The organism is Caballeronia sordidicola, from assembly GCF_002220365.1.
In the GTDB taxonomy this organism is placed as follows: domain Bacteria; phylum Pseudomonadota; class Gammaproteobacteria; order Burkholderiales; family Burkholderiaceae; genus Caballeronia; species Caballeronia sordidicola_C.
Genome location: NZ_MTHB01000278.1, coordinates 57,323 through 250,458 on the forward strand (window position 1 = coordinate 57,323; position 193,136 = coordinate 250,458).

167 protein-coding genes and 7 pseudogenes (1 of these 174 cut by a window edge) are annotated in these 193,136 nt (G+C 60.4%); 75 read left to right on the forward strand and 99 right to left on the reverse strand.

Annotated elements, in window-relative coordinates; translation table 11 throughout:
• From BSU04_RS40360 to BSU04_RS40380, 5 genes and pseudogenes are all read right to left on the reverse strand, one after another.
• Positions 1-45 (reverse strand): annotated as a pseudogene (locus tag BSU04_RS40360) (type II toxin-antitoxin system RelE family toxin); its annotated part reaches 207 nt to the left of the window's first position; the annotation flags it as partial.
• A gap of 56 nt (positions 46-101) precedes the next feature.
• Positions 102-371 carry a type II toxin-antitoxin system Phd/YefM family antitoxin gene (locus BSU04_RS40365; RefSeq protein ID WP_441300084.1) on the reverse strand — a complete coding sequence of 90 codons (270 nt, stop codon included), beginning with the start codon at positions 369-371 and terminating at the stop codon, positions 102-104.
• A 72-nt stretch (positions 372-443) separates the two neighbouring features.
• The gene (locus BSU04_RS40370; protein WP_089165793.1) at positions 444-1,139 is read right to left on the reverse strand and encodes a glycosyltransferase; all 696 of its coding nucleotides are present in this window, start codon (positions 1,137-1,139) and stop codon (positions 444-446) included.
• 411 nt (positions 1,140-1,550) lie between these two features.
• Entirely contained in the window at positions 1,551-2,003 is a 453-nt protein-coding gene (locus BSU04_RS40375) for a DUF2442 domain-containing protein (protein ID WP_089165794.1), read from the reverse strand.
• Positions 2,000-2,419, reverse strand: a complete 420-nt coding sequence (locus tag BSU04_RS40380; protein ID WP_089165795.1) for a hypothetical protein — start codon at positions 2,417-2,419, stop codon at positions 2,000-2,002. The genes BSU04_RS40375 and BSU04_RS40380 overlap by 4 nt, the downstream gene beginning before the upstream one ends.
• Positions 2,420-2,670: 251 nt before the next feature.
• On the opposite strand from BSU04_RS40380, the gene BSU04_RS40385 reads away from it, so the two are divergent.
• From BSU04_RS40385 to BSU04_RS40395, 3 genes are all read left to right on the forward strand, one after another.
• A complete protein-coding gene (locus BSU04_RS40385; RefSeq protein WP_089165796.1) occupies positions 2,671-3,168 on the forward strand; it encodes a hypothetical protein in 498 nt (165 codons plus the stop codon).
• Positions 3,169-3,445: 277 nt separating this feature from the next.
• On the forward strand, positions 3,446-5,737 hold the full coding sequence (locus BSU04_RS40390) for an FdhF/YdeP family oxidoreductase (RefSeq protein ID WP_089165797.1): 2,292 nt from the start codon (positions 3,446-3,448) through the stop codon (positions 5,735-5,737).
• Positions 5,738-5,964: 227 nt separating this feature from the next.
• Positions 5,965-6,144: a hypothetical protein gene (locus BSU04_RS40395; protein WP_089165798.1), complete on the forward strand. Its 180-nt coding sequence runs from the start codon at positions 5,965-5,967 to the stop codon at positions 6,142-6,144.
• 22 nt (positions 6,145-6,166) lie between these two features.
• Here BSU04_RS40395 and BSU04_RS40400 read toward each other — a convergent pair whose 3' ends face one another.
• Positions 6,167-7,462, reverse strand: a complete 1,296-nt coding sequence (locus BSU04_RS40400; RefSeq protein WP_089165799.1) for a sugar efflux transporter — start codon at positions 7,460-7,462, stop codon at positions 6,167-6,169.
• Positions 7,463-7,862: 400 nt separating this feature from the next.
• Between BSU04_RS40400 and BSU04_RS40405 the strand changes: the two genes are divergently transcribed.
• The 4 genes from BSU04_RS40405 (at position 7,863) to BSU04_RS40420 (ending at position 10,958) form a co-directional block, all read left to right on the forward strand.
• On the forward strand, positions 7,863-8,240 hold the full coding sequence (locus BSU04_RS40405) for a helix-turn-helix domain-containing protein (protein WP_306427258.1): 378 nt from the start codon (positions 7,863-7,865) through the stop codon (positions 8,238-8,240).
• Between the two features lie 12 nt (positions 8,241-8,252).
• Positions 8,253-9,596 carry a type II toxin-antitoxin system HipA family toxin gene (locus BSU04_RS40410; RefSeq protein WP_089165800.1) on the forward strand — a complete coding sequence of 448 codons (1,344 nt, stop codon included), beginning with the start codon at positions 8,253-8,255 and terminating at the stop codon, positions 9,594-9,596.
• Between the two features lie 247 nt (positions 9,597-9,843).
• Positions 9,844-10,053, forward strand: a complete 210-nt coding sequence (locus tag BSU04_RS40415; protein WP_089165801.1) for a hypothetical protein — start codon at positions 9,844-9,846, stop codon at positions 10,051-10,053.
• A gap of 218 nt (positions 10,054-10,271) precedes the next feature.
• On the forward strand, positions 10,272-10,958 hold the full coding sequence (locus BSU04_RS40420; protein ID WP_089165802.1) for a glycine zipper 2TM domain-containing protein: 687 nt from the start codon (positions 10,272-10,274) through the stop codon (positions 10,956-10,958).
• A 618-nt stretch (positions 10,959-11,576) separates the two neighbouring features.
• Here BSU04_RS40420 and BSU04_RS48325 read toward each other — a convergent pair.
• Positions 11,577-11,831 (reverse strand): hypothetical protein, encoded by a 255-nt coding sequence (locus tag BSU04_RS48325; RefSeq protein WP_089165803.1) that lies wholly within the window; start codon positions 11,829-11,831, stop codon positions 11,577-11,579.
• Between the two features lie 749 nt (positions 11,832-12,580).
• Here BSU04_RS48325 and BSU04_RS48330 point away from each other — a divergent pair.
• The 4 genes and pseudogenes from BSU04_RS48330 to BSU04_RS40445 all read left to right on the forward strand — a co-directional run bounded on the left by BSU04_RS48330 (position 12,581) and on the right by BSU04_RS40445 (position 15,987).
• Complete coding sequence (locus BSU04_RS48330; RefSeq protein ID WP_256983839.1) at positions 12,581-12,898, forward strand: hypothetical protein; 318 nt, start codon at positions 12,581-12,583, stop codon at positions 12,896-12,898.
• A 23-nt stretch (positions 12,899-12,921) separates the two neighbouring features.
• Positions 12,922-13,791: an MBL fold metallo-hydrolase gene (locus BSU04_RS40435; RefSeq protein ID WP_089165805.1), complete on the forward strand. Its 870-nt coding sequence runs from the start codon at positions 12,922-12,924 to the stop codon at positions 13,789-13,791.
• 53 nt (positions 13,792-13,844) lie between these two features.
• Positions 13,845-14,051, forward strand: a pseudogene (locus BSU04_RS40440) (lycopene cyclase family protein); the annotation flags it as partial.
• Positions 14,052-14,442: 391 nt separating this feature from the next.
• A complete protein-coding gene (locus tag BSU04_RS40445) occupies positions 14,443-15,987 on the forward strand; it encodes a methyl-accepting chemotaxis protein (RefSeq protein WP_089165950.1) in 1,545 nt (514 codons plus the stop codon).
• An 86-nt stretch (positions 15,988-16,073) separates the two neighbouring features.
• Here BSU04_RS40445 and BSU04_RS40450 read toward each other — a convergent pair whose 3' ends face one another.
• Genes BSU04_RS40450 through BSU04_RS40460 form a run of 3 tightly spaced genes read right to left on the reverse strand, consistent with a single transcriptional unit; the run spans position 16,074 to position 18,068 of the window.
• Positions 16,074-16,568, reverse strand: a complete 495-nt coding sequence (locus BSU04_RS40450; protein ID WP_089165806.1) for a nucleoside deaminase — start codon at positions 16,566-16,568, stop codon at positions 16,074-16,076.
• A 34-nt stretch (positions 16,569-16,602) separates the two neighbouring features.
• Positions 16,603-17,604: an extracellular catalytic domain type 1 short-chain-length polyhydroxyalkanoate depolymerase gene (locus BSU04_RS40455; protein ID WP_089165807.1), complete on the reverse strand. Its 1,002-nt coding sequence runs from the start codon at positions 17,602-17,604 to the stop codon at positions 16,603-16,605.
• Between the two features lie 44 nt (positions 17,605-17,648).
• A complete protein-coding gene (locus BSU04_RS40460; RefSeq protein ID WP_089165951.1) occupies positions 17,649-18,068 on the reverse strand; it encodes a CopG family transcriptional regulator in 420 nt (139 codons plus the stop codon).
• Positions 18,069-18,446: 378 nt separating this feature from the next.
• Here BSU04_RS40460 and BSU04_RS40465 point away from each other — a divergent pair, with 378 nt between their 5' ends.
• Complete coding sequence (locus BSU04_RS40465; RefSeq protein WP_089165808.1) at positions 18,447-19,328, forward strand: manganese catalase family protein; 882 nt, start codon at positions 18,447-18,449, stop codon at positions 19,326-19,328.
• Positions 19,329-19,475: 147 nt separating this feature from the next.
• Here BSU04_RS40465 and BSU04_RS40470 read toward each other — a convergent pair whose 3' ends face one another.
• Positions 19,476-20,795, reverse strand: coding sequence for an MFS transporter (locus BSU04_RS40470; RefSeq protein ID WP_256983842.1), 1,320 nt, complete (start codon positions 20,793-20,795; stop codon positions 19,476-19,478).
• A gap of 155 nt (positions 20,796-20,950) precedes the next feature.
• Positions 20,951-21,679: a FadR/GntR family transcriptional regulator gene (locus tag BSU04_RS40475; RefSeq protein WP_089165809.1), complete on the reverse strand. Its 729-nt coding sequence runs from the start codon at positions 21,677-21,679 to the stop codon at positions 20,951-20,953.
• 163 nt (positions 21,680-21,842) lie between these two features.
• Here BSU04_RS40475 and BSU04_RS40480 point away from each other — a divergent pair, with 163 nt between their 5' ends.
• The 3 genes from BSU04_RS40480 (at position 21,843) to BSU04_RS40490 (ending at position 26,243) form a co-directional block, all read left to right on the forward strand.
• Complete coding sequence (locus tag BSU04_RS40480; RefSeq protein WP_089165810.1) at positions 21,843-23,144, forward strand: MFS transporter; 1,302 nt, start codon at positions 21,843-21,845, stop codon at positions 23,142-23,144.
• Positions 23,145-23,333: 189 nt separating this feature from the next.
• Positions 23,334-24,452, forward strand: coding sequence for a 3-deoxy-7-phosphoheptulonate synthase (locus tag BSU04_RS40485; RefSeq protein WP_089165811.1), 1,119 nt, complete (start codon positions 23,334-23,336; stop codon positions 24,450-24,452).
• 327 nt (positions 24,453-24,779) lie between these two features.
• Positions 24,780-26,243: an amino acid permease gene (locus BSU04_RS40490; protein WP_089165812.1), complete on the forward strand. Its 1,464-nt coding sequence runs from the start codon at positions 24,780-24,782 to the stop codon at positions 26,241-26,243.
• Positions 26,244-26,361: 118 nt separating this feature from the next.
• On the opposite strand, the gene BSU04_RS40495 is transcribed toward BSU04_RS40490, so the two are convergent.
• On the reverse strand, positions 26,362-26,565 hold the full coding sequence (locus tag BSU04_RS40495; RefSeq protein ID WP_031363642.1) for a cold-shock protein: 204 nt from the start codon (positions 26,563-26,565) through the stop codon (positions 26,362-26,364).
• 264 nt (positions 26,566-26,829) lie between these two features.
• On the opposite strand from BSU04_RS40495, the gene BSU04_RS40500 reads away from it, so the two are divergent.
• The 5 genes from BSU04_RS40500 (at position 26,830) to BSU04_RS40520 (ending at position 34,386) form a co-directional block, all read left to right on the forward strand.
• A complete protein-coding gene (locus tag BSU04_RS40500; RefSeq protein WP_089165813.1) occupies positions 26,830-27,600 on the forward strand; it encodes an SDR family oxidoreductase in 771 nt (256 codons plus the stop codon).
• 65 nt (positions 27,601-27,665) lie between these two features.
• Positions 27,666-28,985: an MFS transporter gene (locus tag BSU04_RS40505; RefSeq protein ID WP_089165814.1), complete on the forward strand. Its 1,320-nt coding sequence runs from the start codon at positions 27,666-27,668 to the stop codon at positions 28,983-28,985.
• 52 nt (positions 28,986-29,037) lie between these two features.
• Positions 29,038-29,868 (forward strand): IclR family transcriptional regulator, encoded by an 831-nt coding sequence (locus tag BSU04_RS40510; protein WP_089165815.1) that lies wholly within the window; start codon positions 29,038-29,040, stop codon positions 29,866-29,868.
• A gap of 311 nt (positions 29,869-30,179) precedes the next feature.
• Entirely contained in the window at positions 30,180-31,145 is a 966-nt protein-coding gene (locus BSU04_RS40515) for a glycosyltransferase family 2 protein (RefSeq protein ID WP_089165816.1), read from the forward strand.
• Between the two features lie 319 nt (positions 31,146-31,464).
• Positions 31,465-34,386: a patatin-like phospholipase family protein gene (locus BSU04_RS40520; RefSeq protein WP_089165817.1), complete on the forward strand. Its 2,922-nt coding sequence runs from the start codon at positions 31,465-31,467 to the stop codon at positions 34,384-34,386.
• A gap of 62 nt (positions 34,387-34,448) precedes the next feature.
• On the opposite strand, the gene BSU04_RS40525 is transcribed toward BSU04_RS40520, so the two are convergent.
• The gene (locus BSU04_RS40525; protein WP_089165953.1) at positions 34,449-35,669 is read right to left on the reverse strand and encodes an acyl-CoA dehydrogenase family protein; all 1,221 of its coding nucleotides are present in this window, start codon (positions 35,667-35,669) and stop codon (positions 34,449-34,451) included.
• Positions 35,670-36,003: 334 nt separating this feature from the next.
• Here BSU04_RS40525 and BSU04_RS40530 point away from each other — a divergent pair, with 334 nt between their 5' ends.
• The 3 genes from BSU04_RS40530 (at position 36,004) to BSU04_RS40540 (ending at position 40,057) form a co-directional block, all read left to right on the forward strand.
• Positions 36,004-37,188, forward strand: a complete 1,185-nt coding sequence (locus tag BSU04_RS40530; RefSeq protein WP_089165818.1) for an acyltransferase family protein — start codon at positions 36,004-36,006, stop codon at positions 37,186-37,188.
• 192 nt (positions 37,189-37,380) lie between these two features.
• The gene (locus tag BSU04_RS40535) at positions 37,381-38,631 is read left to right on the forward strand and encodes a metal-dependent hydrolase family protein (protein WP_089165819.1); all 1,251 of its coding nucleotides are present in this window, start codon (positions 37,381-37,383) and stop codon (positions 38,629-38,631) included.
• Between the two features lie 46 nt (positions 38,632-38,677).
• Positions 38,678-40,057: an MFS transporter gene (locus BSU04_RS40540; protein ID WP_089165820.1), complete on the forward strand. Its 1,380-nt coding sequence runs from the start codon at positions 38,678-38,680 to the stop codon at positions 40,055-40,057.
• A gap of 47 nt (positions 40,058-40,104) precedes the next feature.
• Here BSU04_RS40540 and BSU04_RS40545 read toward each other — a convergent pair whose 3' ends face one another.
• Genes BSU04_RS40545 through BSU04_RS40560 form a run of 4 tightly spaced genes read right to left on the reverse strand, consistent with a single transcriptional unit; the run spans position 40,105 to position 48,624 of the window.
• Positions 40,105-44,322 (reverse strand): bifunctional nitrate reductase/sulfite reductase flavoprotein subunit alpha, encoded by a 4,218-nt coding sequence (locus BSU04_RS40545; protein WP_089165821.1) that lies wholly within the window; start codon positions 44,320-44,322, stop codon positions 40,105-40,107.
• Positions 44,323-44,350: 28 nt separating this feature from the next.
• Positions 44,351-44,698, reverse strand: a complete 348-nt coding sequence (gene nirD, locus BSU04_RS40550) for a nitrite reductase small subunit NirD (RefSeq protein ID WP_089165822.1) — start codon at positions 44,696-44,698, stop codon at positions 44,351-44,353.
• Positions 44,699-44,741: 43 nt separating this feature from the next.
• Positions 44,742-47,282: a nitrite reductase large subunit NirB gene (gene nirB, locus BSU04_RS40555; protein WP_089165823.1), complete on the reverse strand. Its 2,541-nt coding sequence runs from the start codon at positions 47,280-47,282 to the stop codon at positions 44,742-44,744.
• Between the two features lie 13 nt (positions 47,283-47,295).
• Positions 47,296-48,624, reverse strand: a complete 1,329-nt coding sequence (locus tag BSU04_RS40560) for an MFS transporter (RefSeq protein ID WP_089165824.1) — start codon at positions 48,622-48,624, stop codon at positions 47,296-47,298.
• A 707-nt stretch (positions 48,625-49,331) separates the two neighbouring features.
• On the opposite strand from BSU04_RS40560, the gene cobA reads away from it, so the two are divergent.
• The 5 genes from cobA (at position 49,332) to BSU04_RS40590 (ending at position 55,545) form a co-directional block, all read left to right on the forward strand.
• Positions 49,332-50,144 carry a uroporphyrinogen-III C-methyltransferase gene (gene cobA, locus BSU04_RS40570; protein ID WP_089165826.1) on the forward strand — a complete coding sequence of 271 codons (813 nt, stop codon included), beginning with the start codon at positions 49,332-49,334 and terminating at the stop codon, positions 50,142-50,144.
• Between the two features lie 112 nt (positions 50,145-50,256).
• The gene (locus BSU04_RS40575) at positions 50,257-50,832 is read left to right on the forward strand and encodes an ANTAR domain-containing response regulator (RefSeq protein WP_089165827.1); all 576 of its coding nucleotides are present in this window, start codon (positions 50,257-50,259) and stop codon (positions 50,830-50,832) included.
• A 9-nt stretch (positions 50,833-50,841) separates the two neighbouring features.
• Positions 50,842-51,993 (forward strand): CmpA/NrtA family ABC transporter substrate-binding protein, encoded by a 1,152-nt coding sequence (locus BSU04_RS40580; RefSeq protein ID WP_089165828.1) that lies wholly within the window; start codon positions 50,842-50,844, stop codon positions 51,991-51,993.
• 398 nt (positions 51,994-52,391) lie between these two features.
• Positions 52,392-53,744 carry a YihY/virulence factor BrkB family protein gene (locus tag BSU04_RS40585; protein WP_089165829.1) on the forward strand — a complete coding sequence of 451 codons (1,353 nt, stop codon included), beginning with the start codon at positions 52,392-52,394 and terminating at the stop codon, positions 53,742-53,744.
• 619 nt (positions 53,745-54,363) lie between these two features.
• Positions 54,364-55,545, forward strand: a complete 1,182-nt coding sequence (locus tag BSU04_RS40590) for a porin (RefSeq protein WP_089165830.1) — start codon at positions 54,364-54,366, stop codon at positions 55,543-55,545.
• A gap of 282 nt (positions 55,546-55,827) precedes the next feature.
• Here BSU04_RS40590 and BSU04_RS40595 read toward each other — a convergent pair whose 3' ends face one another.
• From BSU04_RS40595 to BSU04_RS49065, 12 genes and pseudogenes are all read right to left on the reverse strand, one after another.
• A complete protein-coding gene (locus BSU04_RS40595) occupies positions 55,828-56,697 on the reverse strand; it encodes a proteasome-type protease (RefSeq protein ID WP_089165831.1) in 870 nt (289 codons plus the stop codon).
• Between the two features lie 236 nt (positions 56,698-56,933).
• Complete coding sequence (locus BSU04_RS40600; RefSeq protein ID WP_089165832.1) at positions 56,934-57,731, reverse strand: transglutaminase family protein; 798 nt, start codon at positions 57,729-57,731, stop codon at positions 56,934-56,936.
• Positions 57,732-57,765: 34 nt separating this feature from the next.
• Entirely contained in the window at positions 57,766-58,719 is a 954-nt protein-coding gene (locus tag BSU04_RS40605; protein ID WP_089165954.1) for an alpha-E domain-containing protein, read from the reverse strand.
• Between the two features lie 81 nt (positions 58,720-58,800).
• On the reverse strand, positions 58,801-60,207 hold the full coding sequence (locus BSU04_RS40610; protein WP_089165833.1) for a circularly permuted type 2 ATP-grasp protein: 1,407 nt from the start codon (positions 60,205-60,207) through the stop codon (positions 58,801-58,803).
• Positions 60,208-60,573: 366 nt separating this feature from the next.
• Complete coding sequence (locus BSU04_RS40615) at positions 60,574-62,109, reverse strand: efflux transporter outer membrane subunit (RefSeq protein WP_089165834.1); 1,536 nt, start codon at positions 62,107-62,109, stop codon at positions 60,574-60,576.
• Position 62,110: 1 nt separating this feature from the next.
• Positions 62,111-63,679 carry a DHA2 family efflux MFS transporter permease subunit gene (locus BSU04_RS40620; RefSeq protein ID WP_089165835.1) on the reverse strand — a complete coding sequence of 523 codons (1,569 nt, stop codon included), beginning with the start codon at positions 63,677-63,679 and terminating at the stop codon, positions 62,111-62,113.
• Positions 63,676-64,860: an HlyD family secretion protein gene (locus BSU04_RS40625; protein ID WP_089165836.1), complete on the reverse strand. Its 1,185-nt coding sequence runs from the start codon at positions 64,858-64,860 to the stop codon at positions 63,676-63,678. Before BSU04_RS40625 ends, BSU04_RS40620 begins: the two co-directional genes overlap by 4 nt.
• A gap of 515 nt (positions 64,861-65,375) precedes the next feature.
• Positions 65,376-65,504, reverse strand: a complete 129-nt coding sequence (locus BSU04_RS48335; RefSeq protein WP_256983846.1) for a hypothetical protein — start codon at positions 65,502-65,504, stop codon at positions 65,376-65,378.
• A 66-nt stretch (positions 65,505-65,570) separates the two neighbouring features.
• Positions 65,571-66,041, reverse strand: coding sequence for an HU family DNA-binding protein (locus BSU04_RS40630; RefSeq protein ID WP_089165837.1), 471 nt, complete (start codon positions 66,039-66,041; stop codon positions 65,571-65,573).
• Positions 66,042-66,195: 154 nt separating this feature from the next.
• On the reverse strand, positions 66,196-66,639 hold the full coding sequence (locus tag BSU04_RS48340; RefSeq protein WP_256983864.1) for an endonuclease/exonuclease/phosphatase family protein: 444 nt from the start codon (positions 66,637-66,639) through the stop codon (positions 66,196-66,198).
• A gap of 26 nt (positions 66,640-66,665) precedes the next feature.
• Positions 66,666-66,728 (reverse strand): annotated as a pseudogene (locus BSU04_RS49060) (hypothetical protein); the annotation flags it as partial.
• Between the two features lie 6 nt (positions 66,729-66,734).
• A complete protein-coding gene (locus BSU04_RS49065) occupies positions 66,735-66,950 on the reverse strand; it encodes a hypothetical protein (RefSeq protein ID WP_144021505.1) in 216 nt (71 codons plus the stop codon).
• Between the two features lie 297 nt (positions 66,951-67,247).
• Between BSU04_RS49065 and BSU04_RS40645 the strand changes: the two genes are divergently transcribed.
• The 3 genes from BSU04_RS40645 to BSU04_RS40650 all read left to right on the forward strand — a co-directional run bounded on the left by BSU04_RS40645 (position 67,248) and on the right by BSU04_RS40650 (position 68,737).
• A complete protein-coding gene (locus BSU04_RS40645) occupies positions 67,248-67,874 on the forward strand; it encodes a LysE family translocator (protein ID WP_089165839.1) in 627 nt (208 codons plus the stop codon).
• A 292-nt stretch (positions 67,875-68,166) separates the two neighbouring features.
• Entirely contained in the window at positions 68,167-68,331 is a 165-nt protein-coding gene (locus tag BSU04_RS46910) for a hypothetical protein (RefSeq protein ID WP_158939511.1), read from the forward strand.
• Positions 68,332-68,575: 244 nt separating this feature from the next.
• Positions 68,576-68,737 carry a DUF1328 family protein gene (locus BSU04_RS40650; protein WP_031363615.1) on the forward strand — a complete coding sequence of 54 codons (162 nt, stop codon included), beginning with the start codon at positions 68,576-68,578 and terminating at the stop codon, positions 68,735-68,737.
• 127 nt (positions 68,738-68,864) lie between these two features.
• Here the strand turns inward: BSU04_RS40650 and BSU04_RS40655 are convergent, their stop codons facing one another.
• Entirely contained in the window at positions 68,865-70,274 is a 1,410-nt protein-coding gene (locus tag BSU04_RS40655) for an aminotransferase-like domain-containing protein (protein WP_089165840.1), read from the reverse strand.
• 160 nt (positions 70,275-70,434) lie between these two features.
• On the opposite strand from BSU04_RS40655, the gene BSU04_RS40660 reads away from it, so the two are divergent.
• Positions 70,435-71,763 (forward strand): aspartate aminotransferase family protein, encoded by a 1,329-nt coding sequence (locus BSU04_RS40660; RefSeq protein ID WP_089165841.1) that lies wholly within the window; start codon positions 70,435-70,437, stop codon positions 71,761-71,763.
• Positions 71,764-71,895: 132 nt separating this feature from the next.
• Here the strand turns inward: BSU04_RS40660 and BSU04_RS40665 are convergent, their stop codons facing one another.
• Complete coding sequence (locus BSU04_RS40665; RefSeq protein WP_089165842.1) at positions 71,896-72,390, reverse strand: DNA-binding protein; 495 nt, start codon at positions 72,388-72,390, stop codon at positions 71,896-71,898.
• A gap of 183 nt (positions 72,391-72,573) precedes the next feature.
• On the opposite strand from BSU04_RS40665, the gene BSU04_RS40670 reads away from it, so the two are divergent.
• On the forward strand, positions 72,574-72,837 hold the full coding sequence (locus BSU04_RS40670; RefSeq protein WP_089165843.1) for a PepSY domain-containing protein: 264 nt from the start codon (positions 72,574-72,576) through the stop codon (positions 72,835-72,837).
• 78 nt (positions 72,838-72,915) lie between these two features.
• Here BSU04_RS40670 and BSU04_RS40675 read toward each other — a convergent pair whose 3' ends face one another.
• On the reverse strand, positions 72,916-73,635 hold the full coding sequence (locus tag BSU04_RS40675) for an ArsR/SmtB family transcription factor (RefSeq protein WP_089165844.1): 720 nt from the start codon (positions 73,633-73,635) through the stop codon (positions 72,916-72,918).
• 128 nt (positions 73,636-73,763) lie between these two features.
• On the opposite strand from BSU04_RS40675, the gene BSU04_RS40680 reads away from it, so the two are divergent.
• Together BSU04_RS40680 and BSU04_RS40685 are read left to right on the forward strand one after the other, a co-directional pair.
• Complete coding sequence (locus BSU04_RS40680; RefSeq protein ID WP_218827417.1) at positions 73,764-75,161, forward strand: MFS transporter; 1,398 nt, start codon at positions 73,764-73,766, stop codon at positions 75,159-75,161.
• A gap of 206 nt (positions 75,162-75,367) precedes the next feature.
• A complete protein-coding gene (locus BSU04_RS40685; protein ID WP_089165845.1) occupies positions 75,368-75,952 on the forward strand; it encodes a DNA-3-methyladenine glycosylase in 585 nt (194 codons plus the stop codon).
• 78 nt (positions 75,953-76,030) lie between these two features.
• Here the strand turns inward: BSU04_RS40685 and BSU04_RS40690 are convergent, their stop codons facing one another.
• The 3 genes from BSU04_RS40690 to BSU04_RS40700 form a co-directional block, all read right to left on the reverse strand.
• Entirely contained in the window at positions 76,031-76,828 is a 798-nt protein-coding gene (locus BSU04_RS40690) for an alpha/beta hydrolase (protein ID WP_089165846.1), read from the reverse strand.
• Positions 76,829-76,934: 106 nt separating this feature from the next.
• Complete coding sequence (locus BSU04_RS40695) at positions 76,935-77,237, reverse strand: hypothetical protein (protein ID WP_089165847.1); 303 nt, start codon at positions 77,235-77,237, stop codon at positions 76,935-76,937.
• A gap of 30 nt (positions 77,238-77,267) precedes the next feature.
• Positions 77,268-77,594, reverse strand: coding sequence for a hypothetical protein (locus BSU04_RS40700; protein ID WP_089165848.1), 327 nt, complete (start codon positions 77,592-77,594; stop codon positions 77,268-77,270).
• 164 nt (positions 77,595-77,758) lie between these two features.
• Between BSU04_RS40700 and BSU04_RS40705 the strand changes: the two genes are divergently transcribed.
• Both BSU04_RS40705 and folE read left to right on the forward strand, forming a co-directional pair.
• The gene (locus BSU04_RS40705; RefSeq protein WP_089165849.1) at positions 77,759-77,980 is read left to right on the forward strand and encodes a hypothetical protein; all 222 of its coding nucleotides are present in this window, start codon (positions 77,759-77,761) and stop codon (positions 77,978-77,980) included.
• Positions 77,981-78,093: 113 nt separating this feature from the next.
• Positions 78,094-78,750: a GTP cyclohydrolase I FolE gene (gene folE / locus BSU04_RS40710; RefSeq protein ID WP_089165850.1), complete on the forward strand. Its 657-nt coding sequence runs from the start codon at positions 78,094-78,096 to the stop codon at positions 78,748-78,750.
• Between the two features lie 25 nt (positions 78,751-78,775).
• Here folE and epsC read toward each other — a convergent pair whose 3' ends face one another.
• Both epsC and BSU04_RS40720 read right to left on the reverse strand, forming a co-directional pair.
• Positions 78,776-79,735 (reverse strand): serine O-acetyltransferase EpsC, encoded by a 960-nt coding sequence (epsC, locus tag BSU04_RS40715; RefSeq protein ID WP_089165851.1) that lies wholly within the window; start codon positions 79,733-79,735, stop codon positions 78,776-78,778.
• A gap of 117 nt (positions 79,736-79,852) precedes the next feature.
• Complete coding sequence (locus BSU04_RS40720) at positions 79,853-80,098, reverse strand: hypothetical protein (protein WP_089165852.1); 246 nt, start codon at positions 80,096-80,098, stop codon at positions 79,853-79,855.
• 308 nt (positions 80,099-80,406) lie between these two features.
• Between BSU04_RS40720 and BSU04_RS40725 the strand changes: the two genes are divergently transcribed.
• Positions 80,407-81,021 (forward strand): DUF3005 domain-containing protein, encoded by a 615-nt coding sequence (locus BSU04_RS40725; RefSeq protein ID WP_089165853.1) that lies wholly within the window; start codon positions 80,407-80,409, stop codon positions 81,019-81,021.
• An 80-nt stretch (positions 81,022-81,101) separates the two neighbouring features.
• On the opposite strand, the gene BSU04_RS46915 is transcribed toward BSU04_RS40725, so the two are convergent.
• The gene (locus BSU04_RS46915) at positions 81,102-81,266 is read right to left on the reverse strand and encodes a hypothetical protein (RefSeq protein ID WP_179258607.1); all 165 of its coding nucleotides are present in this window, start codon (positions 81,264-81,266) and stop codon (positions 81,102-81,104) included.
• 305 nt (positions 81,267-81,571) lie between these two features.
• Here BSU04_RS46915 and BSU04_RS40730 point away from each other — a divergent pair, with 305 nt between their 5' ends.
• The 3 genes from BSU04_RS40730 (at position 81,572) to BSU04_RS40740 (ending at position 83,128) form a co-directional block, all read left to right on the forward strand.
• Positions 81,572-81,988: a hypothetical protein gene (locus BSU04_RS40730; protein WP_144021506.1), complete on the forward strand. Its 417-nt coding sequence runs from the start codon at positions 81,572-81,574 to the stop codon at positions 81,986-81,988.
• Positions 81,989-82,096: 108 nt separating this feature from the next.
• A complete protein-coding gene (locus tag BSU04_RS40735) occupies positions 82,097-82,696 on the forward strand; it encodes a short chain dehydrogenase (RefSeq protein ID WP_089165855.1) in 600 nt (199 codons plus the stop codon).
• Positions 82,697-83,128, forward strand: a complete 432-nt coding sequence (locus BSU04_RS40740; protein ID WP_089165856.1) for a GNAT family N-acetyltransferase — start codon at positions 82,697-82,699, stop codon at positions 83,126-83,128.
• 15 nt (positions 83,129-83,143) lie between these two features.
• Here BSU04_RS40740 and BSU04_RS40745 read toward each other — a convergent pair whose 3' ends face one another.
• The 8 genes from BSU04_RS40745 to BSU04_RS40785 all read right to left on the reverse strand — a co-directional run bounded on the left by BSU04_RS40745 (position 83,144) and on the right by BSU04_RS40785 (position 90,294).
• Positions 83,144-84,073: an SMP-30/gluconolactonase/LRE family protein gene (locus BSU04_RS40745; protein WP_089165857.1), complete on the reverse strand. Its 930-nt coding sequence runs from the start codon at positions 84,071-84,073 to the stop codon at positions 83,144-83,146.
• Positions 84,074-84,151: 78 nt separating this feature from the next.
• Positions 84,152-85,729 (reverse strand): aldehyde dehydrogenase (NADP(+)), encoded by a 1,578-nt coding sequence (locus BSU04_RS40750; RefSeq protein ID WP_089165858.1) that lies wholly within the window; start codon positions 85,727-85,729, stop codon positions 84,152-84,154.
• Positions 85,730-85,962: 233 nt separating this feature from the next.
• Entirely contained in the window at positions 85,963-86,781 is an 819-nt protein-coding gene (otnI, locus tag BSU04_RS40760) for a 2-oxo-tetronate isomerase (RefSeq protein WP_089165860.1), read from the reverse strand.
• Positions 86,782-86,973: 192 nt separating this feature from the next.
• Positions 86,974-87,312 (reverse strand): thioredoxin family protein, encoded by a 339-nt coding sequence (locus BSU04_RS40765; protein WP_089165861.1) that lies wholly within the window; start codon positions 87,310-87,312, stop codon positions 86,974-86,976.
• Positions 87,313-87,585: 273 nt separating this feature from the next.
• Complete coding sequence (locus BSU04_RS40770; RefSeq protein ID WP_089165862.1) at positions 87,586-88,116, reverse strand: chromate transporter; 531 nt, start codon at positions 88,114-88,116, stop codon at positions 87,586-87,588.
• The gene (locus BSU04_RS40775) at positions 88,113-88,745 is read right to left on the reverse strand and encodes a chromate transporter (RefSeq protein WP_089165863.1); all 633 of its coding nucleotides are present in this window, start codon (positions 88,743-88,745) and stop codon (positions 88,113-88,115) included. The genes BSU04_RS40770 and BSU04_RS40775 overlap by 4 nt, the downstream gene beginning before the upstream one ends.
• Before the next feature lie 165 nt (positions 88,746-88,910).
• Positions 88,911-89,858 (reverse strand): 2-dehydropantoate 2-reductase, encoded by a 948-nt coding sequence (panE, locus tag BSU04_RS40780; RefSeq protein ID WP_089165864.1) that lies wholly within the window; start codon positions 89,856-89,858, stop codon positions 88,911-88,913.
• 64 nt (positions 89,859-89,922) lie between these two features.
• Positions 89,923-90,294 carry a hypothetical protein gene (locus BSU04_RS40785; RefSeq protein WP_089165865.1) on the reverse strand — a complete coding sequence of 124 codons (372 nt, stop codon included), beginning with the start codon at positions 90,292-90,294 and terminating at the stop codon, positions 89,923-89,925.
• A 386-nt stretch (positions 90,295-90,680) separates the two neighbouring features.
• Between BSU04_RS40785 and gndA the strand changes: the two genes are divergently transcribed.
• From gndA to BSU04_RS40800, 3 genes are all read left to right on the forward strand, one after another.
• The gene (gene gndA, locus BSU04_RS40790; RefSeq protein WP_089165866.1) at positions 90,681-92,087 is read left to right on the forward strand and encodes an NADP-dependent phosphogluconate dehydrogenase; all 1,407 of its coding nucleotides are present in this window, start codon (positions 90,681-90,683) and stop codon (positions 92,085-92,087) included.
• Between the two features lie 185 nt (positions 92,088-92,272).
• On the forward strand, positions 92,273-92,842 hold the full coding sequence (locus tag BSU04_RS40795) for a DUF4365 domain-containing protein (protein ID WP_089165867.1): 570 nt from the start codon (positions 92,273-92,275) through the stop codon (positions 92,840-92,842).
• Entirely contained in the window at positions 92,832-93,974 is a 1,143-nt protein-coding gene (locus BSU04_RS40800; protein ID WP_089165868.1) for a hypothetical protein, read from the forward strand. Before BSU04_RS40795 ends, BSU04_RS40800 begins: the two co-directional genes overlap by 11 nt.
• A gap of 113 nt (positions 93,975-94,087) precedes the next feature.
• Here BSU04_RS40800 and BSU04_RS40805 read toward each other — a convergent pair whose 3' ends face one another.
• The 5 genes from BSU04_RS40805 to BSU04_RS40825 all read right to left on the reverse strand — a co-directional run bounded on the left by BSU04_RS40805 (position 94,088) and on the right by BSU04_RS40825 (position 99,719).
• Positions 94,088-95,143: a sugar phosphate isomerase/epimerase family protein gene (locus tag BSU04_RS40805; RefSeq protein WP_089165956.1), complete on the reverse strand. Its 1,056-nt coding sequence runs from the start codon at positions 95,141-95,143 to the stop codon at positions 94,088-94,090.
• 44 nt (positions 95,144-95,187) lie between these two features.
• Complete coding sequence (locus BSU04_RS40810; protein ID WP_089165869.1) at positions 95,188-96,150, reverse strand: substrate-binding domain-containing protein; 963 nt, start codon at positions 96,148-96,150, stop codon at positions 95,188-95,190.
• 62 nt (positions 96,151-96,212) lie between these two features.
• Complete coding sequence (locus BSU04_RS40815) at positions 96,213-97,229, reverse strand: ABC transporter permease (RefSeq protein WP_089165870.1); 1,017 nt, start codon at positions 97,227-97,229, stop codon at positions 96,213-96,215.
• A complete protein-coding gene (locus BSU04_RS40820) occupies positions 97,210-98,697 on the reverse strand; it encodes a sugar ABC transporter ATP-binding protein (RefSeq protein WP_089165871.1) in 1,488 nt (495 codons plus the stop codon). Before BSU04_RS40820 ends, BSU04_RS40815 begins: the two co-directional genes overlap by 20 nt.
• A gap of 2 nt (positions 98,698-98,699) precedes the next feature.
• Positions 98,700-99,719 (reverse strand): LacI family DNA-binding transcriptional regulator, encoded by a 1,020-nt coding sequence (locus BSU04_RS40825; RefSeq protein ID WP_089165872.1) that lies wholly within the window; start codon positions 99,717-99,719, stop codon positions 98,700-98,702.
• 203 nt (positions 99,720-99,922) lie between these two features.
• Between BSU04_RS40825 and BSU04_RS40830 the strand changes: the two genes are divergently transcribed.
• Positions 99,923-100,627, forward strand: a complete 705-nt coding sequence (locus BSU04_RS40830; RefSeq protein WP_089165873.1) for a class I SAM-dependent methyltransferase — start codon at positions 99,923-99,925, stop codon at positions 100,625-100,627.
• A 29-nt stretch (positions 100,628-100,656) separates the two neighbouring features.
• Here BSU04_RS40830 and BSU04_RS40835 read toward each other — a convergent pair whose 3' ends face one another.
• From BSU04_RS40835 to BSU04_RS40890, 12 genes are all read right to left on the reverse strand, one after another.
• Positions 100,657-102,474: a cytochrome c biogenesis protein DipZ gene (locus tag BSU04_RS40835; protein ID WP_089165874.1), complete on the reverse strand. Its 1,818-nt coding sequence runs from the start codon at positions 102,472-102,474 to the stop codon at positions 100,657-100,659.
• Positions 102,475-102,547: 73 nt separating this feature from the next.
• A complete protein-coding gene (gene msrB, locus BSU04_RS40840) occupies positions 102,548-103,063 on the reverse strand; it encodes a peptide-methionine (R)-S-oxide reductase MsrB (protein ID WP_089165875.1) in 516 nt (171 codons plus the stop codon).
• Positions 103,064-103,713: 650 nt separating this feature from the next.
• Positions 103,714-104,184: a hypothetical protein gene (locus BSU04_RS40845; protein ID WP_089165876.1), complete on the reverse strand. Its 471-nt coding sequence runs from the start codon at positions 104,182-104,184 to the stop codon at positions 103,714-103,716.
• Between the two features lie 319 nt (positions 104,185-104,503).
• Positions 104,504-105,691 carry a thiolase family protein gene (locus BSU04_RS40850; RefSeq protein ID WP_089165877.1) on the reverse strand — a complete coding sequence of 396 codons (1,188 nt, stop codon included), beginning with the start codon at positions 105,689-105,691 and terminating at the stop codon, positions 104,504-104,506.
• 29 nt (positions 105,692-105,720) lie between these two features.
• Positions 105,721-106,425 (reverse strand): SDR family oxidoreductase, encoded by a 705-nt coding sequence (locus tag BSU04_RS40855; RefSeq protein WP_089165878.1) that lies wholly within the window; start codon positions 106,423-106,425, stop codon positions 105,721-105,723.
• Positions 106,426-106,494: 69 nt separating this feature from the next.
• Positions 106,495-106,926: a MarR family winged helix-turn-helix transcriptional regulator gene (locus tag BSU04_RS40860; protein ID WP_089165957.1), complete on the reverse strand. Its 432-nt coding sequence runs from the start codon at positions 106,924-106,926 to the stop codon at positions 106,495-106,497.
• 71 nt (positions 106,927-106,997) lie between these two features.
• Entirely contained in the window at positions 106,998-108,053 is a 1,056-nt protein-coding gene (locus tag BSU04_RS40865; protein ID WP_089165879.1) for an ABC transporter ATP-binding protein, read from the reverse strand.
• A gap of 6 nt (positions 108,054-108,059) precedes the next feature.
• Positions 108,060-109,703 (reverse strand): ABC transporter permease, encoded by a 1,644-nt coding sequence (locus BSU04_RS40870; RefSeq protein WP_089165880.1) that lies wholly within the window; start codon positions 109,701-109,703, stop codon positions 108,060-108,062.
• A gap of 12 nt (positions 109,704-109,715) precedes the next feature.
• Positions 109,716-110,741, reverse strand: coding sequence for an iron ABC transporter substrate-binding protein (locus BSU04_RS40875; RefSeq protein ID WP_089165881.1), 1,026 nt, complete (start codon positions 110,739-110,741; stop codon positions 109,716-109,718).
• Between the two features lie 67 nt (positions 110,742-110,808).
• Positions 110,809-112,080, reverse strand: coding sequence for an iron uptake transporter deferrochelatase/peroxidase subunit (gene efeB / locus BSU04_RS40880; RefSeq protein ID WP_089165882.1), 1,272 nt, complete (start codon positions 112,078-112,080; stop codon positions 110,809-110,811).
• A gap of 45 nt (positions 112,081-112,125) precedes the next feature.
• Positions 112,126-113,277: a hypothetical protein gene (locus tag BSU04_RS40885; RefSeq protein ID WP_089165883.1), complete on the reverse strand. Its 1,152-nt coding sequence runs from the start codon at positions 113,275-113,277 to the stop codon at positions 112,126-112,128.
• A gap of 37 nt (positions 113,278-113,314) precedes the next feature.
• Positions 113,315-114,865 carry a carbohydrate porin gene (locus BSU04_RS40890; RefSeq protein WP_089165884.1) on the reverse strand — a complete coding sequence of 517 codons (1,551 nt, stop codon included), beginning with the start codon at positions 114,863-114,865 and terminating at the stop codon, positions 113,315-113,317.
• A 762-nt stretch (positions 114,866-115,627) separates the two neighbouring features.
• Here BSU04_RS40890 and BSU04_RS40900 point away from each other — a divergent pair.
• A complete protein-coding gene (locus BSU04_RS40900; protein ID WP_089165886.1) occupies positions 115,628-116,788 on the forward strand; it encodes a branched-chain amino acid ABC transporter substrate-binding protein in 1,161 nt (386 codons plus the stop codon).
• A 62-nt stretch (positions 116,789-116,850) separates the two neighbouring features.
• Here BSU04_RS40900 and BSU04_RS40905 read toward each other — a convergent pair whose 3' ends face one another.
• Entirely contained in the window at positions 116,851-117,780 is a 930-nt protein-coding gene (locus BSU04_RS40905; RefSeq protein ID WP_089165887.1) for a LysR substrate-binding domain-containing protein, read from the reverse strand.
• A gap of 125 nt (positions 117,781-117,905) precedes the next feature.
• Between BSU04_RS40905 and BSU04_RS40910 the strand changes: the two genes are divergently transcribed.
• From BSU04_RS40910 to BSU04_RS40920, 3 genes are all read left to right on the forward strand, one after another.
• Positions 117,906-119,060: a methionine aminotransferase gene (locus tag BSU04_RS40910; RefSeq protein ID WP_089165888.1), complete on the forward strand. Its 1,155-nt coding sequence runs from the start codon at positions 117,906-117,908 to the stop codon at positions 119,058-119,060.
• 61 nt (positions 119,061-119,121) lie between these two features.
• Positions 119,122-119,904 (forward strand): ABC transporter substrate-binding protein, encoded by a 783-nt coding sequence (locus tag BSU04_RS40915; RefSeq protein WP_089165889.1) that lies wholly within the window; start codon positions 119,122-119,124, stop codon positions 119,902-119,904.
• Between the two features lie 175 nt (positions 119,905-120,079).
• Positions 120,080-121,651 carry a DHA2 family efflux MFS transporter permease subunit gene (locus tag BSU04_RS40920; RefSeq protein WP_089165890.1) on the forward strand — a complete coding sequence of 524 codons (1,572 nt, stop codon included), beginning with the start codon at positions 120,080-120,082 and terminating at the stop codon, positions 121,649-121,651.
• A gap of 157 nt (positions 121,652-121,808) precedes the next feature.
• Here the strand turns inward: BSU04_RS40920 and BSU04_RS40925 are convergent, their stop codons facing one another.
• From BSU04_RS40925 to BSU04_RS40935, 3 genes are all read right to left on the reverse strand, one after another.
• Positions 121,809-122,171, reverse strand: coding sequence for a type II toxin-antitoxin system PemK/MazF family toxin (locus BSU04_RS40925; protein WP_089165891.1), 363 nt, complete (start codon positions 122,169-122,171; stop codon positions 121,809-121,811).
• Positions 122,171-122,425 carry an AbrB/MazE/SpoVT family DNA-binding domain-containing protein gene (locus tag BSU04_RS40930; protein ID WP_089165892.1) on the reverse strand — a complete coding sequence of 85 codons (255 nt, stop codon included), beginning with the start codon at positions 122,423-122,425 and terminating at the stop codon, positions 122,171-122,173. Before BSU04_RS40930 ends, BSU04_RS40925 begins: the two co-directional genes overlap by 1 nt.
• A gap of 119 nt (positions 122,426-122,544) precedes the next feature.
• Positions 122,545-124,053: an MFS transporter gene (locus BSU04_RS40935; RefSeq protein WP_089165893.1), complete on the reverse strand. Its 1,509-nt coding sequence runs from the start codon at positions 124,051-124,053 to the stop codon at positions 122,545-122,547.
• A 325-nt stretch (positions 124,054-124,378) separates the two neighbouring features.
• Between BSU04_RS40935 and BSU04_RS40940 the strand changes: the two genes are divergently transcribed.
• The 3 genes from BSU04_RS40940 (at position 124,379) to BSU04_RS40950 (ending at position 127,190) form a co-directional block, all read left to right on the forward strand.
• Complete coding sequence (locus tag BSU04_RS40940; RefSeq protein WP_089165894.1) at positions 124,379-124,855, forward strand: universal stress protein; 477 nt, start codon at positions 124,379-124,381, stop codon at positions 124,853-124,855.
• A 135-nt stretch (positions 124,856-124,990) separates the two neighbouring features.
• Positions 124,991-125,731 (forward strand): helix-turn-helix domain-containing protein, encoded by a 741-nt coding sequence (locus tag BSU04_RS40945; RefSeq protein WP_089165895.1) that lies wholly within the window; start codon positions 124,991-124,993, stop codon positions 125,729-125,731.
• Positions 125,732-125,846: 115 nt separating this feature from the next.
• Positions 125,847-127,190, forward strand: coding sequence for an SUMF1/EgtB/PvdO family nonheme iron enzyme (locus BSU04_RS40950; RefSeq protein WP_089165896.1), 1,344 nt, complete (start codon positions 125,847-125,849; stop codon positions 127,188-127,190).
• A gap of 127 nt (positions 127,191-127,317) precedes the next feature.
• Here the strand turns inward: BSU04_RS40950 and BSU04_RS40955 are convergent, their stop codons facing one another.
• From BSU04_RS40955 to BSU04_RS40995, 10 genes are all read right to left on the reverse strand, one after another.
• On the reverse strand, positions 127,318-128,166 hold the full coding sequence (locus tag BSU04_RS40955; RefSeq protein ID WP_256983851.1) for a sigma-54 interaction domain-containing protein: 849 nt from the start codon (positions 128,164-128,166) through the stop codon (positions 127,318-127,320).
• Positions 128,079-128,681 carry a PAS domain-containing protein gene (locus BSU04_RS48350; RefSeq protein WP_256983852.1) on the reverse strand — a complete coding sequence of 201 codons (603 nt, stop codon included), beginning with the start codon at positions 128,679-128,681 and terminating at the stop codon, positions 128,079-128,081. The genes BSU04_RS40955 and BSU04_RS48350 overlap by 88 nt, the downstream gene beginning before the upstream one ends.
• Before the next feature lie 308 nt (positions 128,682-128,989).
• Positions 128,990-130,711 carry a tannase/feruloyl esterase family alpha/beta hydrolase gene (locus tag BSU04_RS40960; protein ID WP_089165897.1) on the reverse strand — a complete coding sequence of 574 codons (1,722 nt, stop codon included), beginning with the start codon at positions 130,709-130,711 and terminating at the stop codon, positions 128,990-128,992.
• Between the two features lie 26 nt (positions 130,712-130,737).
• Positions 130,738-131,495 (reverse strand): IS5 family transposase gene (locus tag BSU04_RS40965; RefSeq protein WP_089165898.1). Its coding sequence is split into 2 segments (ribosomal slippage): positions 130,738-131,180 and positions 131,180-131,495, totalling 759 coding nucleotides; the frame shifts between segments, so codons are not numbered across the junction.
• A gap of 41 nt (positions 131,496-131,536) precedes the next feature.
• Positions 131,537-132,679, reverse strand: a complete 1,143-nt coding sequence (locus BSU04_RS40970) for a porin (RefSeq protein WP_089165899.1) — start codon at positions 132,677-132,679, stop codon at positions 131,537-131,539.
• Between the two features lie 65 nt (positions 132,680-132,744).
• Positions 132,745-133,989 (reverse strand): 3-(3-hydroxy-phenyl)propionate transporter MhpT, encoded by a 1,245-nt coding sequence (gene mhpT / locus BSU04_RS40975; protein WP_256983853.1) that lies wholly within the window; start codon positions 133,987-133,989, stop codon positions 132,745-132,747.
• A gap of 95 nt (positions 133,990-134,084) precedes the next feature.
• Positions 134,085-135,947: a feruloyl-CoA synthase gene (locus BSU04_RS40980; RefSeq protein WP_256983855.1), complete on the reverse strand. Its 1,863-nt coding sequence runs from the start codon at positions 135,945-135,947 to the stop codon at positions 134,085-134,087.
• Between the two features lie 87 nt (positions 135,948-136,034).
• Positions 136,035-137,486: an aldehyde dehydrogenase gene (locus tag BSU04_RS40985; protein WP_089165901.1), complete on the reverse strand. Its 1,452-nt coding sequence runs from the start codon at positions 137,484-137,486 to the stop codon at positions 136,035-136,037.
• 24 nt (positions 137,487-137,510) lie between these two features.
• The gene (locus BSU04_RS40990; RefSeq protein ID WP_089165959.1) at positions 137,511-138,341 is read right to left on the reverse strand and encodes a p-hydroxycinnamoyl CoA hydratase/lyase; all 831 of its coding nucleotides are present in this window, start codon (positions 138,339-138,341) and stop codon (positions 137,511-137,513) included.
• 227 nt (positions 138,342-138,568) lie between these two features.
• A complete protein-coding gene (locus BSU04_RS40995) occupies positions 138,569-139,726 on the reverse strand; it encodes a serine hydrolase domain-containing protein (RefSeq protein WP_089165902.1) in 1,158 nt (385 codons plus the stop codon).
• A 650-nt stretch (positions 139,727-140,376) separates the two neighbouring features.
• Between BSU04_RS40995 and BSU04_RS41000 the strand changes: the two genes are divergently transcribed.
• The gene (locus BSU04_RS41000; RefSeq protein WP_089165903.1) at positions 140,377-140,802 is read left to right on the forward strand and encodes a hypothetical protein; all 426 of its coding nucleotides are present in this window, start codon (positions 140,377-140,379) and stop codon (positions 140,800-140,802) included.
• A gap of 3 nt (positions 140,803-140,805) precedes the next feature.
• Entirely contained in the window at positions 140,806-141,171 is a 366-nt protein-coding gene (locus BSU04_RS41005; RefSeq protein WP_256983858.1) for a hypothetical protein, read from the forward strand.
• A 166-nt stretch (positions 141,172-141,337) separates the two neighbouring features.
• Here BSU04_RS41005 and BSU04_RS41010 read toward each other — a convergent pair whose 3' ends face one another.
• The 3 genes from BSU04_RS41010 to BSU04_RS41020 form a co-directional block, all read right to left on the reverse strand.
• Positions 141,338-142,207 (reverse strand): substrate-binding periplasmic protein, encoded by an 870-nt coding sequence (locus tag BSU04_RS41010; protein WP_089165905.1) that lies wholly within the window; start codon positions 142,205-142,207, stop codon positions 141,338-141,340.
• 259 nt (positions 142,208-142,466) lie between these two features.
• Complete coding sequence (locus BSU04_RS41015) at positions 142,467-143,456, reverse strand: PDR/VanB family oxidoreductase (RefSeq protein ID WP_089165906.1); 990 nt, start codon at positions 143,454-143,456, stop codon at positions 142,467-142,469.
• A gap of 83 nt (positions 143,457-143,539) precedes the next feature.
• The gene (locus tag BSU04_RS41020) at positions 143,540-145,081 is read right to left on the reverse strand and encodes a Rieske 2Fe-2S domain-containing protein (protein WP_089165907.1); all 1,542 of its coding nucleotides are present in this window, start codon (positions 145,079-145,081) and stop codon (positions 143,540-143,542) included.
• 253 nt (positions 145,082-145,334) lie between these two features.
• Here BSU04_RS41020 and BSU04_RS41025 point away from each other — a divergent pair, with 253 nt between their 5' ends.
• The gene (locus BSU04_RS41025; RefSeq protein WP_089165908.1) at positions 145,335-146,027 is read left to right on the forward strand and encodes a GntR family transcriptional regulator; all 693 of its coding nucleotides are present in this window, start codon (positions 145,335-145,337) and stop codon (positions 146,025-146,027) included.
• Between the two features lie 9 nt (positions 146,028-146,036).
• Here BSU04_RS41025 and BSU04_RS41030 read toward each other — a convergent pair whose 3' ends face one another.
• Both BSU04_RS41030 and BSU04_RS41035 read right to left on the reverse strand, forming a co-directional pair.
• Positions 146,037-147,398: an MFS transporter gene (locus BSU04_RS41030; protein WP_089165909.1), complete on the reverse strand. Its 1,362-nt coding sequence runs from the start codon at positions 147,396-147,398 to the stop codon at positions 146,037-146,039.
• 115 nt (positions 147,399-147,513) lie between these two features.
• Positions 147,514-148,365, reverse strand: a complete 852-nt coding sequence (locus BSU04_RS41035) for a class II aldolase/adducin family protein (RefSeq protein ID WP_089165910.1) — start codon at positions 148,363-148,365, stop codon at positions 147,514-147,516.
• A gap of 147 nt (positions 148,366-148,512) precedes the next feature.
• On the opposite strand from BSU04_RS41035, the gene BSU04_RS41040 reads away from it, so the two are divergent.
• The 12 genes from BSU04_RS41040 (at position 148,513) to BSU04_RS41095 (ending at position 163,851) form a co-directional block, all read left to right on the forward strand.
• Complete coding sequence (locus tag BSU04_RS41040) at positions 148,513-149,430, forward strand: LysR substrate-binding domain-containing protein (protein ID WP_089165911.1); 918 nt, start codon at positions 148,513-148,515, stop codon at positions 149,428-149,430.
• A 72-nt stretch (positions 149,431-149,502) separates the two neighbouring features.
• Entirely contained in the window at positions 149,503-152,148 is a 2,646-nt protein-coding gene (gene acnA / locus BSU04_RS41045) for an aconitate hydratase AcnA (protein WP_089165912.1), read from the forward strand.
• Positions 152,138-153,031 (forward strand): GntR family transcriptional regulator, encoded by an 894-nt coding sequence (locus BSU04_RS41050; protein WP_089165913.1) that lies wholly within the window; start codon positions 152,138-152,140, stop codon positions 153,029-153,031. Before acnA ends, BSU04_RS41050 begins: the two co-directional genes overlap by 11 nt.
• A 37-nt stretch (positions 153,032-153,068) precedes the next feature.
• On the forward strand, positions 153,069-153,803 hold the full coding sequence (locus tag BSU04_RS41055) for an ABC transporter substrate-binding protein (protein ID WP_089165914.1): 735 nt from the start codon (positions 153,069-153,071) through the stop codon (positions 153,801-153,803).
• A gap of 500 nt (positions 153,804-154,303) precedes the next feature.
• Complete coding sequence (locus BSU04_RS41060; protein WP_089165915.1) at positions 154,304-155,860, forward strand: ABC transporter substrate-binding protein; 1,557 nt, start codon at positions 154,304-154,306, stop codon at positions 155,858-155,860.
• Between the two features lie 8 nt (positions 155,861-155,868).
• Positions 155,869-156,810, forward strand: a complete 942-nt coding sequence (locus BSU04_RS41065) for an ABC transporter permease (protein WP_089165916.1) — start codon at positions 155,869-155,871, stop codon at positions 156,808-156,810.
• Positions 156,811-156,817: 7 nt separating this feature from the next.
• Complete coding sequence (locus BSU04_RS41070) at positions 156,818-157,651, forward strand: ABC transporter permease (RefSeq protein WP_089165917.1); 834 nt, start codon at positions 156,818-156,820, stop codon at positions 157,649-157,651.
• Positions 157,651-159,462 (forward strand): dipeptide ABC transporter ATP-binding protein, encoded by a 1,812-nt coding sequence (locus tag BSU04_RS41075; RefSeq protein WP_089165918.1) that lies wholly within the window; start codon positions 157,651-157,653, stop codon positions 159,460-159,462. Before BSU04_RS41070 ends, BSU04_RS41075 begins: the two co-directional genes overlap by 1 nt.
• Positions 159,459-160,376 carry a LysR substrate-binding domain-containing protein gene (locus BSU04_RS41080; RefSeq protein ID WP_089165919.1) on the forward strand — a complete coding sequence of 306 codons (918 nt, stop codon included), beginning with the start codon at positions 159,459-159,461 and terminating at the stop codon, positions 160,374-160,376. Before BSU04_RS41075 ends, BSU04_RS41080 begins: the two co-directional genes overlap by 4 nt.
• Positions 160,377-160,518: 142 nt before the next feature.
• Positions 160,519-161,640 carry a succinylglutamate desuccinylase/aspartoacylase family protein gene (locus BSU04_RS41085; RefSeq protein ID WP_089165920.1) on the forward strand — a complete coding sequence of 374 codons (1,122 nt, stop codon included), beginning with the start codon at positions 160,519-160,521 and terminating at the stop codon, positions 161,638-161,640.
• Between the two features lie 79 nt (positions 161,641-161,719).
• Positions 161,720-162,787 (forward strand): ornithine cyclodeaminase, encoded by a 1,068-nt coding sequence (locus BSU04_RS41090; RefSeq protein ID WP_089165921.1) that lies wholly within the window; start codon positions 161,720-161,722, stop codon positions 162,785-162,787.
• A 146-nt stretch (positions 162,788-162,933) separates the two neighbouring features.
• Positions 162,934-163,851, forward strand: coding sequence for a LysR substrate-binding domain-containing protein (locus BSU04_RS41095; protein WP_089165922.1), 918 nt, complete (start codon positions 162,934-162,936; stop codon positions 163,849-163,851).
• 31 nt (positions 163,852-163,882) lie between these two features.
• On the opposite strand, the gene BSU04_RS41100 is transcribed toward BSU04_RS41095, so the two are convergent.
• Entirely contained in the window at positions 163,883-165,412 is a 1,530-nt protein-coding gene (locus tag BSU04_RS41100) for a serine hydrolase domain-containing protein (protein ID WP_256983859.1), read from the reverse strand.
• Between the two features lie 486 nt (positions 165,413-165,898).
• On the opposite strand from BSU04_RS41100, the gene BSU04_RS41105 reads away from it, so the two are divergent.
• On the forward strand, positions 165,899-167,083 hold the full coding sequence (locus BSU04_RS41105; protein WP_179258609.1) for a Gfo/Idh/MocA family protein: 1,185 nt from the start codon (positions 165,899-165,901) through the stop codon (positions 167,081-167,083).
• Positions 167,084-167,093: 10 nt separating this feature from the next.
• Positions 167,094-167,540: a DMT family transporter gene (locus tag BSU04_RS41110; protein WP_179258610.1), complete on the forward strand. Its 447-nt coding sequence runs from the start codon at positions 167,094-167,096 to the stop codon at positions 167,538-167,540.
• 337 nt (positions 167,541-167,877) lie between these two features.
• On the opposite strand, the gene fliD is transcribed toward BSU04_RS41110, so the two are convergent.
• On the reverse strand, positions 167,878-169,467 hold the full coding sequence (fliD, locus tag BSU04_RS41115; RefSeq protein ID WP_089165925.1) for a flagellar filament capping protein FliD: 1,590 nt from the start codon (positions 169,465-169,467) through the stop codon (positions 167,878-167,880).
• A gap of 871 nt (positions 169,468-170,338) precedes the next feature.
• Between fliD and BSU04_RS41125 the strand changes: the two genes are divergently transcribed.
• Entirely contained in the window at positions 170,339-171,235 is an 897-nt protein-coding gene (locus tag BSU04_RS41125; protein WP_089165926.1) for a fructose bisphosphate aldolase, read from the forward strand.
• Between the two features lie 86 nt (positions 171,236-171,321).
• On the opposite strand, the gene BSU04_RS41130 is transcribed toward BSU04_RS41125, so the two are convergent.
• The 10 genes and pseudogenes from BSU04_RS41130 to BSU04_RS41175 form a co-directional block, all read right to left on the reverse strand.
• The gene (locus BSU04_RS41130) at positions 171,322-171,972 is read right to left on the reverse strand and encodes a GNAT family N-acetyltransferase (RefSeq protein WP_089165927.1); all 651 of its coding nucleotides are present in this window, start codon (positions 171,970-171,972) and stop codon (positions 171,322-171,324) included.
• Positions 171,973-172,158: 186 nt separating this feature from the next.
• A complete protein-coding gene (locus BSU04_RS41135; RefSeq protein ID WP_256983860.1) occupies positions 172,159-172,533 on the reverse strand; it encodes a cupin domain-containing protein in 375 nt (124 codons plus the stop codon).
• A gap of 124 nt (positions 172,534-172,657) precedes the next feature.
• Positions 172,658-173,836, reverse strand: a complete 1,179-nt coding sequence (gene prpF / locus BSU04_RS41140) for a 2-methylaconitate cis-trans isomerase PrpF (protein ID WP_089165928.1) — start codon at positions 173,834-173,836, stop codon at positions 172,658-172,660.
• Between the two features lie 132 nt (positions 173,837-173,968).
• Positions 173,969-175,245 (reverse strand): annotated as a pseudogene (locus BSU04_RS41145) (NAD(P)/FAD-dependent oxidoreductase).
• Positions 175,246-175,334: 89 nt separating this feature from the next.
• Positions 175,335-176,867: an ABC transporter substrate-binding protein gene (locus BSU04_RS41150; RefSeq protein ID WP_089165962.1), complete on the reverse strand. Its 1,533-nt coding sequence runs from the start codon at positions 176,865-176,867 to the stop codon at positions 175,335-175,337.
• 264 nt (positions 176,868-177,131) lie between these two features.
• Positions 177,132-179,171, reverse strand: coding sequence for a hydantoinase B/oxoprolinase family protein (locus BSU04_RS41155; RefSeq protein ID WP_089165929.1), 2,040 nt, complete (start codon positions 179,169-179,171; stop codon positions 177,132-177,134).
• Between the two features lie 23 nt (positions 179,172-179,194).
• Complete coding sequence (locus tag BSU04_RS41160) at positions 179,195-181,234, reverse strand: hydantoinase/oxoprolinase family protein (protein WP_089165930.1); 2,040 nt, start codon at positions 181,232-181,234, stop codon at positions 179,195-179,197.
• A gap of 74 nt (positions 181,235-181,308) precedes the next feature.
• A complete protein-coding gene (locus BSU04_RS41165; RefSeq protein WP_089165931.1) occupies positions 181,309-182,643 on the reverse strand; it encodes an NAD(P)/FAD-dependent oxidoreductase in 1,335 nt (444 codons plus the stop codon).
• 285 nt (positions 182,644-182,928) lie between these two features.
• Entirely contained in the window at positions 182,929-184,335 is a 1,407-nt protein-coding gene (locus tag BSU04_RS41170) for an aminotransferase (protein ID WP_089165932.1), read from the reverse strand.
• On the reverse strand, positions 184,332-185,225 hold the full coding sequence (locus tag BSU04_RS41175; protein WP_089165933.1) for an aldo/keto reductase: 894 nt from the start codon (positions 185,223-185,225) through the stop codon (positions 184,332-184,334). The genes BSU04_RS41170 and BSU04_RS41175 overlap by 4 nt, the downstream gene beginning before the upstream one ends.
• 172 nt (positions 185,226-185,397) lie before the next feature.
• Here BSU04_RS41175 and BSU04_RS41180 point away from each other — a divergent pair, with 172 nt between their 5' ends.
• The 5 genes and pseudogenes from BSU04_RS41180 (at position 185,398) to BSU04_RS41195 (ending at position 189,098) form a co-directional block, all read left to right on the forward strand.
• The gene (locus tag BSU04_RS41180; RefSeq protein ID WP_089165934.1) at positions 185,398-186,129 is read left to right on the forward strand and encodes an IclR family transcriptional regulator; all 732 of its coding nucleotides are present in this window, start codon (positions 185,398-185,400) and stop codon (positions 186,127-186,129) included.
• Between the two features lie 110 nt (positions 186,130-186,239).
• On the forward strand, positions 186,240-186,914 hold the full coding sequence (locus BSU04_RS41185) for an HAD family hydrolase (protein WP_089165935.1): 675 nt from the start codon (positions 186,240-186,242) through the stop codon (positions 186,912-186,914).
• A 100-nt stretch (positions 186,915-187,014) separates the two neighbouring features.
• A pseudogene (locus BSU04_RS49220) lies at positions 187,015-187,416 on the forward strand (TonB family protein); the annotation flags it as partial.
• A gap of 882 nt (positions 187,417-188,298) precedes the next feature.
• Positions 188,299-188,592 (forward strand): annotated as a pseudogene (locus BSU04_RS49225) (energy transducer TonB); the annotation flags it as partial.
• Between the two features lie 260 nt (positions 188,593-188,852).
• Complete coding sequence (locus BSU04_RS41195; RefSeq protein WP_089165937.1) at positions 188,853-189,098, forward strand: DUF4148 domain-containing protein; 246 nt, start codon at positions 188,853-188,855, stop codon at positions 189,096-189,098.
• Between the two features lie 185 nt (positions 189,099-189,283).
• Here the strand turns inward: BSU04_RS41195 and BSU04_RS41200 are convergent, their stop codons facing one another.
• The 4 genes and pseudogenes from BSU04_RS41200 to BSU04_RS41215 form a co-directional block, all read right to left on the reverse strand.
• Positions 189,284-190,687, reverse strand: a complete 1,404-nt coding sequence (locus BSU04_RS41200) for a methyl-accepting chemotaxis protein (protein ID WP_089165938.1) — start codon at positions 190,685-190,687, stop codon at positions 189,284-189,286.
• Between the two features lie 207 nt (positions 190,688-190,894).
• On the reverse strand, positions 190,895-191,557 hold the full coding sequence (locus BSU04_RS41205) for a glutathione S-transferase family protein (RefSeq protein WP_089165939.1): 663 nt from the start codon (positions 191,555-191,557) through the stop codon (positions 190,895-190,897).
• A 176-nt stretch (positions 191,558-191,733) separates the two neighbouring features.
• Positions 191,734-192,783: pseudogene (locus BSU04_RS41210) on the reverse strand (glycosyltransferase family 9 protein); the annotation flags it as partial.
• Between the two features lie 104 nt (positions 192,784-192,887).
• Positions 192,888-193,136: transposase (locus BSU04_RS41215; RefSeq protein ID WP_144021508.1), on the reverse strand; the 249-nt coding region annotated here is incomplete at its 5' end.

Consider the following 193,136-nt stretch of genomic DNA (forward strand, 5'->3'; position numbering starts at 1 on the left):
CGCAAACCTCTCGTCCGGCTTCCGCGCGAACTGCCGTCGCGTCTCGGCGTCAAGCTTTCGTCACTCCTTTTCCGTGTTGATTCTGAACCTCAGCTTGTAAGTCATTTGTGGATGTCGGCCTCGACCAGCGGTTTGTTCTGCGTTGCGCGGACAAGGTCGGCTAATTCATAGTCCTTCAGCCGGTCAAGCAGCGCTTCATACTGGTCGGCTGGCAGCAGGTACGCCACCGGCTTGTTGCGATTGAGAATGGCTACCGCCCCGCCGCCCGCGTTTTCGATGACGGCGGTCGGGTTGAGCTTTAGCTCCGAAATCCCCACTGATTGGGTGGCGTGAATAGCTTCCATGGTCTTGTCCAGCGAAATGATCTTCAAGAAGACCTGATATTAGCTCTTTTTAGAGACCACAATATAGCCGCACTCACGCATCCAATCGCCCATCATCTCTCAAGCGGCCATCGCTCCGTCCTCGTCTGTCTTCGACAAAAAACATCGCCGGCTCACATCCACCAGGGTCGCACCGAACCCCTTCAGCGCGCGAAAGTCCGTACGCGCACTCGTGACCACCCTCGGCGCCGCGCTCCACGCAATCGACGCCCCATTCGCAATCAACGCCTCCACCAGCGCTACATCCTCGTTATGCTCGACCGGTGCAAACCCGCCCACTCGCACATACGCCTCGGCTGACACCCCCATGTTCGCGCCATGAATATGCCGATGGCCGTCGGCATCGGTATAAGTGCGCGCGAAATGCTCCCGCACAGCGGCCAGATGCGGCGACCAATCGTGGACGGCGATCACGCCGCACACTGCATCGGCGCGACAATCGAGCTGCCTGACCAGCCAGTCATCGGCGACGATGCTGTCTGCGTCAGTGAACGCCAGCCAGCGCGCGCCCAGCGACAACGCGTAACGCGCCCCCTCCGCCCTCGCCACGCCCACATTGCGCGCGGACACGCTGAGCACGTCGGCGCCGAGCGAGCCAGCGATGGCGAAAGTGTCGTCAATGCAATGATCGACGACGACGATCACGCGCACGTCCTCCCCCAGCAATTCGTAATGGTTAGCCGCGCGTTTTGCCGCGCTCACGCACGCCCCGATGTGCCCCGCTTCGTTGTGAGCCGGAATGATGATGCCAAGCATGTTGGTCTCTCCCTTCGCATTTTGGGCGTCCGGATTGCCCGGACACAGTTGCCAAAGGACACAGCAATGGCTATTCCCAGCGAATTGAAAGGTCTGCCGGCGCCCAGGCGAAGTGTGGGCAAACGAACATTGGACGGAGTCGACAGTTGAAGCGCGGGGCAATACTTGGACTGCGTAGCGCGCCTGAAGCACACCCGCATTCACAAAACGAAGCAACAAGTTAGTCGGCTTAGCATGTTCAGCGAGAAGGCCGTTTCACAGAAAAACGGCCTCGGACGACTCAATAGTCCATCCGATCGTGAAATTTGTTGGCAACCCCTAGCTGGAACTTGACCAGCGTACAGGCGGTGAGGAATTCGAATTTGGACTTTTGCTAACCGATACCGCCACCGAGGCTTGCAGACTTCGGGCTCAACCGAAGTGCTTCGCGGCGTTTCCGTTGAACCGGTCTTCCGGCAACCCTGAGCCATCCTTACCTTGACGGGACTTTAGTAGTCCCTGAACGGAAATGTCGATATTGTGGTCTATCAAGGTGAGCGCCGTACCAGCAAAAGACAGCGCAATTGACGAAAGCGCGTCAGCGGGAACGTCGTCCAATTCCGATATCTGGTCCACCGGGATCACGACACTCTTTCCACGCGGGAAATGAATCATGATCACCGCCTCGTCTGGAAGATACTTCACACCCTCCGCAACACTGGGAACTGAGCTGGAAAGAGAACCATGCCAGGCGCTCTGGATAGTCTCGAAAGCAGCTTTGAGCTTGAACATTGCGCCAGCCGGACGACGCTCCAAAACGAAAAGCGTGTCGGGTCCCTTGTCGAGATCGACAGGTTTCTCGTCAGGCGCATTGATGATTTTCATAACTTGATCCCTACTTGCGTTCGGTCTGCCAAGTGCAACACGGTCAGACGCTGCGCAGGATCATACGTTCCCGCCTGGATGTTAACCAGCGTCCTTCCCGCCAGATTTGGCTTCACAACATACTGTTTTGCGTCGTCCCACGCCTGATTTTCCAGGCACGTGTTTTTTATAGCTTCCATCCAACTTTCCCTTGCCACGGGCAAGCGTCCTTTAATGATGGCGATGACGTCACTCTTCACCTGAGAAGGCACCCGCGCTGTATCCGGAATCACATCCAACAGACTTACCCCGTTGTGCCAGAACGAAAATTCAAACCGGGCGGACCAGTCGCCCCCATCCAGATGCACATGCGGCGGACAATGCTCGTCTCGTGTGAGCACAGCGATTCGCCTCCCCTTATATTGACCTACTTTCATCGATTTTATTCTCCCTTGTTTATGCGAAGGTTGCTTACAACTATTGGCGAGTAAGCGTCCGGGTGTGGTAAATATTACACACGAGGACCCGACCTTTGATAGCTGTCCAAACGGCTAACGAGTAAAACCGCCCGACACATTTTGGAGATGCAACTGAAACAACACGTAACCTGAGTCAACTTTCCTGAAAGCTTGGCGTTAACCCGTGGACAGCGCCAATCCTGGCGACGATTTCCAAGGCAACCGACTCCATGGCCGCCCTTCCGCTTTCAGCACTTCAGCAACGTCGACAAAAACAAGGCCATGCGGCGCTCGTTCCGAGATCCGCCGGGCAGCTCAAAGCGGAACACGATCGCATCGTCGGCCGCGCGCAGTTCTTTCTCCATGCCACCATCGCGCTGGCTATCGCGGGCGTGATCGCTGTCGCCATGCTGCCGTTCTCGTCCATTCCCAACGACTTCAGTTTTGGTGCCCAGGAAGTGGTCGGCGTGGCGGTGTTCGCGGCGTGCCTGTTCCTGCTGCACGAGCGCACAGAACTCACGCTGCGGCTCTACAACTACGAACCCGTCGAACAGACCACTCAGGGCGAACTGCGTGCGCTGCTGCATCGTGTGCCGGAAGGCATTTCGTATCAAAACGCCCTCGCCGCCGACAACCGGACGTTCGTGACCGTGGAAGCGGAAGAAATTCGTCTTCGCGCCGATGCATTCAAGCCGCAAGTTGAAGGTCTGGAACCGGCAGAAAGCTGATGGTCGTGCCTTCCACCGCACAATAGCGCCGCCGCACGACACAGCATTAACTGCGACGAAAGACGGCACGAAGGACATTGCATAAGGCATTGCAAAAATCGACGTTCACCGGTGAAAATCCAGGTGTTCACCACTCTGAAAGCCGCCGCCCCGCATTCGCGGGCCGGCGGCTTTCATTTTTGTACGCGCGCGTCGAGCCTGTTTCTTGCTGAATGAATTCCGCCCGCGAACGCATTCTCGTCGTTCGCCCCCTGTTCACCCGCGGAGCAACACAGCCATGAGCAAACAACCTCGCATCGAGCAATACGACCACCCGGCAGGCGGCTGGGGCTCGGTCAAAGCCGTTTCATCGATACTTGTGCAAGAGCACGTCGCCGTGAACGGCACGCGGGTGTTGTTTAAGCAGAACAAACCGGATGGTTTTGCGTGCGTGAGTTGCTCGTGGGCTAAACCAGCCGATCCGCATCTTTTCGAGTTCTGCGAAAACGGCGCAAAAGCCACCGCCTGGGAAATCACGACCAAACGCGCGACGCCCGAGTTCTTCGACAATCACACCGTCGCCGCGCTGGAAGCCTGGACTGATATCGAGCTCGAGTCGCAAGGCCGGCTGACCCACCCTATGCGCTACGACGCCGCGACCGATCGCTATCTGCCCATCCCGTGGCAACAAGCCTTCGATGAAATCGGCGAAAAGCTCCATGGCTTCGATCCGAAACGCGTGGTGTTCTACGCGTCGGGCCGCGCGTCGCTGGAAACCTCCTACATGTACGCGCTGCTTGCCCGTTTATACGGCTGCAATAACCTGCCGGACAGTTCGAACATGTGCCATGAGAGCACGTCGGTGGCGTTGCCCGACACCATCGGCGTGCCGGTCGGAACGGTAACGCTCGAGGACTTCGAACACACCGACTGCCTGTTTTTCTTCGGCCACAACACCGGCACAAACGCGCCTCGCATGCTGCATCCGCTTCAAGAAGCGAGAAAACGCAATGCGCAGATCATCACGTTCAACCCATTGCGCGAGCGCGGGCTGGTGAGCTTTGCGAATCCGCAGTCGCCCAAGGAAATGCTCTCGGCCGAGCAAACCTGCATCAGCACGCAATACCATCAGGTGAAGATCGGCGGAGACATAGCGGCGATCACGGGCATTTGCAAGTCGTTGATAGAAGCCGACGACCAAGCCCGGGCGGCGAACGAACCGCGTGTGCTCGATGCGAGTTTCATTGCGGAACATACGCACGGTTTCGATGCCTTCGCTGACGCCATGCGGGCTGCGGACTGGAAAGAAATCGAGTCGATGTCGGCGCTGACACGCTCCGCGCTCGAAGCGGCCGCGACCGAATATGCACGCGCGAAGGCCGTGATCATCTTGTATGGCATGGGCATCACGCAGCATCGGGAGGGCGTGCTTGCCGTGCAGATGCTGACGAACCTGATGCTGCTTGGCGGCAATATCGGCAAGAAGGGAGCCGGGATCTGCCCGATTCGCGGTCACTCGAACGTGCAGGGGCAGCGTACCGTGGGCATCACCGAAAAACCTGCGCTCGTCCCCATGGACAAGCTCAAGGAGCTGTATCAATTCGAGCCGCCCCAGGAAACAGGCTTGACCACCGTTGATACCTGCGAAGCGCTCAGAGACGGCAATCTCGATGCGTTCATCGGACTCGGCGGCAATTTCGCGCGCGCAATTCCCGATCACGGCGTGATGGACCCGGCGTGGAAGAAACTGCCGCTCACCGTGCAGATCGCGACCAAACTTAACCGTAGCCATATCGTGCACGGACGCGCGGCTTACTTGCTGCCGTGTATTGGCCGGATCGAGGTGGACCGGCAGGCGAGCGGCGAGCAGACGGTGACCGTGGAGGACAGCACGGCGTGCATACACGCATCGAAAGGAATGACTGAGCCGGCGAGTGAACACTTGTTGTCGGAGCCGGCTATTGTCGCCGGGCTGGCGAAGGCAATCCTGCCGGCGAACCCGAATGTCGATTGGGATGCGTGGGTAGGCGATTACGGGCTGGTTCGTGAGGCCATCGAGCGCACCTACCCGGAGCAGTTCAAGGATTTCAACCGGCGCATGACGCAGCCTGGCGGTTTTCATCGGCCGTTGCCGGCCGCGAAACGCGAGTGGAAAACAAAAACCGGTAAGGCGAACTTCATCGTGCCGGATGGTTTCGGTGAAGACCCCGATATGGACTTCGAGGGCGAACGCACGCTACGCCTGATGACCACGCGCGGCGACAGTCAGTTCAATACGACCGTGTACGCACTCGATGACCGTTTTCGCGGCGTGTATGACACGCGTGACGTGCTGCTGATGAACAAGGACGACATGACCCGGCTGGGCTTCGCTGAAAACGATGCGGTCACGGCAATCACGGTCTCGAAGGACGAGGTACTGCGCGAACTGGGCGGCTTGCGCGTGCATGCGTTCGACATCCCCGCCGGCTGCGTGATGGGCTATTACCCGGAGTGCAATCGTCTGATTCCCGTGTCGCATCACGCGAAGCGCAGCAAGGTGCCGGCGGCCAAGGCGGTTCCCGTGCGGCTACGAAAAATGGCGGCTTGAAGGTCGTCTGGAGCTAACGTAAGGGACGTGCCGGGCATGAAAGCGGCACTCCTTTAATTGTCATCGGACCGCGAGACACCAGTCATCAGGCGCGAACCGTTGCCCGCACGGTGCCCGCCGGATTTAAATTGCACTTCGAGGTTTGCGGGCCTGCCTTTCAGTCCGCATGCGCCTATGCTGGAGAACACGACATTAATTGTCGGCGACAGAACAAACCGAGGCCACTCATGAACCACGTGAACCACTTGCAGTACGCGCGATACGACATGCAGACGAACCCGATCCCTGACCCGCTCGCCGATCCAAACCGCGATCCCGAGGCAGACCCGCTCTCGCCGCCATCGCCCGGGCATCGGCCGGAGGAGCCGCAGCATCCCGACGCGCCGCCGGACGGGCATCCGGTCTGAATAGACTCGCTAGCAACCATCGTTATGGCGCGGTCTGCGTTCGCTCGCCAACGGCGACGACTGTGATAACCGCGCTGCCCTCGGCAACGGGTTCCAGGGCGGGATCGGAGAAAATCTTCGTTCCTCGTTGATAGTTGAAAATGAACAGCACGACCGACGCAGTAGATGCCAGCAACACGCAAAACACGAACACTGCGCGATAACCCCACGTCGCCGCCACGAATCCGGACGCCACGCCCGCCAGCACGGAGCCGGTGCGCATGGTGTTGAAAAACAGCGTGGTCGCCCGAGCCAGCGCGCCGGGCATCAGTTCCTGAAAGTACGACATGCCGAGACATGACGTCACAGCGACCACGACGGCGTTAAGGATCTGTAGCGGCACGAGCACCCACAGGTTTGGCGCGAGCGCGATGCCCGCGAAATACACGATATGCGACAGCGACGCGAACGCGATCATGTTCGCCTTGTTGATGCGCCGGGATGCGCCGCCAAGAAAAAGCATCATCGGAATCTCGGCGAACGCGCCAAGGCCGACCATCTGCGCGACGTGCGCGGTGGTGCCGTGCAACTGATCGACAATCAGCACGGGCAGCATGATGGTCGCGATCGCCGAGCCCATGCCGATCAGCGTGAAACTCACCAGCGCGGCATATACATGCGCGTTTTTGCCTTGCGGCGGAATTTCGCTGCTGGTTTTATCGGCGGCTTCGAAGGTGTCGTAGGTCTTGGGTTCGCGCATGCACAGCACGATGAAACCCGCCACTGCAAACGCCCCCGCCGCCGACAAAAACAGTCCGTTAAACCCCGATACACCCAGCACGATTGCGCCCACCGCCGGGCCGAACACCCAGGCGCAGGAAAGCGTGGTGCGCAACGTCGCCATCGGCAATTCGGTATGTTCGATGCCTTCCGCGTGCAGCCTCGCTTTGCCGAACGTGAAAAGTTGCGGGAACACCGCCGCGCCGATGCTCAGGAAGACACAGCCGAAGATCGTCAGCAACACATAGTTGCGCGTGACGCACAGCAATGCATAACCCAGCGCCGACCCCGCGATGGACAGCAGCACGATGCGTTTTTTGTCGGTCCGGCGATCGGCGATACGTCCGAGATACGTACTCACGATCACACTGCTCACCGCGGTCAGCGTCATGAAGATGCCTAGCCGAACCGGCGTCATGTGCGCCTCGGTCGCGCCGAACAGCGACGTGTACGGCACCGCGAATGAGGATGCGATGCCTGACAGGAACATCGCGAGGGAAATGCCGGGATAACCGGGAAGACGAATTAGCGCGAGAAAAGTCTTGAATACGGCGTTCATTGAAATTCACGTTGGCGGCCAAGGTCCGTCGCGTGACGCTCGTGGCGAGCGAGAAAAACGACGTTCAGCAGGCACTTAAACACGCGCTCACGTTTTTTTCAATGACGTTTTCTTTTGGTTGCAGACTAAAACCTGTTCCGAGCTAAACGAAACCGATCTGGAGGTTCGCAACGAAAGCGGGTCATTGCCGGTGCATGCAATCGCGCATGGCAGTGGCCCTTCTGTGCTACCGGGGCGGGGACGGAGGCGAACGGGACGACGATTTCAGCCAGGTTGCTCATAAAGCTGCTGCCGAACTAGATCAAAATAAAGGCCCTCATAAGGACCATTAAACCGTTTTAAAGTCCATATAGGGTACTTTAAACGTTAAAATTTATGTCACTGTTCTCGAACTGCTATAATGGCCCACATGGAGTCTACTAAACCCATTAAAAGCCCTGCTGGAGTCCGTAAAGCAGGTAAACCGCTTCCCATTCCTGTGCAGCGGTCACTCGCGAAGCTCGGCGAAGACCTCAATCGCGCGCGCCGCCGTAGAGGGCTGACGCAGCAAGCGCTCGCCACCCGTATCGGCGCCGGACTCAATACCGTCAAGCGCATGGAGAACGGTGATCCGCACGTGCAGCTGCATTTCCTCGTGCGAGCGCTCCACTTTTTTGGTGAGCTACAGCGGCTCAATGACCTCCTCGACAGTGGCCAAGACGATATCGGCCTCGCATTGATGGATGAAAAGTTGCCGCAGCGGGTGCGAACCGCTAAAAAAACCACCAAAGCGTTCTAACGGCATAAGTGAATGAAAAGCAAAGCTCCCAGGTCCGGCAAGCCCGGTATCAGCACGGCCCTGGAGGTTCACCTCGGCGCCGCGGGTACGCTTGTCGGCCATCTGAACTACGTCAGCCAGGGGCGGCGCGAAGTGTCGCAGTTCGCTTATGACGAAACCTGGCTGGCCAACCCCGACCGGTTTGAAGTCTCCCCTGACCTGCCTCTCGAACAGGGTTATCAACCGCGACGTGCACCCAACCCCGTGGACTCGGTGTTTCACTTCGCACTGGCCGACACGGCCCCTGACGCATGGGGGCGTCGCGTCATCAACCGGATCCACGCCAAGGCGCGCAAGGACAATCCTCGCCTCCTCCCTCTGAACGAGCTCGACTATCTGTGTGCCGTGGACGACTTCAGCCGCATCGGCGCGCTTCGCCTTTGCAACGCAGGGATCTATCTGAGGACGGTTGATGAAGGCCGGCGCACGACGCCGCCAATGATCGAGCTCGAACGCATGTACAAGGCCACGCGCGCGGTCGAGACGACCAGGGAAACCGACGAGGACCTGCGCTACTTGCAAGGCAAAGGCACCTCGCTCGGCGGGATGCGGCCCAAATGCACCGTACTGGATGAAAACGGCAAGCTCGCCATCGGCAAGTTTCCAAGTGTCAATGACACCATCAACATCACCCGGGCCGAAGTGCTGGCGCTCAAGCTCGCGCGCCGAGCCGGCATTACGACGGCCAATGCCCGGTGCGTCACCTTGAATGACACGCCAGTCGCCATCATCGAACGGTTTGACCGGGAGGACGGCGACCTGCGCATCCCTTACCTCTCGGCTGCATCCATGCTTCAGGCCTCGCGGCAGAATGTCCACGCCTACACCGAGATCGTCGATGTCATGCAGCAGAAATGCTCGCATCCGGACGACGACGCGCGAGAACTCTGGCGCCGCCTGGTTTTTAACCTGCTTATCACCAACACCGACGACCATCTGCAGAACCTCGGTTTTCTATACGACGGCAACGACCTGTGGCGCATCTCGCCGGCGTTCGACGTGAACCCGATGCCCGGCAAGGTACGAGAGTCCAAGACCTGGCTCACGGAAGATGCGGGCCCCATCGAGTCAGTCCAGATGCTTCTGGATACGTGCGCCTATTTTTCGCTGACCGACGCGCAGGCCAAGGTGATCCTTGGGGAAGTCCTTGACGCGGTAATGGACTGGCGGCAGGTAGCCGTTACGCCCGAGGTTGGACTTGGCGCTCAGGAGCTCGATGACTTCGAGGATGCCTTTGAGCATGTCCAGACGGACCAGGCCCGCAAGCTACTGGGTCGTGTCATGTTGCGGCCCGAGCTCGCCGAGGATGCCGGATAACAAGCCCGGCAGCTTGCCATTCCCGAGCGGTGCGTTCGACCGACTCGCCGGATATTTGCCAAGGCTTCATTACGTATTTCCGTCTAGGCTTGTCATAAAGGCTTTACACAGAGACGCCATCATGAACAATGAGATTGTTCAATGTTCTGCGTGGCTATTTCTCCTGTAGGCGGCCTGAAGTGCAAGGGTCGACGCGACTTATCTTCCTCGACTCGCGCAACGTTTTGCATGAAATGCGTGGTCCCTTATGTCCGTGGTCATCGCCGCTTCGATCCTGATCCTGCCCACCGTATCGATTGCCGTCCAAGCCGATGGTCAAAGAGCGCTAGACCGCGTGGTGCAACAGAACGCGACATATGATCGGGACCGTCCGCGGCAATCGCGGGCCACCAATGGCGAGCGCAAGGCTGCGAATCAATCGATCGTCGAGCCGACCTCCAATGGTGACGCTCGCTGATCCTGCATCGCGCCCGGACATGCTGGATCTCCCACGTCACTGACCCTGCCTGTTCGACAGCGAAGCGCTTGAAGAATCGACCGTGCCTGACACGATCTCCCTGGCATCGTCCAAGCCCTTGTCCATCCCGACAATTGCTTACATTTCTAACAAGCTACCAGTAAGCGTGCAATCCAGCAGATGCGTTGTATAGGGACGCATCCACCCAGGAGATTGCCGTGAGCGCCAATCCGAATCTGTCAGAGTCACCACGTAGCCGTATTCACCCGTTGATTGCAGCAGCAGCCGTTGCGGTCATTGTGGTCAGCAGTGTTGGTGTCGCTGCTTTGACCGGGATTCTCCCCTCGTCGAAGGCCGTTCCGGCTGCAGTGAGCGCACCTTCACTTATCGATACGCAGCCCAGCGATTCCTTGAACGGGCTAAAGCCCAATGTGCAGCCACAAGCATCAAGCGCGGCGCCGGCTCGCCCCGTGACTCACCATCACACCGTCGCCCCGGCGCCGCAAAACTATGCATCGAATGAGATCAATCGCGTGCCCGCTGGACCGGCGTTCCCGGCCGCTCCCGCCGTGGACCCGTACGCCGGCCAGGTCGTTTCCATTAACGCGGTCAGGACTGCGGAGCCCACCACGGGCCTGGGCGCGTTGGGCGGCGCTGTGCTGGGCGGTCTTGCCGGTACTCAGATTGGCAACGGCCATGGGCGCACGGCCGCGACCATAGTCGGTGCGCTTGGCGGGGGCCTGGCGGGCAACACGGTGGAGCAGGCGGTGCACAAAGCAACCACCTACGATGTGCAGGTCAGGATGGAAGACGGTAGTTATCGCAACTTCAGTTACCAGACAGATCCGGGGCTCCAGACCGGACAACGCGTGCATGTTGCTGGTGACTCGCTGACTGCATCGTGAGTCACTGCGTTGGCGGGGGCGTGAGATGAAAACCTCGAACGTCGAACTTGACCCGGTGAGCTGAACGCCCCAGGCGAACGCCGCAGCGAATGCGTTTCTTCCCGGTGGTTGAAACGGCTTTTGCAAGCATCGCTGCGACGTTTTAATACTCAGTAGACGACTCTCCCGCAGACACCCTTCACCCGAACAGGCGTCTGATTCTTTGCCAGAATGCGAGCCGGTGCGGGGGCCGAACATCGATCGTCAATTCTTCGTCAGGATGGTAGTGAACTTCCTGAACCTGCCGAACCTGCGAAACCAGCAGCCCGATGTACATGGTGTCTCTCCCAACGTTGGACTTTTGAGTTCACGGAAAGCAGCAGCTCGGGGTTCGAACGCGCATTCGCGCGGCGACATGGGCTCATCCGCTTCCGCTAATTAAGGGGTTGGCGTATAACGATGCTGTCGTTTCTGGCATAACCCTCCTTCTTTCCGCTTATCAGTCTTCCGCCGTCTTAGCCGCTGTCGTCTCGTTGTCGTCTCGCTGTCGTCTGGTCACCAATGATTTTCATGCCCGCAGCTTAACGAAATAAGCATACCGAACTATTGACGCGTCCCTCAATACGTTTAAAACGCCGGTCAATGCTCGGAGAAACGTCCCATAGTCATATTAGGCCGATCTAACGCGGGCGGGAATACACACCAGCAGCCGTCATCATGTCGAAAAAAAAGCAACGCGCGAGATCCAAGCGGCAATGCTGTTTCTACACACACATACCGCCTTCCCCCCAAGCGCGTGCGGCTGAATTCGGTGACACGCACCGGTGTGGAGAGGCCGGGAGCCAGCCATTTGTCAACCTGTGTACGTAGCGAATATTCATGCGTGGATTTCATGTGCTGCTCCGGCAAACAACTCCTGCTCGACTCCGTCTCGCACGGGCTTGATGCTGTCCGCGGTCCGCCTCATTTCTTCATCCGGGCTTTGACCTATAGTCCTGCTCGCCGCCGATGCCCTCAGTGCGCTGCACCGCGCCAAATAACTTAAATCGGCAAGTTGAGCAACAAGTTGCCTAGCTGTCCTGCGCTTCATGACACACCTCCCGCACCGCAACCTGAACTTGATAAAACACTTTAACTCTATGCCTGGATCGCCCGTTTGGGAGGGTTGTAGGCAAAATCGCAACACTTTGTCGCGAAGGGGACAGCACCGGGCGACACGCCACGGCTTTGAAGCGATGGTTTAAATCAGCGCTCGCTCGCCATGTTTGTTTATCGGCACGGGGGATTCGGACTTGAGAGGGCAGAAGCATTTGTAGCCATGACGACAACCCCGGCGTTGCGGTAGGCGTCACGCCGCACTCGGCACGTGCGGAGGATTCGCGCGGTTATGTGAAGATCAACGGCGTGACCGGCGCCGTGCTGCCAAGCGCGAATTCGGAGCCATTGTCGCGGGTATTGTCGTTCGAAGAGACGAGTCTTGTCCTTGCTCATAACTCGTTAGCTTCAGCGCAACGTATCATCAAGCGGAACGATCCGCATATGCCCGGCTTGTCGCGCTTTCTCTGCACTGATCAAACCGTGCATGCGTTCGGCGCAATAGAAAAACGCCGGCCGTGCTGGCCATGGAAAACAGGGAACTGGCCATGCCGGTATCCATGGACTACCTGCCGGTGGCGGGTGACATCGATGACATCGGGGACATTGCGACCAATGCACCGCGCGTGGTGGAACGGGTGAAACAGCAGATCGACAACCGCTTTACGCTGCTGCGTACCGAGCTGATTCACGCGGGTCGTGCGATCGATTTGCGCAAGCAACAGCAACCGGACTTCACACTGTCCCCGGCCGCCGTAGGTCTTTACGCTGCGCTGCTCGGCAAGGTTGCGTTCCACGATCGCGACCGGCCGCTGACGCCGGATTTGCGCGCCGTGGCCACCTTGCTGCACAGTTGCCCGAGCTGATTTTGTTATTTTTGGAGCACGCGATGACACCCTGCGTTCAAGCATTCCCGGACCCGGCAACCTCAACCGTCACCTATGTGGTCTATGAGGCAGCGGGTTCACCATGCGCGATAATCGACGCGGTGCTCGACTATGAACCGCAATCCGGCCGCACCTCGACGCATTCGGCGGATCGCGTGATCCGTTTCGTGAACGAGCAGGACTTGCAGGTGCAATGGTTGCTCGAAACGCACGCCCACGCCGATCACATCTCGGCTGCGGCGTATCTCCGGAAACAAGTGGGCGGCGCCATTGCTATCGGCGAACATATCCGGTCGGTGCAGGCGGTGTTCGAGCGGCTCTTCAATCTTGAACCAGCGATGTCGCCGATGTCGTCAGACCCCGCGCTTTTCGATCACTTGTTCGCCGATGGCGACACATTCCAGGTCGGTACACTGACCGGCCGAGTGATGCACGTTCCCGGTCACACGCCGGCCGATGTCGCCTACCTGTTTGATGGCATGGCATTCATGGGCGACACCTTGTTCATGCCGGACGTTGGCACGGCGCGCTGCGATTTCCCCGGTGGCGACGCCCGTACGTTATACGAATCGATTGGAAAACTGCTGGATTTGCCGCCGCAAACACGTCTGTTTGCATGCCATGACTATCCGCCCGATGGCCGCGAAACCCGTTGGGAAACCACGGTCGGCGAGCAGCGTGCAGCGAACATCCACGTCCGCGATGGCATCACGGTCGGCGAATTCGTCGCCATGCGCACGGCACGTGACGCGACGCTTGGACCACCGGCGCTGATCATCCCCTCAATTCAACTGAACATCCGGGCGGGCGTTTTTCCACCGTCCGAATCCAACGGCGTGAGTTATCTGAAGCTTCCACTGAATGCGTTTTGATGTCTTGGCAGGTAGAGAACAATGAGCTTCGAAGCAAAGGTATCGCAGTGAGCATGAATGCGGCATCTTCAGGCAACACGGAAACCTTCGACGTGGTGGTTATTGGCGGTGGCGCCGCGGGTATCGGCGTGACGGCGAGCTTGCTGCGCCGGCGGCCTGATCTTCGCATCGCGATCATCGAGCCGGGCGACCGGCATTTCTATCAGCCTGCGTGGACGCTGGTCGGCGGCGGTGCTTTCAACATAGATGACACCGTGCGGCCGATGTCGTCCGTGTGGCGGAATTTGGTTACGGCGGCAAGTTGCTGCCGTCCTTCCCGCTTGATCCGACCGTGCCGCGCGCCCTCGCCTGGCATCTGAAGACTACCGTCCTCCCGTGGCTCTACTGGAACGGCATGTTGAAGGGCCGGGAATAGCTCGCCGGGCCGATGAAACCTCAAGCATGAGTGCATCGAACAACTCTATTGTCTGATGAATATTCGGACACGTACGTGCTTAAATAACGTACTTGATTTCTTAGTACGGGTTATCCCACCCCTACATTCCGCCACCGCTTTGCCGTAAAGGAGTCAGGCATAGCGTTAGGCAACGCCTGACGCCGCACATTCAATCATACGGTTCAACATTAGGCGACGGCGCAAACATGAAGAAAATGACATTGAATCAGAAGCTCGGATCGATGATCGCCGTGCTATGGCTCGGACTGATCGCGATCGGATTTATAGGGGCGTGGCAAAGCCGTTCATCGACCATGGACGATCGCCGTGAACAATTGAAAGCGCTGGTTGCCGAAGGCATGACCGCCACGGCTCATTTCCAGAGTCTCGCCGCGAACAAGACGATCTCCGAAGACGAAGCGAAAAAACGTGCGCTCGAAGTGCTTTCTTCGATGCGTTACGGCACCGACGGCTACATCTCGGTCAACGACTCGCAGTCAAAGATGATCATGCATCCGATCAAGCCTGCGATGAACGGGCAAAGCCTCGCCAACTTCACCGACCCAGCAGGTAACAAGCTGTTCGTCAACATTGTCAACGCCGGCAGTTCATCGCCCGAGGGTGGTTTTGTCAATTATTTGTGGTCGAAGCCCGGCAGCGAAGTCCCCGTGCCGAAGATGAGTTTCGCGAAGCACTTCGTGCCGTGGGACTGGTTCATCGTGACCGGCATGTACACCGACGACATCAACGCCGCGTTCTATGCGAGCGCATGGCGCTGGTTCGCGATCACCGCTGTGCTCGGCGTGCTCGCGTCGCTGGTCATGCTGCTGGTGTTACGCAGCATCAAGCGTGAACTCGGCGGCGATCCGTCGATTGCTGTGAGCGCAGCACAACGCATTGCGCGCGGCGACCTGACCACGCATGTGCCGCTTGCCGACGGCGATTCGCATAGCCTCATGTTCGCGCTGAGCGAGATGCAGAGCGGCCTCGTGGAAACGGTCACGCGTGTGCGCACCGGGACCGAGAACATCAACGTTGGAGCATCGGAGATCGCAGCGGGGAATACCGACCTGTCGCAACGCACCGAGCAGCAGGCCGCCGCGTTGGTCGAGACCGCGTCGAGCATGGACGAGATGACGGCTAACGTGAAGCAGAACGCCGACAGCGCGACGCAAGCCGCCAAGCTGGCCGGCGAAGCCGCCGACGTAGCCCAGCGCGGCAGCGGCGTGGTCGAAAAGGTCATTCACACCATGACGCGCATTACGGAAAGCTCGAAGCAGATTGGCGACATCATCGGCGTGATTGATGGCATCGCGTTCCAGACCAACATCCTGGCGCTGAACGCGGCAGTGGAAGCGGCGCGCGCCGGCGAACAAGGGCGCGGGTTCGCGGTGGTGGCGGCGGAAGTGCGCAGTCTTGCGCAACGCTCGGCGACTGCAGCGAAGGAGATCAAGGCGCTGATCGGGACATCGACGGAGACGGTGAAAGAAGGTGCGTCGCTGGTGTCGAACGCCGGCGCGACGATGGGTGAAATCGTGAGTTCGGTGCGCCGAGTGAACGAGATCCTCGATGAAATCAGCCACGCTTCGAATGAGCAAAGCGCGGGTATCGAACAGGTAAACCGAGCAGTGGGCGAAATGGATCAAGTGACGCAGCAGAACGCGGCGCTGGTGGAAGAAGCTGCAGCGGCGGCGCATTCGCTGAAGGATCAGGTCGATGTGCTGCGTGAAGCGATAGGGAGCTTTTCGCTGCCGGCTTGAGCGAGTGTCATTGGTTTCATGACGAACGAAAGGGCCATTCGCATGGCCCTTTCGTCTTTGATCGCCAAGCACCATTTAACTGCGCATTATTCGCGCTTCCAGAATCCATCATGCACGACCGCCGCTTCATCTTCAATAAGCGGTCCAACCACGCTCACCTTCCTTTGCCCTCGCGCAAAAACTTCGCGGCACGGCAGCGAGAACGTCGGGTTCTCGGGGTGATCGCCGGTAATCTCCAGCAAGCGCCGCTCCGACATGGCGTACACCACGCGCCCGATGTTGCACCAATAGATCGCACCGGAGCACATGCAACACGGTTCGGCATTCGTATAAAGCGTGCACTTCAGCAATTGCTCCGGCGTGAGATCTTTCGCTGCCTGAGCCGCGGCGCGCAGTTCAGCATGCTGGGTCGGATCGCCCAGGGGTGGCATCGAATTGTTTCCTGCGCTTGCAACCACGTGACCGTCTTCATCGGCTATCAGCGCCGCGAACGGATGCCGCCCATCGCGTTTCGACTTCTCCGACAACGCGATAACCTCGCGCAACTGCGCCATATCGCGTTCGCTTGCGTGTTCGAGCATGGTCCTGGGCCTTTTTTTTAAAAGGTGTTACCGGTCAATCTTGCAGCGGATGATCGAGGAAAAATCGCATCATGATCGTGCTCGCATCCGGACCCGTTGCATCGGTGTACGAACCGTTTCCACTACCTCCCGCCCAGGCGTGCGGAGCGCCATGAATGAGCCACAACTCGGCATCAACGCCGTCCGCTGATTTCAGTCGTTCCACCGTGCTCTTGCGCTTGCCCGCCTCTCCTTGGGAAGTCTCGTCGAAGACGACGGCCTGAGCCCCGAAACCGCGCAACAACTCAGCCGTGTTTGACGGATGCACGGTGGCGTCGGCATCGCCGTGAAACACGATCAGCGGTCGCTTTGGTGTGTCCGTGCGACGAGCGCCAGATGATTTCCCCCCTCGCATGGCCGCCAGCGCCGATTGCAAATCATGAGCCGATCCCACTGCCAGCCCTGAATGCACGCATGCAGCAGCATAAAGATCCGGATACGCCTGGACCATGATGGCGGCCATCGCCCCGCCCGCCGATAATCCAGCCACGAACACGCGCGCCGGGTCAACTGCGTGCTTCGACATCACTTCTCGCGTGATGCCTGCAATCAGAGCCGGCTCGCCGCTGTCACGCCGCTGATCGGCGGGTTTGAACCAGTTCCAGCACTTCGACGCGTTCGCTCCCTGCGGCTGCACCGGATACACCACGATGCATCCGTCCCGCTCCGCCAGCGCGTTCATTTGCGTGCCTGCGGCGAAGTCGTCGGCGTCCTGCGTGCAGCCATGCAGCATCACCACCAGCGCAAGCGCGTGGCCGCTGTGGTGCTTCGGCACATAGAGCTTGTAGTTCCGATGACCTGCGGCGTTCGCGAACGTATGCGCCGTGAACGTTCCCGGATACGTGACAGCCGGGGCGTCTGTATTTGGTTGCGGCGTTGGCTGAGCGTGCGCCCCAAGCGCACGCTGCAGCGCCGCCGTCGCTTCCTTCGGCCCGCGTGCGCGCAGCAGCTTCATTGCATCCTGCATCGAATGCAGGAATCCTTCGTTGATTTTCATAACCTTTCCCGTTGTTCCCTGCTATTGCTTGTCTACCAGCACCATTAGGCAATCCGCCCAGCCAGCGCCGCTTTCACCGCAGGCGAGGCATGAAAAGCGCCGAGCACTACGATCGATGCGATCGTTTCGAGCGCGAGTTCGGCGGGCACGTCGGCAGCAATGCTCGCGAGTCCGAGTACCTGAATGTCGAACCGTTCACCTGCCTCTCGCGCCGCCTCAAGATCGCGCTTCGAAAAGTGCTGCATGCCTAACACCAGCGCGCGCCGCGTCACCGTTTCATTCACGACCTGAGAGTGCGTCGCCAGTTGATTCCGGATAGCCGTGCGAATCAGGTCCGTGCGGTTGGAATAAAAACCCTCTTCCACCAGCAGGTCGATCTGCCCCAAGTCCACTGGACCCAGGTTGATCGTGATCTTCTCCGTCTCACCGCCCTTCGGCCTGAGTACTTCAATTTTTTGAATCATCAAAAACATCCCTATACCATCCAATGAGATGGTTATAGGCTGGTTTTTGCGATGCGTCAAGGTTTTTTGCCAATTCGCGGCGGTCTGGAGAAGCTGGAAAGCAGGACGAGGCACATCAGGAACGGCCCATGCTGAAATGGTCATCGCAGCCCTTTTTTTCATCGCGGCGAAATTGCCGCTTGCACGCCAGAGCATTTCGCCGCTCTGAGAGCCGGGCGCCCATTGTTGGGTGCGACGCGACTTTTTGCATCGCGTTGCTGTCCGGAGCAATTCGCCACCTTCATTCTGTTTTTTCATCGCGACCATTTCGCGTGCTTCTGCACGTCTGTCGCGCGCTTTAAAAAAACTGAACGATCAACTATTAAAGGAGTACTACCTATGTTTGTTCATAACAAACGCCTGCAATACACCGTCCGCGTTGCTGCGCCGAATCCGGGTCTGGCCAACCTGCTGCTCGAGCAGTTTGGCGGCCCGCAAGGCGAGCTTGCCGCGGCCTGTCGCTACTTCACTCAAGCCGTGGGGGAGGACGATCCGGGCCGCAAGGACTTGCTGTTCGATATCGCCACGGAGGAACTGAGTCATCTGGAAATCATCGGTTCAATCGTCGCGATGCTAAACAAAGGTGCGAAGGGCCAACTGGCCGAAGCGGTCGAGCAGGAAGCGGAGTTGTATCGGTCGATGACGTCCGGCGGCAACGACTCGCACACCACAGCGCTTCTCTACGGCGGCGGTCCCGCGCTCACGAATTCGGCGGGCGTGCCGTGGTCGGCGGCGTATATCGACACCATTGGCGAGCCGACTGCCGATCTGCGCTCGAATATCGCGGCTGAAGCGCGCGCCAAGATCGTGTATGAACGCCTGATCAATGTCACCGATGACCCCGGCATCCAGGAAGCGCTCGGTTTCCTCATGACGCGTGAGATTGCGCATCAGAAGTCCTTCGAGAAGGCGCTGCATTCCATCCAGCCGAATTTCCCGCAAGGCAAATTGCCGGGCGTGCCGGAATTTACAAGCGTCTACTACAACATGTCGCAAGGCAGCGAGCCGGCGTTGCGCGGACCGTGGAACGAAGGCGGCGACTGGAAGTTCGTGGAGGATCCGCAGCCGGCCGTGGATGGCGGCGATGGACTTGCGACCGTGGGCGTATCGGCGGAAGACATTGATGTGTTGCAAGCTATGGCCGCACGCACGGCATCGGACAAGAGTTCGGATCCAACTACTGGCGCTGATCTTGGATCGGGGCAAGCGACGGCGGTTTGAGGTCGCGTTTAACGCATAGGGGACCGCGCGCCGGGACAAATCAGGCCGCGCGGTTCGCTTGGCGTGGCCGTTCACCCAGGCTGACGTCACTCGATCCAAGCGTGTCCTGCCCGAAAGCTGCACATCGGGCAGAACCACGACCAAATTTCACGCCGCCTGATCCGCTCCTCCCTCCGGCACGACCCGCCGCACCATGAACCAGTAAAACAGCGCGGAACATCCCGCAATCAGGCCGCCTGAAATCAACGCGATCGAATACGAGCCGGTTTTATCGACGATAAACCCCGCCACCACTGGCGAGAACGCGCCGCCGAAATAGCCGCCGAAATTCTGGATCGCGCTGACGGACGCGACCATCGACTTGGGTGCAACGTCCGATGCCAGCGCCCATGCAGCGCCAATGATTGCCGCGAGAAATGCAAGGCCCAGCGTCATCAGCGTGATGGTGACACCCAGTGAATCAACGAAAGGAATTGCCACCGCCGACACCGCCGCGCCGATCGCGCAGATCACGATCCACATGCGCTTGGCGTCAATCGGCGTCGCCATTGCGCGATCGACCATCTTCTTCGTCAGATACCCAACGACAATCTCGCCCACAGCACCGCCGATCCACGGGATGCTCGCATAGATACCCAGTTGTACGAACGATATGTGAAAGCGATCAAGCAAATACAGCGGCAGGAAGACGAGGAACAGGTTCCACAGCCAGATTGCGCAGAAGTAGCCGAGGATCATGCCCCACACGCTGCGATGCGTGAACAGTCCGCGCCACTCGTGGGTTGAATTGCTGATCGACCGCTCGCGCCCGCCGCCGCCCGCTTCTATATAAGCAAACTCTTCCTTCGAAAGCCGCTTGCTCTGCTCGGGATTTCGATAAAGAAAGAGAAAGACGATCGCGAACGCGATGCCGACAAACCCCGCCACATGAAACAGCGAGCGCCATCCAAACGCGACCATCAACGCAACGAGCACAGCGGGCGCAAGCGCGGGTCCCCATTTCGATGACGAATCCCAGATACCCGTGGCGAATCCGCGCTCCTTGGTCGGGAACCACGCGGCTGTAATCTTCGCCGAGGTTGGCCAGCACGGCGCTTCGCCAACAGCGAGCAGCGCGCGCATGACGAGCAGTGCGCTGACCGACCCGACCACGCCGGTCATATAGGTCGCGACGCTCCACCAGATCATGGCAACGGCGTAGGCCTTCTTCGCGCCGAAACGGTCGATCACCCATCCCGCCGGCAATTGCATCACGGCGTAGGTCCACGCGAACACGGTACCGAGCAAACCAATCTGCGTTCGCGACAACCCGAGCTCCCGAATCATTTCCGGCGCCGCGATGGAAAGACTGGCGCGGTCGATGTAATTGATGATGCCGCCCGCCACCAGCCATATCAGCACGGTCCAGCGAAAATTCATACCGGCGCCGGTCGCAACCGCGGCGGGAGATACGAGCTTGTCAGCCACATCCGGCTCCTCATGTACGCCAATGGACGCCCTTTTCAAGGCTTTAAATAGTCACACTATATTTCGCAACCATTCAAAGAGGCAGCGGAGTAAACCCGGCTCAGCCATCAAATAGTCTGACTATATTTCCTACTAATTGGAGACAAACATAACGACTAAGCGTGGCGTGTACCGCCATCTTCAAGCACGCTGTCCGCATCAACCCGCGCGCTCTCGAGTTGCACCAGGCTCGCCTGACGCGCGCCCAGGGGATCGCGGCTTTGTATGGCCGTGAGGATCGCCTTATGCCGCGGCAGGGACAGCGCGTGAGTGTCGGGATGACGGCTGGTCAGGCGAATGGATTCGGACAATGCAAGCGACAACATATTGCCGATGTACGCCAGCATGTCGTTATGCGTGGCAGCCATGATCGCGCGATGAAACTCCAGGTCGGGTTGGAGCAATTCAGGCGCGGTAGCGGCCGCTTCCATACGCCGGTAAGCCGCCTCGATCCGGGCGAGATCATCGCCGCTGCCACTCGTCGCCGCAAGCGCCGCAGCAGCCGGTTCGATGATGCGCCGCACTGTGAGCAGCGAGCGGAAGAACTCGCCTTCGGGCACGCTGCTGAGGGTCCAGTAGAGCACGTCGGGATCGAGCATGTGCCAGTCGGCGCGCGGCCTGACGACACTGCCTACCCGCGGCTTCGACACCACCAGTCCCTTTGCCACAAGCACACGCGTTGCTTCCCTCAAGACCGGGCGGCTCACGCCATAGGTTTCGCAGAGCAGCACCTCGGCGGGCAGGCGTTCGCCGGGCGCAACCTTGCCGCCGACGATATCCATGCCGAGGTTCTGCACGATGCGCCCGTGCATGCTTTTGCCTTGCTGGAGATGTCGATAGTCCATGTTCAGGTAAAGAAAGCCTCAGTCTTGACCGGCGTACGCACAGCATAAGCACGACGACAAAAATGTCCAAATAGTATGACTACATCGCGGGTAAACGCGCTCGGGTTGCTTCGGAGACAGGGTTTAGTATTACTTTGATTAAAAAGAATACGGAGACAAAACAGTGAATCGCGAAACACGTGTCATCAGGCTGATGACGACCAAGCTCATCCCGTTTCTCATTTTGCTCTATCTCGTCGCCTACGTTGACCGCTCTACGCTCGGCTTTGCAAAGCTACAAATGAACGCGGATGCCGGGATTGGTGATGCGGCGTACGGTCTCGGCGCGGGCCTGTTTTTCATCGGCTACTTCCTGTGTGAAGTGCCGAGCAACGTCTTCCTCGTGCGCTTCGGCGCGCGTCGATGGTTCGCGCGCATCCTGATCACATGGGGCGCCATTACTGTTTCAATGTCGCTCATCAACGGGCCGACCAGCTTCTACGTGCTGCGCTTCCTGCTCGGCGCGGCCGAAGCGGGGTTTTACCCTGGCGTGGTCTTTTATCTGAGCCAGTGGTTTCCGGCTCGGCATCGCGGGCGCATATTCGGCTTGTTCCTGCTGTCCCAGCCGTTCGCGCTGATCGTGACGGGACCGCTCGCCGGTGGCTTGCTGGGCATGGAAGGCGTGGCGGGATTGCACGGCTGGCAGTGGCTGTTCATCCTGACCGGCATGCCGGCCATCTTGCTGGCATGGCCAACGCTGCGTTTTTTCACCGATACTCCCGGCGACGCTAAATGGCTCTGCGCTGAAGACCGCACCTGGCTCAAAGCCGAACTCGACGAGGAGAAACGCACCGGGGAAGTGGTCGAACATGCGAACCCATTGCGCGCGCTGAAAGACGTGCGTGTGTTGCTGCTCGCCCTCTACTTCCTGCCCTATCCGCTCGCCATCTACGGCCTGTCGATGTGGCTGCCCACCATCATCAAGGGCTTCGGCGTGAGCAACTTGACGACCGGCTTTCTCTCGGCAGTTCCATACGTGTTTGCGGTCGCCGGATTGCTGATCGTGCCGCGTCACTCCGATAAAACCGACGAGCGCCTGGTCCACATCGCGTGCAGCGCCGCGCTTGGTGCGGCGGGCTTGTTTGTATCCGCGGCCGCGCAATCACCCGTCGTGCAACTCGGCGCGCTGTGCTTTACCGCGTTCGGGCTGTACGCAGCGCAACCTATCTTCTGGACGCTGCCCAGCCGCTTCCTGGCGGGGCCGGCAGCGGCGGCAGGCATTGCGTTGATCAATTCGATCGGCAATCTCGGTGGTTATATTGGACCGTTCGCGGTCGGCGCGATCAAGCAGCACACCGGCAATCTCGCAGATGGCCTCTATTTCCTGGCCGCCGGCGTATTCGTACTGGCTGTGCTGCTGACGATCGTGGTCAAGGTGATGGTCGAGCCGCGTTCGGGTCCCGACAAGAACGCGCTGGCGGAATAAGGATTGAGTCGAACAAGGATTGAGTTCAAGGATCGAGGCGGCCGATTATTTCACTCGCGCTTGTGGACGCGCCGGATTTCAGCCAATCCGACCCGGGCGCGAGCAAGCGCCTGCGTCTCAGGCGCGTCCCAAAGCGCGGTCCAAATGCGATAATCCCGGGCTGTCACCCTGTTTCCGGAGAACCATCCCATGAGCCGCCTCGACAACCCGTTTCACGATCAGGAGGCCGGCCGTGCCGACTCGACGCAAGACACGACCCGCATCGACGACGTCCGCATCGGCGCCGTCCGTCCGCTGATTTCGCCTGCGCTGCTGCAAGACGACCTGCCTGTGCCGCTCGCGGTGCAGACGCTGGTTGAAAAAAGCCGCGTTGAAATAGCCGACATTATTCAAGGCCGCGGAGACCGGCTGGTCGTTGTCGTTGGGCCCTGCTCGATTCACGACCATGACCAGGCGCTTGAATACGCGCACCTGCTGAAGGCCACCGCCGACGAACTGCGCGACGACCTGCTGATCGTGATGCGCGTGTACTTCGAAAAACCGCGTACCACCGTGGGCTGGAAGGGTTACATCAACGACCCCCTGCTGGACGGCACGTTTCGGATCAACGAAGGCCTGCGCCGCGCGCGCCAGCTGCTGCTCGATATCAGCGGTATCGGCTTGCCGACGGGCACCGAGTTTCTTGACTTGCTAAGCCCGCAATACATTGCGGACCTGATTGCGTGGGGCGCTATTGGCGCGCGGACGACAGAGAGCCAAAGCCATCGGCAACTGGCGTCGGGACTGAGCTGCCCGATCGGTTTCAAGAACGGCACCGACGGCGGCGTACAGATCGCAGCGGACGCCATTGTCGCGGCCCATGCAAGCCATGCGTTCATGGGCATGACCAAGATGGGCATGGCTGCCATCTTCGAAACCCGCGGCAACGCGGACGCACACGTGATCCTGCGTGGCGGCAAGAAGGGGCCGAACTACGATAGCGAAGGAGTATCCGCCGCCTGTGCCGCCCTCAAGGAAGTGGGACTTCGCGAGCAGGTGATGATCGATTGCTCGCATGCGAATTCGGGCAAGTCGCATCTTCGCCAGATCGAGGTAGGTCAGGATATCGCGCGCCAACTCAGCGGCGGCGACTCGCGCATTATTGGCGTGATGATCGAAAGCCATTTGGAAGAAGGCCGGCAAAACCTGAAACCGGGTGTAGAACTGCGCCGCGGCGTCTCCATTACCGATGCTTGCCTCGCCTGGACGCAAACCGAACCGGTATTGCAAACGCTCGCTGCTGCAGTACGTGAGCGCCGCAAGCACTGATCAGACTCGCCACGACACTCCCCGAGCTTCGTGGAACATTGCGTTCCCGCAGACACATCGCGTGCTCACGCGATGATCAACTCTCGCGCGCAGCACCTCCCATGCCACACCTATCTTGCACCCTCGCCGGTGCAAGATAGGGTCATTGCACAGCTTCACAATAAATTTCATTCGGCATAGACTTAATCCGTCAACGTCATTCACTCTTTGCAGTGGGTCGTCGTGAGTCGTCTTGCATAAAGCGTTTTCGTAGTGATCCGCAAGTTGAACCGGGCAATGCGTCCGGTTCGATTCGTGCCCACCAGCGTACGACCGAGGCGACACATCATGGCTGACACGAGTTACATGGCGCGCAAATCCGTTGCAGATATCGTCAAGAGTGCTGACGGCGGCGAGCGCCCGCTAGCGAAGACACTAGGTGCGCTCAGCATCACGGCAATGGGCATTGGCGCCATCATCGGCGCCGGCATCTTCGTGCTGACAGGCACGGCCGCGGCGCAGTTCGCGGGACCCGCCATCATCCTGTCGTTCATACTGGGCGGGATTGCTTGCGCTTTTGTCGGCCTGTGTTATTCCGAACTCGCTGCCATGTTGCCGGTCTGCGGCAGCAGCTACACCTACACCTATGCCACGCTGGGTGAAGTGTTTGCGTGGATCATCGGCTGGGACCTGATCCTCGAATACGCGATGGGCGCAGCCACCGTTGCGGTCGGATGGTCGGGTTATATCGTCAGCCTGCTGCACAATCTGGGCATAACCCTTCCACCCAGGCTGGCCGCCGCGCCCGGCACCATGGTGAAGCTTGCCGACGGCACGTCGGTGGGAGGTTTGGTCAACCTGCCGGCCGTCTTCATCATCGCGATCCTGACGCTCCTGCTGGTGATGGGGACCAAGGAGTCGGCCCGGCTCAACAACGTCATGGTTGCGATCAAGCTGTTTGTCGTGGTGGCGTTTCTCGCGCTGGGCGTGTTCTTCGTGCACCCCGCGAACTGGCATCCGTTCATTCCGGCAAACACCGGCGAGTTCGGCAACTTTGGCATGAGCGGAATCCTGCGCGGCTCCGCGGTCGTATTCTTTGCGTTCATCGGTTTCGATGCGGTATCAACCTGTGCCCAGGAAGCCAAAAAACCGCAGCGCGACATGCCCATCGGCATTCTCGGGTCACTCGTGATCTGCACGATCCTGTACATAGCGGTGGCGGGAGTGCTCACCGGACTTGTGCCTTATGGCGAATTGAACGTGCCCGATCCGATTGCGAAGGGCGTGGACGTGATTGGCCTCACCTGGTTCTCCATCCTCATCAAGATCGGCGCGCTGACCGGTCTCACGACCGTGATCCTCGTGCTGTTGTATGGGCAGAGCCGCATCTTCTTCACGATGTCGCAGGATGGCCTGCTGCCGGGATTATTCGCGCGGGTTCATCCGCGTTTGAAGACGCCTCACCTCAGCCAGACCATGATTGGCGCTGTTGTCGCAATCGTCGCGGCGTTCACGCCGATCAACGTGCTGGGCGAGATGGTGAGTATCGGGACGCTGTTCGCCTTCGTCCTGGTGTGCGGCGCCGTGATCTATTTGCGGCGCAGTGACTCGGGTGCGAACCGGCCGTTTCGTGTACCCGGAGTGCCGGTCGTACCGATTCTCGGCATCCTGTTTTGCGTGCTCCTGATGACCGGCCTGCCACTCGTGACCTGGATGCGCCTGGTGGTCTGGCTAGTAATCGGGCTCGTGATCTACTTCTTTTTTGGACGCAATAACTCGCGGCTGCGGCATCCGGAGCGGCACGTGGGATAACAGTGCAGCGTGCGTCGTGCAGCGGCGGCTGAATCTGGCGCTCAGCACGACGCTGACCAGCCGCGCCGGCGGATTCAGCGAGGTCTAAAAGGATTTAACGGGCTCTCACGCAAGGGCGTCAGGCAGGCTGGATGTTCGACGCCTGCTTGCCCTTGGGGCCTTGTCCAATATCGAAACTCACCTTCTGGTTCTCGAGCAATGACTTGAAACCTTCAGTCTTGATCTCCGAGAAATGGGCGAACAGCTCTTCGCTGCCGTCGTCAGGCGTGATGAAACCAAAACCCTTTGCATCGCTGAACCACTTTACTCGTCCGGTCGGCATGGCCGTCTCCTGGCTGGAAAAAGGGGAACGGTATCACGCGCGGTGGTTTTCGTCGGCGCCGCTTCTTTCCCGCATCGACTGACCGCCCATGCCGTGCGCCTGCACCGGCGAAAAATCCTCCCTGAAGCCGCGTCCGCGGCCCCTCCCTGCGCATCCTCGCGTTTACCTTCACTTATAAAAATTCTTTTCATATGTGAAAATTACACCCGAAACCCATGCGGGGAACCGCATCGACGGGACCAACCACCGAAAACAGGAGCATCCATGGTCAAGCGTGTCGAAGGCAAAAACATCGTGGTGACAGCGGCCGGCAAAGGCATCGGACGGGCTTCCGCGCTCATGCTCGCCGCTGAAGGCGCCCACGTCTGGGCAACCGACATCGACGAAAGCGCCCTCGCCGAACTCGCCCGCGACGCGGGTGAAGGCTCTACCTTGCGCACCGCACGCCTGAATGTGCTGGATTCTGCCGATGTCGACGCGTTCGCCGCAACGACCGGCCCGCTCGACGCACTGTTCAATTGCGCCGGCTACGTCCACGACGGCAACATCCTCAAGTGCACGGACAAGGATTGGGATTTCAGCTTCGACCTGAACGTCAAAGCCATGTACCGGACCATTCGCGCGTTCCTTCCGGCCATGATCGACGCAGGAAAAGGGGCATCGATCATCAACATGGCCTCGGCGGCCTCGAGCGTGAAGGGCGTGCCGAACCGCTTCGTTTATGGTGCGTCGAAGGCGGCCGTGATCGGTTTGACCAAGTCCGTGGCCGCCGATTTCGTCGGGCAGGCCATTCGTTGCAACGCGATTTGCCCCGGCACAATCGAGTCACCGTCGCTGCGTGGGCGGATCGCGAGTCAGGCGGCGGCATCGCATCTGGACGAAGAACAGGTTCGTGCCGCGTTCGTCGCGCGTCAGCCTATTGGACGGGTCGGGCGTGCGGAAGAAGTCGCGGCACTGGTGACCTACCTCGCCTCCGATGAATCCGGGTTCACCACCGGCGCAATTCACATGATCGACGGCGGCTGGTCGAATTAATGCTGATTGCTTCGTATAGCTTAAGAATATGAAGAATGACATAACAACGACAAGAGGAGACCCCCATGTCAGGATCGATTCCGCTGGCGGCGAGCCCGGAAGTCGCCGCGCTTGAAGAAAATGCGTATCGCAAGGCAGTGTGGCGGATCGTGCCGTTGCTGATCGTCTGCTTCATCTTCGCCTACTTCGATCGCGTCAACATCAGCTTCGCCAAACTGCAGATGCAGGGCGACCTGGGCCTCTCGAATGCTGCGTATGGTTTAGGCGCCAGCATCTTTTTCGTGGGCTATTTCATCTTCGAGATTCCCAGCAACCTGATCCTGAGCCGTGTAGGCGCGCGCGTCTGGATCGCGCGCATCATGATCTCGTGGGGCATCGCTTCGGCCGCGATGATGTTCGTTACATCGGAAAAGTGGTTCTACGTGCTGCGCTTCGTGATTGGCGCGACCGAAGCGGGGTTTTTGCCGGGCATCATCCTGTACTTCACGTACTGGTTCCCGGCCAAGCGTCGCGCGCGTATCAATGCGCTTTTCATGACGTCGATCTCAATCTCGGGTGTGATCGGCGGCCCTTTGTCGGGCTTCATCATGACTCGCTTCGCCGGTCTGGGCGGATTGGCGGGCTGGCAGTGGCTGTTCCTGCTCGAAGGCTTGCCAACCGCCCTGCTCGGCTTGCTGGTGCTGGCCATTCTCGATGACCGCATTGGCAGCGCGAAGTGGCTCAGTGCTGAAGAGAAGGCTGTTTTGCAAGCCAACCTCGACCGCGAGGATCACGGCACGTCGCACAAATTCATTGACGCCATGCGCCAACCCGGCACGCTGCTGCTCTCGCTTATCTATCTTTTCATGCTGATGGGACTTTACGGACTGACGTTCTGGATGCCGCAATTGATCAAGAACACCGGCATCACGAGCCCAATGACCATCGGTCTGCTGACCGCGATTCCGTATGCGGCAGCGGGCATCGGCATGGTAGCGCTCGGCAGGAGTTCGGACCGGCACGGCGAGCGCCGCTGGCACCTCGGACTGGCGGTCGGCGTAGGCGGCATCGGTTATATCCTGAGTGCGTATTTCGCTCATGACACCACCCTTGCCATGATCTCGCTCGTGATTGCAGCGGTGGGTGCGATCGGCTGCCTGCCGGTGTTCTGGACCTTGCCGCCTGCGTTCCTGAGCGGCACGGCAGCGGCCGGCGGGATTGCGCTGATCAACTCCATCGGCAATCTGGGCGGCATCATCAGCCCGTATCTGGTCGGCAAGGTGGTGGATATCACCGGTGTGCCGTCCGGTGGTCTGTACGCTATAGCCGCGGTTCTTATCCTCGCGGCCCTTCTGATCCTGTTCGGCTTGCCCGCTCGTATCGCCAACCGCGATCAAGCGCTTTGACGGTCTCGGTCCGCTTGGTGACGACGCGCTCTTTTTCAATCCCACCCTTGCCATGAATACAGTTCTAAAATCTTCCCGGAATGCGTCCGAAGAGAGCACCGACAGCCCGCGCTACGCCGCGCCCGCCCTCGAAAAAGGACTCGATATTCTCGACGTGCTCGTGGATACCGCCGAGGGTTACACACTCAACGAACTGTCCGTGAAACTCGGTCGCACCGTAAGCGAAATCTTTCGCATGGTCGTGACGCTCGAGCGCCGCGGTTATGTGCAAGGCGATCATAACGACCGCTATACGCTGACGCTCAAGCTGTTCGAGATGGCGCACCGGCAACAGCCCATTCGATCGCTGACCGCCATGGCGCTGCCGCTGTTACGCGATCTGGCGAACGTGACGCGCCAGTCGTGTCATTTGTCGATCTATCACAGCGGTCGCGTAGCTGTCATCGCGCAAGTTGATAGTCCAGAGCGATGGTCCTTCGGGCTGAAAGTCGGCGCGGTGATGGGGCTGACCGATACCTCGTCAGGCCACGTGCTGCTCGCTTTCCGCGATCTCGCCGAGCGGGAGCGCATGCTCGCCGCGCATACACGGGTGGAAGGCGAGAACGACGTGGAACCCGCCGTCTTGCTCGCGTTGCTCGACGAGATTCGCGCGAGCGGACATGAGATCGTGCCCAGCCGGCAAATGCGCGGTGTGACCAACGTGGCATTCCCGGTGATCGGGAGCAGCGGCGACGCCGTGGCGGCGGTCAACGTACCGTATCTGGAACGTATCGATAAAAAGGTCAATCCCGAGTTCGACGAGGTCTGCAGGATGGTCGGCGAGATGACCGGGCGCTTGTCCGCGCTCATGGGGTTCAGCGGGTACAACCTGGAAGGCGAATAAACCGATGCCTGCCCGGGCACGGGCGCTCGATTGCCGTCACTGAAGCGCCCGTGCGCGCATCTGCAATCCACTCGATTGCTATTGACTGGTAAATAAATCAGACAATTAAGCATTCGCGGAGTAAAAAATAAAAATAAATCAGCGCTGGTTTTCGCGCCATTTAATCGCGTTGACGAAATAAATGCGCAACCGTATAAAACCAGCAACGCCGCTCGTCCTTACGCAGTCTTTCAATCACCCGACGCCGCTATTCCTGGTTTAACCCGAATGCGCCCGGTCGATCCAACCATTCAGCCCACGGTGAAGACATCATGCGACAGACCAAAATCTCGATTTGCCTGCCAACGTGCAATCGCCCCGAATTGCTGATGGAATCGCTTACCTCGTGCCTGGCTCAAACCCACGCGAACATTGAAATAGTCATTGGGGACGATTCCAGCGATATCCGCACGCGTAACCTGATGGATACAACGTATTTGCACGAAACGCGCATCTCCTATGTGAAGAATGAACCGCCGCTCGGGCAGGCGGACAATATCGCCAGTCTTTTCGAACGTGCCACCGGCGATAAAATCCTCCTGATTCACGATGACGATGCGCTCAAACCCGACTGTATAGAACGCCTGCTGTCGGTCTGGAATCTCTACCCAGACCTGGAAATCGCATTCGGCGACCAATATCAAATGGACGATACCGGGCGCGTTGACGTGGAAGCGAGCCAACAGCTCAATACGGATTACCACCGCACGGAAGCCGTGGTCGGCCTGCAAGACACTCCCGGACGCACTGGCCTGATCCAGATGATGCCGAACAATGGCTGGCTAGCCAATGCGGATCTGGTGAAGAAAATCAGCTATAGGAAGCAATACGGCATCGGCTGCGAATTCGTATTCGGCGCGCAGATTTGCATAGCTGCGCGCAAGGTGTATTACCTCAAGGAATACGTGTCGTTTTATCGGAAGACCGACGTTTCGATGTCCAAGACCACGGCGCGCTCGACCACCGCCGCGGCCGTATTGGCCTACGACTTTCTTAAAGCACTCAAGCTGGACAAGAGCCTTGAGCCGGCGCGTGAACTGGCGCTCAAGCGGATCGTGCCAATCGTGGTCTCGGTGTATGCGCGCAATCATCAACCCATGCAGGGACTGAGCATCGCGCTCGCGCATCTGTACGCGTACAACTATGGGCTCAGCAAACGGCTCTACTTCCACCTGATGCTGATACTCAAGGGATTCGCCAGTTCGGGAAGCTACAAAAGCAGCACGCAGAACGGCTGAAACAGCGCCGCTTCGGCCCAAGGTTCAAGCTGCGGTTCGCGACGACGAGACCGGGCTTGAACCGAGCGTGCCTCGCTTCACCATCCCCCGCTATTCCTCAATATCGACCGGCGTGCTGCTGCGTCATCGTGAAACCTTCCCCACGTAAAACACTTTGCAGTACATTCGACAGGCGCCGCAATAACGGCAAACCGTTCATGTATTGATCTGACAATTTCGCGCCCGAGCCATGGCGTACCTGTCTATGCGGCACGAACACCGAATACCCACCAAGCAATAGAGCGTCCGACTCACGAAAGTTTTTCGGGGAAAATCCGCCATGCTGAAGCTCATCGCCTGTTTGTTCGGACGCCACCTGCTTGAAAAGCGCAGGGCGCGGCTTCCACCGGCACCCTGCGCCGCCAACGCCGAAATTCATACGGCCTCCACGCTGCCGTCGGACTTCATCGACATCGAGATTGCGCAAGCGCGGCGTCACAGGCGAGCGGTCGGACTTGAACCGCTGCCTGACGATCATCCCGAGAACCCGCACGACGCCTCCGGCATACCGGGGCTCGCCATCTCGGGCGGCGGTATTCGCAGCGCGGTATTCTCGCTCGGCGTCCTTCAAGCCATGGCGGATCAGCAGGTGCTGAGACACTTCGGCTATGTGTCGACGGTGTCGGGTGGCAGCTACATTGGCGCGTTCTATGGCAGCCTCTTTGTCCCCGGTACGTTGCGTAAGGGCGAAGCGCAAACACCCGCGAGCGAGTTCAAAACGCACGCACAGAGGGCTGCCGCTGCGCTCGGCCCGAAGACATGCGCGGCCACGCCCACCTCGGTCACGCCGATTTCGTACCTCCGCGATAACTGCAACTACCTCGTGCCGAACGGCATGAACGACGTGCTGCAATCCATCGCGTTCTCGCTGCGCAACTGGTTCGCGTTGCAATATGTCATTGGTGTGTCGCTGCTGACCGTCCTGCTGTGGATCAGTCTCGCGAATCACACGATCTTCCACTTCGCCCGTTTCGCCGAGCATTGGCATCCGTTGCTCAAATCCGTTCCGGGCTTGCTGGCGATAGGCATTTCCATCTTGCTCGTTTCACCCTTGAGCCGCGCATACTGGCTCACGCAAAATCTCGCCCAAGGGACACGTTCGGCCTACAAGGTATTGCCTGCTGCCTCGCTGATCCTGGTGACCTTGATCGCGCTGGTCAGCGTGGAGATCAATCGGCCTGGGACGATGTTGCCGGTGCATTCAACGACTTCCTCATCGTCCTTGATCAATTACTCGTTCGTCGGAATTGGTTCATGGTTCGTTATCCTGACCGAAATTCTTGCCGTCGTTACGTTTGCTATTGCATGGAGCTTCGTCAACCGCAATGCATCGCCGGGCAGTTCGGGAATGGCGTGGCGCGCCGGTTCGAGAGCGAGCCCCGCCTCTCGCCTCGATAGCCGCGCGTTCGCGGATCGCTTGCGCAACGCACTGACGAACGCGTACACCACACCACTTCGCATCGGCCGGCATCGCTTCTTCTCCGGTCCTGTCCAGGTCATGATCTGGGCAGCCGCCATCGCGGCCATCGACGCTCTTGGTCAATTAGGCTATGCATGCGCGCCCGTCCTCGCCGGCCATTTGCCGAGCTCGGGCACCGCTTCGCACATGTGCGTGCTCGCGGCGTCGAGCGATGCCGCAACAGCCGCGGCTGCCGACGCCTCTGCCGATACCGCATTCGTGCCTGCTTCGCTCGGCGTGCTGGCGGGTTCCGGCGCGGCGATCTGGGCGGCGGCCAAGTTTTTTTTGTCCGAGGGCAGCACCGTCACGAATCAGATCATGAAGGTACCGAAGATCGTACTCGCCTCGGTCGCCGCCATACTCGCTGCGTTGATCACGCTGACGTTCTGGTCGATCGCCGCCCGCGCCGCCGATGCCGGATTAAGGCACTATGCGCGCAAGACCGCCCTTCTCGATGGCTTATCGAGCACTTGGCGGGATGCCAATCATGGCGGCCTGCTGTTCCTTGGACTTACCTGCCTCGTCATACTGATGCTCGCAGTCATCGATGGCCTTTGCATCCAGTTTCTCAATCTCTCGACCTACCAGCGCTTTTACAGCACGCGCCTCACGCGCGCGTTTATTGGCGCGACGAACCGCCTCCGGCTCGATCATGCGAACCGCCGCGACGTCACTTCGCTCGTTCCCGGCGACAGCATTGCGATGGGCCAGTATTACCACGGCCAGAGTTGTGCGCCGGTGCATCTGATCAACACAACGATCAACAAGACCATCGACTGGGATTCTTCGCTGGTCCAGCGCGGTGCGCGCGGCATGATCATGAGCATCGGGCCAGCTGGTATGACCGTAGGCGCGAAACTGGGCGTGCTGAAATGCGACTGGAGTCGCGCGAATGACATTTCCACACCCGCTATGCATACCCTGTCCGGACACTCAACGCCGAACATCTGGCTCGAGTCGCTGACGTTGGGCGACTGGATCGCCATCTCGGGCGCGGCCGTGAGTACCGGACTGGGACAAATGACGCGTCCGGGTTATTCGCTGCTGTTGGGCATTGCCAATATTCGCCTTGGTTACTGGTGGGACACATACTCTGCGCCATTTCGCCACGGTACGAGAAGCAGCCCGCGCACGCGTGTTCCGCTTCCCGACAACAAGGATCCGAAGCGCATTTTTCGCGAGAAGGTGTTCGGCACGCAGTTCTGCCTGACCAGCGAACTGCTCGGGCAATTCGACGGGCCACGAGGACGGCGCTGGTATTTGACGGACGGCGGCCACTTCGAGAACACCGGCGCGTACGAATTGCTGCGTCGCCAATTGGCGTTCATTGTCATCTTCGACAACGGTTGCGATCCGTCCTATGCATTCGAGGACCTGGCCAACCTGATGCGGCGTGTTCGCGTCGACTTCGGCATCGAAATTTTCGAGTCATCATGCAGGATCGCTGCGCCCGACGGTCTGAGGCTCAACGCAAGCCTGATTGCCAAATCGTTCGATGCATTTGCAAAAGGTCCCGACTACCTCGCGATTCGCCTGATGGCCAAATTTCCGGACGGACGCACTGGTCAGATCCTCGCGATCAAACCCCGCCTGAGCGCGGCCGCGCCTCACGACGTACGTCAATACAAGAACACCAGTCCCGACTTCCCGCATGAAACAACCGCTGACCAGTTTTTCGACGACGTCCAGTGGGAATCGCATCGCGCGCTCGGGTATTCGCAAGCGCGCGCGTTGTTCGGCTGATCCGGCGCGAGCCTGGACATTGGCTCGGCGAGCGCCAGACTCATTGCGATTTTCAGTGCTTGCTAGCCGTCTTGGGTCCTGTCAAGCCCTGAGAGCGTGTCGCGTTTGATCTTCTTGGCGATCGACCACTTGTGTACTTCCGTGGGGCCATCGTAGATACGAAACGCGCGAATCTCACGGAACACTTGCTCGACTATCGTATCGCGCGACACACCGGTGCCGCCCATGACCTGCACGCAGCGGTCGGCCACGCGGAACAGCGCGTCGGCCACGGCGACCTTTGTCATCGAACTTTCGGAGGTGCCGAGCGAACCGCCATCGAGTACCGCTGCACACCAGTCGATCATCAGTTCCGCCTGCTGCAAATCGATCAGGTTCTCCGCGAGCATGAACCCCACGCCTTCGTGGTCGATCAGCAACTTGCCGAATGCGCGGCGCGTACAGGCATAGTGCGTCGCGATCTCATGCGCTCGCGTGGTCGCGCCATGCCAGCGCATGCAATGCGAGAGCCGCGCGGGCGACAGCCTGATCTGCGCATATTTGAAGCCCTCGTGCGCTTCACCCAGCACCTGACTCTCGGGCACGCGCAACCCGTTGATACGCACCACCGCGTGGCCGCCGGGCATTGAGCTGTCGATCGTGTCGAGGATTCGCTCAAGGTGAATGGCGGGATGCGGCAGGTCAACGAGAAACATGGTCGCCCTGACCTTGCCGTCCTTCTGGTCTCCGTCTTCGCCCGTGTTGCTGCGCGCCATCACAATGCCGACCGATGCCCCTTCAGCACCCGTGATAAAGGCCTTCGTGCCGTCGATAACCCAGTGCTCGCCATCGAGTCGGGCCGTGGTCTGAAGCATGGACGGATCGGAGCCCGCGCCGCCATCGGACGCAGGTTCGGTCATAAAGAATGCCGAGCGGGCATCGCCTGCTACGAGCGGCGCGAGAAACCGTTCTTTCTGCGCTGCGCTACCGATCTTGCCAATCAGGTACATGTTGCCTTCGTCGGGCGCCGCGGTATTCACGGCGACCGGGCCAAGCGGCGACAAGCCTGATTGCTTCAGGACGGTTGCGGTTTCGAGCTGCGTTAGATGGTCGCCTCCGGCCAGGATATGCGGCGTGAGAACGCCCGCAGCGCGGGCCTTGCCGCGCAGTTCGCGCACCAATTCCTCGCTCGGGCCATGACTCCCGCAACGCGGATCGCGTTCGTATGGAACCACCACCGTGCGCACGAACTCTGCCACACGCTTGGCTATTTCGCTCGCACGCTCTGTCTGTACAACATCCATGCTGCTCATGCAGGGTCTCCTTTTTAGTGCCACACGAGACGCGTGACGCCATATTCGGGTTGATCGGTCAAACGGCGCCGATGCCGGGACGTTGCCTGACGCCGTCCTGATAGCCATGCGCCGGACCGGCGAGTAACGCGCCGGGCGAGTTTTCTGGGGACAATCATAGCCTTGTTCGAGCGCTCGTTCGCCAGGCACGGTGAGGGCGCCGAATGCCGCCAAAGTTACGCAGTGGTCCGCCAACTTCGCTTTGTGAGCGTTCCCGGACATTGATCCCACCCACACGGTGATAACCTGCCAAAGCGCTAAAACAGCGGAAAAACGGGAGCACACATTGCATGCGCGGATAAACCAGTCTGGCGGTTCTCTACCGGCGTTGACCAGCGTCCGCTTTCTTGCGGCTATCACGGTAGTTGTTTCGCATTACTCAGAACTTGGCCTACTCCGTCTCCCGAAGCAGATCTTCAATTTCGTCGATGGGGGTCGCCCCGCCGTTTCCCTGTTCTTCGTGCTGTCCGGATTTATCCTCACCTTTACCTACCGCGATCAACTGCCATTCAAGGGCCCTCGGCCTTTCTATCAGGCGCGGTTTGCACGTATCTATCCCGGTATATTGCTTGGATTGGCGTTGTGCGTGCCAACCACGTTGTACCTGCTGAACGGCAGCGATCCGTCATTGCTCACGCAGTGGTATGCGTTGAAAAATCACGTGATCCTGTCGCTGGGCGTGAGCCTGGTCTGCCAATTGTTGTTGCTGAATGCATGGTTCCCGTTTGCTGCGGTGAACCAGCCCTGGAACGGACCCTCCGACAGCGTTTCGTGCGAAGCATTTTTCTACCTGATGTTTCCGCTCTTGCTGCGAAAGATGTTGTCCATGCGTTTAGCGCGGCTGACATTCGCGTGCATCGTTTTCTTCCTGATACAGGGGCTCTGGATCGCTTTCCTGCAAGCGTTCCTGCCGCTGTCGCGCAGCGGCTTTCTGGTCGTTGGCCTGCCGCTCACCCGCCTGTTCGAATTTGTCATTGGCATCTACGCCGCCATCCTGTTTCACCAACTGCGCGAACAAGGTGTGAGCCGGCACGCACTGGGCATCAAGCTCGTCAGCATCGCGTTGATTGCCCTGACGGTTCTCGGACTCTGGCGTCCGGTTTCTCCTGCGTTCTACCTCGCCTCGCCGTGGTTCGCGGCGTTGATCCTGGGGCTCGCGCTCCTCGAACGCCCGGTGATCAACGTCCTGAATCGGCGGGCGTTCATCAGGCTGGGCGAGGCAAGTTATTCGCTGTATCTGATTCACGTGCCCATAGCCTATCTCGCCTATATAGCGGGGTTCAGGCAATCGAATGGCTGGATCGCGATGTTGTTCGCCGTGGTGGCCAGCCTGCTGATCTTCACATTTTACGAAGAGCCCCTGCGCAAGCGCATCCGGACACGATTCTCGGCCATTTCAAGGCGGGTTGGTCACAGGGACCCTCTGAGTGCTGCGTTCGCCGCGCCAACTTCCAAAGAAAACCAAGCGTGATCCCGCGTCGGGCGGCCGGCCAACGACGACAGAACTCTTGCCGCTTACCCCGCCACTTTTCCCTATGCAATTAATGACACGCTAGCGCGCTCGCCCGCGCGCGGCGTATAGTTTGCTGCTCATGCAGTATGCAAGCTGGCGCGCCACTCCCGCAGTCCGCGCCCCGGATTCCACTGTCTCAGGAGAGTCGCGATGACGTCGGTGTTGTTTCGCAACGGCGCGCTGCTGGACCCATTGCAGCCAGAACTCATCCCCGGCCACGAGGTGCTGGTCGAAGAGGGCCGAATCAAGGAAGTCTCCGACCGCCCGATCAAAACCACCGGTGCCCGTGTGATCGATTTGAAAGGCAAGACGCTGATGCCCGGCCTGATCGATCTTCACGTGCATGTCATCGCGGTCGAATTCAATCTGCCACGCGTGGCAACCTTGCCCAACGTGCTCGTCACGTTGCGCGCCGTGCCGTTGATGCGCGCGATGCTGCGACGCGGGTTCACCACCATCCGCGATGCCGGCGGCGCGGGCTACCCGTTCAAGCAAGCCGTGGAAGCCGGCCTGGCGGAAGGCCCCCGTATGTTCGTCTCCGGCCGTGCGCTAAGCCAGACCGGCGGTCACGGCGACATGCGCACGCGCGGCGATTACATGCCACCCGACGCACCCTGCGGTTGCTGCGTCCGCGTCGGCGCTCTCACGAGAGTAGCGGACGGCGTGGACGAGGTGCGACGCGCCGTTCGCGAGGAACTCCAGATGGGTGCGGACCAGATCAAGATCATGGCATCCGGCGGTGTTGCCTCGCCGACCGACCCCGTCGGTGCATGGGGATACTCCGAGGACGAGATCCGCGCGATCGTTGCCGAGGCGCGCGGCCGCCAGACCTACGTGCTGGCTCACGCCTACACGCCCGACGCCATCGCACGCGCGGTGCGCTGCGGCGTGCGTACGATCGAGCACGGCAATCTCATCGACGACGCGACTGCACGTCTCGTTGCGGAGCACGATGCCTTCGTGGTTCCCACGCTGGTGACCTACGAAGCGCTCGCCAGCGAGGGCGGCAAATACGGCTTGCCCGAAGCGAGCCTCGCGAAGGTCGCCGACGTACACGAAGCCGGCCTCAGATCCCTGGAGATCATGAAACGCGCGGGCGTGCGCATGGGCTTCGGCACGGACCTGCTGGGTGAATCGCAGCGTCTGCAAAGCGATGAATTCCGGCTGCGCGCCGAGGTTTTATCGCCGGCTGAAGCCATAGCAAGCGCAACGGTAGTAGGCGCCGACGTGCTCGGCATGACGGGCAAACTCGGCCGCCTCGTGCCAGGCGCGTTCGCCGATGTGCTGGTTGTGGACGGCAATCCACTACGATCCATCGATTGCCTGCTCGGTCAGGGCGAACACATTCCGTTCGTGATGAAAGGCGGCCACATCCACTTCGACGAACTCGAGCACGCTTAAACCCGAAGCCGTATCCGTTCATTCCTGACCGCGAGGCGCGTTACCCATGTCAACGATTTCCGCCCGTATCGAACGCATGCCGTTTTCATCCTTTCATCGACGGCTGCTGCTGATGGGCGGTCTCGGCTACACCTTCGACGCCATGGACGCCGCCGTGCTCGCGTTCCTGCTGCCGGTGCTGCGCACGCAGTGGTCGCTCAGCAGCGTGCAGACGGGCGTGCTCGGCAGCGGCACGTTCATCGGCTATTTCCTCGGGGCAATGCTCGCCGGCATTCTCGGCGATCTGATCGGACGGCGGCGCGTGATGATGTATGCGCTGGTGATCTACTGCATCGCATCGCTGGCCAGCGCAACTGCGCACGACTGGCCGTTTTTTCTCGCGACACGCATTGTCGCCGGACTCGGCACGGGCGCCGAAAGCGCGATCGTCGCACCGTTCTTGTCGGAGTTCGTGGCGCGCCGGTATCGCGGTGCGTTCACGGGCAGTCTCGCCGGCTTCTTCTCATTTGGCTTCGTGGCGGCTGCGTTGCTCGGTTACCTCGTGATCCCGCTTGCACCGAACGCGTGGCGCGTGGTGATGGTGATCACCGCTCTGCCGATCGTGATGTTGCTCTGGTGGCGGCGCGCCTTGCCCGAATCACCGCGCTGGCTGGTCGCGCGCGGACGGCACGCCGAGGCCGAGGTAATCGTCGCGCAGGCAGAGGCCGAATTGATGGCGGCGGGCGTGAAACTGGAGCCCCTGCCGGCAAACGATGCGGCCGCCGATGCGGAGGTTCCTGTCGCTGCAGAACGTGCTTCGGTGCTCGCGAACGTGAAGGCGCTCTGGTCACGCAAGCTCGCGCGCATCACCACCATGACGTGGCTCATGTGGCTTTCGATCACCTTCAGTTACTACGCGTTCTTCACGTGGATTCCGAGCCTGCTCGTGCAGAACGGCATGACGATCACGCGCAGCTTTTCGTACTCGCTCGTGATCTATATCGCTCAAATGCCGGGTTATTTCTCAGGCGCGTGGTTGAACGAAAAGATCGGCCGACAGGCGACCATTGCGTCGTACATGGTGCTGGGAGGCGTCTCGGCATTGGGCTTGGCGCTCACGCGCAGTGACGGAGGCATCATGCTGTCGGGCGTGCTGCTGTCGTTCTTCATGAATGGCACGTATGCGGGTGTCTATGCGTACACGCCCGAGGTTTTTCCAACCGATGTCCGCGCAACAGGCACGGGGCTGGCCTCATCAATCGGTCGGCTGGGTGCAATCGCCGCCCCTATCCTGGTCGGGTACGTCTACCCGCGGCTGGGCTTTCCAGGCGTGTTCGGGGCGACCACATTTGTGCTGCTGATCGGTGCGGCGGCCGTGGTGCTGATGGGCGTGCCCACGCGTGGACGGTCGCTTGAAGACATCGCGGCGCAGCAGTTGCGCAGTTAGCGAGATCGACGGGCTCAAGCGGCACTCATGCGGCACTCATGCGCGGCTCAATAAACGTCGCGCACATAGCGCTTGTCCCTGACCATGCCGCTGACGTATTCCTGAGCCTTGTCGTCGCTCATGCCGGCGTGCTGAGCGACGACGAACTTGAGCGCTGCGTCAACGTCGCGGGCCATGCGACCCGCGTCGCCGCAGACATAAAAATGCGCGCCCGCCTCAAGCCAGGACCATAGTTGCGCGCCGTGCTCACGCATACGATCCTGCACATAGATCTTGTCGGCCTGGTCCCGCGAGAAAGCGAGATCAAGGCGGTTCAGCAGACCCTTGCGGTGCATCTCATCGAGTTCATCGCCGTAATAATAGTCCGTGGCGGCATGCTGCTCTCCAAAGAACAGCCAGTTGCGGCCGGTGTCGCCGCGCGCGAGGCGTTCATGCAAGAAGCCCCTGAACGGGGCCACGCCGGTGCCGGGGCCGACCATGATCATGGGTGCATCACCGCTATGGGGAAGACGGAAATGCGCCGACTTCTGGACGAACACCGGCACGCTGGCATCGCCCGCACGATCGGCGAGGAAAGTCGAGGACACGCCCTTGCGCTGACGCCGCCCGTTGTTATACCGAACTGCCGAAACGGTCAGGTGTATCTCGTCAGGGTGCGCCCTGGGGCTCGATGCGATCGAATAAAGGCGCGGCTGCATGCGCTTGAGCATGCCGACCAGTTCCGTGGCTGAAAGCTCCACCGGAAATTCATGCAGCACGTCAGCCAGTTGCTGACCCCACAGCCATTTCTTCAAGTCGGCCTTGTTGTCCTCGCGCAGGAGCCTGCTTAATGGACCATCAGCACCCTTTTCACCCTCTGCGCCATTGCGCGTCCGGGCTGCAATGAACGCCAGCGCGTCGTGATTCGGGCGCGCTATTTCATAGTGCTTGGCGAGCGCGTCGGCCAACCGCATCTCGCCCGCGCCCGCCACAGTGACGGCGGCATCGGCGCTAAGACCACTCAGGCCTATGAGTTCATCGACCAGTTCGGGGCAGTTTCTCGGCCACACCCCGAGCGCATCGCCAACCTCATAATCAATACGCGAGTCAGCAGTGTCGAGCGAGAAATAGCGCGTGTCCTTCGTCGCGCCCGGCTTGTTGAGCCGCACATTCTTCACCAGCCGCGACGCCGCCGGATGGGTCTTCGAAGGCGCGGTGCCGGGCAGCACGGCCGGAATCATGCCGTCGGCCGGGACTGCATGCAGTGCCGCATCATCTTGCTTGATACGCGCGATGATCCGCTCGAGCCACGCGTCGGCCGCGGGCTGGTACTCGGCATCGCAGTCGACCCGCTCGAGCAAACGTATCGCTCCACGTTCGAGCAAGCGAGCATCGAGCTTGCGGCCATGACCGCAAAATGCATCGTAGTTGCGATCGCCAAAGGCCAGCACGGCATAACGCACGCCATCCAGGCGCGGGGCGTTGTCAGCACTGATTCCGGTCCAGAAACTCTCGCCGTTATCGGGGGCATCTCCGTCACCGAACGTGCTTGTCATCAGCAGAATGTACCGCGCCTTCTCCAGGTCTGAAACCGCATAGTCGGCCATGCACATGGTCCGTATTTCGAAGCCGGACTCCATCAACTGGGTTGCGTATCGCTCGGTCAACGATTCGATATTCCCAGTCTGAGACGCCCACAGCAACACGACTTTCGGACGCGCCCGCGCAATGCGCACAGAAGATTCCGCGGACGTTGCTCCAACCGGTAGGGCCAACGTTGGCACGGCCGTTTCTGTCCGGCTGAACAGCCCCGCGAGGACGCCGTCAAGCCAAAGCCGCGTAGCAGGGACAATCGGCGCACTAAGCGGCAACGTTGGTACGCCGCCTGTTGAGCGGCCTTCCGTCGAGCGCAGGCCGCTCATGAAACCGTCGACATAGATGCGTTCGGTCTCGCTAAGTTCAGGCGCCGGCGTTGTCGGAATACCGAGCAACGTGGCAAGGGCATCAATACGGGACATGTCCAGTTCCTGGTTCGGACGGGCGTGATCGGCAACGACCGGCTCGACGTGTTCCGAGCGGGCGTCGTCATTACGCGTCTCAGGATTCGCCGTGTCAGCTTTAGGTGCGACGCGGCTGAGCGCAACAGCGCAGAACTTGAATTCCGGCTGTTGCGATATAGGGTCGACCGCGTCATTCGTCACGGCGTTAATGCAGAGTTCTTCGCCAAAGACATCGTTCCAATGCATGGGGGCAAAGCAATTGCCGGCACGAACCCGATCGGTGACGATCGCCGGCAGCACAGCGCGGCCGCGGCGCGAACGAATCTCGACCGCATCCTTCGCCTTGATACCCAGCGCCGCCGCATCCTCAGGATGAATCTCCACGAACGGTGAGGGGTTCAGCTTGTTCAGCATGGGCACCTTGCCGGTCTTGGTCATGGTGTGCCACTGGTGCTGCAACCGGCCCGTATTCAGCACAATCGGCCGTTCACTGTCAGGCATTTCGGCCGCCGCCACATGCGGGCGAGCGAAGAAAACGGCCTTGCCGGTCGAAGTGGGAAAGACCAGGCGGGGGCGGCTGCCGTCCGGCATCTGCATGAGCGTCTGGCTCACGCCGTCGTTGATGTAGCGCACCGGATTTCGAGCCGGACTGGGATCGGCAGCAACGTCCGGCGCGCAGGGCCATTGCAACGAAGTCTCGCGCAAGCGCTCATGGCTCGCACCGCGCAAGTCGTAACCCGTCTTGAGATTCGACGTCCGGGTGATCTCAGCGAACACCTCTTGCGCCGATGCGTAGCTGAACGCATCGGCGAAACCCATTTCACATGCCACGCGCGCGATGATCTGCCAGTCCGGCAACGCAGCGCCCGGCGGCTCGATGGCCTTCTGCGTGAGCGTCATGTTGCGCTCGGAGTTGATCATCACACCTTCGGCCTCAGCCCACAGCGCGCCGGGCAGAAGGACATCAGCGTAGCGATTGGTTTCGGTGTCGAGGAAGGCATCCTGCGCAATGACCAGCTCCGCGGCCTGCAACCCCGCAATCACGGTCTGCCGGTTCGCCACGCTTGCAACAGGATTGGTGCAGATGATCCAGCAGGCCTTGATCTCGCCCGTCGCCATGCGCGAGAACATGTCCACGGTGCCTTGGCCAAGCGAAATGTTCAGCGTGCCCTTTGGAATGCTCCACAGGTCTTCGATAAAGTCCCGGTCCTCCGCTACCAGCACCGAACGCTGACCGGGAAGCCCGGGTCCCATGTAACCCATCTCGCGCCCGCCCATGGCATTGGGTTGCCCCGTGAGCGAGAACGGCCCGCTGCCTGGCCGGCAAATCTTGCCCGTAGCGAGATGCAGGTTACAAACGGCGTTAGTGTTCCAGGTGCCATGCGTGCTTTGGTTGAGGCCCATGGTCCAGCAGCTCATCCACTCGGGCGCCTCGCCCATCCATTGCGCCGCGCGGCGAATATCCGCTTCGGGAATGCCGGTGATCTCAGCGACCTTATCAGGCGAATAGTCTTCCAGAAAGGCTGGCATGGCGGCCCAGCCTTCGGTCGATTCGGCAATGAAATCCGCATTGGTATGGCCGTTCTGATGCAGCAGATACAGCAGGCCGTTCAGCAACGCGAGATCGGTGCCCGGCTTGATCTGCATGAAGAGGCTGGCTTTGTCGGCGGTCCCGTTTCGGCGTGGGTCCACCACGATCAGCTTCGCACCGGCCTTCACGCGATCCATCATGCGCAGGAACAGGATCGGGTGGCAGTCGGCCATGTTCGCGCCGATCACAAAAAACAGGTTGGCTCGGTCAATGTCCTCATACGACCCCGGCGGGCCGTCAGCGCCCAGCGACAGCTTGTAGCCGCTGCCGGCGCTCGCCATGCAGAGACGCGAATTGGACTCTATATTGTTCGTGCCGACAAATCCCTTCGCGAGCTTGTTGACGAGGTACTGCGCCTCGATCGACATCTGCCCCGACACATAGAACGAAAGCGCGTCCGCGCCGTGCTCGTCAAGTAGCCCGCGCAGACGCCGAGCCGTGTCGGAAATCGCTTGCGCCATGGGTAACGGGATCAGGTCCTGATCCCGCTCGCTGCGAATGAACGCGCATTCCAGACGGCCCGATTTTCGCAAGACCACATGCGCTGACGACCCCTTGGTGCACAGGCGCCCGAAGTTGGCCGGGTGCTCCTTGTCGCCGGACACCTTGACCACTTGCCCCTTCTCGACTTGCAGGACCATGCCGCAGCCTACGCCGCAGTACGGGCACACGGTTTTTACGTTGCCGGAGATCATGAGCGACGCCCGAACACGCTTACCTTGGTCATACCGCGACCCACACTTGGCCGTCCTCCACTCTCGCGGCAAAGGCGTTGACCGAGTTCCCCGGTATCTCGAGGCATTCGCCCGTGCGAAGGTCGTAGTGATGCTTGAAAATCGGCGATGCCACCACAATGCGCTCGCCCAGATTGCCGATCAGTCCGCGTGACAGGACCGATGCCTGTGAGCCCGGATCGAAGTTATCGATTGCGTACACGCTAGGGGTTCCATCGGAAAGATGAAACACGGCGATCTGCTCGCCGTTGATGAGCGCACAGACGCCGGTGTTCGGCACGATGTCGTCGAGCGGGCACACAGGCACCCACGCGCTTGGGATTCGATCTAGGTTCATGATGATGTCCTCAGTGTGGGTCGCGTGCGCGTTGATGTGTCATTCAGGCCGTCTCGACAACCACCGGAATGTCGATTCGCTTCAGTTGCCGTTCAGCCGGCGTCGCGGGACGAATCTGGCCACGCTCTTCGACGAAACTCACGTTCGCATCGGCTTCATCGCTGTTGACGAAATGGCGGAAGCGCTTGCGCGTGTCCGGATCGTTGACAGCCTTTTTCCACTCGCATTCGTAGGTGTCGACCACATGCTGCATCTCAGCTTCGAGTTCCGCGGCCAGCTGGAGCTTGTCGCGCACCACGACGTCGATCAGGTACTCGAGCCCGCCTTCCAGGTTGTCGCGCCACACGCTGGTGCGCTGCAGGCGATCCGCGGTACGGATGTAGAACATCAGGAATCGGTCGATGTACTGGATCAGCGTGGCTCGGTCGAGATCGGATGCGAGCAGCTCGGCGTGGCGCGGTTTCATGCCGCCGTTACCGCATACGTAGAGGTTCCAGCCCTTCTCTGTGGCAATCACGCCAATGTCCTTGCCTTGCGCCTCGGCACATTCGCGTGTGCAGCCGGAGACGCCGAACTTGATCTTGTGCGGCGTGCGCAAACCCTTGTAGCGGTTCTCTATATCGATCGCGAGACCGACCGAATCGCCCACGCCATAGCGGCACCATGTCGAACCCACGCATGACTTCACGGTGCGTACCGACTTGCCGTACGCATGACCGGACTCGAAGCCGGCCGCGATCAGCTCTTCCCAGATCAGCGGCAACTGTTCAACCCGCGCGCCGAACAAGTCAACACGCGCCCCGCCCGTGACCTTGGTGTACAGGCCATATTTCTTTGCGACCTGGCCGACGGCGATCAAGCCGTCGGGCGTGACCTCGCCTCCGGGCATCCGGGGAACAACGGAATAGGTGCCGTCGCGCTGGATGTTGGCAAGGTAGTAGTCGTTCGAATCCTGCAAGCTTGCATGCTCTTTCTTCAGCACGAACTCGTTCCAGCACGATGCAAGAATTGCGGCGGCAGCGGGCTTGCAGATATCGCAGCCAAGACCGTGACCATGCTTCGCGAGCAACGCGCCAAACGTCTCGATGCGCTCCACGCGCACCATGTGATAGAGCTCCTGACGCGAGTATGGGAAGTGCTCGCATAGGTGGTTGTTGACCGCGAACCCCTGCTTTTTCATCTCGGCCTTCATTACCTGCGTGACCAGCGCCACGCAACCGCCACACGAACTACCGGCCTTGGTCGCGGACTTCAATGCGCCGATGCTGGTTGCACCCGCGCACACCGCTTCGCATATCTGGCCTTTCGACACGTTGTTGCACGAACAGATCTGCGCGGCTTCGGGTAGCGCCTCCACCCCGAGGCCCGGCTTCTGCTTGCCATCGGAGGAAGGGAGAATCAGGAATTCGGGCGCGTCAGGCAGCTCGATACGATTCAGCATCATCTGCAAGAGCGTGCCGTATTCGGCCGCGTCGCCAACCATCACGCCACCGAGCAAATACTTGCCGCACTCGGACACCACCAGCTTCTTGTAGACCTGCTTGCGTTCGTCGCTGAACTGATACGCGCGGCTACCCGGCGTCTTGCCGTGCGCATCGCCAATACTCGCCACGTCCACGCCCATCAGCTTCAACTTCGTGCTCATGTCGGCGCCGGTGAAACCCGCCAGCTCGCCCAGCAACTGCTTTGCAACAACACGGGCCATGTCATAACCCGGCGCGACCAGACCGAAGACCTGGCCGTTCCAGAGTGCGCATTCGCCGATCGCGTAGATATCGGCATCGCTCGTGCGGCAGCTGTCGTCGATCACAATGCCGCCGCGCGCACCGACTTCAAGGCCACTGATCCGCGCAATCTCGTCGCGCGGGCGGATGCCGGCGGAGAACACGATCATGTCGGTGTCGAGATGGCTTGCATCGGCGAACTCCATGCGATGCGTTCCGTTCTCGCCATCGACTATGGCTACGGTGTTCTTCTGCGTATGAACCGTCACGCCCAGCTCTTCGATCTTGCTGCGTAGGACACGCGCGCCGCTGTCGTCGACCTGCACGGCCATCAGGCGGGGCGCGAACTCGACCACATGCGTCTGCAAGCCCATGTCGCGCAACGCCTTGGCGCATTCAAGCCCCAGCAGTCCACCGCCTACAACTGTGCCCGTCTTCGACCGCGCGCCGCACTCCTTCATTGCTTCGAGGTCTTCAATGGTTCGGTACACGAAGCAATCACGACGCTCATTGCCCGCCACCGGCGGCACGAACGGATAGGAACCGGTAGCAAGCACAAGTTTGTCGTACGCCAGCACCTCGCCGGTCGACACGGTCACGGTACGCTCCGCGCGATCGACCGACACAGCCTTCGCATTGAGCTCGAGCCGCACATTCTCCCGCTCGAAGAATCCCGGCTCGACCAGCGACAGGTCCTGCGCCGTTTTGCCCGAGAAGAATTCCGACAGATGCACGCGGTCGTAAGCCGGTCGCGGCTCTTCGCATAGCACGGTGATATCAAGTCCGTGCGCTGCGTTTTCAGCAAGGCATTCAAGGAGTTTATGGCCGACCATGCCATGGCCGATAACGACGATTTTCATGATCAGGACGCTCTCAATTGGCAATGCTGTTGTTGACACCCAATGCATCTGCACGCAGCGCAGCTTCCTGTGCCTTGTGCTCGGAGCTAAAGCGCACCGCGAGCGCGCACAACGCGGACAACGTGACCAGCATCCCAAGCATGGCCAGCGTCTGCTGGACGCTGCCAAAGCCCTTCATCAGGAAACCTGCGGCGACCGCGCCCACGTTGCCGCCCGCGCCGATAATCCCCGCCACGCCGCCCAGCGCCTTGCGGTCGATGAACGGCACGAGCGCGTAGGTCGCGCCACACGCCATGTGCGTGAACAGGCCGAAGCTCAGCATGGCGATCACGGCGAGCACCACACTGTCCGCATGCGAAAACCATAGCAGCCCGAGGCCTTCACCCGCTATGAGCGCGAACAACAAAGTCGAACGTATTTCCAGACCACGGCATGCAGCGGCCTTGTCCGAGAGCCAGCCGCCGAGCGCACGGGCAAACAGGGCGAGCAGTCCAAAGCTGCCGGCAGCGACACCAGCGGCTTTCAGCGACAGATGAAAGTGATCGACGTAATAGATCGCGGCGATGTTATGGATAAACACTTCGACGCCAAAGCAAGCCGCATACGTGACGAAAAGCATCCACACGCGGTAGTTCGCGCAGGCAGTGCGAAAGCTCGCCCAGCCGCCCTTCTTGCCGCCGTCGATGGTGATGCCGTGCGCGCGCAATTGCGTGAAGTTGCCTTGCGGGCAGTCCTGTGTGAAGCGCCAGTAGAACCAGGCCATCACCGGCATGGCCAGCGCGGGAACGACGAGCGCCAGGCGCCATGCGGACGCATCGGCGGCGCCGAGCGCGAGCATGCCAGCGAGCAGCAACGGCACCAGCATTTGCGCCGCGCCAGCCCCGGCATTGCCCCAACCGGCGCTGGTCGCGTTAGCCGTGCCGACCACGTTCGGCGCGAACATCACCGACGTGTGGTACTGCGTAATAACGAAGCTCGCCCCCACGGCGCCAATGCCCAGGCGGCATAGCAGGAAGCTTTCGTAACCGCCCGAGAGCGCCGCGCCGAATACGGGCAACGCACCCAGGAGCAGCAGTCCCGTATAGACCTTGCGGGGACCGTAGCGGTCGCACATTGGACCAATGATGAGACGCACCAGGATCGTCCCGGCAACCGCGGCGATGTTGATATTGGCGACCTGATCGATAGACAGGCCGAACTCGCGCTTGATCAACGGCATCAAAGGTGCACAGGCGAACCACGCGAAGAAGCAGACGAAAAATGCCATCCACGTGAGGTGGAAAGCACGCATCGGCGCCGTGCGCAGACTGAAGAGATCGATCCGGGTTGCTTTGTCTGCCATTGTCTTTCCACAAAACAAAAAGGCGTCCCGTGAAACCCAGCCGATGACTGAGTTCAGGGGACGCCGTTGTCCAAAAGCCCGTCATGGGCCACTGCTGAAGTCTTGCAATGAAACTGGACCGTCGTTGGTCCATGGACGCTCTAAATGCAAGCGCCATGCCATGCGCGGCGTCTCTATATTTGGCGTGCGTTAGCGGGCAGCAGCGCGTTTGTCAGCCGATTACGGGCGACGCATTTTGATGCAGCGCCGCACACTCGCGGTGCGACACGGCACTGTCGGCGTGCGGGAGGATCGGCACCCTGCTTGGGGCATGCCGATCTGCTACACACGATCGAAAAGGGCTTCGTTCGTGCGGACACGCATGAGGAGCGTGGCTTCGCGCAGCGGGCGCGTTATTGCCCGCATGGTTCGTTGCTGGACGCGCTAGGGCAATAGTCGTCTGGCCTGGATATTGCCTATGACTGACTGTGCGCGGCAACGATGTCGGGCACTTGATTAACAGCCTTATCGATTGAATGCTGGTAAAACACCGGCGACTCAGGACAACGGCGTCCCTTCGTGCAAGAGCACGAGTGGATGCCGTTTTTCGTTGGGGCGTCGTGATGTCGCATCGTCCGACGCAGGATATCTGATCTTCGATCTTTCAAGCAGCGCGGCGGTGACTGCGATTTTCTCAAGCGTTATCAACGCCGCCAAAGGACATCACGATGACAACTGGCAAGGTCACCTTGCTTAGCGCCGGTCCCGGCGATCTGGATTTGCTCACGATCAAAGCCGCCAAAGCATTGGCGCTGGCGGATATCGTGTTGCTGGACGATCTCGTCAATCCCGAGATCGTAGCGCTTGCGCCACAAGCTCGCGTGATCCGTGTCGGCAAGCGCGGTGGCTGCAAGTCGACACCGCAAGCCTTCATCCAGCGGCTGATGCAACGCTATGCCCTCAAAGGACTGCACGTGGTCCGCGTGAAGGGTGGCGACGCGCTGCTGTTCGGACGCGCGGGCGAAGAACTCACCGCACTGCGGCACGCGCAGATTCCGGTGGAAATCATCAACGGCATTTCGTCGGGCTTTGCAGCGGCCGCGAGTCTCGGCATATCGCTGACGCATCGGCAGCATTGCCAAGGGGTGACTTTCGTCACGGCCCACAAGCAGGATCACGGCGAACCCAACTGGGCCGCGCTCGCGGCGACCGGCACGACACTCGCAATCTACATGGGCATGACGCGCATCGAAAGCCTCTGCCATGCGCTGCTCTCGGCGTTGCCGGCGTCCACCCCTGCCGCCGTGGTTCAATGGGCCGGGACAGCATCCGAGCGGCACTGGCTTGGACCGCTGGATCGCCTCGCTATCGACGCCGTGAAGGAAGGCCTGGGAAGCCCCGCTGTGATCCTCGTTGGCAATGCGATTGGCGAAGCGGTAGATTGGGTGACTCCCAACGGAACCGGCGCTCTTACCGTGGACGAGCATGCCGCCTTCAACGCATGGCAAGACATCACTGAAGCGGTTCAGCATGCAGCCTGACCGGCGCAAGCCGCATCAAGCAGCGCTAGAAGTCTTCATGGCGCGCGCTGACCGGCCGCCGGCAAGCGTTGCGGCAGGCCTCCCATGCATGAGCTATCCCGGCGCCTGACCCATGCTTCGCGTACTGCTCGTCACCGACACCGACAAACCCATTGGCGATCTTCGCCAGGCACTCGCACGCCTGGGCTACGACATGCTGGCCGAGGTGGCGACCCCTGCGGCATTGCCCAAGGTGGTGGAAGAACAGCGCCCGGATGTGGTCATCATCGACACTGAATCGCCTTCACGCGATACGCTCGAACAACTTGCCGTGATGAACGAGACCGCGCCGCGCCCGGTCCTGATGTTCAGCAACGACGGCGACCAGCAACTGATTCGCGCCGCGGTCGGTGCAGGTGTGAGCGCTTATCTTGTCGAAGGCCTGGAGGCGGCGCGTCTCGCACCCATCCTCGAAGTCGCGCTGGCACGTTTTGCCCGCGACGAGCAATTGCGCAAGCGGCTCGCCGACGCCGAAAACGAACTCGCGGACCGCAAGCTGATCGACCGGGCCAAGCGCCTGTTGATGGACCGGCGCAAGATGTCCGAGCCGCAGGCCTACGCCATGCTGCGCAAGCGCGCGATGGACGAGGGAATGAAGCTTGCCGAGGTTGCGCGCCAGTTGGTGTCGATGGTCGATTTACTAGGGTAGCCCTACTACATGAATACGCCCAAAGCCGCTTTGAACCGCGCGTCCAAGCAACCCGAGAAGACCCACATCCGCCTGGGTTTCGTGGCGCTGAGCGATGTCGCCCCGCTCGCCGTTGCCAAGATCCTCGAGTTTGGCCACAGCCACGGCCTGACGCTCGAGCTGTGCCGTCAGCCCTCCTGGGCGGCCGTGCGCGACAAGCTGTTGTCCGGCGAGATTGATGCGGCGCACGCGCTTTATGGGCTCGTGTACGGCGTGCAACTGGGGATCGGCGGGCCGCAGGGTGACATGGCCGTGCTGATGGTGCTGAACCGCAATGGCCAGGCCATTACGCTCTCGAACCCGCTTGCCGAGGCGCTGAGCAAGAGCGGCAATTTGAAGGAGGCGCTCGCGTCGCTCGGCCGCCCTCCGGTCTTCGCACAGACCTTTCCGACCGGCACGCATGCGATGTGGTTGTACTACTGGCTCGCGGCGCTGGGCGTCCATCCCCTGCGCGACATTCGCAGCATCGTGATCCCGCCGCCGCAAATGGTCGATGCACTGGCTGAGGGCCAACTCGACGGACTCTGTGTAGGCGAGCCGTGGAACGCCGTTGCCGAGGCGCGCCACGCGGGCAGGACCGTCGCGATCACCAGCGAGATCTGGCCGGACCACCCGGAAAAGGTGCTTGCCAGCCGGCGCGATTTTGTCGCGCTTTATCCGAACACGGCGCGCGCACTGGTCCAGACGATGCTCGAAGCGTGCCGGTGGCTCGACGACCCCTTGCATCGCGCGGACATCTCCACGTGGCTCGCAGCGCCCGAACTGGTAGGCGTGCCGCAGGAATCGATCGCGCCACGGCTGCTCGGTGACTATGGTGCAGCGCAATTCCCCGTGCTGCCGCTCCCCGTCAGTTTCTTCGACAAAGGCGCCGTCAACTATCCGCGAGCGTCCGATGGCTTGTGGTTCCTGACGCAATATCGCCGTTGGGGTTTGCTGAGCGGCGATCACGACGACGCCGCGATTGCAGCGGCGATCAGCCAGACGGCGCTGTATCGCGAGGCCGCTGCATTGGCGGACGTTCGCGTGCCGGACGAGATCCGCGCGGACGTGTTGGTCGATGGGCGTGTCTGGGACGGACAAGATCCCGCAGCCTATCTCGACGGGTTCGCCATTCGTGCCTGACGCTGTGGCCGCGTTCGTCGCTCGCTGCAACGGCCACGCGACGTGTGTCACCGCGTGACGGCGTGGCCTTCATTCGCCCATTCGCGTGCGCATTCACGCGCTCATTTTCCGCCCTCATTCCCGCCCTCATTCCCGCACCGATTGAAAAACCCCTCTGCCCCTGAACCTGGAACTACGTAGAACAAACTCGACGATTGGTGACGACAGTGCGCGCCAAAGGCATCCGGACGGCCTATGAGCCCGGTTTGGGTTGCCAAGCTGCGACGGCATGACGGATGCTTCATGAGTTCCGGCACGCAGCGGCGCGACCGCAGGCGTGCCGGCCGTGGAACGCATCCTGCTCTGACGCATGACAAACCGTCAAGATCATCATCACCATCATCGAAGTTGAGGTTTCCATGAGCACGTTATCCACCGAGAAAATTCAGGCTGTGGTGAAAAAGGACGCGTCCTGGGTGATGGGCGCGCTCAAGAAATTTGGCGAGGATCGCTGTGCCGCCATGGCTGCGAGCATCGCGTTCTACTCCGCGTTTTCGCTGGCGCCAACGCTGGTCATGGTCATAGCAGTGGCCGGCTGGGTGTTCGGGGCCGACGCCGCGCGCGGCCAGTTGTTCCATCAGGTCAATGGACTGCTCGGCGATCAGGCCGCAGCGAGCGTGCAGAGCATTGTCGAGAATGCCCACCGAAGCGGCGGCACCGGTGTGGCTGCCGTGATCTCGTTCGTATTGCTGGCAGTGGGTGCATCGGCGACATTTTCATCGCTCAACACCGCGCTGAACCTCGTGTGGCCACTCACGGGCGATCAGAAATCCAGCGTTTTCGCACTGGTGCGGGTGCGGCTGATCTCGTTCGGCCTGGTGCTGGGGGTGGCATTCCTGCTGATCGTCTCGCTCGTCCTCGATACCGCCATCCAGGCCGTGGGCACATGGCTTTGGGGCAATTCGCCCTTCGTGATCATTGGTGACATCGTGCAGTTGCTGGTCGGACTGGTGATTCTCTCGCTTGCGTTCGGGGCGCTCCTGAAGTTCCTCCCCGATGGGCGGGTGGAATGGCGGGACGCAGTGGTCGGCGGGTTTGTTGCCGCCATCCTGTTTTCCGTCGGCAAAAAACTGTTTGCGTTCTACCTGACTCACGCGGGCACAGCGAATTCATTCGGCGCGGCGGGCTCCCTTGCCGTGTTGCTGATGTGGCTGTATTTCTCGGCAGCCGTGCTGCTGCTTGGCGCGGAGTTTTCAGCCGCGCGAGCCCGTTTGCATGATCCCCGCGGGGCGTGGGGCCAGCAAAGCACCCGGGTACCGCCGGGCAGCCGCGCCAAGATCGGTTCGATGCTGGCGGGCTCGACGGTTCCCGGAGCCGGCCGTATGGATGCGGATGCGGCCAGCCCCGGGACCACAAAAGCCTTTACGGTCGTCCCGGGACGTTCGCGGGCATCCATCGAACGGCGCGCTGGACATTCGCAGCAATTGACGCAGCGGGCACGCCAACGGGTGTCGGCGCTGAGCACCGCGTTGAATCTGAGCCGCAAGCTGGCCCGCGCGGAGACCGCTGCCACGCGCGTAACGGCGCGGGCCATGGTGGATTGCGGGCGCAAGGCGGTGCAGGCAAATGACCTGGTGAAAAGGTATCCGTGGCGTGCCGTGTTACTGGCCGGCGGTGCAGGTCTAGCGCTCGCGCTGTTGAAAGGACGCGAAGCAGGCCGTGAAGCAGGCCGTGAAGCAGGCCGCGACCAGCCCACGCAAAACGGCGGATAACGCCAGCGAGCCATGCGTAATCAAAAGCGCGATCCGGTCCCGGACCGGAGAGCCGCGACACGGCATTTTTCCGTGTCAAAAGCTTGCATCCCCGACACTTGATCCAGTCGCATAGCCGGCCACGCCGGGCAAGCGCGGCGCCTTTGTTGCGCCAAATGCAAAAATGGCGCTTGCAATGAGGAAGAATGTTGGTCATACACAACTCGCGGAACTGCCTTGGGGCACCGGACTTTGCCCTACCGCGCCAGACCGCCGTCGGGAGTAAACCCTCGCCCAGCCATACGCGGCGCTCACCTTGACCGCAAAAGCCCTCCTCGCAAGGGCCTCCGGCATATCCGGCTTATAACGCTTAATTAGTAAAAATCTAATAAAAACCAGTCACTCTCGCTGAACTAATCGCATTAAGAGGAACTTTCTGATGCTCGCTCTGTCTCCGTGCTTTCACTAGATGAATCAATGGCTAAAGCCTTGACAGGCTTGCCTTACAAGTCATCAAGCAGTCGGCCGCAAAGTGTCTTTTTTTCGAGACACGTTTTAATTTTTCAGTTCTTAAGTTTTGTAACGCTGCGTTATTCTCTGCGCCGGCAACAACGAATTTAATCCTAGCGTGGAGAACCTGATGAAACGTTTCGCACTGACTTCCCTTTCGCTGGCACTGCTCGGCACAGCTGGCGCGGCTCACGCGCAGAACAGCGTGACCCTATATGGCGTGATCGATGAGGCTGTCGCCTATGTCAACCACGCAAACGGCAATCAGCATCTGGTCGGCCTTTCTGCCGGCAACCTGTCTGGTGACCGTTGGGGCCTGAAGGGTTCGGAAGATTTGGGCGGCGGTTTGAAGGCAATTTTCCAATTGGAAAACGGCTTTAACGTCAATACCGGCGGATTGGGTCAAGGCGGTCGCGAATTCGGCCGTCAGGCATTCGTCGGTTTGACGTCTGACAAGGCTGGTACGGTCACGCTCGGTCGTCAATACGATCCGCTCGTCGACATGGTGCAAGGCATCACGGGTGACAATTACTGGGCGTCCATCGTTGGTACGCCGGGCGACGTCGACAACTACGACAACAGCTCGCGTGTAAACAACGCTGTGAAGTACGTTTCGCCGAACTATGCTGGCCTGCAATTCGAAGGTATGTATGGTTTCAGCAACGGCGCTGGCACGACGGGTCAAGGCCAGACGTGGAGTGGTGCAGTTGCGTATAACAACGGCCCCTTGGGCTTGGCTGGCGGTTACTACTACACGAGCAATCCGAGCGCAGGCCGTACGGCCGCAGCAGGATCGACCTGGAATAGCCCGTCGTCGGATTCGATCTTCGACAGCCCGATCAACAATGGCTACACGTCAGCTCACTCGATCGCCATCGCTCGTGCAGCAGCTCAGTACGCTATTGGCCCGGTAACGCTCGGCGGTTCGTACAGCAATGCAAAGTACCGTCCGGACGGTTTCTCGGCATTCACGTCGACCGAGACGTACAACATTGGCAGCTTGTTCGCCAACTACCAGCTGACGCCGGCTTTCCTGATCGGCGCAGGCTACACGTACGAGAAAGCGAGTGGCGACACGGCTGCCAAGTACCATCAAGTTGGTATCGGTGCGGACTACACGCTGTCCAAGCGTACGGACTTCTACGCACTTGGCGCATACCAGCACGCCAGCGGCACGCAAGCTACGTACGTCACAAATGGCGGCGTAACAACTCGCGTGACGCAAGACGCGCAGGCATCGATCGGTTCGTTCGGCTACGCCGGTACGAGCTCGCAAGAACTCGTGCTCGTCGGTATCCGTCACAAGTTCTAAAGCCAGATTCGGCGTGCAGCGTTTCACTGCATAGCGCGCCGGTTCAGACTGCGGTTCAAAAACAGCCATCGGCTTCACCGATGGCTGTTTTTTTATGCGTGGGAGGCTATTGACCACGGCGCGCCGCGATCAATGTGCAAAAAGCCGAAGCCAAATCCATTAGCCGAAAACAAGAACAGCCCAATCGGCGTAAAACCGATTGGGCTGTTCTTGTTCAGGCTATCTTGTCCTGCAGAGCATCCAACAAGCGCGCTCAAACCGCCTCTACGGCCCGAGTCCGGTTCAATGCTGCGACTGCCCGCTTTCCGGCTGCATCAACGTCTGAAACGGCGGCGCTGACGTATCGGGTTCCGCGCGCAGCTCGCTGCCTGTCACGCGCGGCACATTCGATACCGTTTCGCGCGCCCGCAGCGGCACATTGGCAGGATCGGCCCAGGTCGGATTCGGAATCTCCCCGAAGATCTGCCGCAGGCGTTCGCCCCAGGTGCGATGAATCATCTGGAAATAGTGGTTGTCGTTATCGATCGTGGAGAACCGCGTAACCTGCAACGCGTCCTTCTCATATACGAGCAGATCGAGCGGCAATCCCACAGATAAATTGGACCGCAGCGTGGAGTCCATGGACACCAGCGCACATTTCGCCACTTCGTCCAGCGGCGTTGACGGCGTGACGACGCGATCGATGATCGGCTTGCCGTACTTCGATTCACCGATCTGGAAATACGGGCTGACCTGCGACGACTCCACGAAGTTACCTGCCGAGTAAATCATGAACAGGCGGGTATTCGCTCCACGGATCTGGCCGCCGAGAATGAAGCTGCAATTGAAGTCAACGCTGAATTCCGCGAGCGTAGCAGCATCTCGCCGATGCACCTCGCGCACTGCATCGCCCACCAGCCGTGCCGCTTCCGCCATGGTGGCTACGTTATACAGCGTGGGTTTGTCTTCGGGCGCCGGTTCCGACAGCAGTTGCATGACTGCCTGCGTCAGGGCGAGGTTACCCGCTGCGAGGAGCACGAGGACGCGGTCGCCGGGCTGCTCGAAGACCGCCATCTTGCGGGCCGCGCTCACATGGTCGACCCCGGCATTCGTGCGGGTGTCAGACAGGAACACCAGTCCTTCGTCAACGCGCATTGCCACGCAATAAGTCATGCGTCCAATTCCTGAAAGAAGCAAATAGGTATTGTAATCGGGTAATCGCCCGGATCGGGCTGATTGCGGGGACTCGTGGCCAAGCAACCTCACCCGGCCAACGCGCCGCCTCCCGTCATCAGGTCAAGGTGCGTCAAATCAGACCCCGCCACCTCACCTTTTAATAGTTATCGGCAGATGGGGGCGCGCCTTGAATGTGCCGGTGCTGGCGGAACACAAGCGCCGCGACGCGTCACTCACTGGTCCGCCGTAGCCTGCACCGAAACGTCCACGCTCATGCGCTCTTCCTTGCCGCCCACGCGTGAACCGCGCACGGGCGCGGCCGCTTCATAGTCGCGTGCAACCGCGAGGCGGCAGTACCGGCCGCTGGCGAACGCGGCATGGGTGACGTCCACCGACACCCATCCGTCGTCGAGCCACACGTCCACCCACGCGTGGCTCGCAGCGTGCGGGACATCGCCCGGATCGATGTAACCGCTCACATAGCGCGCTGGCAGGCCCCGGGCGCGGCAACACGCCAACATGATGTGAGCGTGATCCTGGCACACGCCGTTACCGAGTTGCAGCGCCTGAGCAGCGGTGCTCGTGACCTCGGTTACGCCCGCCTTGAACTGCACCCTTGCTTCGATATTTTCCGCCAGCGCAATCAGCGCCGACGGTGAATCGAGCTTGGGTACCGAATTCGCGAGTTCGCGGATCACTGCGTCCGGCTCGGTCAGCGCGGTCGCGCATGTGTAATGCTGGAGTGGAATCCGGCCGGGACCGTCGTTGAGGCGGCCGCCGTCGAGCAACGTGGTTTCCACCTGACCGGTCACGGAAAGATGGATCTCCATATGCGGTTTCGTCAGCACCAGCGTATGCAGCGTGTTGGCGTAGGCGTCGCGGGTGACGTCGAGCTTGCCCACTGTGTCGATATTCCAGCGCCGCACCATCTGCGCCGACCCGTTGGCGGGGGTCATGCGCAGTTGCTGGATGGAGTACTGCACGGGCACGGCGTAACGGTAGCTTGTGTGATGACGAATGGTCAGAAGCATGATGGTTTCCAGGACGGATGCGGGACGGACGCGTTCAGGCGAGAGGCAACATGAGGAAGGTGCGCATCACGCGAACACCGAGCTCATCGACCCGTTTCAGGAATTGCGTCAGATAGGCGTGCACTCCGGTTTCAAGAATCTGGCGGATATCCATGTACAGCACGTCCGCGCGCAGCTTGCCGGCGAAACGTTCACACTCGTTCGAGCCGCTGGTGCGCAGCTTGTCGAGCGTCGCGCAGACTCCATCCAGCGACGCCAGCAACGAGCGTGGCATCTGCGAGTTGAGGATAAGCAGTTCCACTACCCGCGATGGCGTCACGACATCGCGATACACCTTCCGGTAGATTTCCAGCGCGGACACCGAACTCAATATCGAGGTCCAGTAGTAGAAGTCTTCCAGTTGACGCGCGGCTTCACGCGAGTTCGGTTCGGCATCGGCGAAACGCACGTCCAGGATCCGCGCCGTGTTGTCCGCGCGTTCCAGATACATGCCGAGCTGGATGAACCAGAACGCGTCGTCCTGAAGCGCGGTGCCGACCATCACGCCGCGACACAGATTCGAGCGGTACTTGACCCATTCGAACAGCATGTCGGGACTTTTTTCGAGTTCGTCCGCAGCCAGTTTTTCGCCGAATTCGAGCCACGTGAAATTGATGGTCTCCCACGCTTCCGTGGTCAGTGTCCCGCGTACGGCACGCGCGTTTTCGCGGGCCGCGTGCAGGCAGGAAATGATGCTCGACGGATTGCCGGTGTCGGCGACCATGAAGTGCAGCATGTCTTCGCGGGAATCCGAGCCCGGGAAACTCTCCTCGAATTTTGATTCGAGTTCCGAAATACGCAGTACCGAACGTTGTGCGCGCGCGGCCTGCTCCGGCGTCTGCGGCAGCAGCATGCCCTTCAGGTTGATATCGAGCATGCGAGCGGTATTTTCCGCACGCTCCATGTAGCGAGCCATCCAGAAAAGGTGATCGGCTGTGCGGCTTAGCATCATGATGGCGTTCCGTTGTTGTGTGGCGCGCTCGGGCGCAGCGCTTGAAAACGCGCCCGTGCGAACAATCCCTGTGGGTGCTTAGTCCACCATCCAGGTGTCTTTCGTGCCGCCGCCCTGCGACGAATTCACGACCAGAGAACCCTCCTTCAACGCCACGCGAGTCAGGCCGCCGGCGGCCATCGTCACTTCTTTACCCGACAGCACGAACGGCCGCAAGTCGATATGGCGCGGCGCAATACCCGATTCAACGAAGGTTGGGCATGCGGAGAGCGCCAAAGTAGGCTGTGCGATATATCCATCCGGCCGCGCGATCAGGCGTTCGCGGAACGCCTCGATTTCGGCTTTCGTCGATGCCGGCCCGACCAACATGCCGTAACCGCCCGCGCCGTGAACCTCCTTCACGACGAGCTCTGGCAGATGCGCGAGCGTGTAGGCGAGATCGTCAGGCTTGCGGCACTGGAATGTGGGCACGTTGTTCAGGATCGGCGTTTCGCCGAGGTAGAACTCGATCATGTCCGGGACGAACGGATAAATGGATTTATCGTCGGCGATACCCGTGCCCATCGCGTTGGCCAACGCCACGCGGCCCGCGCGATACGACGTCAGCAAGCCCGGCACGCCAAGCGCCGAGTCCGTGCGAAACGCGAGCGGGTCCATGAAGTCATCATCCAGCCGCCGGTAGATCACATCGACGCGTTTAGGCCCTTGCGTCGTGCGCATGAACACGTAGTTTTCATCGACGAAGAGATCCTTGCCCTCGACCAGCTCCACGCCCATTTGCTGCGCGAGGAACGAGTGCTCGAAGTACGCCGAGTTGTACATGCCGGGCGTGAGCACCACCACGTTGGGGTCATCCACCCCGGCCGGGGCGATCGAGCGCAACGTTTCGAGCAGCAGATCCGGATAATGCGCAACCGGCGCAATGCGGTTCTGCACGAACAATTCGGGGAAGAGCCGCATCATCATCTTGCGGTTTTCGAGCATGTACGACACGCCCGAAGGCACCCGGAGATTGTCTTCGAGTACGTAGAACTCCCCCGCATCTCCCGCGCGCACCACGTCCACGCCGGCGACGTGCGCGTAGACGTCAAGCGGCACGGCCACGCCTTGCATCTCGGGGCGGTATTGGGCGTTCGTATACACCTGTTCGGCGGGAATCTTTCCCGCCCGGACGATGTCGTGATCGTGATAGACGTCGCGAATGAACATGTTCAGCGCGCGGACCCGCTGTCGGAGACCGGCTTCAAGCTTGCGCCATTCATCGCCGGGGATGATGCGCGGAATCATGTCGAAGGGAATCAGGCGCTCGGTGCCCGACAGATCGCCGTTCACGGCAAACGTGATGCCAACACGCCTGAACAGCAGATCGGCTTCCGCGCGCTTGCGTGCGATGGTTTCGGGGCTCTGAGTAGAAAGCCACCGGGAGAAACGTGCGTAGTGCGCCCGCACGGTTTCCTCGTGACGCATTTCGTCGTAGATCTGCATCTTGCGTCCTTTTTTAATCGCGGCCTCGTGCCGCCTGTGCGTGGGAATACCGGCTCGATATCGCTCTTCAAGCTGGGCCACGCCTGTCCGACGCTTCGGTAGTTTCAGTATCTACAATTAAGCAACAGGCGTGCCATTTTTTCTACTACTTGTTTTTACTCATTGTTTTGGCGGGTTAAGTGGAAGTTTGCTTCAAATTAGTGCGCAGGGGTGAGCGGCGGTGGTTGTCGACGATGAGAAGATGCCCGATTTTGGTGCGCCGAGGCGTGTTCGCCCACGTCCGGTGGACATGGAGCGCCGATCAGAACGGGTGTCGGATTGCGGATTTAATGTCTGCGGCCTGCTGGTGTCAGCTGTCTTTTCCCTTTAACTGTCCGCCGCCTCCGGCGCCCCCTGCCATCCGCCTCCCAGCGCCTTATATACAGCGATCAAATCCGTTGTCACGCTCACCGTCGATTGCGCCAGCTGTTCTCGCGCCCCGGCCAACTGCCGCTCCGCATCCAGAACGGTGATAAAACTCACGAGCCCCTTCCGGTAACTATCGGTTGCTAGCTGCAAACTGATCCGGTTAGCCTCGACCGTGCGCGTCAGCGCCTCGCGCCGGTCCTGATCCGTCCGGTACGACACAAGGGCGTTATCCACGTCTTGCAGCGCCTTGAGCACCGTCGAGCGATATTGCAGCGCCGCCTGCCCCGCCTGCGCCTTCGCTATCCGCACGTTCGCCCGCAACGCGCCACCTTCGAAGATCGGCAGCGAAATACTCGGACCCGCAGTCCAGAACAAACTCGACCAGTGCGCCAGATATTTCGCCTGCGTCGCGCGTGTACCAATGGTGCCCGTCAGCGATACGTCCGGGTACATCTGCGCCACCGCCACACCAATCTCAGCGGTCGCCGCATGCAAATCACTTTCCGCACGACGAATGTCAGGGCGCCGCCGTGCCAGCGTGGACGGCAAACCAACCGGCACACTGGGTGGCACCGGCGGCACCGCTCCCGGTGCCTCCAACTCCTCATCCAGCGCCCCCGGCGCACTCCCGGTCAACACAGCGAGGCCATTCATCGCCTGCGCGATTTGTGCATCGAATTGCGGTAGCTGGGCCTGCAGCGACCCCACCTGCGCAGTCGCGCTCTCCACGTCGCTCTGGCTCGTCAACCCCACCCGCGCCTGCTCACGGGTCAGGTCAAGGATCTGCTGTTCCGAATCGATCTCAGCCAGCGTGATCCGCTTAAGCAGTTGCGCCCCGCGCAGTTGCGAATAGGTCTGCGCAACCTCCGCTTCAAGCGAAACAAGCGCGTCGTTACGATTCTCTATAGCAGACTCTGTTTGCGCATTCGCCGACTCCACCGAGCGCCGCACCCGCCCGAACAGATCGAGTTCCCATGAGGCATCGAAGCCATCCTGGAAGAGGCTCACCGGCGCCGTCAAGGAATTCAGGGCACCGGTCACACTCGCACTGTTGGGGCCAAGCGCATTGACCTTGTCATACACGCCCTGTGATTGCAGCAAGCCTTTCAGGCCCAGTTGCTCACGCTTGTAGCTCGCGTTCGCGCTAAGTTGCGGCAACCCCTGAGCCCCCGATACCACCGCTTGTTCGCGAGCCGCAGCAATGCGCAGCACCGCACTCTTCAAATCCAGATTGCCCGCCGCCGCACGGTCGACCAGCGAGTCCAGCGTGGTGTCGTTGAACTGCCGCCACCAGCGAGGATCGGGATCCGCATTGGTAGCCACCAGCGAAGGCATGCTCGCATGGGGAAAACGCATGTCGTCGGGCGGGTTCTGCACGCGCTGCAGATCGTGCCAGTTGTCCGGCGCCTGGGCGTCGGGCGGCGTGAAATCCGGGCCGACCGAACACGCGCCGGCGAGCATCGAAAACAGCAGGGGAATCAAGCGCTTGCTCATCTCAATGCCCTCCCCCGCCGCCCGAGGCTTTCACCGGAGAAAAGAAAAAGGTGATCGGCACGAAGCACAACGCAAAGATCGCCACCGCACCGAACACGTCAAGGTAGGCCAGGATCGTGGACTGCGATATGTATTGCTTGTACATCAGGCCGGTCGCCGTGGTCATGGCCTGCTGCATGGTCTGGCCCATGTCCATCAACGTGTGCGTGAGACGTTGTATCGAGTCATTGTAGTTCGGGTTCAACGGCGTCATATGCACGGCCATGTGCGCCATGTTCGCCTGCGTGCGCTCGACAATCGAGGCGGTCGCAAGCGAAATTCCAATCGATCCCGCCACGTTGCGGAACATGGTGAACAGCGCGGAAGCGTCCGCATTCTCCGATGTCTTCAGTGTCAGATAAGCCAGCGTGGTGATCGGTACGAACAGGAACGCAATGGCGATGGATTGCGAACTCCGCATGATGGTCAGCGTCTTGAAGTCGATGTTCGGCACCAAGTGATGCGTATAAAACAACGCACATGCCATGAGGAAAAAACCAAAACCGACCAGGAAGCGGGTTTGTATGATCGGCATCAGCTTGCTCACCACCGGAATGATGGCCACGATCATCATCGCGCCGGGTGACAGCACCAGTCCCGCGAGCGTCGCGGTATAACCCAGTTGCTGCTGGGCCAGTTGAGGCACAAGCACTGCGCTTCCGTACAGGATCGTTGCAAAACCCGCCATGCATATCGAACCCAGCGCGAAATTCCTGTCCTTCAATACGCGCAGGTCGACCACGGGTTTCTTCGCGTAAAGCAACCAGAAGATCGCGCCGACGATGCCGATCGCCGACAGAATCGCGAAGGTCATGATGAAACCGGACTTGAACCAGTCATCGTCCTCACCGCGATCGAGGAACACTTGCAGGCAGCCCAAACCCAGTGCAATCAAACCAATGCCGATGTAATCGAGGCCCAGTTCCTTGCGATCCTTTTTCTGCTCCCACGGCGGGTCTTCAACAAACTGCATTACGGCAATGGTCGTGATCACGCCGATCGGCACATTGATCAGGAACACCCAGCGCCATGTGAGGTTGTCGGTAATCCAGCCGCCGAGCGTCGGGCCGATCACCGGCGCTACCACGATCGCCACGGCCGAAATAGAGAACGCGCGGCTGCGTTGTTCGGGCGGAAAGGTATCCAGGATGATGGACTGCTGGTTCGGTTGCAAACCGCCGCCGAAAAAGCCCTGCAAGATCCGGAACACAATCAGTTGCCAAAGGTCTGTGGCGAGGCCACATAACAGCGAGCACACCGTGAACGCGCCAATGCAGATCAGGAAATAGCGCTTACGTCCCAGTAGTTTCGAGAGAAACGCGGAGATGGGAAGCACGATGCCATTCGCCACCAGATACGCGGTCAGCGTCCAGGTGGCTTCGTCGTAGCTCGCGGACATCGCGCCAGAAATATGCGGCAACGCAACGTTCACAATGGTCGTATCGAGCACTTCCATGAACGCCGCGAGCGTGACCACGACCGCGATCAGCCAGGGGTTGGACTTCGGTTTCCATCCGGCATGGTCGCTCATTTCAACATCACCTTCGGAACCACGGAGAGTCCGAGCGGCAGCGCAAGGTCGGGCTGCAATCCGCTATCGATAAGAATCTTCACTGGCACACGCTGCACGATCTTCACGAAGTTGCCCGTCGCATTCTCAGCGGGGAAAGCCGAAAAGCGCGAACCGCTGCCAAGCTGGATACTGTCCACGTGGCCGTGCAATTTCAGGTTCGGATAAGCATCGACGGATACATCCACCGAATCACCCGGGCGCATGCGCTCGAGCTGCGACTCCTTGAAGTTGGCCGTGACCCAGACAGTGGTGGTCACCAGTGAAAAAATCGACGTGCCCGCTTGCAGGAAAGTGCCGTACTGCACGTTGCGTTTGGTAACCCAGCCGTCCGCGGGCGCGCGCAGTTCCGTATAAGACAGGTTCAACGCGGCCGCTTCCACCTGCGCCTCGGCCTGTTCAACCTGCTGCCGGCGTTCCTCCACCGTGGCCTGCGCCTGGCTGATTTGCTGTGGCACGAGGCTCGCGGTTTTCACCTGCGCCTGTGCCTGCGCGACGTTGGCCAGCGCGCTTTTTTGCTGGGCCGTTGCAGTGTCGATGTTTTGTTGCGATGTCGCCCGGACGTCGACGGTGCGCTGCCGCTCGTACGCCGCGCGGGTCTGCGTCAGGTTCGCTTGCGCGCTTTGTTCCTGGGCCTTCGCCTGGGTCAACTGCGCTGGATATTGCACGCGGGCAATATCCAGTTGCACTTGAGCCGCATTGAGTTGTGCCTTCGCCAAACCAAGTTGGGCGTTTGCCTGATCCAGTTGAGCCTGATAGTCGCGCGGATCGATCTTGATCAGCAGATCGTCCTTGTGGACGAACTTGTTGTCACCCAGGTTCATGACCACGACGTAGCCCGAGACCTTGGGCGCGATCGTCACGGCATCGCCGTCGGTGTACGCGTCGTCCGTACTGACCTGATTACGGGTCGCGAACCACCAGATCAAACCACCCACGATCAGCAGCACCACAACGACTGCCAGGATGATCAGCGGCTTTTTACCCGGGCCTTTCTTCTGCCCGTTCGATTTGTCATTGGACTTGCTATTGGACTCGTCCTGGCCGCCGTTTTTATCGCTATCGTTTTTTTGCCCGCCGCGGTTTGAATCTTCCCCGGCCTTGTCTTCGTCATGGTCAGGTCGTGCGTCTTGATCTGGCATCAGGCCCTCTCTCACTCATTGAAACGCGGAATGACACAGGTGTCTGGCCACTCCCCAGGTCGCAGGTCGACAGAACGGGAATCTCTTGCTGTTGAACTTTCCTTCTTCTATTCACGCAACGGTTCAGCGTAAGGGCACAGCTTAAGCAAACCACGTGCCGTCGTTACCGGGCGATGGGTAAGTCGCTTTCAGTTCGTTTTCAGAGGGTTATGTTCCCTACCGGAGAAATTGATCTCAGCCTGGCGGTTCAAGCGTCGTTATTGCGTTGTTCACGTTTTGGCGCAAGAGCCGTGCGTTTCACACCTTCTATGCTCGGCTGAACTCGCGCTCTCACCGCGCTCGTTCCAAGTAAATAGCCCGCGTAAATGTGACATGGACAGCGCGTTCCTACCCGCGCTTTTTCTTCGAAGGATCGCGTTGTGCGCGGCCAGAGAATCTCATCGCTTCACGATGTCGTGCCACGACTTCCCGGCGAAACCAACTGCTTCGCTCGACAACGCGAATTTCATCGTCACTCAGAACTCGAAGCGCATCTGCAATCCGGGCTGCGCGGACTTCGTTCGAACGTCGCTGTCATCAATCCCGCATCCGAAGAAGAAGAAGAAGGCAAAAAAATGGCCGGTTTCCTCGCGGAAACCGGCCATTTTTTTTCGACTACGGTTCGCCTCTACTCCTGCGCTGCCATAGTCCTTCGATGCTGTTCCGTCAGCTTACGCTGCGGCGTCCTTCAACTTCTTCAACGCACGTGCCTTGATGCGCACGCTCGCCGGCTTCGCGTCGAACCAACGGTCTTCACCCGAGAACGGGTCCTTGCCAAAGCGCCTCTTCTTCGCCGGCACGACTTGCGCCGTAATCTTCAAGAGCCCGGACAGCGTGAACTCGCCCGCGCCCTTCTTGTGAACCGCGCCGAGGATGGTGTCCTCAAGTGCCGACAGGACGGCCTTCACGGCTTTCAGGTCGACAGTCGCACGGTCCGACAGATGAGCGGCGAGCGATGCCTTCGTGAACGTGTCCTTGATCGGCGACAGCGTTGCCGTCGTCTTCACGGCCGCTTTCTTCGCCACAGTAGCCGGCGTCGATGCAGCCTTCTTGGCAGCTACCTTCTTGACGGGCGCTGCTGCAGTCTTCGTTGCAGCTTTGGTCGCAGCTTTCTTGGCGGCGGTTTTTGCGGAAGTCGGCATGTTTCTCCTACCTGTTGAGGTCAGTGTTTTTAGAATACGGTCGCGCGGATGCGTCCGTATCAAGGCCGGATTCTACAAGCGCCATTGAACTTCGTGCGAGTCTTTTTGTGTTTATAAGCCTTTTTTTAAGGGGTTTTCGTTACCAGCGTCTGTTTTACGGCAACAGGGATAGCTGTGCGATCAACGGATAGTGATCCCATGTCAGCCTCGCCAAGCGAACCTCGATGCACGTTGACCCGTACGAGACGCTCACCGGATGCACCCGGATGCGGTCCAAGGCGAACAACGGGTAGCGTGTTGGAAAGGTCCTTGGCGAGCGAGCACGATAGAAATGCGAGACCGGTCGGCGCAGCGTCCGGCCGTAGATAAACCACTCGTTGAGGTCGCCAGGCAGGGTCCCCGATAGGGTCGAGGTATCAAAACTTTGCAACATTTGCTCGACCTGTACCCGTCTTTCTCGCGACGCCAACCCCCAATGCGTTGCGACAACACGCCACGTCTTAGCGCCGGAATCGATGTCTGCGTCCCGCGCGCTGTTCGGCTCGCGACTGCTGAACGACAGGTCGAGCTTACAGACCGTGCGCACCGGAAAACGCATTCAGCGTCGAGCATCATCGAACGATTGTTGAGATTCGCCGATCCGACCAGCAACAGGTCGTCGTCGGCCACCATCAGTTTGTTATGCACGTTCGCTCAATCCGTTTCGATCTCCTGCACGCTCGGCGACATCAGGCGATACCGGTCGCGCACATCCGCTTGCGTGAGCAATCGGCGCAGCCGAGTGCGCAGCACGCCCATTGTCATTTCATCGCGAAAATGATCGGAGCCGTCGATCAGCAAACTCAAACGATCAGCATGCCGAACGCTGTCGCCTCTGCGGCCCGGTTTAAAAAACGCTTCGGTGCTCATACGGTCAGCGGGTCCAGACGAAATCTTTAACACGTTCGCCGCGCGCAAAAATAGCGGATCGCAGGACGGATCGTGTCGATGAGTCGTGCGATGAGTCGTATCGATGAAGCAAGGGTTCATATGATGATATTTGCGAGCGCCGTGCGCGATTGCACGCTGCGCAAAACCTTCGCATTACCGTACAGGAAATGATCCGACCATCTGTACCGGTACTGTACAGATCACATCTCATACACTGAAGCCAGCGGACTATCGACCCAATTCAGTTCTTGCCTCAGGCAAACGCCAGGAAAAACCATGCACCTCGACACTGCCGCGTTAATGACTGCTCTCCCGGCCGCGGTGCTATTTGCGCTCGTCACTACTATCACGCCCGGTCCGAACAACACCATGCTGCTCGCGTCGGGGGTGAACTTCGGGTTGCGCCGCACCGTACCGCACGTGCTCGGCATCAGCGTGGGGGTGGCCATCCTCATGGTGCTGGTCGGTCTTGGCGTGGGGCAGGCATTTGCGCGTTTCGCATGGGCTTATACGGTGCTGGAAACGGTGAGCGTTGCTTACTTGCTATACCTCGCATGGAAGATCGCCAATTCGTCGACCATGCAGGTTCGCGACGGCGAACGCCGGCCCATGCGGTTTATCGAAGCGGCCGCGTTCCAGTGGATCAACCCGAAGGCATGGATGATGGTGCTGACAGCCGCGACCACTATCCATTTGCATTCGAGCTTTTCGCTCAACGCCGTCTTGATGGCGGTGGTGTTTATCGTCGTTGGATTGCCATGCATCACCATGTGGGCTGCGTTCGGCACGTCCATGCGGCGGCTGCTCACGCAACCGCGCTGGTTGCGTGCTTTCAACTGGACAATGGCCGCGCTGCTTGTGTTGTCTTTGTATCCGATTGTCGAGCGGGCGTTGGCATCATGACGGAGATTGGCGCGGCTTGCCAGTGTAATCAGTGTTGCCGTCGTTACATTCGCGATGGTCTGATTTGAAGGCAGGGCATCAGATCCGGCCTATTTTTTCCCAAGGCGGCGCATACTGGCTGGTGCCTGCCGTCGCGCAAAATATGCAGCCTGGTTGCAACTTTAGCCATATAGATTCGGCAAGAAATGCGCACGCTCCGTTATGCGGGGATCGACAGGCATGTACGAAGCTTGCTGCCCGATCAACTCGCGCCCTTGTTGGCGCGTCTTTGAAATCTCCCAAGGAGTACGCCATGTCTGGAGCAAACCGCCCGTCCGGTCCCGCAACACGCAAGTCCCTCGATCTCGCCGACCAGATTGAACGCGATGAACTCGAGAACCAACTACCGGATGCGCTAAACCACGCCGACGATGACGACCTCGACGACGAACCCGACACCGGCAAGCCCCGCCGATAACATTTCTCCTCCATTGCCGCGCCTGTTGGCGCGTCCTCCAAGGCCGCACGTGCGCAACGCAGTGCGGCTTTTTTGTGCGTGGATCTTTTTGCGCCCTGTTTTCCGGAGTGGAGGATCTTGGGCACGGCGGTTGCTCTGAGTTCGAGCGCTGCGGGACACAGCGGCAGAATTAAGGCAGTCAAGGCGGCGAAGGCGTCAAGCCAGCACGCAAACCAATCCGATAATCGACCCTTTGGAGGGCTTCATGCTTCGATACGCTGTCATCTTTTTCATCATCGCGATCATCGCGGCATTCTTTGGCTTTGGCGGTATTGCGAGTGGTGCAACCGAAATTGCGAAGATCCTGTTCTTCATCTTTATCGTGATCTTCCTGGCAACGTTGTTGCTCGGCGTGTTCCGGCGATGAAGCAGCAGGCCAGCGGTCGATCGCTTTGATTCAAGGCACGAACGCTGGTTGCACAGGACGAAAAAGCCTCGCTTGAGCCTCGCTTCCCGCGAGGCTTTTTCATTGGGAGAAATGATGCGATCAGGCTCTAGCGTTCGATCCACTTCTCGATAAACCCCCACAACGCATCATCAGTGGAATACGGCACGTTGAAGCGAAACCAATTGCTTGCGGCATCGCCCGGACGGAAGTACGAACCGGGCGCCAGCCAGATGCCGTCTTCAAGCGCCTGCGTCGCCAGTTCGCTCGCTTGTTCGGGTTCAACCGGTAAGCGCGCCCATACGAACAAGCCGGCACGCGGCCGATGAAACAGTTCAAGCCCGAGCGCGTCCATCCGGTCCTCGACCTGCACGTGCGCGTCCTTGAGTTTTTCGGTGACCGATTCCACGTGACGCGCATAGCGGCCCTCAGTCAGCACTTTCTCGACAATGCGTTCCGTCGCCGCCGATGAAGTCAGCCCCACCGCCATCTTCGTACGCGCCAGTTCACGCAGCACGTCACGCTCGGCGACCACATACCCGCAGCGCAATCCTGGTGTGATCGTCTTCGAAAACCCGCCGACATACAGCACACGGTTCAAGCCTTCCATGGCGGCCAGAAGCGGTGCACCGGACGGCGCGAGCTCGCGGTTCACATCGTCTTCCACAACCCACAAGCCGTAGCGTTCCGCGATCTGCAACAGGCGAAACGCCGCCGCCATGCCGAAGGTCGCACCGGTCGGATTTTGTAGCGTCGTGTTGAGAAAGATGGCCTTGGGACTATGCTCGATTACCAGCTGCTCGAGCACGTCGTTATCGATACCCGCCGGCGTGCGCGGTACGCCTCGCACGACCAGGCCACCCAGTTGCAGGATCTGCAGCAGATTGCAGTAGCCGGGATCTTCCACAATGACTGTATCGCCGGGGCGCAATAGCGTGCGCACGATCAGGTCGAGCGCCTGGGTAGCCCCGGCGGTCAGCAACACGTTCGTGGCCGGGTCCGCTGGCAAACCATAGCGGTCCAGTTGCTCGGCAATCCGCTCGCGCAACGGCGCAAAACCGTACGGATGCCCGTAGTCAGCCATGCGCGCCGCCGGCACCCGGCTGATCGAGCGCAACGCGTGATGCAGGCCGCTTTCATTGACCCATTCGTTGGGCAACCAGCCGCAGCCGGCTTTGATCGGCACGGAGTGGTCGGCGAATACATCGGAGAGGAGCCAGGTCGCGGTAAGGCTCGGCGGCTGCCACGCCACGGCGCGCTTGTGGGCGGCCGGGGCTCGCGCCGCCACCCGATAACCCGAACCGCGCCGCGCGATTACGAGGCCCATCGACACAAGGCGTCCATACGCTTCCGTTACCGTGAAGGTACTCAGCCGCTCCGCCTGCGCGAGCTGGCGCACCGAAGGCAGCAACGCGCCGGCACGCAGCGCCTGCTGCTCGATAGCGCCGGAAAACGCCCGCACCAGTTGTTCGACGAGCGTCGCTTGCGCGCGCTCACGGTCCAGTTGGAGTTCGATCATGAGTCGGCAGGAAGAGGATGATCAAGGTTGATCGCCCAAAGTGAATAACCAATACAGTTTGCACCATTTTGCCAGCACAGTTCTCCCCGCGACAGGACAACTGTCTATGCCGCGGGTTTTTATCGAGGACTACATTGCGTGTTCTAACAGGAGATTTCCCATGACTTCGCGCCCCGTCATCGACGACCTCTCGTCGTTCTGGATGCCCTTCACCGCCAACCGGCAGTTCAAAGCTGCGCCGCGCCTGATCGAGGGCGCCAAGGGCATGTATTACCGCGCGACCGATGGCCGAGAGATTCTCGACGGCTGTGCCGGCCTGTGGTGCGTGAATGCCGGCCATTGCCGCGATGAAATTGTTACCGCGATCCAGCAGCAAGCCGCCACGCTCGACTTTGCGCCGACCTTCCAGATGGGTCACCCGCTCGCGTTCGAAGCGGCCACGAAGGTTGCGGCGATCATGCCGGAAGGCCTCGACCGCATCTTCTTCACGAATTCCGGCTCCGAATCCGTCGATACCGCGCTGAAAATCGCCCTTGCTTATCACCGCGCACGCGGCGAAGGCCAGCGCACGAAGCTGATCGGCCGGGAGCGCGGGTATCACGGCGTGGGTTTCGGCGGCATCTCGGTCGGCGGCATCGGGCCGAACCGCAAGACGTTTTCAGGCGCGTTGCTGCCTGGCATCGACCATCTGCCACATACGCACGCCCCTGAGCACAACGCATTTTCGAAGGGCCAGCCCGCGTGGGGCGCGCATCTCGCTGATGAACTCGAACGCCTCGTCGCGCTGCACGATGCGTCGACGATCGCTGCCGTGATCGTGGAACCGCTCGCAGGTTCGACAGGTGTACTCGTGCCGCCGCAGGGTTATCTGCAAAAGCTGCGCGAGATCTGCACGAAGCACGGCATCCTGCTGATCTTCGATGAAGTCATCACGGGATTCGGCCGGCTCGGCAAAGCGACGGCAGCGGAATATTTCGGCGTGACGCCGGACCTCATGACGCTGGCCAAGGCAATCAACAATGCCGCGATTCCAATGGGCGCCGTGGCCGCGCATCGCAACGTGCATGACACGATCGTCAACGCGGGTGCGGTGAACGGTATCGAGTTGTTCCACGGCTACACGTATTCGGCGCATCCCATGGCCGCCGCCGCCGCGATCGCCACGCTCGACCTGTATGCACGCGAGCAATTGTTTGAGCGGGCGGCGTCGAAGGCACCGAAGTTCGAAGCCGCTGCTCATGCGTTGCGCGATGCGCCTCACGTGAAGGACGTGCGCAATCTCGGCATGGTCGCGGGTATCGAATTGAACTCGCGCGATGGCGCGCCGGGCGCGCGGGCCTATGAAGCCTTCGTAAAATGCTTCGAGGCGGGCGTCCTGGTGCGCTACACAAGCGATATTCTTGCGTTCTCACCGCCGCTGATCATTGAAGACGACCAGATCGAGCAGATTTTCAGCACGGTTCGCAAGGTCCTCGAAACGGTGAAATAACGTGAGATCGACGGCTGCTTAAAGCCAATGATGCAGGCGGGACACGAGCCGTACTTGCAAGCGCGAAGGCCGTTCTGGTTGATCCGGAACGGCCTTTCTTCGTGGAAGCGCTGCGAATGAGCGAATCGCGCTCTAGCGCGCGTGCCGTGCCGCGCCCGCCTTCGAAGCTGCCTTGCGGCGCGTCTGCCAGCCTTTCTTGGCCGAAGCCGAACGGTCAGCCGCAGAACGCCGGGTTGCGCTCGCATGCGCCTGCTTCGACAGTGACTTGGGCGAGGCGGCCCTGGTGGTCTCGCGTTTGAGGACTCGCGTAGACGTAGCGGAGCGTTTCGACTTCGATTCCGTGCTCGCGCTGCGTTGGGTCGTGTGCTGACCGGCCTGGGTGTCCTTCGCCACTTTCTTGCGGGTAGCGGCGCAGGCCGCGCCCTTCTTCGGCGCCTTCAGGCCCACATCGGATCTGCGTGCCTCCAACAACCCGATCGCGATCACCTGTTTCGCGGACTTCGCACCGTGCTTGCCTTCGCGCACGTGATCGATCTGCTCCTTCACGAACGCGCCGGCCTGCGTGCTGGGCGACTTTCCCGCACGTTTGGCGGCATGCGCGCGTTCGATGGTTTTCTTCGCCGGCATGATGACACTCCTTTGAAAAAACGTGGCCTGGTCTGGCTGAGGCAGTGCGGCAACAGCCGTGCCAACGCCTCTGCAGGCACCGCTGTGTGAATCCATCGCAGATCAGCATGTAAGCTCATGTTAGTATAACTACTGATCAACCTGGACGTTGCACGATCCCATCCGATTCGTTAAGGATACCCAATGTTGAAGAAGACATACATCGCAGCAGGAGCCATCCTCGCACTCGCAGCAAGCAACGCGGCATTCGCGCATGACCAGCCGGGCGCGGGCTGGATATCGAAGGACGCGGCAATCGCGAAGGTAAAGGCGCAGGGTTATGACGCGGTACGCCTCGAAGCGGACGACGGACGCTGGGAGGGCGAAGCCACCAAACAGGGCTTGTTCTACGACATCCACGTCGACCCGTTCTCCGGCGCGCTGACGAGGAACGAATTAAAGAAGTAAGCCTGTTCTACCCGTTGTAACCAGCTATAGAACCCCGGCCGGTTCGCGCCGGTGCAGTACACGCCGGTTCAGTTCACATTACACACTCGCCTGCACCTCTCTCTCGTCCACACCGAGTTGCTCTTTCAACCCGGCCCATCCCTTCGGCGTCACCTGCACGGCCCGGGAGTTTTTCAAGCGGCGCACCCACCCCTTCGCGCAAAGCTGCGTCATGAACGCGACGCCCAGCGGACCGGCCAGATGATGCCGCCGCTCGGTCCAGTCGAGACACTGCCGGGCGAGACCGCGCCGGGTCGGCTTCAGCCCGGCCATGTCCAGACCCATGCTGTTAAACCATTCGACGCCGGCCGGCGTTACATCGAATTGCTTGTCATCGGTTGCGACAACCAGCGCGCGATCCTGCAACGCCTGCGTAATAGCCACGCCCAGGCCACCGGCCAGATGGTCATAACAGCATCGTGCGAACTGCAGGTCACGCGCTTCCCGGCTGCGCGGCATGCGGCGCACCATGCCACCCGCTGGAACCGGTGCAATCGATGCAAGATTTTCAAGCGCCAGCGCAACGTGGGAACCGGCCAGCCGGTAATACCGATGCCGCCCCTGCGTTTGCACCAGCAACAACCCGCCCGCCAGCAGCTTGGAGAGATGCGAGCTTGCTGTCTGGGCGGTCACGCCGGCTGCATAGGCGAGCTCGCCTGCAGGGCGTGCGTGTCCGTCGGCGAGCGCCATGAGCATGGTGGCGCGCGTGGGATCGGCGATCAGGAAAGCGGCCGAAGAGACCGCGGGTTGAGGGCACATTGGAGGATCTCCGCTTTGACCTCGCCATGATAGTCCGGCCGCCTGTCCGCATGCTTCGATACGCGCCGAAGCTTCTGGCATGACAACGTCCCTACACTGGATTTCCCGTCTCGTTCTCGAAAACTCCCGTGCCCAACATCCGTACGCTTGAGCGCCGCGTCCTCGCTGCGACCAGCATCAGCTATATCGTCGTTATCCTCGATACTTCCATCGTCAACGTTGCACTGGGCAGCATCGCTGATGCCTTCGCGACCAACATTGCGGGCCTGCAATGGGTCGTCAACGCGTACACGCTGGCGTTCGCGAGCCTGCTGTTGACCGGCGGTGCACTGGGCGACCGGTTGGGCGCGAAAAATGTATATTTCGCCGGTCTGGCTGTGTTCACGGGGGCGTCCGCGCTCTGCGGCCTCGCGCCCAACTTGGAGACGCTGACAGGCGCGCGCGTGTTGCAAGGGATCGGTGCGTCGATGCTTGTGCCCTGTTCGCTGATGCTCATCAACCGCGCCTACGCCGACCCGGGCGAGCGCGGCCACGCGATCGGCCTTTGGGCCGCGTGCGGCGGCGCGGCGATGGCCGGTGGTCCATTGATTGGCGGCATCCTCATCCACGCATTCGGCTGGCGCAGCATCTTTCTCGCGAACCTGCCGATCGGATTGATCGGCTTATGGCTGACATCGCGGGTCGCAAACAATGAACGCGCTGAACGAGTTGATCGTGCACCGGCGACGCGCCATCTCGATCTCGCCGGTCAGGCGACCGCCATCCTGGCCTTGAGCATGTTGATCGCCGTGCTGATCGAAGGCCACTCATTCGGCTGGGGCTCGCCGTGGATCTTGAGCGGGATTGCGCTGAACGTGCTTGCCGCGGCAAGCTTCTTCGCGATCGAATCAAAGCGGTCGCAGCCAATGTTGCCATTGTCCTTGTTCAGCAACCGGATTTTTTCCGGTGCCGCGTTTGTCTCGATGGTCTCGGCAATGACCTTTTATGGCTTGATCTTCACGCTCAGTCTTTATTTCCAGCAAGTGCGGGCTTATTCGCCGTTGCTGACCGGCCTCGCGTTCTTGCCGCTGACTGCGCTTGTGACGGCGGGCAGCATGTCGGCGGCGCGTTTTGTCAGGATGTTTGGACCGCGCCGGCCGATCTGCGTCGCACTGGGGATCTATACAATCGGCTTTCTTGGAATGCTGATATCGACGGACACGTCACCGTACTGGCTGATCGCGCTCCCCATGCCGGCGATCGGTTTTTTCGCCGGGCTCATCACGCCGATGGCCACCCGTTCGCTCATGGATACCGTCGATAAAAACCGCGCCGGGATTGCGGCCGGCGTGCTGAACTCGGCGCGGCAAACAGGCGCGGCGCTGGGTGTTGCGGTTTTTGGCGCGCTGCTCACAACGCCGGGGCAGTTTGAGCGGGGCATGCATACCGCGATGACGATGGCTGCGGCGGTTTCGCTGACAGCGGCGCTGGTTTGGTGGTTTGCATCGAAAGCGATGGCGCGCCAGCGAATTGGCCAAGTGGTTTAGCCGTCTGAATGAGCCCGGTTTTGTTGGCGCTTGACAGATTCGGCCAACGGCTGGGGCGATTGCCGGGTGGACTCAAACGCGCCGGTGGACGGAGAATGCTGCCCGCGGCAAAATCGAGGCGCCGGCCCCCCGTTGCAAACGAGAAATCCCGCCCGCTGTGGCGGAATCCGCACAGCAATCCGCCGGTGTGAACCCTTTCTCCAATCATGCTCAAATCATCCCGTCCTGCAAAACCCATCGACTTCAACGCCCCGTCCGAACAGGTCGCGCGCCGCCTGATCGGCGCGATCTTCACGGTCGATGGCGTCGGCGGCAGGATCGTCGAAACTGAAGCCTACGATCGCATAGACCCGGCCTCGCATACCTTCTCCGGGCCCACCCCGCGCAACGCCGTCATGTTCGGCCCAGCTGCCCACGTCTATGTGTATCGCTCGTATGGAATTCACTGGTGCCTGAACTTCGTTTGCCGCGAAGAAGGCCACGGTGCAGGGGTGTTGATCCGTGCAATCGAACCGCTCACCGGTCTCGATGCGATGCGTCAACGGCGCGGCCTCGAACCGTCAAGGCTCTTGTGCTCCGGACCGGGACGCGTCGCGCAGGCGTTGGGTATCACGCACGGCAACAACGGCATGTCGCTGCTCGAAGCGCCCTTTCATATCGAAGCGCCGGACGAGGACTATCCGCTCGCGACCGGACCGCGCATCGGCATCACCAAGGCAGTGGACGTACCCTGGCGCTTCGGGCTCGCCGGATCGAAATTTCTCAGCAAGCCATTCCCCAAGGAGGCTTGACTGATCACTGACTTACGCATCGACGACGTCCTTGATTGGGTTCATCGCCGATGGTTCGCTAAGGTCTGCGTAGTGCTTTCAGCCCTGCATTAATTGCGCGAGTGCCCCGAGTTGCACACCATCGGGATCGGCGAGGTCGTAGAGAATGGAAAAGTGGTCGGCTCCAGGCACCGGCACGTAGGTCACACGCTCGCCCGCCTCAGCGCATGCGTGCGCATAGTCATGCGAGTGGCGAACGAGTTCGGGCAGTTCCGCGTCGCCCACGGAGACGATCATCGGGGCACCGTGATCGACGTGGCGCATCGGGCTGAAGCGCGTGATTTCCTCCGCCGATAGCCCGAGCTTGTCGTTCAATCGGCCTGCGCTGATGGGTTCGAGATCGAAGAGGCCACTGACAGGCAGTGCGTATTTGACCGCCGGATGATGACGATGCATGGCCGTGAGATGACCGCCCGCGGAATGCCCGCCGAGTATGAGTGTCGTGTGGCCTTGCTCGACGAGGAAGTCGAGTAACCGGCCGATTTCGCCAACAATCTGCGTCATCGACGCGGTGGGCGCAAGCGTGTATTCCGCTACGACCACGTTCATGCCACGGGCGAGCGGTCCAAGCGCGACGAAGGCGCAGAGTTCCTTATCGCAGCTTTGCCAGTACCCCCCGTGGACAAAAACGAAAGTTGGCGCGGCGTATTGCTTCTCGCTCGACGCCGGGAAGAAGTCGAAGCGTTCGCGAGGGGCGGCTCCGTACTTGACGTCGATTTTCCCAGGATGCGATGCGTATAAGGCTGCGCTGCGGGTCTTAAAGTCGGCGGGGGGATCGCCATTGCTATAGGCCGCGTCGAGGGTTGCGCGGTCCATGGTGCGCCACGGGGATTGCATGCGGGTTGTCTCCTGGAAAAAATGCGGGGTTTGAACGGAGTTTACAGCTTACGAGGAGTTCTCAGCTTCTATCCTACGGCGCCACCCCTCCAAAAGCCTCGACCAGCTAATCGATCATCACCCTCACGCGTGAGCTCAAATGCCTCCGGCCAGGATACATCGCGAGCACATAGATATCCGCCATGTGAAACGCCGGAATCAGCGCGACCGCCCGGGACCGGTTGCCACGCCCATCTACGGCAAGCTCGGGATGGAGAAGGGACAACTCGACAGCGTCGCCGACGGCATTCGCAGCCAGATTCTGGTTAGCCGCTTCGGCGAGCCGGTGAAGATCGCGAAAGCCATCGTGTTCCTCCTCCGACGAATCGAGCTTCACCGTCGGCAGCGAACTGGTGATCGACGGCGGCATGAGCAATCTGTCATTGCGTTAGGTTGGCTGTCATGCCGGACCGGCCTGGCGGATCGCATTGCCGTAAGTCTCTTCGATGCGCCGATCCTGTTCCGCAGGGGAAAACTGCTCCCACTCGATCCCGTTGACGTCTCGCGTCTTCGCAAAACCAGCCGCCGTATCATCTTCAAAGCCTATATGCCGAAGCAACCCGGCTTGGGTTGGGTTTTCATTGATCGAGAAGTTCAGAAGATCCGTTCGCCACATGGCGTAGGCACCCGGAACGACTGCGGTGGGTTCCTGGCCGAGCCGCTTCGTATAGTCGGCAATCGATGCCTCAAGGCTGGCAACGGCAAGTGCAATGTGGAAACGTTTCATGGTCTGGACCCGATGGTTGAGTGTAGAGCCACTCTATATAAGCTGGCTCACGACAACCAGTTGAGCATTTATCCCGGTATGGCGGATACCCGTGCATCGGGCGGCCATGGCGGGTGGAACAGCTCTTGCGCCACTTTGCATGTCACTCACTCAAGGAGGGCGACATGACGGACAAGCCGACAGACACCAACTATGCAGGCCGTTCGCAAGAAGAACGCCGGGCGCAACGCAAGGGCGAAAAACAGCGCGCGCAGGAACAACCGGGCGGTCATCTGGCGCAGGAAGGCACCGAACCGGACAAGCATCACAGCTCGGGCGAACTATCTGAGGAAGGAAAAAAAGTATGGCGGACAGGCTCGGGAATCGATGGCGGCGGGAAAACTTGATTGCTCGCCTGCTCAACCCTGGACATACCTGACATTCCACCAGGGTCTTCCAACGGGTAAAACGTGGAACAATGGGAGCTTCATGACTTTGCACCATGCATCCGGAGCCCCCGATGAGCGCCACGCGCAACTCCCCTACCGCGTCTTCGGACATCCACGATCAAACTGATCACGCCGATCGTCCGAGCCGCGAAGAAGCTGAAGCCGCCGTTCGCGTTCTGATCCGCTGGGCCGGGGACGACCCCGCCCGCGAGGGACTTGTCGATACCCCGTCGCGCGTCATCCGGTCTTACGAAGAGTTCTTCGCAGGTTATTCCCAGAATCCTCGCGACATTCTGGCCCGCACCTTTTCCGAAGTGCAGGGTTACGACGAGATGATCGTGCTCAAGGACATCCGCTTCGAAAGTTATTGCGAACATCACATGGTGCCGATCATTGGCCGGGCGCACGTGGCGTATTTGCCGCGTGAGCGAGTGGTGGGCATATCGAAGCTGGCGCGTCTGGTAGATGCCTTCGCAAAGCGTCTGCAGATCCAGGAAAAGATGACGGCGCAGATTGCCGACACGCTGGAAGAAGTCCTGCAACCGCTAGGCGTTGGCGTAATCCTGGAAGCCACGCATCAATGCATGTCCACGCGTGGTGTGCATAAGGCGGGGGCGTCGATGGTGACATCGCGGATGCTGGGCACGTTCCGCGATGACCCTTCCACGCGCCGCGAATTCCTTTCCATCGTCGGACATTCGAGCGCGTTCAGCGTATCGAATAACTAGCAAGCCCGCTGAGGATCGCTTAAGTTCACGCGCCTCGGCTATCGTCCGGCGCGTCGCCTGCACCGCCTTCGCGAATCTTGCCTTGCGAGACGTTGCTACCCGGCGGCACGCTATGCGTGAGCCATACGTTGCCGCCGATCACGGAACCGCGCCCAATTGTCACGCGGCCGAGAATGGTCGCGCCGGCATAGATCACCACCTCGTCTTCCACTACTGGATGGCGCGCGTTGCCCTTGACCAGCACGCCGTCGTTGCCTGCCGGAAAACTCTTCGCGCCCAGTGTCACGGCCTGGTACACCCGCACGTGCTGGCCGATCACCGCGGTCTCGCCGATCACCACGCCCGTCCCGTGATCGATGAAAAAACTTGGCCCGATGGTCGCGCCCGGGTGAATGTCGATCCCTGTCGCCGAGTGCGCGATCTCGTTGATAAAACGCGCAAGCAAGGGCACGCCGAGTTTGTGCAAAGCATGCGCCAGACGATGATGCGTCATGGCCCAGATGCCGGGATAGCAAAGCAGGATTTCCGTGATGTGCTGCGCAGCGGGGTCGCCCGCGAAAGCAGCCTGGATGTCGCTTACCAGCAGCGCACGGATGGCCGGCAACTGCGCGCCGAATTCACGCGCGAGCGCGAACGCATGCATGCCGAGCTCGGCATCGCTCAGGTCGTGGTTCTCCGGCAAGAAACGCAACGCGCGGCGGATCTGTTCGGAGAGCAGGCGCAAGGTGCTCTCGAGCGTGTGGCCGACGTAATAATCCACGCTTTCGGCGGTCAGGTCGGCGGCGCCGTAGTGGGTGGGGAACAGCGCCGAGCGAAGCCCGTTCACAATCTTCACGATCGCTTCACGCGACGGCAATTCGCGGATTCCAAGCGGATGGCGCGTGCGATGCAGCTGTTCGCGCGATGCCCGCAAGTCAGCCACGATCTTGTCGAGGCCCCATTCGTGGGAGGGAAATTGATCTTCTAGGGAGACAGTCTTGGGCATGTCGGGAGCTTGGGCGGATGACGCCGCATTGGGCGGCACGATCTAAACGATGCCCCGAGATTAACCGTTTTTCTGCAAGATTGCCGCCCTGTGCGCGAAACCCGTTCAGGCGCGCGCTCAGGACTTGGGGTCGACCTTCACGTGGCTGGCATCGATCCAACGGACCGCCCAGTCCCGGGCATGCGCAATGGCTTCGTCGGCGTTGCCGAAGCGCAGGTCGGCGGGGAAAAAACGATTCGCGACCAGTTCCCCATCGCTCGATCGCGAGATGACCACGTAGGGTTGGAAACAACCGTCGCCCTGACGTGCCGGTGCGCAATTGAGTAAATAGCCGCGATGTGAAAATGCCGCGTCATATTGCATGAGTCACCCTGATTTTAAGTGCCCCGCTGGATTCGCGATGGTCGTCTCCTGTTCGCTTGAAACGCGCGAATCCGGCAAGCGGCACGAGGCCGTCCGGTGGCGCACGTAGGCCTGGCGAACAACAAATCATACTCTTGAGAAAACTCTCGTTGGGTTGAAAAAAATCAATTTGGCTTAGATCATTTACTGATGTTTTATCCCGTGGTTTATTCCAACGCCCGCGTAGCCCCAGCATTGACACGATCCCATGCTCCGGAATGTTTCTTGCGTGATGTGTCTTTGTTAACCTGAACAAGGCGGAGCGAATTATGGACAACACACAGAACAACGAATCGCAAGACAAGCAAGCGCAGCGCGCGGCGGACAGCCCGCTGAAGAAGCCTGAAACCGAAACCGCCAAAGCCAGACCCAGTGATGTCGCGGCAGCGGCAGAGGGGCGCGAAGCCGGGCTCGGGCAAGCAGGTGCCAACACGCCTGATTTGTCTTTGGAACAGGCCGGCCCGCAAGGCAAGACCAACGTCACGCATCAGGCGATGGATGTTCTCAACGACGACACGCTGGACGATACCGTCGACGCTGACGGAAAAAATCGCGACGCCTCGCGCGATGAAAGCATGCTGCAGAACAACCCCAACGCTTTTGTCGGCGTCGATGCTTCGCTGGTGAATTCGCACTTTGAACAAGGTGACGGCCTGGGCGGTTTTGACAGTCGCCCTGCTCGCAATGGGCTGGCGCTCGCATTGGAAGAAGGTTTTAGTGTCGTGGATAAAGGCATGGTTGCGCCCGACGTGGAAGAGGTGGAGCGGCAGTACGAATTTGTTGAACGCGATCCGCACGGTTACAACTTGCGGGGCCGCAAGCATTTCGCCATCAATCATGTCAGGCCATCGCGCTTGATCGAGATTCAGCGGCGCGAAAAGTAACTCAGCGCTATTCACTGGAAGGATCGATAGCCGTCATTCGATGAGCCTTCGATCCTTTCCCGTCTTTCAGACCGTCCGATTTATTTCTTTTCGGGCTTGCCCTTCTCATCATCGGATTCAATCCGCGTTACGCCGCCCGTCGAGGGTGGATCGCTGGCGGGAAAGCTATCCTCCACGGCGCGGTCAACGTCCTCCTCCTCTCGATGCGAATGCGGGAGTTGTTCCTTCGGTTTGGTCGTGGTCATGCTTGACTCCTGGTCGGTGGACTGTGTAAAGCCTGCCATCGGATGCAGTATCGTTGCAATGTCGTGTCGCCGCTTTCTGCCTAGTTTTGACCTGTAATCCCAACCGTCCCAACCAAACCGCCGGAAGGGCAACGGGCTTTCGTCAGGCAAATCGCCGCCCCACGCGCCGCCGCACGGGCTTCAGGTAACTGAACGCAAGCGTTGTTCCCAGCTTTCCTGTGATCTGGCACGACCCATGCATAACACTCCCGCTAATCAGACGAATGCAGCACGATGCATCGGAAAACCAACCGGCGGGGGTCGGCATGAACACAACCAATACGTACACGATCGAAGCGTTACAGCACACGCAAGGCGTGCGCGCAGCGTGGCGTGAGCTAGCGCTCTCCACTGCACTGGTGTGCCTCGGGCTGGCCTATGCCTTGTCATGGGCCGAGATGGGCCTCGCGTTGATGACCGGACCTGGCGAACCCGCTGCTGCCCTGTTTGCATCACGTGCACTGATTGGCGGCTTGTATGTTTGCGTGGCGTTGCGCCTGCAATGGGCACGCTGGATGACCGTTGTGCTCGGCTTCGCGTCGGTCGTATTGGTAGGCCCCATGCTCGGCGCCGAATGGCGTGCCCTCCATGTCGCTGCGCTCGTGACCGGCGCCGTGCTGGTGTTCAAGCTGGCGGCATCGATCTTCCTGCTCTCGCCGGGCGCGTCGCACGGGCACCGTTGAATTGGGGGTGGAAGTTGAGGTCCACATGAGAAAGACCGGCCGGGATGCTTGTTCAAGCGGCCTGTAAAACGCACAATGAGAGCCCGTTTCTTCTTTGATGAGCCTCTCATGAAAATTGCCGTCATTGGTGCAACCGGTACAGTCGGCCGCGCCGTCTTCGCCGAATTCCAGCCGCGTCACGAAGTCATCGAGATCGGCGCCACGCGAGGTGCGCACCGCGTCGACCTGACGAAGATCGACAGCATCCATGCGCTATTCAAATCGATCGGTCAGGTCGACGCCATTGTTGCTACCGCCGGGCATGTTCACTTCGGCGAACTTTCGCAGATGACCCCCGAGCAATTCCGCATTGGCCTTGACGACAAACTCATGGGCCAGGTCAACCTCGTGCTGGTCGCGCAAAGTTATCTGAACGACGGCAGCTCGTTCACGCTGACCAGCGGAATCGTGGGCGACGAACCCATCAAATACGGCGCCAGCGCTGCGTCGGTCAACGGCGCCATTGAAGGGTTCGTGCGCGGAGCCGCGATCGAACTGCCGCGCGGCCTGCGCATCAACGAAGTGAACGCGACCATGCTGGAAGAAGCGCGTGAAGCGTTCGGGCCGTATTTCCGCGGCTTCGAAGCGGCGTCCGGTGCGCGCGTTGCGCTGGCGTACAGCCGCAGCGTGGAGGGCCTTGAGACCGGCCGTATCTACAAGGTGCGTTGAATGGTTAGCGAATGGTCGAGGGACGATTATCGCGTCACCACGGATATCAGGACGTTCGACTTCGACGTCGTGCATCGATACTTGAGCGAGGTCGCTTATTGGTCACCCGGCATCTCGCGCGAGAAGGTCGAGCGGGCTGCCGCGCATTCGCTGGCGTTCGGCCTGTTCCACCGCGACACGCAGATTGGTTATGCCCGTGCGATCACGGACACCGTGAGCTTCGCGTATCTCGCCGATGTGTTTGTGCTTCCCGGCCGTCAACGCGACGGCCTGGGCACTTGGCTGGTGGAATGCCTGATGGCGCATCCGGATTTGCAGGGCTTGCGCAAGATGATGCTGACAACCACGAGCGCTCACACGCTATACGCCCGCTTCGGTTTTGTCGTGCCTGCGCAGCCTGAAAAGCTGATGGAAAAACGCGCGCCGCGGTGACGTCGGAGTGGTGTTTCAGCCGCCGATCACGCCCTGCGTGTTGACGTAAAGCGAGTACAGGCCGTGACTCGCCGCCATGAACAAGCGGTTGCGATAACGGCCTCCAAAACATACGTTGGCGCAGCGCTCGGGCAGCGCGATATGCCCAATCGCCTCGCCTTGCGGCGTGAAGATCCTGACACCGTCCAGCTCGTCGCTGCCCATGCCCCAGCCGCACCAAAGGTTGCCGAGCACATCCACGCGAAAACCGTCGGGCGTCCCCTGCCCGGCATCAATCACCTCGCGCTGATTTGTCAGCTTGAGGCCGTCGTGGGAGATATCGAAGGCAAGGATCTTGCGCGGTGTCGCACGCGAATCAACGATATAAACCAGCGTCTCGTCAGGCGAAAATGCGAGTCCGTTCGGGCCGATCAACGTGTCGGTCATCATGGTGATCTCGCCGCTCCTGCCATCCACGCGATACACCGCCGGCTTCAACTCCGGGGCCTTGCGCTCGCCTTCATAAAAGCCGTCGATCCCGAAGGTCGGGTCGCTGAACCAGATCGAGCCATCGGATTTCACGATCACGTCATTCGGTGAATTGAGCGGCTTGCCGTTGTATTGATCAGCAAGCACGGTGATCGAACCGTCGTACTCCGTGCGTGTTACGCGGCGCGTGAGATGCTCACATGTCACCAGCCGTCCTTCGCGGTCGCGGGTATTGCCGTTGGCATTGTTCGAGGGCTTGCGGAACGTGCGGACCTCGCCCGTTTCTTCGTCCCAGCGCAGCATCCGGTTGTTAGGAATGTCGCTCCATACCAGTGTACGGCTGTCGCCGAACCAGACCGGCCCCTCAGACCAGCGAGCTCCCTGATACAAACATTCGACCGACGCCATGCCGACACGCAACGCGTTGAAGCGCGCATCGAGTACTCTGACAGCGGGATCGGGATAGCGGCGCTCCATCTGTTTTCATCTCCTGGTTGATTGATTCGTTTGCTTCATTCGTTTGCTTCATTCGTTTGTTTCATTCGCATCGCGTGATCAGTTGGGTCCGAGTTCGCCGTCGCGCAGCCGCCACAGGCTTAACGGGTTGTCATCCTGAAGTGCAAGCGGCAGCAAAGCCTGCGGCAGGTCCTGGTAACACACCGGCCGCAGGAAACGTTCGATCGCCATCGCCCCGACCGAGGTCGCACGGCTATCGGAGGTAGCGGGGTACGGCCCGCCATGCACCATCGCATACGATACTTCAACGCCAGTCGGAAAACCGTTCGCCAGAATCCGGCCGGCCTTGCGTTCAAGGATGGGCAGGAGGCGGCGAGCGAGCGGCACATCGTCGTTTTCCATTTGCAGCGTCGCCGTCAACTGGCCTTCAATACGCGTTGCAAGATCCAGCATCTCGTCCTCGCTGCGGCAAGTCACGATCAGCGACGTCGGTCCGAATATCTCATCCTCGAGTTGCGGCATGGCGAGGAATTTCTCGGCGCTCACGGTATAAAGCGCGGGCAGCGCCGGACACGACGCATCGGATTCAGCGCCGGTTGCTACGCGCTCCACGCCCGATTCATCGCGCCGCGCGATGCCTTCCTGATACGCGGCCGCGATGCCCGCCGTCAGCATCGTCTGGGCGCCCTTCTTTTCGAAAGCACTCACGGCGTAATCGATAAACGCCTGCAAATGAGGGCCTTCCAGCGCCAGCACCAGACCGGGGTTCGTACAGAACTGACCGACCCCGAGCGTGACTGAATCGACGAAACCGTTCGCGAGCGATTCAGCCCGCGCCGCCAGTGCACCCGGTAGTACAAAGAACGGATTGATGCTGCTCATCTCGGCGAAGACGGGAATTGGCTCGCGCCTCCTGGATGCGATCTCGATCAACGCCAGGCCACCCCGTCGCGAGCCCGTGAACCCGACCGACTTGATAGCCGGATGCGCGACCAGGGCTTCGCCTATCGCATTGCCCGCGCCCACTACGAGCGAGAACACACCTTCGGGCAAACCGGAATCCGCGACCGCTTTCTGGATCGCGCGCCCGACCAGCTCCGAGGTGCCGAGATGCGCCGGATGTGACTTCACGACCACGGGACAACCGGCAGCGAGTGCGGCGGCGGTGTCACCGCCGGCTACCGAAAACGCCAGCGGGAAATTACTGGCGCCGAACACCGCAACCGGTCCAACGGGAATCTTCTGCAAGCGCAAGTCGGGACGCGGCAACGGCTTGCGTTCCGGCTGCGCCGAATCGAGCGTGGCAGAAAGCCAGCGGCCTTCGCGCACGAGCGACGCGAACATTTTCAATTGCCCGATCGTACGGGCGCGCTCGCCCTCAAGGCGCGCTTTCGGCAACGCGGATTCGGCTTGTGCGCGTTCGATCAGCGTGTCGCCGAGCCCTGCGATGTTGTCAGCAATCGCCTCGATGAATTGTGCACGCGTTTCGAGCGGCGTCAGCCGGTAGGTATCGAATGCCTGCTCGGCAAGATCGGCCGCGCGGGCGACTTCCAATGCTGCGCCGCCGCCAAAAGCCGGCTCCAAGTCGACACCGCGCGCCGGATCGAATGCATGCAGCGTAGCGTCTTTTCCGCGCACCGCCGTGGCACCGATCAGCATTTCTCCGGTGATCTGCATGTGAACTCTCCTGAAAGCAGCGCGTATCGCGGATCGCGATACGCGCCGTGGGTAACAAAGAAAACAGATGACACGAGGCGTTAAGCGAACTCGCTTTTTTCCGTGGACTCTCACGCCGCAAGGAAAGTTTCAGGTACGTGCGGGCAATTACATCGCTGGTTCGAGCGATTACTTTGCCGCTGTCAAAACAAACTGCTGGCCCGGCCATCGCGCATCGGACCTGACCGGCTTGGTCATGATGCGCGGCTCGCATGACGATACGGCGTGAGCCAGCCCAAGCCGTCGGAGGTACCTGCGCGCGGCCGATATTCACAGCCGATCCAGCCGCCATAGCCGAGTGAATCGATGAGATCGAAAAGGTACGGATAGTTGACTTCGCCCGTATCCGGCTCGTTGCGGTAGGGCACGCCGGCAATCTGAATATGGCCGATACCCGCGTTGCGCCGTTTCATGTCGCGGCGAAGCTTGACGGCCAGATCGCCTTCAACGATCTGACAGTGATAGCAGTCGAACTGGACTTGCAGGTTCGGCAGGCCAATCTCTTCGCAGATCGCTTGCGCTTCATCCTGCCGGTTCAGGAAGTAGCCGGGCATGTCACGCGTATTGATCGGCTCGATCACGATGGTGACACGAGCCGACTGCGCCATGCTGGCCGCCAGCGCCAGGTTCTTGATATAGACATCGCGATGCTGTCCGCGCGAGTGCTGCACTGCGTGTGGCGTTTCCATCAACCCGGCCATGACATGGAGCCGGTCGTTGCCGAGCGCCGCGGCATAGTCTAGCGCGATCTCGATGCTGCGCCTGAACTCGTCCTCGCGTCCCGGCAGCGAAGCGAGGCCGCGTTCACCGCCGGTCCAGTCGCCCGGCGGCGCGTTGAACAGCACCTGTTTGAGGCCATTGTCCACGAGCTGCGCCTTGATCTCTGCCGGTGGAAATTCATAGGGAAACAGGAATTCCACCGCCTTGAAACCATCACGCGCCGCCGCGCCGAAACGCTCGAGGAACGCGTGTTCGTTGTACATCATGGTGAGGTTGGCGGCGAAACGCGGCATGGTGAACCTCCTGCTGGTCAGGGTAACGCCAAGGCGGTCGGCGTCTCGGTCTCGCCTTGCCGCAGCGGTGTGCAAGACGCACTGCGCAACTCCCGCGCCCGGTTTGCGCTCCGCCCGCCATTGCCCTTCGTTACCCCTCGCAGCGATGATATTCCCGGACCCCACGCCCCGAACGATCAGTAAAAACCCTCGTCATGGCGATACCGGATGGTCGATCAGCGCGAAAGCATCGCGGATTTCCGATGTGCTTTTCGGGCGCACGACCCGCGCGACCTCGAGCCCGTTGTCGAGGAAAATCAGCGTCGGCCAGAGTTTGATCCTGAACGAGCGGCCGAGCGGACGGCCGCTGCCATCCTCGATCTTCAAATGCCGGACACTGGCGTGGTCCTGGAAGGCCTCCGCAATCAGCGGCTGGGCAGCACGACAATAGCCGCACCAGGAAGTGCCGAATTCGATGACCGTCGGCCCGTCGAGCGCGTCGATCTCAGCGCGCGGTGGCGCAGTAAGTGCGAATTCAGTGGTCATCGCCATCAGCTTGTCCCCTCGAAACGAAACTCCACCCATTCTATTCAGCAATGACCTGACGCGCTCGACGCGGCTTTTTTTGCTCGAGGAAAGCCGGGGGAAAATGCTTGCTGTACTTGCTGTCTGCTCAACACAGCCAACGGCGCGCTGCACATTCACTTTCCGCGATGGTCATGACATTGCCGAACTCGCCGACGCCGCGTGACCAGCGCCGCCCTTGTCACCAAGGCCAACCCAGCAACGGGCCCGGCCTTTTTTGCTTTTCAAATCGATACGAACCTAGAATTGCCCAAAGCCCGTTAGCCCGATCAGGCTGCCCAGGGCCAGCAACCATAGCGGATGCAGCTTTGTCTTGAACGACAGGAACGCAATGACCGCCGTGATGGCCGTGAGTATCCAGCGGGTGTCCGACGCTTCGGCAATCAATGACGCGCTCGCCGCGACCAAGCCCGCTGTCATCGGTATGAGACCGAGTTGAACATAGCGCCGCCATGGATGATTCTTGAAGCGTTCCCAGGCGTGCATCGCGGCGACCGTCACGATTGACGACGGGCCGAACTTTGCAATCGATGTCACCAGCACGCCCGGCCAGCCGGCCACATGCCAGCCGATCAGCGTCACGATCATCATGTTCGGTCCGGGCGCCGCCTGTGCGAGCGCGAACAGCGCGGAAAAATCCGCCTTCGACATCCACTGATGTATATCCACTACCTGCCGCTGCATCTCGGGCAGGATGGTATTGCCGCCGCCGAAAGCGAGCAGTGAAAGCTGGCTGAAAATGGCCGCAAGCGAAACGAGATCGTGATTCATTGGCTCTCCCCGCGCTTTACTTCCGGCTTCACTTCCGGCTTCACTTCCGGCTTCCCTTCCGGCTTCACTTCGCGATTCACCCTCGAAGCGACGAAAATCGAAACCGGTGTGAGCACGAGCATCACCGGCAACAACGGCAAGCGCAGCAAAGCAATCCCGATGAACGCTAGCGCTGCGACCGCCGCCATGGAGAGTTTGTGCCGCAGCGGCCACGCTACCTTGATCGCCATCGATACCAGCAGGCCCGCGGCCGCCGCGGCGAGTCCCGCGAACAAATGGCGGATGTGCGGGTCTTGATGCGTGCGTTGATACAGCACGCCCAGTCCGATCACGATCAGCGAAGGCCCGACGATCAACCCGAGCAGGCCAGCGAGCGCGCCCGCCACGCCGCGAAATTTCATGCCGACCGCAACCGAGAGGTTGATCACGTTGCCACCCGGCAAAAACTGGCAAAGGCCCAGCAGATCGACGAATTCGTCGGGCGAGAGCCACTTGCGCCGCTCGACGATTTCGCGCCGGGCAAGCGGCAGCGCGCCGCCGAACGCGGTCAGCCCGAGCGTCAGGAAGCCGATAAAAATTTCCGCGACGGTCGGCGGGGCGAGCTGCTCTTGCGAGGCATGATCGTGCATGGGTCGGCGAGCGTTACTTTTGCGAAGCGCAAAGCGTAACGCTTTATGGCCGTTGCCTCAAAGTACGGAATGGCTGTCTAAAGCGCACTACGGATTTTCCGGGCGGCGGAGTAGATGCCAATACGACCGCCGGCATTCACCCCGCTTTCATTGTCCAGTTTCGATTTACGAAGCCTTGACGTCACCACGTTCGCGACGGGATTCGTAAGCTTTCAAATGCGTGTAGGCCGTTGAGAACACCGGCGTGCTGATCGCGCCCTGCACACCTTTGGCCCGCGCAATCAGATCGCCCACCACGTGGTCCGCTTCGATCCGCGCGCCGTTCTCCAGATCGCGCAGCATGGAGGCGGTGATGGTGGAGCCGGCTTCGGTGAACATCCCCTGTGCACGCGCGACCACGGCTTCCCGGGGCGCAAAACCGTTTGCAGTTGCGATGGCGCGGGCTTCATCGAAGAGATCGAGCAGCAGTTTCTGGCCGCCCGGTGCGGCGATGATGTCGCCGACCGGTGCGCGCATCAGACACGTGCCGGCCGCGAGCGTCGCGAGGAACACCCACTTTTCCCACATCGATTGAATGATCTCGGGGCTGGCTACCGCGTCGAATTGCGCGCCTGACAACTGCGCCGAGATTGCTTCTATTCGCGGCGATAAACCCCCTGCGCGCTCGCCGAACGCCATGGAATGCAGCGTGTTCAAGTGAACGACGGTGCCGTCGGCGTCGAGCGTCACGGCCGCAATGCACTGTCCGCCGAGCACGCGCTCTGCGCCAAATTGCGCTTCGAGCACATCCAGGTGATGCATGCCGTTGAGCATTGGCAGGATGGCAGTGTTGGGTCCGACCGAGGTTTTTATCGACTCGATGGCGCCGTCGAGATCGTAAGCCTTGCAACTGAGCAGGATCAGGTCGAACGGTTCGCGTACGTCTTTTGCCAGCACGATGGGCGGGTTGGGTATGGACAAATCGCCGTTCGGGCTGCGCACGTTAAGGCCCGTTTGCGCGAGCTGCGCGGCGCGCCGCTCGCGCACGAGGAACGTCACGTCACGGCCGGCATCAAGAAGCCGTCCGCCAAAATAGCCGCCAATCGCGCCCGCACCCACCACCAGAATCCGCATGTCCTGCTCCTTGCATTTAGTCTGATCAGAACGCCGGCCGCGGATGCGGCGGCGCCGCCTGGTTTTACGCCTGCCAGACGCCGTACCCGGCTTCCCGCAAGCCGATTGCCAATTCCACTTCCATTTCCCGCGCGCCTTCGTACGGCATCGGGTTATACAGTTCGTAGAGCTGCGGCAACAGTCGCAGCCCAAATTCCCGCGCATACCGGTTCGACTGGATTCCGGCCTTGTGTTTGTCGAAACGAACGTCGGGATCGATTCCCGTCATGCCTACATAGACGAAGGGCATGCCGAGCATGTAGTCCGGATTCGCGCGCCGGAAACGCGCTTCGTTCCAGACGGTGTCGGCCAGTTCGATCACGTAGACGTGGTAATGGTGAGTCCTTGGGTGAGTCTTTTGCTGAGTCTTTTGCTGAGTCTTTTTCCGAAGCGCCATGCGGTTGCCCTGTTTCGCCTGGTTCGAGCGAGTTGCGCCGCACCTGAAACGGGTCGCGGATGCTCATTCTAGACCGGTGTCAGACGTGTTGCCCGGCCGCTACCCGCGTCCTCGTCGCCCGCTGTCTGGTCGCGCGGGCGCGTGCGATGTCTGCCAGCGCCGTGTCAAAGTGGTAATCTCGCTCCGTCTGCGCGTTCCGCGCGGCGTTTGCGCGTGTCCACCGGCCCTGCTCGCGGACACACGTAGTGTCCGTGCCGCTTTCGCCACTGTTTCCTGGCGCGAGAGCCTGTCCGGAACGCCGTCGCGGGCACCGCCCCAATTGACAAATCGCATCCGTCGCGTGTGTAGCCACGAGCCGCCCGCGCTTCGGTCATTCGGAGAGAAACATGAGCAAACAAGCAATCGGCGTTGTCGGCCTCGCCGTCATGGGACGCAATCTGGCGTTGAACATCGAGAGCCGCGGACACGCGGTGTCCGTGTACAACCGCAGCCGCGAAAAAACCGATGAACTGATCGCCGAGCATCCCGACAAGAAACTCGTGCCTTCGTACACGCTGGAAGAATTCGTCGAGTCGCTTGAAAAACCGCGCCGCATCCTGCTGATGGTCAAGGCCGGCCAGGGCACCGACGCCACCATCGACTCGCTGCGGCCTCTCCTCGACAAGGGCGACATCCTGATCGACGGCGGCAACACCCATTTCACCGATACGATCCGCCGCAACACCGACCTCGCCAAGTCGGGGCTGCACTTCATCGGCACGGGTGTGTCGGGCGGTGAGGAAGGCGCGTTGAAAGGCCCCTCGATCATGCCGGGCGGCCAGAAAGAAGCGTATGACCTGGTGGCTCCGATCCTGACCGAGATCGCCGCCAAGGCGCCGGACGGCGAGCCGTGCGTCGCGTACATGGGCCCGGACGGTGCGGGACATTATGTGAAGATGGTGCACAACGGGATCGAATACGGCGACATGCAGTTGATCGCTGAAAGCTACGACGTGCTCAAGCGCGTGGCGGGCTTGTCGAACGAAGAATTGGGCAAGGTTTATGTCGAGTGGAACAAGGGTGAACTGGATAGTTACCTGATCGAGATCACGTCGAAGATCTTCTCGAAGAAGGATGAGGAAACGGGCAAGGATCTCGTCGATGTCATCCTCGACCGCGCGGCGCAAAAAGGCACGGGCAAGTGGACGAGCCAGAATGCGCTTGACCTCGGCGCACCGCTGCCGCTGATTACGGAAGCCGTGTTTGCGCGCGTGCTGTCTTCACTGAAGGATCAGCGCATTGAGGCGAGCAAGCAGTTGACGGGGCCGTCGCCGAAGTTCGATGGCGATCGTGATGCCTTCGTTGAAGCTGTGCGGCGCGCGTTGTTCCTGAGCAAGATCGTCTCGTACGCACAGGGGTTTGCGCAGTTGCGCGCGGCGTCGGAAGAGTACAAGTGGGACTTGCAATATGGCCAGATCGCGAAGATCTTCCGGGCGGGTTGCATTATCCGTGCGGGCTTTTTGCAGAAGATCACGGATGCCTACAAGACCAACGCTGACTTGCACAACTTGCTGCTCGATCCGTATTTCACCGACATCGCAACGAAGTATCAGGGCGCGTTGCGGGATGTCGTCGTGGCGGCCGTGAAGGCGGGTGTGCCGGTGCCGGCATTCTCGTCGGCGGTGGCTTATTACGATAGTTACCGGTCCGAGACATTGCCAGCGAATCTGGTGCAGGCACAACGCGATTTCTTCGGCGCGCATACGTTCGAAAGAGTGGATAAAAAGGGCAGTTTCCACGCCGACTGGTCGTAAGCCGCTGAGAAGCCACTGAGAAGCGGCTGTCTTCCCAGTAGTTCAACGCCGACGCTTTCGCGTCGGCGTTTTTTTTGCCACGAGCAAATCATCAAATTTTGTCGCAGCGAATTTTTCCACAAGTCGAGTAACCACGTTTGCCCGTATTCTTTCCTGTCGATGGATAACGGAACTGCGGGAAGATCATGGCAACAGCACTCACAGCAGTAAATCGGGAATCGGAGTTGAGCTACGCTTACCTCCACGCAATTGCATCCCACGCGGGGGTCAACTGCAAGACGAGCAACCGACACGATGACAATGCCGGGATCGATGCCATGCTCACCGGTTGGGAGCCATTCCCAAATGGCGGAAGCCTGACCGAAGTCGACATCAAGGTCCAGCTGAAGGCAAGCATCAAGCCGCCCTTCGACGACGGCGACTCGCTCTCCTATTTCCTGTCCGGCAAGCAGCAATACGACGATCTGCGCCGTGAAACACATGCGTCGCCGCTGATACTTGCTGTGTTGTTCCTACCGCCGAAAGCGGAAGACTGGCTGACACACTCCCATGAGCAGCTAGTGCTGCGAAAGTGCGCGTACTGGGTCAGTCTGCGTGGCGCGCCACCAACAGACAACCATGCAGGCGTCACGGTAAAGATTCCGAAGAATCAGGTGTTCGACGGTACCGGCCTCATGAAACTCATGGCGAGCATCTCGCGTCGCGAAATTCCTGCTTATAAAGCTCCCACTCATCGAGTTTCTCATGGCGATTAAAGATTTATCACCGTCTGTCCTGCGTGATTTCGTGAAATCGCTGGGATGGCAGTCGCTCCCCGATGGCATTGTGGACCGTCTTTACGTCATGCATAACGCCGCCATGCCGCGTCGCCAGATCGTCATTCCCATGGATCAGGATGCGCCGGACTACGCCGAGGCATGTGAACTCGCGTTGTCCAAACTCGCGGATCTGCAGGGTATGAAGCTGGCGGATCTGATTCAGCTCGCCGCCATCTCGCGTGACGACTCCATTTACTACCGCGTGACGAGCGACGGCGCGGTTGATGACGGCCTGCCCTTGTCGTTCGCCGCTTCGTTGCTGCTGGGCGCGGAGCAGATCCTGCTCGCGTCGGCGTGTACGGTATTGCGTCCCGAGGCCCATCATCCGCGTCTGCACAGGGCAGAAGCTACGCTGCTCGCGAGCCATGCACGGTTCGGACATACCGAGCGAGGTAGCTTCGTGGTCCGCGTGTCGTGTGCTGTCGACGCCATGGAAACGCCTTCCGTTCCAGACCTCGCGCATGCGAACGAGTCGTTCGTTCGCATGACCATGCTTTCCGCCAGAAATGGCGTGCGCCAACTCGTCAGGGCCATCGAAGAGGACTCGCTAAGCCGCTTCGTAGATTCGCAAAGGGCAGCGGCGTCGCCTGTCGTTTCGTCAAATCTCTGCGAAGCGCTTACTCGTCTTCACAATGACGACGTGCGTAACAACATCGATATGTCGTTTCGTTGGGCAACAACCGTGGCATTACCGCAGGACGCCGCGGCTGGCGAGAGCATCAGGATTCGAAGCGATTACTTCGGGCGTATTGACGACGTGCGCCGAGAACTGGGTGCGGTCGAGCTTGACCGAGACGACGTATTCATCGGAACAGTCGAGCATCTGAACGGTGAATTCGACATTGAAGGAAATCGGGCCGGCGAGGTAGTCATGGCGCTGCTCCTTCGTGGGGGCGCGATCATCAAGGCTCGCGTTGTACTCGATCAGGAACAGTATGCGCGGGCAGTCGCCGCGCACCTTGACGATCGCGCCCTGGTTCGAGTCGCGGGTCGCCTGCGTCCGGGTCGCCAACCGCGTACGCTGACCGACGTGACGAGCTTTATCCTGATCGGCCCGGGTCCAGGCTAAGAAAAATCGGGTTCGGAATGGTGGACCGGGGTTCGGTGCTTCAAGGTTCGAACCTGAAGGTCCAAATCCTTGAGGCCCAAATCCTTAAGGTCCAAATCCTTAAGGCCCAAATCTTAAAGCCCGAACCCCAGCACCGCCTGTATTTGCTGATCGCGCGCGCCGCTTCCGGCGAAGTCATCGAACGCTCGATCCGCTACGCGAATAATATGCTTGCGGATATATTCCGCGCCTTCCCGCGCGCCGTCCTCTGGATGCTTCAACGCGCACTCCCATTCAAGCACGGCCCAGCCGGGAAAATCGTACTGCGCCATCTTCGAAAAGATCGCTCCAAAGTCAATCTGCCCGTCGCCAAGCGACCGGAATCGCCCTGCCCGATCCACCCACCCGGAATATCCGCCGTACACGCCCTGCCGGCCGTTAGGGCGAAACTCCGCGTCCTTCACATGGAAAGCCTTGATGCGTTGGTAATAGATATCAATGAACTGAAGGTAGTCCAGTTGCTGCAGCAAGAAGTGGCTCGGATCGAACAAAATGTTCGCGCGCGGATGATGGTCGACAGCAGCAAGAAAACGATCGAACGTCACGCCATCATGCAAATCCTCTCCCGGATGCAACTCGTAGCAAACATCCACGCCAGCCTGATCGAAGGCATCAAGCAACGGCCGCCAGCGCCGCGCCAGTTCCTCGAACGCGGCTTCCACCAGACCTTGCGGGCGTTGCGGCCACGGATACAAATAAGGCCACGCCAACGCACCCGAGAACGTCACGTGCGCCCTCAACCCGAGGCGCTTCGATGCCGCCGCCGCGAACCCGACCTGCTCGATCGCCCATGCCGTGCGAGCCTTGGGATCGCCGCGGACATGCGCTGCGGCAAAACCATCGAAGAGCGTGTCGTAGGCCGGATGAACCGCAACAAGCTGCCCCTGCAAATGCGTCGATAACTCCGTGATGCTCACGCCCGCGTCGTCCACTACGCGAAGCAGATCGTCGCAATACGCATCGCTCTTTGCAGCCTGCTCGAGATCGATCAGCCGCGGATCGCACGGCACCTGGATACCCTCGTAACCCAGGCCCTTCGCCCAGCCCGCAAGATGCGCAAGGTTGTCAAAGGGCAACGTGTCGCCTAGAAACTGCGCCAGGAAAATGGCGGGGCCTTTGATGGTTTTCATGAGCATCGATCCGCGAATGGTGCTGTCTTCAGGACGCCAGGAACTCAGAACGGCGAGTTCGGATAATAGAACTGCTTGGCATTGTCCTTCGTGATCAACACCGAAGGAATGATGGTCGTGGGCGGCAAGTTTTCACCCTTCAAACGCGCTTCGGCAGTGAGCTTGATGGCATCGTAGATGAACTTGGGCGAATACGAAACATCCGCCTGGACCAGCTTGTCACCGTCCATGATCCGCTTGACCGCTTCCTTCGATCCCGCGCCGCCAAACACCTGCTTGATGTCCGTACGCTTCGCCTGATCAATAGCTTTCAGCACGCCGATCATCATGTCGTCATCGGCTGCCCACACGGCGTCGATATGCTTGAAGCGCGTCAGGTAATCCTGCATGACCTTGAACGCGTCATCGCGATTCCAGTTGGCGTATTTGGCATCCAGGATCTTCATGTCAGGATGCTGCTTGATCACCGATTCAAAGGCAGCCCAGCGTTCGTTATCGAGCGTAGTCGGGATACCGCGCAACGCGACAATATCGCCCTTGCCGTCCATCGTCTTCGCCAGGTATTCAGCCGGCAGCTTGCCGAATGCGGTGTTGTCGCCGGCTACGTAGGCGTCCTGCGCGCTGGTATCGGTCAGCCCGCGATCCACCACGGTCACATAGACCCCCTTCTTCTTGACCTGCGCCACCGGCTGCGTCAGCGTCGCAGATTCAAACGGAAAAATCACCAGCGCATTGATCTTGTTGACGGTCACCAGGTCCTGCAACTGGTTCGCTTGTTCCGGCGCGCCTGCCGCTGTCTTGATGATGATCTTCAGGTCAGGATGTGCCTTTTCCAGTTCCTTTTTAGCCTCGTTGGCCCACCATACGATACCGCCGGTAAAGCCGTGGGTCGCAGTCGGGATAGCGACGCCGAGCGTGACTTTATCGGCCGCAATGGCCGAGACGGCGCTCGCCGCCAGCGTTAGTGCGCCGAGCGAGGTGCCGAGTACTCGAAGAATGTTTTTCATGCTGTGTCTCCATTGTTTTGACAAGCGCCTGAGAGGATGTCAGGGCGCGGTTCGAACACACTTCAACGACGTCCACGCTGTAAAAACGCTACGAAAATAATCACGGCACCCTGCACTGCCGCATTGAGATACACACTGATGATGCTGGTGAGATTCAGGATGTTCGCGATCACCGACAACAGGATCGCGCCGATCACCGTCCCAATCACGCGCCCTTCTCCCCCCCTTAACGCGGTGCCGCCAACGACCACCGCCGCAATCGCTTCAAGCTCCCAGAGCAGGCCAGTCGTAGGGGTTGCGGACCCGAGGCGCGGCACATACAGCACTGTCGCCACGCCAACGCACAACCCAAGCAGCACGTACGTGACGATCTTCACGCTATCCACGCGAATGGCCGCATAACGCGCGACCTGTTCGTTCGAGCCAATGGCTTGCACATGCCGCCCGAACACCGTGCGGTTCAGCACGATCACACCGCCCGCCGCGACGATCAAAAATACCCAGATCGGCACGGGAATGCCGAAGAGACTGGCGTAATACACAGGGCCATAGAGATCGGACAAATTGTTGTCGAGTGTGAGCGCCCCGCCGTCCGCGAGCCACGTCAGTACCGCACGAAAAATCCCGAGCGTCCCCAGTGTCACGATGAACGGTTCTATGCGACCCTTGGTCACGAGCAGGCCGTGCGCCAAACCGAAAAGACCCCCTAAAACAAGGGCTAAAACGATCCCTAAAGCGATAATGGCAAGCGGCGCGAGGGTGTGTCCCCCCACCCCGTGAGCGAGCGCATTCATGATCCAGATCATGCTCCCCGCGATCAATGCGGCCATCGACCCGACCGACAGATCGATACCGCCCGAGATGATCACGAAGGTCATCCCCACCGCAATGATGCCGATGAACGAGGTGCGCGTGAGGACGTTCATCGCGTTGTCGAAGGTGGCGAAATCCGGGTTCAGCAGCGTGCCGCCAATGCATAACGCGACCAGCCCGAGCAGTGGCCCGACGCCGTGCAGCCGCCGCGCGACGCTGCCCAGGCGGCTCGATCCTTCAACGTCTTCAGTGTGTGCCGGTCGCATGCGCGATCAACCTCTCTTCAGTCAGATGTCCGGGCCCCAGCGTGGCGACAAGCTGGCCGCCGCGCATCACGGCCACGCGATGGCATAAACCAATCAACTCGATCAGTTCGGATGAGATGACGATCACCGCACGGCCTTCGGCGGCGAGTGCGTGGATAAGGAAATAAATATCGCGTTTCGCGCCGACATCGACACCGCGAGTGGGCTCGTCGAGGACAACCACGCGCGGATCAGGATGCAGGAACTTCGCAAGCGCGAGTTTTTGCTGATTGCCGCCCGACAGCATGCGCGCACGGCTCGCCAGATTGCCCGTGCGGATACCGAAGTCGCCGACCGCTTTTTTGAGCGCATCGCGTTCCGCTTGCGCGTCGAGCAGCGGATGCGCGTAGCGCTCCAGCGTCATCATGGTGAGGTTGTCTTTCAACGCCATGTCGACGTGCAGGCCACGCCCCTTGCGGTCCTCGCTCAAATAGGTGATGCCGTGTTTCATCGCAGCGCGGGGATTGCGCGGATTGATGTTCTCGCCGTCGAGCGAAATGCGTCCAGCCGTGCGCGCGCGCAGGCCGATCAGTCCTTCGAAGAGTTCCGTGCGTCCGGCACCCACAAGCCCGGCGAAGCCGAACACTTCGCCTGCTCGCACCGAGAAGCTCACGTTCTCCGCCCATCCCGGCACATAGGCGTTATCGACCTTGAACGCCACGCGGGCACCCGCCGCGAGCAGGGGTTTATCGGGGAACATGTCGGACACTTCTCGCCCGACCATCAGGTTCGCCATCTGCTGGCGCGTGGTTTCGGCGGTCAACCCGCGCGTGACGAAGCGGCCGTCGCGCATCACGATGACTTCGTCGGTGACGAGTTCCACTTCATCGAGTTTGTGCGAGATATAAACGATGGTCACACCGTCGTCCTTCAGCCGCGCCATCAACGCGAACAGACGTTGCGTTTCGGCGGGCGTGAGTGTGGCGGTGGGCTCATCCATGATCAAGAGGCGGGCATCGCGCAGCATGGCCTTGGCGATTTCCACGAGTTGCTTCTCCGCGACGATCAGGTCGCGCACGCGTGTATCCGGGTGCTTGTGCAGGCCGACATCAGCGAGACGCGCGCGTGCGTCTTCGCGCATGGCGGGTTCATCGAGGAAGAAGCCGCGCCGTTTCTCGTGACCGAGAAACATGTTCTGCACGACGCTCAAATGATCCGCGAGATTCAGCTCCTGATGGATCAAAACGATGCCCGTGGCTTCGGCATCGCGCGAACTGTCGAAGGTCTTGACCACGCCGTCGATGGAGAATGTGCCTGCCGTCGGGCGTTCATAGCCGGCGAGGATCTTCATCAACGTCGACTTGCCCGCGCCGTTCTCGCCGAGCAGCCCGTAGATGCGTCCGGGTGCGAGCTCGAAGCTCACGCCATGCAGCACGCGAACAGGTCCGAACTGTTTTTCGATGTTGTCGAAGCTGACAGCCAGGCTCATGATCACGCGCTCCTTCGAATCATCAGCTTGTGCGGGAGCAGCACGCCAGGAACATGCGCAGTGGGTTCGCGCAGGCGTTTGAGCAGCAGGCGCGCAGCGGTTTCTCCAAGTTCGCGCATGGGTTGCGCAACCGTGGTGAGGGGTGGATCGATTTGCGCGGCAACGGCGATATCGTCGAAACCGATCACGGCCATGTCGTCGGGAACACGCAGACCAACGCCGCGCAAGCCGTTGATCACCCCGATGGCAAGCGTGTCGGAGACGGCAAACACAGCAGTTGACCGGTTGCGCCGCAGGCGGGTCAGCGTGCGCGCGGCGCTTTCGCCGGCTGCGTAATCGAGAGTATCCAGGTCGATCTGCCAGGCAGGATCGGCGTCGATCCCTGCAGCGCTTAATGCATTGCGGTAACCCTCCGCACGCTGGCGGCTATATAAATAGCCTCGGCCCGAATTGATCAGCGCGATTTTCCGGTGGCCTTGGCTGAGCAAGTAGCGCACTACATCGCCGGCAGCTTGATAGTTGTCGATACCTACGTACGGCACGCCCGCCGCGGGATCAAACTCACAACACGCTACCCAGGGCAGCGTGGCGGCCTCCTCGGCTAGCGCCTGCTGAATAGCGGCAGGATCAAGGCATATGGCGCCGTCCGCGCGGCGGCCTCGCAGCAAGTCGAAGTAACTGCGCTCGCGGCCGGGATCGGCGCCTGTATCGCAGAGCAGCATGAAATAGCCGTTTTGACGGGCGACGCTGTCGATGCCGCGAACGATGGCGGCGTAGAACGGATTGCCGAAGTCGGGGACCATGGTGAGCAGCATGCGGCTTTCCGCAGTGCGCAAATTGCGGGCGAGTTCGTTGATTCGGTACCCACTGGCGGCGACCGCTGCGAGCACTTTTTCGCGAGTGGGTTCGCGTACGTTGGTGTGGCCGTTGAGCACGCGTGACACGGTCGCGACCGATACGCCCGCCTTCTGTGCGACGTCGGAGATCGAGATTTCATCGGCGGTGCGAAACGAATCAGCCATTTGTTTCAACTCGCAGCCCGCAAGATGTAATGGATTACATTATTGGAGTGGGACGGTCCGGACGCGATAGGGACAAACACGAAGAAAGATCTTTCGCTCGAACGCCAGAGCAGCAGGCACGCGGCACAGCCCGGCCGCAGACTTCCAAACTAGCGCATACTGTGTCCCCATCTCCCCGCGCGGCTCCACTTCGCGCCCTCCTGATGCCCGGTTACCTGACCAAGCAACAAAACATCCCCGTCTCGGGCGTCGAGGACCTGATCATTCGCTCGCTGCTCGATCTGCAGCAATTCTCCGACCCTGAAGGCGACGCCGAACGAATCGGCATCTCCTCCGCCATGTGGCCCCTGTTCGGCGTGCTATGGCCATCCGGCGCGCATCTCGCCGCCCGCCTCGCCCTGCGGCCAGTATTGCTGGAAGAACGGATTCTCGAAATCGGTTGCGGACTGGGACTGGCAAGTCTCGTTGGACACCGGCGTGGCGCGGACGTAACCGCCAGCGATTGCCATCCACTGACCGCCGACTTCCTGAACGAAAACCTGCGCCTGAACCACTTGCCGCCCATGAAATACCGGCACGGCAACTGGTCTATCCCCGAGCTGGAAGACACACTAAAAGATGTAGCAGGGCGCCGTATCGTCGATGGTCGCTTCGACCTGATCATGGGCAGCGACCTGCTCTACGAACGCGATGCCAACGCCACGTTAGCCGCGTTCATCGGACTGCATGCGTCGCCGGTCGCCGAGGTCTGGATCGTCGACCCCGACCGGGGCAATCGCGCCGCGTTCAATCGGCAAATGGGCGACCGCGGCTTCCAGATGCGCGAGGAACGGCTGGATAAAATCGCCTTCGACGATATCGCCGCTTATAAAGGCCGGCTGCTCATCTATCGCTTCCACGACGCTTAACGCGGCGCTATGCGTCCACCGTTCTCCGCTCAACCAAACGTGAACGCGTACGCCTGGACGCCCGGATCCAGGAATTCGATCGTGAAGGTGTGATCCTGCACATCGCCCGACTGGCGCACGAGTTGATATAAGCGCTGCTCCGTGACCGTGCCGGTGCCATCGGCCATGACATCGGACCCGTGCGCATTGCCAGGCGCGGCGCCATCGATGCTCACGCGAAACCTCACCGGCTTGTTATCCTTTCCAGCTCCCAGCACGAGATGCAAGTCACGCGCATGGAATCGATACACAATGGTTCCCGTCGATGCCGACAGCGTCGCTTGCTCCGCGCCTACTTTCCATGCACCCGCCAGGCCCCAATTGTTGAGCGCAAGTTGATCCGGCGCGGCATACGTGTGAACACGGTCATGCGATTCGCCGCCCAGATCGACGAAGTTCTCCGCGCGTTCGTAGCCTAAATAGGTTTCAGGTGACTGCATGTCGGCGTTATCGGCGGCCATTTGAACGCCGTTCGCGACGGTGTCGCTAACCATCGCGCCCGCATTCGCATGACCGGCTTCAGCCAGCAACTGCTGGATTACCTGCTCCGAATGCGCATAGTCGCCTTCGCCGAAGTGATGGAAGCGAATCTGCCCGTTGGCATCGATAAAATAATGCGCTGGCCAGTACCGGTTCCCGAATGCACGCCAGATTGCGTAGTTGTTATCGATGGCAACCGGATAGTCGACACCCAGATCGTGCGTCGCGCGCTTGACGTTGTCCACGTTACGCTCGAACGCAAACTCGGGCGCATGCACGCCGATCACCACTAGCCCCTGATCGCGGTACTTCTTCGCCCACGCTTTCACGTAAGGCAACGAACGCAGGCAGTTGATGCACGAGTAAGTCCAGAAGTCGACGAGTACGACCTTGCCGCGCAAATCCTGCGCCGTCAGCGGCGGCGAATTGAGCCATTGAACGGCACCGGACAGCGATGGCAATTCACCCTCCACCGGCAGCGACAGCGGCGCCTCGGCGGGTGCGGCTGCACGCATCATCGCGGGTCCAGCGGCGCCATCGGGTGCCGCGGCGGTCTGGGCGGGTGCGGCTGCTTCGTTCTTGACAGCTTTAGCCGGCGCAGTACCGCCCGACAACCGGTCCACCAGTTTCTGTTCGATGCCACCCGTGGCAACAGTAGACACGCGCGCGAGCACGCCGGTATCGAGTCCTAACGAGATGGCGACGACGCCCAACAACATTGCAGCGCCAATACCACGACGAATCCACTCGCCCGCTCCCAGCGAGCGCTTCATGGCGGCAAACACCCGGCCGCCGATGAGCAACGCCACCGCCAGCGATGTGGCGGCCCCAGCCGCGTAAGCGACCAGCAACAGCGTGGTGCCCACACTTGCGCCGCGCAGTGCCGCGCCTGTCAGTACCAGGCCCAAAATCGGGCCGGCACACGGCGCCCACAGCAAGCCGGTGGCAATGCCCAGCAGAAACGACGAACTCGCGCTCACGCGTTGTCCGTCAGCTTGGGCAAATTCGGACAGCCGGTTGCCCGCGCTGACAAACGGACGCATGAGGCGTTCGGCGAAGCTTGGCAACAACAACGTCAACCCGAAAATACCCAGCAATGCGACAGCAAGCCAGCGGCCGTACTGGTTCGCCTGCGTCACCCAGCCGCCGCCCACTGCCGCGAGCGTCGCGACTGCCGCGAAAGTGATGGCCATGCCCGCAAGCAAAGGCAGGCCGCTGCGCACGAACGGTTGATCCGCCCGCGAGAACACGAAGGGCAACACGGGCAAGATACAGGGGCTCAGGATAGTGAGCGCACCGCCAAGATAAGCCAGGACAATGAGTAACATGAGCGTGAAAGTTCGCAGGTCTTCAGGTGGTCGGGATTCAGCGCAAAGCAGTTTCGCTCGCTTGTACGGCGACTCAAGCGGCGGCGGGTTTGAACGTCATCGCCAGGCCGTTCATGCAATAACGCAAACCGGTGGGCTTGGGCCCGTCATCGAAGACATGGCCCAGATGTCCGCCGCAACGCCGGCAATGGACCTCTGTACGCGATACGCCGAAAGACAAGTCCTCATGCGTTGCCACCGCGTGGTCGAGCGGCGCCCAGAAGCTCGGCCAGCCGGTATGGCTGTCGAACTTCGTGCGCGACGAAAAGGCGTCGAGCTGGCATCCGGCGCACGCGAACGTGCCGCTACGATGTTCGTCGTTCAAGGGGCTGCTATAAGGACGTTCTGTGCCTTCGTGCCGAAGTACGTTGTATTGCGCAGGCGTCAGCAGGCGGCGCCATTGGTCATCAGGGTGAACCACCTCGAACGATTCATCGGCGGTGCTACCGTCTTTTCCTGTCGCACCCAACACGCGACGTTGATTGAATGCGGCAAACGCCGCTGCCGCAAAAACGCTGCCTGCAAAAATAAACCGGCGCCGGGTCTGCATGATGTACTCCTGAACAAAGCCAACTTTTAAAGGAAAGCCGCTCTTTGTGTGAATCGGCGTTCCAGGTCGCTACAGGGAACCGAGATTAGGGTTCTAACGGGCAAACACTTCAATCACGGTTTTAATCCTTCGGAACGGAAAAATCGTGATTAATTTTGAATCCCTGTGGTCTATTTCAACCGGCTCTTGAATATGGCGCGGTTTTATCAACCCCAACATTCTCTGTGCGTCTGTTAGCTAGTTCGTCCAGGGGCCACGGCCGGTTACACGTGACCCATCAAATTCGTGTGGCCGGTCCATGAATACCCCACATCATGTCGTAACGTGTTGTTACGCTATATTTACCGAAATATAGCGTAATGTGATCAGCACGCTTAAGGTAGATTTAAGTTTCAGCGGAGTCGCGAGATTTTAGGGCGATGTCAAAGAGGTGCCGGTAGATCGGGATCGCGTCGGCTTGCTGAGGGCTGTGGGCGTTGGCTGAGGCAATGTGTCTGCTGGCACGCGTTAGCGCGAAGAACTGAAGTTGCGCCTTAGCCAAGGCACAGGGAACCTGCGCAACGGGTGCAAGGGGTGCAAGGAGTGCGACTTGAAGATGGTTAGCTCGCGTCGATGCGCAATCGGGGAGGCATGAAGGCCTCCCCTTGCCCTTATCGCACCATATACCCGCGGTCGGTCATGCATTCGCCATACGAGCGCCAGTACTGGACCATCGGCGGCTCGGGCGGGGGCAAGGCGGGCATAGGCGCATCGGCGGACGTCGAACTTGCGTGCGCCGCAGCGCGAGCATCGGCAGCCACGCCGGGCGTGGGCGTCGCGGACGCTTCCATCGCCGATGCGGCAACCGGCGCGGACCCGGGCGTAATCGCCGACGGCAACGGCGCCGCCACTGCAACCGGATGCACTGCACCAGGCTTCACGGTCTTCGGCTTTTCAGGCGCTTGCGACACGCGCGCCATCATCACGCCGGTATGTTGATTCGCGTAGCTGTAGCACATGGCGGTATCGATGCTGGTTTGCGCCGAGCTCTGGCTGCGCATTGGAAAGGCGATCGGCTGTTGCGCAAGCGCGCTGCTGCTTAATACCATCACGGCAATGCCGGCGGACAGGGGGATTCTCATAGCTCGTGCACTCCGGGAAACAGGAATGGCGCCCCCAGATCAGGCCGATTCCGATAGGCCGCCAAAACGAGCTTTCACCTTACTGTCCGCGTCCCGTACCCATGCGAAAGACTATCGCTGTAATCCGCCAACTTTTCGCATTATTCGTCCGCTTCGCGCGGTGGACCGCGTTTCTCCGACAATCCTTGGCGAATTGAACGTCGGGAAAGCCGGGCTGTATAGCAAGGCAAATCAGTCTTGTGCAATGCACCACACGCCGCCCGGTTCCGGACGACGCGAGCCCGCGCGAAGTCGTCCTACCCACCTGCACCCGCCCCAATCAAACGCTTTCCAGCGCCAGCGCAATACCTTGGCCGCCGCCGATACACAGCGTCACCATCGCTCGCTTCAACCCGTGGCGTTTCATCGCGTGGGCGAGACGCGTGACCAGCACCGCGCCGGTTGCGCCAATAGCGTGGCCGTGGGCAATCGCGCCGCCTTCGGGGTTCACCACGTCATCGGGCAGGCCAAGCTTGCGCGCAACTGCGATCGGCACGGCGGCGAACGCTTCGTTGATCTCGATACGTTCAAGATCGCCCAGCTTCCAGCCCGCGCGATCCAGCGCCTGCTGCACGGCAGGCACCGGTCCCAGGCCGAACATGCCTGGCTCAACCGCCGCGATGCCGTACGCGGCCAGCCGCACCGATGGCTCGATCCCCTTGCGCTCGGCGAACGCGCGATCCGCCACGAGCATGGCGGCCGCTCCGCTGTTCAGCCCCGGCGCGTTGCCTGCGGTAATCGTTCCGTCGGGGCGGAATGCGGGCCGCAGTCTGGTCAAAGTCGCGAACGTGGTGTCGGGGCGCGGCTGTTCGTCGATATTGAAGACGACGCTTTGTTTACCCGCCCTCACCTCGACGCCGACAATCTCCGCCGCGAACCAACCTTTCGTCTGCGCTGCCGCAAAACGTTGCTGCGAGCGCTCGGCGAAGCGGTCCTGCGCTTCGCGTGTGATGTCCATCTCCATCACGAGATCTTCCGTGTGCCAGCCGGAATGCTTGCCGGAGAACGCGTCGTCGAGACCATCGCGCAACATGCTGTCGTGGATTTCCGCGTTGCCCATCCGATACCCGAAGCGCCCGTTATCAAGCAGATAGGGCGCGCGGTCCATGTTCTCCATACCGCCCGCCACCGCAAGCTGCGTAAAGCCTGCGGTGATCTCGTTAGCCGCCGATACAATCGCCTGCGCTCCCGAGCCGCACACGCGGTTCACGGTCAGCGCGGGTACCGAGACAGGCAAGCCGCCATTCACGGCTGCCTGACGCGCCGGATTCATGCGGTTGCCCGCCTGGATCACGTTACCCAAGGTGACCGAATCCACGTCCTGTCCCGCCACTCCGGCGCGCCGCAGCGTTTCACGGATAACGGCCGCGCCGAGATCCGTCGCGGGCGTGCCCTTCAGCGCGCCGTTGAATGCACCGATCGCGGTCCTGACCGGCTCGCACAGCACGATTTCACGATGTTGGCTCATGGTGGTTCGCTCCTGGTTGACCAGAAAACTTAGTGTGCCGGCGTGAGGTAAGCAGGCGTGGCCGTTGACAACGACGCCTTCACGTTGCGGCCCACTTCATCGACGAGAATCTCTTCCTTGCCTTGCTCGATGCCTTCGAGGACCTGGCGCACAACCTCTTCCGGCGATGTCTTCGGCGCGTCGATCCCTGCGGTCATATCGGTATCGATAAACGCAGGATGCACGCCGACCACCAGCGTGTTCTGCCCGCGCAATTCGGTGCGCAAGCCGTTCGTGATCGCCCATACGGCAGACTTCGACGCGCTGTACGAACCCGTGTTGTCGATAGTCAGCCAGCTCAGCACCGACAGGATGTTGACCACCGCGCCGCCGCCGTTGCGCTTCAGGATCGGCGCAAAGGCCTGGGTGATGGCAAGTGGACCGATCACGTTGGTCTCGACCTGCGAGCGCACGGCATCGATCGACGCGCCATCGAGCAACGAACCGCCAATGATTGCGCCGGCATTGTTAATGACGACCTGCACGTCGGTCAGACGGTCAGCCGCAGCGGCAATGCTCTGCGCATTCGTGACGTCGAGCTGCACTGCTTCCACGCCGGGCACTTTGACCTGACTTTCATCGCGCGCGGATGCATACACCTTCGATGCCCCCGCCGCGAGCAACGCCTTCGCAAACTGCTCGCCAAGACCACGATTCGCGCCGGTTACCAAGACAACTTTTCCTTTGATTTCCATGCCAATCTCCATAGTGCATATGCACTTTTTGAGGTAGAAAAACGCCCGGTGCGAAGCCGAGCAAGTATTTCATTCCATCGATGTCAGTTCGAGCAGCGACTTTCTCAGTTCCCCGGCGCGTTCCCGGCCGAACTTGTCCTCGAATTCCTGTTGTGCCTCGCGCCAGCGCAGCGATGCCTCGCCGAGCGTCTTTTTGCCGGCATCGGACAGGGATAACGCAACAGCCCGCGTACTGGCGTCTTGCTGAATCGCATTCACAAGGCGATCGCGCTGCAACGGCTTCAGCGCCCGGACCAGCGTGGTGCGCTCCATTACCATGGCGTCCGCGAGTTCGGCCATGGTCACGCCGGGACGCCGGTGGATTGCCGCGAGCAACGTGAACTGCGCCGCCGTCACCCCTGCCTGGCTGACGTGGCGCTCATAAAGCTGCGACACGAATCGCGCCGCCTGACGGATGGCGAAGCAATTGCAGTCGAGGTAGGACAGATCTTGGGTAGTCATATCCCAAATTGTATTTGTGTATATGCACTTTGTCAAGATGGCCACCGGGCGGCCTTGAAGCACGCCCTCATTCACTCCCTGGGATACGCCACGACATCGCCTTCGACCGACAGCGCGATGCGCTCGCCGACTCGCGGATGCGAATGCCCCGCCACGCGAATCTGCACACCGCGCGCGCCTGTGAGGGAGCGCAGCATGACGCTGGCATCGTGGCCATAGAACACGACCTTCTCGACCACCGCCTGAACACCATCACCATTCAAACGATGATCGGCAACAATCCGGATCTGCTCCGGCCGGATCATCACATCGACGTCGCTCGCGGCCACGGCGCGCGCGATCGGCAAGATGCCGAACTCGCAAATCACCTGCTTCGCATTCCGGGAATCGATTGATCCCGGCACGATCACCGCGTCGCCGACAAAACTCGCCAGCTCACGCGACACCGGCCGCCGATACACCGCTTCCGGCGAATCCGTCTGCACGAGACGGCCGCGCCACAACACCGCGACCTCGTTCCCAAGCGACAACGCCTCGGCCTGATCGTGCGTGACCAGCACCGCGGTGGCGCCCGTGGCTGCAAGCGCGTTCGTCACGGCTTCACGCGTTTCGATCCGCAAGGTGGCATCGAGGGAAGAAAACGGTTCGTCGAGCATCACGAGCGAGGGCGAAGGCGCAAGCGCGCGCGCCAGCGCAACGCGCTGCTGCTGTCCGCCCGACAATGCCTGCGGCGGCCGGTCACCGTACGCGGCGGGCAGACCGACGAGCGCCAGCAATTCATCCACGCGATACCGCGCACGCCGCTGCTGCCTCGGCAAGCCAAAGACAATGTTGTCGGCTACCGAAAGATGCGGGAACAGCGCGCCTTCCTGCGGCACATAACCTATCCTCCGCGCTTCAGACGGTACATGAATGCCCGGCCCGACCACGCGCACGCCGTCGATCTCGACCGTGCCGGCGTCTGCCCGTTCGAAGCCGCAGAGCACGCGCAACAGCGTGGTCTTGCCACTGCCGGAAGGTCCGAGAAGCGCGAGCAAGGTGCCCCGTTCCACCGATAGATCGACGCCATGAAGCACGGGTTGACCATCGAAGGACTTGGTCAGGCTGGTAACGCGAAGTTCGCTCATATGGATTTACTTGTCAGGCGGCGAACCGGCCTGTAGTCCTTCTTTTAAAACAGCCGCACGCCCCGCTACCGCCGATCGCCCGAGCAACGTGAACAGCGCGATCGACGCCGCCAGCGAAATACCCACGAGCAAGGCGGCATACGGCGCCGCGGCGGCAAACGCGAGCGTGGACGTATCGATCCAGACTTGCGTGGCGAGCGTGCGTGTGCCGCTGGGCGACAGCAATAACGTGGAATTGAGTTCGGTGACGACCGATATGAAGACCATCGTGGCACCCGCGCCCAGGCCAGGGCCCGCCAGCGGCAAGAGCACGCGCTGCACGGTTTCGCGCCAGCTTAGCCCAAGCGAGCGCGCAGTCTCTTCAAGACGCGGCTGCGCTTGCGTAAATGCCGCGCGCACGCTGACCAGCGCGAGCGGCAGGAAAAGAATGGCGTAGGCCACGACCAGCAACTCAGCACTTTGATACAGAGGCCTCAACGCGTGCACGGCCAGCGACACGATCGCCAGCGCGACGACGAGGCTCGGCAAACCCTGCGCGAGGAACACGATACGTTCGAATGTAGTCGCGATCCTGCTGGGGAAACGGACCAGGAGGAACGCCAGCGGTACGCATGCGAGCGTAGTGACGACCGCCGCAGCGCAACCATAACCAATCGATGACAAGGTCGATTCGAGCAGCAATTCCGGCGACACTTCCGCCGGCGTGATGGCGGCGGCCCCACTTTGCGTCAGCCAGAAACCGATCATGCCGATAGGCACGCCCAGCGTCACGATCGCCAGCACGACAAACGCGCCGACCACCGCCCATCGCCATACGCCGAGTTCATAGCGCAATGCGGCACGCCTCACGCCGCGATCGACGCGTTCGTAGCGCGCGCCGCCGCGAACACGCATTTCCAGCGCGAGGCAGAACAGGCACATTGCGATGAGGATGCAGGCGAATACCGAAGCCCCGCTGCTGTCGAAGCTCGTCCTGTATTCGGCGTAGATCTGGGTAGTGAAGGTCCGAAAGCGCAGCAGCGTGAACGCGCCGAATTCTGACAGCACGCCCAGCGCCACCAGCAACATTCCGCCAAGCAGCGCGGGCCGCAATTGCGGCAACACCACACGCACGAACACGCCAACACGACCGCAACCGAGCGAGCGAGCGCTTTCTTCGAGTGCTGGGTCCATGCCGCGCAAAGCGGCGGCGACCGGCAGATAAACGAGGGGGAAATATGCGGTAGAGATCACCAGCAACGCGCCCGCGAAGTCCTGCAAATCGAGGCTCAGCGAGACCCATGCATAACTCGTGATGAACGCGGGCATGGCAAGCGGCGCGACCGTGAGCGCAGCCCACAGTCGTCGCCCGGGCAAGCGCGTTCGTTCGATAAACCATGCTGCCGCCGTCCCCACCACCGCTGACACGAGCGTGGCGCTCACGGTAATGGACAGCGTGTTGATGAGCAATTCGCCCACCAGCGGCCGGAAAATCAGCTCGATGGCGTCATCCCAGCCGAACGTCACGGCGCGATACACCGTGAAGGCGAGCGGCATCAGCACCAGCAGCGCGCACAATCCCGCCGCCACGAGCAAACCCCGCGGCGCGCGTTTGCGGCTGCGGGGTTCAGGCAGCGCGGATACGCCAACCGCCTTCACGACATCGCTCATACTTTCCTACGCTTACAGTAGTCCGGCCTGGCGCATCAGCTTCGCGGCTTTGCTGTCATCGCCGAGTTGTTCAACCGTCAACGACGGCGGGCTCAACTGGTCGAAAGGCTTGAGCAGCGGATCGGGAGAAACACCCGCATGCAGCGGATATTCGAACGCGATCTTGCCCTTGGCCATCAGGTCCTGCGCACGTTCGCTGACCAGATACGCCAGGAATTGCTGCGCCGCCTGCTGGTTCGTGCTCGATTTCAACACCGCCGCGCCCGATACGTTCACGAGCGCGCCCACGTCACCGTTACCGAAGTGATAGATCGCACTGCGCGTGGCGCTGTCGCCGAGTTGCACGTGCAGGCGCGCCCAGTAGTAGTTGTTCACTACGCCCGTCGCCACGCCGCCGCGATTCACTGCTGCCACCACGCCTTCGTCGTCATCGAAGATCTGCGAATTTTTCTTCAGGCCCTTGAGCCACTCCAGCGCGCTCGCTTCGCCCTTCATCGCGATCACCGCGCTTACCACCGGCAGGAAATCGCCGTCGCTGGGTGCAATGCCGACCTTGCCTTTCCACTCCGGCTTGGCCAGATCCATCAGCGATGCCGGCAGTTGCGCCGCGTCGATCTTCTTCGTGTTGTAGACCAGCACGTTCTCACGCGCGAGCACGCCGACCCAGTCACCCTGCGGCGAGTTGTAGCGCGACGGGATGGTCGAGAGCGTGGATGCATCGGTTTTAGCGAGCAAGCCTTTCTCGTCCAGCAACATCAGTTCGGGCGAATTCTCGGTGAAGTAGACATCGGCGGGAGAAGCCGATCCTTCCGCGACCAGTTGCGCCGCCATGGCCGGCCCTTCGCCGTTACGGACCTTCACCGACACACCGGATTGCTTCTCGAAGTCCTTCGCCAGCGCGGCCACGACCTGCTCGTGTTGCGCGTTGTACAAGGTCAGCGTCGCCGCTTCCGAGTTCAGCGGCAACGCCGCTGCGGCAGCCAGCACCGCGATGCCGCAAAGCGTGCGCAGCACGGGCAGGGAGCGTGTGGTGTTCATTGCAGTCATTCCTTTTGTCGTGGTGCGCCGGCTTGTCGCCGGCGTTTGCCTTATTGCTTCAATTAATTCAAGCTTCAAACAGCCCCGCGCCGATAAACGAACCCGGCCGCACGCCCGGCGGGCACGCAAACACCGCGCTGCCCACATGCGTGGTGAACTGATTCATCATGTCGAACTTCGCCAGCCGTTCATTGATCGGAACGAAACCAGTGCGCGGATCGCTTTGATGCGCGACGAAGATCAACCCTGCGTCGTACTCGGTTTCCTGGCGCCATGGCGGCCACCGCTCGATATAAAAATCGGTGCCGTCGTTGTAGGAATACGAGCGGCGCAAGATCTGCGCACCGTTGTTCGTTGCCTGGTTCGATAAGCGCACGTGCGAGTTTTCCGGGATCACCTGGTTGCCGTCTTTATCGGCGGCATCGAGGTCCAGCGCATCGAATTCGTTCTTCTTGCCGATCGGCGCGCCGCTGTATTTCTCGCGGCCCATCACCTGTTCCTGGAAACCGCGTTCCATGGTGTCCCAGTGTTCCAGCGTGATCCGGATACGACGCACGACGGTGTACGTGCCGCCGTTCATCCACGGCGCGTCGGGCGCGTTGGCCCACACGAACTGGTTCATCAGCGCCGGTTTCGCGGTCGACGGATTGTTGGTGCCGTCCTTGAAACCCATCAGGTTGCGCGGTGTCTGACCACGCGGACCGGAGAGGAAACCGGCCTGTGCCCAGCGCATGGCCACGATGCCGTAGCCCATGCGCGCAAGTTGGCGCACAGCGTGGAACGCCACTTGTGCGTCGTTGGCACAGGCCTGGATCAGGATGTCGCCGCCGGTTTTCTGCGGCAGCAACTGGTCGCCGTTGAAGCGCGGCAAGTCCACCAGCGCGGCCGGCCGGCGCTTCTCCAGACCGTAGCGATCCTTACCTTCGTGCGTGAAAAGTCCCGGACCGAATCCAAATGTGATCGTGAGGCCCGCTGCACCCAGGCCGAGGATATCGCCGGAATCGGGTGCGGCTTTGTCGTCGGCGGGCAAAGGCTTGGCCGTGTCACCGCGCGACATGCGTGCGGCCGCATCCGTCCACTCTTTCAGAAGACCGATCACTTCTTCGCGTTTATCGGTCGTGAGATCGAGCGACGCCACATACGTGTGACTCTGCTGCGGTGTCACGATACCTGCCTGATGCTCGCCGAAGAACGGCTCGACCACGAGCATCGGGTCGATGGGCTGCTTGAACTGCGCCTTGGTCGCGGCGTGCGCGACTGAGCCCGCGCCTAACGCTGCACCTGCGGCAACGCCCGCCTTGAGAAAGCGGCGGCGCGGTGGATCTTGATCGTTTGCCATGATGTCGCCCTGCTGTGCTAATTACTTCGCTTTACTTACTTCGCTTTACTTCGCCAGGACCAGTGTATTCACATCGTCCTGTACGTAATAAAAGCCATCGCCTTCCGGCGTCATCGCGATGCCGAACAAGTCACCATTGCCCGGCGGCGATTGCGCTTTGTCGGTATCGATCCAGCGCGCATACAGTTGCTTGCCCGTCGCCGGATCAATCTCCACCACCTGGCCGTTCAACGCGTTCGTGACCAGCAAGTGCCCGTTGGGCGCCGTCACCATCGCAAGCGGGCGATGCAGGAAACCATCGGCGGTCAGTTCGCGGCCAACACCCGCGCTGGTATCGCGGGTCATGGGTTCGTCGATTTCGGTCACGCGGTTGCCGATCGCATCGGATGCATAAAGCAGCTTCTGATCTGGCGATAACGCCAGGCCCGTCGGACCAACCAGGAACACGCCCTTGTCAGCCTGCGCGCCGAAACCGCTGGCGATCACCGTCTCCTGCTTGACCACCGGCGCCTTGCCTTGCGGGATATCCAGGTCGAGGCGAAGAATGGTCGCCTGCTTGAACACCGGCGGATTGCCTCCTGCGCCGCCCACGCCGAAGCCCGCGTTGCTCACGAACAGCGTAGCGTGATCGCCGTTATCGACGACCGCCATGTTGCCCCACGGGTCGTTGATGTTGGCACTCGCGATAGTGGATGCTACCTTGCCCTGGTTGTCGAGCACGATCAGGCAACCCGCGCCCTTGGTGCCGGTCGTGCCATCGTTGCTTGGCGTGCTGCCGACGATCACCCAGCCCGACTTCAGCATGGTCATCGCGGTGGAGAGGCCGATACCGCCCGGACAATCCTTCAGATCGCGCGGCACGGTGGCGAACACCGTCATCTCCTTGGTGTCGGGATGATAGTTGATGATCGTGCTGCCGGTCCCCTGCAGGTTCGCGGCATTGTTGAAGTTGCCCACCAGCACGTCGCCCTGCTTGACCGTGCCCGACGATACCGGCGCGACCACGATTGCATACGGATTCTGGTCGCCGTTGGACGGAACGGTGTTGATGAGCGTGGTGTGCTTGTGCAGCGTCTCGAGAAAGCCGATCGGCGCTGCGTGCGCGATGCTGCTGACAAGACCGCCAGTCAGCACCGCGGCTGACGCAATAGCCGTCAGCGTGGCCGTAAGCGCTCTGGATTTGAAAAGTTGTTTCATACAAAAGCCTCGGGTGCGTGCTTCAGGATCACGCCGATCAGAAGGTGATGGTGGTGCGCACGCCAACAACGAGCGTGTTGCGCAACGGCTGCGTGGGATCGTTCGGATTCTGGCCGGCGCCCGCGTTGAAGGTGTATTGCAGATCGCCCTGCATGACCCACCACGGGTTGACCTGATACTGATAGGTCGCCTCGACCGCCGTTTCCTGCGTGCGGATACCGTACGGGCCGCCGCTTGCGGCTGCAGCCGCTACATCAAGGTCATGCACGTGGTTGCCGACCTTGATATAGGCGAGGCCAATGCCGACGCTGTCGTTGTCACGGCCGGCGAACGGAGCTTTCATCACAATACCCGCGTTGGCGCTCAAGCTCACCAGGTTGCGGTCGCCCGGCGCGCCCATCACGCGCATGAACACACCAATGCTACGCGGTTCGTCGGGGTTCGGCCGCCAGATCATCTGATCCGCGACGGCATAAAAGCTGTAGTTGCCGTTATGGTTTTGCGGCGTACCGCTGCTAGCCGGATCGGCGAGCGACAGGCCGGTGTTGTCATTGTTTTGGTCAGCGAAGCGTTCGTTGTTATACCAGATGCCGATCTTGTATGTACCGGGCAAGCCGGATTGCGGCACGCCGACCATCTCGCCGTCGGACGGCTGATTGATCGAATACTGCAATTCACCGATATACAGCGCGCCGTTATGCAGGTTGAAGTTCGTACCGCTGATATTGTTCGGGTTGTTGCCAAGCGGATCGCCATCGAACACGCCCGCCAGCGCCGTCAATGAAGGCGTGATCTGGCCGCGCACGCGCACGCCGAGTGCGGACAGCGGATACGCCGGACCGCCCGACGGCATGTCATAAGAAGGCAGGCCTGGCCAGCCGAACATGGTGTTCACGAACGTGGCGGCATAGGTGCTGACCATGAACTCCTGGTCAATACTTTGCTGACCGACCTTGACGTCCACGCGTTTGTTCAGGAACGACTGCTGATACCAGAGTTCCCACAGGCGCGTGGTGTCCTGCGCTTCAATCCCGCTCGCGGTATTCAGCGTACCGAGATTGAACTCGCTCAGGTTACGGCCGTGAATCTGCAGCGCGCTCGCGTTGAACGTGCCGCCCGGCAGGCCGAAGGCCTTTTGCGTATCGAGGCCGAGGGTGACGGTGGTCAGCCCATCATACGTGCCGCCGGTTTTCAGGCCGCCGCGCGCGTTGTCGAGATATTCCGATACTTCCGTCGCTTGCAGTGTCACCCCGTACTGGCCGAGGAATGAACGGATGCCGCCCATGTCGCCGAGCAGGGTCGAGCGCCCCCAGACACCGGTCCATTGACCCGCCGGTTGCGCCTGGATGTTCAGGTCTGCTTCGGGGACATCAGAAGGGGTTGCGTCCGGGTTGGCCGGCTCTGCGGCAAATGCCGCCGAGAATGTTGCCGATGACGCCAGCGCGAACAACGCCAGGCTGGTACCGAGCACCGCCCGGCGAAAAGGCGCACTACGGCGCTTGATGGCAGCGCGCAGGGTCGCGTCGGGGCGTGAATCGTGTCGCGATTCAACGCGCGATTCGCGCGGAGCGAGCTGGACGGGTTGCATCGAAATCCTCTGTCTTGTTGCGACGCTTGGGCTACGCGTCGTGTTGATTGTTCTAGAGACGTTGCAACGACATGCGCGATAAACCCGGCACATCAGCGCTGAAACGTCCGCCGGGCCACCATCCAGAAAGCACCGGCGAAGCGAATCGTACCGACGCCAAGTTTGAACGTCAATATAAATGAGAACGATTCTCATTATAATTACATGTAGTTGAAGAGTCCCTTACAGAAGCAATTCCTTACAGCTTTATAACTTGCCTATTTGCAATTATTTAGTAATGCATTTGATATATATGAACAAACATCGAGATCTCGCGCCCTCGTCGTTCAATTCCGTTCCCCGTTTATGCCGCAATCTTCAGGGTCGAACCGGGTAGGTGCACGGTCGCATCAGGGTATTGCCGGATCGCGTCAACAACGGCGGTAGTGTCAGCTTACTGAGCTTCGGCAATCCGCTTAAACCCGCTATGCCGAAATCCGCATTGCCAATGCGACGAACTGCCAAGACGCCGCTAATTTGGCTTCCTAAATTGCATCTGCTGCTGGTCTTCAGCGAGTTCTTTCAACAAGCTCAACCGGTTTTTTCGTCCACACCATAATGGCGGCGCGCACGGGCAAGTCCCGTCTTGCTTGGAGCGTGCTCGTCGTGATGCAGTTGTTTGTCGGGAAACGGAGTTGAAAACGTGTAGATAAAACCAAAACGCGAAAGCGAAACCTGACCGCCCTGCTCGCCGGACCTGTCCAACCCCGAAGGAGAATAAAAGTGCATCTTCGAACACATCTCAAACCGCTTGCCTGGATTCTTGCGTGCGCTGCCGCCAGCCTGGGCGCGTTGCCGCTGTCCGCCGCTGCCGACACGTTCGACGTCAAGGTCGGCTTTGCCGCCCCGCTCACGGGCGCAAACGCCGGTTATGGGAAGGACCTGCAGAACGGCGTGCAACTGGCGCTGGACGAAGCGAACGCGAAGAAGATCCAGATTGGCGGCAAGACGGCCAACTTTGTCATTCAGGCCGAAGACGATCAGGCCGACCCGCGGATCGGGGTGCAGGCGGCGCAAAAACTGGTGGATGGCGGCGTGGCCGTTGTCGTCGGCCACTTCAATTCGGGCACGACCATTCCTGCGTCACAGGTCTACCAGACCGCCGGCATTCCGGTGATCGATCCGGCGGCGACCAATCCGACCATCACGCAGCGAGGGTTCGACAACGTCTTCACCGTCATTTCAAGCGATGCCCAGAATGCCGGTACCGCCGGGACTTATGCGGTAACGGTGACGAAAGCGAAGAAGATCTCGATCATCGACGACCGGACGGCTTTCGGCCAGGGTGAAGCCGATGAGTTCGAGAAAGCGGTGAAGGCGGCGGGCGGCACGATCGTCGCGCGCCAGTACAGTGATAACCAGACCGTCGATTTCAGCGCGCAGCTCACCGCGCTGAAGGGTATAGGCACCGACCTGATCTTCTTTGGCGGCCTGGACCGGCAAGCGGCGGCGGTGGCGAAGCGGATGAAGCAGCTTGGCATCACTGCGCAGTTCGTGGGCGGCGGCGGCGTAATGGACACGGACTTCCTGAAACTTGCCGGCGATGCGGCTGATGGCGCGATGGCATGGGAATACGGCAGTCCACTGGAGAAGCTGCCGCAGGGCAAGGCGTTCGCCGAGAAATTCCAGAAGCATTTCGGCGTGGCGATCCTCTCGTATGCGCCGTTCGGTTACGACGCTGCGTGGGCCGCGATCAATGCCATGCAGAAGAGTAATTCCATCGATCCGAAGGTATACCGTCCGGTGCTGAAGACCATTTCGTTCCCGGGCATTACGGGCACGATTGCCTTCGACAATAACGGCGCGTTGAAGAATGCCTCGTCGACGATGTATCAGGTCAAGGGCGGTGCCTGGGTGCCAATCGTGACGAAGAGCGGGACGTAGGATTTAACGGACGCGGGGCGGGGATGGTTGGAGAACCCTCGCCCGAAAGTGCCAACGAAAAATCACGCGCTCATGTAAGCCAGAAGATTCGCCCGCGTCACCGCGGCCTCTCCCTTGAGCCATTCGGCAAATTCCTGCAAGACCGGTGAAGCCGCCGGCCGCTCCGGATAGATCAGATAATACGAAGCCCCGCTCGGCACGCAAAGCGAAAACGGCGTGATGATCCTCTGCGCCCGCAAGTCCTCCTCGATCAGCGATAAATCCCCAATCGTCACGCCCAACCCCTGCATTGCAGACGAAATGGCGAGATCAAGCGTGTCGAAGTGCTGCGCTTTCGCAGACGGCAATCCCTTGTACCCATACGCTTCCAGCCACCTGAGCCAGTCCCGCCGATCACGCGTGGGATGCAACAACGTCTGGTCAGCAAGATCATCCGGGGTCGCTGCGCCGACCTGCCCCGTCTTCCACAAGCCCGGCGCACACACCGGCGTCAGCACTTCATCGAACAGATGATGCGAACTCACGCCCTTCAGACTCACGCCCTTTGACGTCGGCTGCCCGAACACAATGGCGGCATCGAACTGCTCGGCATTGAATTCCACCCCGTGCGACACCGCCGCCGTCACCTCGATCACCAGCTCCGGCCGCTCATTCTGCAAGCGGATCACACGCGGCAAAATCCAGCGCATCGCGCACGTGGGACATTTAACCCGCAACGTGCCCGACTGCGCCCCGCTACGCTCCAGCGCCTCGGTAATCTGCGCCAGTGCCTGCTGCAAAGGCGCAAGCAGCATCGCGCCGTTCGGCGTCAGCGCAAGACCCCTAGGCTGGCGCACGAACAGCGCATAACCCAGATGCGCCTCCAGCCCCGAAATCTGCCGGCTGACAGCGCCTTGCGTGATGTTGAGAACATCGGCGGCACGGGTAAAGTTCAGTCGCTGCGCCACGACCGCGAAGGTTTTAAGCACATCCAAGGACGGCAGTGGTTTCATTGTCGGATCTCGTAAGCCATGAGCTGGGTTCATGGCTAGTATGACAAACTTTCGATTGTCCGCGCATTATTGCTGCGGTCGAATGACAATCGATACTTGAATTCAGTCTTCCGGAGACAACCGCCGTGAAAAGTGCCTGGACCCCCGCGTCGAAGCTGCCGAATGTCGGCACGACCATCTTTACCGTGATCGGCCAACTCGCCGAGGAACATCAGGCGCTGAATCTCTCGCAAGGCGCACCGAATTTCGCGTGCGATCCGAAACTCGTGGACAACGCGGCGCGAGCCATGCGCGCCGGGCATAACCAATACGCGCCCATGTCAGGCGTGCTTGTGCTGCGCGAAGCCCTCGCGCTGAAAACGCAGCAGCTCTACGGGGCCACCTACGACCCGGGCAGCGAAATCACCGTGGTGGCAAGCGCCAGCGAAGGGTTGTACGCGTCGATCAGCGCGCTCGTCCATCCCGGCGACGAAGTGATCTACTTCGAACCTTCGTTCGATAGCTACGGCCCCATCGTGCAATTGCAGGGCGCGACGCCCATCCCGATCAAGCTCTCGCCGGTGGACTTTCATATCGACTGGGATGAGGTGGCAGCGGCCATCACGCCGCGCACGCGGATGATCATCATCAACTCGCCGCACAATCCGTCCGGCAGCGCATTCACGGTTGAAGACATCAACCGCCTCACGGCGTTGACGCGCGATTCGAAGATCATCGTGTTGTCGGATGAAGTGTATGAACACGTCGTGTTCGACGGCGCCCTGCATCACAGCATGGCGCGTTATCCGGCGCTGGCCGAGCGCAGCGTGATCGTGTCGTCGTTCGGCAAGTCGTATCACGTGACGGGGTGGCGCGTCGGTTTCACGCTTGCCCCGGCCGAGCTGACCAACGAAATCCGCAAAGTTCATCAGTTCATGACCTTCGCCGCCGATACCCCCATGCAAATTGCATTCGCGCAAGCACTCGGCGACGCATCGAGCTATCTCGGGCTCGGCGAGTTCTATCAGAAGAAACGTGATCTGCTCGCCGAAGCGCTCGCCGGTTCACGCTTCGAACTTTGCCCAAGCGCCGGCAGCTTCTTCATGCTGGCGCGCTTCGGCGCGTTCTCCGATGAATCGGACAGCGACTTCGTGCTGCGCCTGATTCGCGAAACCCGCGTCGCGACCATTCCCTTGTCGGCGTTCTACACCGACGGCACGGACAACCGCATCATCCGCCTCAGCTTCGCCAAGGACGACGACACGCTGCGCGAAGGCGCACGTCGCTTGTGCGCGGTTTGATGCTGATTTAATGCTGACTTGAATATTCAACTTCTATCAACATCAATAAAGAGACGCTCCAATGAAAAACACCGCTCGCGTTCTGTCGGCCGCCCTGTTGCTGGCCTCGTCGTTGTGCAGCGCCGCCGAGTCCGATACCTTGCGCTATGGGGTGGAAGCGCAATATCCGCCGTTCGAATCGAAGGCGGCAACCGGTGAATTGCAGGGGCTGGATATCGATGTAGGCAACGCGGTGTGCGCCACGGCGAAGATGAAATGCGTGTGGGTTGAGACCTCGTTCGACGGTTTGATCCCGGCCCTGCAAGGCCGTAAATTCGACGCGATCAATTCCGCGATGAACGCGACCGATCAGCGCCGCCAGGCCATCGACTTCACGACGGTCGTGTATCGGATGCCCACGCAACTGATCGCGAAGACGGGCAGCGGGCTTGAGCCGACAACGGCATCGCTGAAGGGCAAGAACATCGGCGTGTTGCAGGGTTCGATCCAGGAAAATTTCGCCAAGGCACATTGGGCCAACGCGGGCGTGAACGTGGTGCCTTACCAGGATCAGAACCAGGCTTATACGGATCTGAAGGCCGGCCGTCTCGACGGCACGCTGGTACTTTCGGCTGCCGGACAAACGGGCTTTCTATCGAAACCGGACGGCGCGGGATACAGCTTTGCCGGCGGCCCGGTCAGCGACGACAAAATCCTGGGCAGCGGCATTGCATTTGGCATTCGCAAGAGCGACGATGCGTTGAAGCAGCGTCTGAACACAGCCATCGCGAAGCTCAAGGCGGATGGAACAATTGCCAAGTTCGCGAAGAAGTATCTCGGCGACATCGACGTGTCAGCTAAATAAAGGTGGCCTGAAACAGGGATATCCGGTTCATCAAAGAGCCGCTTAAAGCTTGATAGCTGGATGAAAGCTGCAGCGAGACCAGCGAGGTTTATTGAACGCTGGCACACTGCGGCCTTCGTCGTTGGCACAATCGGCTGCTGTGTTGCATCGAGCGGCCGCTTTATCCGGATATCCCATGAGCACTGCGCCTGCCGCACCGCCTGCGCCCTCCCCGCCGCCGCCGTTGAAAGGCGGCCAACTGGTTCTCGCGACCATTGCCGTGGCGCTCGCCACGTTCATGAACGTGCTCGACTCTTCGATCGCGAACGTCGCCATCCCGACCATTTCCGGCAATCTCGGTGTTTCCGTCGATGAAGGCACGTGGGTCGTGACGGTATTCGCGGCGGCCAATGCCGTGTCGATTCCGCTGACCGGCTGGCTGACTCAGCGTGTTGGGCAGATCAAGCTGTTTGTTGGCGCAATCTTGTTATTCGTGATCTCTTCGTGGCTTTGCGGGCTTGCACCCACGCTGCCGATCCTGCTTGCCGCACGCGTTTTGCAAGGCGCCGTTGCGGGGCCGTTGATTCCGCTGTCGCAGGCGATATTGCTGGGTTCGTATCCTAAGGAGAAAGCGTCGATGGCGCTTTCTCTATGGGCAATGACCGCCGTTGTCGGGCCAATTGCCGGGCCGGCTTTAGGCGGCTGGATTACCGACAGCTATAGTTGGTCGTGGATCTTCTATATCAACATTCCCGTCGGCTTATTCGCCGCCAGCGTCACCTGGTTCATCTACCGCAAACGTGAATCGGCGACGCGTAAAGCGCCTATCGATACAGTCGGGCTCATTTTGCTGATTGCCTGGGTTGCGTCGCTGCAGGTGATGCTTGACAAGGGACGCGACCTTGACTGGTTTTCGTCGCCGGTGATCGTTTGGCTGGGCGTCATCGCGGTGATTGCCTTTGCGCTTTTTGTGGTATGGGAGTTAACCGATGCCAATCCCGTCGTTGATCTACGGCTATTTGCCGGGAGGAATTTCTTCGGCGGAACGGTGGCCATTTCCGTGGCTTACGGCGTGTTCTTCGGCAACCTTGTTCTGTTGCCGCAATGGCTGCAGGAGTATCTGAATTACCGCTCCGTCGATGCCGGTCTGGTGACCGCGCCATTGGGGATCTTTGCGGTGATTCTCGCGCCGGTCATGGGGCGATTTTTACCCCGGACCGACGCGCGTGTTGTCGCGACCATGGCGTTTATCGGCTTCGCCATCGTGTTTTATATGCGCTCGAAGTATGTGATTGAGGTCGATACCTGGCATTTGGTGTTGCCCACGCTTTTGCAGGGCATTCCGATGGCGCTGTTTTTCGTGCCATTGACGTCGATTATCCTGTCGGGGCTGCCGCCGTCAAAAATTCCCGCCGCCGCGGGCTTATCGAACTTTGCTCGGGTGTTTTGCGGGGCGGTGGGGACATCGCTTGCGGGTAATGAGTGGACGAACCGGATTGCCTTGCATCACGAGCGGCTGACCGAGCAGGCTAATATCAATAATCCGGTGTTCTTGCAGTCACTGCAGATGTCGCAGGGGACACTCAATATCAGCGAAGCTCAAGCCAGGGGTATGTTCGATTTCACTGTGAACACACAAGCCGCCATGATGGGGCTGAACGATGTGTTTTTTGCTTCCGCCATTATTTTCATTCTGATTATTCCGCTTATCTGGATAACGAAGCGCGCGAAAGGCGGTGGGGGCGGAGCGGCCGCGGGCGCGCATTGAGTCTTGTTTGCACGGGTTTTCTGGCATTAAGGGGTTGGGGGGCCTTTGGCGGTCCCCCCGCGCGATCCGCGTTCGAAAAAATAAGCAAAGATCGGTTCAACGCTCTTTGCGACGTGTCAACCGCAGCTTGAGCCATGTCACCATGCTTCATTTTTTTCTAGTCGCAAATCGCGATAATCTGGTTCAACTGCTCGCACGCTGCGGCAAACACCTCATCGGGTGCACACTTCCACGGATGAGCCTTCGCTCCCCGTGCTCGCCAATCAAAAGACTTGGGCTGGTGTCCAAGCACGTAGCTCGTGACGTTTCTCGGCCCCTGGAACTTGATTGCAAACGGATTCGTGTCGTTGAACGCGGCTGTCGTCATCGGAAGACCAATAACGATCCCGGTTCGCTCGTTGAATGGCTTCGGTGACAAAACCAGCATAGGCTGCATATCCTTCATGTCGCGACCGACCTGAGGGTTGCAGTCAATCCAGATAATGTCGCGTCGATCCGGCGCCCACAAAGCAGCTGCCATCAAAACTCCTCCACACCAATGCGGCCCGTGGCCATCGCCTCACCGCCGTGAGTTGCAGGATCGAACTTCGCCAGTTTCTCCGCGAGCGTGAGCTTGCGAGGACCCACCGGCTTCACCGTCACGCCGATCTCGTCAGTCGTCACCTCAACCTCCTGTCCGACCTCGAAATGCGCAGAGCGTGCGATTGCGGCGGGGATACGAACAGCCAGGCTATTTCCCCACTGTTGGATCGTGAGCGTCGCTGTTTTGGCCATGATGCCAACCTCCTGTGAACGTTGAGACAAGTCAATACGTTTTACAGGTAGGTTTCAACGCGTCTATACGGCAGTTGCAGACATCCTGCTAACGGTGTCCGAAGGGGCAAAACCAACCGCTACCCCTTGTGAAAGGTAATGTGCGAAACCCTCCGCACCATCAGCACCGCCGATAACGCCGCCACTGCGGTCAGCGCCACGCCAATATGAATCGATTGCACGAGCACCTCGCGTGCGCTTTCGATCAGCGCCGGCCCATCCAGCCCGGCCGGTACCAGATCAGCCAGCAACTTCCCCCGCAACGCGGAATCGATCAGGATCCGCGGATCGGCAAATCTTGGCAGCCACGCCGTACTCGCCGGCTCGCCGAGCACTCGCAGCGTACGCGTAATCACGTCCCGATAATGATGCTGCACGATGGTCGCGACCACGCTCGTCCCGAGCATCCCGCCGACCATTCGCGTCGATTGCAGCAACGCCGTGGTAATGCCGAAGCGCTCACGCCCGGCAATCTCCTGCCCGAACACGTTCAGGTTATTCAGCACGAACCCCAGGCCAATACCAATCCCCGCCATGGGAATCTCGATCCAGATATGCTGCGTGGAGGCATCGGCAAACGCCAGCGCAATACACGCAAACAGCAGCAACGTAAATCCAATCGACAAGATGAAGGTGGGCTTGCGTAAATGAATCACAATGCGCGTGTTAATAAAACTGCCGATGGCAATAAACATCGCAATTGGCGTAGCCAGTAATCCAGCCTCTTGCGGCGATAAACCAAAACCTCCCTGCAGCAAAAGCGGCGCAAAAAAGATCAGCGAAAACATCACGAAACCCGACAGCATCGACAACGTGAACAACGTAACCAGCTGCGGGTCCTTGAAGAGGTCGAGCGGAATGATCGGATGCGTCGCGCGACGCTCGCATATCAGCAACGCCACCGCGCCGCCCGCCACGCACGCAGCCAACACCACGTTCCCGGTGGTCAAGCCGCTCTTCGGCACGGCTTCAATGAATGCCTGCAAGCCGCCCAGCACGAGGGCAACCAGCACCGCGCCGAGCCAGTCGATCTTCACCGCACCCTCGCGCGGCCGATGGAAATTCGGCAAATGCGCCCAGATGAAATAAAACGCGGCAATCCCCACAGGCAGGTTGATCAGGAAAGTCGACCGCCATCCCCAATGCTCACTCATCCAGCCGCCCAACGACGGGCCCGCCGCCGTGCCGATCCCATAGGACGCCGCCATCACCACCTGCCAGCGCACCCGCAAGCGCGGATCGGGAAAGAGATCGGGAATCGACGCGAACGCCGTGCCGACCATCATCCCCCCACCCACGCCCTGCAAACCGCGCGCGATCACCAGGAACAGCATGTCGTTGGCCACGCCGCACAGCACCGAGGCTGCCGTGAACGTGATCACCGCGGCAATCACGAACCGCTTTCGCCCGAAATAATCGCCAAGCCGGCCGAATACCGGCACCGTTACCACCGACGCCAGCAAATACGCGCTCGCGATCCAGGCGTAATACTCGAAACCATGCAATTCCGCGACAATCGACGGCAGCGCGGTGCTGACTACGGTCTGGTCAAGCGCAACCAGCATGTTGACGAGACCGATGCCGAGCATCGCGAGCAGAGCGTTGCGAAAAGGCAGGGGAGAGGCGGATTCGGGAAGCGGCGGGGAGGCGGACTGAGGAGCGGATTGAGGAGCGGATTGAGACACGGGCTGGGGACTAGGAGAGTAAAAATAGAGGGAATCAATACAAACATCACGCCCCCGGATTGTATGACGTCATTATTTCGTCCGGTTGGTCAGGATCGACGGGTTGTCGACATAGGGGAACATTAATCAGATTATTACTGTCGTATATTTGTAAGCCAGGCGACCAGGCGCGACTGTTTTCATCGATCAAAAAATGTAAGTTTGTACTTCACCGCTGAAGGAGAACCGTATGTTCAAACGAATCGTCGTGGCTATTGATGGCAGCCGCACCTCGCGCCGCGCATTCGAATCCGGGCTCGAACTCGCCGCCACGCACGGCGCGGTACTGCAGCCCTATTACGTCGTCGAAAACGCACCGGTCTATTACGACGTGCCGGGCTACGATCCGTCGGTCCTGCGCGACGAGCTCGCCGACGAGGGCGCCAAACTCGCCGCCGAAGTGAATGCCGAGATGAAACAGCGCGGCGTACAAGGCGCCGTGGTGATTGCCGAAGGTTCGTCGGTGGATGATGTCGCAGAGATGGTGCTCGCCGCCGCTGCCGCGTTCAACGCGGACCTGCTCGTGATGGGCACGCACGGACGCAAGGGCTTCCAGCGGCTGTTACTCGGCAGTGTCGCGGAAAGGTGCCTGCGCCAGGCTACGCTGCCGGTACTGCTGATTCCCGCAGCCTCCGGGACCGGCTCAGTGCCCGAATCAAACGGATAAAGCACCGAGATGGGCGTGCGGGGTGGGCAAGCGGGCGGCAGCGTTCTTACGCGACGTTTTGCCACCCGGAGGCGGGTCGCATCGATGGGACAATTTCCTTGTTCCAGATCAAAACGAACTAAAAGCGAGCGAGCCATGCACACCGTCTGCGAAACCCCAGTTCCTCTGTCCAGCGCCCCGTCGCGCCACGCCGCTGATTGCTCGTCCTGCGCCTTGAAGCATTACTGCCTGCCGCAAGGCCTATCGTCTGACGACGTCAACAGCCTTCAGAAGGTCATCGTCAACGCCCGCACGATCAAGCGGGGCGAAACCCTGTTTCGCGTCGGCGACACCTTCGACACGCTCTACGCCATCCGCTCCGGCTCGATCAAAACGGTTGTGTCGACACCGAACGGCAATGGCCGCGAACAGGTCATGGGTCTTCATCTCGGTGGCGATGCGCTTGGTCTCGAAGGATTCGCTCATGGCCGGCACGCATGCCACGCCATCGCGCTTGAAGACAGCTCGGTCTGCCTGATCCCTTATGTGCACTTTGAGCGCGCCTGCCGCGAAACGAGCGCCCTGCAGCGCCGGCTGCTGCAGTTGCTGAGTGGCGAAGTTGTCCGGAAGGCGGCGCAGACCCTGATCCTCGGCACGCTGCGCGCCGACGAGCGGGTCGCTGCCCTGCTGCTGGATTTCTCCGCCCGGCTGACGCGCCGCGGTTATGCGGGCAACGAGTTCAACCTGCGCCTCACGCGCGACGACATGGGCAGTTTTCTCGGCATCACGTTGGAAACGGTCAGCCGGACACTGTCGCGTTTTCAGGAAAAGGGCCTGATTGACGCAAACGGCAAGCTCATCCACATCCTCGATTTCGACGGCCTGCGCGCGATCTAGCGCTATCTGGTTCCTGGCCCGCTTTTCCGGCCTGTTTGTGATCCAAGCAGGCTTGGCATGCCCTCTGCTACGATTTATCGTTTTGCATCGGCCCGTGCCCGGAGACAAGAGCGAAATGAATCGCGAACCTACCCCGCTGCATCCGCTGCTCGCCCGCCTGCGCGACGCGCGCCAGACCACTGACGCGTTGTTCGACATCGTCAAACCCGAATTCCTGTATGAACGTCCGATTTCCGAGCGGCATCGGATCGTGTTTTACATCGGGCATCTTGAAGCCTTCGATCGAAATCTGTTCGATCAGCGCCTCTTCGACCTGCCCAGTCCAAATCCCGAGTTCGACCAGTTATTTGCGTTCGGCATTGATCCCGTCGATGGCGGACTGCCGAGCGACCAGCCTCGAGACTGGCCGTCTCTCGACACAATTCGCGCCTATGTGCAGCAGATTCGCGATGACATCGATGCGCGTTTCGATCCCGCCGAAATTACAAAACGTGAAGATAAGCGTGACAATCCCAGCGCTCTGGAAGCGACGCCTGAGACGCTGCTGGAGGTCGCGATCGAGCACAGGCTGATGCATGCGGAAACGCTTGCGTACATGTTGCATCAGTTGCCGTTGCATCAGAAAACCGGGCCCGCGGTCACCGAAGACGCCGCGGAACACCCGCTCGACAACGGTATTGCACGGGAAATGGTCCACGTGCCTGCTGGCAGGACGACGCTTGGCCTTGCGCGCGATAGCGGCACGTTCGGCTGGGACAACGAGTTTGGCGAACAGGGCGTGGACGTGCCGGCATTCGAGATGGACCGCTACATGGTGACGAATTCGGACTGGCTGGATTTCATCGAAGCCGACGGTTACGGACATCGCGATTACTGGCGCGACGGCGACTGGGCGTGGAAGGAACGAGAGGGCATAGAAAAGCCGGCGTTCTGGGTGCGTGATGAATCGTCGGCGGAATTGAAAGAGTCAGCAAAGGGCTCAGGTTGGAAGCTGCGGACCATGTTTGCCGAGATTCCGTTGCCGGCGGACTGGCCAGTGTATGTAAGTCACGCCGAAGCCAGTGCATACGCTAAGTGGGCGGGCAAGTCGCTGCCGACTGAAGCGCAATGGCAACGCGCCGCCGAGGCGGCCCCGCACGCCCAGCAGGGCAATTTCGATTTCCGACGATGGGAACCGTCACCGGTCCAAGCTCACACGGAGAATCACAGCGCGGCGGGCGTGGTGGGGCAGTTTGGCAACGGCTGGGAGTGGACGTCGACGACTTTTGGGCCGTTACCCGGTTTCGAGCCGTTTCCGTTCTACCTGGGTTACTCCGCAAACTTCTACGACGACCAGCATTACGTGCTCAAAGGCGGCTCGCCACGCACGGCGGCTTGCATGCTGAGACCGAGTTTTCGCAACTGGTTTCAAGCGCATTACCAGTACGTGTATGCGGGATTGCGGTGCGTGCGGGGGTAATGGGCCGTGGTCAACGCCCACCTTATCAAGAAGGGCGCACGCTCACTGGACCGGGCGCTACGAAAACAGATGACCTGGGTTGCAGAGAGTTGCGACCCGGGCTATGCGGATCATCGCACCTTGTGGCTCATTGCAAGGTCCGACGCAAATGAATGCCGTGCCGCTTGAGCTTTGCGTAAAGCGCCGGCTTCGAAACCGCGAGCACGGCCGCGCATCGAGTCATGTTGAAGGCGCAAGACCGTAGCGCCTCTTCAATAGCCCGCCTCTCCGCCTCGGCAAGCGATACGACCTGCGACGATGCCCCTTCGCGCACGCCGTCGACCACCGCATCGGGCGTTGGGATTCCGCGAGAAAGCGAACTGACATCGCTGATCGTTGCGTCTTCGCTCAAATTAATCATGCGCTCGATAAAGTTCTCGAGTTTGCGCACATTGCCGGGCCACACGTAGCCAGACATCTGTTGCATCGCGCTAGGGGTGAAACCATAAATGTTCTTTCGCAGCAGCGCAGCGTATTTAGCCACGAAAACGCTCGTCAGAACCGGAATATCGTCCTGACGTTGCCGCAGTGGAGGAATCGCGATATCGATGACATTGCACCGGTAATAGAGGTCTTCCCGGAACGCTTTTTCGCGCACCATTGCCAGCAGGTCGCGGTTGCTCGCGCAGATGATGCGAACATCTATCTGGATGCCGCGCGTGTCGCCCAGCCGCGTCACTTCCCGCTCCTGGAGTACGCGTAGCAGCTTCGCCTGGACATCGAGCGGCAGCTTCGAAATCTCATCGAGAAACACGGTGGCGCCGTCGGCAGATTCGAACTTGCCCGGTCGCCCTTCGCGCGTCGCACCGGTAAAGCTCCCCGGTGCATGCCCGAAGAGTTCGCTTTCAATCAAATCGTGCGGTAATGCGCCGCAATTGATTGCGATGAACGGATGTCCTTGACGCTCGCTGTCGTTGTGAATGGCTTGCGCGAACACACTTCCTTGCCTACCCCGCTCTCTCCGCTCAATAACAGGTTGGCCGAGCCTCTCGCCGCTTTGCGCGCCGAGGCCACGGCGTCAAGCAGTCCGGCGCTTTTCCCGACGATATTTTCAAACGTATACCGCGCGTGATTGCCGGCGTACTTCCCGACAATCTTTCGTATGCGCTTGAATTCACGGAATGTGTTGACGACCGAAACAACCCGGCCACATGCGTTGGTGATAGGTATCGCCGTGTCCAGCAGATGAAGATGCCGCGCTGGCGAATCGATGATCAATTCCCTGTCGACATATCCCATGCCCGTGGAAAAAATGGGCCCGATAATCGGCTCGAAGTCGATCAACTCCTCCAGCGGTCGGCCAATGGCCTTGACCGGATCGATGCCCAGAATGCGTCCAGCGACCGTATTGGCATGACGCACGATGCCGCCGCGCGCGAGCACCATCAGCCCATCGCCAATATGGTCAATGATCGCCTTCTGTTCCTCGATCAGAATTGAATCGATCAGCAATCGTGTACTGTGGCAATCGCGCGGAGCCTTATCGAGTAAGGATTTCGGCGAGTTGATGCAGCGATGGAGATGGAAAGTGGAAGTGAACGTAACGTTCACATTTTTTACGGGCGTTAAGTTTTTTAACGCCTCGCCGTGGACGCGAGGATCCGTAAAGGGCGAGAGCCGGCCTGATATCGGGCGGCCGCGGTCAACCCTCACGCCACCCGGTTACCATCCTTAAGCAAAGGGGCGCAATTGTCTGCGCCCCTCCGGTTAAGGTCTAGTAAAGTCAATTAGCGCCGGGTAACGGAACAGGCCGACGGCACTCAACTGCAAGCGAAGCTGCTCGCGACATTCACATCGCCGCCTTTGTAGCGTGTCACCTTGGGATAAGGGCACAACGGCCGCGTGCGTCCCGCTCCCCAGTCAGCCGGAACGTCAGGGTTCGGCACAGCGTTGCCCGCATCACGCGCCGTCGCGACGACGGTGTCCGGTGCTTTTCCCTGTTCGACCCAGGCGACCATCGGTGTGAGCATGTCGAACTGATCGGTGCTCGGGCCGCCGCTGCAATGATTCATGCCAGCTACCGTGTAGAGGCGTGCGAAGTTCGACGCGTCACCGCCGTTCGCCGCGGCAAGCGCCTGATACCACGCAGTCGTATCGTTCGATGAAAACGCCGGATCGCTCGTGCCGTGATAAACCATCAGCTTCGCACCGCGATTTTTCAACGCACTGAGGTTGGTCTCGTCAGGCGGCGTCATGAATGACCATGACGCTTCGGTATAGACACCACTGGTCGCGAATATCTTCGGCGCATCCGTGTCCATGCTGAAGTTGAATGCATACGCCGACAACTGGCTCAACACAGAAGCGCTCTGCGGCGGTGAGGTGAACGTGAACGCAGCGGCCGCCGGATCAAGCGTGATCGAGTTGCCCTGCTTCCAGGCCGACCAGCCTTGACCGAGACCTGCATCGTAGGGAAAACTTGAATAGAGAGCAGTGCCCGCGCTGTTTCGAGCACCCGCGAAGACATTCCCAATAGCAGTCTTCTGCGCAGTGCTCAGGCACGTCCCGTCACGCACGTTGCCCGAACACGTCGGTACGTCGTTCGCGAGACTGAAATTCGCCTGGCAGGCCTTGATATCCTGAATGAGGCCGTCGGTGACACCATCGAGTGCATCGCACTTCGACAGGATCTTTGACGCAACCATGGCGCGCTCCGCCGCGGTAAAACCGGTCGTGATATCCGGCAGTCCGGTTGAGGTATTCGCGGTGGCCACCGTCGCAAGTTGCTGCGCACTCCACATTTCGCCGACCGCTGCCTTGGGCAGATGAAAGCCCGGATCGCCCGCGATGATCCCGTCATACTGTCCCGAGGACCGCGCGGCTGCAACCATCGCGTGACGGCCGCCGTTCGAACAACCGTCAAAATAGCTGCGGTCCGGCGCCTTGCCGTAGACAAGCTTGATCACCTGCTTGGCCATCGGCGTCAATGTGGCCACCGCGTTGTAACCGTAGTCAACACGCGCTTGCGGGTCGAGGCCAAACAGCGGCGTCTGGGAACCGTTGTGGCCCGCATCTGAACTGATGACCGCGAATCCCATGTTGAGTGCATCGTTGGTTGGCGCGCCGCCGCTGATCTCACCCGTCGCGGTCACAACAGTGCCATCCAGGCCGCCGTTAGCCTGATAGAAGAAGCGCCCATTCCACGCCACAGGCAAGCGCATCTCGAAGCCGATCGCGTACGTCTGGCCATCGACAGGGCTGACCCGCTGGTTCATGCTGCCCTGAATCAGGCAGTGCTGCGCGATAGGTTGTCCCGCCACCGTCAATGTGCCCGCCGCAACGGTGGCGACCGTCGTGAATACCGTATTGGCGAACACAAGTTTCGACGCCAATGCCTCGCACGTCCCTGACAAGCTCGCCGGCACGGCAGCACTCAATTGAGGAAGCGGCGTGCTGGCGCCACTGTCGTCATGACTGCTGCCACCGCACGCGGCAAGCGTCATCGAAGTCATCACTGCGAGTGTCATTGCAGACTTTTTCATTTGTCGTCTCCTAGGGCGTGTTCACACTACCTGAGTCCATCGACGATAAGCGCGAAATTGATGAAAGCGATGAACATCACATCCAGCTTGTCGAATCGCGAGAAGATGCGACGGAAGCCTTTGAGTCTTCGGAACAGTCGCTCCACTTCGTTTCGACGTTTGTACATTTCCCGATCGTATTCCCATGGCTCAAGGCGATTGCTTTTTGGCGGGACGACGGGGATGAAGCCCAGGTCAAGTGCGAGTTGTCGCGTCTCGTTGCCCTCATACGCCTTATCCATCAGCAAGTACAGTGGCCGATTCGGTGGCCCGAGGCTTTGTAGCAAGGCTCGTCCTTCGGGGGCATCACCGGCCTGACCGGGAGAAAGTGAAAACGTTATGGCTGTTCGAGCATCCGAGGCAACCATATGAATCTTGGTAGTCCATCCGGCCCGGCACTTGCCGATGGATTGCGGTCCGTTTTTTTTAATGCACCAGTCCCGTCTGGATGCACTTTTACAATCGTGCTATCCAGCGAGACCGCCTCGATCCTGACACGAACAATCTGGGCACGCTGCAGTTCGGTAAATGCGCGATCCAGCACGCCACTTTTGGACCAACGGTTCATGCGCGTATAGACCGTGTGCCATCGGCCAAAGCGCTTTGGCAAACCACGCCATTTGCAACCATGCTCAGCAACGTAAAGAATCGCATTTAGCACTTGAAGATTCGACATGCTTACGTTGCCGCGCTGACGCGGCAAACAATGTTCGATCTTTTGAAATTGGGCTTCGGTGAGTTCCATTCCCGAAGTTTACAGGTAAATTCAATTAGTGTGAACACGCCCTAGAACATGTGCCGCACGCCGAGCATCACACCCGTTTGTCCAGCTCCGGGTGCTGGTGTGGTTCCACCGCCGCCACCGCTCACCGAATAACTGGCCTTTGCGCTGTTGGCCAGATAAGAAGCTTGCGCATAGACCGCCGTGCGCGCGGACAACAAGTAGGTGGTGCGTAACGTACCCATCGACGCGCGCGTGTCGTGGTCGTTGTTGACGATGTGGTACAGCTCCCCGTCAACGAGAAATGCAGGCGTCACGTAGTACGAAGCACCCAGGAAGAAAAGATTCGAACGAACATCAGGCACGCCCGCGGAACTGGTTTCCACCCGCCGGTTGAGCCAGCCCGCACCGACCTTTGCGTTGCCGAACTTGGCGTACGCACTGACGTGCGTACGGATGTCCCTGTCTGCCGCGCTTGTGAGGACCGTGGGTTCCACGCCGTCAAAAAAATTGGCCGCTGCATTCGGGCCGCCGCCGCGCTGCTCTTCATACGATGCCGCCACGCCGTAAGACGGCGCGTCATACTTGAGCATGACCGACCAGTCCCGGCACTGCGTGGGCTGCCCGGGCACGGACCCTGTACACGTGCCTTGTCCCGGCGAATTACCGGTGCCCGTTGCGTCGCGGCCGAACGAATAGCTCGCTCCCAAAGTGACCCCCTTGTACATGCCAATATACGTGACCGAGTTATCGGCGCGGGCATTCGGCACGTAGGCGTCAAGCGAGCCAAGGCCATAGATATCTGGCCCGATGATGTCGGCGCCCATGAGCGCCAGGTAGGTCATGGTGTATTGGCGACCGAAAGCCACCGTACCGTACGGACTCTTCACACCAACGAACGCTTGCCGCCCGAACAACCGGCCACCCTGCCCGAGATCGCCTCCACGCGTGTTGAAGCCGTTCTCCAGGGTGAACACGGCGCTATACCGTCCGCCCAGATCCTCAGCACCACGCAGGCCCCAACGGGACGGTAGTTCGCCCGTCACGCCAGGCATACGGAACACGTGGTCGCCTGCGGCGTTCGCATGCGATACGTATTCGATGCCGGTATCGACGATTCCGTAAAGCGTCACGCTCGATTGCGCGACGGCCGCCGTGCTTGCCGCGCAGAGTGCACTGCATAAAAGAGCTTGTATGGGTGCTTGCATTCTCATTGTCGTTGTCTCCAGACCGTTGTTTATCGAATTATTTTTTTAGATAGCTTTGGGAGGCTTCAATCGTTCACGCGTGGACGCCTGATCAACAGCAAGGCCGCTACCGCCGCGATCAATGTCACGGGGATACTCGCGCCAATCACTACCGAAGAACTGCGGCCCATTGCCAGCAATTGGCCCGCGGCAAGAGGACCGACCACCGAACCGATACGGCCCACTGCTACAGCAGCGCCCACGCCGGTGCCGCGCATCGCGCTCGGGTAGAACGCCGCGGAGAGTGCATACAGGACCGATTGCCCACCGATCACGAACATGCCGGCGAAGAACGCGGAGCCCGTGAGCGCGGTGAACCCTGGTGCCACCGACAATGCAGCGAGCGACCCGATGATGCCGATGTACATGCCCGCCACCACGACGCTTGCGCGCATGCGGTCCATCAGCATGCCAATGCACAGCGCACCCATACCTCCTCCTACGTTGAAAAAGATCTGCACATAACCGACCTCGGCTCGCGCAAGACCGCGTGCTGCCATCAGCGAGGGCAGCCAATTGAGCAGGAAATAGAGAACGATCAGCGTGCAGAAATAGCTGATCCAGATTTGCAGCGTAGAGAGGCCGCGCGTGCCGCCAAAAAGTATCTCGCCCACCGGCGCAGGCTTTACGCTGCCGTCATGCGAGGCCTTTGCGAAGGCTTTGGATTCGGGCAGGAACGCGAGCAACAGCGGCACGAGAATGAGCGGACCCGCACCACCGACATAGAAGATATGCCGCCATTGGGCATCGCCCGCACTCAGCACGCCGATCGCTGAAGCGATCACGCCGCCGAACGGAATGCCGCAATACATCACGCTCACCGCCGTGTTGCGTACGCGCGGCGATACTGCTTCAGACGACAGCGCGATCAGGTTCGGCAACGCACCGCCCAGTCCGATCCCGGTCAATACGCGCACGATTACCAGCGTATGGAAATCGCTCACAAGTGCGGTGGCAATCGACAGCAAGCCGAACAGGCAGGCCGATATCACGAGTACACGCTTGCGCCCGATCCGGTCGGCAAGACGCCCACCGAACATCGCACCAGGCAAGAGGCCGAACGTCCCTGCGCTGAATGCCAGGCCCATTTGAGCGACGGAGAGATTGAACTCGCGTGCCATGCGCGGCGCGGCGACGCCGACCGATTGCAGGTCAAGTCCTTCGAGCAGTGCGATCGCGAAACACAAACCCAGCGTTACGGCGGCACCCGATTCGATAATGGGCCCGCTGGACACACCGCTTCCCGCGGACCCTGTCCTGATTGATTTCATATTAGCTATCCTTATTAATATATCGGGTTTCCCCCGACAATCTATTCGCGTCCATCCACACGCTAACGACTCCCTTCGGCGCGCAATGCCGGGGCTTATTTTTTCGGTGCGACGATCACACGCAGGTCAGCGGGCTTGGATGCGTGCATTGCCTCAATCAGCGTTTCCCGATGTTTCTGAACGGCGCGTTGATTGATCGAACCCTTGTCGGTGATTTCGCCCAGATCGAGCGACGCAGGGGTGTCGAGTGGCAGCATCCGGGCGACAAACGTGCTCGCACCCGTCGATTGCCGGTTCAGACGCACGAGAAGATCCGCGAAGAACGCACGAACCGGAGTCGCGCTCAGTACGTCATGCGGGCTCGCGCCGGGAGGAAGCGCAGCAAGCCGGCGGCAGTCGTCAAGACGCGGGAAAACGAGCAACCCTATCTCCCCGCGATTGATGCCCGTCACGACCACGTCCTGCACATAAGGCGCGCCTTCCGACACCACCCGCGCACGCAACGGCCCGACGCTCACGAACGTGCCCGAATTCAGCTTGAAGTCTTCGGCGATACGTCCGTCGAATTGCAGGCCGATCTCCGGGCGTTCCGGATCGACGAAAGTTGCCGCGTCGCCGCTGCAATAGAAGCCTTCTTCATCGAATACCGGTTCATCCGCCGCCGATACGTCCCGCCGCCAGTAGCTCGCCATTACATGGGGACCGCGAAAGCGCAGTTCGAGCTTGCCTTCGACGGGCGTTAGCTTCGTCTCGCAGCCCGGCGCGGGCAATCCGATGTATCCCGCCCGCATGACCGGGCCGGTGGTGAAGAGGCACGATGGCGATGTCTCCGTCATGCCAAGTCCCGCCATGATGCGGATACGCTCGCCGCAGTGCTGCTCGGTGACACGCTCCAGGCGGTTCCACGCCGCTTGCGACAATCCCGCGCCGCCGAAAAAATACAGCTTCACGCGGGCGAAGAAACGGCGGCGCAAAGGTTCGTCGGTCTCCAGCGCGACGGCAAGTTCTTCCCAGCCTTTCGGGACATTGAAATACGCGGTCGGCGAGATCTCGCGCAAATTGCGCAGGGTCTCCTCGAATTTTCCGGCAACCGGCTTGCCATCGTCGATATAAAGCGAGCCACCGTTGTACAGCGCGATACCGACGTTGTGACTGCCGCCATAAGTATGGTTCCACGGCAGCCAGTCGACCAGCACCGGCGGTTCCTTCGCAAATTCGGGAAACGTTTGCAGCAGCATCTGCTGGTTGCTGCACAACATGCGGTGCGTGGTCGGAACTGCCTTGGGCAGTCTTGTTGATCCGGACGTGAAGAGGATCTTGGCGATGGTGTCTGCGTTCACGTCTGCCGCTACGGCGTCGATGTCTCCGGGCGCGTGGTCGAGCAAGGTGTCGAAGGCAATCGAGCGAGGCGTCGCTTCGTTCGTCACGAGCATCACGTCAGCGGAAACGACCGCTTCTATCGCGCGAGAAAATGCGACGTGATCGCCGGCATAGACGAGTCCGGGGCGCAACAATGCAAGCAGTGTGCGAAGCTTGCCGAAGTCGCTGGAAACAAGTGAATAAGCGGGCGAAAGCGGCGCGAACGGAATGCCGGCCAGCATGGCCCCGAAGGCTAACTGCAAATGCTCGAGGTCGTTGCCCGACAGGATGGCGAGCGGGCGCTCCGCCGAGAGACCAAGGTTCAGCAACGCCTGGCCGATCGCCCTCGCCCGCCGCAACATGTCAGCGTACGTGATCTCGATCCACGCGCCCTGTTCGTTCCGGCGCGCGACCAGCACCCGCTGCGGGTGCGCCTGTGCGCCACTGACCAGCCGGTCCGTGAGTCGCACTGGAAACTCTCGCAATGGCTCGTTGGAGCGCAAGTACCACGCGTCGCCTCGTTTCGCTACATCGGTCGTGGCGGTAGTCACAGCCACATCCCGATACCGCGCGCCCAACCCTGCTTCAACGCTCGTCACGCTCTCGTCTCCTGCCTGTCTGATTGTTATGGGCCACGCCTTTCTTCCACGAAGGCTGTCGGCCGGCCGATATGGCCGCATCCGGCACTAGACCGGATAATGCCGGGCTTCGTTCTGGATCGTGATCCAGCGCAAGTCCGTAAATTCCGCTATTGATGCCTTGCTGCCGAAGCGTCCATAACCGCTGCTCTTCACGCCGCCGAACGGCATTTGCGCCTCGTCGTGCACAGTCGGGCCGTTGATATGGCAGATGCCTGACTCGATCCGTCTGGCAAGTGCCAGTGCGCGCGACACATCGCGGCTGAAGATTGCGGATGACAATCCAAACTCGCTGTCGTTCGCCACGCGTACAGCTTCGTTGTCGCCGTCCACACGCTGCACCGTCACCACCGGCCCGAACGATTCCTCGCGATAAAGGCGCATCTCCGGCGTAATGCCGTCGACGATCACCGGCTGCATGATCGCGCCTTCGTGTCTGCATCCGGCCGGCAATTGGGCGCCTTTTTCACTTGCATCCGCGATCAGCGCAGCCACACGGTCGACCGCGCTCACGTCGATCATCGCGCCTAGCACGCTGCCTGCATCGAGTGGATTGCCCGCTATCAGCGAGCGCGCTTTCGTCGTGAGTTTGTCGATGAAGGCATCGGCAATCTTGCGATCGACGATCACGCGCTCCGTCGACATGCAGATCTGACCTTGGTTAAAGAATGCGCCAAACGCGATGCCGTTTACCGCCGCGTCGAGATCGGCGTCATCGAGCACCAGCACCGGCGCTTTGCCGCCTAGCTCCAACAACACCGGCTTCAAGTGTTGCGCTGCGAGCTTCGCGATGATGCGTCCCACATGCGTCGAACCCGTGAAATTCACGCGCCGCACATGCGGATGCGCAATCAGCCTTTCGACAATCGCCGCCGCGTCCTTCGGCGCATTCGTCACGACGTTGACCACCCCGTCGCCCAGACCGGCTTCTTGCAGCACATCGCCGATCATCATATGAACGGCAGGGCATTGCTCCGATGCCTTGAGCACAACGGTATTGCCGCAGGCAAGCGGCATGGCGACAGCGCGCGTACCGAGGATCACCGGCGCATTCCACGGCGCGATGCCAAGCACCACGCCGCACGGCTGGCGCACCGCCAGCGCGAGATTGCCGGGGACGTCGGACGGGATCACGCTGCCGTCGATCTGCGTGGTCATCGACGCCGCTTCGCGCAACATGTTGGCTGCAAGCATGACGTTGAAGCCGTACCAGTTCGGCATGGCGCCGGTCTCGGCGACACCCGCGGCAATGAAGTCGGCCGTGCGTGCGTCCATCAAGTTGGCGGCCTTTAGCAAGCGCTTGCGGCGCTCGGTTGGCGCAAGCGCGGCCCAGGCGGGAAACGCGGCATGCGCTGCTGCCACTGCCGCGTCGGCATCGGCGGCGCTCGCAGCCTGTGCACGAGTCGCGACTTCACCGGTCACCGGATTGCGCCGCTCGAAACTCGCGCCGTCGGCAGCTTGCAGCTGCTTGCCGCCAATCAGCATGTTGATATCGTTCATCGCCCTGTCTCCTCAGCCTTCACTTCAGCGCTTATAAGCCTGCAGGCCGGGCTTGATCGCCTTATCGTCCAGGAATTGCTTGAGCCCCTCTGCGCGGCCTTGCTCCGGGTCACGCAATTGCGCCTGGTCGAGCTTGGCGTACAGATAGTCCTCTGCTTGCTCCCACGTCAGTTCACGCGCACGCTTGAAACCGTTTTTCGCCGCGCGCAGCACGACAGGATTTTTCTCGACCAGCTTGGCTGCGAGCGCGATCGTTTCATCGCGCAACTGCTCGAGCGGCACGCTTTTGTTGACGAGGCCCATGTCGGCGGCTTCGGCGCCGGTGAACGTATCGCCCGTCATGATGTAGTGCAGCGCACGCCTGTGACCGACCGTGTCCGCCATCGCCTTGCTCACGAGGTTGCCGGGAGGAATGCCCCAGTTGATCTCCGAGAGACCGAACACGGCTTCGTCGGCAGCGACCGCCAGATCGCATGCAACGAGCGGCGAAAAACCACCGCCAAAGCACCAGCCGTTGACCATTGCAATAGTCGGCTTTGAGTACATGCGCAAACGCCGCCACTGCCATTCCGACGCGTCTCGGCGAATCTTTTCCTGCAGGATTTCCGGACCGGCATCGACCTCGCGGAAGTATTCCTTGAGGTCCATACCAGCCGTCCATGCAGCGCCGTTGCCGGTCAGCACGAGCACCTTGGCGGTGGCATCAAGTTCAATAGCGTCCAGCACCTGAAGCATTTCAGCATTCAGCGTGGGGCTCATGGCGTTGCGTTTGTCCGGCCGGTTGAACATCACCCACGCAATCCCTTCTTCCACTTTTACGTCCACCGTAGTCCAGCGACCTTCGTACGTGCTCATGTCAATTTCCTGAAAAATGGTCCGAATAACCAGCGATATCGTTGAACGACCGCCTGCCTTGGACTCCATTTAATATCAGGTAACCTGACATAGCAAGCGCGATTGATTCGGTGAAAACACCTAGGCTCGTTTGAAATAAGGGGGACTAGCAGCGCAAGGCGAAGACGGAAAACACGGGGGAGCTCGCACCGAACCCACAACATCAGGTTCGATGCCGGCCCGTTAAGTCAGTCTTTGGGGATATGCGTCTCATGCGTGGGTTCGGGGCCGATGTCCGTCGCACCTTCCGCGGACTCGGCCAGCCACACCAACTTCTCCATGTTCGACTGGTGCATGCTCTTCGACGTGAGCCGGACATCGACGCGGTTGACCACGACCAGATCGAGCGACGGCACAATGACTGCGTATTGCCCGTGGTTACCATCAGCCCAATAGGCCGCCCGCAGGAGGGCCACCTTCGGACCGGGCGGGCCGCTTGCGGGCGTGCTTGTCCACCACATGTATGCGTAGCCGCCGGTAGGTGTATTGGAATAAGAATGGGTCGATTCGGCAACCCAGCTTGCCGGAACAATCTGCCGGTCACGCCAGCGGCCATTGTGCAGGTATAGCAGTGCGAAGCGGGCTAGATCGCGCGCACTCATGTCGATTGGATACGCCGGATATCGGGTAGCAAGTCCGCCTGAAACATAGTGCCCGTCCGATGGACGATAGTCCTGCATGCCGATCGGATCCGCAATTTCAGTTTGCAGTGCTTCGAAAATGTGCTGACCCGTGGCCTTCTCGTAGATCGCGCCGAGCGTGTTGAAATCCCAGTTGTTGTAGTACCAGAACGTACCCGGGTCGTGACTGCCGCGTGGCGGCTTGGACGCCTCCATTCCTGCCGTTTCATATACCGTGGGATGGTAGACACCCGAGCGGGCCTCAAGCAGCATACGCACGCTTGCCTGCTTCTCGGTCGGCGTCAGGGACGGCTCGTTATCGTCGATACCGAGCTGTTCCAGCGTCTCGTCCGGATGTATCTGGCCTCGCCCGACCGCAATCCCGATCAGGGCGCTCATGAAGCTTTTTCTCGCCGAATAGAGATTAGATCTCCTTGAAACATCACCCCACTCAGCGACCACCAGACCATGCTGGACAATCATGCCGGATGTCGATCCCGCCCGTTTTGCGTAGGCTACGGCCTGGTCGATTCCTTGCGGCGAGAAGCCCAGCGTTGCAGGGTCGACGCGAGCCCATTCGACTCCGGGAAACGGCGACTGCGCGCTGTAGTCGCCAGGAGCGGGAGCTACTGCTGGCGGCTGGCCCGGCGCGCACGCGCCAAGCGACAATGCGAGCGCGGTCAGTGCCACCGCGTTCGCCAACGGCTTGGTGATGTCATTTGTCATCCGTCATACCCCGTTCCTCGTTTTCGTTTTTTTAACCAGGGGCCGTGGCTGTATCGCTCGCCTTAGCCCTATTGCGTCGCAGCAAGCTGATCGTCATTGAACAAGCCGTTGCTCGCATTGAGCACCTGCGCCTCTATGCCAGTGAAAGCGTGCGATGGATGCGCGCCACCATCAATGCGAGCCAAAATTCACGTCGGTATCATACGCGTCGCCGGTGACGGGAGACGAAAGTCCGGCTCCGCACGAACCAGCGAGAAGTGAGGTGCCCCTGTCGCCGCTCGACCCGCCCGCCAGGAAACGTGTTCCGGCAGGGCAGATCACTCACGGATAAAACATCCTTGGTCTTACTACTCATTGCGCCGACCGCGTGTAAGCGCTAGAAGTCACCGTGTTCATTTGATTTACCCTGGCGTAGGGATTTCCTGATAGTCAAAAAGCGTCTATTCCGAGGGAGGTTTCAGCGTGTCCCGACTTAACAATTGGGTCTTCCAAGGCTAGGATTGATATAGGACCACGAAGGCGGGACGACGAAGCAGGGAAGAACGTCAGCCGCATGGCGTGCCGATATTCCCGGTGTCAGCCGAGCCTTGGCGATATCGAAAAACCAGGGACATCGAATATCAATCGTGTGCCCGCCAAGGAACCCCAACATGAAAACGCTGCGCTTTCTCACTCATCAGGAAATCTTTGTCAGAGCCGCGCGTCACCTCTTCGGCCAAGGTCATGCGGGGCTGCGCTCACGTGGAGGCTGGGCCTACCGCGGTTACTGTGGTGGATGCCCCGTTGGCGATTTCATCGCTCCGCGCGACTACATAGCCGCCATGGAAGGTGTTCCGGTTCACTTCATCGGCGCGTCCGCTCTCGCGGCGCCCTCTTATATGGATGTGGGCATCAAGGCGCTCAAGCGAGCGCTACTACGCTCGCAGATTAACGTGTACGACCCGGCGACCATCGAGTTGCTCAGTTGCCTTCAGCATGTCCACGATGCCTTCGACAAACGGGAATGGCGCGACGGTCTGGCACTCGTTGCACGCCAGTTCGGCCTTTGCGCCGACCTGCTTGAACATGCTGCGTGAATCATGCCCATGCTAAGCGCCAAGGAGATTTATGAACGCGTAAGCGCCCATCTGCTAACCCAGCGCGCGGTCTCCGAAGACGAGAACGGATCCTGTCGGCTACGCGGCGGCGACGGACGCAAATGCGCGATCGGGTCGCTTATTCGCGATGACCTGTATTGCTTGGATATCGAGGGCGTCGGCATCGCATACTATCGCCATGCACGCGACGGCGCGCTTCTGCGGGCGCTCTATGCGTCAAATGTCGACGCGTACGATGATCAGATTGTCGAACTGCTGACAGAACTTGAAGATCTTCACGACAACGTCAACGTTGACGAGTGGCCGCAACTGCTCCTAGCGCTAGGTCATCGGCATGCGGTGATCTGACGGGAGAAAGTCAATGCACGTTGTCGGCCTCAGGGCACCGCGTTCAGCAACATCGCGATATAGCTGGAATTGTTTTGCCACCGTACCTCGTACGTCTCAATTCGTCAGATGGGTAGATTAGAGGTTAGCTGATCCATTGCCCTTATGAGGACGACACTCGCTCTTGTCAGTGCATCCAATATTCGCCTGGAATCCTGCGGTCCGCTTCGGAAAGATACGGGTTGTCGAGGCCGATAATCTTCCTGCCTGCCAGGTTCGCTTGTCTCAACGGATTCTGGATATACGGATGGGAGTTGAACAACTTCATGTATGAGCCGTCGCGATATGCCGCGGTGAACCCTTGCTCTATTGTCGCGGCGAGTTCCTTCTGGCCCCGGGCAACATAGAACAGAAAATCCGATCGATATAACAGCAACAGCCTGTTCTCGACTACAAGATCCGGCACTACATGCTTGCGCGCGTCAAGTTCAGCGAACGCTTCGATGACGCCGCGAGGGAAGTAATCAACCCGCCCGCCCTGAGTCATCGTGAAAAGCGTTTCGTAGGTCGAGGTTTGCACGTTCAGACCGGCGCGCCTCATGATTTCAGTATCGATCCATCCGAGTCCCTGCCCGGCGGTTAGCGCTTTCAGGTCATCCAGGCTGTTGATCCGGTCGAAATCCGGCTGCCGGTCCTTCCTTATGATGAACACCCGGTACCCGATCAGGCCGCGGTGAATCGGGATGTGGACGACATTCAACCCGCGCTCGGCCTGATCGTCCATGCTCGTCCAGTGCAAGTCGATCGTGTCGCCATTTACAAGCTCGGCCAGCGCCCGGCCCCGCTCCATGACGACTTTCGCTTGTCGGACCGTGTAGTCGGCATTGGCCGCCTTCATCGCGAGATCAAGGACCGCCAACGCAAAGGCTGCATGCACGTCCCCACCGGGTTGAATTTGCGGGTAAACGATGTCGAAATGCTTCGGCTGTGCGGCTCGCGCGTTGAGCGCCATGCCTGTCGCACTAAAAGCCGTCAATAGGAAACGCCTGCGATGCATAGATGGATTGCCGGTTGACACTGGGATCCCGCAGAGTTTTCGCTAGCTTTGGCTCGAGCGGGCACTCATTGTGTCATACCGGCGATACCGGCCTTACTGCACCACGAGGCATTGATCCACTAGCTGCCGAATGCATGTAATGGCTCGATCCACGTTCCGCTCCGTGGTAAAGCGCCCCAGGCTTACGCGTATGGTCCGGGCCGACGCTTGAACAGTCCCTTTGCGTGCAACCATCGCTGCAGCATGGCTGCCTCCCAGCCTAAAGATCGAGCACGAGTTCGCGGCTTGACGCCCTCGACACGCACGTAGTCAGATACTCCTGCTTCTCGTCGTCTCCAAGAATGCAGTCGTTGTGTTCGACTTGGCCCGATAAATATCGCACCTTGCAAGTGCCGCACAGTCCGGCCCGGCAAGAGGTTTCGATCGCCACGCCCGCCTCTTCCAACGCATCGGCAATGCTTTGGTCCCCTGACACCGGTATCTGCTGCCCCGTGCTGGCAATCTTCACGATGAACTCGCCCACAGCCACCGCAACGGTTTCACTCACCGCCCGTTCCGGTGCCTTGAAATGTTCAAAGTGAACCGTTCCGGATGTCCAGTGCTCGGTCGCCGCAGCGCACGCTTTCATGAACCCACCGGGACCGCAGTAATAGACATGTACGCCGGGCGCGGTCTCGCTCAACAAGCGCTTTAGATCCAGTCCCTTCGAAGGATCCCCGTTATCGAAGTGAAATTGGAGCCTGCCGCTTGCATGCAGCGGTGCAAGTTCGGCCGCGAACGCCGTGCAGCTTTCATCCTTCGCGCAGTAGTGCATTTCATAGTCAATGCCTGCTTCTTCAAGCCGATGCGCCATCGCTTTCAGCGGCGTCACGCCAATACCGCCAGCCAACAGAATGATCTTGCTGGCATCTGCGGCGAGTTCGAAGTTATTGCGCGGATGGCTGATGCGCACCTTGTCCTGCACGCGCAATTTGTCGTGCAGCGCTTTCGAGCCTCCCCGGCCCGCGTCGTCGCGCAGCACCGCGATCACATAGCGATGACGTTCGTTGGGTGAATTGCTAAGCGAGTACTGCCGGACGAAACCATCACTCAAATGGACATCGATATGCGCGCCCGCGGTGAATGCGGGCAACACCCGGCCCGATGGATCGACGAACTCGTAGGAGTTGATGCCCCTGCCTTCGAAGCGGATCTGGCGCACCATCAACTCAAGGATGCGGGCGTCCGCTGGATAGTCTGAACTTGCCATTACATTTCCTTGCACGACCTCGTCTACGGTCTTTATAGGAGCAGGGCAACACGCGCGTTGCCCTGCTCCTTGCGAAAACCCCTTCAACCTTTGACCGACGCCTCGAGCGCGTCGAATTTTTCACGCACAAACGTCGCCCGTTCTTCGCCCTTCAGCATCTCGCTTTCCGTCAGGATAGCGACGATGCGCTTGGTCACGTTGCGGCGATTCGCCACCTCCTGTTCAACGGTCTCGCCTTCTGGAATATCGAACACATTGCCCGAGCAGTAACTATTCGGCGCGCCCGCGTTAGCACGAAACCATTGCGCAAAGTTATCCGCCGACGCCGCCGGGTTCGTACCCCGTACCGCATCACGCAGCATCTTGCGGAAAAGGAACAAGCCTGCGTCGAACTTCGTCGGGTTCTCGAGCGCATGCACGGCGATCGGCCGCTGGCTGATGATGGCTTCGTAATCGCCGGGCGCGTATTGAGCGTCCTTGTAATTCGCGCGCTCACGATGGTTCGGCGGAATGGGCGGCAAGTCCTCCAGCTTGTATTCGCCGAAACGCTCCGGACGACGCATTGCAACTTGCCCTTCAAGGAAGTCGATCGTCTCGTAGCCGACCAGCGATTTATCGCAGATACCGCGCGTATCAATGCCCGGCCCCATCACGCGCCAGCCGATCATCTTGCTGTTTTCATCGTCGACAGGAACGGTCCAGCGAATGATGTGGAAACGGCTGAACAGCTTCTTCTTCGACCCATCTTCCGACGTGTAGGCATGCAGGCTGAGATTAGGCAGGACCTGATGCTGGACGCGCACGAAAAGCCTGTCTTTATCGACCCGGCGTGCTCCCGCGCAGGCAAGACTGCGGCCTTGCTGCACCGGCACGAAATGCATGTCGGGTGCGACCTCCATGGACTTCGCGCCGACCTCGTCGAACGTCGTGCCCTGGTATTTGCCGTTCACCACATTCTTGCCTGCGTGGAGCGCGGTCGGATGGTAGTTATCCGCGGCGTTGTCCTGAACTTGCAGCCAGTTGCAATGCTGGAAGTTGCTGTAGGCCACGAGTTCGTCGCCGGGCGCGACGGTAAAGTCACCCTCCCATTCCGGGAACGGCGGCTCCTTGTCGGGCGGTCCCATATACGCAAACACCAGGCCGTTGCGCTCGACAGCCTTGTACGCGCCCTGCTGGATTGAGCACGCATATTTCTCGGCTTCCTTCTCTTCGCCATTCGGAAACGGCACGTGAAGACAGGTGCCGTCCACGTCGAAGACCATACCGTGATAGCAGCACTTGATGCCATGCTCCTGAATCGCACCATATTCAAGCGAGGCCCCGCGATGCACGCAATGCGCATGCAGTACGCCCACGCGACCGCTGCCATCGCGAAACGCGACCAGCTCTTCGCACAGGATCTTCAGGAAACGCGGGGTATCGGTGAGTTCGATCGACATGCATACGGGATGCCAGAACGCCCGCATGTATTCGCCCATCGGCGTGCCAGGGCCTGTCTCGGTCAACTCTGGATCGTGGCCCGGAATCTTGCTGGTGTAATAGCCGCCAAACGGCACCAGCTTCTTCTGCACCACGCCGCCACCGGCGCTTTTCTGACTTTCTGCTTTGTCTGACTTGATGTTCATGGGGATCCTCTGCTGGGTTTATCCATCGTGCCAAGCCGGGTTGTCATCGTTGTCGCCCGCTTCGCATATCTTCATCCTTAAAACTCTGAACTCCGAACTCTGTATACAAAGATACGATTCGGAATGGCGCGCTGTCTCTACAGGTAAACGCTTGATGCCGTCCGTTTCGCGCTATCCGGTCAATCCGTTTGACGCTGTCCGGCGCCAGCCTGTAACCTGTTGAACTCAGTATCCAAACTTATCGAGCGTCATCATGGTTGCCAAACTTCTGAAGCTTCAGGCACGTACCGACTATGTCGATGAAGTCTATAAAGTGCTGCTCGACGCCATCAGCGAAGGATCGCTCGCGCCGGGAACCCGCATCACGCAGGAAGAGATTGCCGACCAACTCGCCGTGTCCCGGTCGCCCGTCTTGCAGGCGCTGCGCCTGCTGAAGAAAGACGGGCTCGTGCAGGACGCGCCAGGACGCGGACTTCTTGTCACCCCGCTCGATCCCGTCTGGATCGCCCATCTGTACGAGATCCGCGGCGCACTCGATTCCCTCGCCGCGAGTCTTGCGGCACGACGCGGCGCAAAGCTCGACAAAGCATTGATCACGCAAGGCCGACGCGCGTCAAAGGGCGACGACGTGAAAGCCATGATCGACACAGATTGGGCGTTTCATTCCGCCCTCTACATCGCATCGGGCAATCCGTTGATTGCGCAAACTGCGCATCTTCACTGGGTTCACCTGCGCCGGGTGATGGGCGCCGTGCTGCAATCGTCGGCCCAGCGAAAATCCATCTGGGATGAACACGCGGCAATTGCCGAGGCTATCGCCGCGGGCGACGCGCGCCGTGCCGCGGAACTTACCGACCTCCATACCAGCCGCGCTCGTGAGAACCTGGTACGACGGCTGGGCGAAGTGCTGGGCGACGAACTTGAAGACGCGGCGCATCAGTCTTGAGCAACCTTCTTAAGCACGCGTCTGCACGCCGCTTTCCATCACATGCTCAGTGCCCTTCATCGCCTCGCGCTTGCGGCTGTTCACAAGTTTGGCGGGCACCGTGAACACGAGCACGCTTCCAATGATCAGGCTCACCGCAAGCCCGAGCACGCCGTTTCCTGTTGATCCAGTCGCGGTCTGGATCAAGCCGATCACATAGGGGCTGACCACACCCGAGATGCTGCCTACCGAGTTGGCCACGGCCAGCCCGGCCGCTGCGGCCGCACCACCGAGAATGGCCGGCGGCAAGACCCAGAACTGCGAGATCGTGGTCATCACACCCATCGTGCCGACGGTCAATGCAACCATTGCAATCGGCGTGGAATGCGCATATGAGACGCTGAAGTACAGCCCCATCGCGCCCACCATACCGGGCAACGCGAGGTGCCAGCGGCGCTCACCGCGAGCATCCGAACTGTGGCTGACGAGCACCATGGTCACTGCCGCCGCGGCATAGGGAATCGCGCTCAACAGGCCAATGTCCAGAGGGTCAGCCACGCCACTCGCCTTGATCAGCGTAGGCAGCCAAAAGCTCACGCCGTACAGGCCCATCGTGAAGAAGAAATAGATCAGGCTGAGCAGCAAGACCTTAGGATGCATGAGGCCGTCTTTCACGGAATGCAGCACGTGCGCCGAACGCTCCTCAACCAATGCGCCTTCGAGGAAGGCTCGCTGCGGTGCGGAGAGCCACTTGGCGTCGCTGATTTTGTCGTCGAGATAGACCAGCGCGATCAGCCCGAGGATCGCGGTCGGAATGCCCTCGAGCACGAACAGCCATTGCCATCCAGCAAGCCCATGCATGCCGCCCATGTGGTTCATGATCCAACCGGACAGCGGGCCGCCGACTACGCCCGACATGGGGATACCGGTCATGAACAGGGCCGTCACCTTGCTGCGGCGCGACGAAGGGAACCAGTAGGTCAGATAGAACAGGATTGCCGGAATGAAACCCGCCTCCGCTACGCCGAGCAGAAAACGCATGATGTAAAAGCTCGTTGGCGTCGTGACGAACATCATGCCGGCGGAGATGATTCCCCACGTGATCATGATCCGCGCGATCCAGCGCCGGGCGCCGACCTTCAACAACAGCAAGTTGCTGGGCACTTCGAACAACAGGTAGCCGACGAAGAACACGCCCGCGCCTGCGCCATAGACGGCATCGCTGAAATTAAGGTCCTTGAGCATTTGCAGCTTTGCAAACGCCACGTTGATGCGGTCCAGATAAGCGCACAAATAACACAGGAACAGGAACGGCAATAGTCGCCAGGTGATCTTGGAAAACGTGGACGCTTCGTCGCTTTTGCTGAATGCGGCGGGACTAGCGGAATTCATGTCTTGTCTCCTGGAGTCGGATAAACCGGGACGCCGGCCCTCTCTTGACGGTGGCTGTGTCGTCCCGGCTTGAAGCGATATGTGCTGTGCGAATAGCGTTCAACGCGTGGCTTGGTCAGTCGAACATGTCGGGCTGCCGGGCAACAAGGTCATTCCAGATCGTCTGGAAATGCAGCCAGCCAATGTATTCGCTACCCACATGCTCGCGGCTATAGCGGGCGCGTTCCGGTGTGACGAGCCTCGGCGCAATACCGGTTGCGTCGATCAACAATTGCTGTTGGCAGCAACGTTCCAGCGCGATAAACCAGAATGCTGCGGACTCTATGCTGTGACGGCTCGCCGTCAGCAAACCGTGATTCTGGTGAATGGCGGCCTTCACCCCCTTGAACGCATTCGCGACTTTATGGCCCGCTTTCACTTCCACCGCGACCTGACCGGCTTCGTCCCCGATCACGACATGGTCTTCGAAAAATGCAGCGGCATCCTGCGTGATCGGCTCGAGCTTTTTGCCGAGCGCCGCGAACGCCGTGCCATACACCGTGTGCGCGTGGCACATCGCCACAATGTCCTGATGCATTTCGTGAACGGCTGCGTGCAGCACGAAACCCGCCCGATTGATCGCATGATTGCCTTCGACCACACGGCCTTCGTGATCCGCGCAAATCAGGTTCGACACCTTCACTTGCGAAAAGTGAATGGCCATCGGATTTGTCCAGTACAAGCCGGGATTTTCCGGATCGCGCACAGTCAGGTGACCGGCGAAACCGTAGTCGAACCCCTGTTGCGCGAACGCTCTGCACGCGCCGACCAGGCGTTCCTTCAAGTGCTGCCGTTGCGCCGCTGGATTCGCGAACGTGGGCAATTCCGGGAAGATCAGCCCGTCCTGTTCCGGCTGATAAATCGATACCTTGCCGTCCTTCACCAGCTTTTCCGATGCGTCGGAACGCGCTTCCATGACAGCCGCCATTTGGCTTTCTCCTGTAGGACAAGTGAGAGTGTTTTCAGGGCTTAATGGTCGTCCGCGCAACCCTCATTGACAAACGATGACTGTTCATAGAAAGATGAACAGGATTCATGCATCGGCGAAAAAGATTCCAACGGAGACGGCACGCGTATGCGACGGATACCGAATTTCGTGCTGCTGCGCGCTTTCGAAGCGGCGGCAAGACTTGAAAGCTTCACGTTGGCGGCCGAGGAATTGCATCTGTCGCAGTCCGCGATCAGTCATCAGGTCAAGGAATTGGAGACGTATTTCGGCTTGCCTTTATTTCATCGACGCAACCGGCGCGTTGAAACCACGGCTGAAGGCCGAAGGCTTTTCGACAGCCTCGGGCGCGTATTCGATGTGATTGAAGCCGCGTGCAGCGAAGTGGCGTTATCGCCTCAGGCACAGGTGCTGGCCGTTCATTGCGCGCCGAGCCTCGCGGTGAAATGGCTCGGTCCCCGTCTGCCTAAATTCATGCAGGCACATCCCGACATCACGATCCGGCTTTCGTCGGGCGCGGAGCCGATCGACCTTACGCGCATGCATGAGGTCGATATCGCCATCTCTTACGGCATGGCGGTCGAGCGTCCCGGCCTGCATGTGTACCCGCTCGGCGCGGAGCGGATTGTGCCAATGTGCTCGCCTGGCATGTTGCGCGATGGGGTGTCTCTCGAGCAGCAGATTGCCGACTTTACGCTGATCGATTCACAACTCAGCCGCGTGACATGGCGAGACTGGTTCACGCTAAATGGGCTGGCGTTCCCGAATAAGCCTCGCCCTTCGTTTGATCGCGGCGCACTGGCCATATCGGCTGCTGTGGACGGCATGGGCATCGCGCTGGAAACAACACGTCTCGCCGAACGCGAATTCGCGCGCGGCGAACTGATCGAGTTTGGTGAAGGGCACTTCAAACCCTTCATGCGCGAGACGCACTTCCTGTCGTACCGGACAAACGAACGCAACCTCGACAAGGTCAAGTTGTTCCGGCTCTGGCTCGCCGACATAGCAGGAATGACCGCGCAATGGCAAGCCGCTGCCGCATTGTGAACAGCGCTTGCCACCAAGACGCCCTCATTCAAAATATTGCATTTCTAAATATAAAAATGCAAAATAGGTTGAATGGAAAACACTCGCCGTTTTATCTCCGGGGCGCGGCTGACTGCCGGTAACGCGTCCTTTCGTTTTGTCGACCTGCCTGGCATGTTCGGCGAAACGCTTTACCGGCTGCCCGTCGTACTGCGCCTGTTGCTCGAGAACGTGATTCGAAATACGAATGGCGATGAGTGCCGGCTTGCGGTCGAAGGCATTCTCGAATGGCTGGAAAATGGCACCAGCGAAGTTGAAATCGCTTTCCAGCCCGACCGCGTGCTAATGCACGATACGACGAGTACGCCGGCGCTGGTCGACATCGCCGCCATGCGCGACGCGCTGGCCGAAGCCGGGGCGGATCCGGGCGCGCTCAACCCCGTTCTTCCAGTCGACGCGTCAGTCGATCACTCGCTAGCGGTCGAGTATTTCGCGCGCGCTGACGCCGCGCCAATGAACCTGCAGCAGGAACTTCGCCGCAACGCGGAACGCTATCGCTTCCTGCGCTGGGCGTCGCGCGCATTGACCGGCGTGCGCATCCATCCCCCCGGCACCGGCATCATGCACACCATCAACCTTGAGCAACTGGCGACCGTCGTATCGGTCCAGGAACGCGATGGCGAACGTTGGGCGACCCCAGACACTCTGATCGGCACGGACAGCCACACGCCCATGATTAACGGCATTGGCGTGCTTGGTTGGGGCGTGGGCGGCCTTGAAGCGCAGACCGTGATGTTCGGCATGCCGGTCATGCAGCGCATCCCGGACGTGGTCGGTGTGCACCTGACGGGTGCGCTCAATCCTGGGTCGCTTGCCACGGACCTGGCATTGACGGTGACGCAACGACTCCGGGAGATTGGCATTGCCGGCGAATTCGTCGAATTTTATGGTCCGGGCGTCGCCACGCTGACTGCTGGCGAACGCTCGGTCGTGGCGAACATGGCGCCGGAATACGGCGCTTCCACGGGCTTTTTCCCCGTCGACAACACTACGCTCGATTATTTGCGTGCGACCAGCCGCAACGCGGCTGCAATTACGCTCGTCGAAGTATTTACCAAGCGAGCGGGACTGTGGTTCGATCCCTGCGCCGAGCCGGTTTTCACGCGCACCATCGAGATCGACTTGAATGAGATCGGCATGCATGTCGCCGGTCCGCGACGCCCTCAGGATCTGCTTGATTACTCGGCTACATTCGCGGCACTCGAGACGTTAGCGTTCGTGCCCAAGGCCAATGCGCCCGGCATGCCGAAGCATCCTGTCGCGATCGCTGCAATCACAAGCTGCACAAACACGTCGGACCCCGCGCTGCTCATCGCCGCCGGGCTCGTGGCCCGCAAAGCGCGCAAGCTGGGCTTGACAGTACCGGGCTGGATCAAGACCTCGCTTGCGCCCGGCTCGCCCGCAGCGGCGTTGTATCTGGAGCGCGCCGGGCTCCTCGACGATCTGTCGGCACTGGGTTTCGATATCGTAGGTTATGGCTGCACCACGTGCATCGGCAACTCCGGCCAGCTCACCGAACCCGTAAAAGCAGCACTGGCAGCCAAGGCAATTCATCCGGTAGCGATGTTGTCCGGGAACCGGAATTTCCCCGGCCGCATTCATCCCGACCTGGATCTCGGCTTCATCATGTCGCCGCCGCTGGTCGTTGCATTTGCGCTGTCAGGCAACGCGCAAGCCGATCTAAGACTCGACCCTGTGCAGATCGCGCCGGACGGCGCATTGGTTTTCCTGAGCGATCTGTGGCCTTCGCGCGAAGAGGTTGCGACGCTGCTCGAACTGGCGGCGGACCCGGACGACTATCCGCGCGCGTTCGCCAACGCCCGTCAGAATCCCGCGTGGCACGGCATCGATGCACCCGCCACCGCACAGTTCCCGTGGGACCCGCAATCCAACGCGCTAAGGCGTCCACCGTTCGCCGCCGTGACCGAAGGCACGCAGCTGGGAACGTACAGCGCCTACCCATTGCTCGTCCTCGGCGACGACATCACGACCGACCATATCTCGCCCGCCAGCGCCATCCCGAAGGACAGCTTCGTCGCGGACTTCCTCGTCGCACGCGGCGATGACCCCGAAGACCTGAATGTGTTCGCATCGCGTCGCGGCAATTGGGAAGTCATGATCCGCGCTGCGTTCTATAACAAATCGTTGGTCAACCTCCTGCAACCCGGCATGCCGGTCGCCCATACGCTGCACGTTCCGAGCGGCGACATCAAGCCGATTCACGAAGTCGCCGCGCAATATCGAGCGCAAGGCGATGCTGTCGTGCTCATCGCAGGCGAACGGTACGGCACGGGTTCTTCCCGCGACTGGGCGGCGAAGGGCCAGCGCCTGCTTGGAATTCGCGCCGTGCTGGCGGTAAGCTTTGAACGAATTCACCGGTCCAACCTGATCGGCATGGGCATCTTGCCGCTTCGGTGGCCGGCAGGCATCAGCCCAGCCAAGCTGAACATCCAGCCGGATGATAAGGTAGAAGTGAGCGCGCCTTCCGATAAACTCGCGCCGCGTTGCAGGGTCGATGTAAAGATCGCGCGGGCAGATGCAAGCGTTGAATCCTACGAGGTGACGGCAGCTGTCGAAACGCAACTGGAAGTCGCATTGCTGCGCTGTGGCGGCGTCATTCCGTTTATCTTGCAGAAGACCCTGGCCGCTCAAGGTAAAAAATGGAAGCATGAACGATAGATCGATAGCCGCCCAAATAGTCGAATGGATCAGGACCGAAGAGTTGGAAGTGGGCAGTCATCTGCCCGCGCAAAAGATCGCTGACCACCTCCGGCTGTCCCGCTCGCCGGTCAACGAAGCCCTCTCGCTGCTGCAAGAAAAGGGCATGCTGAGCCGCGAGCGCAATCGCGGATTTTTCGTGGCAGACTTGGCACTTGAATGGGTGACGGACGCCGCCGATTCCATTCGTTTGAACGGCCCGGACCTAGTCACGAGCGCGTATTTCCGTATCGCAGATGATCGCCTGAAAAGTGCGTTGCCCGACGAGGTGTCGGAGCAAATGCTGAAGACTCGTTACGGATTGACGGCGACCCAACTCACAGCAGTTCTCGGGCGCATAGCGCAGGAAGGCTGGGCCGAACGCAAGCCAGGGTATGGGTGGCAATTCTCCGCCATGCTGACGACGCCCGACAGCTTGATGAAATCGTACCGCTTGCGTCTGGCGCTCGAACCGGCTGCGCTTCTTGAACCCGGTTACCGGCTGGACCCCAAGGTGCTCGAGCGCTGCCGTGCGGCGGAGCGGCATTTGCTTGACGGCGGTATTGAGACGGACACGGCGGATCAGTTGCACGATCGCGGCGTCCGCTTTCATGAGTCGTTGGTCGAGGCATCCGGGAACGCGTTTTTCATCGACACGATCAAACGCGTGAACCGAGTGCGCCGCCTGCTTTCATATCGATCGATGCAGCACCGCGAGCGGTACAAGAAACATTGCAAGCAGCATCTGCATATCCTGGCGCTGCTTGAGAAGGAACGTAACGAAGAAGCCTCCGAGGCGCTGCGTGAACATCTTCAACACACGCTCGACGCGCTTTCGCGGATCGGCGACATTCTTGAACCTTAGGTGCGGTTTCCGCCAACCTTCCATTGCTCAAGACTCCATGACAACCGGCTCATCAGTGCTGTCCGCTTTCGCGCCCACCGGCACGCTGCGCGCGTCCATCAACCTGGGCAATCCGATTCTCGCCAACAAGGACGCCGTCAGTGGCGAGCCGGCCGGTGTTTCTATCGACCTGGCGAGGGAGCTCGGCAAGCGGTTAGGTCTATCCGTCGATCTCGTGGTCTTCGATACCGCGGGAAAGTCCGTTGAAGCAGTCAGCGACGAACGCGCGGATGTCGGCTTCTTCGCAATCGATCCGGCGCGAGGAGCAAACATTGCGTTCACTGCGCCGTATGTACTGATCGAAGGCTTTTATATGGTCCGCAGCGACTCTCCGATACAACACAACAGCGAAGTCGATAGCGCCAACACGCGCGTCGCGGTAGGTAAAGGCAGCGCTTACGATCTGTTTCTATCGCGGGAACTCAAGCACGCACAGATCGTTCGTGCGCCTACGTCACCCACCGTCGTGCAGGCGTTTCTCGAACAGGCGCTGGAGGTTGCCGCAGGCGTTAAACAACAACTCGAAAGCGATGCAGCGAAAAACTCGGGCCTTCGATTGCTCGACGAGCGATTCATGGTGATCCAGCAAGCAATGGGATTGCCGAAGAGCCGTGGTAACGCTGCGGCTGAGTATCTCCGGCGTTTCGTGGAAGAGATGAAAGCGTCGGGCTTCGTTGCGGACTCACTGGAGCGCCACAAGATTGGCGGTGCGTCGGTAGCACCCGCGTGCTGAAGGTTCGGGCACGGTTGTGTAAGCACCGAGAAGCCCACAACCGAATGCGCCTGACGCGATAAGGTTTCCTTTCTGGAATATCGTGGTTTTAGTTGACGGTTAAAAGGCAGGTCAATTGTTTTATTTTGGTTTCCTCACTTTTTACTGAATACCCTTCCCGGCTGAGCATGGCATCTGATGGGGAACACTTCCGGCGATCATGATCCGCATGCCTGGCACCTTGTTTTCCCTTACCGCACAGCCACTCCACCCCAACCGCAAGCCACATCAATAAACGGCTGTCTAGTGCTGGTTTCCCGGGCGATCCGAATATCGGCCGCCGATCGGCAGGACTGCTCTTCCCAACGGGAATATGAGCTTCTACGATCGCTTCCTATCCATTCATCGCATGGTTAAGCGTTGTGCAATCCCCTCCCGAAGGACGTTTGATGGCAATTCCCGTGTCTCCCACCCCTCGCCGGCTTGCAGCGCGCCGCGTGGGAAACCGCCGAATTCAGTCCATGAAGCGCGCAGCAATGGCGGGTGCACTGGCAATCGCGGCCCTGCCCGCCAGCGGATGGGCACAGCCGAGCGCCGCTGCCCCGGCGTTTCCTGAAATCCGTTTTGCCATCAACACCGACACCACCACGTCCATGCCGGGCAACGTGCTACGCAATACGTTTACGGACGAGATCCTCGCTAACGTGGTCGAATCGCTGGTGGCGCTCAAGAGCGACTCGTCAATCGCACCCATGCTTGCCGACAGTTGGGACATCTCGCCGGACGGAAAGCAATACACGTTTCACTTGCGTCATGGCGTGGTGTTCCACAACGGCACGCCGTTCACCTCCGCCGATGTCAAATGGAGCTATGACTACTTCATGAAGCCGCAGTCCGGCTACGTCTGCCGCGGCAACTATGACGGACACCGGGGTCCGAAGGTGCTTGCCGTGACCACACCCGATCCGCGTACCGTGGTGTTCGAACTCGACCGGCCGTCCGCGCTCTTTCTCACCCACATGACGGAACCACGCTGCCCGCTCGCCATCCTGAGTCCCGCGAGCCTCGACAAGAACGGCACGTGGCTGAAGCCGGTGGGAACCGGTCCGTTCATATTCAGCGAGTGGAAACAAGGGCAATACGTCCTGCTGACACCGTTCGCCCAATACCGGTCGCGCACCGAGCCGCCAAGCGGACTGGCAGGCGCGAAGCATCCACGGGCGAACGTGCGCTTCGTCGCCGTTCCGGACGAAGCGGCGCAAGTCTCCGCGCTCATGTCCGGACAAATCGACATGATGCACATATCGGAGAACACCCGGCCGCCATCTGATCCTCACTGGCATGTGATAGCGGGGCCGGGAGCGGACCCCGCTGCATTTCTGATGCAAACGCGCGACCCCTTGCTCGCCGACGTGCGTATCCGCCGAGCGATCGCGCTTGCCGTCGATCTGCCGGGCGTGGTGAACGCGGTCAGCGGCGGCTTGGCACGCTACAACTCATCGCTGACGCCGGATGCCGAAGCGCTCTATACCGCCGGCGACGCAGTGGGCTATAAGCAGAACCTGCCCGAGGTCAAGCGTCTGCTCGCGGCAGCCGGGTATGCCGGCCAGACCCTGACGCTAGAAACCAACCGCCGTTATGTGCACATGTATTCGAGCGCGGTGTACATGCAATCGCTGCTTTCCCAGGCGGGTATCAAAGTCAAGTTGCAGGTGGTCGAATGGGGCACCCAGGTGAACGACTTCCGTTCGGGGCATTTCCAGTTGATGTCATTTGGTTACTCGGCGCGCATCGAGCCTGCGCTGATGTACGGCGATGTACTCGGAGACAAGTCCAAGAATCCCATGGTGCAGTGGGAGAACCCTAAGGCGCGCGCGCTGCTGCGCAGCATCGACGGCGTGACCGACCCCGCCGCCAGAAAGCAGGTCTTCGAACAGTTGCACCAGATGATGATGGACGACGTGCCCATGATCGTGCTCAACGACACGCCCGACCTGACGCTTGTGAGCAACCGGTTGCAGGGCGTGACGACCTGGCCCCTGGGCCTGCAGCGTTTTTTCAACGTGACGAAGAACTAGGCAAGCCGATGCTCAGCTACATCATCAAGCGATTATCCATGGCGGTCCCGACTGTCTTTATCGTGACCCTGCTCGTATTCGGCATGATCCGCGCCATTCCCGGCGACCCGGCTTCGCTCATGCTCGGTGACCTCAACGACCCGGTGCTGCTGCAGCAAATGCGCCACTCGTTTGGTCTCGATCAGTCCATCCCCGCGCAATTCGTGATCTGGGTTTCGCATCTGCTCTCGGGCGACTTCGGCATGTCGATCGTCCGGCATCAGCCGGTGCTGGAACTGATCCGCGAAACCTTTCCGGTGACCGCCGAGATCGTGCTCGCGGCGACCTTCCTCGCCTGCCTGATCGCCATTCCCGCCGGCCTGTTCGCTGCCTGGATGCAAAACCGCCGCGGAGATCTCGCGGTGGTCATGGGCAGCATCATGCTGGTCTCCATACCGAGTTTCTGGGCCGGCATCCTGCTCATCTGGTTGTTTGGCGTGAAGCTGCACCTGCTGCCTACCTTCGGCTACCAGCCGTTTTCACAGGTGGGCTGGGCATCGTTCAAATACCTCGTGCTGCCGGTCATAGCGGTCACGCTGGGAGAAATCGCGGTCGTGACACGCATGATGCGGGCGAGCAGCATCGAAGTCCTGCGGCTGGAATATATCGCTCACGCACGCGCCAAAGGTTTGTCGGAACGGCGCGTGCTGCTGCGCCATACGCTGCCTAACGCGTTCGGTCCCACGCTCACCGTGATCGGTCTCGTGCTCGGTCACCTGCTCGCGGGGGGCGCCGTGATCGAGACCGTATTCACACTTCCGGGCATGGGGCGCCTGCTCGTGGAAAGCATCTATTCGCGCGATTATCCCGTCGTGCAGGGATGCCTTCTTGTGATCGCGCTGCTTTATGTGCTGACCAATCTCGTTGTCGACCTGCTGTATCCGATCTTCGATCCACGCCTCAAGCTCTGACTCGCCCATGCCCTCCTCTCCCAAGCGCGCCCGGCGCGCCAACCTCGTGATCGGAGCCGTACTCGTCGGCCTCCTGCTGCTCATCGCGGTGGTCAATCTCGTCTATACGCCCTACGGTCCCCTCGACGTGAATATTCATGCGCGTTACGCGCCGCCGTCGCTGCAACACTGGTTCGGCACCGACGAATTTGGCCGGGACATCCTGTCCCGGATCATGTCGGGCGCCGGTGTCAGCACCACTGTCAGCGTCTGCTCCGTGCTGTTCGCATTGCTCGCCGGAACGTCGATAGGCGCCGTCTGCGGGTACGCCGGCGGCTGGTTCGACCGGGTCGCGGCCATGCTGATCGACGCGCTGATGGCATTCCCTGGCTTGCTGCTCGCACTCGGCATCATGACGGTGGTCGGACCGTCGAAATGGGGCGTGGTGATCGCGCTCGGCTTGGCCTACACGCCGTCAGTCAGCCGCATTGCGCGCGGCGCGGCGCTGTCGCTGCGCCAGCGTGACTTCGTGGTGGCATCGCAAACCATGGGCAATAGCGGCGCATGGACCCTTCTTCGCCATGTCCTGCCGCATTGCGTGGCGCCGTTGCTGGTCTTCTCGACTTCGCTGTTCGGTTCGGCGCTCCTTGCCGAAAGCGCACTCAGTTTTCTCGGTCTTGGCGTGCCCGCGCCCGAGCCTACTTGGGGCGGCATGCTTGCCGACGGCCGCACGGCTATCGACCAGGCAATCTGGGTCGTGCTATTCCCGGGTGCGGCTATCTCGCTTGCCTTGTTCGGCATCAATCTGTTCGGTGACGGGGTGCGCGATCTGCTCGACCCGCGCATGAAGGGGGGAATGTGATGAAGGCTCCTGTTCAACACCCATTGCTGACGGTAAGCAACCTGACTATCGGTTTCCCCGACAAAACAGGCGCGATCAAAGAGGTTACGCACGACGTGAACTTCACGTTGAACGCAGGTGAGTCGCTAGCGCTCGTGGGCGAGTCCGGCAGCGGCAAGACCATGGTCGGGCGTGCGTTGCTTGGCTTGCTGCCGGAACGTGCGGAGATCGTCTCGGGGACTATCAGCTTCGAGGACCGTGACGTCCTCGGCAATACGCCGGCGCAATGGCTGGCTACGCGCGGCACGGGCATTGGCATGGTGTTTCAGGAGCCCATGGTCTCGCTCAACCCGGCTATCCGCATTGGCGACCAGTTGACGGAAGCGCTTATGCGGCGGCGTTCCATTGCGCGCGATGCGGCGCGTTTGCAGGCTATCGCCATGCTTGAACGGGTTCGCGTGCGCGATCCCGCCGGCTGTATGAAACGATACCCACACGCGTTTTCCGGCGGCATGCGGCAACGCATCCTGCTCGCCGCGGTCATGTTGCTGCGCCCGAAGCTGCTGATCGCGGACGAGCCCACGACCGCCCTCGATTGCGTGGTGCAGAAAGAAGTGCTCGACCTCATGATCGAACTCACGCGCGAGGAGGGCACCGCGCTGATCTTCATCAGCCACAATCTTGCGTTGGTCACGGCCTACACGGAACACGTGCTCGTGATGCGGCGCGGGTCGGTCGTGGAAACCGGCGCAGTAGGGACGGTGCTGGCACGCCCCTCGCACGAATACACGCTAAAGTTGCTCGAAGCGCTGCCAAGGCGCGTGGATAATGAGGACACGTTGGGCTCACCCAGCTCATCTTCCCCGCCGGTCATCGAAGTCAAGGACGTGGCGATCGATTACCGGGTGCCCGGCTTGTGGTTCAGGAAGATTCTCGCGCGGGCCGTGCATCCGACATCGTTCAGCGTGCAGGCGGGCGAGACCCTGGCGATCGTTGGTGAATCGGGCAGCGGAAAAACAAGTATCGCGAAGGCGATCCTCGGGCTTGCACCGACCGCGCAAGGGCAAATCCTGCTCAACGGGCTACCGTTCCTCAACGCCGGCCATGACGCAATGCAAGCCGCGCGCCGCTCGGTCCAGATGGTGTTTCAGGACCCCTACTCCTCACTCGATCCACGCATGCGGGTCGACGCACTCATTGGCGAAGGACTGCGGCTCGATAAGACCCTCAGCCGCGCACAACGCGCCCAGCGGGTCACGGACGCGCTGGATGACGTGGGCTTGAGCGAGTTCGCCGGCCGCCTCGTCCATCAGCTCTCCGGCGGCCAGCGCCAGCGTGTGGCGATTGCACGCGCGTTGGCGAGCAGACCTGCCGTGATCATCGCGGACGAGCCGGTGTCCGCACTCGATGTCACCGTGCAGAAGCAGATTCTCGACATGCTCGTCTCGTTGCAGCAGCGCTACCGGTTTGCGTGTCTGCTGATCTCGCATGATCTGGGCGTGGTCGAGCAGATCGCCGACCGCGTGCTGGTGATGTTCCGGGGCCATATTGTTGAAGAGGGAACGCGCGACGCCGTCTTCGACAACCCGGTTCATCCGTACACCCGTAGACTCCTGCAAGCCGTGCCTGAGTTGCGGGGAAATCGCGATGACGGCTTCAAGGTCATCACGCGCACCGTGCCTGACGACATCGATCCGTCCCGCAAGTATTTCAACGCCGAGTTGGTGGGCCGCGACATGCCTGTGCTGGTCGACGTAGCAGCGCCCGCGCTCAGGTCCACACCAGCCTTTGTGGATCACCGCATTGCGCTTGAAGCAGTGCATTCATCGTGACTCTGATCCAGCTCCGGGCATTTTGTTCGGTCGTCGAACAAGGCAGTTTTCGCGCCGCGGCGAGAGCGCTCGACATTGCTCAAAGCACGTTGACCCAAGCCATCCAAAGCTTGGAGGCGGAGTTGGGCGTCATGCTGCTGAACCGGTCGCATCAAGGCATCAGCCTGACCGCCCTCGGTGAAAACTTCCTGGTCCGTGCCAACGCGATCATCCGCGACTGCGAGCGTGCCACGCAGGACATGAGGCCTTTGACGGAAGAACCGGAGGGACACATCGCACTCGGCGTGACCTCCGAGCCGCTCGCGGAATTCCTGCTGCCGGTACTCAAGCGTTTCATCGAACGGTTTCCGCGCGTGCGGGTACATGTGTCCAGCAGCTACGCGAAGATGCTGATCGAAAAGATTCGCGATGGCGCGCTCGACTTCGCGCTGTGTCCGCTCGCACCCCATGTAAGCGACGTCGATCTCAGCATCGAGCGCATGTACCGCTCGGACGCGGGCGTGATCGCGCGCAAGGGCCACCGCCAAGCACATGTCACGTCCGTGCGCGAGCTGGTGGAGTGCGACTGGGTCAGCATCCGTCCCGCGGGCATTGCCGGTGGCGCAGAGAACCGGTTGATCAGTCTCTTCAAGGCGGAAGCGCTCGGGGCGCCACGAATCGTATTCACGGCGGAATCGTTGCTGGAAACGCTGCACATTGTTTCCGAAACCGACTGCCTGACCATCGAGCCGGCGGTACTCCCGGCGTTCAAGCTGTTTTCACCGTCGCTCGTCACCATCCCGATTCGAGAAGCGTTCGATCCGCGTGACGTCTGCCTCATCAGCCGCCGCGCGTCGCCATTGACCACGGTCGCGCAGGAGCTTGTGAGCATGCTCCTGTCTTACTCGCGCGTTTTGCGAGGCACGAGCACCTGATCCTGACGGCGAAACAAACCCGACTGCAGGTTCGTGCGGCAGGCGATCTGCCAGGCTGATCCCGATCGGTCAGGCTGCCTTCTGCGCCGCGTGAACTCCCCGTAAGATGACCTTGCCGAAACTACGAGCCTATTTCCTTCCCATGAACAGCACCTCCCATGCCTTGCCCCACGCGACCGCAGGCGCCGCGTACCATCTGACGAGTCACCAGTTCGGTACGGGTGCTGCTGGTAACAGGAAGGTGTACATCCAGGCCGGCCTGCACGCCGATGAAACGCCGGGCGTGATGGTCGCACTCACGCTGCTCGAGCAGTTGCGCCGCCTTGAAGACGACGGCAAGCTTCGCGGTGAAGTCGTGCTGGTCTGCAACGCCAATCCGCTTGGACTGAGCCAATGGTTGTTCGGCGCTCCCGTCGGCCGCTTCGACTTCGCGAGCGGCCGCAACTACAACCGCGACTTCCCCATGCTCGCCGGCAAGATTGCGGCAGCGCTCGAAGGCAAGCTCACGCAAGATGCCGGCGAAAATCTCGTCATCATTCGTCAAGCCTGGAAAGCAGCGCTGACCGCGCGGCGACCGGCCACGTTATTCGACGGCTTGCAACACCAGCTCATGCTGTTGGCGCACGATGCGGACATCGTGCTGGACCTGCACTGCTCACGCGAAGCCGCCATGCATATCTACACCGGCCAGGCGATCTGGGCCGAGGCGGAACCGCTCGCACGGTATCTCGGTGCGGTGGCCTCGCTACTCGCGTACGACTCCGGCGCCAGTTCGTTCGATGAGGCGCAAAGCCTGACATGGTGGCAACTGAAGCAGCAATTCGGCGCTCACTATCCGATTCCGGCCGGCACGGTGTCAGTCACGGTCGAGCATCGCGGGCAGCGTGATGTCTCGTATGAAATGGCGCGGCAGGACGCGCAGGCGATCATCGACTACTTGACGCATCAAGGCTTCATTGACGGCATTGCGCCGCCCTTGCCCGAGCTTGTCGGCCCCGCCACCCCGCTTGCCGGCAGCGAACAGTTTCTCGCGCCCGCAAGCGGCATCCTCGTGCATCGCGCGCAGCTTGGCGAGGTGATCGACATGGGCCAGCCGCTCTTCGACGTGATCGATACAACGAGCGGCGTGATCACCACCGTTCACAGCAAAACCAGCGGCGTGTTCTACATGCGCCGCGACGTGCGTTTCGTGAAGCACGGCGATCCGCTTGGCCGCGTCACCGGCGCCACGCCTCAACGCACCGGCAAGCTGCTCGGCGCCTGACTTCCACGCCAGGCATCGATCTCGCACACAACACACCCATGTAGCCCCTCAAGTTCATTTCATCATTCAGGAACGCACCATGACTCGATATATCGACGTCAACGACATCAGGCAACTGCTTCGCAAGATCGGCCCGAAAACCTTCATCCACACCCTCGCCGACTACATCCGCGCCGACTACCTGCGCTGGCCCGAGTTCGACAAATCGCCCCGCACGGCAGCGCATTCGCCAGAGGGTGTCATTGAACTGATGCCCGTTGCCGATCACACGTTATACGGCTTCAAGTATGTGAACGGGCATCCCAACAATACCCGCGCCAACTTGCTGACCGTGATGGCATTCGGCGTACTCGCCGATGTTGCCACCGGTGTCCCCCTGCTTCTCAGCGAGTTCACCATCGTGACGGCGCTGCGCACGGCGGCTACCTCCGCGCTCGCCGCAAGTGTCCTTGCGCGGCCGGGATCGAAGTCGATGGCGTTGATCGGCAACGGCGCGCAAAGCGAGTTCCAGGCGCTGGCGTTCAAGAATATGCTGGGCATCGAGCATATTCGCGTGTTCGATACGGACCCCGCCGCCACCGAGAAACTTATCCGCAACCTGTCCGGCATCAAGGGGCTGACGCTCACGCGCGCGGCATCGATACGCGAGGCCGTACGAGGCGCTGATATCGTCACCACGGTGACCGCCGATAAAACCAACGCGACCATTCTCACGCCCGACATGATTGAAGCGGGGATGCATATCAACGCTGTAGGCGGCGATTGCCCCGGCAAGACCGAGTTGCACGCCGACGTGCTGAACGGCGCGCGCGTGATGGTGGAGTTCGAACCGCAGACGCGCATAGAGGGCGACATCCAGCAGCTTCCCTCCGACTCGCCCGTGATCGAGTTCTGGCGCGTGCTGGCCGGAGAAGTGCAAGGCCGCGAATCAGACACACAGGTGACCGTATTCGATTCAGTCGGGTTCGCGCTGGAAGACTTTTCGGCGTTGCGTTACCTTAACGATCTCGTGCGCACCGAGGGAATTGGCACACGGATCGACCTGATCGCGCAGCCTTCAAACTGCAAGGACCTCTACTCGCTCGTTGCATCCTCCAGCGCCGTTGAAAGCGACGAACGCGTACAAGATCTCTTTCAGGCTGCCTGACGCATCGAGGCATCGGAACATCGGGATTCAGCGGTACACGTTGGCTTTCTGGAAGGCTATGCTTGGCACATGCCGATCTCATCGCTCCCGCCGGCCAGCATGGCAGGAGACCGGGCGAGCGTTGCACTTATTCCAGAGGGTTTTTCATGACGTTGATCCAGCTCCGGGTGTTTTGCGCGGTCGTGGAGCAAGGCAGTTTCCGTGCCGCGGCAAGAGCGCTCGACATCGGGCAAAGCACGCTGACGCAAGCCATCCAGAGCCTTGAGGCCGAACTCGGCGTGACGCTGCTGAACCGCTCACATCAGGGTATTAGCGTGACGACCTTGGGCGAGACTTTCCTCATTCGTGCGAACGCAATCATTCGCGATTGCCAACGCGCGATGCAGGACATGCAACAGTCGTCGGGAGAACCCGAGGGGCAAATCGCGCTCGGCGTTACGTCCGAGCCGCTTGCAGAATCCCTGCTGCCCGTCCTCAAGCGTTTTATTGCCCGCTTTCCGCGCGTACGCGTGCATGTGACCAGCGGCTACGCGAAAATGCTGATAGAGAAGATCCGTGACGGCCGACTCGACTTCGCGCTGTGCCCGCTCGCGCCGCCAGTCAGCGACGTCGATCTCGACATAGAACGCCTCTACCGGTCGACGCCGGGCGTGATCGCGCGCAAGGGTCATCCCCAGGCGCAGGCCACCTCCGTTCACGATCTGAAGGATTGCGACTGGGTCAGCATCCGGCCGGCGGGGATTGTCGGTGGGGCGGAGAACCGCCTGACCAGCCTCTTTCGAGCAGAAGGCCTGGGGGAGCCCAGGATCGTCGTCACGGCGGAATCGCTGCTGGAGACGCTGCACATTGTTTGCGAATCCGATTACTTGACCATCGAGCCGCGCGTGCTGGTCGAGTTGAAGCTGTTCTCGAATTCGATCATCAACATCCCGATTCGCGAAGCGTTCGACCCACGCGATGTCTGTCTTATCAGCCGACGGTCCTCGCCGTTGACCATGGTCGCGCAGGAGCTCGCGAGCATGCTAGTGTCCTACTCGCGCTTGCTGCATGGCGCCGGTTCGTGAAGGGCGCCATGCATTGACTATCAGTTTCGGCCTAGCTCGCGAGTAAGCCAGTCAGGTCCTCATGACGCAGCGCCCGACCGTTGATGTTCACCTCACGCTTGAACGTTATCGTTTTGCCCGAGAACTCGCAGATCACGGTGTCACGGAAAGCGGTCTCGGCGAAGATCCAGGTCATTTGCAGGCGCGTTTTATCCAGCCAGCATGCACGGGCGACGACCGGACTGTTATCGAACTCATAGCCATGATGAAGATCGCTGCCGGGCATGTCGGTGCGACCCTCCAGCCACCGGCCTAACCCGGCAACAATGATATGTTCGCCGCGCGCGTCGGTAAGACGAAACACGCATGTATCGCCGGAGAATTCGAGTTGTAGTTCGCTCACGCCTTGGCGGTTGGGATGCATCAGGAAGCGGTCCGTCTGTCCTGGCGCGCGTGCCCCATCCGTGACTGCACCCGCCTGTTCGAAAGGCGCTTTCCACGGTGCCGGCGCATCCGGACTTTGCCAGTCGGCAAGCCTCGCTTTGAGCCGTGCATCGGCAGAAGCCCCGTCTTCGATGTGTTCACGAATTTGATCGCGAAACGCCACCGGAAAATGCCGGTCGATATGCGGGAACAACTTTGCGCTGCCCTCTATCGCACCAGTAACGGCGAGCGTTGCGCCGTGCAACGGGAATATCGTCGTCATCTGGACGAACTTGCCGATTGCGCTATAAGTACCGTCAGGCCGCGTCCACCAGTGATAGCCGTATTTCACAGGTTCGCCGTGCGCGCTCGTTGCGGCAGCGACCCAGCTTTCGGGAAGCAGACGCTTGCCCTCCCATAAGCCGTTTTGCGCATGCAGGACACCCAGCTTTAGGAGATCTGCTGTTCGCGCGATGAGGCCGTTGCCACCGGGGTTGATACCGTCCGGACCGATATCCCACGATTCGCCTTGAATGCCCATCGGTTCGAAGATTCGCGGCTTGAGATACTCGTGGAGCGTCACCCCCGTCACGCGGCTCAGTATGGCCGACAACATGTAGCTGGCAGCGCTCGTGTACATGAAGGCCGTTCCCGGTTCCTGCTCAATCGGGATCTTGAAGAACTCCGCTATCCAGCTCGTGTTCAGCGATCGCCACGCTGCCCCGGATGTCTCGCCCGCATGACCCACGCGCATCGTCAAGAGGTCTTCAATGGTCATCTCTGTCAACCAACCCTGATCCGGTTCGACAACGACCTCGGGGAAAAACGAGACCACCTTGTCGTCGAGCTTGAAGAGACCCTCCTCGAGCGCCAGCCCGATCGCACATGCGGTGAAACTCTTGACGACGGAGTGCAGGTTGCGCGGCCGGTCGGGCCGATACGGCCAGCGCCAGCCCTCGGCAACCACTCGGCCGTTGCGGTGAAGCATGAAGGCGTGCAGGTCGAGGCCGTCTGCCTCGACGTCGTTCAGGAAGGCGACGATGGCATCGGCATCCACGCCGAGCGCGGACGGATCGGCGCGCGTCAGACCATCGGCTTGCTGAGCCGTGGTGAGATCGCTGGCAGACGTAGCGCCGCATTCCATGAAATTGTCCGACATCGTCTCTCCTGCTGTTGAAAAATGGGATGTGGCTTCGGCCGCGAGCCTGTTTGCATTTTCGCGCTTTTGCACTTTGCACCCGTAGCACTTTGCACCCGCAGCACTTTGCACCCGCAGCATTTTCAGCCGCGAGGACGCGCAAGGGCGCGTATCACGCGATGCTAGGTGCAACCCGACGCTCAAGGAAGCCCGTTTCGCCGATCACCTGCAGAAAATCAGATCACCTCCCGATCCAACGCCGCCGTTACAGAGTGCCCCGCTTGTGCCTCCCTTCAAGCTGCTGCGTTCGCTGTCACGCTGCAAGAGTGAACGGGAGCAATCGACCAGGATTTGTCCGCCCCGTTTTTTGCCGAAGTTTTACCAAAGGCGCGAGGACTGCGGCGACAGGCTTCGACGTGCCCGACTGACGGGCAAATGACAGGAACGCGCGTTGCTCGATGCAAGTCCATCGATGCTGCCGAAGCATCACTGACACATGGAGCAGACATGTCCCGCTCGCTATTACCCGCTCAGGATCCTCCCGAAGCACGTCCGCCGTTTGTCGCTGCATCTGAGCGGCGAGCGGCGCCTGAACTCCCTCCGCTTGCGCCTGAACGTCGCGTCGGCTTCGCCGTCATCGGCCTCGGCCGGCTCAGCCTCGACTCGATCCTGCCGGCCCTCGCATCCTGCAAGTTTTGCCGGCTTGCGGCCGTCATGACCGGCGACAAGGACAAGGGACGTCGAATCCTTGGTCAATACGGCGCGCCCGCAGACGCCGTCTATGGCTACGACGAATGGGACAAGCTCGCGCAGAACGACGACGTTCAAGCGGTCTACATTGTGACGCCCAACGGCCTGCATCACGAGCAGGTGAAGCAAGCGGCGCGCGCGGCCAAGCATGTGCTGTGCGAGAAACCGCTAAGCAACACGTCAGCCGAAGCGCTTGAGATGGTGCGCGCCTGCGCGGACGCCGGCGTCTTGTTGATGGTCGCTTACCGGCTGCAATACGAACCCCACAATCGCGACATCGCCAGGCTCGTCAGATCGGGAGAATTCGGGAGCCTGAAGATCATTGAAGCGCACAACGGCCAGGTGCAGGACGAGGCAAGCCAGTGGCGCCACCAGCGTGAGCTGGCCGGCGGTGGTTCGTTGCCGGATATCGGCCTTTACTGCCTTAACTTCGCACGCTTTGTCACGGGCGAGGAACCGGTCGAGGTGATGGCCTGGATCTGGAGCACGCCGGGCGACCCACGCTTTACGGAGGTCGAAGAGAATGTAGCGTGGCAGATGCGGTTTCTTTCCGGCGTTGTAGGGCGCTGCTCGTCGGCTTACGACGCGCACGAATCCCGCAACGCCCGGCTTTACTTCCAGAAAGCGAGCGTCAAGCTGGACCCCGCCTTTTCCTATAAAGGCATCCGGCTCTACGTGAATCACCGGTCCGCCGAACGGGAGGATGTGGAGGTCATGGAGGAGCGGGTGTCGGAGGACAAGAACCAGTTCGGCACAGAGATGGATCACATGGCCGAATGCGTGCTGACCGGCCGCAAACCCGGTACGCCCGGCGAAGAGGGCCTGCAGGACCAGCGCATCATGGAAGCAATCTACAGGTCTGCGGCGGACAATCGCCCGGTCTTGTTAGAACCCATAGCGGGGCCGGACGCGTTTCGCGATCCCCGCTTTTCCGACGAATAAGGGGCCATTCGTGCACTGGCTCCTGGCTCTTTTCGCGGTTCTGGCGGGTATCTCCAACCCGCTGCAGTCCGGCAGCAATTCGGCGTTGCTCAAGACGACACAGGCACCGATTGTCGCCGCGTTCATTGTTTATACGATCGGCACGCTTTGTCTGCTCGCCTGCATTCCGTTTCTCGGGTTTCAACTCAAGGCTACGGCCGCGAAACTTGGAGATGTCCCTTGGTGGGCGTATATAGGCGGTATCTGCAATGCGCTGTTCCTGATGTGCTCGTTGCTGATTACCAAGAAGCTTGGCTCCGCCACGTTCACCACCATCGTTGTGATCTCGGCCGTCATTACTTCTGTGCTGCTGGACCATTTCGGCTTGCTGGGATTCGAGGTGCGGCCCGCAACCGGGCTCCGGATTATTGGTGCGGGGTTATCGGTGATCGGCGTGGTACTGATCGCTGTTTTTTAGCGGGATTGACAGCACTACATAATAAGTGATCCAGATGGTTTGGCAAGCCACCGCCCGAAGCAGCGACCAGCCAATCCATCACTTAAGCTTATCTGCCGCCCACGTCTATCGCGCCGCACACCGACGTGGCGGCCAGCACCGAGGGGTATCGACATACTCTAGAGACAATCCACAGAAGTGCTCGCGTATTTTTCACACTGTCACGGCCTTGCGCCACCCCCTTGCGTGAGGCTCGCGAAGCGCGTGCATGGGCGGCATCCGCACGCTGCGCCGGGCTTGGTTCAAGTGTTTCACTGCTGCATCTCGCCTTGTCGCCGCGTCATCACTGCCTTGCAGATCAACCGCCCTTGCCTTTCGCCAGCGCGCCGGCGCTGTTGGCGCCGCCGAACAGTTGCGTCAGGTATTGCGAATTCTTGTTCATCGTCGCCATGACCGTGTTGAGCGCGGTGAACTGCGCCTGGTACTGGTGAGTGAGCTGGGCCGAGTAGCTTGCCAGGGTGTCTTGCTGCGTGCTGATGCTCTTGAGGTCCGCGTTGAGTGGGTTCTGGTTATTCGCAATCAGGCCGCCCTCTCCCAGGAATCCGTTCAGGCTCTTTGTCATCTTCGCGGCCACGCCGGTCGTCGAATTGAACAGGGCCGCCACCCCTTGCGGATTGCTCGTCAGCTCGTTAGTAATCTTCGTGTCGTCGGCTGTAAGGGTCGCGTCCTTGTTCAGCGTAATGCCGATTGCGCCGAGCGAAATGTTGGAACTGCCGTTCTTGACACCGCTGCTGACAATACTTGCGAGCGTGCTCTTGATCGTATTGAACATCGCGTTGCCGAGCAGCGGGCCGCCTTGCGCGCCCTTCGCTTTCGAACTGTCGAAACCGGCAACCTGGCCGTAGGTGGTGACCAGGGCGTTATAGAGGTTGACGAAGTTGTCGATGGCGCTCGACGCAGACGTGGTGTCCTGTGCCACGGTCAGCGTCTGCGGCGTGCCGGCAGGTACGCCAATGGCCGCCGCGGTCAGGTTCAGCGTGACACCCTGGATCGCAGTGGTCACCGTGTCGCTTGAACTGGTGCCCGCCGTGCCGTCAATGGTAAACATCGCGTCTTTGGCGGATTCGGTCTGCGTCCACGGGCTCATGGCGGACACCGATGTAATGCTCGACGGGTCTGCAGCGCTGGCGCCGGCCGTCGATGTCATGCCGAGACTGGACAGGCCGGCATCGGCGGTCACCGTGCCTACGGAAACATTGATCGTATTCGATGCACCCGTGGCCGACGAACGCAAGATCAGGTGGGCCCCGTCGGTGCCGGTCACGACCGTTGCCGAGAGACCGGGATTACTCGACGACGAGTTGATCGCGCTCGCAATGCCGCTCACGGTGTTGTTCGCCGGCGTGATGTCGACGCTCATCGACTTGTCTCCAACCGAGACGTTCATCGTGCCGGTGCCCAATGCAGTCGTTGCGCCGAACGCGGCCGACGAGAGCGTCTGCGCGCTGGCAATTTGCGTCACCGCGACGGAATAGCGGCCCGTCGCCGCGCTGCTGCTGCCGCTCGCCGTCAGCCCCGTGCCATCCGCGGTTACGGTGAACTGCCCAAGGGCGGTCCCGTTCGACAGCGGCGCAATGCCCGCCTGCAACGCCGACAACCCGGCCTGCAAAGCGCCGATTGCCGAGAGCTTGGTGTTGTCGTTTCTCTGCTGTGCGATCAGCGAGCCGGTCTGGCCCGCCACCTTCGCGTTGACGAGGCTCGTGACCAGCGACGAGACATCCAGCGACGCGTTGCCCGTCGAGCCGCTGATGACCGACTGCGCGGCGGACGCCCTGGCCGAGGCGGCCGCAGCCGTCGTGTCGGCCGCGCTCGAGATGGCGTTGGCCGAGGTCACGGTGGCCGAGGCGGGCACGCTTGAAGCGCTGGACGCGCTGGAAATCGTCGACATTAAAATGCTCCGTACGTCAGGTTTGCTGTTGAGCCTGGATGAAAATCAGCCCGCTGAAGGCAAGCCTCAGGGGAGCCTCGGGGAAACGATAGGCGATGCGATGCGGCAGCCGCGCATCTCCCGGGCTGTGCATTGTCAGCTGTACATGCTCTATTCGCGCAGTCATGGTTGCGCACTTCCGCCAAGGGTGAAACGGCGAGCAACACACGCCTCCCGCAGGTCCTTTCCAAATCTTTAAAAAGATTTCCACGCGTGTGTGCGGCCGGTTCGAGGTCACCGGTGCCCGCGCGACATGCGGGCCGCAGCCGCGGAAGGCCCTACCCATCTGTGATGTGAAAGAACCCTCAGAAATATCCCGCAAGGCGCGGACAAGGTCGTTCTTCTCTCGCGACCCGTCGGCATTTTTTGATTTTTATTTCAGTATTTTTCGCGGATGCTTGAGCGCGACTGCGGGTGCGCCCGGCTTTTGCGGACCAAGCCTTGGGTTTTCGCCGGTACGATCTCGTTCAACTTGTACCTATGGCGGCAACTTTTTTCGAGGGTGAACCTGCCGATCGCAAGCGTTCCCGCGCGGCAGACTGGAAGCCTTCGCGGCAGCAACGATCAGTTGCTTTTTCTATCGAGGCACCGTTCTTGCGTCTTGGAGGACCGCCTCGCGACCCGCCTGTAGCGCAGTCCGGCGGGCGAGCAGGGACGAATGAGCGTGCCATCAGAAGCGGTGCGGCCAAAGCCAGCCAAGTAAAACCGGCTACCTCTGTTTGTTTGTTTTCGAAGCTTATCCGCCAATCCAGTACACTTATTACATTGAAAGCAATGGTCCAGACCAGAGGTCCTTGGTCCGGGGTTTGATAGTTAAGAGGGAGAAACGTACGTGGCTAATGACAAAATGCTGGCGCAAATGAGTGACAAACCGGGGTTTATCGCCGCCCTCGACCAAAGTGGCGGATCCACCCCTGGCGCACTGAAGGCGTATGGAATTCCGGAGAGCGACTACAGCGGCGACGCCGAGATGTTCAAGCTGATGCACGAGATGCGGGTACGCATCATGACCGCACCCGCTTTCACAGGCGACAAGGTTATCGGCGCCATTCTCTTCGAAGCCACCATGGACGGACAGGCAGAAGGAAAGTCCGTCCCCGCCTTCCTGTGGGAAGACCGGGGCGTGGTTCCCTTTCTGAAAGTGGACAAGGGGCTCGAGGCCGAAGCGGACGGCGTGCGTCTGATGAAACCGATCCCCGGGCTGGACGCGCTGCTCGAGCGGGCGGTCAAGCTGGGCGTATTCGGTACCAAGATGCGCTCGGTTATCGACCATGCTTCGCAGGAAGGGATCGCGGCCATCGCCCGGCAACAGTTCGAAGTCGCGGCGCAAATCCAGGCGCACGGTCTGGTGCCAATCCTGGAACCCGAGGTGTCGATCAACAGCCCGGACAAGGCGGCAGCGGAAACCATCCTCCTGGCTGAGTTGCTCAAGGGTCTCGAGGCCCTGCCCAATGGCAGCAAGGTCATGATCAAGCTGACTATCCCGGACGTGGTGGATCTCTATCGTCCGCTGATCGAGCACCCGGCCGTCGTACGGGTGGTGGCGCTCTCGGGCGGCTACGCGCGGACCGACGCGTGCAATCGCCTCGCGAAGAATCACGGCATGATCGCCAGCTTCTCCCGGGCGCTGATCAACGAGCTCAAGAAGTCGATGAGCGACAGCGAGTTCGACGCAACGCTGGCAACGTCTGTCGATGAGATTTATCAGGCTTCGGTTGAAAAGGTCTGATTATTAAGCTTCAAAGAAGCTTCAAAGCAGCTTTCGACACAGGGTTTGATACGGGCCGCACTTCAGGCATGAGTGCGGCCTTTCTGTTATGCCGCGTAAGCAACACTCGCGTGAGCAACACTCGCTTGCGGCAGTTCAAGACGGCGTGACCATGTGGCAAGGTGGCGGAAAGCGACTGGCGGTTTGCTCAGAATCGCGCTGTCATATTGCTTGCCCGCGAACCTCACGAAGTCGTCGATGCGGAAGCCCTGGCCCCGGTAGAAAGCAATCAAATGTGCAGCGGGTTGCGGTGTATCCAGTGCAAGCTCGGCGTAACCGCGGATGGCGGCCCAGTGATCCGCATAGGCCAATAACGACTTCCCGATCCCCCTGCTCTGATAGGCAGGATCGACGCCGATTTGGCGAACGCTCGCAATATCATCCCGCCGATAAAGCGCACATACCGACTCGGTATCCTGGGTATAAAGCGTCATTGTTCCGACCAGCCGTCCGTTGCATACCGCGACATAACAGTCGCCGCCCATGGCACGCGCCCGGGTAACAAGCGCTGACTGGTCAACGCACGTGCAATTGAGCCCCATCCCGCCAAGCCGCGCAAATGACCGGTGCAGCATCTGGGTCAACTCATCGAACGAATCGCACGCTGAGTCAAAGCGCCTCAGTACTACGCTGCCTACGCCACGATGAACGTAGCTGATACGCGTGTGATTCTTCGTTGCTGTGCGTTGCTTCGACATGACACCCCCGGTCTCATCATTTGCCAGAAGTGTAGGATTCCTCGTCGGTTGATAACAAGAAAAAATGCCGTAAATATTTGGTGTTTTTACGGCATATATACGCAGGCCGCTTAGGGTTTTACGTAATTTTTATTTGCGATGACGCAGGGCTTCGTTTAAACGATGAGCATCGTTTCACGCGGGCGCTCAGGAAACGCGTACGCTCTCAGCGTTTATTTTTTCGACAGTGAGATTCACTGATCGCGGAGTCAAAGGGCTGGTCCGATGCCTGACCCCGGCCGGTACGGTCAACATCTCGCCTTCCTTTAACTCATATCGCGCCGTTTCCAGCTCGACAAGCAAGACGCCCTCGATAACGATGAAGACTTCGTCCGAGTCGGGATGGAAATGCCAGAAAAATGGCGCGTCCATCACGCTAAGGTGAACCGCATGATCGTTCACCTTGGTCAGCACCTGATTGAAGTATCCCGCTTTAGTCTGCTCTGCCACCGCGCTCAGGTTTATCAATTTGGCGTCCAACATCGTCCCCTCCGGATCCATGCGGCGAAGCGTATGGGCCACGGCTGAAGATGGCTCGTATTGGCCTATGGTCAGCCGCTAGTCACAAGCCTATACACCCAGAGCCCGCGCGCAAAGAGAGAAATTTTCACCGCGACGTGAGGCAAATTCACAAGGCGTCAACGCCTCAGTTTCCATCGGGATCAAGAGAAGAAGGGATGAAGACGCTCCCTTCCATGAGCCGACGCGCCGTCCGGCTCATGATCGCCTTGGTGACGACCCACGTACCGTCGCGCTGCTCGGCCTCTGCACCCACCGCCAATACGCCCGACGGATGGCCGAAACGGATCTGCCCGGTCGTCTTGTTTGCCAGAAGCCGATGCACGACCGTGCCGGGAATCACGCCGGCAACCGCGATCGCGACCGCGCCGGTACCGGTCATGGCGTGGTGCAACTTGCCCATGGAGAAAATGCGTGCGTTGATATCGAGCGTCGCCGGATCGACCGGCTTGCCGCTGGATGCCACATAGGCAGATGGGGCAGCCACGAACGCAAGTTTCGGCGTGTGGGGCCGAAGTGTCGATGCTTCATCCGCAGTCCGTGCAAGTCCCATTCGAACAGCCGCATACGCGCGGATTGCCTCGGCCTTGCTTAGCAAATCCGCGTTGCCATTGATGTCCCGCTGCAGTTCGTTGCCCTTCAGCCCGAGTGTCGCGGCGTCGATGAAAATGGCGGGATTGCCGGCGTTGATCATCGTGAGTTCGATGGCGCCGACACCGGGTACGTCGAGTGTGTCGAGCGGATTTCCCGTGGGGAACATGCCGCCGCCGGCGTCATTGTCACCGCTCTCGCCGCTCGGGTCCAGGAACTCGATCCTGATTTCCGCCGCGGGGAAGGTCACGCCATCGAGTTCGAAATCACCTTCTTCGAGCACCGCGCCATCTTGCATCGGCACATGCGCGATGATTCTTGCATTGATGTTTGCCTGCCAGATACGCACGGTGGCAGTACCGTCGCGCGGCGCATCGACCAGACCCTGCGCGATCGCGAACGGACCAACCGCGGAGGTCAGGTTCCCACAGTTGCCGGACCAGTCGACGACAGGCTTGTCGATCGCCACCTGCCCGAACCAGTAGTCGACGTCGCAGTCATCCCTGGAAGACGGACCCACGAGTACGACCTTGCTGGTGCTCGACGTAGCGGCGCCCATGCCGTCGATCTGCTGGCCATAGGGATCGGGACTGCCGATTACGCGCAGCAGGATGCGGTCGCGGAGTGCCGGGTCGCACGGGAGTGAATCCGTACGAAAAAAGACACCCTTGCTTGTGCCTCCGCGCATATAGATTGCCGGAATCTTTGTTTGCATCTTGGTCTCCTGACGTTGAGCTCGCGTGCTGCGGGGTCGGGCGCGGGTCGGATGGTTCAGGTCAAAAAGACTATCACGTTCGCCTCACACGCGTGCCATGCGCGCACGATTCAATCAGGACACCCAGACCCCTCAGAACAAAATATCCTGGAGCCGATAATACGCGCCGACCAAAGGCAGCGTCCACGCGCGGCCGGCATGTCCGGGCACCGAGGGCCAGGGCAGCGAGCGCCACGGGTTACCTGTTCGGAACCCGACATCATGTCAGCCATCATGCGTCCCATATGCGTCGACATCTGCACGCCGTGGCCGCTGTAGCCCATCGAATAGTAGAGCCCTTCGTGCCGCCCCGCACGGGGAAGCCGGTCCACGGTGATGTCGATGAGACCACCCCAGCAGTAGTCGATCCTCGTGTTGGCCAGCTCCGGAAAGTACTTGGCAAGTCCCTTGCGTAGCACGTTGCCGCTCTTTTCATCGGAATGAGGATTGGACATCGCGAAGCGCGCGCGACCACCCCACAGCAGGCGGTTATCAGGCGTCACCCGAAAATAATTGCCTATGTTTAGCGACGTTACATAGCTGCGCCTGCGAGGGAAAAACGCGTCGAGTTGCTGCGTGGAAAGCGGCTCCGTCACCACGATGAAACTGCCCACCGGCGCCATGCGCCGCTGGAACCACTGCAACGGCCCCACACGCGATGCACCCGTTGCCACCAGCACCCGGTCTGCCGTGATGACGCCACGCGCCGACGTAAGCTCGTAGCGTTCGCCATCGATACGTTTCAGTTGCTTCACCGCGGCGCCCTCGAAGATGCGCGCGCCGTGCCGTGTGGCAGCCTGTGCCAGCCCGACCCCGAACTTGCCCATGTGCATCTGCACGCCGTTGCGCTGCAGCAGGCCGCCGTGAAAACTATCCGAGCCGATTTCACTGCGCATACGATCAGCCGGAATCAACTCCACTTCCGGATCGACTTCGCGACGCAACACCTCGTAGGTACGCGCCAGTTTCTCGAAGTGCTTGGGCTTGGCGGCCAGCTTGAGCTTCCCCGTGCGGACAAAGTCGCAATCGATCTGATGACGGGACACGATCGACTCCACGCTCGCCACCGCACTTTCATACGCGCGATAGAAGCCCCGGGCCTGTTCAAGCCCGACGCGCGCGGCAAGCGAAGCGAAGTCCTGCGCGACGCCGGTGTTGCACTGGCCGCCGTTGCGCCCGGACGCCTCGCTCGCTATCCGCCCTGCTTCCAGCACGGTGACCGACACACCGCGCGTGGCAAGTTCGAGCGCCGCCGACAAGCCCGTGAATCCGCCGCCGATCACGACAACATCGGCGCGGCCTTCCACGGGACCCTGTGCACCTCCAGTGAATACGGGAGCCGTATCCAGCCAATACGAATCAAGCTTCATTGATTTCTTAGTTGAATGTGGCGCAACGAGCGTGCTTCTGCCTCACGCGCCACGATAGCCGCTTTTAACCCATTCCGTAACGTGCTTGGTCAAGCAGTCCACCAGACATGCTCGGCAAACGAGAAGCCCATCATCGAACCGGTCGGGATCGAGCCCAGCCCCTTCAACCGCTTGTCATTGGCGTCCAGCAGGCTGATGAACGACGGAATGCCGATGCCACCCTGATCCGCCACCAGCACCTGCATTTCGCCGTACATCGCCTTGCGCTTGGCTTCGTCGGTTTCAGCACGCGCGCTCAGCAGCAACTGGTCAAAGCGAGGGTCCTTCCAGCCTGACTCGTTCCAGGGCGAGTCTGACTTGAAGAACTGCGTGAACAATACGTCTGCGCTGGGACGCGGGTTGATGCTGCCGAAACCAAGCGGATGTTTCATCCAGTGGTTCGACCAGTAACCATCGCCGGGAACCCGGTTGACAACAAGGTTCACACCAATCTTTGCGGCCGTCTGCTGCATCAGTTCGGCCATTTCGATAGAACCGTTCGCGTCGGTCGTGGCGTAGATCGGCGGCAAAGCCGGGCCCACCGCACCAGCCTTCTGCATGTAGAACTTGGCCTTGTCGAGATCGAACTTGCGCTGCGGCAACGATGCGTTGAAGTAGCGATGGCCCGGCGGGATCGGCTGGTCGTTGCCGGTCACAGCGAAGCCCCGGAACACGGCCGTGCGGATCTGCTCGCGGTCGAACAGGTTCTTCATGCCCATCACGAAGTTGGGATTGCCCGTGAGCGTGTTGTCGCGACGCATGATCAGGTCGGTGTAAAGACCGGATTTGGTTTCCTTGACAGCATAACCCGGGGTCGCCGCAATACGCTGTGTCGAGCGCGGATCGACGGAGTTGATCAGGTGCACGTCGCCTGCGAGCAGCGCATTCACGCGGGCCGCGTTGTCGCTGATGCTCACCAGTTCGATCTGGTCCAGGTAAGGTTGTCCGGCTTTCCAGTAGTTGTCATCGCGCACGCCTACCGTGCTGACACCCGGCTTGAAACTCTTGAGCTTGTACGGTCCGGTTCCGATCGCCGAGCCGAAGTTCGTCGTGCCGTCCTTGACGATCACGAGTTGCGGCGTGGCAAGGATCGCCGGCAAGTCGGCGTTCGGCACATCGAGCACCATGGTCACTTCGTTCGGACCGCTCGCCTTGATATCGGTGAACTGATCGGCGAGGGTCTTCACCTTCGATGCCGTCTGCGGGTTCTTATGACGCGACAGTGAATAAGCTACGTCAGCTGGCGTGAGCGCTTGGCCGTCGTGGAACGTCACGCCCTGGCGAAGCTTGATGATCCACGTCTTTGCGTCGGAAGTTGATACGGACTCCGCTATATTCATTTGCGGCGTCAGGCTCTCGTCGAACTGCGTCAGGCCGCTATAAAACATGAAGAACCGGATGTAGTCGCTACCCGTCGAACCCAGGGCGGGGTCGAGCGTGTCCGAAACCGAACCCGCGTCGTATGCCACCCGGATACTGCCGCCTTTCTTGGGGGTATCGGCGGCCAGCGCGGACGCCGATACCGACAGCAGGCCGCCGCCGGCAACCGCCATCATGCCGGTGCCGGCCAACACGCGCATCATGTCGCGACGGCTTACGCCACCGCTTTTAGTATCATCTTTCACTTGAATGACTCCGGGTGGGTAAGGGATCTGAAAGAACGTTCAGGAGGCGATGTGGGCAAGGTTTATCGCGTCTCTTCAGCAGCATCGTATGCTTGCAGAATCCGCGTGAAACGCCGACAAAAACCGCGAAACAGCATAATTCGCCTGTTATTGCATTGCTAACGCGGTGCTTTGCATGGCCGTCAGCCAGCCGATGAAAACGTCCGCGTTTTCATCCATGTTTCAGGCAACGGCGGCCTGCTCCACGTCGAGCAATTGGGGGTATCGCCGCAACACGCCGGCATACAGTTCGTCAATAATTCCGGCGCCGGCGGTCAGCGTGCCGGCCGCTTCCCTCGCATCGAGGGCGTCGAATATCTTGTGCTTGAGGAAGTGACGCCACGCCACCGGCGCGCGAGCCAGGATGCCGGTCAATACGTCGTAACGTTCGCGTGTCCACTTCGCCTCATAGGCGTTGCGCGCCTCGCCATAGTCGAAGTGAGTGGCCACCTTCCGGTCCGCGGTTTGGTCCATTGCCCTCTTCGCCTCTTCGCGCAGTCGAGCCGTCTGCGTTGCATCGATTGCGCCGTCAATCGCTCCGCCGACCAGCACGACGCCGTACAAGTCACGCGCCTGATCCACCCGAAGATAACCGCGCCGCACGTCCTCCGCCACCTTCTGCGCGTCGCGCTCGTGAGGATGGCCGTAGCCGCCACCGCCGCAGCCTTCGAGGCGGATGACATCGCCGGGACCGCACATCACGAGGTCGGTCACGCCCAGGTCCTCCTCGTCCTCGCGGCCCGGATTGCGGGTAAAGCGCGAGACGGCGCCCGCCTTGCCCCCAAGCACGCCCCAGGACGCGAAGCGCGAACGGTCGCGATTACGTGCGGTGACCAGCGTGCCCGGCGAAAACACCCTGAACTCCATCACGGTTCCCAAGCCGCCCCGGTACTTGCCCACGCCCGCGCTACCAGGCACGACGCCATACTTGGTGATGCGGATCGGCACTTCGGCTTCGTTGATCTCGACCGGCGTATTGCGAAGGAACGCCACGTTCGCGCCGGACGCATCCGACCCGTCGCCCGAGATCATGCCGCCCGCGCCACCGCCCACAGGACCGATGGAAGCGATCACCGCGCGACCCCGGCGGTCCACGGTCTTGACGTTGAGAATCGACATACCCCCAGCGGGACACGCCGGCAAGCGCTCCGGGCACACCATCGAGAAGGCGCCGAAGGTCACGTACTGCGCGACCTTCGCGGTCAGGCTGCGCATCCCGACCGCCGCGGGCGCAACGCAATTCATGATCGTGCCTTCAGGCAGGATGCAGCGCGCCACTTTCAGCATGCCTGCGTTGAGCAGAAGATCGGGATTAAGCGAGTACAAGACGTAGTTGAGACCCACGAGCGCGAGGACGTGGCGCTCCTTGCCGCCCGTGGGCATGTTCAGCGACGAATTCAGTTGCGGATCGCTGCCGGTGAAATCGAAGACGAGTGAACCGTCCGCAACAGTCAGGGTCAACGCAACACGCAGCGGTCTGCCGTTGACCGAATCTTCGTCGGCATATTCAGCGAAGAAATATTCGCCGTCCGGCATGCTCCTCACGATCGTGCGCGCCTGCTCTTCCGAGTACTCAAGCAGCGCGTCCATTCCGGCGCGGAATCGCTCGATTCCGAAGCGCTCGATGATCTCCAGCACCCGGCGCTCGCCGGTCATCAACATCGCAATTTGTGCCTTCAGGTCGCCGCGATTCTGGTCGGGCGCGCGCACGTTGATCGCCATGTGTTCGAGCAGGACCTCGTCCAGCACACCGGCGCGAACAATCTTGGTCGGCGCGAAGCGGATGCCTTCCTGGTAGATCTCGGTCAGCGTACGCGACAGCGACGCCGGTACCGCGCCGCCCATGTCGGTGTTATGAATATGTCCGCCGACATAGCAGACAATCTCGCCATTGAAAAATACCGGCTTCCACATCATCACGTCGGGCGTATGGGTTGCAACGTAGCCGCTGTACGCGTCGTTGGTCATGCAGATATCGCCTGGTTCGTAGTGGTCGATCATGTCGATCACGGCACCGAAGTCGAGACCCGGATACCACGTGGCGCCCAGCGTCTTCGGCGAGGCGAACGTGAGACCACGGGTGTTCATCAACGTGCAGGAGAAGTCTTCCGTTTCCTTCACGAACGCGGAATGCGCGGTACGCACGAGCGTATAGGCCATGCTTTCCGCCGCCGCGACGCAGTAGTTCGCGAAAATCTGGAGGACGGATTTATCGAATGTCATGTTGCGTTTCCAAGGTCAGCTATTCAAACGGCTTCGAGAAAAAGATTGCCGTAGTCGTCTACGCGGGCGTTGAAGCCCGGCAGCACGCAGGTGGTGGTGTCGTCTTGTGCAACGATCGCCGGGCCGGTGAATCGATGCCCAGCCAGCAGTGCTGTGCGTCGGTAAAGCGGCACGCGACGCCAAGCGCCGTCGAGGTAGGCATCAATTTCAGACTCAGCTTTTGGCGTACCCTCGCCCGCCGCGATCTTTGGCAACTCAGGCTTGGGGGTGGGCGCGGTGATGACCAGCCTGAGCGCGACTACCTGAATGGCGGACGTTTCGTCACTGTGGCCAAACAACCGTTCGTGCTCGCGATGGAACGCTTGCGCGATCCCTTCAATATCACCGTTGGCGATAGCGGCGGCGGTGAGTGGCGTATCGATCTCGAACGACTGCCCGCGATAGCGCATATCCGCCGAGACAACAAGTTCAGCCGTTGCGTCCGTACCGGTCTCGCGGATCACCCAGGCGCGCGCATCCGCTTCCAGCAGCGTGAGGTCATGGCCAAGCCTATCGAGGGACGCGCGGTCGAGCGGGTAATATGTCGTGCGAACAAAGTCGTTTTTCGTGTCTGCGATCAAACCACCGAGCGCGCTAAGCACACCGGGGGTAGTCGGGACTAGCAGGTTCCGAACGTTCAGCGCGCGGGCCAGGAAGCAGCCGAGCATTGGTCCCGCGCCGCCGAAAGGCATCAGCGAGAAGGTCCGCGGGTCGATACCGAAGCGCGAGCTCAAACGGCTCACGCCTGCATACATGCCGGAGATGGATACCTCGATAATCGCGGCAGCCGTCTTGTACACGTCAAGTCCAAGTCTCTGCGCAAGCGGTTCGATCGCGCGCAGCGACGCGTCGACATCCACCTTTACCGCGTTATAGCCGAGCGCCGCGCTGCCGAGCACGCCGATGGCGGCGAATGCGTCGGTGATAGTCGGGCGCGTGCCGCCGCGACCGTAGCAAACCGGGCCCGGATTCGACCCCGCGCTTTCCGGTCCGACCTTGAGCACGCCGAACTCGTCAACCCAGGCGATGGAGCCGCCACCGTCGCCGATCGACGAGACAGAGACCGACGGAATATGGATCTGGAATTCGCCGATATATTCGCCCGTCGCGTACTGCGGCTTGCCGTCCACGATCAACGCAATGTCTGCTGTCGTCCCGCCGATGTCGAGACTCATGCAGTCCTTCACCTGGCAGAGCTTCGCGAGATACGCCGCGCCGATCACACCTGACGCGGTGCCGGACAGGATCATCTGCACGCAGTTCTGCTTGCCGTTCTCGGCGCTCATCACGCCACCATTCGATTTGGTAACCTTGAGGTCCGCGCCAATCCCGCTTTCCCCCAAAGCCGCCTGCAACTTCGTGAGGTAATTCGACACGCGCGGTTGCACGTAACCACCGATGGTCGCCGTGACAGTGCGTTCATACTCACGGATGATCGGCCAGACTTCATGCGAGCACGAAACGAACATACCCGGCATTGCACGCTGGATGATCGCCTTCACCTGCAGCTCATGCGACGGGTTGCGATACGAATGCAGCAACGACACCACCACGCCCTCGCACCCAGCCGCCTGCATTCCCAGCACAGCGTCGAGCACGCTGGTCTCATCGACCGGTGTTTCCTCGTCACCCTCCGCCGTCAGCCGGCCCACCACGCCGAACACCCGGTCGCGTGGAATGAGAGGCGCGGGACGGCTGGACATCAAGTGGTACATGTCCGGAATTTTTAGTCGCGCAATGTCCAGCACGTCTTCGAAGTTGCGCGTAGTGACAAGACCGAGCTTCAGCCCCTTGCGTTGCACTACCGCGTTCACGCCGACGGTCGTGCCGTGAGTGAAATAGACCACCTCTCGCGGCTCGATGCCGTAGCGCTCCCGCAGGCCTTCCATTCCGGCGAGCACTTCGCTTCCCGGACTGTCCGGCCGCGAAAACACCTTCAAGGTTCTTATTGTTCGCGTCGCTTCGTCGAGCACCGCAAAGTCGGTGAACGACCCGCCAATATCCACTCCGATTCTCAAACCCATTGCATTGTCCTTGCCTGTCGAAAATGATGAGACGCTATTGCCATCATGGAAGGTCCCGGTTAAGAGCGTGGCGCTCAGGCGTGCTGCCTGCGTTTGTCGATGACATCGCGGATCTGGTAATAGCTCCCCAGCGCCGGCATGAACCATGGCTTGCCGCGATAAAGCGGGTGTGTGAGCATCGGCGAGCCATAGGCGCTGCTCTCGGGCGATTGTCCTTCGATGATCAAACGTGCAACCTTGTAGCCGAGGTAGGTCATCATCACGACGCCGCTGCCATTGCAGCCAAGCGCGTAGTGGATGCCCTCGGCGGTGCGGCCCAGGTGCGGCAGGAAGTCGAGTGTGAGCGCCACCGTGCCGCCCCAGCTATGCGCTACCTTTACGTCAGCCATCTGTGGAAAGCGCTCCACCATTTGTGCGTGCAGGACCGCACCCGACTGGCGCCGGTCGAGGCTATAAAAGCGCGCGCGGCCACCGAACAGGAGGCGCTTGCCGTCGGGCGAATAGCGGTAGTAATTGACCACGCGGCGCGTCTCCGAGATACCACGGCGCTTCGGTATCAGAGACGCCTGCAGGTCGGCAGGAAGCTCTTCAGTCGCGATCTGATGCGACACGACCGGCACCACACGGCGTTTCAGGTGCGGCATCGATTCGCCCGTATAACCGTTGGTGCAGATCACCACGTGCCGGCTCGCGAGCGCTCCCCGCGCGGTCTCTACGCGATACCCCGCCCCTGAGCGCGTAACGCTCTTGACCGGGGCCTTGCTGCACACCGTGACACCCGCGCCTCGAGCCGCGGCGAGCAACCCGGCGAACATCATTGACGGGTGCACTTGTCCCGCGCGCTCGAGCAAGACGCCGCCGGCGTAAATGTCGCTCGCCAGTTCGTCGCGCAGTTCGTCGCGCGAGAGGATTCGTGCGCCCGCCGACGCGTACGCGTTGAGATTCACGATGCGCTTTTTCCACGCGGCCAGGTGCGCGTCGGTCCACATTGCGTTGATGCGCCCGGCCTTCACATAAGCGCATTCGATTGCGTTGTCCCTGAGGATGCTTTCGAACACGCCGTAGGAAGCCGCAGCTTCACGCAGGAGCGCTTGCTGGCGTAGTTCGGATACGGCGTTGTCCAGCTTCTTGCCCGAGGGCGCCTTGCCCACGTTCACGGCTCCGGACACTTGTCCGCCACTCAGCGTGCTCGCACCGATGCCGGGCACATCGGCTTCGAGCACGGCCACGCTCAGACCATGCTTCGCGAATTCGAGCGCGCACGACAGCCCCGCATAACCCGCGCCGACGATCGCCACGTCGACGTCGCGCGGTACCTCGGCCATCAGGTCGTCGTGAGGGCGCCAGTCTTTCCACCAGTACGGGGTATCGGTGAAGTCGGAGGAAAACACTTGGCTACGGGTCGACACAGTGAGGTCCTTGGTGGGTCCGAACTCGGGTCTGAACTCGGGTCTGAACTTTTCCGTGCCACATTACGGCACGGCGTTCCATAAAATTATTGAAGTGCAAAGTATCACGCACATTTATCGCGTGCAAGCGGTCACAAAACGGGGTTGGGGGGTTGTGCTTTACGCGGCGAGTGATCGGCAAACCAGCGCGAAGCGCCGCCGTCGCGAGGATCGACGGCGGTGGATGATAGGACTACGACACACTGAAACCTGTCGCTTCAGGGTGTTGTTACGGGAAGTGATGCGTCAACCGGACACGGACAGATCCTCGCTCGCCGCATGCAGCGCCTGCCTCGTAATGCCAATAATTTCGTCGATATCCGCTCGCGTGGCGACCAGAGGCGGCGCAAATCCGACAATGTCGCTAATGCCAAGCGGGCGAACGATCAGGCCACGCGCAAGCGCTGCCTGCGCGACCCGGTTGCTGACCTTGAGAGAAGGCGAAAACGGCGTGCGTTCGGTCTTGTCGGCCATTAGCTCAAGAGCCGCCAGCATCCCCTCCCCTCGTACATTACCGACGAGCGGGTGATCATCGAATGCGGCGTGCAGACTTTGCTGCATATAAGCGCCGACGTCGGAGGCGTTGCGCGTCAGTTGCTCACGTTCGAGGATGTCGAGGTTCGTCAACGCCGCGGCCGCGCACACCGGATGACCCGAGTAAGTCCAGCCGTGGCTCATTGCGCCTTGCTCCCGCGAGCCGCGTTCAATCACGTCCCATACCCGCTCGCCGACAATCACGCCGGACAACGGCAAATACCCGCTCGTGAGTCCCTTCGCGACCGAGATCAGATCCGGTTCGATACCGTAATGCTCGGAACCGTTGCGCGAACCAAGGCGCCCGAAACCGCAGACGACTTCATCGGCGACGAACAAGATGTCGTGCCGCTTCAGCACGGCCTGGATAGCTGGCCAATAGCCGGTCGGCGGCGGCAAGATGCCGCCAGAGCCCATGACCGGTTCGCCAAAGAATGCCGCGATCGTGTCCGCCCCTTCGCTTTCTATCAACCGTTCAAGCTGTTCGACGCAACTCGCCACGAACGCGCTTTCACTTTCACCCGGCCGGGCATCGCGGTAGAAGTCAGGACACGCCGTATGCAGCACTTGCGGCATGGGCAAGTCGAAGGCAGCGTGAAACTTCGCTTGTCCCGTGAGGCTGCCGGTCGCAATGCCCGAACCGTGATAGCTGCGATGCCTCGCGATGATCTTCTTCTTGCGCGGACGCCCCCGCACATTGTTGTAGTACCAGACCAGCTTGATCTGTGTCTCGTTGGCGTCCGAGCCGGACATGCCATAGAACACCTTCTTCATTCCCGGCGGTGACCAGTCATGGATCAACCGTTGCGACAGTTCGACCGCGGGGTCGTTCGAGAAGCCTGCATACGTGTGATAGAACGACAGCTTGCGGCTCTGGGTTGCTATCACCTCGGCCATCTCCTCGCGTCCATAACCAATGTTCACGCAATACAGCCCGGCGAACGCATCAATATAGGAACGGCCCGCGTGATCCTCTATTCGTATTCCTGACGCACGCCTGATCAGGCGCCCTTCCAGTTCGCCGGATGCATGATCGGACGCATGCGTGCCGGGATGCATGAAGTGGCGCCGGTCTGTTGCAAGGATCGCATCGCTTAGCGAGGCAGAGGTCGAGTTCATGGCTGCGCTGCGAGTGAGGGGTTGTACAAAGTGTCCGAGGTGTCCCACTCGGGATGCCACGCAGGTTTGCTCACGCGGCCATCGGCACGAGTGAGCGCGCCGATGCGCGCCATCGACGCGGTATCGAGTTCGAAATCGAATACCGCGAGGTTTTCGCCTATACGCTCGGGATTCGACGACTTCGGAATTGCCGCGACCCCGGGCTGCTGGATCAGCCAGCGCAAGATGATCTGCGCGGGTTGCCTGTGATGCTGAAGAGCAATGTCCGCGATCACCGGATCCGCAAGCAGCTTGCCGCTGCCAAGCGGCGAGTGGGAGACCAGGGCCATGCCATGCCGCGCACAGGCCGCGAGCAGCCTGGTCTGGTCGAGATACGGATGGTATTCGCACTGGTTCGCGACCAGCGGCGACGGCGAGAGCGCCACTGCGCGATCAAGCAGCGCCACCGGAAAATTCGATACGCCGATATGACGCGTCAGGCCGCGGCGTTGCGCGTCGTTGAGTGCACCGATCGTCTCTTCCAACGGCACCTCGGGGTTGGGCCAGTGCACGAGCAGCAGGTCAACGTGATCGAGCCCTAACCGCGCGACGCTCGCTTCTGCCGCGCGGCGGAAGTCGGCAGCGCGCAACTCGGTATGCCAGACTTTGGTGGTGACGAACACGTCGTTGCGCGGCACGCCGCAGGCGGCGAGTGCCTGGCCCACTGCCTGCTCGTTTTCGTAGCGGGCGGCGGTGTCGATATGACGATACCCGGCGTCGAGAGCCGCGCGCACCGCACGGACGCCTTCATCATGGGTGGATTGCCATGTGCCCAGACCCAACCGGGGAATCAGCGCGCCGTTAGCCGCTACTACCGGCAAAGGCGCAGGCGTATGAAGAGAAAATGTCATCGCGAGAGTGTCTTCGGGATTCCGAGATTTTTATTTCCGTGCCATAATACGGCACGGTGTTCCATATTTAACAAGCGCAAAGTAACACGCGCTTTTTTGCGTTGCAAGCGAACGAAGCGGGCACAAGGATGAACGCGCGCTTTCCTGCGGCGGCAAATCACGGGAGAAGTGCATGAACAGTTTGTTGAAGAGCCTGGAGATACTGGAAGCGGTATCGCAGAACCAGCCGGTCAGCGTGGGCGTGCTGGCGCGTTTGCTGGACATGCCGAAATCCAGCGTTCAGCGCGTGTTGATGACCTTTCTCGAAGCCGGCTGGTTGCGCCAGACCGGCGGCGACCTGACGCGCTGGGAAGTGGGTGCGCGGATCCTCGGCGTGCGCCCTGCCGCGCTTCGCGGCGGCGCGCTATATGCCGCCGCGCGCGAGCCGATGCGCGAACTACGGGAGTTGACCAACGAGACCGTTCATCTGTCGATCCCGGACGGCACCAAGTCGATGGTGCTCATCGACCGTGCGGATTGCACGCAGACGGTGCGCACCTTCAGTCCTATCGGCGACCTCAGCCCGTTTCATGCGACGGCAACGGGCCTTGCCGTGCTCGCGTACATGAGCGAGGCCGAAGTGGAAGAAATCCTGGGCCGCGACCTGCCGAAATTCAGCGACAACACGCCGTGCGACCCGGCTGAGATACGGCTTGAACTCGAACGCATCCGTAAGCGCGGATATTCGATCAACCTGTCGCAGTATCGACGCGCGGTGTGCGCTATTGGTGCGGCTATCACCGATTCGGACGGCGGCCCGGTCGGCAGCATCTGCATCTCCATGCCCGAATCCCGCTACGAACCCAAGCGCCTGAAGGAATGGGGACAAGCCGTTGCAAAGGCAGCGGCGGCTATCAGCGTTTAGGGCCGCTATCGACGAGGCGCGACGCGTAAGCCACATCAGTGACAACATTCAGGCGTACGCTGTCACCACGCTCATGCAGTTGCCTGAACCTACTGTCAAAGGATCCCATCATGCGAATCGAAACGTCATTCCTGTTCGACCTCGACGGAACGCTGGTCGACAGCGTGTACCAGCATGTTCTGGCATGGAAAGAAGCGCTCGATGCAGAGGGTATCGAGCTGTCGGTATGGCGCATTCATCGCAAGATCGGCATGAGCGGGGGTCTCTTCACGAACCAGTTGCTGCGCGAAACACACGGGGAGATCAGTCCGGAACGCGTGGAGCGGTTGCGCCGCACTCATGCGCACGCTTATCAGCGGCTGCGTGCACAGGTTTGCCCGCTGCCCGGCGCACGCGAGTTGCTCGCCGCGCTCACCGAAGCAGGCACCCGCTGGGCTATTGCCACCAGCGGCCGGATGGAAACGGCAGCTGTGAATCTGGAAGCGCTCGGGGTCGACCCGGCGAAGACCGTGGTGGTCACGCGCGACGACGTGAAGTATGCCAAGCCTGACCCTGACCTCTTCATTGCAGCGGCATCGCGTCTGGGCGTGTCGATCGAGCATACCGTCGTGGTGGGCGACAGCATCTGGGACATGCTCGCCGCGCGGCGCTGCCGCTCGCTGGGCGTAGGGCTGCTGTCGGGTGGGTACGGAATGGATGAATTGGAACGGGCAGGCGCACTGCGCGTGTACGAAGATCCGGCTGACTTGCTCTTCCATCTCGATGAAGTTGCAGCAAGACCTTAGGCCTTAGGCTTTAGGCCTTGCAGACGAATCACTTTAGCGGCCGTCGCGGCTGTGCTAGATTGCAGTCCAAAGACCTGCAACCCGCGACCAAAAAATTAAAATGAAAGCGTTGGCCAATAAAATAGACAGCTTCGTACTGTTTGGATTCACCGGGGTACTTCTTCTACTGCTCGCATCGTGCGCACCGGTCAGGCCGGACAACCCTCATGCGGACAACCAACCCGATCCATCGGCATTTGCCGACGCGCTCAGTCCACCAGGTGGCGTGCCCTGTCGCCTGGGGCGCCCGAAATACACGGCACTGCAACGGCAAATGGGCGTACGCGGCAGTGTCCGGATCACATACGTGGTCAATACGGCGGGTCGAATCGACCTTGTCATTGTCGACAAGAGCAGCGGCAACCAGGAACTCGACAGCGCGGCCCGCGAAGCGATTGCGAAGGGCACGTGTGCCCCTTATGTCGTCGATGGCGTAGCGCACCGGGTCGTGCAGCACACGACCTTCAACTTCGAGCCCGCGGTTCATGCTTTGCCACCGGGCCGGAGTGACGCTGCGGCAGCTATCAATCCATCATCGGCCGCGGCGGCGCTTTACCGGTCCCAACAGGCGAGCGTCATCCCGGTTATGCCGGCACAGGCGGTACCGTCTGTATCGACGGCCAGCCCGCCGCTTCCCGCTTCATCAACGGGAAGCTTGTCGCTGGTCGAAGCAATCCAGGCCGCCAGCCTGCAAAAGCTCGGCATTGCTCCCGACTCGCCCAAGGCTGCCACGATCAAGCGTTGGAGCGAGCGCATGCGCACGGATCCCGACGTCAGCCGCTTCCTTGGGAACGGGCCGAACCATGCCAGTCTGCTTGCGCTCAGCCCTCTGTTGCGCACGGAATTCTTCACCGAAGGCATGCTGCGGCTCTCGCCCGAGGAACGCAGCAAGCTGGCCGAACTCGCATCGAAGGCATTCGACAACGCGCCGCCCGATTGCGGCGGTATCAAGAGCGTGCCGCTGGTGATGTCTCGCTACATGTCGATCGCGACCATGTCCGATGCCGATGTCGACGCGTACTTTGGGGTCACGTTCGCGATGCTAAAACAATCGGCATTGCAAACCCCGCTCGCTCAAGTGACTCAAGAACAGCGTGCGCAGGGGCAGTTGGCGCTCGTGCACTCCTTGCAGGACCTGTTGAAGAACGACGCCCAGGGCACACGCGATGTCGCCGCAGCGGTGGTCGATCCGACAGGCGTCACCGCCGAAGTCTGGTGCCGCAACGCTCGCGTCTATAACCGTGCACTGCTCGCAATGCCGCAGCCCCTTCGCGACTGGTCGATTGTTGCTGCCAGCATCGATGCGAAGACACGCTTGGCGTCGATGGCGCAGCCGTTCATGCCAGGCGCCGGCTCGCCCGGCGCGGCGCCTGGGGGCGACTATGCGACCCAGGTTCAACGACGCATACGACCCAACATTGTGTGGGCAGGTCCGACACTTGATCTGGAGACGGTCATCAGCGTGCGATGCGCGCCGACCGGGACCTTGCTCTCCGCGGCCATTTCCCGTAGCAGCGGTAACGCAACCTGGGATATGGCGGCTTTGCGGGCAATCCAGCGGTCTGATCCGATGCCGCTCGATACCGACGGGCGCGCGCCACCCGCGTTCTCTATCACTTTGCGGCCGGCGGGCGGTTAGTCCTGGCGGCGATGAACGACTGTCGTTTTGATGCCGGTCGTTCATCTTCTGCGCTACGTCATGAGCTTTTTCACTAGGTCAGGAGATCTGCACCGGCAATACGTCGCTGACGTCTCGTCATTCGTCGAACCGTCCTAAATAAAACTTCATGAATACGCCGCCTTCGGGATAGGGCTGAGTCATTAATCTGCATGAACCGGACAACAACGACGGTTCGTCGCAGGTCCGGTACTCGCCAACCCTCGTTCCAGGAGAACACCATGAAGACCTCAATGATCGCACTCGCCTTCGCAGGATTGTTGGCCACCGGCTCCGCATTCGCGGCACAGAGCGCCCCGTCGACGCAGACAGGCCAGACGGCAATCCAGGCCGCCGGCCAATGGGTTGCGCCGTATGGACAGGCAGTCGCACCGAAGACACGTGCACAGGTCTATCAAGAACTCGTCCACGCGCAGAAGGATGGCCAGCTTGCGTATCTGGACGCCACGCTTTATTCGCATGGCTAAGCATAAAAGTACGGCTCTCGCGCGTGAAGACCCGTGCCAGCCTCCCCGAACCGGGACGACCGGACGGTCGTTGCAGTGAAGGTAAGGGTGCCGACATGGAGATGTCCGCACGTGCGACTTCCACGCGCGGACATGGGAAAAACCTGATCGCAGTGGTAGAGCGCGCAGTAAAGCGTTATCGCCAATCAGACGCTATAAGCGAGTCGCAATCCGCCCCAATGACGGCCTGCGACCATGATCGGCGCGGACACATCTTTCATCAGCGCATATTCCCCGGCGCCCATATCGCGTCGATAGGTCTGCAACAAGAACGGCTTGGTGTGCGACCCCGAAGCCAGGCCGGTGCGGTCATTGAAGATGCGCCGGTTACGCGAATGGGCGGCGTTCCAGGCAGGATCGGACCCTTGAGATTGCGAAAACTTCTTGTTGTGCGTGGGCAAGTAGCCCTTGGTATCGACAGCTGCACAGAACACCACGCGTTTATCCAGCGCCAGCAAGGGTTCCTGGATCTCCGGCAGGATGCGATCGGCAATCTGGATATAGCGGGTCGTGAACTGCTCGGGATTGGTACCGGCAATCGGGTTATATGCATGATCGAAAAGGTCCGCAGCCGAGATCTCGCCGCGCGAAATGGCATGCTCGAAAGCCCGGCCGATCTTCTGCGCGGCATTCATGACTGCATCTATAAACCGCGTGTCGGGTGTCTCTATCCCCGCTTCCGCCGTCAGCTCGATCAAGGTTTCGGACACGCCCAACAGCTTGCTCAACTGATCGCGCGCCTTCGTGAAGCTGCCGCTTGACTGCTCGACGCCTCCGACCATCTCGGAGACCTGAGACGCAAGCCCGCTGCATTGCTGATCGATCGCTTCGGTTTGCGAAGCAATTTGCTCTGCTTCAACACTCAACTCGGTGATCGCTTTCCCCGTCGCCGACACAACCTCGCCGATCGCATGCGTGCCCTCTTTGACTCGCTGTGCGCGTATCGCGCTGGCGGAACCTTCGGCCATCAGCAGGTCGGCCTGCCCCGACAGCCTGGTAAGTGTTGTCCCGATCTCCGACGTGGCCTGCGCGGTCTTGGCGGACAACGCCTTCACTTCAGCGGCGACCACGGCAAAGCTCTTGCCGAACTCGCCCGCGCGGGCCGCTTCTATTGCGGCGTTCAAGGCCAGTAGATTAGTCTGGCGCGCGATGATCGAAATTTCTTCGGAGATCTTGCTGACGTCGCTCAATGACGCTCGCAAGGTCTCGATCTCAGCCGCCATCACCGAGACGCTGTCCACCAGACTATGGATGTCTGCCAGTGACACCCTGACCGTCTCCTGGGACTGGCCGACGTCGGACGCGGCCTGATCTGCCACGATGCGCATCTGACGCGCCGCCGCGGCAATCCGCTGGTTGCCCTCCATGGTCGACATGGCGGAACGCTGCAAGCCGTGGCACAAATCCGCCTGACGCGCAGCGCGGGCCGCCACTTCCTCGACGTGCCCCGATACATCGCAAATCTCAATGCCCAGCTTGCCCGCATGTTCGGCGATCTTGCCGACCGCCGCCAGCGTGCGCCCACGTTGCCCGAATCCGAAACCCGTCATCCCTTGCCCCCGGTGTTTTAATTTGCGTGGAATTCACCGGTTGCATCTCGACATGCCGGGTCATCGAATTCCGCGTGACGTCGTCCCGTATAACGTCCGATTGCAGGAAAAACTAAAGGGGGTGCAAGGCGACTGACGCGATACATCGGGTTTGCCCGGAGTAAGGGCGACGGCTCGGCTCGCCCGGCCTCGTGCAGCCCGCCCGCTTCAATCGCGGTCGACAGGCGCTCCCAACGGAAAAAACGGCCGAAACGGCCGCGCCTCGTCAACCGCGCGCGCGAACGACGGACGTGCCAGCAGTCGCTTCCGGTACGCAATCACGTGTGGGAACGACGCGTCAATGCGATGCGTCCAGTCCGCATAAAACAGGAACGGCGCAGCGCCGCAATCGGCCAGGCTGAAGTGGTCGCCCACGGCCCACTTGCGCTCGGCCATGACGCCGTCGAGCCAGCCGTAAGCGGTCTCGAGCATCGCGCGGGCGTCGGCCACGCCTCGCGGGTCCCGTTCCGTTTGCGGCCGCAAGCTGTCGCCCACGATCTTCTGCTGTGGAGTGGAGATGTAGTTGTCGAAGAAACGATCCATGCTGCGCACTTCCATTGCGCTGCGGGGATCGTCAGGCAGCAGCGGCACGGGGCCCGGATGATATAGCCCCAGATGCTCGATGATAATGCTCGCCTCGACCACGGTGCGCCCGGCATCCACGAGCACGGGAAAGCGCTTCATAGGCCAGAGCGCTGTCAGTTCCTCCATCACTTGCGGGTTTTCATGCGACAGCGCGCGCCATTCGAACGGCGTGCCATTCTCGTACAGCGCGACCAGAACCTTCTGGCAGTAGGACGAGAACGGATGAGCGTAGAGCTTTAATGTCATTGGATCACCTCGGGTTGAGAAAGGCTGGTTTCTCTGACGACGAACGAGGCTGCCGAAAATCGACATCCGCTTTGACGCATTTTAAAATCTCTGCTGTCGCAAGCGGTTTTCTTTACAAAACTATTTTGGAAGCAGGGCATGGTGCGAAGCAAACGAGCGCACTGCAAGGGTTCGCTTCATCCTGGCGGCGAATGACCCGGACTCGCGAACGTCGCCATACACGCCAGCCGCACACGCTCGACAGCCGTGGACCAACTCTCATCGGCCGCTTGCCGGAACAGGCGCAGCGTCTGCGGATACCACGGTGAATCTTCACGCTCGCGCATCCAGCGCCAGTCGATGTCTTCTCGCGGCAGCAACACCCAGCACGGCTTGCCCAGCGACGCAGCAATGTGTGCCGCGGAGGTGTCCACGCAGATCACCAGATCGAGCTCGCCGATGATGGCGGCGGTATCGGCGAAATCGGTCAGCTCTGTTCCGAGGTGCAGGAGCGCAAGACCTGCGGGCGGTGACTGCCCCTCTTCTTCCCCCTGTCCTTTTTGCAGGCTCACGAAGCTGACCCCGGGCACGCTCCAGAGCGGCGCAAGCGTTGCAAGCGACGGCATCGAACGGTTGGCATCGTTGTGATGTTTGGGATTGCCTTTCCAGACCAGGCCGATTTTGCGGCCGGGTGGAAGCGTCGCCAGCCGCGCGCGCCAGTGTTCGACGAGCAACGGGTCGGCCGTCAGGCGAATGGGATCGGGAATGGTGTCCGTGGTCGTGCGCAGATGCAGCGGCATGCTCATCGGGCTCGTCCAATAATCGTACTCGGACGCCCGGGCCAGCGCGGCCTCGTGGTCGAGGACCGCATCGACGCCCTCTACAGCCGCGAATAGCCGATGCAGCGCAGGCGCACAGGCAAATGCGATATGGACCGCGCCTTGTACCTTGAGCCGAGGAAAGTAGCGGCCGAACTGAACCATGTCGCCAAGACCATCTTCCTGCCACACCAGCAACGACTTGCCCGCAAGCGCTTCGCCTCGCCACCGCGGACATTGCAGCAAGGACTGGGTCTGGTGATGAATAAATCCCGGCTGGTCATAACGAGAGTCGTAAAGCCGCCATCCCTCCTCGAATTCGCCCATGCAGAGCAGCAGCGTTGCTAGACTGACTTTCGCATCGTGATAGTCGGCGCGGATCGCGAGTGCTCGCCGGAAAGCCGCCTCTGCATCGGTCAGATTGCCTAGCAGCGTGTCGGAGTTGAACAGGAAAAGTGCCACCCAATGGTCGACGTGCTTAAAAAACAGCAGGAGAGGTGAAATTTTGACGGGTTTCCCCGTTATTTCCTTAGTTATCCAAATTCTTGATGTAATTTGGCCATGCGCTTCACATTCCAGGCCAGGCAAACCAGACTCCATTCGCCATTGACCTTTTTCAGACCGCGCAAAGAGAACTGCCGAAAGCCCATCACCGACTTGATGATGCCGAAGACGGGTTCGACCGTCTGCTTGCGCAAGGCATACAGGGCACGCCCGGCCTTTGTCTTCAGGCGATGCGCCATGCTTTGCATCGGGGTGGCCGTGTCGGGCAACGGTCCCGG

Excerpts from the sequence above, each read along its gene's own strand:
- BSU04_RS40370 (WP_089165793.1), bottom strand. The coding sequence starts at position 1,139 with ATGCTTGGCATCATCATTCCGGCTCACAACGAAGCGGGGCACATCGGG.
- BSU04_RS40375 (WP_089165794.1), bottom strand. The coding sequence starts at position 2,003 with ATGAAAATCATCAATGCGCCTGACGAGAAACCTGTCGATCTCGACAAG.
- BSU04_RS40380 (WP_089165795.1), bottom strand. The coding sequence starts at position 2,419 with ATGAAAGTAGGTCAATATAAGGGGAGGCGAATCGCTGTGCTCACACGA.
- BSU04_RS40385 (WP_089165796.1), top strand. The coding sequence starts at position 2,671 with ATGGCCGCCCTTCCGCTTTCAGCACTTCAGCAACGTCGACAAAAACAA.
- BSU04_RS40390 (WP_089165797.1), top strand. The coding sequence starts at position 3,446 with ATGAGCAAACAACCTCGCATCGAGCAATACGACCACCCGGCAGGCGGC.
- BSU04_RS40395 (WP_089165798.1), top strand. The coding sequence starts at position 5,965 with ATGAACCACGTGAACCACTTGCAGTACGCGCGATACGACATGCAGACG.
- BSU04_RS40400 (WP_089165799.1), bottom strand. The coding sequence starts at position 7,462 with ATGAACGCCGTATTCAAGACTTTTCTCGCGCTAATTCGTCTTCCCGGT.
- BSU04_RS40405 (WP_306427258.1), top strand. The coding sequence starts at position 7,863 with ATGGCCCACATGGAGTCTACTAAACCCATTAAAAGCCCTGCTGGAGTC.
- BSU04_RS40410 (WP_089165800.1), top strand. The coding sequence starts at position 8,253 with ATGAAAAGCAAAGCTCCCAGGTCCGGCAAGCCCGGTATCAGCACGGCC.
- BSU04_RS40415 (WP_089165801.1), top strand. The coding sequence starts at position 9,844 with ATGTCCGTGGTCATCGCCGCTTCGATCCTGATCCTGCCCACCGTATCG.
- BSU04_RS48325 (WP_089165803.1), bottom strand. The coding sequence starts at position 11,831 with ATGAAATCCACGCATGAATATTCGCTACGTACACAGGTTGACAAATGG.
- BSU04_RS48330 (WP_256983839.1), top strand. The coding sequence starts at position 12,581 with ATGCCGGTATCCATGGACTACCTGCCGGTGGCGGGTGACATCGATGAC.
- BSU04_RS40435 (WP_089165805.1), top strand. The coding sequence starts at position 12,922 with ATGACACCCTGCGTTCAAGCATTCCCGGACCCGGCAACCTCAACCGTC.
- BSU04_RS40445 (WP_089165950.1), top strand. The coding sequence starts at position 14,443 with ATGACATTGAATCAGAAGCTCGGATCGATGATCGCCGTGCTATGGCTC.
- BSU04_RS40450 (WP_089165806.1), bottom strand. The coding sequence starts at position 16,568 with ATGCTCGAACACGCAAGCGAACGCGATATGGCGCAGTTGCGCGAGGTT.
- BSU04_RS40455 (WP_089165807.1), bottom strand. The coding sequence starts at position 17,604 with ATGAAAATCAACGAAGGATTCCTGCATTCGATGCAGGATGCAATGAAG.
- BSU04_RS40460 (WP_089165951.1), bottom strand. The coding sequence starts at position 18,068 with ATGATTCAAAAAATTGAAGTACTCAGGCCGAAGGGCGGTGAGACGGAG.
- BSU04_RS40465 (WP_089165808.1), top strand. The coding sequence starts at position 18,447 with ATGTTTGTTCATAACAAACGCCTGCAATACACCGTCCGCGTTGCTGCG.
- BSU04_RS40475 (WP_089165809.1), bottom strand. The coding sequence starts at position 21,679 with ATGGACTATCGACATCTCCAGCAAGGCAAAAGCATGCACGGGCGCATC.
- BSU04_RS40485 (WP_089165811.1), top strand. The coding sequence starts at position 23,334 with ATGAGCCGCCTCGACAACCCGTTTCACGATCAGGAGGCCGGCCGTGCC.
- BSU04_RS40490 (WP_089165812.1), top strand. The coding sequence starts at position 24,780 with ATGGCTGACACGAGTTACATGGCGCGCAAATCCGTTGCAGATATCGTC.
- BSU04_RS40495 (WP_031363642.1), bottom strand. The coding sequence starts at position 26,565 with ATGCCGACCGGACGAGTAAAGTGGTTCAGCGATGCAAAGGGTTTTGGT.
- BSU04_RS40500 (WP_089165813.1), top strand. The coding sequence starts at position 26,830 with ATGGTCAAGCGTGTCGAAGGCAAAAACATCGTGGTGACAGCGGCCGGC.
- BSU04_RS40505 (WP_089165814.1), top strand. The coding sequence starts at position 27,666 with ATGTCAGGATCGATTCCGCTGGCGGCGAGCCCGGAAGTCGCCGCGCTT.
- BSU04_RS40510 (WP_089165815.1), top strand. The coding sequence starts at position 29,038 with ATGAATACAGTTCTAAAATCTTCCCGGAATGCGTCCGAAGAGAGCACC.
- BSU04_RS40515 (WP_089165816.1), top strand. The coding sequence starts at position 30,180 with ATGCGACAGACCAAAATCTCGATTTGCCTGCCAACGTGCAATCGCCCC.
- BSU04_RS40520 (WP_089165817.1), top strand. The coding sequence starts at position 31,465 with ATGCTGAAGCTCATCGCCTGTTTGTTCGGACGCCACCTGCTTGAAAAG.
- BSU04_RS40525 (WP_089165953.1), bottom strand. The coding sequence starts at position 35,669 with ATGGATGTTGTACAGACAGAGCGTGCGAGCGAAATAGCCAAGCGTGTG.
- BSU04_RS40535 (WP_089165819.1), top strand. The coding sequence starts at position 37,381 with ATGACGTCGGTGTTGTTTCGCAACGGCGCGCTGCTGGACCCATTGCAG.
- BSU04_RS40540 (WP_089165820.1), top strand. The coding sequence starts at position 38,678 with ATGTCAACGATTTCCGCCCGTATCGAACGCATGCCGTTTTCATCCTTT.
- BSU04_RS40545 (WP_089165821.1), bottom strand. The coding sequence starts at position 44,322 with ATGATCTCCGGCAACGTAAAAACCGTGTGCCCGTACTGCGGCGTAGGC.
- nirD (WP_089165822.1), bottom strand. The coding sequence starts at position 44,698 with ATGAACCTAGATCGAATCCCAAGCGCGTGGGTGCCTGTGTGCCCGCTC.
- nirB (WP_089165823.1), bottom strand. The coding sequence starts at position 47,282 with ATGAAAATCGTCGTTATCGGCCATGGCATGGTCGGCCATAAACTCCTT.
- BSU04_RS40560 (WP_089165824.1), bottom strand. The coding sequence starts at position 48,624 with ATGGCAGACAAAGCAACCCGGATCGATCTCTTCAGTCTGCGCACGGCG.
- cobA (WP_089165826.1), top strand. The coding sequence starts at position 49,332 with ATGACAACTGGCAAGGTCACCTTGCTTAGCGCCGGTCCCGGCGATCTG.
- BSU04_RS40575 (WP_089165827.1), top strand. The coding sequence starts at position 50,257 with ATGCTTCGCGTACTGCTCGTCACCGACACCGACAAACCCATTGGCGAT.
- BSU04_RS40580 (WP_089165828.1), top strand. The coding sequence starts at position 50,842 with ATGAATACGCCCAAAGCCGCTTTGAACCGCGCGTCCAAGCAACCCGAG.
- BSU04_RS40585 (WP_089165829.1), top strand. The coding sequence starts at position 52,392 with ATGAGCACGTTATCCACCGAGAAAATTCAGGCTGTGGTGAAAAAGGAC.
- BSU04_RS40590 (WP_089165830.1), top strand. The coding sequence starts at position 54,364 with ATGAAACGTTTCGCACTGACTTCCCTTTCGCTGGCACTGCTCGGCACA.
- BSU04_RS40595 (WP_089165831.1), bottom strand. The coding sequence starts at position 56,697 with ATGACTTATTGCGTGGCAATGCGCGTTGACGAAGGACTGGTGTTCCTG.
- BSU04_RS40600 (WP_089165832.1), bottom strand. The coding sequence starts at position 57,731 with ATGCTTCTGACCATTCGTCATCACACAAGCTACCGTTACGCCGTGCCC.
- BSU04_RS40605 (WP_089165954.1), bottom strand. The coding sequence starts at position 58,719 with ATGCTAAGCCGCACAGCCGATCACCTTTTCTGGATGGCTCGCTACATG.
- BSU04_RS40610 (WP_089165833.1), bottom strand. The coding sequence starts at position 60,207 with ATGCAGATCTACGACGAAATGCGTCACGAGGAAACCGTGCGGGCGCAC.
- BSU04_RS40615 (WP_089165834.1), bottom strand. The coding sequence starts at position 62,109 with ATGAGCAAGCGCTTGATTCCCCTGCTGTTTTCGATGCTCGCCGGCGCG.
- BSU04_RS40620 (WP_089165835.1), bottom strand. The coding sequence starts at position 63,679 with ATGAGCGACCATGCCGGATGGAAACCGAAGTCCAACCCCTGGCTGATC.
- BSU04_RS40625 (WP_089165836.1), bottom strand. The coding sequence starts at position 64,860 with ATGCCAGATCAAGACGCACGACCTGACCATGACGAAGACAAGGCCGGG.
- BSU04_RS48335 (WP_256983846.1), bottom strand. The coding sequence starts at position 65,504 with ATGGCCGGTTTCCGCGAGGAAACCGGCCATTTTTTTGCCTTCTTCTTC.
- BSU04_RS40630 (WP_089165837.1), bottom strand. The coding sequence starts at position 66,041 with ATGCCGACTTCCGCAAAAACCGCCGCCAAGAAAGCTGCGACCAAAGCT.
- BSU04_RS48340 (WP_256983864.1), bottom strand. The coding sequence starts at position 66,639 with ATGCGTTTTCCGGTGCGCACGGTCTGTAAGCTCGACCTGTCGTTCAGC.
- BSU04_RS49065 (WP_144021505.1), bottom strand. The coding sequence starts at position 66,950 with ATGAGCACCGAAGCGTTTTTTAAACCGGGCCGCAGAGGCGACAGCGTT.
- BSU04_RS40645 (WP_089165839.1), top strand. The coding sequence starts at position 67,248 with ATGCACCTCGACACTGCCGCGTTAATGACTGCTCTCCCGGCCGCGGTG.
- BSU04_RS46910 (WP_158939511.1), top strand. The coding sequence starts at position 68,167 with ATGTCTGGAGCAAACCGCCCGTCCGGTCCCGCAACACGCAAGTCCCTC.
- BSU04_RS40650 (WP_031363615.1), top strand. The coding sequence starts at position 68,576 with ATGCTTCGATACGCTGTCATCTTTTTCATCATCGCGATCATCGCGGCA.
- BSU04_RS40655 (WP_089165840.1), bottom strand. The coding sequence starts at position 70,274 with ATGATCGAACTCCAACTGGACCGTGAGCGCGCGCAAGCGACGCTCGTC.
- BSU04_RS40660 (WP_089165841.1), top strand. The coding sequence starts at position 70,435 with ATGACTTCGCGCCCCGTCATCGACGACCTCTCGTCGTTCTGGATGCCC.
- BSU04_RS40665 (WP_089165842.1), bottom strand. The coding sequence starts at position 72,390 with ATGCCGGCGAAGAAAACCATCGAACGCGCGCATGCCGCCAAACGTGCG.
- BSU04_RS40670 (WP_089165843.1), top strand. The coding sequence starts at position 72,574 with ATGTTGAAGAAGACATACATCGCAGCAGGAGCCATCCTCGCACTCGCA.
- BSU04_RS40675 (WP_089165844.1), bottom strand. The coding sequence starts at position 73,635 with ATGTGCCCTCAACCCGCGGTCTCTTCGGCCGCTTTCCTGATCGCCGAT.
- BSU04_RS40685 (WP_089165845.1), top strand. The coding sequence starts at position 75,368 with ATGCTCAAATCATCCCGTCCTGCAAAACCCATCGACTTCAACGCCCCG.
- BSU04_RS40690 (WP_089165846.1), bottom strand. The coding sequence starts at position 76,828 with ATGCAATCCCCGTGGCGCACCATGGACCGCGCAACCCTCGACGCGGCC.
- BSU04_RS40695 (WP_089165847.1), bottom strand. The coding sequence starts at position 77,237 with ATGCCGCCGTCGATCACCAGTTCGCTGCCGACGGTGAAGCTCGATTCG.
- BSU04_RS40700 (WP_089165848.1), bottom strand. The coding sequence starts at position 77,594 with ATGAAACGTTTCCACATTGCACTTGCCGTTGCCAGCCTTGAGGCATCG.
- BSU04_RS40705 (WP_089165849.1), top strand. The coding sequence starts at position 77,759 with ATGACGGACAAGCCGACAGACACCAACTATGCAGGCCGTTCGCAAGAA.
- folE (WP_089165850.1), top strand. The coding sequence starts at position 78,094 with ATGAGCGCCACGCGCAACTCCCCTACCGCGTCTTCGGACATCCACGAT.
- epsC (WP_089165851.1), bottom strand. The coding sequence starts at position 79,735 with ATGCCCAAGACTGTCTCCCTAGAAGATCAATTTCCCTCCCACGAATGG.
- BSU04_RS40720 (WP_089165852.1), bottom strand. The coding sequence starts at position 80,098 with ATGCAATATGACGCGGCATTTTCACATCGCGGCTATTTACTCAATTGC.
- BSU04_RS40725 (WP_089165853.1), top strand. The coding sequence starts at position 80,407 with ATGGACAACACACAGAACAACGAATCGCAAGACAAGCAAGCGCAGCGC.
- BSU04_RS46915 (WP_179258607.1), bottom strand. The coding sequence starts at position 81,266 with ATGACCACGACCAAACCGAAGGAACAACTCCCGCATTCGCATCGAGAG.
- BSU04_RS40730 (WP_144021506.1), top strand. The coding sequence starts at position 81,572 with ATGAACACAACCAATACGTACACGATCGAAGCGTTACAGCACACGCAA.
- BSU04_RS40735 (WP_089165855.1), top strand. The coding sequence starts at position 82,097 with ATGAAAATTGCCGTCATTGGTGCAACCGGTACAGTCGGCCGCGCCGTC.
- BSU04_RS40740 (WP_089165856.1), top strand. The coding sequence starts at position 82,697 with ATGGTTAGCGAATGGTCGAGGGACGATTATCGCGTCACCACGGATATC.
- BSU04_RS40745 (WP_089165857.1), bottom strand. The coding sequence starts at position 84,073 with ATGGAGCGCCGCTATCCCGATCCCGCTGTCAGAGTACTCGATGCGCGC.
- BSU04_RS40750 (WP_089165858.1), bottom strand. The coding sequence starts at position 85,729 with ATGCAGATCACCGGAGAAATGCTGATCGGTGCCACGGCGGTGCGCGGA.
- otnI (WP_089165860.1), bottom strand. The coding sequence starts at position 86,781 with ATGCCGCGTTTCGCCGCCAACCTCACCATGATGTACAACGAACACGCG.
- BSU04_RS40765 (WP_089165861.1), bottom strand. The coding sequence starts at position 87,312 with ATGGCGATGACCACTGAATTCGCACTTACTGCGCCACCGCGCGCTGAG.
- BSU04_RS40770 (WP_089165862.1), bottom strand. The coding sequence starts at position 88,116 with ATGAATCACGATCTCGTTTCGCTTGCGGCCATTTTCAGCCAGCTTTCA.
- BSU04_RS40775 (WP_089165863.1), bottom strand. The coding sequence starts at position 88,745 with ATGCACGATCATGCCTCGCAAGAGCAGCTCGCCCCGCCGACCGTCGCG.
- panE (WP_089165864.1), bottom strand. The coding sequence starts at position 89,858 with ATGCGGATTCTGGTGGTGGGTGCGGGCGCGATTGGCGGCTATTTTGGC.
- BSU04_RS40785 (WP_089165865.1), bottom strand. The coding sequence starts at position 90,294 with ATGGCGCTTCGGAAAAAGACTCAGCAAAAGACTCAGCAAAAGACTCAC.
- gndA (WP_089165866.1), top strand. The coding sequence starts at position 90,681 with ATGAGCAAACAAGCAATCGGCGTTGTCGGCCTCGCCGTCATGGGACGC.
- BSU04_RS40795 (WP_089165867.1), top strand. The coding sequence starts at position 92,273 with ATGGCAACAGCACTCACAGCAGTAAATCGGGAATCGGAGTTGAGCTAC.
- BSU04_RS40800 (WP_089165868.1), top strand. The coding sequence starts at position 92,832 with ATGGCGATTAAAGATTTATCACCGTCTGTCCTGCGTGATTTCGTGAAA.
- BSU04_RS40805 (WP_089165956.1), bottom strand. The coding sequence starts at position 95,143 with ATGAAAACCATCAAAGGCCCCGCCATTTTCCTGGCGCAGTTTCTAGGC.
- BSU04_RS40810 (WP_089165869.1), bottom strand. The coding sequence starts at position 96,150 with ATGAAAAACATTCTTCGAGTACTCGGCACCTCGCTCGGCGCACTAACG.
- BSU04_RS40815 (WP_089165870.1), bottom strand. The coding sequence starts at position 97,229 with ATGCGACCGGCACACACTGAAGACGTTGAAGGATCGAGCCGCCTGGGC.
- BSU04_RS40820 (WP_089165871.1), bottom strand. The coding sequence starts at position 98,697 with ATGAGCCTGGCTGTCAGCTTCGACAACATCGAAAAACAGTTCGGACCT.
- BSU04_RS40825 (WP_089165872.1), bottom strand. The coding sequence starts at position 99,719 with ATGGCTGATTCGTTTCGCACCGCCGATGAAATCTCGATCTCCGACGTC.
- BSU04_RS40830 (WP_089165873.1), top strand. The coding sequence starts at position 99,923 with ATGCCCGGTTACCTGACCAAGCAACAAAACATCCCCGTCTCGGGCGTC.
- BSU04_RS40835 (WP_089165874.1), bottom strand. The coding sequence starts at position 102,474 with ATGTTACTCATTGTCCTGGCTTATCTTGGCGGTGCGCTCACTATCCTG.
- msrB (WP_089165875.1), bottom strand. The coding sequence starts at position 103,063 with ATGCAGACCCGGCGCCGGTTTATTTTTGCAGGCAGCGTTTTTGCGGCA.
- BSU04_RS40845 (WP_089165876.1), bottom strand. The coding sequence starts at position 104,184 with ATGAGAATCCCCCTGTCCGCCGGCATTGCCGTGATGGTATTAAGCAGC.
- BSU04_RS40850 (WP_089165877.1), bottom strand. The coding sequence starts at position 105,691 with ATGAGCCAACATCGTGAAATCGTGCTGTGCGAGCCGGTCAGGACCGCG.
- BSU04_RS40855 (WP_089165878.1), bottom strand. The coding sequence starts at position 106,425 with ATGGAAATCAAAGGAAAAGTTGTCTTGGTAACCGGCGCGAATCGTGGT.
- BSU04_RS40860 (WP_089165957.1), bottom strand. The coding sequence starts at position 106,926 with ATGACTACCCAAGATCTGTCCTACCTCGACTGCAATTGCTTCGCCATC.
- BSU04_RS40865 (WP_089165879.1), bottom strand. The coding sequence starts at position 108,053 with ATGAGCGAACTTCGCGTTACCAGCCTGACCAAGTCCTTCGATGGTCAA.
- BSU04_RS40870 (WP_089165880.1), bottom strand. The coding sequence starts at position 109,703 with ATGAGCGATGTCGTGAAGGCGGTTGGCGTATCCGCGCTGCCTGAACCC.
- BSU04_RS40875 (WP_089165881.1), bottom strand. The coding sequence starts at position 110,741 with ATGAACACCACACGCTCCCTGCCCGTGCTGCGCACGCTTTGCGGCATC.
- efeB (WP_089165882.1), bottom strand. The coding sequence starts at position 112,080 with ATGGCAAACGATCAAGATCCACCGCGCCGCCGCTTTCTCAAGGCGGGC.
- BSU04_RS40885 (WP_089165883.1), bottom strand. The coding sequence starts at position 113,277 with ATGAAACAACTTTTCAAATCCAGAGCGCTTACGGCCACGCTGACGGCT.
- BSU04_RS40890 (WP_089165884.1), bottom strand. The coding sequence starts at position 114,865 with ATGCAACCCGTCCAGCTCGCTCCGCGCGAATCGCGCGTTGAATCGCGA.
- BSU04_RS40905 (WP_089165887.1), bottom strand. The coding sequence starts at position 117,780 with ATGAAACCACTGCCGTCCTTGGATGTGCTTAAAACCTTCGCGGTCGTG.
- BSU04_RS40915 (WP_089165889.1), top strand. The coding sequence starts at position 119,122 with ATGAAAAACACCGCTCGCGTTCTGTCGGCCGCCCTGTTGCTGGCCTCG.
- BSU04_RS40920 (WP_089165890.1), top strand. The coding sequence starts at position 120,080 with ATGAGCACTGCGCCTGCCGCACCGCCTGCGCCCTCCCCGCCGCCGCCG.
- BSU04_RS40925 (WP_089165891.1), bottom strand. The coding sequence starts at position 122,171 with ATGGCAGCTGCTTTGTGGGCGCCGGATCGACGCGACATTATCTGGATT.
- BSU04_RS40930 (WP_089165892.1), bottom strand. The coding sequence starts at position 122,425 with ATGGCCAAAACAGCGACGCTCACGATCCAACAGTGGGGAAATAGCCTG.
- BSU04_RS40935 (WP_089165893.1), bottom strand. The coding sequence starts at position 124,053 with ATGCTCGGCATCGGTCTCGTCAACATGCTGGTTGCGCTTGACCAGACC.
- BSU04_RS40940 (WP_089165894.1), top strand. The coding sequence starts at position 124,379 with ATGTTCAAACGAATCGTCGTGGCTATTGATGGCAGCCGCACCTCGCGC.
- BSU04_RS40945 (WP_089165895.1), top strand. The coding sequence starts at position 124,991 with ATGCACACCGTCTGCGAAACCCCAGTTCCTCTGTCCAGCGCCCCGTCG.
- BSU04_RS40950 (WP_089165896.1), top strand. The coding sequence starts at position 125,847 with ATGAATCGCGAACCTACCCCGCTGCATCCGCTGCTCGCCCGCCTGCGC.
- BSU04_RS40960 (WP_089165897.1), bottom strand. The coding sequence starts at position 130,711 with ATGAAAAAGTCTGCAATGACACTCGCAGTGATGACTTCGATGACGCTT.
- BSU04_RS40970 (WP_089165899.1), bottom strand. The coding sequence starts at position 132,679 with ATGCAAGCACCCATACAAGCTCTTTTATGCAGTGCACTCTGCGCGGCA.
- mhpT (WP_256983853.1), bottom strand. The coding sequence starts at position 133,989 with ATGAAATCAATCAGGACAGGGTCCGCGGGAAGCGGTGTGTCCAGCGGG.
- BSU04_RS40985 (WP_089165901.1), bottom strand. The coding sequence starts at position 137,486 with ATGAACGATATCAACATGCTGATTGGCGGCAAGCAGCTGCAAGCTGCC.
- BSU04_RS40990 (WP_089165959.1), bottom strand. The coding sequence starts at position 138,341 with ATGAGCACGTACGAAGGTCGCTGGACTACGGTGGACGTAAAAGTGGAA.
- BSU04_RS40995 (WP_089165902.1), bottom strand. The coding sequence starts at position 139,726 with ATGACAAATGACATCACCAAGCCGTTGGCGAACGCGGTGGCACTGACC.
- BSU04_RS41000 (WP_089165903.1), top strand. The coding sequence starts at position 140,377 with ATGAAAACGCTGCGCTTTCTCACTCATCAGGAAATCTTTGTCAGAGCC.
- BSU04_RS41005 (WP_256983858.1), top strand. The coding sequence starts at position 140,806 with ATGCCCATGCTAAGCGCCAAGGAGATTTATGAACGCGTAAGCGCCCAT.
- BSU04_RS41010 (WP_089165905.1), bottom strand. The coding sequence starts at position 142,207 with ATGCATCGCAGGCGTTTCCTATTGACGGCTTTTAGTGCGACAGGCATG.
- BSU04_RS41015 (WP_089165906.1), bottom strand. The coding sequence starts at position 143,456 with ATGGCAAGTTCAGACTATCCAGCGGACGCCCGCATCCTTGAGTTGATG.
- BSU04_RS41020 (WP_089165907.1), bottom strand. The coding sequence starts at position 145,081 with ATGAACATCAAGTCAGACAAAGCAGAAAGTCAGAAAAGCGCCGGTGGC.
- BSU04_RS41025 (WP_089165908.1), top strand. The coding sequence starts at position 145,335 with ATGGTTGCCAAACTTCTGAAGCTTCAGGCACGTACCGACTATGTCGAT.
- BSU04_RS41030 (WP_089165909.1), bottom strand. The coding sequence starts at position 147,398 with ATGAATTCCGCTAGTCCCGCCGCATTCAGCAAAAGCGACGAAGCGTCC.
- BSU04_RS41035 (WP_089165910.1), bottom strand. The coding sequence starts at position 148,365 with ATGGCGGCTGTCATGGAAGCGCGTTCCGACGCATCGGAAAAGCTGGTG.
- BSU04_RS41040 (WP_089165911.1), top strand. The coding sequence starts at position 148,513 with ATGCGACGGATACCGAATTTCGTGCTGCTGCGCGCTTTCGAAGCGGCG.
- acnA (WP_089165912.1), top strand. The coding sequence starts at position 149,503 with ATGGAAAACACTCGCCGTTTTATCTCCGGGGCGCGGCTGACTGCCGGT.
- BSU04_RS41050 (WP_089165913.1), top strand. The coding sequence starts at position 152,138 with ATGAACGATAGATCGATAGCCGCCCAAATAGTCGAATGGATCAGGACC.
- BSU04_RS41055 (WP_089165914.1), top strand. The coding sequence starts at position 153,069 with ATGACAACCGGCTCATCAGTGCTGTCCGCTTTCGCGCCCACCGGCACG.
- BSU04_RS41060 (WP_089165915.1), top strand. The coding sequence starts at position 154,304 with ATGAAGCGCGCAGCAATGGCGGGTGCACTGGCAATCGCGGCCCTGCCC.
- BSU04_RS41065 (WP_089165916.1), top strand. The coding sequence starts at position 155,869 with ATGCTCAGCTACATCATCAAGCGATTATCCATGGCGGTCCCGACTGTC.
- BSU04_RS41070 (WP_089165917.1), top strand. The coding sequence starts at position 156,818 with ATGCCCTCCTCTCCCAAGCGCGCCCGGCGCGCCAACCTCGTGATCGGA.
- BSU04_RS41075 (WP_089165918.1), top strand. The coding sequence starts at position 157,651 with ATGAAGGCTCCTGTTCAACACCCATTGCTGACGGTAAGCAACCTGACT.
- BSU04_RS41085 (WP_089165920.1), top strand. The coding sequence starts at position 160,519 with ATGAACAGCACCTCCCATGCCTTGCCCCACGCGACCGCAGGCGCCGCG.
- BSU04_RS41090 (WP_089165921.1), top strand. The coding sequence starts at position 161,720 with ATGACTCGATATATCGACGTCAACGACATCAGGCAACTGCTTCGCAAG.
- BSU04_RS41095 (WP_089165922.1), top strand. The coding sequence starts at position 162,934 with ATGACGTTGATCCAGCTCCGGGTGTTTTGCGCGGTCGTGGAGCAAGGC.
- BSU04_RS41100 (WP_256983859.1), bottom strand. The coding sequence starts at position 165,412 with ATGTCGGACAATTTCATGGAATGCGGCGCTACGTCTGCCAGCGATCTC.
- BSU04_RS41105 (WP_179258609.1), top strand. The coding sequence starts at position 165,899 with ATGTCCCGCTCGCTATTACCCGCTCAGGATCCTCCCGAAGCACGTCCG.
- fliD (WP_089165925.1), bottom strand. The coding sequence starts at position 169,467 with ATGTCGACGATTTCCAGCGCGTCCAGCGCTTCAAGCGTGCCCGCCTCG.
- BSU04_RS41130 (WP_089165927.1), bottom strand. The coding sequence starts at position 171,972 with ATGTCGAAGCAACGCACAGCAACGAAGAATCACACGCGTATCAGCTAC.
- prpF (WP_089165928.1), bottom strand. The coding sequence starts at position 173,836 with ATGCAAACAAAGATTCCGGCAATCTATATGCGCGGAGGCACAAGCAAG.
- BSU04_RS41150 (WP_089165962.1), bottom strand. The coding sequence starts at position 176,867 with ATGATGCGCGTGTTGGCCGGCACCGGCATGATGGCGGTTGCCGGCGGC.
- BSU04_RS41155 (WP_089165929.1), bottom strand. The coding sequence starts at position 179,171 with ATGACATTCGATAAATCCGTCCTCCAGATTTTCGCGAACTACTGCGTC.
- BSU04_RS41160 (WP_089165930.1), bottom strand. The coding sequence starts at position 181,234 with ATGGGTTTGAGAATCGGAGTGGATATTGGCGGGTCGTTCACCGACTTT.
- BSU04_RS41170 (WP_089165932.1), bottom strand. The coding sequence starts at position 184,335 with ATGAACTCGACCTCTGCCTCGCTAAGCGATGCGATCCTTGCAACAGAC.
- BSU04_RS41175 (WP_089165933.1), bottom strand. The coding sequence starts at position 185,225 with ATGACATTTTCTCTTCATACGCCTGCGCCTTTGCCGGTAGTAGCGGCT.
- BSU04_RS41180 (WP_089165934.1), top strand. The coding sequence starts at position 185,398 with ATGAACAGTTTGTTGAAGAGCCTGGAGATACTGGAAGCGGTATCGCAG.
- BSU04_RS41185 (WP_089165935.1), top strand. The coding sequence starts at position 186,240 with ATGCGAATCGAAACGTCATTCCTGTTCGACCTCGACGGAACGCTGGTC.
- BSU04_RS41195 (WP_089165937.1), top strand. The coding sequence starts at position 188,853 with ATGAAGACCTCAATGATCGCACTCGCCTTCGCAGGATTGTTGGCCACC.
- BSU04_RS41200 (WP_089165938.1), bottom strand. The coding sequence starts at position 190,687 with ATGACGGGTTTCGGATTCGGGCAACGTGGGCGCACGCTGGCGGCGGTC.
- BSU04_RS41205 (WP_089165939.1), bottom strand. The coding sequence starts at position 191,557 with ATGACATTAAAGCTCTACGCTCATCCGTTCTCGTCCTACTGCCAGAAG.